This window comes from Shewanella oneidensis MR-1 (genome assembly GCF_000146165.2).
GTDB lineage: Bacteria > Pseudomonadota > Gammaproteobacteria > Enterobacterales > Shewanellaceae > Shewanella > Shewanella oneidensis.
In genome coordinates this window covers 2,306,862-2,537,547 of record NC_004347.2, presented here as the reverse complement: position 1 = coordinate 2,537,547, position 230,686 = coordinate 2,306,862, and the positions used below count along the sequence as shown (strand labels likewise).

General features: G+C 45.2%; 202 protein-coding genes, 6 tRNA genes and 7 pseudogenes (1 of these 215 running past the window's edge). 90 read left to right on the top strand and 125 right to left on the bottom strand.

Features of this window, described 5'->3' with window-relative positions:
- Positions 1-201: 201 nt before the first annotated feature.
- The 5 genes from SO_RS11130 (at position 202) to SO_RS11110 (ending at position 5,557) form a co-directional block, all read left to right on the top strand.
- Entirely contained in the window at positions 202-2,763 is a 2,562-nt protein-coding gene (locus tag SO_RS11130) for a TonB-dependent receptor plug domain-containing protein (protein WP_011072403.1), read from the top strand.
- A 197-nt stretch (positions 2,764-2,960) separates the two neighbouring features.
- On the top strand, positions 2,961-3,644 hold the full coding sequence (locus tag SO_RS11125; RefSeq protein WP_011072402.1) for a response regulator transcription factor: 684 nt from the start codon (positions 2,961-2,963) through the stop codon (positions 3,642-3,644).
- A gap of 181 nt (positions 3,645-3,825) precedes the next feature.
- Positions 3,826-4,953, top strand: coding sequence for a M14 family metallopeptidase (locus SO_RS11120; protein WP_011072401.1), 1,128 nt, complete (start codon positions 3,826-3,828; stop codon positions 4,951-4,953).
- Positions 4,954-4,961: 8 nt separating this feature from the next.
- Positions 4,962-5,279 (top strand): hypothetical protein, encoded by a 318-nt coding sequence (locus SO_RS11115; protein ID WP_011072400.1) that lies wholly within the window; start codon positions 4,962-4,964, stop codon positions 5,277-5,279.
- Complete coding sequence (locus SO_RS11110) at positions 5,276-5,557, top strand: YeaC family protein (RefSeq protein WP_011072399.1); 282 nt, start codon at positions 5,276-5,278, stop codon at positions 5,555-5,557. Before SO_RS11115 ends, SO_RS11110 begins: the two co-directional genes overlap by 4 nt.
- Positions 5,558-5,627: 70 nt before the next feature.
- On the opposite strand, the gene ansA is transcribed toward SO_RS11110, so the two are convergent.
- Positions 5,628-6,641: an asparaginase gene (gene ansA, locus SO_RS11105; RefSeq protein ID WP_011072398.1), complete on the bottom strand. Its 1,014-nt coding sequence runs from the start codon at positions 6,639-6,641 to the stop codon at positions 5,628-5,630.
- A 110-nt stretch (positions 6,642-6,751) separates the two neighbouring features.
- Positions 6,752-8,596 carry a signal peptide peptidase SppA gene (gene sppA, locus SO_RS11100; RefSeq protein ID WP_011072397.1) on the bottom strand — a complete coding sequence of 615 codons (1,845 nt, stop codon included), beginning with the start codon at positions 8,594-8,596 and terminating at the stop codon, positions 6,752-6,754.
- 165 nt (positions 8,597-8,761) lie between these two features.
- Here sppA and SO_RS11095 point away from each other — a divergent pair, with 165 nt between their 5' ends.
- A complete protein-coding gene (locus SO_RS11095; protein ID WP_011072396.1) occupies positions 8,762-10,780 on the top strand; it encodes an oxidoreductase in 2,019 nt (672 codons plus the stop codon).
- A 433-nt stretch (positions 10,781-11,213) separates the two neighbouring features.
- Here the strand turns inward: SO_RS11095 and SO_RS11090 are convergent, their stop codons facing one another.
- From SO_RS11090 to SO_RS11060, 7 genes are all read right to left on the bottom strand, one after another.
- Entirely contained in the window at positions 11,214-12,419 is a 1,206-nt protein-coding gene (locus SO_RS11090; protein ID WP_011072395.1) for an IS256-like element ISSod5 family transposase, read from the bottom strand.
- Positions 12,420-12,735: 316 nt separating this feature from the next.
- The gene (yfaE, locus tag SO_RS11085; RefSeq protein ID WP_011072394.1) at positions 12,736-13,170 is read right to left on the bottom strand and encodes a class I ribonucleotide reductase maintenance protein YfaE; all 435 of its coding nucleotides are present in this window, start codon (positions 13,168-13,170) and stop codon (positions 12,736-12,738) included.
- A 17-nt stretch (positions 13,171-13,187) separates the two neighbouring features.
- Complete coding sequence (gene nrdB / locus SO_RS11080; protein ID WP_011072393.1) at positions 13,188-14,318, bottom strand: class Ia ribonucleoside-diphosphate reductase subunit beta; 1,131 nt, start codon at positions 14,316-14,318, stop codon at positions 13,188-13,190.
- Positions 14,319-14,378: 60 nt separating this feature from the next.
- The gene (nrdA, locus tag SO_RS11075) at positions 14,379-16,667 is read right to left on the bottom strand and encodes a class 1a ribonucleoside-diphosphate reductase subunit alpha (RefSeq protein ID WP_011072392.1); all 2,289 of its coding nucleotides are present in this window, start codon (positions 16,665-16,667) and stop codon (positions 14,379-14,381) included.
- Positions 16,668-17,118: 451 nt separating this feature from the next.
- Complete coding sequence (locus tag SO_RS11070; protein ID WP_011072391.1) at positions 17,119-17,808, bottom strand: HAD family hydrolase; 690 nt, start codon at positions 17,806-17,808, stop codon at positions 17,119-17,121.
- 1 nt (position 17,809) lies between these two features.
- A complete protein-coding gene (gene ubiG, locus SO_RS11065; protein ID WP_011072390.1) occupies positions 17,810-18,520 on the bottom strand; it encodes a bifunctional 2-polyprenyl-6-hydroxyphenol methylase/3-demethylubiquinol 3-O-methyltransferase UbiG in 711 nt (236 codons plus the stop codon).
- A gap of 8 nt (positions 18,521-18,528) precedes the next feature.
- Positions 18,529-18,678, bottom strand: coding sequence for a hypothetical protein (locus SO_RS11060; RefSeq protein WP_164925708.1), 150 nt, complete (start codon positions 18,676-18,678; stop codon positions 18,529-18,531).
- Between the two features lie 227 nt (positions 18,679-18,905).
- On the opposite strand from SO_RS11060, the gene gyrA reads away from it, so the two are divergent.
- The 3 genes from gyrA (at position 18,906) to SO_RS11045 (ending at position 24,062) form a co-directional block, all read left to right on the top strand.
- On the top strand, positions 18,906-21,665 hold the full coding sequence (gene gyrA / locus SO_RS11055) for a DNA gyrase subunit A (RefSeq protein ID WP_011072389.1): 2,760 nt from the start codon (positions 18,906-18,908) through the stop codon (positions 21,663-21,665).
- A gap of 105 nt (positions 21,666-21,770) precedes the next feature.
- Positions 21,771-22,868 (top strand): 3-phosphoserine/phosphohydroxythreonine transaminase, encoded by a 1,098-nt coding sequence (gene serC / locus SO_RS11050; RefSeq protein ID WP_011072388.1) that lies wholly within the window; start codon positions 21,771-21,773, stop codon positions 22,866-22,868.
- Between the two features lie 273 nt (positions 22,869-23,141).
- A complete protein-coding gene (locus SO_RS11045; protein WP_011072387.1) occupies positions 23,142-24,062 on the top strand; it encodes a LysR family transcriptional regulator in 921 nt (306 codons plus the stop codon).
- On the opposite strand, the gene SO_RS11040 is transcribed toward SO_RS11045, so the two are convergent.
- The 3 genes from SO_RS11040 to SO_RS11030 all read right to left on the bottom strand — a co-directional run bounded on the left by SO_RS11040 (position 24,059) and on the right by SO_RS11030 (position 28,093).
- A complete protein-coding gene (locus SO_RS11040; RefSeq protein ID WP_011072386.1) occupies positions 24,059-24,919 on the bottom strand; it encodes a YjjW family glycine radical enzyme activase in 861 nt (286 codons plus the stop codon). The genes SO_RS11045 and SO_RS11040 overlap by 4 nt on opposite strands.
- Before the next feature lie 22 nt (positions 24,920-24,941).
- A complete protein-coding gene (locus tag SO_RS11035) occupies positions 24,942-26,501 on the bottom strand; it encodes a YjjI family glycine radical enzyme (protein ID WP_011072385.1) in 1,560 nt (519 codons plus the stop codon).
- Between the two features lie 401 nt (positions 26,502-26,902).
- Positions 26,903-28,093 carry an amino acid aminotransferase gene (locus SO_RS11030; RefSeq protein ID WP_011072384.1) on the bottom strand — a complete coding sequence of 397 codons (1,191 nt, stop codon included), beginning with the start codon at positions 28,091-28,093 and terminating at the stop codon, positions 26,903-26,905.
- A 434-nt stretch (positions 28,094-28,527) separates the two neighbouring features.
- On the opposite strand from SO_RS11030, the gene aroA reads away from it, so the two are divergent.
- From aroA to SO_RS10980, 10 genes are all read left to right on the top strand, one after another.
- On the top strand, positions 28,528-29,808 hold the full coding sequence (aroA, locus tag SO_RS11025; RefSeq protein WP_011072383.1) for a 3-phosphoshikimate 1-carboxyvinyltransferase: 1,281 nt from the start codon (positions 28,528-28,530) through the stop codon (positions 29,806-29,808).
- A gap of 183 nt (positions 29,809-29,991) precedes the next feature.
- Positions 29,992-30,684: a (d)CMP kinase gene (gene cmk / locus SO_RS11020; RefSeq protein WP_011072382.1), complete on the top strand. Its 693-nt coding sequence runs from the start codon at positions 29,992-29,994 to the stop codon at positions 30,682-30,684.
- Positions 30,685-30,786: 102 nt separating this feature from the next.
- Positions 30,787-32,454 (top strand): 30S ribosomal protein S1, encoded by a 1,668-nt coding sequence (gene rpsA / locus SO_RS11015; RefSeq protein WP_011072381.1) that lies wholly within the window; start codon positions 30,787-30,789, stop codon positions 32,452-32,454.
- Between the two features lie 72 nt (positions 32,455-32,526).
- Complete coding sequence (ihfB, locus tag SO_RS11010; protein WP_011072380.1) at positions 32,527-32,814, top strand: integration host factor subunit beta; 288 nt, start codon at positions 32,527-32,529, stop codon at positions 32,812-32,814.
- Between the two features lie 122 nt (positions 32,815-32,936).
- Positions 32,937-33,212, top strand: coding sequence for a LapA family protein (locus SO_RS11005; protein ID WP_011072379.1), 276 nt, complete (start codon positions 32,937-32,939; stop codon positions 33,210-33,212).
- Position 33,213: 1 nt separating this feature from the next.
- Positions 33,214-34,374: a lipopolysaccharide assembly protein LapB gene (gene lapB / locus SO_RS11000; protein ID WP_011072378.1), complete on the top strand. Its 1,161-nt coding sequence runs from the start codon at positions 33,214-33,216 to the stop codon at positions 34,372-34,374.
- 42 nt (positions 34,375-34,416) lie between these two features.
- Positions 34,417-35,112 (top strand): orotidine-5'-phosphate decarboxylase, encoded by a 696-nt coding sequence (gene pyrF / locus SO_RS10995; RefSeq protein WP_011072377.1) that lies wholly within the window; start codon positions 34,417-34,419, stop codon positions 35,110-35,112.
- A 65-nt stretch (positions 35,113-35,177) separates the two neighbouring features.
- A complete protein-coding gene (locus tag SO_RS10990) occupies positions 35,178-36,005 on the top strand; it encodes an SDR family oxidoreductase (RefSeq protein WP_011072376.1) in 828 nt (275 codons plus the stop codon).
- 45 nt (positions 36,006-36,050) lie between these two features.
- Positions 36,051-36,593, top strand: a complete 543-nt coding sequence (locus SO_RS10985) for a DUF2058 domain-containing protein (protein WP_011072375.1) — start codon at positions 36,051-36,053, stop codon at positions 36,591-36,593.
- Between the two features lie 221 nt (positions 36,594-36,814).
- Entirely contained in the window at positions 36,815-38,572 is a 1,758-nt protein-coding gene (locus SO_RS10980; RefSeq protein ID WP_011072374.1) for an acyl-CoA dehydrogenase family protein, read from the top strand.
- A gap of 60 nt (positions 38,573-38,632) precedes the next feature.
- Here the strand turns inward: SO_RS10980 and dacB are convergent, their stop codons facing one another.
- Positions 38,633-40,156, bottom strand: a complete 1,524-nt coding sequence (gene dacB / locus SO_RS10975; RefSeq protein ID WP_011072373.1) for a D-alanyl-D-alanine carboxypeptidase/D-alanyl-D-alanine endopeptidase — start codon at positions 40,154-40,156, stop codon at positions 38,633-38,635.
- 25 nt (positions 40,157-40,181) lie between these two features.
- Complete coding sequence (locus SO_RS23015; RefSeq protein ID WP_011072372.1) at positions 40,182-40,358, bottom strand: hypothetical protein; 177 nt, start codon at positions 40,356-40,358, stop codon at positions 40,182-40,184.
- Positions 40,359-40,609: 251 nt separating this feature from the next.
- Here SO_RS23015 and SO_RS10970 point away from each other — a divergent pair, with 251 nt between their 5' ends.
- The 3 genes from SO_RS10970 (at position 40,610) to pssA (ending at position 43,673) form a co-directional block, all read left to right on the top strand.
- On the top strand, positions 40,610-41,812 hold the full coding sequence (locus tag SO_RS10970; RefSeq protein WP_005054087.1) for an IS256-like element ISSod4 family transposase: 1,203 nt from the start codon (positions 40,610-40,612) through the stop codon (positions 41,810-41,812).
- Between the two features lie 203 nt (positions 41,813-42,015).
- Positions 42,016-42,348, top strand: a complete 333-nt coding sequence (locus tag SO_RS10965) for a DUF1904 domain-containing protein (RefSeq protein ID WP_011072371.1) — start codon at positions 42,016-42,018, stop codon at positions 42,346-42,348.
- Between the two features lie 11 nt (positions 42,349-42,359).
- Positions 42,360-43,673 carry a CDP-diacylglycerol--serine O-phosphatidyltransferase gene (pssA, locus tag SO_RS10960; RefSeq protein ID WP_011072370.1) on the top strand — a complete coding sequence of 438 codons (1,314 nt, stop codon included), beginning with the start codon at positions 42,360-42,362 and terminating at the stop codon, positions 43,671-43,673.
- A 70-nt stretch (positions 43,674-43,743) separates the two neighbouring features.
- Here the strand turns inward: pssA and emrD are convergent, their stop codons facing one another.
- Complete coding sequence (gene emrD / locus SO_RS10955) at positions 43,744-44,988, bottom strand: multidrug efflux MFS transporter EmrD (RefSeq protein WP_011072369.1); 1,245 nt, start codon at positions 44,986-44,988, stop codon at positions 43,744-43,746.
- A gap of 344 nt (positions 44,989-45,332) precedes the next feature.
- Entirely contained in the window at positions 45,333-46,538 is a 1,206-nt protein-coding gene (gene ampC / locus SO_RS10950) for a class C beta-lactamase (RefSeq protein ID WP_011072368.1), read from the bottom strand.
- A 497-nt stretch (positions 46,539-47,035) separates the two neighbouring features.
- Between ampC and SO_RS10945 the strand changes: the two genes are divergently transcribed.
- The gene (locus SO_RS10945) at positions 47,036-47,791 is read left to right on the top strand and encodes a tRNA-uridine aminocarboxypropyltransferase (RefSeq protein ID WP_011072367.1); all 756 of its coding nucleotides are present in this window, start codon (positions 47,036-47,038) and stop codon (positions 47,789-47,791) included.
- A gap of 344 nt (positions 47,792-48,135) precedes the next feature.
- Here SO_RS10945 and SO_RS10940 read toward each other — a convergent pair whose 3' ends face one another.
- Positions 48,136-50,193: a PhoX family protein gene (locus tag SO_RS10940; protein ID WP_011072366.1), complete on the bottom strand. Its 2,058-nt coding sequence runs from the start codon at positions 50,191-50,193 to the stop codon at positions 48,136-48,138.
- A gap of 183 nt (positions 50,194-50,376) precedes the next feature.
- Positions 50,377-51,486 (bottom strand): tyrosine-type recombinase/integrase, encoded by a 1,110-nt coding sequence (locus tag SO_RS10935; protein WP_011072365.1) that lies wholly within the window; start codon positions 51,484-51,486, stop codon positions 50,377-50,379.
- A 572-nt stretch (positions 51,487-52,058) separates the two neighbouring features.
- On the opposite strand from SO_RS10935, the gene SO_RS10930 reads away from it, so the two are divergent.
- From SO_RS10930 to SO_RS10920, 3 genes are all read left to right on the top strand, one after another.
- Entirely contained in the window at positions 52,059-52,562 is a 504-nt protein-coding gene (locus SO_RS10930; protein ID WP_011072364.1) for a hypothetical protein, read from the top strand.
- Positions 52,563-52,716: 154 nt separating this feature from the next.
- A complete protein-coding gene (locus SO_RS10925) occupies positions 52,717-53,043 on the top strand; it encodes a hypothetical protein (protein WP_011072363.1) in 327 nt (108 codons plus the stop codon).
- Positions 53,044-53,121: 78 nt separating this feature from the next.
- Entirely contained in the window at positions 53,122-55,086 is a 1,965-nt protein-coding gene (locus SO_RS10920) for a RecQ family ATP-dependent DNA helicase (protein ID WP_011072362.1), read from the top strand.
- A 76-nt stretch (positions 55,087-55,162) separates the two neighbouring features.
- Here SO_RS10920 and SO_RS10915 read toward each other — a convergent pair whose 3' ends face one another.
- From SO_RS10915 to punR, 6 genes are all read right to left on the bottom strand, one after another.
- Positions 55,163-55,501 (bottom strand): TusE/DsrC/DsvC family sulfur relay protein, encoded by a 339-nt coding sequence (locus SO_RS10915; RefSeq protein ID WP_011072361.1) that lies wholly within the window; start codon positions 55,499-55,501, stop codon positions 55,163-55,165.
- Positions 55,495-55,776, bottom strand: a complete 282-nt coding sequence (tusB, locus tag SO_RS10910) for a sulfurtransferase complex subunit TusB (protein ID WP_011072360.1) — start codon at positions 55,774-55,776, stop codon at positions 55,495-55,497. Before tusB ends, SO_RS10915 begins: the two co-directional genes overlap by 7 nt.
- On the bottom strand, positions 55,776-56,132 hold the full coding sequence (gene tusC / locus SO_RS10905) for a sulfurtransferase complex subunit TusC (RefSeq protein WP_011072359.1): 357 nt from the start codon (positions 56,130-56,132) through the stop codon (positions 55,776-55,778). The genes tusB and tusC overlap by 1 nt, the downstream gene beginning before the upstream one ends.
- Before the next feature lie 14 nt (positions 56,133-56,146).
- Positions 56,147-56,536 carry a sulfurtransferase complex subunit TusD gene (tusD, locus tag SO_RS10900; protein ID WP_164925875.1) on the bottom strand — a complete coding sequence of 130 codons (390 nt, stop codon included), beginning with the start codon at positions 56,534-56,536 and terminating at the stop codon, positions 56,147-56,149.
- Positions 56,537-56,595: 59 nt separating this feature from the next.
- Positions 56,596-57,255: a Bax inhibitor-1/YccA family protein gene (locus SO_RS10895; RefSeq protein ID WP_011072357.1), complete on the bottom strand. Its 660-nt coding sequence runs from the start codon at positions 57,253-57,255 to the stop codon at positions 56,596-56,598.
- A 258-nt stretch (positions 57,256-57,513) separates the two neighbouring features.
- On the bottom strand, positions 57,514-58,416 hold the full coding sequence (gene punR, locus SO_RS10890) for a DNA-binding transcriptional activator PunR (RefSeq protein ID WP_011072356.1): 903 nt from the start codon (positions 58,414-58,416) through the stop codon (positions 57,514-57,516).
- Positions 58,417-58,531: 115 nt separating this feature from the next.
- Here punR and punC point away from each other — a divergent pair, with 115 nt between their 5' ends.
- A complete protein-coding gene (punC, locus tag SO_RS10885; protein ID WP_011072355.1) occupies positions 58,532-59,803 on the top strand; it encodes a purine nucleoside transporter PunC in 1,272 nt (423 codons plus the stop codon).
- An 80-nt stretch (positions 59,804-59,883) separates the two neighbouring features.
- Positions 59,884-59,974: transfer RNA gene (locus SO_RS10880), tRNA-Ser, on the top strand.
- Between the two features lie 692 nt (positions 59,975-60,666).
- On the opposite strand, the pseudogene SO_RS10875 reads toward SO_RS10880, so the two are convergent.
- From SO_RS10875 to SO_RS23230, 4 genes and pseudogenes are all read right to left on the bottom strand, one after another.
- Positions 60,667-61,539, bottom strand: a pseudogene (locus SO_RS10875) (tyrosine-type recombinase/integrase); the annotation flags it as partial.
- 6 nt (positions 61,540-61,545) lie between these two features.
- Positions 61,546-62,705 (bottom strand): IS3-like element ISSod1 family transposase gene (locus tag SO_RS10870; RefSeq protein WP_141135407.1). Its coding sequence is split into 2 segments (ribosomal slippage): positions 61,546-62,456 and positions 62,456-62,705, totalling 1,161 coding nucleotides; the frame shifts between segments, so codons are not numbered across the junction.
- A 63-nt stretch (positions 62,706-62,768) separates the two neighbouring features.
- A pseudogene (locus SO_RS10865) lies at positions 62,769-63,200 on the bottom strand (site-specific integrase); the annotation flags it as partial.
- 61 nt (positions 63,201-63,261) lie between these two features.
- Complete coding sequence (locus SO_RS23230) at positions 63,262-63,480, bottom strand: hypothetical protein (protein ID WP_165443320.1); 219 nt, start codon at positions 63,478-63,480, stop codon at positions 63,262-63,264.
- 179 nt (positions 63,481-63,659) lie between these two features.
- On the opposite strand from SO_RS23230, the gene SO_RS10860 reads away from it, so the two are divergent.
- Positions 63,660-65,237: a DUF3369 domain-containing protein gene (locus tag SO_RS10860; protein ID WP_011072353.1), complete on the top strand. Its 1,578-nt coding sequence runs from the start codon at positions 63,660-63,662 to the stop codon at positions 65,235-65,237.
- Between the two features lie 99 nt (positions 65,238-65,336).
- Here the strand turns inward: SO_RS10860 and SO_RS10855 are convergent, their stop codons facing one another.
- On the bottom strand, positions 65,337-65,822 hold the full coding sequence (locus SO_RS10855) for a hypothetical protein (protein WP_011072352.1): 486 nt from the start codon (positions 65,820-65,822) through the stop codon (positions 65,337-65,339).
- A 225-nt stretch (positions 65,823-66,047) separates the two neighbouring features.
- Between SO_RS10855 and ccoN the strand changes: the two genes are divergently transcribed.
- The 11 genes from ccoN to ttcA all read left to right on the top strand — a co-directional run bounded on the left by ccoN (position 66,048) and on the right by ttcA (position 76,129).
- Positions 66,048-67,484 carry a cytochrome-c oxidase, cbb3-type subunit I gene (gene ccoN, locus SO_RS10850; RefSeq protein ID WP_011072351.1) on the top strand — a complete coding sequence of 479 codons (1,437 nt, stop codon included), beginning with the start codon at positions 66,048-66,050 and terminating at the stop codon, positions 67,482-67,484.
- A 12-nt stretch (positions 67,485-67,496) separates the two neighbouring features.
- On the top strand, positions 67,497-68,123 hold the full coding sequence (gene ccoO, locus SO_RS10845) for a cytochrome-c oxidase, cbb3-type subunit II (RefSeq protein ID WP_011072350.1): 627 nt from the start codon (positions 67,497-67,499) through the stop codon (positions 68,121-68,123).
- A gap of 11 nt (positions 68,124-68,134) precedes the next feature.
- A complete protein-coding gene (locus SO_RS10840) occupies positions 68,135-68,311 on the top strand; it encodes a CcoQ/FixQ family Cbb3-type cytochrome c oxidase assembly chaperone (RefSeq protein ID WP_011072349.1) in 177 nt (58 codons plus the stop codon).
- Complete coding sequence (gene ccoP, locus SO_RS10835) at positions 68,311-69,279, top strand: cytochrome-c oxidase, cbb3-type subunit III (protein WP_011072348.1); 969 nt, start codon at positions 68,311-68,313, stop codon at positions 69,277-69,279. The genes SO_RS10840 and ccoP overlap by 1 nt, the downstream gene beginning before the upstream one ends.
- Positions 69,280-69,389: 110 nt before the next feature.
- The gene (locus SO_RS10830; RefSeq protein ID WP_011072347.1) at positions 69,390-69,869 is read left to right on the top strand and encodes a FixH family protein; all 480 of its coding nucleotides are present in this window, start codon (positions 69,390-69,392) and stop codon (positions 69,867-69,869) included.
- Between the two features lie 22 nt (positions 69,870-69,891).
- Positions 69,892-72,291: a heavy metal translocating P-type ATPase gene (locus SO_RS10825; RefSeq protein ID WP_011072346.1), complete on the top strand. Its 2,400-nt coding sequence runs from the start codon at positions 69,892-69,894 to the stop codon at positions 72,289-72,291.
- Positions 72,292-72,311: 20 nt separating this feature from the next.
- Positions 72,312-72,515: a cbb3-type cytochrome oxidase assembly protein CcoS gene (gene ccoS, locus SO_RS10820; protein WP_011072345.1), complete on the top strand. Its 204-nt coding sequence runs from the start codon at positions 72,312-72,314 to the stop codon at positions 72,513-72,515.
- On the top strand, positions 72,512-73,216 hold the full coding sequence (locus SO_RS10815) for a sulfite exporter TauE/SafE family protein (RefSeq protein WP_011072344.1): 705 nt from the start codon (positions 72,512-72,514) through the stop codon (positions 73,214-73,216). The genes ccoS and SO_RS10815 overlap by 4 nt, the downstream gene beginning before the upstream one ends.
- A 55-nt stretch (positions 73,217-73,271) precedes the next feature.
- Complete coding sequence (etrA, locus tag SO_RS10810) at positions 73,272-74,024, top strand: electron transport transcriptional regulator EtrA (RefSeq protein WP_011072343.1); 753 nt, start codon at positions 73,272-73,274, stop codon at positions 74,022-74,024.
- Between the two features lie 126 nt (positions 74,025-74,150).
- Positions 74,151-75,083 (top strand): universal stress protein UspE, encoded by a 933-nt coding sequence (gene uspE, locus SO_RS10805; protein ID WP_011072342.1) that lies wholly within the window; start codon positions 74,151-74,153, stop codon positions 75,081-75,083.
- A 77-nt stretch (positions 75,084-75,160) separates the two neighbouring features.
- Positions 75,161-76,129, top strand: coding sequence for a tRNA 2-thiocytidine(32) synthetase TtcA (ttcA, locus tag SO_RS10800; protein WP_164925707.1), 969 nt, complete (start codon positions 75,161-75,163; stop codon positions 76,127-76,129).
- A gap of 57 nt (positions 76,130-76,186) precedes the next feature.
- Here the strand turns inward: ttcA and SO_RS10795 are convergent, their stop codons facing one another.
- Positions 76,187-76,810, bottom strand: coding sequence for a DUF2987 domain-containing protein (locus SO_RS10795; protein WP_011072340.1), 624 nt, complete (start codon positions 76,808-76,810; stop codon positions 76,187-76,189).
- The gene (locus SO_RS10790; RefSeq protein WP_011072339.1) at positions 76,803-77,615 is read right to left on the bottom strand and encodes a glucosaminidase domain-containing protein; all 813 of its coding nucleotides are present in this window, start codon (positions 77,613-77,615) and stop codon (positions 76,803-76,805) included. Before SO_RS10790 ends, SO_RS10795 begins: the two co-directional genes overlap by 8 nt.
- A gap of 289 nt (positions 77,616-77,904) precedes the next feature.
- On the opposite strand from SO_RS10790, the gene SO_RS10785 reads away from it, so the two are divergent.
- Positions 77,905-78,825, top strand: a complete 921-nt coding sequence (locus tag SO_RS10785) for a YvcK family protein (RefSeq protein ID WP_011072338.1) — start codon at positions 77,905-77,907, stop codon at positions 78,823-78,825.
- Between the two features lie 96 nt (positions 78,826-78,921).
- Here SO_RS10785 and SO_RS10780 read toward each other — a convergent pair whose 3' ends face one another.
- The 5 genes from SO_RS10780 to SO_RS10760 all read right to left on the bottom strand — a co-directional run bounded on the left by SO_RS10780 (position 78,922) and on the right by SO_RS10760 (position 82,431).
- Positions 78,922-80,115: an amino acid aminotransferase gene (locus SO_RS10780; protein ID WP_011072337.1), complete on the bottom strand. Its 1,194-nt coding sequence runs from the start codon at positions 80,113-80,115 to the stop codon at positions 78,922-78,924.
- Between the two features lie 280 nt (positions 80,116-80,395).
- Positions 80,396-80,482 (bottom strand) — tRNA-Leu (locus tag SO_RS10775).
- Positions 80,483-80,531: 49 nt separating this feature from the next.
- Positions 80,532-80,605 (bottom strand) — tRNA-Cys (locus SO_RS10770).
- Positions 80,606-80,625: 20 nt separating this feature from the next.
- A tRNA-Gly gene (locus SO_RS10765) sits at positions 80,626-80,701 on the bottom strand.
- Between the two features lie 296 nt (positions 80,702-80,997).
- The gene (locus SO_RS10760) at positions 80,998-82,431 is read right to left on the bottom strand and encodes a glyceraldehyde-3-phosphate dehydrogenase (protein WP_011072336.1); all 1,434 of its coding nucleotides are present in this window, start codon (positions 82,429-82,431) and stop codon (positions 80,998-81,000) included.
- 205 nt (positions 82,432-82,636) lie between these two features.
- Here SO_RS10760 and SO_RS10755 point away from each other — a divergent pair, with 205 nt between their 5' ends.
- Both SO_RS10755 and gap read left to right on the top strand, forming a co-directional pair.
- Positions 82,637-83,515 (top strand): DUF2989 domain-containing protein, encoded by an 879-nt coding sequence (locus tag SO_RS10755; RefSeq protein ID WP_011072335.1) that lies wholly within the window; start codon positions 82,637-82,639, stop codon positions 83,513-83,515.
- Positions 83,516-83,739: 224 nt separating this feature from the next.
- Positions 83,740-84,750: a type I glyceraldehyde-3-phosphate dehydrogenase gene (gene gap, locus SO_RS10750; protein WP_011072334.1), complete on the top strand. Its 1,011-nt coding sequence runs from the start codon at positions 83,740-83,742 to the stop codon at positions 84,748-84,750.
- 85 nt (positions 84,751-84,835) lie between these two features.
- On the opposite strand, the gene SO_RS10745 is transcribed toward gap, so the two are convergent.
- The 6 genes from SO_RS10745 to astE form a co-directional block, all read right to left on the bottom strand.
- A complete protein-coding gene (locus tag SO_RS10745; protein ID WP_005054087.1) occupies positions 84,836-86,038 on the bottom strand; it encodes an IS256-like element ISSod4 family transposase in 1,203 nt (400 codons plus the stop codon).
- A gap of 149 nt (positions 86,039-86,187) precedes the next feature.
- Positions 86,188-87,261 carry a quinolinate synthase NadA gene (gene nadA / locus SO_RS10740; RefSeq protein ID WP_011072333.1) on the bottom strand — a complete coding sequence of 358 codons (1,074 nt, stop codon included), beginning with the start codon at positions 87,259-87,261 and terminating at the stop codon, positions 86,188-86,190.
- Positions 87,262-87,395: 134 nt separating this feature from the next.
- Positions 87,396-89,003, bottom strand: a complete 1,608-nt coding sequence (locus SO_RS10735) for a dihydrolipoyllysine-residue acetyltransferase (protein WP_011072332.1) — start codon at positions 89,001-89,003, stop codon at positions 87,396-87,398.
- Between the two features lie 9 nt (positions 89,004-89,012).
- Positions 89,013-89,990, bottom strand: a complete 978-nt coding sequence (locus tag SO_RS10730) for an alpha-ketoacid dehydrogenase subunit beta (protein ID WP_011072331.1) — start codon at positions 89,988-89,990, stop codon at positions 89,013-89,015.
- Positions 89,991-89,993: 3 nt separating this feature from the next.
- Entirely contained in the window at positions 89,994-91,172 is a 1,179-nt protein-coding gene (locus SO_RS10725) for a thiamine pyrophosphate-dependent dehydrogenase E1 component subunit alpha (protein ID WP_011072330.1), read from the bottom strand.
- A gap of 162 nt (positions 91,173-91,334) precedes the next feature.
- Positions 91,335-92,369 (bottom strand): succinylglutamate desuccinylase, encoded by a 1,035-nt coding sequence (gene astE / locus SO_RS10720; RefSeq protein ID WP_011072329.1) that lies wholly within the window; start codon positions 92,367-92,369, stop codon positions 91,335-91,337.
- A gap of 278 nt (positions 92,370-92,647) precedes the next feature.
- On the opposite strand from astE, the gene msrA reads away from it, so the two are divergent.
- Complete coding sequence (gene msrA / locus SO_RS10715) at positions 92,648-93,127, top strand: peptide-methionine (S)-S-oxide reductase MsrA (RefSeq protein WP_011072328.1); 480 nt, start codon at positions 92,648-92,650, stop codon at positions 93,125-93,127.
- A gap of 110 nt (positions 93,128-93,237) precedes the next feature.
- Here msrA and pgm read toward each other — a convergent pair whose 3' ends face one another.
- Positions 93,238-94,890, bottom strand: a complete 1,653-nt coding sequence (pgm, locus tag SO_RS10710) for a phosphoglucomutase (alpha-D-glucose-1,6-bisphosphate-dependent) (RefSeq protein ID WP_011072327.1) — start codon at positions 94,888-94,890, stop codon at positions 93,238-93,240.
- Between the two features lie 70 nt (positions 94,891-94,960).
- Positions 94,961-95,512, bottom strand: coding sequence for a replication initiation negative regulator SeqA (gene seqA, locus SO_RS10705; protein WP_011072326.1), 552 nt, complete (start codon positions 95,510-95,512; stop codon positions 94,961-94,963).
- A gap of 296 nt (positions 95,513-95,808) precedes the next feature.
- On the opposite strand from seqA, the gene SO_RS10700 reads away from it, so the two are divergent.
- The 6 genes from SO_RS10700 (at position 95,809) to efp (ending at position 99,648) form a co-directional block, all read left to right on the top strand.
- Positions 95,809-96,585, top strand: a complete 777-nt coding sequence (locus SO_RS10700; RefSeq protein WP_011072325.1) for an alpha/beta fold hydrolase — start codon at positions 95,809-95,811, stop codon at positions 96,583-96,585.
- Positions 96,586-96,686: 101 nt separating this feature from the next.
- Complete coding sequence (locus tag SO_RS10695) at positions 96,687-96,908, top strand: DUF2788 domain-containing protein (RefSeq protein WP_011072324.1); 222 nt, start codon at positions 96,687-96,689, stop codon at positions 96,906-96,908.
- A gap of 11 nt (positions 96,909-96,919) precedes the next feature.
- Positions 96,920-97,192, top strand: coding sequence for a LexA regulated protein (ybfE, locus tag SO_RS10690; RefSeq protein ID WP_011072323.1), 273 nt, complete (start codon positions 96,920-96,922; stop codon positions 97,190-97,192).
- A 55-nt stretch (positions 97,193-97,247) separates the two neighbouring features.
- Positions 97,248-97,775 (top strand): flavodoxin FldA, encoded by a 528-nt coding sequence (gene fldA / locus SO_RS10685; RefSeq protein ID WP_011072322.1) that lies wholly within the window; start codon positions 97,248-97,250, stop codon positions 97,773-97,775.
- Between the two features lie 80 nt (positions 97,776-97,855).
- Complete coding sequence (gene earP / locus SO_RS10680; RefSeq protein ID WP_011072321.1) at positions 97,856-99,043, top strand: elongation factor P maturation arginine rhamnosyltransferase EarP; 1,188 nt, start codon at positions 97,856-97,858, stop codon at positions 99,041-99,043.
- 44 nt (positions 99,044-99,087) lie between these two features.
- Positions 99,088-99,648 (top strand): elongation factor P, encoded by a 561-nt coding sequence (gene efp, locus SO_RS10675; RefSeq protein ID WP_011072320.1) that lies wholly within the window; start codon positions 99,088-99,090, stop codon positions 99,646-99,648.
- A gap of 45 nt (positions 99,649-99,693) precedes the next feature.
- On the opposite strand, the gene SO_RS10670 is transcribed toward efp, so the two are convergent.
- The 11 genes from SO_RS10670 to SO_RS23505 all read right to left on the bottom strand — a co-directional run bounded on the left by SO_RS10670 (position 99,694) and on the right by SO_RS23505 (position 110,049).
- Entirely contained in the window at positions 99,694-100,764 is a 1,071-nt protein-coding gene (locus tag SO_RS10670) for a protein-glutamate methylesterase/protein-glutamine glutaminase (RefSeq protein ID WP_011072319.1), read from the bottom strand.
- Between the two features lie 19 nt (positions 100,765-100,783).
- On the bottom strand, positions 100,784-101,383 hold the full coding sequence (locus SO_RS10665) for a chemotaxis protein CheD (RefSeq protein WP_238560594.1): 600 nt from the start codon (positions 101,381-101,383) through the stop codon (positions 100,784-100,786).
- Between the two features lie 10 nt (positions 101,384-101,393).
- Positions 101,394-102,221, bottom strand: a complete 828-nt coding sequence (locus SO_RS10660; protein WP_011072317.1) for a CheR family methyltransferase — start codon at positions 102,219-102,221, stop codon at positions 101,394-101,396.
- The gene (locus SO_RS10655) at positions 102,218-102,799 is read right to left on the bottom strand and encodes a chemotaxis protein CheW (RefSeq protein ID WP_202950651.1); all 582 of its coding nucleotides are present in this window, start codon (positions 102,797-102,799) and stop codon (positions 102,218-102,220) included. Before SO_RS10655 ends, SO_RS10660 begins: the two co-directional genes overlap by 4 nt.
- Positions 102,768-104,708, bottom strand: coding sequence for a methyl-accepting chemotaxis protein (locus tag SO_RS10650; protein ID WP_011072315.1), 1,941 nt, complete (start codon positions 104,706-104,708; stop codon positions 102,768-102,770). The genes SO_RS10655 and SO_RS10650 overlap by 32 nt, the downstream gene beginning before the upstream one ends.
- A 25-nt stretch (positions 104,709-104,733) precedes the next feature.
- Positions 104,734-105,603: a chemotaxis protein CheA gene (locus SO_RS10645; RefSeq protein WP_274544479.1), complete on the bottom strand. Its 870-nt coding sequence runs from the start codon at positions 105,601-105,603 to the stop codon at positions 104,734-104,736.
- A 71-nt stretch (positions 105,604-105,674) separates the two neighbouring features.
- Positions 105,675-106,877 (bottom strand): IS256-like element ISSod4 family transposase, encoded by a 1,203-nt coding sequence (locus SO_RS10640; RefSeq protein ID WP_005054087.1) that lies wholly within the window; start codon positions 106,875-106,877, stop codon positions 105,675-105,677.
- A 24-nt stretch (positions 106,878-106,901) separates the two neighbouring features.
- A complete protein-coding gene (locus tag SO_RS10635; protein ID WP_202950650.1) occupies positions 106,902-108,209 on the bottom strand; it encodes an Hpt domain-containing protein in 1,308 nt (435 codons plus the stop codon).
- Positions 108,206-108,526, bottom strand: coding sequence for an STAS domain-containing protein (locus SO_RS10630; protein ID WP_011072314.1), 321 nt, complete (start codon positions 108,524-108,526; stop codon positions 108,206-108,208). The genes SO_RS10635 and SO_RS10630 overlap by 4 nt, the downstream gene beginning before the upstream one ends.
- Positions 108,527-108,538: 12 nt before the next feature.
- Entirely contained in the window at positions 108,539-108,904 is a 366-nt protein-coding gene (locus SO_RS10625; RefSeq protein ID WP_011072313.1) for a response regulator, read from the bottom strand.
- 32 nt (positions 108,905-108,936) lie between these two features.
- Entirely contained in the window at positions 108,937-110,049 is a 1,113-nt protein-coding gene (locus SO_RS23505) for a methyl-accepting chemotaxis protein (protein ID WP_405130449.1), read from the bottom strand.
- A 95-nt stretch (positions 110,050-110,144) separates the two neighbouring features.
- Between SO_RS23505 and SO_RS10615 the strand changes: the two genes are divergently transcribed.
- Positions 110,145-111,335 (top strand): IS256 family transposase, encoded by a 1,191-nt coding sequence (locus SO_RS10615; protein ID WP_164925705.1) that lies wholly within the window; start codon positions 110,145-110,147, stop codon positions 111,333-111,335.
- Here SO_RS10615 and SO_RS10610 read toward each other — a convergent pair.
- A protein-coding gene (locus SO_RS10610) for an IS3-like element ISSod1 family transposase (RefSeq protein WP_141135407.1) occupies positions 111,271-112,430 on the bottom strand; the annotation gives its coding sequence in 2 pieces (ribosomal slippage) (positions 111,271-112,181 and positions 112,181-112,430; 1,161 coding nt in all). The two genes, SO_RS10615 and SO_RS10610, sit on opposite strands and share 65 nt — an antisense overlap.
- 812 nt (positions 112,431-113,242) lie before the next feature.
- Here SO_RS10610 and eco point away from each other — a divergent pair.
- Positions 113,243-113,794, top strand: coding sequence for a serine protease inhibitor ecotin (gene eco, locus SO_RS10605; RefSeq protein ID WP_011072312.1), 552 nt, complete (start codon positions 113,243-113,245; stop codon positions 113,792-113,794).
- Between the two features lie 78 nt (positions 113,795-113,872).
- On the opposite strand, the gene SO_RS23400 is transcribed toward eco, so the two are convergent.
- From SO_RS23400 to lrp, 7 genes are all read right to left on the bottom strand, one after another.
- Positions 113,873-113,995: a hypothetical protein gene (locus SO_RS23400; RefSeq protein WP_011072311.1), complete on the bottom strand. Its 123-nt coding sequence runs from the start codon at positions 113,993-113,995 to the stop codon at positions 113,873-113,875.
- An 18-nt stretch (positions 113,996-114,013) separates the two neighbouring features.
- Positions 114,014-115,300: a serine--tRNA ligase gene (gene serS, locus SO_RS10600; RefSeq protein WP_011072310.1), complete on the bottom strand. Its 1,287-nt coding sequence runs from the start codon at positions 115,298-115,300 to the stop codon at positions 114,014-114,016.
- Between the two features lie 18 nt (positions 115,301-115,318).
- A complete protein-coding gene (gene crcB / locus SO_RS10595; RefSeq protein ID WP_011072309.1) occupies positions 115,319-115,693 on the bottom strand; it encodes a fluoride efflux transporter CrcB in 375 nt (124 codons plus the stop codon).
- The gene (locus SO_RS10590) at positions 115,686-117,017 is read right to left on the bottom strand and encodes a replication-associated recombination protein A (RefSeq protein ID WP_011072308.1); all 1,332 of its coding nucleotides are present in this window, start codon (positions 117,015-117,017) and stop codon (positions 115,686-115,688) included. Before SO_RS10590 ends, crcB begins: the two co-directional genes overlap by 8 nt.
- A gap of 8 nt (positions 117,018-117,025) precedes the next feature.
- Entirely contained in the window at positions 117,026-117,646 is a 621-nt protein-coding gene (gene lolA, locus SO_RS10585) for an outer membrane lipoprotein periplasmic chaperone LolA (RefSeq protein ID WP_011072307.1), read from the bottom strand.
- A gap of 69 nt (positions 117,647-117,715) precedes the next feature.
- Positions 117,716-120,451, bottom strand: coding sequence for a DNA translocase FtsK (locus tag SO_RS10580; protein WP_011072306.1), 2,736 nt, complete (start codon positions 120,449-120,451; stop codon positions 117,716-117,718).
- Positions 120,452-120,771: 320 nt separating this feature from the next.
- A complete protein-coding gene (lrp, locus tag SO_RS10575) occupies positions 120,772-121,278 on the bottom strand; it encodes a leucine-responsive transcriptional regulator Lrp (RefSeq protein WP_007647640.1) in 507 nt (168 codons plus the stop codon).
- Positions 121,279-121,458: 180 nt separating this feature from the next.
- Here lrp and ald point away from each other — a divergent pair, with 180 nt between their 5' ends.
- Both ald and trxB read left to right on the top strand, forming a co-directional pair.
- Complete coding sequence (gene ald, locus SO_RS10570; protein ID WP_011072305.1) at positions 121,459-122,574, top strand: alanine dehydrogenase; 1,116 nt, start codon at positions 121,459-121,461, stop codon at positions 122,572-122,574.
- Positions 122,575-122,825: 251 nt separating this feature from the next.
- Positions 122,826-123,779, top strand: a complete 954-nt coding sequence (trxB, locus tag SO_RS10565; protein ID WP_011072304.1) for a thioredoxin-disulfide reductase — start codon at positions 122,826-122,828, stop codon at positions 123,777-123,779.
- Positions 123,780-123,960: 181 nt separating this feature from the next.
- Here trxB and rplT read toward each other — a convergent pair whose 3' ends face one another.
- From rplT to thrS, 4 genes are all read right to left on the bottom strand, one after another.
- Positions 123,961-124,317, bottom strand: a complete 357-nt coding sequence (rplT, locus tag SO_RS10560) for a 50S ribosomal protein L20 (protein ID WP_006081652.1) — start codon at positions 124,315-124,317, stop codon at positions 123,961-123,963.
- A 16-nt stretch (positions 124,318-124,333) separates the two neighbouring features.
- Entirely contained in the window at positions 124,334-124,528 is a 195-nt protein-coding gene (rpmI, locus tag SO_RS10555; protein ID WP_011072303.1) for a 50S ribosomal protein L35, read from the bottom strand.
- An 85-nt stretch (positions 124,529-124,613) separates the two neighbouring features.
- Positions 124,614-125,156 carry a translation initiation factor IF-3 gene (gene infC, locus SO_RS10550; protein WP_011072302.1) on the bottom strand — a complete coding sequence of 181 codons (543 nt, stop codon included), beginning with the start codon at positions 125,154-125,156 and terminating at the stop codon, positions 124,614-124,616.
- Positions 125,157-125,159: 3 nt separating this feature from the next.
- Entirely contained in the window at positions 125,160-127,088 is a 1,929-nt protein-coding gene (gene thrS, locus SO_RS10545; RefSeq protein ID WP_011072301.1) for a threonine--tRNA ligase, read from the bottom strand.
- 333 nt (positions 127,089-127,421) lie between these two features.
- Here thrS and SO_RS10540 point away from each other — a divergent pair, with 333 nt between their 5' ends.
- Positions 127,422-127,652, top strand: coding sequence for a hypothetical protein (locus tag SO_RS10540; RefSeq protein WP_011072300.1), 231 nt, complete (start codon positions 127,422-127,424; stop codon positions 127,650-127,652).
- 251 nt (positions 127,653-127,903) lie between these two features.
- The gene (locus SO_RS10535; RefSeq protein ID WP_011072299.1) at positions 127,904-128,104 is read left to right on the top strand and encodes a CPXCG motif-containing cysteine-rich protein; all 201 of its coding nucleotides are present in this window, start codon (positions 127,904-127,906) and stop codon (positions 128,102-128,104) included.
- An 8-nt stretch (positions 128,105-128,112) separates the two neighbouring features.
- On the opposite strand, the gene SO_RS10530 is transcribed toward SO_RS10535, so the two are convergent.
- A complete protein-coding gene (locus SO_RS10530; RefSeq protein WP_011072298.1) occupies positions 128,113-128,733 on the bottom strand; it encodes a riboflavin synthase in 621 nt (206 codons plus the stop codon).
- Between the two features lie 33 nt (positions 128,734-128,766).
- Here SO_RS10530 and SO_RS10525 point away from each other — a divergent pair, with 33 nt between their 5' ends.
- The 3 genes from SO_RS10525 (at position 128,767) to SO_RS10515 (ending at position 130,585) form a co-directional block, all read left to right on the top strand.
- Entirely contained in the window at positions 128,767-130,146 is a 1,380-nt protein-coding gene (locus SO_RS10525) for an MATE family efflux transporter (RefSeq protein WP_011072297.1), read from the top strand.
- 248 nt (positions 130,147-130,394) lie between these two features.
- Positions 130,395-130,471 (top strand) — tRNA-Val (locus tag SO_RS10520).
- Positions 130,472-130,508: 37 nt separating this feature from the next.
- A tRNA-Val gene (locus tag SO_RS10515) sits at positions 130,509-130,585 on the top strand.
- Positions 130,586-131,137: 552 nt separating this feature from the next.
- On the opposite strand, the gene SO_RS10510 is transcribed toward SO_RS10515, so the two are convergent.
- The 3 genes and pseudogenes from SO_RS10510 to trhO all read right to left on the bottom strand — a co-directional run bounded on the left by SO_RS10510 (position 131,138) and on the right by trhO (position 133,948).
- Positions 131,138-132,340 (bottom strand): IS256-like element ISSod4 family transposase, encoded by a 1,203-nt coding sequence (locus SO_RS10510; protein WP_011072296.1) that lies wholly within the window; start codon positions 132,338-132,340, stop codon positions 131,138-131,140.
- A 57-nt stretch (positions 132,341-132,397) separates the two neighbouring features.
- A pseudogene (locus tag SO_RS10505) lies at positions 132,398-132,739 on the bottom strand (hypothetical protein); the annotation flags it as partial.
- Positions 132,740-132,946: 207 nt separating this feature from the next.
- Entirely contained in the window at positions 132,947-133,948 is a 1,002-nt protein-coding gene (gene trhO, locus SO_RS10500; RefSeq protein ID WP_011072295.1) for an oxygen-dependent tRNA uridine(34) hydroxylase TrhO, read from the bottom strand.
- Positions 133,949-134,219: 271 nt separating this feature from the next.
- On the opposite strand from trhO, the pseudogene SO_RS10495 reads away from it, so the two are divergent.
- Positions 134,220-134,883, top strand: a pseudogene (locus tag SO_RS10495) (glutathione S-transferase).
- 450 nt (positions 134,884-135,333) lie between these two features.
- On the opposite strand, the gene SO_RS10490 reads toward SO_RS10495, so the two are convergent.
- Positions 135,334-137,091 (bottom strand): SulP family inorganic anion transporter, encoded by a 1,758-nt coding sequence (locus tag SO_RS10490; RefSeq protein ID WP_011072293.1) that lies wholly within the window; start codon positions 137,089-137,091, stop codon positions 135,334-135,336.
- A 224-nt stretch (positions 137,092-137,315) separates the two neighbouring features.
- Complete coding sequence (locus tag SO_RS10485) at positions 137,316-137,942, bottom strand: LysE family translocator (protein ID WP_164925704.1); 627 nt, start codon at positions 137,940-137,942, stop codon at positions 137,316-137,318.
- A gap of 41 nt (positions 137,943-137,983) precedes the next feature.
- Here SO_RS10485 and SO_RS10480 point away from each other — a divergent pair, with 41 nt between their 5' ends.
- The 3 genes from SO_RS10480 (at position 137,984) to SO_RS10470 (ending at position 141,788) form a co-directional block, all read left to right on the top strand.
- Positions 137,984-138,904 (top strand): IS1595-like element ISSod11 family transposase, encoded by a 921-nt coding sequence (locus tag SO_RS10480; RefSeq protein ID WP_164925703.1) that lies wholly within the window; start codon positions 137,984-137,986, stop codon positions 138,902-138,904.
- A 106-nt stretch (positions 138,905-139,010) separates the two neighbouring features.
- Positions 139,011-140,225: an IS4-like element ISSod3 family transposase gene (locus SO_RS10475; RefSeq protein WP_011070548.1), complete on the top strand. Its 1,215-nt coding sequence runs from the start codon at positions 139,011-139,013 to the stop codon at positions 140,223-140,225.
- Between the two features lie 204 nt (positions 140,226-140,429).
- Positions 140,430-141,788 carry an aminotransferase-like domain-containing protein gene (locus SO_RS10470; RefSeq protein ID WP_011072292.1) on the top strand — a complete coding sequence of 453 codons (1,359 nt, stop codon included), beginning with the start codon at positions 140,430-140,432 and terminating at the stop codon, positions 141,786-141,788.
- A 157-nt stretch (positions 141,789-141,945) separates the two neighbouring features.
- On the opposite strand, the gene SO_RS10465 is transcribed toward SO_RS10470, so the two are convergent.
- Positions 141,946-143,820, bottom strand: coding sequence for a choice-of-anchor I family protein (locus tag SO_RS10465; RefSeq protein ID WP_011072291.1), 1,875 nt, complete (start codon positions 143,818-143,820; stop codon positions 141,946-141,948).
- Positions 143,821-144,293: 473 nt separating this feature from the next.
- On the opposite strand from SO_RS10465, the gene SO_RS10460 reads away from it, so the two are divergent.
- The 3 genes from SO_RS10460 (at position 144,294) to ilvN (ending at position 148,180) form a co-directional block, all read left to right on the top strand.
- Positions 144,294-145,517, top strand: coding sequence for a multidrug effflux MFS transporter (locus SO_RS10460; protein ID WP_011072290.1), 1,224 nt, complete (start codon positions 144,294-144,296; stop codon positions 145,515-145,517).
- Positions 145,518-145,967: 450 nt separating this feature from the next.
- Positions 145,968-147,686 carry an acetolactate synthase 3 large subunit gene (locus tag SO_RS10455; RefSeq protein ID WP_011072289.1) on the top strand — a complete coding sequence of 573 codons (1,719 nt, stop codon included), beginning with the start codon at positions 145,968-145,970 and terminating at the stop codon, positions 147,684-147,686.
- Complete coding sequence (ilvN, locus tag SO_RS10450; protein ID WP_011072288.1) at positions 147,686-148,180, top strand: acetolactate synthase small subunit; 495 nt, start codon at positions 147,686-147,688, stop codon at positions 148,178-148,180. Before SO_RS10455 ends, ilvN begins: the two co-directional genes overlap by 1 nt.
- 107 nt (positions 148,181-148,287) lie before the next feature.
- Here the strand turns inward: ilvN and SO_RS10445 are convergent, their stop codons facing one another.
- The 16 genes from SO_RS10445 to trmJ all read right to left on the bottom strand — a co-directional run bounded on the left by SO_RS10445 (position 148,288) and on the right by trmJ (position 161,080).
- On the bottom strand, positions 148,288-148,731 hold the full coding sequence (locus SO_RS10445) for an Hsp20 family protein (RefSeq protein WP_011072287.1): 444 nt from the start codon (positions 148,729-148,731) through the stop codon (positions 148,288-148,290).
- A 214-nt stretch (positions 148,732-148,945) separates the two neighbouring features.
- A protein-coding gene (locus SO_RS10440; protein ID WP_238560486.1) for an IS630-like element ISSod10 family transposase occupies positions 148,946-149,972 on the bottom strand; the annotation gives its coding sequence in 2 pieces (ribosomal slippage) (positions 148,946-149,522 and positions 149,521-149,972; 1,029 coding nt in all).
- Positions 149,973-150,136: 164 nt separating this feature from the next.
- Positions 150,137-150,568 (bottom strand): nucleoside-diphosphate kinase, encoded by a 432-nt coding sequence (gene ndk, locus SO_RS10435; protein WP_011072285.1) that lies wholly within the window; start codon positions 150,566-150,568, stop codon positions 150,137-150,139.
- Positions 150,569-150,798: 230 nt separating this feature from the next.
- The gene (locus SO_RS23000) at positions 150,799-150,966 is read right to left on the bottom strand and encodes a hypothetical protein (RefSeq protein ID WP_011072284.1); all 168 of its coding nucleotides are present in this window, start codon (positions 150,964-150,966) and stop codon (positions 150,799-150,801) included.
- A gap of 237 nt (positions 150,967-151,203) precedes the next feature.
- Entirely contained in the window at positions 151,204-152,406 is a 1,203-nt protein-coding gene (locus SO_RS10430) for an IS256-like element ISSod4 family transposase (protein WP_005054087.1), read from the bottom strand.
- Positions 152,407-152,482: 76 nt separating this feature from the next.
- On the bottom strand, positions 152,483-152,680 hold the full coding sequence (gene iscX / locus SO_RS10425; protein WP_011072283.1) for a Fe-S cluster assembly protein IscX: 198 nt from the start codon (positions 152,678-152,680) through the stop codon (positions 152,483-152,485).
- Positions 152,681-152,750: 70 nt separating this feature from the next.
- Positions 152,751-153,650, bottom strand: coding sequence for a 30S ribosomal protein S6--L-glutamate ligase (rimK, locus tag SO_RS10420; RefSeq protein ID WP_011072282.1), 900 nt, complete (start codon positions 153,648-153,650; stop codon positions 152,751-152,753).
- 155 nt (positions 153,651-153,805) lie between these two features.
- Positions 153,806-154,141: an ISC system 2Fe-2S type ferredoxin gene (gene fdx / locus SO_RS10415; protein WP_011072281.1), complete on the bottom strand. Its 336-nt coding sequence runs from the start codon at positions 154,139-154,141 to the stop codon at positions 153,806-153,808.
- A gap of 8 nt (positions 154,142-154,149) precedes the next feature.
- Complete coding sequence (gene hscA / locus SO_RS10410) at positions 154,150-156,012, bottom strand: Fe-S protein assembly chaperone HscA (RefSeq protein ID WP_011072280.1); 1,863 nt, start codon at positions 156,010-156,012, stop codon at positions 154,150-154,152.
- A 67-nt stretch (positions 156,013-156,079) separates the two neighbouring features.
- Positions 156,080-156,604 carry a co-chaperone HscB gene (gene hscB / locus SO_RS10405; RefSeq protein WP_011072279.1) on the bottom strand — a complete coding sequence of 175 codons (525 nt, stop codon included), beginning with the start codon at positions 156,602-156,604 and terminating at the stop codon, positions 156,080-156,082.
- A gap of 15 nt (positions 156,605-156,619) precedes the next feature.
- Complete coding sequence (iscA, locus tag SO_RS10400; RefSeq protein WP_011072278.1) at positions 156,620-156,943, bottom strand: iron-sulfur cluster assembly protein IscA; 324 nt, start codon at positions 156,941-156,943, stop codon at positions 156,620-156,622.
- 14 nt (positions 156,944-156,957) lie between these two features.
- Entirely contained in the window at positions 156,958-157,341 is a 384-nt protein-coding gene (iscU, locus tag SO_RS10395; protein WP_011072277.1) for a Fe-S cluster assembly scaffold IscU, read from the bottom strand.
- 37 nt (positions 157,342-157,378) lie between these two features.
- Entirely contained in the window at positions 157,379-158,593 is a 1,215-nt protein-coding gene (locus SO_RS10390) for an IscS subfamily cysteine desulfurase (protein ID WP_011072276.1), read from the bottom strand.
- Between the two features lie 78 nt (positions 158,594-158,671).
- Positions 158,672-159,133, bottom strand: a complete 462-nt coding sequence (gene iscR, locus SO_RS10385) for a Fe-S cluster assembly transcriptional regulator IscR (protein WP_011072275.1) — start codon at positions 159,131-159,133, stop codon at positions 158,672-158,674.
- A 353-nt stretch (positions 159,134-159,486) separates the two neighbouring features.
- Positions 159,487-160,308 (bottom strand): serine O-acetyltransferase, encoded by an 822-nt coding sequence (cysE, locus tag SO_RS10380; RefSeq protein ID WP_011072274.1) that lies wholly within the window; start codon positions 160,306-160,308, stop codon positions 159,487-159,489.
- 46 nt (positions 160,309-160,354) lie between these two features.
- Positions 160,355-161,080 (bottom strand): tRNA (cytosine(32)/uridine(32)-2'-O)-methyltransferase TrmJ, encoded by a 726-nt coding sequence (gene trmJ / locus SO_RS10375; protein ID WP_011072273.1) that lies wholly within the window; start codon positions 161,078-161,080, stop codon positions 160,355-160,357.
- Between the two features lie 154 nt (positions 161,081-161,234).
- On the opposite strand from trmJ, the gene suhB reads away from it, so the two are divergent.
- Positions 161,235-162,038, top strand: coding sequence for an inositol-1-monophosphatase (gene suhB / locus SO_RS10370; protein WP_011072272.1), 804 nt, complete (start codon positions 161,235-161,237; stop codon positions 162,036-162,038).
- Between the two features lie 92 nt (positions 162,039-162,130).
- Here the strand turns inward: suhB and lolE are convergent, their stop codons facing one another.
- The 3 genes from lolE to SO_RS10355 all read right to left on the bottom strand — a co-directional run bounded on the left by lolE (position 162,131) and on the right by SO_RS10355 (position 165,401).
- Positions 162,131-163,381, bottom strand: coding sequence for a lipoprotein-releasing ABC transporter permease subunit LolE (lolE, locus tag SO_RS10365; RefSeq protein ID WP_011072271.1), 1,251 nt, complete (start codon positions 163,379-163,381; stop codon positions 162,131-162,133).
- Positions 163,378-164,070: a lipoprotein-releasing ABC transporter ATP-binding protein LolD gene (gene lolD, locus SO_RS10360; RefSeq protein ID WP_164925702.1), complete on the bottom strand. Its 693-nt coding sequence runs from the start codon at positions 164,068-164,070 to the stop codon at positions 163,378-163,380. Before lolD ends, lolE begins: the two co-directional genes overlap by 4 nt.
- 98 nt (positions 164,071-164,168) lie before the next feature.
- Positions 164,169-165,401: a lipoprotein-releasing ABC transporter permease subunit gene (locus SO_RS10355; protein ID WP_011072269.1), complete on the bottom strand. Its 1,233-nt coding sequence runs from the start codon at positions 165,399-165,401 to the stop codon at positions 164,169-164,171.
- 94 nt (positions 165,402-165,495) lie between these two features.
- Between SO_RS10355 and SO_RS10350 the strand changes: the two genes are divergently transcribed.
- The 3 genes from SO_RS10350 (at position 165,496) to SO_RS10340 (ending at position 170,695) form a co-directional block, all read left to right on the top strand.
- A complete protein-coding gene (locus SO_RS10350) occupies positions 165,496-166,116 on the top strand; it encodes a hypothetical protein (RefSeq protein ID WP_011072268.1) in 621 nt (206 codons plus the stop codon).
- Between the two features lie 86 nt (positions 166,117-166,202).
- Positions 166,203-169,697, top strand: a complete 3,495-nt coding sequence (mfd, locus tag SO_RS10345) for a transcription-repair coupling factor (protein WP_011072267.1) — start codon at positions 166,203-166,205, stop codon at positions 169,695-169,697.
- The gene (locus SO_RS10340; protein ID WP_011072266.1) at positions 169,697-170,695 is read left to right on the top strand and encodes a peptidoglycan binding protein CsiV; all 999 of its coding nucleotides are present in this window, start codon (positions 169,697-169,699) and stop codon (positions 170,693-170,695) included. Before mfd ends, SO_RS10340 begins: the two co-directional genes overlap by 1 nt.
- A gap of 120 nt (positions 170,696-170,815) precedes the next feature.
- Here SO_RS10340 and SO_RS10335 read toward each other — a convergent pair whose 3' ends face one another.
- The 3 genes from SO_RS10335 to nagZ all read right to left on the bottom strand — a co-directional run bounded on the left by SO_RS10335 (position 170,816) and on the right by nagZ (position 173,310).
- Complete coding sequence (locus SO_RS10335) at positions 170,816-171,088, bottom strand: acylphosphatase (protein WP_011072265.1); 273 nt, start codon at positions 171,086-171,088, stop codon at positions 170,816-170,818.
- A gap of 572 nt (positions 171,089-171,660) precedes the next feature.
- Positions 171,661-172,200: an alpha/beta hydrolase YcfP gene (gene ycfP, locus SO_RS10330; RefSeq protein WP_011072264.1), complete on the bottom strand. Its 540-nt coding sequence runs from the start codon at positions 172,198-172,200 to the stop codon at positions 171,661-171,663.
- 81 nt (positions 172,201-172,281) lie between these two features.
- Complete coding sequence (gene nagZ, locus SO_RS10325; RefSeq protein WP_011072263.1) at positions 172,282-173,310, bottom strand: beta-N-acetylhexosaminidase; 1,029 nt, start codon at positions 173,308-173,310, stop codon at positions 172,282-172,284.
- Between the two features lie 41 nt (positions 173,311-173,351).
- On the opposite strand from nagZ, the gene SO_RS10320 reads away from it, so the two are divergent.
- Positions 173,352-173,702, top strand: coding sequence for a hypothetical protein (locus SO_RS10320; RefSeq protein WP_164925701.1), 351 nt, complete (start codon positions 173,352-173,354; stop codon positions 173,700-173,702).
- Positions 173,695-175,071, top strand: a complete 1,377-nt coding sequence (locus SO_RS10315) for an L-serine ammonia-lyase (protein WP_011072262.1) — start codon at positions 173,695-173,697, stop codon at positions 175,069-175,071. The genes SO_RS10320 and SO_RS10315 overlap by 8 nt, the downstream gene beginning before the upstream one ends.
- 101 nt (positions 175,072-175,172) lie before the next feature.
- On the opposite strand, the gene SO_RS10310 is transcribed toward SO_RS10315, so the two are convergent.
- Entirely contained in the window at positions 175,173-175,910 is a 738-nt protein-coding gene (locus SO_RS10310) for a hypothetical protein (RefSeq protein WP_011072261.1), read from the bottom strand.
- Positions 175,911-176,312: 402 nt separating this feature from the next.
- On the opposite strand from SO_RS10310, the gene SO_RS10305 reads away from it, so the two are divergent.
- On the top strand, positions 176,313-176,951 hold the full coding sequence (locus tag SO_RS10305) for a 3'-5' exonuclease (protein ID WP_011072260.1): 639 nt from the start codon (positions 176,313-176,315) through the stop codon (positions 176,949-176,951).
- Between the two features lie 402 nt (positions 176,952-177,353).
- Here the strand turns inward: SO_RS10305 and SO_RS10300 are convergent, their stop codons facing one another.
- Both SO_RS10300 and SO_RS10295 read right to left on the bottom strand, forming a co-directional pair.
- A complete protein-coding gene (locus SO_RS10300; RefSeq protein ID WP_011072259.1) occupies positions 177,354-178,394 on the bottom strand; it encodes a LacI family DNA-binding transcriptional regulator in 1,041 nt (346 codons plus the stop codon).
- 619 nt (positions 178,395-179,013) lie between these two features.
- The gene (locus SO_RS10295) at positions 179,014-179,742 is read right to left on the bottom strand and encodes a DUF3334 family protein (protein WP_011072258.1); all 729 of its coding nucleotides are present in this window, start codon (positions 179,740-179,742) and stop codon (positions 179,014-179,016) included.
- A 345-nt stretch (positions 179,743-180,087) separates the two neighbouring features.
- Here SO_RS10295 and SO_RS10290 point away from each other — a divergent pair, with 345 nt between their 5' ends.
- From SO_RS10290 to crr, 5 genes are all read left to right on the top strand, one after another.
- Complete coding sequence (locus tag SO_RS10290) at positions 180,088-181,725, top strand: methyl-accepting chemotaxis protein (RefSeq protein WP_011072257.1); 1,638 nt, start codon at positions 180,088-180,090, stop codon at positions 181,723-181,725.
- A 164-nt stretch (positions 181,726-181,889) separates the two neighbouring features.
- Positions 181,890-182,276: an ACT domain-containing protein gene (locus SO_RS10285; protein ID WP_011072256.1), complete on the top strand. Its 387-nt coding sequence runs from the start codon at positions 181,890-181,892 to the stop codon at positions 182,274-182,276.
- A gap of 32 nt (positions 182,277-182,308) precedes the next feature.
- A complete protein-coding gene (locus tag SO_RS10280) occupies positions 182,309-182,566 on the top strand; it encodes an HPr family phosphocarrier protein (RefSeq protein WP_011072255.1) in 258 nt (85 codons plus the stop codon).
- Between the two features lie 29 nt (positions 182,567-182,595).
- Positions 182,596-184,299, top strand: a complete 1,704-nt coding sequence (gene ptsP, locus SO_RS10275; protein WP_011072254.1) for a phosphoenolpyruvate--protein phosphotransferase — start codon at positions 182,596-182,598, stop codon at positions 184,297-184,299.
- Positions 184,300-184,370: 71 nt separating this feature from the next.
- The gene (gene crr, locus SO_RS10270; RefSeq protein WP_011072253.1) at positions 184,371-184,880 is read left to right on the top strand and encodes a PTS glucose transporter subunit IIA; all 510 of its coding nucleotides are present in this window, start codon (positions 184,371-184,373) and stop codon (positions 184,878-184,880) included.
- Between the two features lie 145 nt (positions 184,881-185,025).
- On the opposite strand, the gene SO_RS10265 is transcribed toward crr, so the two are convergent.
- The 6 genes and pseudogenes from SO_RS10265 to SO_RS10245 form a co-directional block, all read right to left on the bottom strand.
- Positions 185,026-185,373: a hypothetical protein gene (locus tag SO_RS10265; RefSeq protein ID WP_011072252.1), complete on the bottom strand. Its 348-nt coding sequence runs from the start codon at positions 185,371-185,373 to the stop codon at positions 185,026-185,028.
- A gap of 137 nt (positions 185,374-185,510) precedes the next feature.
- Positions 185,511-185,740 (bottom strand): annotated as a pseudogene (locus tag SO_RS10260) (NapC/NirT family cytochrome c); the annotation flags it as partial.
- A gap of 87 nt (positions 185,741-185,827) precedes the next feature.
- Positions 185,828-186,487 carry an ATP-binding cassette domain-containing protein gene (locus SO_RS23135; protein ID WP_202950649.1) on the bottom strand — a complete coding sequence of 220 codons (660 nt, stop codon included), beginning with the start codon at positions 186,485-186,487 and terminating at the stop codon, positions 185,828-185,830.
- A 25-nt stretch (positions 186,488-186,512) separates the two neighbouring features.
- Complete coding sequence (locus tag SO_RS23130; RefSeq protein WP_202950648.1) at positions 186,513-187,382, bottom strand: ATP-binding cassette domain-containing protein; 870 nt, start codon at positions 187,380-187,382, stop codon at positions 186,513-186,515.
- 633 nt (positions 187,383-188,015) lie between these two features.
- The gene (gene hrpA / locus SO_RS10250) at positions 188,016-191,897 is read right to left on the bottom strand and encodes an ATP-dependent RNA helicase HrpA (RefSeq protein ID WP_011072251.1); all 3,882 of its coding nucleotides are present in this window, start codon (positions 191,895-191,897) and stop codon (positions 188,016-188,018) included.
- A gap of 114 nt (positions 191,898-192,011) precedes the next feature.
- The gene (locus SO_RS10245; protein ID WP_011072250.1) at positions 192,012-192,428 is read right to left on the bottom strand and encodes a CBS domain-containing protein; all 417 of its coding nucleotides are present in this window, start codon (positions 192,426-192,428) and stop codon (positions 192,012-192,014) included.
- Between the two features lie 957 nt (positions 192,429-193,385).
- Between SO_RS10245 and SO_RS10240 the strand changes: the two genes are divergently transcribed.
- Positions 193,386-194,600 carry an IS4-like element ISSod3 family transposase gene (locus SO_RS10240; RefSeq protein ID WP_011070548.1) on the top strand — a complete coding sequence of 405 codons (1,215 nt, stop codon included), beginning with the start codon at positions 193,386-193,388 and terminating at the stop codon, positions 194,598-194,600.
- Between the two features lie 11 nt (positions 194,601-194,611).
- Positions 194,612-194,773 (top strand): annotated as a pseudogene (locus SO_RS10235) (IS630 family transposase); the annotation flags it as partial.
- A 289-nt stretch (positions 194,774-195,062) separates the two neighbouring features.
- On the opposite strand, the gene SO_RS10230 reads toward SO_RS10235, so the two are convergent.
- From SO_RS10230 to SO_RS10215, 4 genes are all read right to left on the bottom strand, one after another.
- Positions 195,063-195,998, bottom strand: coding sequence for a M14 family metallopeptidase (locus SO_RS10230; RefSeq protein ID WP_011072249.1), 936 nt, complete (start codon positions 195,996-195,998; stop codon positions 195,063-195,065).
- A gap of 55 nt (positions 195,999-196,053) precedes the next feature.
- Positions 196,054-196,512 (bottom strand): GNAT family N-acetyltransferase, encoded by a 459-nt coding sequence (locus SO_RS10225; protein WP_011072248.1) that lies wholly within the window; start codon positions 196,510-196,512, stop codon positions 196,054-196,056.
- Between the two features lie 166 nt (positions 196,513-196,678).
- The gene (locus SO_RS10220; RefSeq protein WP_164925700.1) at positions 196,679-198,730 is read right to left on the bottom strand and encodes a dipeptidyl-peptidase 5; all 2,052 of its coding nucleotides are present in this window, start codon (positions 198,728-198,730) and stop codon (positions 196,679-196,681) included.
- A 225-nt stretch (positions 198,731-198,955) separates the two neighbouring features.
- Positions 198,956-200,506 (bottom strand): fumarate hydratase, encoded by a 1,551-nt coding sequence (locus SO_RS10215; protein ID WP_011072246.1) that lies wholly within the window; start codon positions 200,504-200,506, stop codon positions 198,956-198,958.
- 122 nt (positions 200,507-200,628) lie between these two features.
- Here SO_RS10215 and pabB point away from each other — a divergent pair, with 122 nt between their 5' ends.
- The gene (gene pabB / locus SO_RS10210) at positions 200,629-202,032 is read left to right on the top strand and encodes an aminodeoxychorismate synthase component I (protein ID WP_011072245.1); all 1,404 of its coding nucleotides are present in this window, start codon (positions 200,629-200,631) and stop codon (positions 202,030-202,032) included.
- Between the two features lie 27 nt (positions 202,033-202,059).
- A complete protein-coding gene (locus tag SO_RS10205; RefSeq protein ID WP_011072244.1) occupies positions 202,060-202,647 on the top strand; it encodes a CoA pyrophosphatase in 588 nt (195 codons plus the stop codon).
- 17 nt (positions 202,648-202,664) lie between these two features.
- On the opposite strand, the gene SO_RS10200 is transcribed toward SO_RS10205, so the two are convergent.
- On the bottom strand, positions 202,665-203,006 hold the full coding sequence (locus SO_RS10200) for a hypothetical protein (protein ID WP_011072243.1): 342 nt from the start codon (positions 203,004-203,006) through the stop codon (positions 202,665-202,667).
- A gap of 195 nt (positions 203,007-203,201) precedes the next feature.
- Between SO_RS10200 and asnS the strand changes: the two genes are divergently transcribed.
- Entirely contained in the window at positions 203,202-204,602 is a 1,401-nt protein-coding gene (gene asnS, locus SO_RS10195) for an asparagine--tRNA ligase (RefSeq protein ID WP_011072242.1), read from the top strand.
- Positions 204,603-204,846: 244 nt separating this feature from the next.
- Entirely contained in the window at positions 204,847-205,857 is a 1,011-nt protein-coding gene (locus SO_RS10190; RefSeq protein ID WP_011072241.1) for a D-alanine--D-alanine ligase, read from the top strand.
- Between the two features lie 80 nt (positions 205,858-205,937).
- Here SO_RS10190 and SO_RS10185 read toward each other — a convergent pair whose 3' ends face one another.
- From SO_RS10185 to SO_RS10155, 6 genes and pseudogenes are all read right to left on the bottom strand, one after another.
- Complete coding sequence (locus tag SO_RS10185) at positions 205,938-208,196, bottom strand: bifunctional diguanylate cyclase/phosphodiesterase (protein ID WP_011072240.1); 2,259 nt, start codon at positions 208,194-208,196, stop codon at positions 205,938-205,940.
- Positions 208,197-208,358: 162 nt separating this feature from the next.
- On the bottom strand, positions 208,359-209,573 hold the full coding sequence (locus tag SO_RS10180) for an RsmB/NOP family class I SAM-dependent RNA methyltransferase (RefSeq protein ID WP_011072239.1): 1,215 nt from the start codon (positions 209,571-209,573) through the stop codon (positions 208,359-208,361).
- A gap of 152 nt (positions 209,574-209,725) precedes the next feature.
- A pseudogene (locus SO_RS10175) lies at positions 209,726-210,996 on the bottom strand (sugar MFS transporter).
- A 127-nt stretch (positions 210,997-211,123) separates the two neighbouring features.
- A complete protein-coding gene (locus tag SO_RS10170; RefSeq protein WP_011072238.1) occupies positions 211,124-212,746 on the bottom strand; it encodes an alpha-glucosidase in 1,623 nt (540 codons plus the stop codon).
- Between the two features lie 380 nt (positions 212,747-213,126).
- Positions 213,127-214,245 (bottom strand): IS91-like element ISSod25 family transposase, encoded by a 1,119-nt coding sequence (locus tag SO_RS10160; RefSeq protein ID WP_011071694.1) that lies wholly within the window; start codon positions 214,243-214,245, stop codon positions 213,127-213,129.
- Complete coding sequence (locus SO_RS10155) at positions 214,224-215,087, bottom strand: tyrosine-type recombinase/integrase (protein WP_011072208.1); 864 nt, start codon at positions 215,085-215,087, stop codon at positions 214,224-214,226. Before SO_RS10155 ends, SO_RS10160 begins: the two co-directional genes overlap by 22 nt.
- Before the next feature lie 399 nt (positions 215,088-215,486).
- Here SO_RS10155 and SO_RS10150 point away from each other — a divergent pair, with 399 nt between their 5' ends.
- Positions 215,487-216,443: an IS1595-like element ISSod11 family transposase gene (locus tag SO_RS10150; protein WP_011071113.1), complete on the top strand. Its 957-nt coding sequence runs from the start codon at positions 215,487-215,489 to the stop codon at positions 216,441-216,443.
- A 501-nt stretch (positions 216,444-216,944) separates the two neighbouring features.
- Here SO_RS10150 and SO_RS10145 read toward each other — a convergent pair.
- The 4 genes from SO_RS10145 to SO_RS10135 form a co-directional block, all read right to left on the bottom strand.
- A complete protein-coding gene (locus tag SO_RS10145) occupies positions 216,945-217,460 on the bottom strand; it encodes a low molecular weight protein-tyrosine-phosphatase (protein WP_011072237.1) in 516 nt (171 codons plus the stop codon).
- Positions 217,453-217,866: a hypothetical protein gene (locus SO_RS23215; protein ID WP_238560581.1), complete on the bottom strand. Its 414-nt coding sequence runs from the start codon at positions 217,864-217,866 to the stop codon at positions 217,453-217,455. The genes SO_RS10145 and SO_RS23215 overlap by 8 nt, the downstream gene beginning before the upstream one ends.
- Before the next feature lie 110 nt (positions 217,867-217,976).
- A complete protein-coding gene (locus tag SO_RS23210; RefSeq protein WP_238560580.1) occupies positions 217,977-218,192 on the bottom strand; it encodes a hypothetical protein in 216 nt (71 codons plus the stop codon).
- 326 nt (positions 218,193-218,518) lie between these two features.
- Complete coding sequence (locus SO_RS10135) at positions 218,519-219,430, bottom strand: DNA ligase (protein WP_164925699.1); 912 nt, start codon at positions 219,428-219,430, stop codon at positions 218,519-218,521.
- Positions 219,431-219,678: 248 nt separating this feature from the next.
- Between SO_RS10135 and SO_RS10130 the strand changes: the two genes are divergently transcribed.
- Positions 219,679-220,050, top strand: a complete 372-nt coding sequence (locus SO_RS10130; protein ID WP_011072235.1) for a diacylglycerol kinase — start codon at positions 219,679-219,681, stop codon at positions 220,048-220,050.
- Positions 220,051-220,146: 96 nt separating this feature from the next.
- Here the strand turns inward: SO_RS10130 and hdfR are convergent, their stop codons facing one another.
- Positions 220,147-221,007 (bottom strand): HTH-type transcriptional regulator HdfR, encoded by an 861-nt coding sequence (hdfR, locus tag SO_RS10125; protein WP_011072234.1) that lies wholly within the window; start codon positions 221,005-221,007, stop codon positions 220,147-220,149.
- Between the two features lie 108 nt (positions 221,008-221,115).
- On the opposite strand from hdfR, the gene SO_RS10120 reads away from it, so the two are divergent.
- The 3 genes from SO_RS10120 (at position 221,116) to SO_RS10110 (ending at position 223,856) form a co-directional block, all read left to right on the top strand.
- Positions 221,116-221,574 (top strand): MaoP family protein, encoded by a 459-nt coding sequence (locus SO_RS10120; RefSeq protein WP_011072233.1) that lies wholly within the window; start codon positions 221,116-221,118, stop codon positions 221,572-221,574.
- A gap of 20 nt (positions 221,575-221,594) precedes the next feature.
- On the top strand, positions 221,595-222,587 hold the full coding sequence (locus tag SO_RS10115) for an ATP-grasp domain-containing protein (RefSeq protein ID WP_011072232.1): 993 nt from the start codon (positions 221,595-221,597) through the stop codon (positions 222,585-222,587).
- A gap of 432 nt (positions 222,588-223,019) precedes the next feature.
- Positions 223,020-223,856 carry a hypothetical protein gene (locus SO_RS10110; RefSeq protein WP_164925870.1) on the top strand — a complete coding sequence of 279 codons (837 nt, stop codon included), beginning with the start codon at positions 223,020-223,022 and terminating at the stop codon, positions 223,854-223,856.
- 55 nt (positions 223,857-223,911) lie between these two features.
- Here SO_RS10110 and SO_RS10105 read toward each other — a convergent pair whose 3' ends face one another.
- Complete coding sequence (locus SO_RS10105) at positions 223,912-225,537, bottom strand: M28 family metallopeptidase (protein ID WP_164925698.1); 1,626 nt, start codon at positions 225,535-225,537, stop codon at positions 223,912-223,914.
- 161 nt (positions 225,538-225,698) lie between these two features.
- Between SO_RS10105 and SO_RS10100 the strand changes: the two genes are divergently transcribed.
- The gene (locus SO_RS10100) at positions 225,699-226,724 is read left to right on the top strand and encodes a GGDEF domain-containing protein (RefSeq protein WP_011072229.1); all 1,026 of its coding nucleotides are present in this window, start codon (positions 225,699-225,701) and stop codon (positions 226,722-226,724) included.
- A 336-nt stretch (positions 226,725-227,060) separates the two neighbouring features.
- Here the strand turns inward: SO_RS10100 and SO_RS10095 are convergent, their stop codons facing one another.
- The 3 genes in view from SO_RS10095 to pdsO are tightly spaced (at most 48 nt apart) and all read right to left on the bottom strand, a layout consistent with a single transcriptional unit that may run on beyond the window.
- Entirely contained in the window at positions 227,061-227,828 is a 768-nt protein-coding gene (locus SO_RS10095) for a class GN sortase (RefSeq protein WP_164925697.1), read from the bottom strand.
- 20 nt (positions 227,829-227,848) lie between these two features.
- On the bottom strand, positions 227,849-230,131 hold the full coding sequence (locus tag SO_RS10090) for a marine proteobacterial sortase target protein (RefSeq protein WP_011072227.1): 2,283 nt from the start codon (positions 230,129-230,131) through the stop codon (positions 227,849-227,851).
- Positions 230,132-230,179: 48 nt separating this feature from the next.
- Positions 230,180-230,686: the 3' portion of a sortase-associated OmpA-like protein PdsO gene (gene pdsO / locus SO_RS10085; RefSeq protein ID WP_011072226.1), read on the bottom strand. It continues 303 nt past the right edge of the window; the window shows 507 of its 810 coding nt (coding positions 304-810); its start codon lies beyond the right edge, outside the window; the stop codon is at positions 230,180-230,182.

Below are 230,686 nucleotides of genomic sequence, written 5' to 3'. Positions count from 1 at the left end.
GTGTAAGCATTCAATATTTTGCTGTCACAATTAAACAACACTTGATTATAAATAAATAAACATTTTGTAGTTGTAGGTTAAAAAAATGGACGTTGACTGAATGAAAGTGAATCCTCAGTATCAAGCGCAACAGTAGTACAGCAATTAGTTGTACAAGCTGTAAGCATAAAAATAATAGTAAGATCTAGGGAGCATTCATTCATGATCAAAAGAACCAAAGTGGCGTCGGCTATTAATTTAGCAGTCGTTAGCTCAATTGCTGCGGGTGCCTTTGTTGCATCAAGCGCATTTGCGGCTGAAGAGACAGCAAAAGTTGAACGTATTGAAGTGACGGGTTCACGTATTCAACGTCAAGATATGGAAACAGCTTCTCCTGTTACCGTTATTGATGCTGCAGCAATTAAAGCTGAAGGCTTTACCTCTGTAGACCAAATGCTACAAGTTCAAACCTCAATGGCGGGTGCGGCTGTAGGTTCAACCACCAACAATGGTGCAGACGGTGTTGCGCAGGTTGACCTACGTGGTATGGGTTCTCAACGTACTCTCGTACTATTAAATGGTCGTCGTATGGTGAACTCTGGTTCAGGTGCTGACAGCGCTGTGGACTTAAACTCAATCCCAGTCGCGATGATCGCTCGCGTTGAAATCCTGAAAGATGGCGCTTCAGCAGTATACGGTTCTGATGCGATTGCTGGTGTAGTGAACATCATCACTAAGAAGGACTTTGAAGGCTTCCAGTTTGATATGAACGGTAGCGGAACCGATAAAGGCGATGGTCAAAGCGGTGATGTCAGCGCACTGTATGGTTTTAACACCGATGGTGGTAACTACACATTTGGTGCCGCATATTCTGACCGTCGTGGAGTGATCCAAGGCGACCGTGATTGGTATGACCCACTGGATAACACTAGCTCAATTATTCCAACTGGTACATTAAATCAAAAAGTCATTGATGCCAATGGTAATTGGGTTAAGAGAACAGAGACCTATGACTACTCAAATGACGTCTATTTCCAAACACCGAGTGAACGTCGGAGTTTATTTGCAAATATGACGCAGGAGCTAGGCAATGATGTGGTGCTGACTGCCGACGCTATCTATACCAATCGCCGTTCTAACCAACAACTTGCGGCACAACCTGCTCAAATCAAGCTAAACGTGTGTGGTGACCCAAGAGTCCAAGATCCAACAGCAGGTTGTCTTACCCTTGACCAAGGTATGATTGATGCTGGGATTAAAGCAGATGCTCGTGGACAAGTCCAATACAACAGACGTATGAATGATGTAGGTCCTCGTATTTACAATCAAGACACTGATACTTGGCGTCTATCTGCTGGCTTAGCGGGCTCTTTAGACGTTCATACTGGTATGAATTGGAATGTGGATTACACCTTTGGTAAGAACGAAGCCAAAACTGGTGTTGATAACTCAATTAACGCAACATTAATGGCTAATTCAATCTATGCAGATCCATATGCTTGGTTTGAAGGTTCCCCTTTGACTGATGACATGAAGGATGTTTCTTATCAACAGCAATCAACCGGTGGCAACGAACAACAAACGCTGTCAGCAGGCTTAAATGGTGAGCTATTTGACCTAAGCGCTGGTGCTGTAGGTTTCGCGATTGGTGCAGAATACCGCCGTGAGAGTGGTTTTTATAATCCCGATCCAGTTGTCGTTGCTGGTGATAGTACTGCCGCGCAGCAAGATCCAACAAGTGGTAACTATAATGTTATCTCTATTTTCGAAGAAGTGAGTGTACCGTTTACTGAAAAATTAACGGGTGAATTTGCACTGCGTTTAGATGATTACTCAACCTTCGGTAAAGCAACCACGTGGAAAATTGGTTTAACTTATACAGCAACGGATGAGCTAATGGTCCGTACTGTGGCCGCTACTGGTTTCCGAGCGCCAAGCGTTGCTGAACTCTACGGTGGTAACTCAGGATCTTTTGACTATTTAACGAATCCTTGGTTACCGGCTAGTGAACAAACAGGTCAGATTTTAGTTAATCGTACATCAGATCCAGATTTAAAGCCTGAAGAGTCTGAGTCATACACTGCTGGTTTAGTATATTCTCCAAGTTATATTGATGGCATGTCAATTACTCTTGACTACTGGCGTTTCAAAGTAACTGATGCCATTGCTCGTGCAGACGTGCAAGTTGGATTAGATGCTTGTCATGCTGGTGATGCAGAAGCGTGTAGCACATTCAATATTACTGCGGATGGTGACTTATTCAACTTGACAAGTGCGCTGACTAACGTAGGTTCACAAGACACTAGCGGTATCGACTTCAACTTAGCCTATAACTTCGAGTTATTTGGATTAGATTGGAAAGTGAGTAACGATACTACTTACTTGATTAAGTTCGAGCAGGATGGTGAAAACTATACTGGTACAATCGACGGTAATATGGGAGCTTATGCTCGCGTTCGTAACAACTTCAGCATCTCTGCAGGTCAAGATGATTGGAGCGTAATGTACTTCAACCGCTATATCAGATCGATGACAGATGTTTACACTGATTATGATGCAAACGACAATCCATTCGTTGCTGTAAGAGGTGTTGATTCAATTCTGTATCACAACATTTCTGGCACCTATCATGTATCTGATAACACCACTGTTAGTTTAGGTGTGAAGAACTTGACTGATGAGAAGCCTCTATACGTTACTAACGGTAGTGACGCAGGAACAGTTCCACAAGTTTACGACACAGTTGGTCGTACCATTTATGGTGGTGTGACTGTTAAGTTCTAATCTTCAAGATTTAGCTTATCCTCAAAAGCGCCTTAGGGCGCTTTTCTTTTAGGTACAAAAAGTTTCTCATTGTTATCAATACCTGCCAAACAGATCACAATTAAGTGAAAACTGATTTTTAATCATCTTCTAATGCTAGTGACAAATATTTAGTTATGGTAATATAAATGATATTGATTCTCGTTTGGTGCTTAGAAATGAGTAGAATACTGTTAGTCGATGATGATCCTTTATTCCGAGTGTGGTTAACTGATGTGCTCAAAGCACAAGGACATGAGGTTAAATGTGCAGTAAATGGTGTTGAAGGGCTTACATGCATCCGCTCTTTTGCGCCCGATATCGTTATGCTCGATCTGGTAATGCCGCAAATGGATGGTTTTGAGCTATTGCAGGCAAGGGAGTGTATGACGCCGATAATGATGTTATCAGCCCGCGATAATGAAGAAGACAGGATACGAAGCTATGAACTTGGTGCAGATGATTTTTTGACTAAGCCTTTTAGCATTAAGGAGCTATTGGTACGTTTGCAGGCCATAGAGCGACGGTTAGTGCAGCGGCCCAAGCCGCCAATGGCCGTTGAGCAAGTCGCAACAATTCAATCGGTTAGATTTGACGAAACTGCCTACAAGATTACTATCGGCAAACATGCTGTTGAATTAACCCAAACCGAGTTTAGGTTATTTAAGTATCTCTTTGAACGTAAAGGGCAAGTGATCACTAAGCAGGAGCTGCAAAAGTCGGTATTGCAGAAGGATTTAGGTCGATTTGATCGTAATCTAGATATGCATATCAGTAATACTCGGCGAAAACTGGCCAATACCCGCTTACCGCGTACTTTAATCAACACCGTTCGCGGCCAAGGATACAGTTTTAGCGCTTAAGCGCCCTCTGTGAGTCGATTCACCGAGGCACTGATGAATAAAAGCACGACTGATGGCATCTTAGGCAAAATTGGTCGCTTTCATTTTCCCCTGAAACCGATTTGGTTTATTCTAATGGGCATAAAAGTAGATGCATGTTAAGCATCATTACCCTCACGTGAATAACCAAGTAGGAATCATTATGCGGATCAGTGCCAATTTTGATGGCGGAAATATCCAAGTCATCAATCTTGATAATAAAGACGATATTCAACTGGCGATCCGTCCCGATGCGGGCGGTGAGTTTTATCAATGGTTTAACTTCAGATTCGAAGGTGAGGTGGGTAATCATTACACCTTAAATATCATCAATGCTGGTACGGCTTCCTATCCTAAAGGCTGGCAGGATTACTACGCGGTTGCCAGTTATGATCGTCAACATTGGTTCCGTGTACCAACTCAATATATTGATGGCAAGCTAAGTATTCAGCTCGAACTGGATTGTGATGCGATTCAAATCGCCTACTTTGCGCCGTACAGCTATGAGCGCCATTTAGATTTACTCAGCAACGCGCAATTGCATCCCGATGTGAATCTAGAGCATTTAGGCTTAACCTTGGATGGCCGTGATATCACCTTGATGAAAGTCGGTGATGGCAATCCAGACAAGCGCAATATTTGGATCACAGCAAGACAACATCCCGGCGAGACTATGGCGGAATGGTTAGTTGAAGGGTTGGTTAATCGCCTGCTTGATAATGATTGCCCAACAGCTAAGGCATTGCTTGATAAAGCAAACTTTTTCATTGTACCCAATATGAACCCCGATGGTAGCGTTAGAGGTCATCTACGAACTAATGCGATTGGTGTGAACCTTAACCGCGAATGGCAAACGCCGAGTTTAGAAAGAAGCCCAGAGGTGTACCAAGTCGTGCATAAAATGCAGCAAACCGGCGTGGATTTATTCTACGATGTCCACGGTGACGAAGGTCTGCCTTATGTGTTCCTCGCGGGTTGCGAAGGGGTGCCCGGTTACAGTGACAGATTGGGGCAACTGCAAGCCGATTTTAGTCAGGCATTGACCCTTGCGAGCGCCGATTTCCAAACCGAATTTGGTTACGCCAAAGATGAACCTGGTCAAGCCAACCTAACTGTGGCGTCGAATTGGGTAGCGCAAAACTTCGATTGTTTATCCAATACCCTTGAAATGCCATTTAAAGACAACAACAACCTGCAAGATCCTTTTGTGGGTTGGTCTCCTGAGCGCAGCATTTACTTAGGCGAAGCCTCATTAATTGCCATGCTCGCTGTGGTAGATAAGTTAAGATAGGTGCGACTATGGCATTAATTGAATGTCCAGTATGCCGCAAACGGATGTCGAGCAAAGCACCTGCTTGCCCGCATTGTGAGGCTAAAACCAGTGGTGATAATGGCTCGATTACGCGGATAAGCCATATTCAAAAATCCAGCAGCTTGATGAACCAAAGTTTTATGGCCATGACTTTGTTCATTGCCGGAGTGGTCATTTGGTTTTGGGGGGGAGAGCCCGCCGAAGGATTACGCGCCACCATTGGGGGAATCTGTTTTGTATTTGGTTTTGTGGGTTATTTAATTGCCCGCGTCAGAATCGTATTACATAAGCGAAAGAGTGTATGACCGACATAAATCAAGTGATCGACCAAATGCCTGTTGAAGTCTACGACAGACTGCGCAGCGCAGCAGAATTAGGCAAATGGGAAGATGGCACTGTCTTAACGGAAGCACAACGTGAATCGACATTACAAGTGGTGATGCTATACCAAGCACGCCGCTTAGAGCAGACAGATCATTTCACCATTGGGGCTGGCGGCAAATTAAACGAGTTATCCAAGGCTGAGTTGAAGAAACAGTTTCGTGGTGAGTCGATAGCTGAGTTCAAAGCAGACGACCTGTAATTTCAGTTAGCTTAACCCTATTAAAAAGCCCATATTCATGGGCTTTTTTGTGGGTGCAATAAAGTCTTTTTTAGTCCGGGCTGAGTTCACCCACCAAGTTTTGCAGCATAGCGGTTTTAATCTCAATCGGCTTTAAGTTTTTCGAGAGTAGATAATGCAACTTGGCCAATGCAGCTTCTATTGTCATATCCGCGCCGCTAATCACACCCGCTTTGGCGAGGGCATTTCCTGTCGCATAACCACCCATATTCACTTTGCCTTGAAAACACTGGGTCAAATTAACTAGCACAATGCCACGTTCATCAGCTTGCTTTAGGGTCCTGAGTAACGCAACATCCTGCGGCGCATTTCCCACTCCAAAGGTAAGCAATATTAGCGCTTTAACGGGTTGTTGCAGTATGTTCTCAAAAATTTGAGTTGAAATACCGGGATAGAGAGTGACGACGCCCACGGGCTGAGGGCTGATATTGGCCACTTCCAAGGGGTTATTACTCGGCGTGGCTATTTTGCCTGCACGCAAATTAATTTTGATCCCCGCTTCGAGCAGTAATGGAAAGTTAGGCGAGGCAAATGCATCAAAACCATCAGCATGGGCTTTAGTGGAGCGATTACCGCGGAACAGTTTGTTATTAAAGAATAAACAAACCTCAGCCACAGGATAGTTTGCGGCAATATACAGAGAGTTTAACAGGTTGGTTTGACCGTCAGATCGTAGCTGTGCCAAAGGGATTTGTGAGCCAGTGACAATCACAGGTTTTGATAAACCCTGCAGCATAAATGACAGCGCCGATGCGGTATAGGCCATGGTATCTGTGCCGTGGAGAATGACAAAGCCATCGTACTTATCATAATTGGCGTTTATATCGTCGGCGATCATTTGCCAGTCGGTGGGCGCCATGTTCGATGAGTCGATGAGTGGACAATACTCGTGGATCACAAACTCGGGCATTTCGGCATGGTAGAACTCGGGCATGGATTGTACACATTGGGTGAGAAATCCCGCCACTGGCGCGAAGCCATTATCGGTTTTTTGCATGCCTATGGTGCCGCCTGTGTAGGCGACATAAATGGAGCGTTTAGTCATTCTTGTCGTTATCTTAGCTTCACGTAGGCTAATTATACGATTTTACTGACATAAACCCAATAAAAAAGCCCGAGGGTTCGGGCTTTTATCTGAGGTTTGATCCCTAATATTTAGTTAATTACACAGCTATCACAATACACATACACATGATTTGGATCATTAAATGCGGCGATAGTTTTTAAGCTGCCTGTCCATTGATTCAGCATTTGCTCAAGTAGTGTTGAATGACTGAGTGATGCGGGTAAATAAGCGGAAACTGAAGCAAACATTTGCTGCACAAAACGTTGCTCTGGCGTCAATTCTTGCTCAATGAGGCGGGTATCGAACAGGCTCAAATTCGCCAATTGGGCCGCTTTCGTAACGGCTTGGTCGATATCACCGAGCTCGTCCACTAAGCCTAATTCGAGTGCTTTTTTGCCGCTCCACACTCGGCCTTGGGCGATTTTATCTACTTGCTCTAAGCTGATTTTTCGTTCTTTGGCGACCAGCGAAATAAAGTCTAAGTAGCCACGCTCAATATGGCGCTGAATCACTGACTCGATTTGCGGTGATAGGGTACGGGTTACAGACAGACCCGCCCATTCCGAGGTCGATACGCCGTCGGTATGAATGCCTAAGCTTGCAAGGGAGTCTTCAAAGGTAGTGATCATACCGAAGATGCCGATGGAGCCTGTCAGTGTGGTTGGCGTTGCGAAGATATAATCTGCACTAGCCGAAATCCAATAACCGCCTGAGGCCGCAAGACTGCCCATGCTTACGACAACAGGTTTACCGGCAGCTTTAAGGGCGAGCAATTCTTGGCGAATTTGCTCTGAGGCGAATGCGCTACCGCCAGGGCTGTCAACTCGCAATACCAGTGCTTTGATATGCTTATCAAAGCGAGCCTTACGCAGTAGATCTGCCGTGCTATCACCACCAATCTGGCCAGCAGGTTGGCTACCATTCAGAATAGTACCGCTCGCAACGATAATGCCGACACTGTCTTGCTCAATAAAGCTTGGTAGAGGTGTCACTAAGGTTAAATAATCGTAAAAGCTAACCTGTTTGAAGCTGTCGCCATTGTTCTCTTTGCCCACGGCATCGAGCATGATTTTACGAAACTCTTCATCGGTCGCTAGCGTATCGACCCATTTCATATTGAGGGCCATAGTCGCGGAGTCGCCTTCGGCTTTATCTAACTGAGCCAGATAGCTCGGAGAATCTAGCACTAACGCATTGGCATCGATTTGGCGATTTTTTGCAACCGTTTGGGTATAACTTTGCCATATATCAGCGAGTAGGGCACTGCTGGCTTCTCTGGCTGCATCCGACATATCGTCACGCATATAGGGCTCTACAGCGGATTTAAACGTCCCAACGCGGAAGATATGCGCTTTTATCTTGAGTTTCTCGAGTGCGGATTTGAAGTATTGGTTGTACATACTTAATCCATCAAGGGATACGCTGCCTTGAGGATTGAGGTAAATGGTAGTAGCAAAGCTGGCGAGAAAATATTGGTTTTGTTCGTAATAATTGCCAATGGCAACGACTTTTTTGCCGCTTTCTTTAAAGCGATTAAGGGCATCACCGATAGATTGCAATTTACTGATCCCGGCTCGCTTTAACTCAGCTAAGTCCAAAACGATAGTGCTTATCCTATTATCATGTGTAGCATTATCAATCACATAAATAATATCCGCGAGCAAGATTTCACCGTCGCTGCTGCCGTTATTACCTTGCTTGAGCGCGGCTTCAATCGGATCAACTTGTTGTTTTTGATCGACAATTGAACCTGCAAGATTAAGCACAAGTGCAGAGTTATCTTCGACCTTTATGTCTTCACTGCTGCCAATGGCTATCAGAATAAGTGCTAAGAAACCAAAAAAAATCAGGTTGAGTATAAGTTTACGTGTCCCGTTAAGGACGTTCCAAATGAATAAGCATATTCTCTTGAAAAACGATGGGTTAGCGGACATTAGCCACTCCTTTGCATATCGACTATGCCAATGCTAACTGAAAATCCCCTCACTGGCTAAACACAATTGTAAAGGTTTTTAACTTTTAACCTGCTGGCAACTGTTGAGCTTACATTTGACTCAAGGTATGCTCATTTAAATCACTTGTTTAAAAAGGATGTTTGAATGTCGTTTCCCCATTTATTAGAACCCTTAGATCTGGGATTTACCCAGCTCAAAAACCGAGTGTTGATGGGCTCCATGCACACAGGTTTAGAAGAAGAAAAGGGCGGATTTGAGAAACTGGCAGCGTTTTATAAAGAGCGCGCATTGGGCGGCGTGGGGTTAATTGTTACTGGCGGGATATCGCCAAATCTACGTGGCCGATTAACACCCCATGCCTGTCAGCTCAGTTTCCCCTGGCAAGTTGGCAAACACCGTATTGTGACACAAGCGGTACATGAGGCTGGCGGTAAAATCTGTATGCAAATTCTGCATGCGGGTCGCTATGGTTATCATCCATTTTCACAGGCGCCGAGTAAGATTAAATCACCGATTACGCCTTTTACGCCATCAGCAATGTCGAGCCGTCAAGTGCGTGGCACGATTAAAGACTATGCCAGTTCCGCCGCGTTAGCGAAAAGAGCAGGGTATGACGGGGTTGAAGTCATGGGCTCAGAAGGTTACTTAATCAACCAATTTATCAGTTCGCGCACCAATACCCGCACCGATGAATGGGGCGGCAGTTTTGAAAAACGCGCACAATTCCCAATTGAAATTGTGAATGCCATCCGCGCTAAAGTAGGCAAAGATTTTATCATTATCTTCCGCTTATCTATGCTCGATTTGGTTGACAATGGTTCAACTTGGGATGAAGTGGTACAACTGGCAAAGTGGCTTGAACATGCCGGTGTATCGATTATCAACACCGGGATCGGCTGGCATGAAGCCCGTGTACCCACTATTGCGACCAGTGTTCCGCGTGGCGCCTTTGCTTGGGTGACACAAAAGCTTAAACAGTCGGTTGCTGTGCCGTTAATCGCAACAAACCGTATTAATACCCCTGAAATTGGCGAGCAAATCATTGCCTCTGGCCAAGCGGATATGGTGTCAATGGCACGGCCATTCCTTGCCGATCCTGAGTTTGTGAATAAAGCTGCAGCCAATACGCCTGAACTTATCAATACCTGTATTGGTTGCAATCAGGCCTGTTTAGATCATACGTTTTCGCTTAAACGAGCTACCTGTCTAGTCAACCCTCGTGCCTGTTATGAGACTGAAATTAATTTTTTACCCACCAGTAAAAAAAAGCGTATTGCGGTGATGGGTGCAGGCCCCGCGGGGATGGCATTTTCAGTTTATGCGGCGATGCGCGGTCATGAGGTTGTGCTTTTTGAAGCAAAATCCGAGGTAGGCGGTCAGTTTAACTTGGCGCGTAAAATCCCTGGGAAAGAAGAGTTTAACGAGACTATTCGTTATTTCCTCAATCAAATCAAACTGCATAAAATTGATCTGCGCTTAAATACCCGCTTGGATGCTAAGGTACTGGAAACCGAAAAGTTTGATGAAATCGTCATTGCCTCGGGCGTGGTACCGCGTGAGTTAAGCTTGCCTGGATTTGATAGCCCCAAAGTGGTGGATTATCAACAGGTGCTGACGGGCCAAGCGTTAGTTGGTGGCAAAGTGGCCCTGATTGGAGCTGGCGGTATTGGCTTTGATATGGCGCATTACCTTTGTGAATCGGAGTCGAGCACCCTCAATCCTGATAAATGGTTAAAACAGTGGGGTATCGATAAGCAATATCAGCATGCAGGTGGTTTAACGCAGCCTGAAGTTGAGAATACTGACCACAGACAAGTCTATTTGCTGCAACGCAAAACCTCGAAAATGGGTCAAGGCTTAGGTAAAACCACCGGTTGGATCCATCGCTTGGTGTTAAAGCAGCATGATGTGAAGATGAAAATGGGCGTTAGCTATGAAAAGTTTGATGATGCTGGTCTACATATACGTGTTGGCGAACAAGTCGAAGTGTTGGCTGTGGATAATGTGATTCTCTGCGCTGGACAAGAGTCTAACCGTACTTTAGTGGATGAGATGAAAGCCTCGGGTATTCCCGTGCATTTGATTGGTGGTGTTGATGTCGCCGCAGAACTTGATGCCAAACGGGCCATTCGTCAAGGTGCAGAACTTGCCATGCGTCTTTAGTGCTTTAGTTTGAATCCAATAAAGAGCCTGAGTTAAACTCGGGCTTTTTATATTCTTCAGCAGCACAAATGGAAGATTTACAGTTCTATGTGCTTTGGATTGATTTTTCTTGAATATCGCTTGATGTATACGTGAGTAACATGTTGAGAGTCCATTAGCCGAAGGTCGGTTATATGTGCGTTAACAGGCATTTCATAATGTAATGTTGCCGCACTTTCGAAGTGCCCTATAAATAATATTTGAGTCAGCCCCAAGCTGCTTTAGTGTAACATTTTTTGCATTCTTGGTTATTATCCTAACTTCTGGTATTCGTTGAGCATTGTGGAATTCATCAGAGATAACTACATCCTCAAGTCCAGGTATAGGGTGGATTTTGTCGGATGGGTCAGATATTTGAAAACGAGGCTGTTCATAATTCTGTGTCAGGTTAATTTCACAGATCGATATGGTTTTCTAAGCGCCCCTCAAAATGGATTGAGAGCTGTGATAGCGTCAAATTCCAGTTTTGGATAGGATGAGTCCAGCGCTCTGAGGCCTTCAATATACCCGCGTAAAGCAGTTTGAGTAAACTGTTCTCGTTAGCAAAACCACCTTTGGTTTTAGCTAACTTCCTGAATTGCCTATGTACCGCTTCAACGGCATTGGTGGTGTAGATGGCAGTACGGACATAGTCAGGGTATTTGAAATACACCGATAGCAGCGCCCATTTGTTGCGCCATGATTTAATCACCACGGGGTATTTATCGCCCCATTTCGTCTCCAGCTCATCCAGTGCCATCTCGGCCGCATTCAAGGTGGCAGCCTTATAAACGCACTTTAAATCCGCCATAAAGGCCTTTTGATGCTTAGAGGCAACATACTTTATCGAGTTGCGAATTTGGTGGATGACACACAGTTGCACTTCCGTCTGTGGGTAAATGGTTGCAATCGCTTCAGGAAAGCCTTTAAGGCCATCAACGCAGGCGATGAGGATGTCTTTAACGCCACGGTTATACAGGTCGGTTAGCACGCTTAACCAATGGTGAGCGCCTTCATTATCAGACAGATATAAGCCTAATAGCTCTTTTTTACCGTCGACGTTAAGCGCCAAAATGGTGTAAACCGCTTTGCTAATAAAGCGACCGTTCTCTTTGATTTTATAGTGAATCGCATCGAGCCATATGACGGGGTAAAGCGGCTCTAGTTCGCGTTCGCGCCATGCTTGAAGCTCTGGTAGTAACTTGTCAGTAATGGCGTTTACCGTGCCGTTGGACACCGACATGCCGTACATGTCTTCGATATGCGCGCGAATATCTTGATAGCTGGAGCCTAATGAAAATAAGCCAATGATTTTACGCTCCATTTCATCGGTAAGTTGGGTTTGGTGCTTTTTGACTAATTGAGGTTCGAAGGTGCCCGCCCTGTCTCTGGGCGTGTTCAACTCGAAGTTGCCAAGGGGGCTTTTAATCGTTTTAGTGGTTTTACCGTTTTTACGATTGGCGCCTTCAGTGCTCGTCAAGTGGCTATCCAGCTCAGCCGCCAAGGCCGCTTCAGTAAGTTGCTTAATCAAAGGGGTTAAGATGCCATCCTTGCCGGTGAGGTCTTTACCTTCACGCAGTGCTTGAATGGCAGCATTGATATCAAAAGTAGGTGTGGTCATAAATCATCTCTTTTGGGTATAGCTTAAAGAAATGACACAGAAATTTGAACACTACCAACCAACAAAGATGGCATCTTAATTCAACTTAATCTGGCGGCGTTAGCGGCTGTAATGGCCACTTATCTATCCATTTTTATGGGCGCTTAAAAAAGTATAATCTCTCAGTTAAATTAGCCTGACACAACATTATGAACTGCCTCTTTGGTTCCATTTCTGCTGCATTATCGTTCGTTTATCTTGGCTTAGGCTTTCCTCTATAAATGTTAGCCAAATTGCTGTAAAAAACCTGAAACTTCAACACGCACTTGTTTTCAATCTAGTCTTCAATCGTTTCTTTCACTTGCAATGCGACTGCTTTTAGATTGTGCTTGGGGATTGAGGAGCTTGTTTGCGTCAGAGAAGGTGTTTTACAGCGAGGATAGGCGACGACTGCAGCACCTTCAGGCGATAAGTCGAGCTCTAAATCTTCAGAGGGGATACAGCAGCAGGGCAGGCATTCATCAGCTTTAAGCTTGGCCAGCGGCTCAGTTAAATAGGTGACACTGCCACTTAGCACTTTTGTTTTACAGGCACCGCAAAAACCACTGCGACACTCAGAGAAAATCCTGACCTTTTTAGCTTCGAGTGCTTGCAGTAAAGAGTTGTGCTGCTGAGTAAATAGCAGCACAGGTTGCCCTTGCAGGCGCACAATGGGCGCCTTGGCAAAGGGGCTGTTCAATGGATGGCTCTTGAGCGGATTCAACTTAGTCATTTCGCAATCAAAAGCGACTAGAGATCGAAATCAAGGAATTCATCACTGTCGACGGCCGCATCGATTTGGCCGACCAGATAGGATGAAACTTCCACTTCTTGGGGAGCCACTTGTACCGCATCACTCTCTAACCAGTTTTTCATCCAAGGTAATGGGTTAGTCTGTTCGGCGTAAGGCTGTGGCAGGTTAACTGACTTCATCCGTTGGTTAGTAATGTACTCAACATATTGGCAGAGGATCTGCTCGTTTAGACCGATCATAGAGCCGTCTTTGAACAGGTATTTGGCCCATTCTTTTTCTTGCTCGGCGGCTTTAAGGAACAGGTTGTAGGCTTCCTGTTGGCATTCAATTGCAATCTCGCCCATTTCAGGATCGTCTTTGCCACCCTGCATGATGGTTAAGATGTGCTGGGTGCTGTTTAAGTGCAGCGCTTCATCACGGGCAATAAGGCGAATAATTTTCGCGTTACCTTCCATGAGCTTACGTTCAGCGAAGGCAAATGAGCAGGCAAAGCTCACGTAGAAGCGAATAGCTTCGAGCGCGTTAACTGACATCATGCAAAGGTATAGGGCTTTTTTCAAGGTGCGGGTATTCACCTCTACTGGCTCACCATCAATTACATGGGTGCCTTCACCGAGTAGGTGGTATATCTGGGTCAGTTTGATGAGGTGATCGTAGAACTCTGCAATGTCTGTGGCACGGCGCAGGATCTCATGGTTCACCACGATATCGTCAAAAATCACCGAAGGATCGTTGACGATATTACGAATAATGTGAGTGTATGAGCGCGAATGAATGGTCTCGGAGAATGACCAGGTTTCAATCCAAGTCTCTAACTCAGGTAGTGATACCAGTGGCAAAAAAGCCACGTTTGGCGAACGGCCTTGAATTGAATCGAGCAGCGTTTGATATTTCAGGTTAGAAATAAAAATATGCTTTTCATGATCTGGCAGTGAGTTGTAGTCGATTTTATCGCGGCTCACATCGACTTCCTCTGGGCGCCAGAAGAAAGACAGCTGCTTTTCGATTAGTTTTTCAAACACTTCATATTTTTGTTGGTCATAACGTGCGACGTTTACCGATTGTCCGAAAAACATAGGTTCACGGGTGGCATCGTTGGGTGTTTGGCAAAAAGTAGAGTAGGTCATGTACGAGTATTCCAATAAGTCGGGATCCCATTGGGATCCCGTAACCGTTAACATTGAAGATTAGATTTTGCAAGCGCCGCCAGCACAGCCGTCATCTTCTTTCTCTATGTTGGTAATGTCATCGTGTTGATCCGATGCACCATCGCGAGTGTTATGGTAGTACAGCGTTTTTACACCTAACTTATAGGCATTGAGTAAGTCTTTTAGCAGGGTCTGCATCGGGACTTTACGGCCCTCAAAACGCGCTGGATCATAATTTGTGTTAGCCGAAATCGCTTGATCAACGAACTTTTGCATGATACCCACAAGCTGTAAGTAACCTTCGTTGCTTGGCATTTGCCACAACAGTTCATAGTTATTCTTTAAGGTGTCGAAATCAGGTACCACTTGCTTTAACTGGCCATCTTTACTGGCCTTCACACTGATTAAACCCCGTGGCGGTTCGATACCGTTGGTGGCGTTTGAGATCTGTGATGAGGTTTCAGACGGCATCAGTGCCGACAGTGTCGAGTTACGTAATCCGTACTCTTTAATGTCGCTGCGCAGTGCTTCCCAGTCTAAATGCAATGGCTCACTGCAAATCTTATCTAGGTCACGTTTGTAGGTATCGATAGGTAAAATACCTTGGGCGTAAGTGGTCTCATTAAATAATGGACATGCGCCTTTTTCTTTAGCGAGATTCATAGATGCTTTGAGCAGATAAAACTGAATCGCTTCAAAGGTCTTGTGTGTCAGGTTGTTCGCGCTGCCATCGGAGTACTTCATGCCATTCTTCGCTAAGTAGTTAGCAAAGTTGATGACGCCAATCCCTAAGGTACGACGGTTCATCGATGAAATTTGTGCAGCTTTAATTGGATAATCTTGGTAATCCAGCAGGTTATCTAAGGCTCGCACGGCTAAATCAGCTAATGGCTCCAGTTCCGCTAAATCGGTAATTGTCCCCAGATTTAATGCCGAGAGTGTACAAAGGGCGATTTCACCATTTGGATCGTCAATGTTATTCAATGGCTTGGTTGGCAGCGCGATTTCGAGGCAGAGGTTAGACTGTCTGATCGGTGCAACTTTTGAGTCAAATGGACTGTGGGTGTTACAGTGATCCACGTTTTGAATGTAGATACGGCCCGTTGAAGCACGTTCTTGCATCATCAGTGAGAACAGATCCACCGCTTTTAATGTCTTCTTACGAATACTGCTGTCTTGCTCATATTGCAGATACAAACGCTCAAATTCGGCTTGATCTTCAAAGAAGGCATCGTAAAGACCGGGTACGTCAGATGGGCTGAATAGGCTAATGCTTTCGCCTTTGATCAGACGTTGATACATCAGTTTATTCAGTTGCACGCCATAGTCTAAATGACGGATACGGTTATCTTCAACGCCACGGTTGTTTTTCAGTACCAGCAGAGATTCAACTTCTAAATGCCAAATAGGATAGAAGAGGGTGGCTGCACCGCCGCGCACACCGCCTTGCGAGCAAGACTTCACCGCGGTTTGGAAATACTTGTAGAAAGGTAAGCAACCTGTATGGAAGGCTTCGCCGCCACGGATTGGGCTACCTAACGCACGGATACGACCAGCGTTGATACCGATACCAGCGCGTTGGCTCACGTATTTCACGATAGACGATGCGGTCGCATTGATCGAATCCAAGCTATCGCCACATTCAATCAGCACGCATGAGCTGAACTGACGTGTAGGTGTACGAACGCCTGCCATGATGGGGGTCGGCAGTGAAATCTTAAAGGTTGATACCGCGTCGTAAAAATCTTTAACGTACTGCAGGCGCGTTTCCTTTGGATAACGGGCAAACAAACAAGCCGCCACCAGAATATAAAGGAACTGGGCGCTCTCATAAATCTCGTGGGTCACGCGATTTTGAACCAGATACTTGCCTTCGAGCTGTTTAACGGCTGCGTAGGAGAAATTCATATCGCGCCAATGGTCGATATAAGTATCCATGATATCGAGCTCTTCGCGGGTGTAGTCTTGCAGAATGTGCATATCATACTTACCCAGCTCCACCAGCTTAGTCACATGATCATATAACTTGGGCGGCTCGAACTGACCAAAGGCCTTCTTACGTAAATGGAATACGGCTAAGCGCGCAGCCAGAAACTGATAATCGGGTGACTCTGGGGAAATTAAATCCGCTGCCGATTTGATGATCGTTTCGTGGATAGCTTCGGTTGGGATCCCATCGAAAAACTGTAAATGCGTGCGAAGTTCAACTTCAGAAACAGAAACGTTTTTTAATCCCTTGGCTGCCCAAGTAATTACGCGGTGTATTTTGTCGAGATCGATCGTCTCACGGGCACCACAACGTTTTGTAACTGTCATATTGCTATTCATTGAAGAGAGGCCTTGGTTCTGATATCTATTCAGGTGAACTCAGTCACCGTACGTTTCCTTGTAAAACAATCAACCTGAAAACCCTTAATACTGCTGACTATGGTGAAAATAGTCGATTTAGCGGGGAACTTCTAGTGTGCCTGATTGCTACCTATACACAAGATATGGTGTTTTAAATAAGATGAGATACAAGATAGTGAGGTTTGCCGTCATTTGCAAGTCTCAATTTAGGGGGTATCTTGTGGATATCTTGAGGATAAAGAAAAGCGTTAGTAATGACTAACCTTGTAGCTCAAATTGAGAGTAGCGCGCATCTTTTGTGTCGAATTTTTGTCCAAATCTCACTGTGTGATCGATCGCTAAAATAAGCAGCGATCGCGATCACAGGGGTTGACCCACAGTATGAATTCTACTAATCGCTGGCAGTGCGTACCTGTACCGTTATTGTGAGCTAATTTTGTTGACTTATTTTTGCCAAGGCTTGGCTTAACGCCGTATGAAGACATAAAGGTGAAGGGTAGTGGGCGTAGGCTGGCCAAGTGCTGGGAGTATCGGTTGCACTTAAATATCCCCAAAGTGCCACTCCGCCGAGCATGCCTGCTGCTTGGGCGGCCAGTAAATCCCGCTCGGCATCCCCTAAATAGAGGATCTGATGTGGCTTACATTGCAGTTGCTGGGCGCCCAGTAGCATAGGGGCCGTATGGGGCTTAGCGTAACGGGTCGAATCGCCGCTGATCACTACAGACATACGCGCGGTAAGCTTAAGCTTATTCAACAACGGGCGAGTAAAACGTGCCGGTTTATTGGTGATCACCCCAAATGGCACACTGTGTAATTCGAGCCAGTCAAGCAACGGGGCTATACCTGCAAATAATTGGCAATGCTCGCCATTAATCCGTTGATAATGGATAAGGAGTCCCTGTTGCACTTGGGTTCGTAGCGTCTCATCAGCATCTGGAATGGCGGCATCCACTAAGGCAAAACTACCGTGGGAGGCTGCGCTACGCATCGCCGCTAAGGGTTTAGCGGCGATGCCGACATCGCGTAAACTGAGATTAAGGGCTTCAACCAAATCCGGCGCGGTATCGGCGAGGGTGCCGTCAAGATCGAATAACACCCCTTTAATCTCAGATAAGCTCATTTCAATCAACCTTCTGTGTTGCAATCATATAGTTCACATCAACCTTTGAGGTGTATTTAAAGATCCCTGTTAGCGGGTTATAGGTGATCCCAAGGGCGTCTTTGCAGATGAGCTCGGTGTTATCGACTAAATCAATCAATTCAGAAGGTTTAATAAACTTATTATGGTCATGGGTGCCAATGGGCAGCATCTTCAGTAGATATTCAGCGCCGATAATGGTTTCGACAAAGGATCTTACATTGCGATTAATGGTGGAGAAAAACACAAAACCACCGGGTTTTACCATATCGCAGCAGGCTTGGATTACTGATTGCGGATCGGGAACGTGCTCCAGCATTTCCATACACGTCACCACATCATAGTATTCTCGGTGATCTTCCCTATGGGCCTCGGCGGTGTTTTTCACATAATTGATGCTTACCCCAGTTTCCAGCGCATGCAAACGTGCGACTTCTAACGGTTCTTCACCCATATCAAGGCCATCAACGATTGCGCCGATACGAGCCATGCTTTCGGATAAAATGCCACCACCGCAGCCGACGTCGAGCACTTTTTTACCAAAAATCCCGCCAGCGGTTTGATCGATATAGTTCAAGCGTAGGGGATTTAATAAATGCAGCGGTTTAAACTCGCCATTAAGATCCCACCAGGTTTCGGCCATACGTTCAAACTTTGCGATTTCCTGCGGGTCTACGTTGGTATTCTGTTGCATGCGATTACCTAAAGCGGCTGAATAGTGCGGCTATTATAACGACAAAGGTTGATAAACACAGTATGGGCTGGATCTAAGTCTTTGTGGTTGGTTGAAATTTCAGCAATTATCCGCAGTTCTTTGACAGTTTGTGAGGTAGGGCGGTTTTTAATGCTCATGGATTAATCAATTGTTGGGATTGATTGCTAATCCAACAGGGTATTTTTATGAGTTTAAATGCGTAAATTGACAGTGTTTTCATCTATTAAGCCACATCCTTCGCAATTCGCGCAGGATAGGTCTGGCGACATTAAATAACTGTGTTAGAATGCCAAATCACGTTTTTGGGCCGCTCAATGATACGGATTATACGTTGTCGGCTAATTTTCAGGGGAACGAGCAGTTTATGACTGATCTGGCATCATCTATTTCGCCAATTAATATCGAAGACGAACTAAAGAATTCGTACCTTGATTACGCCATGAGCGTCATCGTGGGACGTGCATTACCAGACGTGCGTGATGGCCTTAAGCCTGTGCATCGCCGCGTGCTGTTTGCCATGAGTGAATTGAAGAACGATTGGAACAAGCCGTACAAAAAGTCTGCCCGTGTGGTCGGTGACGTGATCGGTAAATATCACCCCCATGGTGACTCGGCGGTATACGATACTATCGTACGTATGGCTCAGCCTTTCTCACTGCGTTACACCTTAGTCGATGGTCAAGGAAACTTCGGTTCGGTTGACGGTGACTCAGCAGCGGCAATGCGTTACACCGAAATCCGTATGGATAAGTTAGCGCACCAGCTCCTCGCCGATCTTGAAAAAGAAACCGTTGACTATGTGCCAAACTACGACGGCACCGAACAAATTCCTGCGGTATTACCGACACGCGTCCCTAACCTGTTGATTAACGGTTCATCGGGTATTGCAGTTGGTATGGCAACGAACATCCCACCGCACAACTTAACCGAAGTGGTTAAAGGCTGTTTAGCGCTGATCGCTGATCCTGCGTTGTCGATTGAACAGCTGATGGACTATATTCCAGGCCCCGATTTCCCAACTGCAGCGATTATCAATGGCCGTAAGGGCATTATTGATGCCTATAAAACCGGCCGTGGCCGTGCCATCATGCGTGCACTGGCTGAGGTGGAAACGGAAGAGAATGGCCGTGAACGCATTATCGTCACTGAAATCCCGTATCAAGTAAACAAAGCCCGTTTAATTGAGAAGATTGCCGAGCTGGTTAAAGATAAAAAGCTTGAAGGCATTAGCGGTCTGCGCGACGAGTCTGACAAAGACGGTATGCGCATCGTTATTGAAATTAAACGCGGTGAAGTGGGTGAAGTTGTCCTAAACAACCTCTATGCTCAAACGCAAATGCAGTGCTCTTTTGGTATCAACATGGTGGCGTTGACTAATGGTCAGCCGAAGTTGTTCAACTTAAAAGAAATGCTCGAGTGCTTTATTCTGCACCGCCGTGAAGTGGTAACACGCCGCACCGTATTTGAACTGCGTAAAGCGCGCGAGCGCGCCCATATCCTTGAGGCATTAGCGGTCGCACTGGCCAACATCGATCCGATTATTGCGCTGATCAAAGCCTCGCCAACTCCAGCTGACGCTAAAGTTAAATTGGTTGAACAGGGCTGGGCGCTCGGTCATGTGCAAGGCATGCTTGAAAAAGCCGGTGACGATGCAGCACGTCCTGAGTGGTTAGAGCCAGAATATGGTATCCGCGATGGCTTATATTATCTGACTGAGCAACAGGCTCAGGCGATCCTTGAGCTGCGCTTACACCGTTTAACTGGGCTTGAGCACGATAAGATCATCGCTGAATACGAAGAGCTGCTCGAGTTTATCGCAGGTCTGCTGTTTATTTTGCGCAGCCCTGAGCGTTTAATGGAAGTGATCAAAGAAGAGTTGGAAGAAATTCTAGCTGAATACGGCGATGCCCGCCGCACAGTGATTAACGCCAACGAAATTGATATGAGTCTTGAAGACTTAATCAACGAAGAAGACGTGGTAGTAACCTTGTCACACTTAGGTTATGCCAAGTATCAACCACTGAGCGATTATCAAGCTCAGCGCCGTGGTGGTAAAGGCAAAGTTGCAACGAAAGTGAAAGATGAAGATTTCGTTGAAAAACTGCTGGTTGCCAATACCCACGACACCATTTTGTGCTTCTCTGACTTCGGTAAGATGTACTGGCTCAAAGTCTATCAATTACCGCTGGCGAGCCGCACTTCCCGTGGTCGTCCAATTGTTAACCTGCTGCCGCTGGCTGATGGCGAGCGCATTACTGCGATTCTACCGGTACGCGAATACGCCGAAGATAAATACATCATCATGGCAACCTCTAACGGTACCGTGAAGAAAACTGCATTGACGGCCTACAGCAACCCACGTGCAAACGGTATTATCGCTGTTAACCTCAAAGACGGTGACCAACTGATCGGTGTCGATATCACCAATGGTGATGATGAGATCATGCTGTTCTCGAATGAAGGTAAAGTGGTTCGCTTTAAAGAAGGCGAAGAAGTGGCCGTCCTCGATGAAAACGGCAACCCAGTGCTAGATGAAGAAGGCAACCCACAGATTAACTTCAAGGGCGTGCGTCCAATGGGTCGTGGCGCGACGGGTGTTCGTGGTATCAAGCTTGAAGAAGGTCAAAGAGTGGTGTCTCTTATCGTGCCTAAGGACGATGGCGCTATCTTAACTGTGACCGAAAACGGCTATGGTAAACGTACTGAGCTGTCTGAATATCCATCGAAGAGCCGCGCGACGAAAGGTGTGGTATCGATCAAGGTGAGCGAACGTAACGGTGCTGTCGTTGGTGCGGTACAAGTGGGCGGCAATGACGAAATCATGCTGATCAGCGACAAGGGCACTTTAGTGCGTACGCCAGCTAATGGTGTGTCTATCATTGGCCGTAACACACAAGGCGTGACCATTATTCGTACCGCAAGTGACGAGAAAGTGGTTGGTCTGCAACGTATCGATGAGATCCAAGGCGACGAAGATGAAGTCGAGCTGGATGAAAACGGTATGCCAATCGCCCCAGTTATCGCTGAAGGTGACTCTGTTCAAGAAGAGCCTTTAGAGGAAGAGGATGAGCTGGAAGAATTAGACGAAGACGAAGAGCTTGACGACGAGCAAGACGAAGACTAATTCGAGAGTATGAAAACGAGCGTCCAATTGGACGCTCGTTTTTTTCATGGCAACGTTTTATTTTATGAATTCTAATATCATGGTTTGTAAATAAGGAGAGTGGCAGTGAGCGCGATTTATAATTTCTGTGCAGGTCCTGCGATGTTACCCGCAGCGGTGATGAAAAAAGCACAACAGGAATTACTCGATTGGAATGGGCTAGGTGTCTCCGTGATGGAAGTCAGCCACAGAGGTAAGGAATTTATCGCGCTGACCAAGCAAGCTGAGGCGGATTTACGCGAGCTGATGCATATTCCACAAAACTATCATGTGCTCTTTATGCATGGCGGTGGTCGTGGTCAGTTCTCTGCCGTTGTGAATAATTTTTTAGGCAACCAAGGCCGAGCCCTGTATTTAGTCAGTGGTCAATGGTCTTCTGCAGCATTAGCTGAAGCGCAAAAGCTGGCGGGAGACGCGCAAATTGATAGTCTGAATATTGTTGAAAAACATAATTGCCTCAATGCGGTAGTGCTGCCTGATCTGCATAAGATTGATGCCGATTACCGTTATGTGCACTACTGCCCCAATGAGACAGTTGATGGTATCGAAATTTTTGATGAGTTAGACAGTCCATGGCCAATTGTTGCCGATTTATCGTCAACCATTATGTCGCGTGAAATTGATGTTAGTCGTTATGGTTTAATCTATGCCGGCGCACAAAAGAACATAGGTCCATCGGGCTTATCCATCGTGATCGTGCGCGATGACATGTTAACACTGCCGAGTTTACCGCAATCATCCATTATGGATTATCGTTTAGCGGTGGAGCATGATTCGATGTTTAACACGCCGCCGACCTTTGCCTGGTATTTAGCGGCCGAAGTGTTTGCTTGGCTTAAATCGATTGGTGGTGTGGCGAGTATCGCGAAAATCAATCAGCAAAAAGCGCAAATGCTGTATGCCTGTATCGACGCCAATCCTTTCTATAAAAATGGTGTGGTGGCTGCGAACCGCTCACAGATGAATGTGACCTTTCAACTGGCTGATGAATCCCTTGATGGCGCTTTCTTAAAAGAAGCCGAAGCGGTGGGCTTAGTGGCTTTAAAAGGGCACAGAATCGTCGGTGGTATGCGTGCAAGCCTTTACAATGCAATGCCACTGGAAGGCGTTGCCGCGCTGGTAACATTTATGAACGAGTTTGCGGCTAAACATTACAACATTTAGTCCGCGCTCACCCTATAGCACATAAGTTTTAAGCCGTTATACGCAAAAAGCGAATGCATATATGCATTCGCTTTTTTGTTGGCTGGATTTGGTAAGATGCAACCCAGATAAGCTTGCGGCAATGGCGATTGCACAGAGTAAGCCTGTGAGCCGGCACGCATAACAGATCATATACTTAGCAATCTATTGGGTAAGTTTTATCTTATTGTTTATCATAATTAAACGTTTATATTTTTGATTCTATCCCGAAGATAAATCAACAGGAAACCACTGATGGATTTAGCCAAGCTTTCGCGCATTAGTATGAAGCACTTAATCACTTTGCATGTGATGCTCGATACCTTGAGTGTTACCGCCAGCGCCGAACGTTTATGCTTAAGCCCTTCATCTGTTAGCAAAACCTTAAGTCAGCTTCGAGACAGTTTGAATGATGAACTGTTTTACCGTAATGGTAACTCACTGGTTGCAACGCCTTTAGCCAAACGATTAGGCCCAAGCGTGCAACAAATGATCAATGATATGAATCAGATCATGAGTCAAGATGCATTTACCCCAACAAACTATGAGGGGCATTTTTCGCTTGCGATGCGCGAAAGCACCTTTGAGCTGCTGGCCGCTAAACTCAGCGCCCATATTTTGAGTTTGGCGCCCCATATTCATCTTGATATTTACAGCAAAGACAATATCGGTTTTGATGGACTCATTAATGGCTCGTTAGATTTTGTACTGTTACCCCATGATTTGAGTCAGCCTAATCCTTCGCAAGATGATCTGGTGTGGGAAACCTTGTTCAGTGATGAAATGATTTGCTTAATGAATTCATCCCATCCTTTGGCCAAGCAATCGCATATCAGCTTTGATGACTACCTAAGCTACAGCCATATAGGCATCACTGATACGGATCTGAGTACGCCTTATTTTGATATTTTACTCGCTCAGCAATCTAAAAAACGTGCCGTCCCCATTTCGGTGCCAGACTTTGGCAGCGCGGCGTTAATGTGTCACCACAGTGAGCTGCTATTTACCTGCTCGCGCCGCTGGGCATCCATCGCCAGCCAAGCCAAAGGCTTAACCGTCAAATCTTTACCGATAGAATACGGCAAAGTGGCTTACAGCCTTGTGTGGCATAAACAAAGTATGAAGGATCCCGCGCTACGCTGGCTGTACGAGCAGATCCTGCTTTGTAGCCGTTAAAGGTAGATGGACGGTAACACGATATTTGTTAAACCTCGCTGGGCAAGGGAGGCTGCTAACGCTTCAATATCGGTTTGTGTGCAACTTGGCCAAGTTAACGCCTCATCAACCACGCCATGGTGGTGAAAGGCGTTTAATTTCACCCGCGTATCGGCACCGAGTGTCAGTAAATAGCAAGATAGCGCGTCTATCTCCTGTTCAAAATCCGTAATGCCTGGAATATGCAGCAATCTTACTTCATACAGTTTTTGCTGCTGCGCCAAGAGTTCAATCGATTTGAACACCGCATGGTTATCACGACCGGTAATGTACCTATGGGTATCTCGTTGCCATGCTTTAAGATCCACCATAGCGCCGTCTAAAAAGGGCAGTAGTTTATGCCAGCCCGTGAGGCTCAAACTGCCATTGGTATCGAGCATACAGGTTAACTGTGATAACGACGTTGAGGCCTTAATCGCTTTAAATAATTCAATAATAAATGGCAGTTGTAGACTAGCTTCGCCGCCGCTCACCGTAATGCCATTAATAAAGTGACGCTGATGGTGAAGAATCGCCAAGATCTCTTCAACAGTATATCGGGTGACTTTGGGATTGGCTTGTTGTGGACACACAGCAAGACAAGTATCGCACTGGCTACAACGGTCTTTATCCCAATGGGTCTGATGCTTATTGTTAGCGTTTATCAATGTCAGCGCCTTGTCAGGGCAGGTGGCAATGCAATCGCCACAGCCATCGCATAATCCGATGGTATGTGGGTTATGGCAGTTTTTACATTGATAGTTGCAGCCCTGCAGGAATAACACGAGCCTGCTGCCAGGCCCGTCGACACAGGAAAATGGCAATAGCTGACTAACCATTGCCTGTTTCTTTATGGCCGGTTTATTTAACGACACAAGGGGAGTGCTCATGGGCAATAACGCGTGCTTGGCGTTGCAATATTCCGGTATTCTGTGCTGCTTCAGCCCCTAAACCAGTGGTATTAAGGCGCGAGCCGCATTGTTTAAATGCTTCAATATCAGAGCGTTTTACCATATAGCCAGTGACGCGCATTAAATCGTTAGAGGCCACATTGGCGGTAAATTCCCTAAAGCCTAATTCCAGTGCTGCTTTACACAGTTGGAACATGGCTTGAGGATTGGATTTGACAGTTTCATCTATAGTCAAAATATCGCTAATCCCCGCCGTATAATACTGGTGATGCTGCGCGAGGGCTTGAATATGGGCGATGGGATTCGGTTCTGTGCCATAGGGAATGCGAACGCCTGGCGTCACGCCTTTATCGAGGCTAATACCGCCCTGTGAATGCAGCAGCGCTCGTCCATGGTAGCCATAGGTGACGGGCGTGGATTTTACTATGGTATCGAGGGCGGCAGAAATACGGTAGCCAAGTTGGTTTGCATCCATGCTATGACCATAACCTGTGGGTTTGTTTGATTGAGATGATTTGTCTGTTTCACTTGTCATCTGAGCTTGCAGAATATTTACCGCTTCAGCCATACCGTAAATACCAAACATGGGGGCAAAGCGCGATTCATCAATCAATTGTTCTTTAACTAAAAAGCTATCAAAGAAGTGCGACTCTTGATGTAAAAATGCTGAGCGCGCCTCGATAAGTTCGAAGGTGAGTGAGCAGTAATAGGGCAAAACACGCTCAAAAAAGTCATTGATTGACGTGGCCTTTAATGCCACTTCTTTCAGATTGAGTCTAACCAAGGTGTTAGCGCCGCCCGCTAATGGTAAGGCATTGTAGCAACTGACAATACCAAAGCCGCATGCATCAAACGCACTGGCATGCTGTGGGTAATTGGCGATATGCGGCTTACTGCACTGACAAATATTGGTTGTGGCAATTTGCAATAATTCATCCGGCGTGACGGCGGGGTCATACATAAAGGTCAAATTGGGGGCAACTTGTTTGAGCTCGGCATCAATGCGCAGTAGGGTACGGCAAACAATGTTGTCTGTCGGGCCAAGATTGACGTGCATAAAGGCGTCGGGCAGGGTTCTGTCAAGCATGATCCAGAACAGCTTTAGTTTACGATAAAGGGCATCCGCATCCATACCCTCCACGAAAGGCATCAAAATGTCGTCCAACTGACCTAAATACACGGGGATATTGGTCACCGATGGCACATGGTGATACAGAATCGTTAAGGCATTGAGGGCTTCATCTAAATCCTGTGCAGGTGAAAGCTCTAAATATTCTGAGCCTTGCTGAAGATAACGGGCATAATCTGGCAATACATAGCGCGGTTTAAACGGTGTATGGCCTTCAAACATATCGCAGATAACGCCGTCATTCATCGCCGCATTTACCTCAGTCGATATCGGCATATAGGGTAAACTTGCCTCAGCCTCCAACGCTAAATAATTGGATTTTTGCTTAGGTGAAAGCTGCGGGTTAGTGACAATTTGCACTAATTTATCTTGTAATAACATGGCGGTATATCCACAAGTTTTATGGTAGATAATAATCTACTGGGCGGCTCTGGCTTTAAAAAGTGAAAATAGCCGCAGCCCTGATTGATGAAATGGAAATCCGCTGACCGAGATCACAACTTGCGGCTTATTGCGATAGACCGTGGTGTCAGAATCATTCGAATAGGGTTTTACGATTGAAAATAAATGCTTGTACGGTGAGGATGGCGGGCTTATGAGGTTTTGGGGTGTAGACACGAAAAGGAAGACTCGTTAAGCCAAACTAAACAGAACTCGAGTGTAATATTGATAATCGGTAGATCAACTCTGCTGCATCCTAAATCGCGAGAATACAGCAGAGTAAGCTGTGTAGATAAATTAATAAGTACTAAATAAAGTACTTTTGTTTAAAGCACTTGCACTCAAAGCACTTTGGCGATCGATTGGGCGAGATAATCGACGTTATCTTCACTGATCCCCGCGATACTGATCCGGCTTGAACCCACCATGTAGATGCTAAATTCTTTTTGCAGACGCGCCACTTGCTCAGGATTTACACCAAGGAAAGAGAACATGCCTTTTTGGCGAGCAATAAAGCTAAAGTCGCGAGCAACACCATTGGCTTTGAGTTTTTCAACTAAAATCGCGCGGTTACCATTGATACGGTCGCGCATCACTTTGAGCTCATCAAGCCATTCTTGGGTTAATTCTTTTGATCCTAAAATCGTCTCAACAATCGCCGCGCCATGGGCAGGTGGCATAGAGTAGAGGCAGCGAACCACATAAAGCAGTACAGATTGCGCAATGTTTGCCGTGTTCGCATCCTTTGCAACCACAGAGCAGGAACCGATACGCTCACGGTACAGACCGAAGTTCTTCGAGCAAGAGCTACACAGGATCATATTATCGACCGCTGCAGCCATTTTACGCACGCCGTAGGCATCGATATCGACACCGTCACCAAAACCTTGGTAAGCCATGTCGATAAGCGGGGTAAAACCTTGCTCTTTGGTGAGGGTGACGACTTTATCCCATTGATCAGTGGTCAAATCCATCCCACTTGGGTTATGGCAGCAGGCGTGTAATAACACTACGTCATCAGGACTCACTTGCGATAATGCAGCAAGCATCTCGTCAAATTTCAACGATTTACTATCGTAGTCATAATAGGGATAAGTTTTAACTGTGATCCCAGCAGCTTCGAATAAACCTGTATGATTAGCCCATGTGGGATCGCTTACCCACAACACCGCATTAGGATTGCAACGCTTAATAAAGTCACCCGCAACACGCAGAGCGCCCGTACCGCCAGGTGTGGAAACAGTACGAATACGGTTAGCGATAATCGCGCTATGATCACTGCCAAAGGCTAACTCTGTCATCAGGGTATTAAACTGAGGCGAACCAGTTGGACCGATATAGACCTTTGTCGTCTCGGTTTCTAAACGAAATTTCTCGGCTTTTTTTACACAATTGAGAATGGGGGTGTTTCCCGCGGGATCTTTATAAACGCCGACACCTAAGTCTACTTTCTGTGGATGTGTGTCTTCGCGGTACTGGGTCAACAAGCCAAGGATCGGATCCGCAGGCATTGCGATGAGTGAGTTAAACATAGCTCCATCTACCTTTCTAGTTATTAAGCGACAGCATGAATCACATAGGATGTGCGTGATTTATCGATTGAAACCTAGGATAACGTGAATAGATGAAAACTTTAAAGTAAAAATGGTGTTTAGAGACCAATTAATCTGGCAAAAAAGCCTGCCGAAAAACCGTTTAGTTCACAATTTCACCCATTATATTTAGTATTTTTGTTATTTTTAGACTGACTTGAGTAATTTTCCGGTTTAAAAAGCCATTTTTTAGTAAAAAACGGTTGAATCCTGCGTCACTATCGGTAATTTTATAACGACGAAGCACCAACAAGGCTCCCAATCTCCTTTAATTAGTAACGTAAACTTGACGTCATGTAGTGTGAAGTTGCCATTTTGCCAATTCAGTCCGCGTGATCCTATTGATCATGCCCAAAGAGAAAGAAGATTTATTCATGAAGCAATTACGTCTTGAACCTGTTGTGCAAGTCCGTGGTGAGATTAATATTCCCGGCTCGAAAAGTATTTCAAACCGTGCCTTGCTCTTGGCGACCTTAGCCCAAGGCACGACTACGCTCACCAATTTGCTTGACTCAGATGATATTCGCCATATGCTGGCTTCCCTTAAGCAATTAGGGGTTGAGTATCGTTTATCCCATAACAATACCGTGTGCGAACTGGCCGGATTAGGGGGCGTGATGTCATCGAAGCAGGCGCAAACTCTATTTTTAGGCAATGCCGGTACGGCCATGCGCCCGCTATGCGCCGCATTAACCTTAGGCCAAGGTGAGTTTACCTTAACCGGCGAGCCACGCATGGAAGAACGTCCGATAGGCGATCTGGTCGATGCCTTAAGACAATTGGGTGCTAATATTGTTTATCTTAAAAATGATGGTTTCCCGCCATTAACCATTAATGCGACAGGCCTTAATGGTGGTGATGTGGAAATTGTCGGGGATCTCTCAAGCCAATTTTTAACCGCGTTATTGATGGTCGCGCCGCTTGCTAAGGGTAGTGTGAATATCCATGTCAAAGGCGAGTTAGTCTCTAAACCCTATATTGATATCACGTTGGCGTTGATGGCACAGTTTGGGGTTAAGGTCATCAATCATCATTACGCTCGCTTTGAGATCCCTGCTGGTCAGCATTATGTGTCACCGGGTAAAGTACTGGTTGAAGGGGATGCATCCTCTGCATCGTACTTTTTAGCCGCAGGTGCAATCAAAGGCGGTGAGGTGAAAGTCACAGGTGTGGGGCGTTTAAGCATTCAGGGCGATGTGAAATTTGCCGATGTGCTGGAAAAAATGGGCGCCGATATTGAGTGGGGCGATGACTACATTATTGCCCGCGGTGCACCGTTAACTGCGGTTGATTTAGATATGAACCATATTCCCGATGCGGCCATGACCATTGCAACGGCCGCATTATTTGCTAAAGGCACGACAGTTATTCGCAATATCTACAACTGGCGCATCAAAGAGACTGATCGCTTAGCTGCTATGGCAACTGAGTTGCGTAAAGTCGGCGCTGAGGTAGAAGAAGGCAATGACTACATAAAGATCACTCCGCCTGCGGTACTGAATACTGCGCAGATAGATACCTATAACGACCATCGTATGGCCATGTGCTTCTCCATGCTAGCGTTTGCCGACTGTGGTATCACCATCAATGATCCCGATTGCACCTCAAAAACCTTCCCTGACTATTTTGTTCAATTCGCCAGCCTCAAGGTCTAACGTTTTCTGATAACAGATTGACTTATGGCCATATCAAATAAAAGAAGCCGTATTTGAGCGGCTTCTAAACTTCATGAAAAATCCACGGATTTTATTTGGGTATTATTGTATAATGCGGCGCGCTCATTTTCGGGGCTCTACTTATGAACTCACGGATGATGATTATTTTTTGCGGAGGAATGTATGTCTGAACGGGCTCCTGTAGTCACAATCGACGGCCCAAGTGGTGCTGGTAAAGGAACAATTAGCCAATTACTGGCTAAGCATCTAGGATGGCAACTGCTTGATAGTGGTGCAATTTATCGAGTACTTGCACTGGCGGCCATTCATCACGACGTAGAACTGGAAAATGAAGAATCTATCACATTGCTGGCTTCACACCTCGATGTGAAATTTTTAACAGGCAATGAAAAAGATCCAGTTCAAGTGATTCTAGAAGGTGAAGACGTCACCACTGCGATACGTACCCAAGAATGTTCTAATGCAGCCTCTAAAGTGGCTGCGTTTCCGCGAGTCCGGGAAGCCTTATTGCGTCGCCAACGTGCCTTTAGAACCGCTCCCGGATTGATTGCCGATGGTCGCGATATGGGGACGGTTGTTTTCCCAACCGCATCGGCTAAATTATATTTAACCGCATCTGCACAGGAGCGTGCCCAAAGACGCTATAATCAGTTGCAGGACAAGGGCTTCGATGTTAATATCGAGCGCCTTTTAGCTGAAATTATCGAGCGAGACGACCGCGATATGAATCGTCCAGTGGCGCCATTGGTCCCGGCCGAGAATGCGCTCGTTATCGATACGAGCGATAAAGGTATTGATGAAGTACTTGAGCTTGCGCTCAACTACATCAACCAAAAGTTATCCAGCACTAACTAAATTATTGCTCGGGTAGGTATTCGTATTAAGGATGATACGGATAATTTGACTGACTCCACGTCTAGGATTGACTGTGGTTTATTACATTAAAGTAACTTAAACATGACTGAATCTTTTGCTGATCTATTTGAACAATCCCTTCAAACTCTGGAGTTTCGTCCAGGCTCTATCGTTCGTGGTACTGTAGTTGCTATCGAAAACGGTATGGTTTTGGTTGATGCAGGTCTGAAGTCTGAAAGCCCAATCCCAGCTGAACAATTCAAAAACGCTCAAGGCGTTTTAGAAATCGCTGTTGGTGATGAAGTTGACGTAGCTCTTGACTCTGTTGAAGACGGCTTCGGTGAGACTCAACTGTCTCGCGAAAAAGCGAAACGTCACGAAGCTTGGATCGTTCTGGAAAAAGCTTACGAAGATGCTGAAACTGTAATCGGTATCATCAATGGTAAAGTGAAAGGCGGTTTCACTGTTGAATTAAACGGTATCCGTGCCTTCTTACCAGGTTCTCTAGTTGATGTGCGCCCAGTTCGCGACACCGCTCACTTAGAGTACAAAGAATTAGAATTCAAAGTTATCAAACTAGACCAGAAGCGTAACAACGTTGTTGTTTCTCGTCGTGCAGTTATCGAATCAGAAAGCAGCGCTGAGCGTGATGCACTGTTAGAAAACCTGCAAGAAGGTCAAGCAGTTAAAGGTATCGTTAAGAACCTGACTGACTACGGTGCATTCGTAGATTTAGGTGGCGTTGACGGTCTGTTACATATCACTGATATGGCATGGAAACGCGTTAAGCACCCATCTGAAATCGTAAATGTTGGTGACGAAATCAACGTTAAAGTTCTGAAGTACGATCGTGAGCGCACTCGTGTATCTCTAGGTCTGAAACAACTTGGCGAAGATCCATGGTTAGAAATCAGCAAGCGCTACCCAGAAAACACTAAGTTAACTGGTCGCGTAACTAACCTGACTGACTACGGCTGTTTCGTTGAAATCGAAGAAGGCGTTGAAGGTTTAGTTCACGTTTCTGAAATGGATTGGACTAACAAGAACATCCACCCATCTAAAGTGGTTAACTTAGGTGATGAAGTTGAAGTTCTGGTTCTGGACATCGATGAAGAGCGTCGTCGTATTTCTCTAGGTCTGAAGCAATGTAAGACCAACCCATGGGATGACTTCGCAACTCGTTACAACAAAGGCGACAAGGTTTCTGGTAAGATCAAGTCAATCACTGACTTCGGTATCTTCATCGGTCTTGACGGCGGTATCGATGGTTTAGTTCACCTGTCTGACATTTCTTGGAACGGCACTGGCGAAGACGCAGTATCTGAGTACAAGAAAGGCGACGAAATCCACGCAGTGGTTCTGTCTGTTGACCCAGAGCGTGAGCGTATCAGCTTAGGTGTTAAACAAACTGAAGACGACCCATTCAACGCTTACTTAGCTGACAAGAAGAAAGGTACTATCGTACACGGTACTGTTTCTGCTGTTGATGCTAAAGGTGTGACTGTTGAACTGGCTGACACTGTTGAAGGTTACATCCGTGTAGCTGACATCAGCCGTGAGCGCATCGAAGATGCATCTACTGTTTACTCTGTAGGTGACGCTATCGAAGCTAAGTTCATGGGTGTTGACCGTAAGAACCGTTCTATCAGCCTGTCAATCAAAGCGAAAGACGAAGCTGAAGAAAAAGAAGTGATGGCGACCTTGAATAAACAAGAAGACGCTGTTATTAGTAATGCAATGGCTGAAGCGTTTAAAGCAGCTCGCAAATAATCGCCTGTTGTATGGGGAGTTTTCCTCCCCATTAGGTGACTGTGTTTGGCTTGATAATAGGGGATAGCTAGGATGACAAAATCCGAACTGATCGAAAAACTCGCCACCAGGCAGTCGCAGCTGTCGGCGAAAGAGGTAGAAGGCGCAATCAAAGAGATGTTGGAGCAAATGGCAACGACATTAGAAAGCGGTGATCGTATTGAGATCCGTGGCTTTGGTAGTTTCTCGCTTCATTATCGTGCACCGCGTACTGGCCGCAATCCAAAGACTGGTTCATCAGTCGAATTGGAAGGCAAATACGTCCCGCACTTTAAGCCAGGCAAAGAACTGCGCGAACGCGTTGACGCTGTCAATGTTTAATTGACCGCATTGCAAAAAGCCTCCGCAAGGGGGCTTTTTTATACCTAATGGAAGGCAAAGCTGGTCAGCTCAGTAAATTTCTTGGATAATCAGAAAATTGAAAGGCAGTTAGGGAGTCCGACGTGAAATCTTTTGTAGCGACAGTCCTTGTGGCACTGTTATTTATCGTGGCTTTAGTGTTTGGCGCACGTAATGAACAAGTAGTGACAATCAGCTACTTTGTGGCTCAGGGTGAGTACCGTTTACCCGTCGTGTTAGCGGTGGTTTTCTTTACGGGCTTTATGCTCAGTTGGCTCGTGGCGAGCTATTATATTGTCAGACTCAAATTGGCTTTAGCGGCGACGAGAAAGAAATTAACGCTTCAAACCGCTAAAAAACCTCAAGGTGTAGACGCCTAATATGCTTGAGATCCTCTTCCTGTTGCTCCCAATAGCTGCCGGTTACGGTTGGTATATGGGACGGCGGAGTATAAGGCAAAATCAGAGTAATCAGCGTAAACAATTAAGTCGTGATTATTTCACTGGCTTGAATTTCCTGTTGTCTAACGAGTCGGACAAAGCGGTCGACTTGTTTATCAGTATGCTCGATGTGGACGATGAAACCATCGATACCCATCTGTCCCTCGGTTCTTTATTCCGTAAGCGCGGTGAAGTTGACCGCTCGATTCGTATTCACCAAAACTTAATTGCCCGCCCAACATTGACCAATGAACAGCGCGATATCGCCATGATGGAGCTGGGCAAAGACTATCTTGCAGCGGGATTTTATGATCGCGCCGAGGAAATTTTTCTAAATTTAGTCAGTCAAGATGACCATAGCGAAGAGTCAGAGACACAATTAATTGCGATTTACCAAGTGATTAAGGAATGGCAAAAGGCTATCGATATCACCAAACGTTTAAGCCGTAAACGGCAGCAGGTGCTCAAACCGATTACAGCACATTTTTATTGTCAGCTTGCCGATGAAACCAGCGATGATGCAGAGAAGATCAAGTTACTGCAGCAAGCCCTAAAACAAGATCCCAAATGTGGCCGCGCCTTATTGACCCTTGCCAAGAAATTCCTCGATGCGAAGGATTACAGCCAGTGTAAATCCATGCTTATAGCCTTAAAAAAGGCTGATATTGAGCTTTTTGCCGATGCATTACCGACGGCGAAACAAGTGTATCGCGATACCCAAGATAAAGAGGGCTATCAAGAGTTATTGGCAGGCGCTATGGCTGAAGGCGCTGGTGTATCCGTGGTGGTTGCGCTTGCCCAACATATGATAAGCCTTGATGAGATAAAAGCCGCCGAAAACATGGTGCTGGATGCGCTGTATCGCCATCCTACCATGAAGGGCTTTCAGCACTTAATGCAGATGCATTTACGCCAAGCAGAAGAAGGGCAAGCCAAACAAAGTTTGACTATGCTTGAGCAACTTGTTGAACAACAAATTAAATTCCGTCCAAGCTATCGCTGTAAAGAATGTGGTTTTCCATCCCATACGCTGTATTGGCATTGTCCTTCTTGCAAAAAATGGGGCACCATTAAACGGATACGAGGATTGGACGGTGAATAACCTTTTGAAATACCTAGTTAGTGTAACCCTGTTGGAGAGATGATGACGACTAAACCTATCCTCGTAGCGCTTGATTACGATAATAAAAACCATGCTTTACAATTGATAGATCAACTCGATCCCAACATGTGTCGCCTGAAAGTCGGCAAAGAAATGTTTACCCTGTTTGGCCCACAACTGGTGAAAGATATCCACGAACGTGGCTTTGATCTTTTCCTTGACTTAAAGTTTCACGATATTCCCAATACTGTTGCTAAAGCAGTCACTGCTGCAGCGGAACTTGGCGTGTGGATGACAAACGTCCATGCCAGCGGTGGCTTGGCCATGATGGAAGCGGCAAAAAAGGCTTTGCAGCCATACGGTAAAGAGGCGCCAATGCTGATTGCCGTGACGGTATTAACCTCAATGAGCGATGAAGACCTTAAATTGATAGGTATTGATGTGCCTGCATTTGAGCATGTTCAGCGTTTAGCTAAATTGACTAAACAGGCAGAACTTGATGGTGTTGTCTGTTCGGCCCAAGAGGCGAGCATACTTAAGTCACTATTAGGTCAAGACTTTAAATTGATTACCCCAGGCATTCGACCTGTCGGTAGTGATGTTGGTGACCAACACCGCGTGATGACGCCGCCTGAGGCGCTTGCCGCCGGTGCTGATTATTTAGTGATTGGTCGTCCGATCACTAAGGCGACTGATCCTCTGGCTGCGCTGCAGGCCATTCACCAGTCATTGGTTTAGCGAACTGGTTAGCACCATTTTAGCTGTTAAGGATCATCAGACAATACCGTTCACGGAGAACGTCCATGCTCAATACTACGATGTTTAATTATCAGGGTAAGAATGTTGTCGTTGTCGGTGGGACCAGTGGCATTAATCTCGCAATCGCCATTGCATTTGCCCATGCGGGTGCCAATGTGGCGGTGGCGAGTCGAAGCCAAGATAAGGTCGATGCCGCTGTGTTACAGCTTAAACAAGCTCATCCTGAGGGTATTCACCTTGGGGTGAGTTTTGATGTGAGAGACTTAGTCGCTGTCGAGCAAGGTTTTGAGGCGATCGCCTCTGAGTTTGGCTTTATTGATGTGTTAGTTAGTGGCGCGGCTGGAAACTTCCCTGCAACCGCCGCTAAACTCACTGCAAATGGCTTTAAAGCGGTGATGGATATTGATTTGTTGGGTAGTTTTCAAGTACTGAAAACGGCTTATCCTTTACTGCGTCGCCCACAGGGGAATATTATTCAAATTTCTGCGCCGCAGGCATCTATTGCGATGCCAATGCAGGCCCATGTTTGTGCCGCAAAAGCGGGGGTGGACATGCTGACTCGAACGCTCGCAATTGAATGGGGCTGTGAAGGGATTCGAATTAACTCCATTATTCCAGGCCCGATTACAGGCACAGAAGGCTTTAATCGTTTAGCGCCGAGTGTGGTCCTGCAGCAACAAGTGGCACAATCTGTACCGTTAAAACGAAATGGCGAAGGGCAAGATATTGCCAACGCAGCGTTATTTTTAGGCTCTGAGCTGGCATCCTATATCACGGGTGTTGTACTTCCCGTCGATGGTGGTTGGTCACTGGGCGGTGCCAGTATCGCGATGACTGCCTTAGGTGAATTAGCTGCAAAGGGCAGTAACTAAAATAGTTATAACTCATTTATTTAATAGAAAATCGGGTGAAAATCCATGGCTAATGCATTACAAGAGCAGCTACTGAAAGCTGGACTTGCCAGTAAACAAAAAGTGCGTGATGTGAAAACGCAAAAGCGTCGTGATAAAAAAGCGCGGGTTGATGATGGCTCAAGCGCATTAAAACTCGAGATTGCCGAGCAAAAACGCTTACAAGCAGAAAAAGACAAAGCCCTCAATGAGCAACGCTTTGCAGAGGCAACTGCCCGTGGACAAGTGCGTGGATTAGTGAGTGAATTCACGCAATTTGCCATCAAGATCCCAAGTCATGCCGAGATCAAATTCAACTATACGCTCGATAGTAAAATTTACTCCGTCTATATCGATGAGAAAATTCAATCCGAGTTGCTTAAAGGGCAATTAGGGATTGTTCGATACGAAGATAAGAGCTACTTGGTCCCCCACAAGCTTGCCGAACGTGTGAATCTATTGGTGCCACAATGGTGTGGCTATTTATGGCAGCAGGATGCGGGCAAGGCAATAGAAGTCGAAGATGACCCTTATGCTGATTATGCGATCCCTGACGATTTAATGTGGTAATCGATATGTTAATCGTGAGCTAAGCCGACAATCATCAAGTCAATTCTGGCTATACTATAACCCTTAAGGCAACTTAAGGGTTTTTTATTGTCGGTTATTTACGCTGTTGCTGTTTGCGATGAGAACTTTGCACCAAAGTGTATTTGTAATGAGATTGTTTTCTGTATAGAACTGGTATAAATTAAAACAACTGTTTTAATCCTACGTTTAAGAGTCTACCAATGAATCCTTACCAAGCCCCGTTAGCAGATATGCGTTTCTTACTGGAACAGGTTTTCGATGCCCCCAATACTTGGTCACAATTACCTGATATTGCTGAAATGGTTGATATGGATACGGCCAACGCGATTCTTGAAGAAGCGGCAAAAATCAGCGCGCAATTAATCCATCCGTTAAACCGTGCAGGCGATGAGCAGGGCGTTTTACACCAAGATAATTGTGTGATTACCCCCGAGGGGTATAAAGCGGTTTATGATCAATATTCCCAGGGTGGTTGGGTAGGCTTATGCGGTGAGCCGGAGTTTGGTGGCATGGGCATGCCCAAAATGCTCGGTGTATTAGTGGATGAAATGGCTTATAGCGCCTGTAATGCGTTTACGCTTTATGGCTCGTTAACTGCGGGGGCCGCGTTGTGTATCAATGCCCACGGCAGCGAAGTATTAAAACAAGCCTATTTGCCTAAGTTATATTCTGGCGAATGGGCTGGAGCAATGGATATGACAGAGCCACAGGCTGGCTCGGATCTGCGTAATATTCGCACTCGTGCTGTCCCACAGGAAGATGGAAGTTATGCGATCAGTGGCAGCAAAATCTTTATCACTGGCGGTGATCACGATCTGACCGAGAACGTCATTCACTTAGTGCTCGCAAAATTACCTGAAAGCAAAGGTATTTCACTGTTTCTCGTGCCAAAAATCACCGTCAATAAAGATGGCTGCTTAGGTGGGACTAACGGTGTTAGTGTGGGGTCAATTGAGCACAAAATGGGCCTTAAGGGCTCTGCAACCTGCGTGATGAATTTTGATGAAGCAAAGGGCTATCTGATTGGCGAGCCGAATCGTGGCCTTGTCTGCATGTTCACTATGATGAACTACGAACGTTTAGCCATAGGTATTCAAGGGCTCGGTAGCGCGCAAGCTGCATATCAAATGGCCACTGATTATGCTAAAGAACGTAGTCAAGGCGTTGCCGCCGGTGGCTCGCCCACGGGCTCTGATTCTGATCCGATTATTGTCCATGGCGATGTACGCCGTATGTTACTGACAATCCGTGCGATGACTGAAGCAGGACGCGCACTCTCGGTATTTACTGGTAAGCAACTCGATCTAGCAAAATATGCTCAAGATGACGTAAAAGCCAAAGCTGCCCGTTATGTTGGTTTATTAACGCCTGTCGCTAAAGCGTTTTTAACCGACCGTGGTTTAGATGCCACCATTATGGCGCAGCAAGTCTTTGGTGGGCATGGTTATATTCGCGAAACGGGCGTTGAGCAACTGGTGCGTGATACCCGTATCGCGCAAATCTATGAAGGGACAAACGGTATTCAAGCCATTGACTTCCTCGGTAGAAAAGTCACGGGTGACAACTTAGCGACGCTAAAAGAGTTTGTGGCTGAATTAAAAGCACAAATGCGCGAGTTTACGCAGGTCGACGGTGTAAAAATTGCCGCAGTCTGTGCTCGTTTAGATGCTTTAGTCAATGTGGCCGAATCGGTCAATGAGCAAAAACTGACGCAACCGGCGTTAATCAATGCCTGTGCTGTCGACTTTTTAGATGCCTTTGGTTACAGCGTATATGGTTTTTATTGGTTAGCTATGTTGGATAAAGTCCCTAGTGCAGAGGATCAAAACTTTGCCGAGCAGAAAGCTTATCTTGCGAAATTTTATTTTGATAAGCTACTGCCTAAAGCGGACTATCATTTAGCACAAGTGCGTGCGGGTGATGTCAGCACTATGGCGATGCCAGCTGAATTATTCTAAGTTTGAATAGACTGCAGTAAAAGAGAAAAAGCACTGACTTATCAGTGCTTTTTAGTTTAATCAGTTAATTTTTTTAACCGTGTTAAGTTCTTTGACAGATGTTTGGCTAGTGTGTGCTTGCTGTTCAACTGTGGCCATTAGTCGAGTTAAAAAGTCCGCGCTAAACGCAGGTTTGCGTTGTTTTTTCGTTTCAGGGCTTATGCCATTCTCAAGTACCACAAATAAGATATCCCGCTGTTGTGGTATTCGAATAAAACCAGCTAAATTGGCAACCCCTTGCATTGAACCTGTTTTGGCAAAAACACGGTTTTTGAGTGGTGGTTGAGTGTAACCCTGTCGATATTTTAGCGTACCGCTGACTCCTGCCTCGGGCAAACTATCAATCAAGCTGTGAAAGCGAGCATCTTGATACATGAGTGTAAGCACATCAGCTAATTGCTTAGCACTCAACAAGTTATAGCGAGAAAGCCCAGAACCATCGACGATATTGGCATTGGTTAAGTCAATCCCTAACTCAGTCAGAATATGTCGCATGGCCGCCGCGCCATAAGTAAAACTCCCCTGAGTTTTATAATAGTCTTGCCCTACACGTTTAAACAAACTGTCAGCGATCAGGTTGTCCGACTTAAGTAACATCGTCTTTAATAGCTCGGGCAATGGCGCACTGCGATGGCTGGCAATAAGTTTTGCCTTATCAGGGATATCATGGCCAATTTTAACTTTGCCCGAGAGGGAAATTTTTCCTTTTAGCGTGGCCGTTAAGGTGTCGATGGCAAATTTTTGCGGATCGCTAATCGCGATCGCGAGCGGTATGGCTTCACTGCCGGGATAACAGCCCCGCAGATGATATTGATTTTGGCTTAAGCGGACTAAATCAAGTTGGCAAAAATCATGATTCGCTTGAGGGGAAAAAATTGCATCACTGCTGACGTTAACACCATAACTGTTCGCGCTTAATGTTACCCGAGACGTTTGTTTTGCAGAGCTTGGCACAAACTGCCCATATACACAGTTTTGATTGATGATGTAGCTCGACACTGGTGCCGCAAAACAAATGCCGAGATCGTCCCAAACCCAGCCAGGCGCTTGTAATTGTTCTTGTTTATCTCCAACAAGATATAAGTGCCCCTCAATTCGCTTTATGCCCAGTTTTTGTAGCTGAGCGAATAAAGCCTTCAAATCCTCGTGGGTTAATGTGGGATCGCCGCTAAAGCGTAAATATACACTCCCTTCAACATGTCCCTGGCGGATTGGGGCATCACTCCAAAGATCTGTCACATAGCTAAATTCTGGTCCAAGTGCAGCTAAGGCCGTGACAGCGGTAAGCACTTTTTGGGTGCTGGCAGGGATAAACAAGGTATCGGCTTGCTGGCTGTAAAGCTGCTTGTCGTTCGACATATCATGGGCAAGTAACGCAATTTGCGAATGAGACGGCGCTATATCACTCATTTGTTGGTCAAGCGTAGTATGCTTAATATCTGCGGCAGCTGCCCACACATTACTTGGGAATAGGGCAGTTGCAACTACCGTTAGCAGTAAGCCCGTTGAACGAGGTAAGGTGAATAATCGGGAAAACGTTTCCATGTCTGTTGTTTATTAACTCTCTTTGTTAGCGATCATGACTGCCGTCATCTTTTTCCATAAGGCGATACAGCCTTAGGGTGACAAATAAAACTAACCCGATAAACAGTGGTAAAATGAGTAACCCAAGTTGCGCTTTAAAATGAAAAATTCCCCAAGCTAAGGCTAAGGTAAGAGCAAGGGTAAACAGGATTTTTTTATTCATAGGGTTTGTAATGTTGGCTGAAGACGTTTTAGTTTACGCTAAAACACTCAAGACAAGCACGCTTGCATCCGTAAGAACCAATATTTTGTGATTTAACCACCATTTTGTGATTACCTCAGTGATAGACGCTTATGGCATATAGAACAAAGGCTGAAGGACGCTTGCCAGTGCATATGCATTTAGGCAGAATCAGTGGTAGTGTTCATAATTCTGTGTCATTTCAGTAAAATATTCAAAAACAGGAATGACACATGACCCAACCTTTTAACTTCGAACAAGCCCTTAAAGATCTGCAATCAGGTAAAAGCCTCACAGGTAAAGACAGCATTCTTGGCCCACTGATCAAGCAACTCACTGAAGCCGCTCTCCAGGCTGAGCTTGAGCAGCATTTAGCGCATGATCCTCAGCCTAATCGTAAAAATGGCAAAACCCCTAAGACCATTAAGCATCCGTCCGGTAACTTTGAGTTAGACGCGCCTAGAGACCGCAATGGCACCTTTGAGCCTCAGTTGATTAAGAAAAATCAAACGACACTAACCGATGAAATCGAACGTAAAGTGTTATCGATGTTCAGTATAGGTATGAGCTATCGCGATATTAATCAACATGTTGAAGATATGTATGGGCTCAATGTGTCTAACGCAACAGTCAGTGCTATCACTGACAAACTCATCCCCGAACTTAAAGCGTGGCAACAGCGCCCATTAGATAGCCATTATCCTATCGTTTGGCTTGATGCGATACATTATAAAGTCAAAGAGGATGGGCGTTACGTCAGTAAAGCCGTTTACACATTGTTAGCGCTTAATATGAAAGGAAAAAAGGAAATTTTAGGGCTTCACTTATCCGAAAATGAAGGCGCTAATTACTGGCTATCCGTACTGACCGATCTTAATAATCGTGGTGTAAAAGATATTCTTATCGCCTGTGTTGACGGCTTGACCGGTTTCCCTGAGGCCATAGCCAGTATCTTTCCTCATACGGAAACACAGCTATGCGTTATCCACCAGATCCGTAACTCAATGAAGTATGTCGCCTCAAAAAATCAGAAAGCGTTTATGGCTGATTTAAAGCCTGTGTATCGAGCCGTGAGTAAAGAAGCCGCAGAGATGGCATTGGACGAACTGGAGGCCAAATGGGGTGATGCTTATCCGCTGGTAATCAACTCTTGGCGTCGCAAATGGCATAATTTGTCCCATTATTTTAAGTACCCAGAACATATCAGGAAAGTGATTTACACGACCAATGCGGTTGAGGCTGTACATCGCCAATTTAGAAAGCTCACCAAAACCAAAGGTGCATTTCCTAATGAAAATAGCTTGTTGAAGCTACTTTACGCAGGCATATTAAACGCCTCAGATAAATGGACTATGCCAATCCACAATTGGAGCCTTTGTTTATCTCAGTTAGCGATTTATTTTGAAGGACGTTTAGATAGCGTGCTAGAAATTTAAAAATTAGCCTGACACAGAATTTTGAACGCCCTCGAATCAGTCTAATCTTGCACTTATCATTGGCAATCAATCGTTTCCGGTCAAATTACCAGCAAAATAGGTGTTGCACCGCGCTCTTTTCATCGAAAAGTCTTGCCGAGTTGCAGTGAAGTCGGTAATTTCTACCCCTTACGATTTTAGGATCTCAGGTAACCACTAAAACCATGCCTCATATTAGTATGCGCGGCTTACCCCAGGCAGTCGTTGCAGAGCTTAGCCAAACATTACTGCAGTCTTTGGCGGCTATATGTAAAGGTAAAGCTGAGAGTTTTACATTAGATTGGATACCCAGCATCAGTTACCGTAATGGCAGAATTGATCAGCGCTTTGTCCAAATCGAATTGCTTTGGTTTCCGGTAGACCCTGATATTCATCTTAAAGTAGAACAAACAATCAGGTTGGCAGTGACAGAGGCCTACCCAGAATTAACGCAGATAGCTGTGATGTTTTTGTCACTGACCCCAAGCGCTTCCTATCGGGGTGGTCAGCATGTTTAAAGGAGGATGCCTTGCTAGATAAGCTTGGTGGAATAGCCGTTCAACCCGAGGCTTTAACGTGGTTGCTTACGCCATGCCGATTTAAGGCAGAGTTACTCACTCGCATCGAAAATGCCAAGACCAGCATCTATATCGCTGCACTCTATTTAGAAGATGATGAAGCAGGGCGAGAGATTTTACAGGTATTGATGACGGCGAAGGCTAATAATCCTGCGTTGGATATCAAAGTGTTGGTTGATTTTCACCGTGCGAGACGCGGCTTGATCGGCCATAAGGGTGATAGCGGTAATTATTTGATGTACCGCAAAGTCATGGCTGAGGCGAAGCATCCCATAGAGATTATGGGGGTGCCAGTCAAGTCACGTGAATTTATGGGCGTATTGCACCTTAAAGGCTTTGTGATTGATGATGCTGTGATTTACAGCGGCGCAAGTCTTAATAACATCTATCTACAGCAAAACGATAAATACCGTTTTGACCGCTACCATGTGATTGAGTCGGCAGAGCTTGCGCGCAGCATGCGGGCAATGATCCAGCGTTATATCATTGCCGATCCGGCTGTCACATCGCTCACTCAAGATGCGCAGCAGGAAGTGTTACCGCCTAAAACGGATGTACGCAGCTTTAAATTACGCCTGTCTCAGGCGCAGTACGAGTTTAACGAGACTCGCAGTGGCAATCGTGTGACGCCATTACTTGGGCTAGGCCGTAAACATAACCTATTGAATAAAACGGTTATTGCCATGGTTGAGGAGTCAAAAGATAGGCTGTTTATTTGCACGCCTTACTTCAATCCTCCGTATATTTTGGTCCGTGCCTTAGCTAAACATCTGCGCAAAGGCAAACGGATTGATATTGTCGTCGGGGATAAAACGGCGAATGACTTTTATATTCCGCCTGAGCAAGATTTCTCCACCATCGGTGCCTTGCCTTATTTGTATGAACAATCGCTGCGTAAGTTTGCGAAACGTCAGCAGTGGGCGATTGATAATGGTCAGCTCAATATTCACCTGTGGAAGCATGGGATCAACAGTTATCACCTTAAGGGCATCAGTACCGATGGTCGTAAACATTTGATCACAGGCTCGAATCTAAACCCAAGAGCATGGGCATTGGATCTTGAGAATGGCATACTGATCCACGATGAAACGGGTAGCTGGAAGGCGCAATTTGAGGCCGAGCAAGCCCATATCCTTGAGCATACACAGAGGTTATATCACTACAGTCAAGTAGATACCTTGCAAAGTTATCCCGATCCCGTGAAGAAGATTATGAATCGGATTAGAAGGTTAAAAGCAGACTTTTTGCTAAGACGTATCCTGTAATCGATAAGCATAAGATAAAAACCAAAGCCCACCATAAGTGGGCTTTGTCGTTTAAGCATGGCAACATGGATTAAGTTTTTTGCGGCAATAGCGTTTGATGGGTATCGTTTTGATCCCGCGCATAATGCAAGGCCACAATCACTAAAAGCACCATCACAGCGCTCAGTAAACCGATACTTAACTGACCTCCCATAGGCACGAGCGACATGGTTAATGCCGCCAGTCCTGCCCCAAAGTTTTGTAAACCACCCAGCAAAGCCCCCGCAATTCCCGCTTGACGCGGAAAAGGTTCTAACGCAGCTGAGGTTAATGTAGGGAATAGCATGCCCGCACCACTAAAAAACAGAATCGAACCAACCAATAAGCTCCAGCCGACGACCAGTTGAAACAGCCCAGGGATCAACATAAACAGCGCACCAGCGCCGAGCAAAGCTACACCTTGGAATACCGAGCGTTGTGCTTGTTTTTGTCTACCCGCAATCAGTGCGCCGAGTAAATAGCCTGGGATAGGCGCCACAAAATAACAGCTCACCATAAAGGGCGTTAATTGCAGATATTGGCCATAGAGTACGCCCGCAATGGCTTCAAAGGCGGCAATGCCCGCAAAGGTGGCGATTAATGAAAATAGATATGCCCTAAAGCTGCGATGGCGTAACACATGGCGATAGGAGGCTAATACCGGTTGTTGCTCTCGTTTGTCCTTTGGTAAAGATTCTTTAAAGCCAAAACAAAGCAGTAGCCAAACAAAGACACCGAATCCAAATAAAACCCAATAAACGGCTTGCCAACCGAAGTAAGCTGAAGCGAGGCTGCCTAAAAAGGGCGCTACCAAGGGAAGAAATACCACTGCCATGGACACATAACTGTTAAATTTTAATAAGTTATCACCAAAATAATGATCCCTTGGAATGCTGCGGCACAGGGCGCCCGCACTGGCTGTACCGAGGCCTTGGAGCAGACTTGCGCAAATTAACTGATTAAAGCTTGTGGCTTGTGTGGCCAGTAACGCGCCAATTATAAAGATCCCAATACCAATCAGCAGTGGGAGTTTACGGCCATATCGGTCAGATAATGGGCCATAGATAAATTGAAATAAGCCGTAGGCAAGTAGATAACAGGCCATGACTGCTTGTAGCTTGCTTGCATCAACGGCTAAGCCTTGGGCAATCAGCGGGAGCGCTGGCACAAAAATCGTTTGGGCCATCTGTCCGCAGGCAACCATAAAGACCAGCATAAAGAGCAATCGAGTGGCACTTCCTGCTGATGGAGTTGACGCTTTTGCTGAGATTAAAGACGGTTTTTCGCCTGACATCATAATTCCGTAAAAAAGCACAGTTGAACGATGGCGCGCATCTTACGCCCAAAATCGAGCAGTTCAAGTGTTAATCATCTTGATTTATTGGAATATTTTTTAATCCAACGCATAAGTTTTTCTATGCTTTTATGGCTGTAAAATTAAGCTTACATTTGGTTTTCATCTTGTTAATTAGGTTTGTAAATTGATACAGGCCATACTCTTATGCCAACGAAAAGAAGCTGTTTGTTAACATGGATTTTTAATGCTTAAAGAAAAACATTAGCGATAGATGAATGGGACGGAGAGAAAAACCTCTCCATCTCGGCAAGTGATGCATTGAACTGCAATATTAAGACGCGATATCAGTTTGGGAGCTTTTCTAAGCCAGTTAATATCTGGTATCCCACAGTCACCCGTGGCGGCACAGGATAATTTTTATTACTCAATAACACCATTGCCAGCTTTTTAGCTGGAATATAAGCCACATAGGCGGCAAAACCGCCAGTTGAGCCAGTCTTATTTATCCAGACATTTTGCTGTGGCGATTGGGGTGGTGTGATGGCTTTCACTGGCATGCTGCCAAACACAACGTCTTGAGTATGTCCAGCAAGGAGGTTATCAAGGCTAATCGGATAGGGATAGTGCTCCCAAATCATCTCTTGAGTCATCGGGCCTACATCAAAATAGCCCGTATGGGTGGCATCAATGGCACGTTGCAACCTTGCTGGCACCGAATGCTGCTGCATATTGGTTTCAACAAAGCGGAGTAGATCCACTGCCGTCGTTTTTATTCCGTAGGCCTCATCGGCTAACACACCTGGATTGAGGCGTACTGGCTGATCTTGCTTATTGTAGCCTTGGGCATAATCAGCCATTTTATTCGTTGGAACCATAAGATAGCTGTTTGTCATACCAAGTTGTCGAAAGAGAGTTTGCTCTACTGCCTCAGGAAAGCCTTGACCAAGTTGCTTTGCCGCGATCACACCGAGAAGGCCAATGCTGGGATTGGCATAATTTCGATGTGTACCAGCGGGATAGGCGGGTTGCCAGGCTTTAAAATAGCTTATTAATTCAGTGTTATTGGTGACATTATCGGGCACTTGCATAGGCAGATCGCCCGCAGTATGGGTGGCTAAATTAATGAGATTAATCTGGTCAAAATGGCTACCAGCTAATTCGGGCAGATATTGGCTGACCTTATCTGTCAGCGTCAGTTTACCCTCAAATTGAGCGTATGTTGCGAGGGTCGCGGTAAAGGTTTTACTGATAGAACCAATCTCAAATAGGGTATTTTTACTGACTTTTTCAGCTGTATTTTTTGAACTGACGCCATAGGGAAAGAAGTATTGCTGCCCGTTCATACTGATCCCGAGCACAGCCCCTGGGATCCCATATTCGGCCATCAAGGGGTTAACCGCAGAATCGACAATACTTTTTATTGTCTTAGTGTCTTGGGAGGCGGTTAAGGCATTTTGTGGGGTGGCATGCACCATCAATGGTGCTACAAGCAAAATTAACCCAAGGCTGGTTGAGCCTAACGTATGTGAATTTAATGGAGAGATAGTCATACAATTCCTTTCACTTTTATGGTGATAGTTAGAGTGATGTCGCTAGGGCGTGTTGACGTTTCTGCTGCGTTATCGTCCATAACTACACAGCACGGACTTTGCCTTGCATAAACGCCAGTCAAATTTCTGCAAAATATCCCTGAAACGTCAACACGTTCTCATCAGTTGGGTGAGATATAAAAAATTATCACAACTTAAATCAGATTGACCATCAGATTTCGTCTAAGTGGTTTTATCTGAGTCGACAATCTAATAAAGAGTAAATAATATATAAATCATTGTATTTAAATATTATATTTCGAAATTAGTATGTTTATTTATGCAAATGAAGAGGGTTTAGAGATCATTCAACCACACATTTATTTTCGTCAAGAATAATGCTTTTAGATTAGGCTAATTGCACCTTTATCGGCCAAAGGATACACTGCGCCTCCGCGAAATAATGGCATACGCTTTGTACTGCCTTTTAAAACGAGTTTGATTGAGAATTGGTTGCTATGGCTCTTGCCCCACACGCTGTACATCGCTTATATGAATACCGCAAATCCATTTCGACTAAACCTTTTGGCGCTCGTGGTAAAAAACTCATTCGCTGCCCCTTGTGTTTATTAGGCGAGCAATTTTGTACCTGCTCGCTGCGAAAGCAGTTAACCACTCAGGCTAGCTTTCTGCTTATCATGTATAACGATGAGGTCCTTAAGCCAACAAATAGTGGCCGTTTGATTGCAGATCTTATCCCCGATACCCACGCGTTTCTTTGGTCGCGCACCGATCCTGCTCCAGAGTTACTTGCACTTTTAAGCAGCGACCATTATCAGCCGTTTTTAGTGTTTCCGGCACAATATGCGGACCAAGGCCAAACCGTTTTAAGCCAAGTCCCTATGGCCACGCTTGCCAAAGGTAAACGTCCCTTGCTGATTATGCTCGATGGCAGTTGGCGAGAAGCCATTAAGATGTTTCGTAAGAGTCCTTATTTGCAGGGCTTGCCTATCTTGTCTTTTGATCCTGATACTTTAGCCACTTACGCACTACGTAAGGGGAGTCACGATTTTCAACTGGGAACGGCAGAAGTCGCGTCACTTGCATTGGCTGCGATGGGAGAAGAGGCAAATGGTAAAGCATTAACGGCATGGTTCGACCTGTTTGTGGAGTCATCATTACTGGGGCGAAATCGTCGCTGCCGTGAAGATATTCTCCCGATTAGTGATTTTACCAATGCCTTTGAAGTGGCTTATACCGCTGCAACGCCTTAGGGCGTGTTGACGTTTCGAGATTAAATTTTGTTCGTTCTGGCAAGCTCGTGCTCGCGAAACGAGGAATGATGTGTAGTTATTCTACTCAAATGACGAGCAGCTCTTATGACAGAAAGTAAGAACAAGAGCTTGCCAGACGAACCCTTCGGGCAGCATTTGGCTGGCGTTTCTGCTGCGTTATCGTCCGTTTATGTAGAATAACTACACTTTTGCCTTGCATAAACGTCAGCCAAATTGCTGCAAAAATTACCCAGAAACGTCAACACGCCCTAGCGATGTCATGAAAGAAAAATCCCCTCGAGGGAGGGGATTACCAAGCTTAATCAGATGGTTGACCCGATAGATTAAACGGCGACTTCTTTTCCATCGAGTTTACGGATCACCACAGTGGCAGCACGTGGGCGAAGCACAACACCTGTCGGTGTGACTTCTGCGGCATTGTTTGAATAAGGCCAGTTACCTGGATGCTGAATGTTAGCAAATACCGTTTTGTAATCAGGGCTTATAGCAAAACCTGTGACTTCACAATCGTTTGGACCAACGAAAAAGCGTTTTAACTCCATCTGGTTTTTGGCTGTCACACTGGTTTGTTTATTGGCACTATCAAGCAGTGTCGAAGGGACAATCGCCAGCATTTGATCGTTTGTTTCTTCTGCGACTTCTTCAGCGCCATTATCGGTTTGTACCCATAAAATACCACGCTTATCAAAGGCAAGACCATCTGGGCTAGCAAATTGGTTTAGATCCGTTAAGCCAGAGAGGTTTGTTTCTGCATTACCATCACTTGGCGAGCCAAAGACAAAAATATCCCAGGTAAATTCAGTCTCTTTATCAGCTTCATCCCAACGAATAATATGCCCAAAGTTATTTTTCAGTCTTGGGTTTGCAGGGTTGGCTTCGGTACGTTTCGAGTTATTCGTCAGTGTTAAATACACTGAACCGGTGAATGGATCGACCGCGCACCATTCAGGGCGATCCATTGGGGTCGCACCCAGTAAATCTGCAGCACCCGCCGTATTAAGGATAATATCAGCAAGACTTGCAAAGCTATTACCTAAGGTTTTGCCGTCGGTCGTTTGACTATCTAAAGTCAATGGCAACCAAGCGCCAACACCGTTTTCATTAAACTTAGCAGCATATAATGTACCTTCATTCATATACTTATCACCGATTTCGAGGCGATTGCTGCTGTTGGCATCCTGTGGGTTCCAAGGTGCTGCCGACACGAATTTGTAGAGGTACTCAAAACGCGCATCATGGCCAGAGTAAAATACTACGGGTTGACCTTCACTCAACTTACCGAATGTACAGCCTTCGTGGCGGAAACGCCCTAAGGCTGTGCGCTTAATTGCGCGCGATGTGGGATTGTATGGGTCAATTTCCACGATATAGCCATGACCGTTGGCTTCATTGCGATAATCATCCCGAGCGCTAACTCCCTTAGGCGTCACATCAAAGCGGCTAAACTCATCAAGGCGCTCTTCATCTTGACCAGCAAGATCATCCCAACCATAACGGCTTGACGTTTTACTGATCCCGATTCGAATTTGATCGCGGGTGAGGGTGCTACGGTTTACGAAATACTCAGGCCAATTTTCCTCACATGTGAGGTAAGTCCCCCAAGGCGTATAACCATTGCCGCAGTTATTTAAAGTGCCGCGTGCTTGACTGCCATCGGGAGAATAGCGGGTTTCAAGTAATGGAGAATAGGCGAGAGGTCCAGCGATATCCATCACTGTCGCGCCGGTAAAGCGGCGATTATGTTTGTCGTTATACACAACTTCCCATTGATTATTCGTCAGTTTGATTCTGACAACAGACACACCGTGGGCATTAATTTCCTTACGCACTTCATCGACAATGGTGCGTAAACCCGTCGTTGCATCGACCGTTGGACCATTAGGATGTAAGGCTATTTCATCGATATATTCATGGTTAATACACAATAAACCATCATCACCTGCTTGGTTCAGTGGGAAGAAATGCATGCCATCGTGGTGCATACCCACTGAGTTTGCTTGGTCATCTGCAGTATTGCTGCCATCGGCTTTCCATGGTGCAGCTTTAGCATTTAATGGCGTTCCCCATGGCGCAAGTACTTGAGCGCTATAACCTTCAGGAACGACTACAGCATTTAAGCGTGCACCTTTGACTGAGGTAAAGTTAAGCTTAGCGCTACTTTTGGTTGGTGGTAAAGGTGGTACAGGATCTACTGGGATTGGAGAAGAAGAACTGTCAGAACCACATCCAGTCAACCCCATGCCAGCAAAGGCAGTCATAGCCCCAAGACCTAATCCACTTTTGACAAAATTACGACGAGATAAATGTTTATCCAACACTTGATTAAAAGGTTCGTTATTACTTTTATTATAGCGTGTAGGATCAAAGGTGGCCTTGCTCATATTTTACTCCAGCTAGTACGAAGAATGAGATTTCGTGGCTAAGCCTAAAGTATCAATATGACACTAACGCTGATTTTATATGACAGAAATACTGCAATTAACAATTTTAACGCTCATTAAAATGGAACCTAACTTAGAAAATGCCCCTTGAATTACTGTTATTAATTAAGTAAAAAGTGGATATTAATCTTCTTTCGGTTTTAGATAATGGCGTAAGGAGCGCGGATCAGTATGCCCTGTACGAGCCATGATGTACAATATATCTTTATTATTTTCATGTAGTTGTGTAACACACCCACTTCGTAAACTATGGGCGCCATAATATTGCGCGGGTAATCCAGCTTTTAGACAATATTGTTTAATGATCCGATAAATATCATCTCCATTTAAGAAACCACTATTTCGGCTAAATGTAGATTTGGGCTTACTATTATCGTTTACGTGATACGGTCTTAATGTCTTGCCATCACGGGAAATAGATCGAAATAAATGCCCATCAGTGATCTGACTTTCATTTAACCATGATTTTACTGCATGATAAGCCGCAAAAGGTTCAGAATCGGGTAAACTCTTCCACTCTCTTAACCCTTGCTGATTACTTTTAGAAAAGGGCAGACGCACTTTTAATTTATCCCGCATAAAACTTAAATAATGCACCTTCAAATTTGCTAATTCGGAGCGGCGAAATCCCCCCTGTAAACCGAGTTGAATGATGGCCTTGTCTCTTAGACGAAGTAGGGGATGGGGCTGTTGATCTACAGCTTGGATCAATAATTCAACTTCATCGTACATTATGGGTTGCTGATCATAATCTTGAACTAGACGATGATGATTACGACTCAAACCGCGCATGACTCGAATCACCTGCGGGTGCTCAGTAGGTGTCGGAAAACCTGCTTGAATATGGTAGAAACGAATGGCGGCAATCCGCGTAGTTAAAGTTTGTTTGGAAAGCTGCATCCCAGTGCTAGCTTGCAGTAATTCTTTTTGATGACCGATAAATGAAATAATACTGCGCGGATCGGCTGGTAAAGATTGCAGATTATGTTCGAGGCAATACTGTTCAAAAAAACTAAAGCTAATTCGATATACACGGCGAGTATTGTTGGATATTTCATACTCAGTTTCGGAAGCTGCATTATAAAAGTCAGCATGCACGGATTGAGGAAGTGAACTTTCTTCAAAAAATGTCTTATCACCTTGTGTAAATGGCTTTGTTAAATTCGCGCTTATACCCACCGCTTGATGAGAATGACTGTCATCCGCGGTATAAATTTGAATCGATTTTGACATTAATGTTATTTCACTGCCGATAAAACTGGCTAAATTATACGGAAATAGTCGCCATTACTACCAGTGATAAACGTCATTATCACTGGTAGAAGAATTGTTTGAATTTAAAATAATCAAATTGGTTATAAATAAAACAATTAATGAAGTGATAGGTTAAGGAGCGTGAAATCTTTATATTGTCTAAATATAACCATCGGCAACCCTTTAGAATAACTCCGCTTAAATATTAGCCAATCGCACTGGAGCAATCCAAATTTTGCCGATAAAACACTCAACCTGAATTTTTATGTTTACTACAGAGTGTGGCGAAACTAGCCTATTTTTAAACTATGGTTTAACCATTTTATTGGCTAAGGGGAAGAATGTTTGCATATTGTATTGGTTAGAATTTAGCCTCAAAAAACAGGGGATTAGCCATCACTATCGAAGTGAAGCAGATCCTTTTCTCCTCAGATTTACTTCAATGAAAAGCCATTGCAAAAAACACTAGATAAAATGGTGTAACCATTCTTTTGTATTTCAGCATTTATCGTTATCATGTTGCCTACCAAGGGCTATAATTTTCTACATAAATGACGACAACCTATTTTTGGGAATACCACCATGCCGCACCGACCGCTGGGCGCAAATTATTGTTATTAGATAAAGCGGAATTAGTATTCGCCCTACCATTAATTTATCGCATGGTTCATCCAGATGTTGTAGGGGAGAAGGCCGAATGGTTTAACTTAATAGCGCAAACATCTACGAGTTACACTGAATTAATCGCTAACTTAAATGTGCTAGTTCAATTGCGTAAAAAAAATCAAAATGTTGATCTCCAATTGCAACTGATTAATCGAATGCTGAATCAGTATTTTAGTGATTTAGGCTGGCGCACGGTTCGCAAAGAACTTTCACAAATTAAAAAGCGTCAGAAGAAGTCGCATATTGAAGTGAGCAAGGATATTATTTTACGGTTAAAGCGCTATATGGAACTTGAACGTTTAGACAGTTTTGATCAAGCCATCGATACGTTATTATCTGAGCATGCCGCAGCCGTTTTTATCGCGAATGAAGAACAATCTGCCGACTAATATTCATTTGAGTTAACAACTTTAGGTTTTAAATCGTCGTAACGTGACTTCCTGATTATGTAACGTAAACTAAAGAGAACTAAGCGGTAGCCTATGTTGTTTGATGGGTGTTTAATCGCAAAAAATTTACCAATGCTTCTTACAGGGAAAACCTATGTCAATGCCAAAAAAGCTATCAGTACTTTGCCGAGTTGAACCAGGTTGTCTTGGACCAGATGGTCGCGAACATATTGAAGCTTTTTGCAACTTAGCACAGCAAGCAATGAAGCATTTTGCTGTCGACTTAGTGACGTGGACCTTAGTGCCTCGTTACGATAAAACTTTACCTGAAATGGAATATAGTATTGATAACAAATGGTTATCTCGCTCTCAGGTTTCTATATATTTCAATACATTAGGTCAAGACCTCGACACATTTGAAGAAGTCTTTAATGATAAGCTCACCGCATTTATCAATTTATATTTAGCCAGAAAGTCATAGTGACTAGGTTTATAGCACTCACCATTTCCTCAGTCTTAGACCTTTTCTTGTTGAAGTGTAGGGTAAAAGGGTATCTATATGTCTTATTCAGCGTCTCAGCCTGACGAAGGCTCAGCTTTAATCTCACGATTACAGCAACAATTTGGTTTTTCAGAATTTAGACCGGGCCAAGGTGAGGTTATCACTCAGCTATTAGCGGGCCAATCGAGCCTGGCGATATTTCCAACGGGCTCAGGAAAATCACTCTGTTACCAATTTACCGCGCTTCAGCTTCCCCATTTAACCTTAGTGGTTTCACCTTTGTTGGCCTTGATTAAAGATCAATTGAATTTCTTGCAACAGAAGGGCATTAAAGCGGCAAGTATCGACTCAACTTTAACGCCAGAACAGACCCAACAGGTCATGCGAGAGGCGCGTTCAGGCCAGTTAAAATTGTTGATGGTGTCAGTTGAACGCTTCAAAAATGAACGTTTTCGGCAGTTTATTCAATCTATTCCACTATCAATGCTGGTTGTGGATGAAGCCCACTGTATCTCCGAATGGGGGCATAATTTTCGTCCCGATTATTTGAAATTACCCGATTATTGCCGTGAGTTATCGATTCCGTTAGTGCTGTTACTCACCGCTACCGCAACGCGAAAAGTCAAACAGGATATGGCGATTCGTTTCGATATAAAGCCACAACACATTGTGCAAACAGGTTTTTATCGGTCAAATCTTGATTTAACAGTGCTACCTGTTGCCAGTGAAAATAAATTACGAATACTCAAGCAACAACTACAAAGTTTTGATGGTGCGGGGATTGTCTATGTGACGTTGCAGCATACAGCGGAAGAAGTTGCATCACAACTTTGCAGCATGGGCTTTGTTGCTCAGGCTTACCATGCGGGGTTTGATGATGATAAACGTCAGCAAATTCAGCATGATTTTATGCTAGGTCAGACTCAAATCGTCGTTGCAACCATCGCCTTTGGCATGGGGATTGATAAAAGCAATATCCGTTTTGTGATCCACTATGACTTACCTAAATCCATCGAAAACTACTGCCAAGAAATTGGTCGCGCAGGGCGTGATGGGCAACTTTCCCATTGCGTTACCTTAGCTAATTTGGATGGTATCAACACTGTAGAAAACTTTGTGTATGGCGACACACCGGAGCTAGCAAGTATTGCCACCGTGATTGACAGCATTAGCCAAGAAACCCAAGCTAATTATTGGGAAGTGCAACTGAATCAGTTAGCCAATCAGAGTAATATTAGATTGCTGCCACTTAAGACTCTTCTGGTACAGCTTGAACTTCAGGGCGTGATCAAACCGCTTTATGCCTACTACGCTGATGTTCAATATCGATTTCTCCAACCTCAAGCGCACGTATTAAGTCAGTTTTCACCTGAGCGTCAGGCATTTTTAACCCAAATATTTACGCACACCCAAATGAAACGTGTTTGGGGAAGTTTAGATTTTAATGCGCTTTATCAGGCCACGGGAGCTGAACGCAACCGCGTGTTGGCGGCCTTAGAATACCTTGCAAGTCAGCAACTCATTGAATTAGAAACCAAGCAAATTACCGATGTATATCAGGTGGAAACCGTCAAATTGTCTACGCCCACGTTAGCAAAAGATCTCTATCACTATTTTGCCGATAAGGAAGCCAAAGAAGTGGCTAGGATTGCCCAATTAGTGCGATTCTTTGAGCTAACAACTTGCTTAAATTACAATTTAGCGCGCTATTTTGACGATAATGCAGCACCTAAATCCTGCGGTCATTGCAGTGTTTGTCGCGGTCAAGTGGCCAAACTCACGTATTCCAATACGCCAATTTGGCCAGAGGATCAGCGTATTTGTGCCGATCTTAACGAACTTAACCAACTCGTTAGAAGTAAAGGTATGGTGCCACTTTCCCTTGAAACCCAATGCCGCTTTTTAGCGGGAATGAGTCTGCCGATCTTCACCCGTTTACAAGTGCGTAAACTTGCAGGTTTTGGTCGCTGCGAAAATTTAAGGTATGCCGAAATAAAACAAAGATTACAACATTTGATTTAAAACAAGCAGATACTTAAAGGCATATCCTAAGATATGCCTTTAAAAACGTTGAATTTAAAAACTCACATTTAACAACCTAGATACACTTTGCAGGTTTAGGCAATCCCGCAATTTTTGTCGCCTGTTTAGCAGGGCCTACAGGGAACAGTGTGTAGAGGTATTTGGAGTTGCCTTTTTCGGGTCCGAGTGTTTGGCCAATGGCTTTGACTAATACGCGAATCGCTGGGCTGGTTTTATATTCCAGATAAAAATCTCTAACAAAGTTAATGACTTCCCAATGGGCGCTGGTCAGTTCAATATTTTCTTCTTGGGCTAACAGCGGCGCCATATCGGGGTGCCAGTCGGCGATATTTTTTAAATAGCCTTGATGGTCGCGCTCGATGTCGACACCGTTAAACATAAGCGGATTTACCACGTGATCACCTTATCATGCAAGAGAGATTGCGCCACAAACTCGTTGTAATCAATCTGATTAATATTTTTAAGACGCTCGCCTAAGCCACGGGCGACTACATCGTCTTTAAGTACCATCACCTTAAAGGGTGAAAGTGCCATTGCCCATTGACGCAACAATAGGGCATTAACGCCATCGCTAGAGAGTAAAATCGCATCTTCTTTACAGGCATAACGTAGGCAAAGCTTAAGGGCATTGTCTCGGCTGGGCGACGTTTGAATATGATGTAAAATCATTAGAATACTAAGACCTCATCGACCAACTTTAAATGAGCAGAAATCGCTTCATCATTTAAGATTGTCACCGGTATGGATAATAAACCATGGCTTAATCCATAGTCACCTAAGGACTGTTTACAGGCGAAAACCGTTTCAATATCATAGAGGGGTAAGGCTTTCAGTGTCGCAAGATAATCTTTTCCACCAATAAGCTCAGGTTGTTGATCTTTAAGAAGGTGCAATACACCTTCATCAATAAATACGACACTCACTTCTTGTTCAAAACTAGCACTTAGCAAAGCAAGATCTAAGGCTTCACGGCCTTTTGTCGTGCCATGGGGCGCACTTCGAAACAATATACAGATTTTTTTCATAGGATTTCCGAAGCTTAAAAGCAGATCAACCGATCGGCTGATTCAATACCCGTGACCAGTTCACCCAGCCCACCCATAATGAACGAACTTTGCACATTCCAATGGCTTAGACCGTTTTCTAGTGCTTCCTGCTGTGACACTATGCCACGTCTAAGCGCGGCCGATACACAGTTTACCAATGACACTTGGTGCAGCGCTGCCAGTTGTTTCCACCCCATTACGACATCATATTCGTCGGATGCTGGTAAATTAAAGTCAGTAGAGTTATACACGCCATCCTGATAGAAAAAGACACAGACAACGTCATGTCCGCTTCGAAGCGAGGCTTGGGTGAAACGTAGGGCATTCACACTTGCCGACGAACCATAGGCTGGCCCGTTTACTTGGATAATAAATTTGCTCATCATAAAAAAAATGGCCCTATAAGTAGGGCCATTTTAGCGTAAGTTTCCCTAAAAAGGGATCAATCATCGTTACCAATACCAAGCAAATGCAAAATGGCAATGAACAGGTTTAAAAAGTCCAAGTACAAGGAGATAGTTGCACGGATGTAATTAGTCTCACCGCCATTTACGATTCGGCTAGTATCGAACAGAATAAAGCCTGTCATCAACAATGCCAGACCTGCGTTAATCGCCATAAACGCGACGCTGTTACCGACAAAAATATTAATAATAGCGGCAGCAATCACTACTATCAGTCCTGCAAATAAGAAACCACGCATGAAAGAGAAATCCTTCTTGGTGGTGACGGCATAGGCTGACAGAGCAATAAAAATGACCGATGTTAACCCAAAGGCTTGCATGATCAACTCGGAGCCGTTTGTCATTCCTGCGTAATGGTTAAGCATATAGCCTAATGAGGCGCCTTCCATGCCCGTAAAGGCAAACACCCAGAAAATGCCTGCGGCTGAATCGGCTTTCCGAAGCGTGACAAAAAGCAGCACTAAACCACCGATAGATAAACCAAGTGACATCAGCGGGCTGATATTGAGCGCCATCGCTAAACCTGCACATAATGCAGAGAAGGCTAGGGTCATGGCCAATAATAAATAAGTATTTTTAAGAAGTTTGTTCACTTCTAAAGTTGTTGCACTCGTTGAGTACAGGGTTTGCTGAGTCATATCTTGCTCCATTAGCATTTAATCCAAACTGATCATTTTGACTTTTAACGGTGACAAGAGTTCCCGTTAATATCGTAAATCCAGTAAATCTAAGTGAATATTACCTAAAACCGTGGTTGGCTTAAAGGATTCCTACCACAAATAACAAGTTGTAAATCCTTATTTTTTTGTATTCATTGACGACGCAAGCTTATTCCTTTACATCAGTGCAGCACAGTGACTTTAAAACAAGCTTAATCTGACCACAATACACTAATATTAAGCTAGCCATTCGCGGTGCAGTTTATCCGTATCCCCTAAGTAATCGAGCACCCAAGCAAGAGCGGGTGACATTTTGTCAGCATTCCAAGCAAGACAACAGGGACTTGTCAGTTTGGGGTTTTCAAGCTGCTTCTCAACCAGTGCGCCAGCTTTAATAAACACACTGGCCAAATGCACAGGCATATAGCCGATACCAAGTCCTTCTCTAAAACAGTTAATAGCGCGGATCCAATCGGGAACGACTAGCCTACGTTGGTTTTCCAGTAACCAAGTCATACGTTTAGGAATTTCCCTGGAGGTATCCTCCAAACAAATGGAAGGAAATGGGCGCAGCTCTTCGTCGGTTAAGGGTCTATCAATATTCGCTAAGGGATGGTTTTTACTGACTAAAAACGCCCACTCGATATCACCCATATCTTTGTACTGAAACACACCACCAACAGGAATGGCGGTAGTGGCACCAATTGCAACATCACTGTGTCCGGTCGCAAGGGCTTCCCACACACCGTTAAATACTTCGATACGGATAATTAATTCAATATCATGAAAGTGGCGATAAAAGTCAGCAATCAACACGCTAATACGATCGGCGCGCACAATATTATCCAATGCAATTGATAAAGTCGGTTGCCAACCATTTGCAACCCTCTGGGTACCACGTTTCATTTCATCAATTTGTGTCAACAAGTTTCTCGCTTGCTTAACAAAATGCCCACCCGCGGGGGTTAAAGTCACACTTCGATGGTGCCGCTCGAATAACACAACACCAAGCTCCTCTTCGATTTGTTTAACGGCATAACTGACAGCGGAAGGGACCTTGTGCAACCGATTGGCGGCTGCCGTAAAACTCCCCACTCGGGCCACAATATCAATGAGTTCTAACGCTTGTTCCGAGAGCATAGCTGACATCCATTGTGATGAAAATTATTGATAGTATCTGTCAAAAATAAACGTTTCCAATAAAATTAACAAGTATTTAGACTGCACGCCTTTAGTCTTTTGACATGATTATTTTATGAAAACATCTAGTAACATCTTTGTAAATATGAAGTTTTTTATATTTTTACTCTATTTAGCTCTCTTAAGTATGTTGGGCTTTATTGCCACCGACATGTATTTACCTGCTTTCAAAGCAATTGAAAGTTCGTTAAATTCTTCACCCTCGCAAGTGGCGATGTCGTTGACCTGTTTCCTTGCAGGCTTGGCACTTGGGCAACTTATCTATGGGCCTTTAGTCAGCAAACTCGGCAAGCGTTATGCTCTGCTCATTGGGTTGGCAGTTTTTGCTTTATCGAGCGTAGCCATCGCCAATAGTGACTCGGTAATGATGTTGAATATTGCCCGCTTTTTCCAAGCCATTGGCGCCTGCAGTGCTGGCGTAATTTGGCAAGCTATCGTTGTTGAACAATATGATGCAGAAAAAGCACAGGGGATCTTCAGCAATATTATGCCGTTAGTTGCACTGTCACCCGCGTTAGCACCGATCTTAGGCGCTTATATTCTGAACGAATTTGGATGGCGTGCAATATTTATCTCATTGTGTGTGATTGCTTTTTTACTCGTTTTGATGACCTTGTACTTTGTGCCAGGTAAATCAAAACACCAAGATATCAAGCCTAGCGCTGTTTCCTATGGGCAAATTTTGAAAAATACTCGCTATTTAGGCAATGTGGTGATTTTTGGTGCGTGTTCAGGTGCATTTTTTGCCTACCTGACCGTATGGCCGATTGTGATGGAGCAGCATGGTTATCAAGCAACCGAAATTGGCCTTAGCTTTATCCCACAAACCATTATGTTTATTGTCGGTGGTTATGCGAGTAAGTTATTGATAAAACGCATTGGAGCAGATAAAACCCTTAATGTATTGCTGTCTATTTTTGGGATTTGTGTTGTCTCGATCGTGTTATTTACCTTGCTATTTAAAACAATAACCATTTTCCCACTACTTATTTCATTCTCAATCTTAGCGGCGGCGAACGGAGCTATTTATCCGATAGTGGTGAATAGTGCCTTGCAGCAATTTACCCAGCATGCTTCTAAAGCTGCGGGGTTACAAAACTTTTTGCAGATCACCATCGCTTTCGGGGCCTCTAGTTTAGTGGCCATGTGGGCCAATTTTGGTGAAGTAGCCATAGGTTGGGGCATTCTATGCTGTTCACTGCTGGTTATCCTAGGTTATGTACTTAAAACAGAACAGACATGGGGAGATTTTGCTCATCACTTTACTGCACCAGATCCTGCTCGAGTAGGAATCGTTGCAAATGCGAAGCAAAATCAAGCAGATTGAGTGTAATACGAACAGTTAGCGCATAATTATCAGTTAGTGCTTTACAGTCAGTAAACTTACTTATATGATGCGCTTCGTTCGGAGGGGTGGCAGAGTGGTTTAATGCACCGGTCTTGAAAACCGGCGTGGGTTTATAGCCCACCCAGGGTTCAAATCCCTGCTCCTCCGCCATATTTCACGGAAAAGCCATCAACAATGATGGCTTTTTTGTTTATACAATTTAAACTCTGGATTCCTGATTCTAAACGCAGATCCTCAGGCATATTCAGTCAAAAAGGCCACTAAGCAATTAGCGGCCTTTTTGCATTTATGATCTTCTAAACTCAGTCCTAGCTTGCAAACCATGGTTCTATGTACTGATCCACTGCGCTGCTATTTTGTGTAAATGATGCCTAGGAGGTTAGGGCGCTTGGATATAAGTATGGATGTTACAGATGCTTTTAGGCAGTACTGCGCTTGGTGGTCATGTCTTTATCCTTGAGAAAATGTTTATGTTTTTTGTCTATACACCAGACCTTTAGTGGAATTTCTTGCTGTCACTGAGTTTAGAGAAGAAGGTCTCTTGGCTACAACTTGGAAATATCAGACAGATGAAAGTTATCGACATAAGTCATTACTGCAACTTCAACATAAACTTAGGTTGTCGGTATGTGATTAGCCGAATCATTTAGAAAATGAAGAAATCTTGAATACATAAATAACAAACAAAAGCTCTGACGATCCGTAATATGTGGTGCGTTAGTGTGAGCAATCAATGATTTTAAAAAGGACCACACGCTTGAAATGCTCAGACATCTGATTTAACATAATATACATTGTGCGCAGTTTTGTGTGGGAGGGATCTGGTTAGTATCAACACACTGCTAATCAATACCTTGTAAATGATCTAATGGCTTATTATAAGCGCTTTCGTGTCTTTCGATTTGTGTGGTGTGCAAATATTTTGATGTGGTGTCAATACTCTCATGGCCTGCATCGGCTTGGACATGTGACAACGGTCTACGATTGATATTGATGTCATGGGTGATCCCTGTATGCCTAATATTGTGTGCAGTGAGCTTGCGCATTTGTGCTGCATCTTGGATAAATCCATCGGTTTGAGCTTTATCCGCAGCCAAATTAATAATGGCTTGGATTTCTTCTCGTATCTGACGGATCCCAAGGTTGGCATTCACTAAGCCGACATCTCGTCCACGACCAGCGGCTCTGTGCCGAACAAATAAGGGATGAAGTTCTCCCTGGCTTGGATAATCTGGAAGACCTAAAAATTGTCGATATTTTACTAAACCAGCTAGTAACGCTTTTGAAATTGCAACACTACGTTTTTTGCCACCTTTACTGAGTGGAATGTGAAAACTCCAAATGCCTGTCTGCGTATTTTGCCTAAATTGACCCATAACGGGTGAATAACCAACGCGCGCGGAAACATCCGAAATACGTAAATAGCAAGAATAAGTTAATGAAATCAAAAATAAGCTGCGTTGATGTAATTCTGGTAATATTTCAGCAAGTTGAGTAACAGTAGTCATCACATAGGACCACTGTAACTCCGTGAAGGCCAAGCTATTTTCATCTTCATCAGTTTGATTTTGATATTGTTTATTTAGAGCAAAACGACTGTGATTCAACCAAATTTGCGCAGGATTACGTTCGCAAAATTCTTCACTTATTAAGTAAGTATAAAAAGAAGATAAAATAGCGACCTTGGTTTTTAACGCGTTATCACTCAATGTATGTACTGGTCAACCCAAACTGGACACTTTTACTTGAGAATTCTCAAACTCTACAGGTGACAGATCGTTATTAGCAGAATGAAGTCGCTCCAAGTTGTAATATTTGATGTAAGCCGTCACATCTTGCTTCATAAACTCCCTTGTTGGTTGAGCAACTTTAAAAATCCAATCGTGTTTCAAGCTACCAAAGAATCGCTCAACAACGGCATTATCCCAACACGCACCCACATCACCCATGCTGGCTCGGATACCATAGCTCGATAGCAGCCTACCGAATTGTTTACTGGTATATTGCGAGCCTCGGTCACTGTGAAATACCAGCCCTCGCGCTGGTTGTCGCAGGTTGTAGGCTTTTATTAATGCCTTGGATATCAAATCTGTGGTCATGCGTTTGTCTATGCGCCATCCCACAATCCGGCGTGAATATAAATCCATCACCACAGCTAAGTACATCCAGCCTTCACCCGTCTTTAAATAGGTCACGTCACCCGCCCAGACCTGATTAGCCGATACTGGATTAAAGTTCATGTTTAACAGGTTATCAGCCACTGCATCTGAGTGTTTTCGCTGTGTCGTCACCTTGTAAGCACATCGCTGGGTTGCTTTGAGTCGAAGGCGGTGCATAATTTTACGAACGAGATAGCGACCAACCTGGTAGCCTTCCTTGCGCAATTTCTTCACCATTTCACGATTCCCTAAGCTGCCTCGACTTTGCTTAAATAGCTGTCGAACAAGGCGATAAAGCTTCAGTGTTTCAACGCTTATCACGTTTGCAGGGCGTTTATGCCAATCGTAATAGCCTGACTTACTGACACTCATTACTCGACATAACAGTGTTATGGGAAACAGGTGAGATTGCAGTTTGATGAAACGAAATCTTACTTCATTTCTCTCGCAAAGAAGGCGCTTGCCTTTTTTAGAATTTCTTTCTCCATGCGTAATTCTTTGTTTTCTCTACGCAATCGCTTCAACTCATCACGCTCAGACTCTTCTAAGGTGATGCCTTGTTGCAGGGCTTCGTGTTTTTCCTTCCAGTTGTAAAGCAGGCTCGTGCTAACTCCAAGAGACTTTGCCGCATCGGCAACGCTATAACCTTGCTCCAGCACCATCAAGACGGCTTCATCTTTAAATGCCTGCGGATAACTCTTATGTGATTTTTTCAGACTCATATAGACCTCTTAATTTATTGACCATACTGTCTCAAAATTAAGTGTCCGATGGGATTAGACCAGAACAGTATACGGCTGTACTTGCCCCAGTTGTTTTTTGCCCACAAATGGTCGCCATAGACTGTTAGGCACTCGCTCCCCTTGCAGTTTGTCGAACTTAAACTGAGGCACATTAAAGTAAGCGATAAGCATCAAAGGTGGCGCTAAGCAATAATCCGCATAGCGGCTCATATCTTTTCGCATTACTTGTGTGGGTGATATTTTTGCGATATCAAAACACCAGTGTAGGAATGTTGTGAGTTCGCTTCGGTATGTTTTATAGTTGTTTTCACTGTGTTTTTGTTCAAACAACCAATCTGTTGCGTGCTCCATAACTAAACCTGCATCTGGCACATCCGTGAGGCTAACTTGGGTGATATATTGATTCACCACACTGTTTCCATCTTGTATGAATTCAATTGAATCAAATAAGGGTAATACTGGAGGGAACTGCATATTAACTTTTAAATATAATGGTTTGCTGCATGATAATACTTAAATACAAATGCCGATAACGTTATTTATCGGCATTAATGAGTCGTTCAATTTGTGGACAGCTTGTTTGTGTACATTGATGGCAACTTATACGATTTTGACAACATATTAGACAAAGTTGCCAGACTTTTTGCTTCGACTGATGATCTAGACATGAAAAATCTGCGGCACACAGACTTCCCTTTCGAATGAGTTGCGCAAGTTTCTCCTCTGATATCGATAAATTGATCCTTCCTGTCATGTATGCCATATCTATTCCTAGTTCGTTATCTATTTTGATAATACATTAATGATAACGATTATCAATTGCGTTTTTTGTGAAATTGCGACCTACTCCACTTTGATAATAATTTATTACTGATTTGACAAGCTTCAACTACACTCTACTTGTGCGACGTAAATTTACTGATGAGGTCTCAGATGGTGATTGATCTTACAAATAAAAAGCCGCTCTTCTCAGGAAAAAAAACCACTGAAACTTCTGCATCTTTAGCACCATGGAAAATACTTCTTGTCGATGATGAGCCTGATGTCCACACAGTCACTAAACTTGCACTTTCTCGTTTCAAACTCGATGGACGAGCCCTCTCATTCATCAATGCTTACAGTGCTGAGCAGGCAAAAGAATTCCTAATAAATGAACAAGATCTGGCAATAGCCTTTATTGATGTTGTAATGGAAACAGATCACGCAGGATTAGAATTAGTGAAATGGATCCGTGAAGACCACAAAAACAAAACTATTCGTCTAATTTTGCGTACAGGACAACCGGGCCAAGCTCCGGAAGAAGACGTCATTGTCAACTACGATATCAATGATTATAAAGCAAAATCTGAACTCGATTCTCGCAAGTTAATGACAAGTGTCTACTCTGCCCTGCGTTCTTACCGTGATATTATGGAAATTGAGCAGGCAAGACGTGCGCAAGTTAACCATCGAAAAGGATTAGAACGAGTACTCGAAGCTACCTCAGGATTATTTGAACTGAGAACACTTCATAGATTCGCCGATGGTTTACTTACACAAGTTGCAACTCTACTTAATCTCGATTCTGAAACGCTACTGCTAACCTGCAATGCAATGGATGCGATTAGCGGTCATATGGAATCGACAGATATTAAGATTTTAGCGGGAACAGGGCAATTTGCTGAAACCCCGATAAATAAAGCACTACCCTCGCATATCGACAAGTTATTACGCAGTGCGCTTGCCCATAAACGTTGTTTATACGAAGATAATTGCTTTGTTGGCTATTTTCCCACAAAGAGTGGTCTTATCAACCTGCTTTATATGGATGGTATTGATAAAATTGATGATTTAGATAAAAAACTCATTGATATATTTGCTATAAATGTTGGCGTTGCTTTTGAAAACTTACTGCTTAACCAAGAGGTCGAAGATACCCAATCAGAACTTATCCTACGTTTAGGTGATGTTGTAGAAAGTCGCTCGAAAGAGGCGGCGAACCATGTGAAACGCATGGCTGAGTATTGTGCTCAACTTGCGCTTATTGCTGGATTATCTGAAAGCGAAGCAGATCTGCTGCGTCGAGCATCACCGATGCACGATATTGGTAAAATCGCGATCCCTGATGCGGTGCTACTCAAACCAGGCAAGTTAGATGATCAAGAATGGTCGGTTATGCGCCAACATCCGACGATCGGGTATCAAATCCTTGCTAATTCTGAACGACCCATATTGAAAGCAGCAGCGATTATTGCTCTGCAACACCATGAAAAATATGACGGTTCAGGCTATCCTGCAAATTTAAAGCAAGATCAAATTCACATATTTGCTCGTATTGTTGCAATTGCAGATGTGTTCGATGCCCTTTCCCATGCACGATGCTACAAAGCGGCTTGGCCTCTTGAACAGGTTATTGACGAAATGCGTAAAGGTGCAGGTAAGCACTTTGATCCCGATTTACTCGAACTCTTTATCGACAACATCGAGATTTTCGTCAAGGTTAAAGAAAATTGGAAAGATCACGACGAGTAAGACATTAGGCTCGATAATCAGTTGGGAAAATAACAATTCTTGTGATTAAATGATTATAAAGCCTAATTGGGTAAGTGTTTTTTAGCTTAAATCCACCACTCACTGCGGGTTATCGGCTAAAAAGTCAAAAGTCACCACTTGTTCAGAGCCATTTCGGGTAAAACTAATCAATCCCCGCCATACCATATAGCCACTACTGCATGAGCCGTAAATCAGTTGCCCTTCGTAGCTCGTTTTGTCCACTTGGTTAATATTCACAGGGATAACCCCCATAAACATATCTCGACCTTCTAAACGGACCTGCAGATTATCAACTACATCAGAAGATAATAGCTTCAATGTTAATGGTTTTTCACTTGGCGCATTACCCGGTGAGAGGCTAATTCTAAGAGTTACATCACCAGCCACTTTAAGACAATCCCCCTGCGTAAACGCACAAAGACTCGGGTCAGCAGATGGTGTTTTTACCTGTTGCTCTGTTTTTTCATTACAAGCAGTGAGATTCATTGTAACTAGCATGATTAGAAATAAGCCAAAATTACGATTTAGCACAAAAATTAACCTTTTGATGCAAGATGTTAACATTCTAAGGAGCAGATTGATCTAGATCAACTTTCCAACCCCCTTCTTTGGTATCTTTTTTGACATGGCTCAAGTATCATTGCGAAACCTCACGTTTGCGCACAAATGTGAAGGATAACGCATTGACATAGCTCAACAACCCTTATAGGGAGATTTGAGTTTTGTGTCATATATAACAGGTAAAGCTTGTCTTTACTAAAAGTAAAAGTAATAAGCAGTGGAAGCATTATGATGAACCATTCCCAGCCAACAGGCGCTGATTACAATTACACCATTGTCCGCCAATTTGCCCTCACGACAGTGTTGTGGGGTATTGTTGGTATGTCAGTCGGTGTTTTAATTGCGGCTCAGTTAATCTGGCCACATCTGAACTTTGATACTCCTTGGTTTACGTATAGTCGCTTGCGACCATTACATACCAATGCGGTGATTTTCGCGTTCGGAACATCAGCCCTCTTTGCAACATCCTATTATGTCGTACAACGCACCTGTCAAACCCGACTTTTTGCACCTAAATTAGCTGCATTTACGTTTTGGGGATGGCAAGCCATCATTCTGTCAGCAGCCATTACTCTGCCAATGGGTTACACCAGTGGTAAAGAGTATGCTGAATTAGAATGGCCTATCGATATTGCTATCACTATTGTATGGGTATCCTATGCCATAGTGTTCTTCGGCACTATTATCAAACGAACCACCTCGCATATTTATGTCGCGAACTGGTTCTTTGGTGCATTTATCATTACGGTTGCAGTGCTTCACATTGTGAACTCAATGGCCGTTCCTGTTAGCTTGTTCAAGTCATACTCTATGTACAGTGGCGCGGTCGATGCCATGGTGCAATGGTGGTATGGTCACAATGCTGTAGGTTTCCTATTAACCGCAGGCTTCTTAGGTATGATGTACTACTTCGTTCCTAAGCAAGCGGGTCGTCCTGTTTACTCATATCGTTTGTCGATTGTGCACTTCTGGGCACTGATCGCACTGTACATTTGGGCAGGTCCGCACCATCTACACTACACTGCCCTGCCAGACTGGACTCAGTCGTTAGGTATGGTGATGTCACTGATCCTATTCGCACCATCTTGGGGCGGTATGATCAACGGTATCATGACCTTATCTGGCGCATGGCATAAACTGCGTACTGACCCAGTACTACGTTTCTTAGTGGTTTCTCTGTCTTTCTACGGCATGTCGACCTTCGAAGGTCCGATGATGGCTATCAAGACAGTTAACGCCTTATCTCACTACACAGACTGGACTGTCGGTCACGTTCACTCAGGCGCGCTAGGCTGGGTTGCAATGGTGTCTATCGGTTCTCTGTATCACTTGATCCCAGTACTGTTTGGTCATGGCCGTATGTACAGCATCAAGTTAGTTAACGTCCATTTCTGGTTGGCGACAATCGGTACTGTACTTTACATCGTTTCTATGTGGATTTCTGGTGTAATGCAAGGTCTGATGTGGCGTGCTGTTAACGCTGACGGTACGTTGACTTATAGCTTTGTTGAAAGTCTGGAAGCTTCTTATCCTTTCTACTTTGTACGTTTCCTCGGTGGTTGTTTCTTCTTAACCGGTATGCTGATCATGGCATACAACGTGATCCGTACTGTGAAAGCTTCTAAAGATTCATTGCCAGCACTGGCTGAAGCTAAAGCGGCTTAAGGAGCAAACTCGATGAAATTTAATCATGAGATAGTTGAAAAAAACATCGGTTTGTTAGCGATCTTCACGGTTATCGCTATCAGCTTCGGTAGCTTGGTTGAAATCACTCCGCTGATTTTCCAAAAAGATACCACTGAGCCAGTTGAAGGTTTGAAACCTTATACAGCCCTGCAGCTTGAAGGTCGTGATATCTATGTTCGTGAAGGTTGTTACAACTGTCACAGTCAGATGATCCGTCCTCTGCGTGCAGAGACTGAACGTTACGGTCACTATTCCGTTGCTGGAGAATCTGTTTGGGATCACCCATTCCAATGGGGTTCTAAGCGTACAGGTCCTGATTTGGCGCGTGTTGGCGGTCGTTATAGCGATAAATGGCATGAAGTTCACTTAATCGATCCTCGTGCAGTAGTTCCTCAATCGAATATGCCAGCCTTCCCATGGCTTGCCGAAAACAAGTTAGACGGCAAGTTGACCGGCGATAAGATGACTATTCTACGTAACATGCATAAAGGCGGTTACAAGGGTAATGATCTTTACACTGATGAAGAAATCGCAGGCGCTCAAAAAGCCGTTGAAGGTAAAACTGAGATGGAAGCTTTGATCGCGTATCTTCAGTCTTTGGGTCACGCACTCAAATAAGGAGGCAGTATATGGATTACGGTACATTACAAGGTATTTTAACCATTATTGTGATGCTGACCTTCGTCGGTATATTTGCTTGGGCATATAGCTCGCGTCGTCAAAAATCCTTTGATGAAGCAGCGAACCTTGTGTTTTCTGATGAGGAAATCAGCAAGGAATCGAAGGACTCAGGAGAGAATAAGTGATGAGTAGCTTCTGGAGTATTTGGATTAGCGTACTCTCGTTAATTGTGATCGCAGGATGCTTTCTGTTGCTGCGTGTGTGTTCAAAGAACACCACGGATGTCAAAGAAGGCGAATCTATGGGTCACAGTTTCGATGGTATTGAAGAACTCAATAACCCACTGCCAAAGTGGTGGAGTTATATGTTCTATATCACTATCGTGTTTGGCTTAGTTTACTTAGCCTTATTCCCAGGTTTAGGTAACTACAAGGGCCTATTGAACTGGACCAGCTCTAACCAAAGCATTGGTACTGGGCAAGGTATTAAAGCCGATTCTGCTGCTGCGGTTGAACTTGCAGCAAAAGAAGGTCAGTATGTTCAATATGATCAAGAAGTTAAACATGCTAACGAAAAATATGGCCCAATCTTCGCGGCTTACTTGGCGACACCACTCGAAGAGTTAGTGAAAAACCAAGAAGCGTTGAAAGTGGGCGGTCGTTTGTTCCTACAAAACTGCGCACAGTGCCATGGCTCTGACGCACGTGGTAGCAAGGGCTTCCCTAACCTCACCGACAGTGATTGGTTATATGGTGGCGATTTAGCAACCATCAAAACCACTATCATGGGTGGTCGTCATGGCATGATGCCACCAAAAGGTGGTCTGCCAATAGACGATAGCGAAATTGCTGGTTTAGCGGAGTATGTTGTTAAATTGTCTGGCCGTGAACACGATGAAAAACTCGCCGCTCAAGGTCAAGGTTCATTCATGAAAGGTTGTTTTGCATGTCACGGTATGGATGCAAAAGGCAACAAACTCATGGGCGCACCTAATTTAACTGACGATGTTTGGGTATATGGCGGTAGCCGCGGCGTGATCGAAGAAACCATCAAACATGGCCGTACTGGTGTGATGCCAGCATGGAAAGATGTTCTCGGTGAAGAGAAAGTTCACGTGATTGCAGCTTATGTTTATAGCTTGTCAAACAAGTAATTAGTTATGTTTAACGTAAAGGCCTCGATAACCTCGAGGCCTTTTTTTTAAAGTGCTAAAGCCACCTTTTAACGGTAAAATGGCGCAAATTTTTATAATGAGTAATCAACATGAACGAACAACAACCCTGGTATAAGCAGTTTTGGCCTTGGTTTTTAATTATTCTTCCTTTGTGTGCCGTCATCGCAAGTTTTGCTACGCTAAAAATTGCTCTCTCAAATTCTGACTCTCTGGTTGCCGAGGATTATTACAAAGATGGCAAAGCCATTAATATGGACTTGAGCAAAGTGAAATATGCCAAACAGCTTGGCATGCAATGGCAACTCGAGCAGAATCACAATGAACTGCTATTTACTCAGCATGGTGGCCCAACTTATCAAGCCGCATTAAAAGTCGAATTCTATCATCCCACTCTTGCCGAAAAAGACCTTAAAACCACAATCACGGCTGATGCCAACCATGTATATCGCATTACTCTTCCCGATGTATTAACCGGTCCTTGGGAAGTACGCCTTGAAGGTTTTGATGGTAAATGGCGTATTCATCAACGCGTTGAATTAAAAGATAACATCCAATTGTGGTTGAACTGATGGTGGTTGAATAAGTAGCGCTATGACACATCCAAGTTGTTTTCATTGTAATGAGCCTGTGCTCACTGGAACTCAGTTTGTCACACAGATTAATGATCGCGATGAGCTTATGTGTTGCCCAGGTTGCCAAGCGGTATCACAAGCCATTGTAGATGCGGGCCTATTAAGTTATTACAAGTTCCGTACTGAGCCAGGAAATAAACAGACGGCACTCGTACCCGAGGCGTTAAATCAATTTAGCGCCTACGATTTGCCCGAAGTGCAGCAAGATTTTGTTCACTCAGAGGATAATAGCGATTCGGTATCCCTCTCCATCGATGGTATTACCTGTGCGGCCTGTGCTTGGTTAATCGAGCATAAAGTGAAACAACTTAGTGGCGTGCGCCAAGTGATGGTCAACTCCACCACCCAAAGGGCGATGATTAGCTGGGACAAACAGCAAGTCAAACTCAGTGATATTCTTGGGCAAATTAGCCGTATTGGTTATCAAGCTGCGCCCTACCAAGTGGATGAGCAAGAACTGACCACCAAGCAAAATAGCCGCAAGTTTTTATTGCGCCTAGGTTTGGCGGGTTTTGCCACCATGCAAGTCATGATGTTTGCTCTTGCCCTTTATACTGGGTATTTTACTGATTTAGATGTGCAATATCGGGATTACTTCCGCTGGGTTAGCATGATTTTTGCCACGCCAGTGGTACTTTACTCGGCGCAGCCCTTCTATTTTAGCGCCATTCGCACCCTGCTCAGTGGCAAACTGAATATGGATGTTTCCGTCTCCATCGCCATTGGCGGCGCTTTTACTGCGAGCTGTTTTGCCACGGTCAATGGTACTGGCGAAGTGTATTTTGAATCTGTTTCTATGTTCACCTTCTTCCTGCTGCTTGGTCGTTATTTCGAGCAGAAGGCACGACAAAAGGCCTCGGTAAGCTCCAGTAACTTACATAAATTAGTGCCGCTGACAGCACATCTTGTAAACGAGCAAGGGCAAGAAGAAATCCCCGCTAAAAAACTGCGCCTTGGTGACATTATCCTCGTAAAACCCGGCGAAATGGTCGCCGCTGATGGCTGCGTCGTTGAAGGCCATAGTAGTATCAATGAAGCCATGCTCACTGGTGAGCAAATGCCGATTGATAAACCCGTTGATAGCCAAGTATTTGCAGGCACAATCAACCTTGAACAACCCATCAAGGTAAAAGTGACCGCCCTTGGGCAAGATCAGCTCGTTGCCGAGATCATTCGCCTGCAGGAATTAGCATCTAACACTAAACCTGCGGTGGCTATGTTGGCCGACAAATTGTCGCGCTATTTTTCTGGCACCATTCTAACAATCGCAACAATCACCTATTTTGTTTGGCTGCAAATATCCCCCGAAGATGCATTTTGGGTCACCTTATCAGTATTAGTGGCAACCTGCCCCTGTGCCCTTGCGCTGGCAACACCGACAGCTGTGACCTGCGCAACGGCAATTTTTACTCGCCTTGGGATCATTACCCGTAAAGCAGGTGTCTTTGAAAAACTTCCGCAAATCAAACATGTAATATTTGATAAAACGGGTACCCTCACCTGTGGTACCTTATCGGTTTCAGAAGTAAAGTGTCATAGTCACCTTGCAATAGAAGAGGTTTTGGCCATTGCCGCAGCCTTGGAAACGGGCTCTCTCCATCCTATTGCTACTGCGTTTGCTGCCTATTTGACACCAGATGTTGTCGCTAATCAGGTTCACCATGAAGTCGGTTTTGGAGTAAAAGGCCTCATCAATGGCACTGAATACCGAATTGGCAATGCTCAGTTTACTGGCGCGCTAGTCAATCCTGAGTTTATAAATCAACAAATTTGGCTGGCATGGGGTAATGATGACTCGCTTGAGGTTCTTGCCACCATTGAGATCAAAGACAATATTCGTGTTGATAGCAAAGAAACGGTCGGCATCTTAAAACAGCAAGGTTGTCGAGTCAGTATCGCCAGCGGTGATAGCTCAGGGCATGTGCATCAGTTAGCAAAAGCGCTTGGAATTACCGATGTACATAGTGGACTAACGCCTGCGGATAAGCTCGCCCTAGTGAAAAAGTTGCAGCAATCCAATCCGGTGGTGATGTTCGGTGATGGTATAAACGATGCCCCCGTCCTCGCAGGCGCCGATTTATCCGTGGCCATGGGCAGCGGCAGTGCAATAGCCAAGAATAGTGCCGATTTAATTTTGCTGGGCGATCACTTATCCCGCTTCACCCAAGCCGTGAGGGTTGCTAAACTGACCACACAGATTATTCGTCAAAATCTCGCTTGGGCATTAGGGTATAACGCACTCATTTTACCTTTGGCAGTGACAGGTCATGTTGCACCTTATATTGCCGCAATTGGCATGTCGGCAAGCTCACTTATCGTTGTGGGTAACAGCTTGAGATTATTACGAATTAAAATATAACAATAAAATAGGCTTAGCTAATGAGCATCATTTATGTACTTATCCCTATCGCGATGATCTTTGTGTTGATCGCCGTAGCCGTGTTCTTTTGGGCGGTAAAATCGGAGCAATTCGATGATTTAGACCGCCAAAGCGTCTCCATCCTCTTCGATGAAGATTCTGGCAAGCCAAATCCTGCAAACATTAAGCAACAGGAAGCTCAAGACAAAGGCATGCCGCAGTGATTGACACTGTAATTGAATACAATGTAACGGGTGCCTTTCTTGTTGGTTTAATGGGGGCTGCCCACTGCTTTGGCATGTGCGGTGGTCTCGTCGGAGCCTTTTCTTCTCAGCTCCCCAATCCCAAACAGGGAAATCACTTAGCCCATCAACTCACCTATTTATTCAGTTATAACCTTGGCCGTATCTTGAGTTATACCCTCGCTGGCGCTTTAGTCGGCGGCTCTTCTGCGATGCTCGGCCACTTATTTGAACTCGACAGCTATCTGTTAGTCTTGCGGATCTTCGCAGGCATCATGATGATCGCGACAGGTTTATACATTGCTAAAATTTGGGTCGGAATAGTACAAATTGAACGCCTCGGCCAAGTGTTGTGGCGTTATTTAAAACCCATAGCCCAGCGTCTTGTGCCGATCACCACGCCAATGCAAGCCATCACCGCTGGATTGATATGGGGATGGCTGCCCTGTGGACTGGTATATAGCACCTTAACTTGGTCTGTGGCGGCAGGTTCTGCCAGCCAAGGCGCCTTGATTATGCTCGCCTTTGGTTTAGGGACTCTCCCGGCGCTACTTAGTGCTGGCGTGGCAGCAAAGCGTTTAGCCAATTGGGTACAACAAAAAACCGTTAGATTATTGAGTGGCTTACTATTAATCGTCTTTGGTGGCCAAACTTTATATATCGCCCTGTCGCAGCTAAACTAGCCCAAGCGAATGAATTGGTTTAACATGGCTGCAGTGGATTAACTTGAGAACCGACATGACAATAGAGCAGAATAAAAACCGTCGTTCCGCCGCTAGTGGGTGTGCAATTCATTGTCACGATTGCAGTATGGGAACCCTTTGTATCCCGTTCACCCTCAATGCTAATGAACTCGATCAGCTCGACGACATTATTGAGCGTAAGAAGCCCATTCAAAAAGGCGAACAGATTTTTAAATCGGGTGACCCTTTAAAATCACTCTTTGCGATCCGCTCAGGCACCATAAAAAGTTACACCATCACCGAACAAGGTGATGAACAGATCACAGGCTTTCATTTAGCAGGTGATGTTATTGGTTTTGATGGTATTCATGCCCAATCGCATCAAAGTTTTGCACAAGCCTTAGAAACCTCCATGGTATGTGAAATCCCCTTTAACATCCTCGACGAACTTTCAGGCACAATGCCTAAATTACGTCAGCAAATCATGCGCTTAATGAGCAATGAAATCATGAGCGATCAAGAAATGATTTTGCTACTGAGTAAGAAAAACGCAGAAGAACGTCTCGCCGCCTTTATCAGTAACCTTGCTAACCGCTTCGGTAATCGTGGTTTTTCTGCTAAAGAATTTCGCTTAACCATGACACGTGGTGATATTGGTAATTACTTAGGCCTTACCGTTGAAACCATTAGCCGCTTACTCGGTCGCTTTCAAAAGTCGGGATTAATTGAAGTGAAAGGCAAATACATCATCATCGTTGACCATCATGAACTTAATCTCTTGGCGGGTAATGCTAGGATCGCCAGATAAATCACACCTTTTAGCGTTTATGCTTTACGCTAGGCATCGGTTTTGAAAAGAGTTTTGATCTAGAACAATACAGCTAATTGCCAAAGGCTCATGATAAACATGAGCCTACGACTAAAGGAACATGCTATGAAGGATTATCAAAAAATACTGGTAGTTGTCGATCCCACGACAGAAAATCAGGTTGCTCTCGCCCGAGCTGTTACCTTGGCCAGTAAAAGTAACGCCCATGTGACTGTGTTTCTCTCAATATTTGACTTCTCCTATGAAATGACTTCAATTTTATCGAGCCAAGAGCGCGAAGCGATGCGCCAAGGTGTGATTGATCAGCGTGTGGCGTGGATCCAAGATCTACTCGCCCCCTACAATCACCTAGGACTCAACATTGATACTCAAGTCATTTGGCATAATCGTCCGTTTGAAAGCATTATTAACCATGCGATTGCAGGTCAATATGATCTTATCGTTAAAGGTACCCATGCCCACGACAAGTTAAAAGCGGTGATTTTTACGCCAACCGATTGGCATTTAATGCGTAAAGCACCTGTTCCTGTGTTAATGGTCAAAGATCATGATTGGCCTGAAACCGGTAAAATCCTCTGCGCAGTAAACGTGGCGACCGAAGATACCGATCATCAAATGCTTAACGGCAAAATTATTGAGCATGCTAAGGATTTAGCTGGAAAATTTGCTGCCGAAGTGCATTTAGTCAATGGTTTTCCTGGTACGCCAGTGAATCTTGCCATTGAACTACCCGATTTTGATGCACAGACCTATAACGACACCATTCGCTTACAGCATGAACAACGCGTGCAGTATCTGGCTGATGCCTATGGAATTGATAAGCAGAATTGCCATGTCAAAGAAGGATTGCCAGAAGATGTGATCCCCGAGCTTGCCGAGCAGCTCGATGCTGAATTAGTGATTTTAGGCACCGTGGGTCGTACGGGTTTTTCAGCAGCACTCATAGGTAACACTGCAGAGCATGTTATCGATAGCATCAACTGTGATTTATTAGCCATCAAACCCGACGGTTATAAATCACCGCTTGAAGAGGCATAACGCACGCCGCTCTTTACCCCGCCTTCGATAGCTGGAATAATACGCGCCCTGAAACTGAGTTACTGGGCGCTTTTTTTATGTTGCAAGCTATGTCTGAAGTTACGGCGAGTCAAATGCCTGAAGAATTATCAAAAAAACAAACTACCCGTCTGAATAAATTACAAAAGCGTCTACGCCGTGAAGTAGGTAGTGCCATCGCCGACTACAACATGATTGAAGATGGCGATCGTGTTATGTGCTGTTTGAGTGGCGGTAAAGACAGCTATGCCATGCTCGATATTCTGCTTAATCTGCAGCAACGCGCACCTGTGCAGTTCGAAATCATCGCTGTTAACTTAGATCAAAAGCAGCCCGGTTTCCCAGAAGATGTTCTACCAGCCTATTTAGACAGCCTAAATGTTCCCTATCACATCCTCGAGAAAGACACCTACTCGATCGTGAAGGAGAAAATTCCGGAAGGCAAAACCACCTGCTCTCTATGCTCTCGTCTACGCCGCGGCACCCTCTATGGCTTTGCGCAGCGCATTGGCGCGACTAAAATCGCCCTTGGTCATCACAGAGACGATATTATTGAGACGCTTTTTCTTAATATGTTTTTCGGCGGCAAGATGAAAGCCATGCCACCTAAGCTACTCTCTGACGACGGCGCTAACGTGGTGATCCGCCCACTCGCCTACTGCCGCGAAAAAGATTTGGAAGAGTATGCAGAGCTTAAAAAATTCCCCATTATTCCCTGTAACCTCTGTGGCTCTCAGGAAAACCTTAAGCGCCAAGCGGTGAAAGACATGCTCAATCAATGGAACAGACAATTTCCTGGACGTATTGAAACCATCTTCACCGCCATGCAAAACACTGCGCCATCGCAGGGTGTTGACCGTGAGCAGTTTGATTTTGTATCGTTAAAACGCGATCCTGACGCCCCCATGAAAGGCGATGTTGCTGAAGCCAATCTTCCCGCGTTCGATTTTCTCGATATTGCCAACAGCGGTCATATCGATTTAGATGCCGCAAAACGGATTGATATTGTTAACGTTTATGAAGTGTAAGCACTATTAAATGTCAAAAGCCCACTACTGTGGGCTTTTTTATGGGTTCAAAATGCGCTATTTCACCCAAGGACTCAGTACTGTTGGGGCTTGGCTAAATTGCAAAGAGGACAAGGTGTTGAGTTGATCGACGCCAAGCTTAAAGCTGCCATTGACCTGTTGCTCACGACCATCGAGTATCACAGCGATCGTTTGATCTTGGCCAAATTCAAAGTTTAACCCCGCAATAGGCTCCTTAAAATAACGCATAGGAAAGCCCTGCATTACCCCTAATAAGGCATCCATTTCAGTAGCGATTTGCTGTAAACGCTCTTTATCATATTGCGCATGAGTCTGCTTCGCTCGTACTTGCATCGCAATTGCGCAGCCTTCAGCCTTGCCATCAAACTCCAGATTAACTAATGCACGTTGATCTTTTAGGGCGTCGTCAAAGGGAATAAAGAGCCGTTGGGCGGCGGTATAGGTCAATGGCGTTGTATTTAACTCACTTGATATTGTACCGCGTTGAATATGGCAATTAGGCAATATAGGAACGCTAAATGCAATTTCAACTAACTGATAGTTCCCTTTGTTGACCTGCTTTAATCTGTCATAAAACCCTTTATACTCAAGGGAAATTGTTTCAGCCTGCGCACTTGATGCGCACAAGCAAAGTCCCGCTAACAACCATTTTTTAAACATCCGCCTTCACCAAGTATTTTGCATTGTGTCGTAACATATCGAGTAACTCATCGATATAAGCTTCTTGCCTTTCAGAATAATTTACTAACCCATAGATCAATTGGTCGGCATTTAGCTCAGCTTCCTGAGCGCGTAAATCTGCGCGAATTGAGCGAAATAGGTTATACGCGGTATTAGAGTTTAAATTACGCATATAGGAGGATACTGAAGCATCAACCGATGGGAATATTTTCACCTCATGGGTTTTGCCAGAACCTCGAGAGGAAGGCACTATGCCGCAGCCATTGCTAAAACACCATTCACCAAAAAAATTAAATCCTTCACGCGCGAATCGAGAACTTCCCCACCCGGATTCATTGGCAGCCTGGATCAGAACCATCGATTCGGGAATGATATCGACCCGCTTGAGTAAACTGTTGAGGGATTTAGCATCTACGTTACGGGCAGCATATAGATATTTATCAAATATTTGATTGAGTTGCGCTGACTGCGAGTCAGATAATGCATTGCCGTTCTCTACTATCGCCAGCATGTCAGTAATAAACTCTCGCTCGCTAGCAATAATTGCGTTTTGTTGTTGAACGATGGGTCTTAAAAAGTCGAAAAAGGCACGTTTTTTTTCCGCTACATCAGTGATAGCAGAAAAATCGGGAACTTGTGTAACGGGGTCTATGGCGTTTTCCAGTTGGGTTACGATAGATTCTGGCTCATCAATTGTAGGAATGAGCAATAATCTTAGCGAAAAGATCGCCAAGATCACTAGGGCTAACGCGAGTATAAACGAACCAATTCTACCCGTTTTCAATAAGTCACCTTTAATGTTGAGTCACTCGTGGCAAAATAAGCGCAAGATTATATGTCATATCTTGAAATTCACGAAATTTGGATGCAAAAACACCCATTCATTCCAATCATTGTGTTCAACCACAGAAAAAATGCGATCTCGAACTTAAGTATTGACTGTGCGTGTGAATTTTTAGTGCATGCATTTGACCGAGCTTTTATACTAAGGTTCCGCTAGCCTCGGCGACGACAAGCATCAACGCGAGTCAACAACAAGGCAGGATTTTTCGGGTATTCAGGAAGGAACCCTTATGCAGCAGATCTTAAATCAATTCAATCATGTCGTCGCTATTGGTGGTGGTCACGGATTAGGACGTGTACTCTCATCGCTCGATTTTCTGGGCAATCGTCTCACAGGTATTGTTGCTACCACGGATAACGGTGGTTCTACCGGTCGATTAAGAGCTGAGCAAGATTGTATCGCTTGGGGCGATTTACGCAATTGTTTGTCCCAACTAGCCCATCGCCCATCCGTCGGCTCACAGTTATTTGAGTATCGTTTTCAAGGTGAAACTGAACTGAGTGGCCATAATCTTGGCAATCTTATGCTGCTTGCCCTCGATAAACTCTGTGTCAGGCCCCTCGAAGCTGTCAATCTTATTCGGCATATGCTTAAGATTGAAACCAATATCATTCCAATGTCGGAACAACCAACACATTTAGTTGCCTTGCAAGCGTCAGGTTCGAAAGTATTTGGAGAGGTTAACGTCGACAAAATGAATGAGGCACCTATTGCCCTGTGTCTAGAACCGCAAGTCAATGCTACAACAGAAGCCTGTGAAGCCATTCGTCGCGCCGATCTGATTATCTTGGGACCAGGGAGTTTCCTGACCAGTATTATGCCACCACTGTTACTTCCCTGCTTTGCTAAAGCGTTAGCAATGACAACTGCCCCTGTGGTTTTTATCGATAATCTGAATGAAGAAGCATCCCCCGCAGGCCAATTCAGCATTGAGCAACGCATTTCGTGGTGTCATCAAGTGATAGGTAAGCCGGTGATCACTAAGGTGCTGCGCCATTCAGAGCAATTACGACTAGGCACCTTAGTTAATTATTTCCCCTTAAGAAATCGCCACAACCCGCAATTGCATGATCAGGCAAGCCTTCGTGATGCATTATGCGCCGTACTGCGTATAAAGTCAGGGTTACCATTAGAAACGTTGGTTTCATAATCACTTTTTTAACTTCGCACAAAAATGCTCAAGTTCGAAGCAACGTAATAATCAAAAGGACAGCCTAGGCTGTCCTTTTTGTAGTCATCAATCAGATTATACGACCTGAGCAATCGCTTTACAGATCGCAGGCATATTGGCTTTCGTCATACCCGCCACACTAATACGACCAGAACCGACAATATAAACTCCAAATTCGTCTTTTAAACGGGCCACTTGCGACTTATTCAAGCCAGAGAAGCTAAACATACCATTTTGGCGCGAAATAAAGCTAAAATCTTGAGTCACACCCTCATCTTTTAAGCTCTGCACAAATAGAGTACGCATAAGGGCTATACGCTCACGCATTTCGGTCAGCTCTTGTACCCAAAGGGCTTTCAAAGCTGCATCACTTAAAATGGTGCTAACAATTAACGCACCATGGGCTGGGGGATTTGAATAGTTTGCCCGAATTGTACGTTTCACTTGGCTAAAAGCGCGAACAGCTTCATCTGCATTGTGAGCAACCACAGTCACAGCACCGATACGTTCATTATAAAGCCCAAAGTTTTTAGAGAAAGAATTTGCGACTAACAGCTCAGGAACTTTTGAAGCGACTAAACGCAGGCCTGCAGCATCTTCTTCAATACCTGTTCCAAAACCTTGGTAAGCAAAGTCAAACAAAGGCACTAATTGTTTGTCAGCACAGAGGTTAGCCACTAAATCCCATTGCGCTAAAGTCAAGTCAATACCCGTTGGGTTATGACAGCAGCCGTGCAGTAGAATAATGTCACCCGCCTGTGCATTGGCGAGATCGGTCATCATGCCATCGAAATCGATATCGTGAGCACTGGCGTTGTAATATCCAAACTCTTTAACCGTTAACCCTGCAGTTTCAAAAATATTTTGATGGTTAGCCCAAGTGGGATTACTTACCCAAATAGTGCGAGATGGCGTGTTTCTCAATAAAAACTCGGCGGCTATACGCAATGCCCCTGTACCACCAGGCGCTTGGGCGGTTGCGGCACGGCCAGAAGCCACTAGCTCACTACCTTCACCAAATAACAACTCTTGTACAACGCGGTTGTAGGTTTGGACCCCTTCTATGCCTAAATAGTTTTTAGTCTTCTCTTGTTCTAGCAGTATGGCTTCTGCTTTCTTAACCGATTGCAATACCGGAGTCTGCCCTGCTTCATCCTTATAAATGCCGACACCAAGGTTGACTTTATCTTGACGTGGATCAGCTTTAAAAGTATCGGTTAAACCAAGGATGGGATCTGCTGGAGCGAGCACTACCTGAGAGAAAATCATGACTACTTATCCTAAATGTTCACGTGTAGGGGAAAATTCGGCTTATTTATACCACTGTCTTAAGAGGGGGAATAGCGCCTATTACCACATCTTAAGGAAATAGTTTGGCTATTATGGATTGATTAAAATAAATAACAACTAAATGAGAGATCATTTATGTGAAAGCAGAATTTTTAGATAAATATGATTTTTTAGAGGCAGATCACTATGACATCATAGATAAATTTGTAGGCATTTTGGCAATAAAAAAGGCCTAACAGTGTTAGGCCTTTTTTATGTTTGGTACCCGAGGCCAGACTTGAACTGGCACGCTGTTACCAGCGAGGGATTTTAAATCCCTTGTGTCTACCGATTCCACCACTCGGGCAAACTCTTCATATTAATAACAGAAATTGTGTCATTAATACATTAATCTATGGAGGCGCGACCCGGAGTCGAACCGAGATCGACGGATTTGCAATCCGCAGCATAGCCATTCTGCCATCGCGCCACTTCCCAACCACGATAGATTGGAGCGACATATCGGGTTCGAACCGATGACCTATACCTTGGCAAGGTATCGCTCTACCAACTGAGCTAATGTCGCATCGATGTCACAACTTAACGTAATTTGATTAAGTTTGGGAATTACTTAACAACGCTTTCCCCTGACTGCGGATTGGCATTCTACCGATTTAACCTTCAGAGTCAATCAACAAATTTGAAATATTGCGCTTAAGCCAACTGTTTGCCCAATATTCAGCCATCGCGAGATAAGCTTGCCGATAGAATAAACAACTCTCGGAGTTGCTCAATACAAATGTTGAGATAGATTGTGATTTAACATCATTAAAGTATAAAAAAGCGCCCTATCAGGCGCTTTCTGTTATCGGCCAATCACGATTAAGCGGGCAGCGACAATGTCGTTAATCCTAACATCGTTTGCATGACACCGACCACTTGGCAGCTGTAACCAAATTCGTTGTCATACCATACGTATAGAATGGCGCGTTTACCTTCAGCGATTGTCGCTTGAGAGTCAACAACACCCGCATAGCGAGAACCCACTAAATCGCTCGATACGATTTCAGTCGAGTCCGTATAGTCGATTTGGTTTTGCAAGGGTGATTGCAGCGCCGTATCTTTCAGGTATTCGTTTAATTCGTCTTTGTTGGTTTCAGCATTTAAGTTCATGCTGATGATTGCCATAGACACGTTTGGTGTTGGCACGCGAATCGCGTTACCTGTTAACTTTCCGGCTAATACAGGCAGCGCCTTAGCAACCGCTTTGGCTGCGCCAGTTTCTGTGATCACCATGTTTAATGGTGCACTGCGTCCACGACGGTCAGCACTATGGTAGTTGTCGATCAGGTTTTGATCGTTAGTGTATGAGTGGATAGTCTCAACATGACCATTCTCGATACCGTACTTATCGTTTACCGCTTTCAACACTGGCGTAATCGCGTTAGTGGTACAGCTTGCTGCTGACACGATGATGTCTTCTGGCGTAATGTCGCCTTCGTTCACACCGTAAACGATGTTCTTGATGGCGCCTTTAGCAGGCGCGGTCAGTAACACTTTGCTTGCACCGGGGCTCTTTAAGTGTAAGCCTAAGCCTGCTTCATCTTTCCAAATACCTGTGTTATCAACAACAAGTGCATCGTTAATGCCGTATTTGGTGTAATCCACTTCATCTGGCGAGTTTGCGTAAATGACTTGGATATAAGTACCGTTAGCGATGATGGCATTATTCTCTTCATCTACTTCAACAGAGCCGTTGAATGGACCGTGTACTGAATCACGGCGAAGTAGACTGGCACGTTTTTCTAAATCGCCCTTCTTACCGCCACGCAATACGATGGCACGTAATCTTAACTTGTTGCTGCGACCAGTACGCTCAATAAGTAAGCGCGCTAATAGACGGCCAATACGACCAAAACCATACAACACCACATCACGCGGAGCGATATCATCGGCATGATCAATCGCAGCGGCTAATTCACGTGCCATATAGCTTTCAATTTCATTGGTATCGGTATGTTCAGCCCAGTATTTAACGGCAAGCTTACCAATATCCACTTTACATTGTTTAACAGCGAGTCTGCTTAAGGCTTGAACAAACGGGAAACTCTCGCGTAAACGTAATTTCTCGCCAACATGACGACGAACTAAACGGTGCGCTTTAATAATCTCAATAGTAGAAGCATTGAGTAACGGCTTACCATAAACCACAACTTCGACGCCTTGGTTACGGTATAACTTGCCCAGCAAAGGTTGCATTGCCTCTGCCATTTCAAAACGTTCTTGCCAACTTTGTAGGTGTTTATCAGCGCTCATTTACAGATCCTTTATCTCACTTTTCAATAAAATGTATTGAAAGGTTTGAGTAACATGACGAAAAGACCAATAATCTTATGTAGGTTTTAGGGAAAACCCTGTTTTTGGTCGGCGCCATTGTAATGAAATCTGTGCCTGCTTACCAGTAAGATATTTTCTGTAAATCTGTAATTTTATTAGAGAAAATTGCATTTTGGAGCGTGTTTTGAGACGAAATCTAGTAATAATTACATCATTTGCCCTCGTGATGAGTCTTTTCGGTTGTGATAATGGCCGAAATATCCAAACGATTTGTAAAAATAATCCTGAAATTTGTGCCGATTTGCATAAGGATGGTTGGTGTTTAGCTGAGAAAACAAAACTTATTCAGAGCAGATTCGATCTCATTGGTCACAATAACCCTACTGGTAAACAACTTTACCAACAGTTAACTTACCTTGAAGACTACAGCCGTTGCATTGAACTGGCCTCAGGTGTCCAGCATATCATCCACACCAACCGTACAGCAGATAGAGCCAGAGCCTTTCGCCTAAGCACGCAAAACCTTAGTCAGCTACAGGATGACACTCGTGAGCGCCAAGATCCCTTTATGTCTTATTACCAGTGGACGCGTTTTGGCGATACACAGGCCTTAAACCGTTTACTGGCACAAGAAAGTGCTGGCGAAGTCACAGAGCCATTTCTTTTGGCGCAAATAGCCACCTATTATAGCAGCCGTAACGCCATAAAAGCGCAACAACTCTACCTTAAGGTGTTTGCAAGTATTCAATTTGATGATTTTGATCCTAGCTGGCTACTTGGACTAGCCTCAACTTATCGCCAAACCCAACAGCTTGATAAAACCTATATGCTGACAAAAGCAAATTTACTACTTACGCAGCAGAAGTATTCTGAAGATAAGATGCTAGCCTTAATCGGTGGCAACAAAACATTGGCTGTGACATTAGATCAATACGCCCAAAACTTAATCGATGCGTTAAAAGACGGCCATTACTCGTCCAGTCCAGTCGCGCAATGGCTTACACCACAACGTATTGAAGTGCATGCCCCCGTGGCAACTGAAGTCGTCATTGAGAAGCCATAGTGTTACGTTCAATTATAACGAGATAAAAATGGTGGCAAAATGTTTGCCATTTTGTAATTTTTTACCCAAATACATCGGTAATAATAGTATTTTCGCGAGCGATTTAAAAAAACACCTATTTTGTTAACCGAATTCTGGCAAAACAGTCGAATTAACTTGACTATAGCTGTCAGTTTGGTAATTTTACTACCAGTTGAATTTTATAATCACCAGAGGGATATGAGATGACTATCCGTGTTGCAATAAATGGTTACGGCCGTATCGGTAGAAACGTATTACGCGCCCTGTACGAAAGCGAAAAAGCATACCCAATCAAAATTGTGGCCATCAACGATTTAGGCGATGCATCAATCAACGCTCACCTGACCAAATACGATTCTGTACATGGTCGTTTCAATGCGAAAGTTGAGCATGATGCCGAAGCAATTTATGTTAACGGTGACAAGATCCTTACCTTTCAAGAACGCGATCCAGGCAAATTACCTTGGAACGACTTACAAGTTGACGTAGTTTTCGAATGTACCGGTATCTTCACGTCCAAGGAATCAGTGCAGCCACATTTAGCGGCGGGCGCAAAGAAAGTTATTATCTCAGCTCCTGGTAAAAATGTTGATGCAACCGTAGTTTACGGCGTGAACAACAATGTACTGACCTCAGATATGACTGTGATTTCAAATGCGTCATGTACCACCAACTGTTTAGCGCCTTTTGCTAAGCCGTTAAATGACGAAATTGGTATTGAATCTGGTTTAATGACCACCATTCATGCCTATACTAACGATCAACGTTTATCAGATGTCTACCACACTGATTTACGCCGTGCCCGCGCTGCGGCACTGTCGATGATCCCAACCAAGACGGGTGCAGCTGCAGCAGTTGGTTTAGTCGTGCCGGAATTACAAGGCAAATTCGACGGTTTAGCAGTACGTGTACCCACTGTAAACGTGTCTTTAGTAGATTTGTCTTTCATTGCATCACGTGACACTACCGTTGAAGAAGTTAACGCGATTATCGAACGTGCAGCAAGCGTTGCGCCACTGAGCGAAGTGTTAGCGGTAAATAAAGAACCATTGGTGTCTATCGACTTTAACCACAATGCGTTTTCATCTAATTTCGATGCGACCCAAACCCGCGTTAATGGCCGTTTAGTCAAAGTAATGGCTTGGTACGATAACGAATGGGGTTTCAGTAACCGTATGTTAGACAACGCGGTTGCGTTAATGAACGCCAAATAATCTTTGATTATCACGCGTAATCAAGGCCCTGCAAATGCAGGGCTTTTTGTTAGAGGGCGTTCAAAATTCTGTGTCAGGCTAATTTTTAAATTTCCAGCACGCTATCTAAACGTCCTTCAAAATAAATCGCTAACTGTGATAAACAAAGGCTCCAATTGTGGATTGGCATGGTCCATTTATCTGAGGCGTTTAATATGCCTGCGTAAAGTAGCTTCAACAAGCTATTTTCGTTAGGAAATGCACCTTTGGTTTTGGTGAGCTTTCTAAATTGGCGATGCACAGCCTCAACTGCATTGGTGGTGTAAATCACTTTCCTGATATGTTCTGGGTACTTAAAATAATGGGACAAATTATGCCATTTGCGACGCCAAGAGTTGATTACCAACGGATAAGCATCACCCCATTTGGCCTCCAGTTCGTCCAATGCCATCTCTGCGGCTTCTTTACTCACGGCTCGATACACAGGCTTTAAATCAGCCATAAACGCTTTCTGATTTTTTGAGGCGACATACTTCATTGAGTTGCGGATCTGATGGATAACGCATAGCTGTGTTTCCGTATGAGGGAAGATACTGGCTATGGCCTCTGGGAAACCGGTCAAGCCGTCAACACAGGCGATAAGAATATCTTTTACACCACGATTATTAAGATCGGTCAGTACGGATAGCCAGTAATTAGCGCCTTCATTTTCGGATAAGTGAAGCCCTAAAATTTCCTTTTTTCCTTTCATATTAAGCGCTAACAATGTGTAAACGGCTTTACTGACGTAACGCCCATCCTCTTTGACTTTATAATGTATCGCATCAAGCCAAACGATAGGATAATGGCTATCTAATGGGCGCTGTTGCCACGCTTTAAGTTCGGGGATGAGTTTGTCAGTGATAGCACTGACTGTTGCGTTAGACACATTGAGCCCATACATATCTTCAACATGTTGATTAATATCGCGATAGCTCATACCTATACTGAACATCGACAACACTTTACGTTCGATTTCATCGGTTAGTGTAGTTTGATTTTTCTTAATCAACTGAGGCTCAAAGGTGCCATTGCGGTCTCTAGGAGCGTCTAACTCAAAGTTACCGGACGGATGCTTAATGGTCTTAGGGGTTTTGCCATTTTTACGATTAGGCTGAGGATCATGCGCTAAATGCTGCTCAAGCTCAGCCTGGAGAGCCGCTTCAGTGAGTTGCTTGATCAGTGGGCCAAGAATGCTGTCTTTACCTGTGAGGCTTTTACCTGATTGCAGATCTTTAAGGGCTTGTTCGAAGTTAAAAGGTTGGGTCATGTGTCATTCCTGTTTTTGAATATTTTACTGAAATGACACAGAATTATGAACACTACCTTTTGTTATTTGCAACATGAAAACTGTGATTAAAAAATATCCCCGTATTGCGGGGATATTGATGTAAACTCTCAGTGTAGAGCTCAAAGCGCTTAGGCATTGCCCTTCACTTTCATATTGAGCGTCTTCGCAAAATCGAGCATACGCGTCAGCGGAATTAAGGCTTTCACTCGCAAATCTTCATCGACAAAGATCTCGTGAGTCGTTTTGTCGCTATTACTTAATGACGCTTCAATAGCCTTTAAGCCGTTCATCGCCATCCAAGGACAGTGAGCGCAGCTCTTACAGGTAGCACCATTACCGCCGGTCGGCGCTTCGATTAAGGTTTTGCCCGGTGCTGCTTGCTGCATTTTGTAGAAAATACCGCGATCGGTCGCCACAATAAAACGCTCATTGGGCATGGTTTGCGCAGCTTTAATTAACTGACTGGTTGAACCAACGGCATCAGCCATAGCAACTACGCTGGCTGGTGATTCTGGATGAACAAGAATAGCCGCATCTGGGTAGACGCTTTTCAGATCACGCAGGGCGTTCGCTTTAAACTCATCATGTACAATACAGTCGCCCTGCCACATTAGCATTTCGGCGCCCGTTTGTTTGGCAATATAACTGCCTAAGTGGCGGTCTGGACCCCAAATGATTTTTTTGCCTTCACTGTCTAAGTGTTCAACGATTTCAAGGGCAATGCTCGATGTCACTACCCAATCGGCACGGGCTTTTACGGCTGCAGAAGTATTGGCATAAACCACCACGGTATGATCTGGATGGGCGTCACAGAAGGCGCTGAATTTATCGATGGGGCAACCTAAATCCAATGAACAAGTTGCTTCAAGGGTCGGCATTAGGATGGTTTTTTCAGGGCTTAAAATTTTAGCTGTTTCCCCCATAAACTTCACCCCAGCTACGATTAAGGTTTTTGCTGGGTGATCGCGGCCAAAGCGCGCCATTTCGAGGGAATCAGAAACACAGCCACCGGTTTCTTCAGCAAGTGCTTGAATTTCAGGGTCGGTATAATAATGGGCAACTAATACCGCATCTTTTTCAATCAGCAGTTGCTTGATACGTGCCTTATAATCAGCCTTTTGTGCATCAGATAGCGGCACAGGTTTTGGCGGAAATGGATAATCTATGGTTTCGATTGTTGGGGCAAATAAGCTGGAGCTCATAACAAATCCATCAGGATAACAACGTCCGGGAATTATACGTAATTGAGCTCAAAAGATTAACCCATTTGTGAAACTCTGATAAAAAAGGACGCAAAATTGCGTCCTTGTCGTTTATGAATAGACTGTAAATGGGTTTAGCGCATGGCTAACAGCATATCCTGTGGTTGTTCAAGGTATTGTTTCCAAAGATTACAGAAACGGGCAATCGTGCCACCATCAATGACGCGATGATCCCCTGACCAACTCACTTGCATAATCTGACGCGCTTCCACCTCACCTTTGGCATTAAAGCGCGGCAAGGTTTGCAACTTACCAAGCGCAACAATCGCTACCTCTGGCTTATTGATAATTGGCGTCGCAACAGTTCCGCCTAAAGCACCAATGTTTGAAATCGAGATGGTGCCTTCTTTAAGATCCGCTGGCGCCACACGACCACTCCGCGCGGCATTGGTTAAGCGTGTGATCTCAGCAGCCACCTCAAGAATGCTTTTGTCTTGTACATCCTTCACATTTGGCACTAACAATCCCACTTTAGAATCAACTGCCATACCAATGTTATGGCGTGCCTTGTAGGTGATTTCAGTGCAATCGGCATTCACTTGGCTATTGAGCACAGGGAACTGTGTTAAGGCTAACGACATGGCCTTCATAAAGAATGGCATCATGGTCAACTTGACTTCATCGGAGGAATATTTAGCCTTCATGCTTTCACGCAAGGCGACTAAATCAGTTAAATCAAACTCCTCACAATAAGTAAAGTGAGGAATGGTTGACACCGATTCCACCATCAACTTAGCCATCACCGCTTTTACACCACGGATTGGCTCAACGATATCGGCACGGGCTGCACTCGCCACTGTGATAGGCACGGCTGATTGAGTCACACTTGATTGTTGAGTCGACGCAGTGGCCACAGGCGCAACCACAGGCGTCGCGCTGCCCTGCGCTTGGAAGCGAGAAATATCTTCTTTATACACACGCCCATGTTTACCACTACCAGGGACACGACTAAGATCGATATCTAAAGCTCGAGCCATACGGCGCACCGCGGGACTGGCGAGGGCTTTACCTTGGCGAGCGGGTTCTTGTGATACGCTTGCTGTTGCACAAGCCGCTGACGTTGCGGTATTAGCTACAGCGACATTCGTCGTCTCATGAGCAGAAACAGCGGGAATTACACCACCTTCGACTTCAATCGCGTATAAAGGCGCATGAACTTTGGCAAGCTGTCCCTTGCGATAATGTAATTTGACAATTTTACCCGCTTTAATCGCAGGGATTTGCACTAAGGCTTTATCTGTCATCACATCGGCGATAGGTTGATCTTCAACCACAATATCGCCCTCTTGCACTAGCCACTCGACCAGCTCGCACTCAACAATACCTTCGCCAATATCGGGCAGCAGAAACTGTTCAATACTGCTGCTAGCAGCACTGATTGCAGCTTGGTTTGGTGCCGAGTGTTCGACGGTTTGAGGTGCGACTTGACTCGACGGTTCTTCCGCCTCAATTTGAACGGCATAAAGCGGCGCATGCACCTTAGCAATATCACCTTTAGCGTAATATAGCTTAGTGACTACACCAGCAAATGGCGCAGGAATTTGCACTAAGGCTTTGTCAGTCATCACATCGGCGATGGGTTGATCTTCAACAATCGTATCGCCCTCTTTCACCAACCATTCGACTAATTCGCACTCGACAACGCCTTCACCAATGTCCGGCAAAATAAAATCTTTAATCATACCGGACTCCTAGAAGTTCACTGATGCTTTGATGGCTTCAAATGTTTTGAGCGCATCGGGCATATATTCTTTTTCGTGAACCAGTGGATATGGCGTATCTAAACCACATACACGGCTGATGGGTGATTCTAAATACAAGAAGCACTCCTGTTGGATCGTCGCCGCAATTTCACCAGCAAATCCACCGGTTAATGGCGCTTCGTGGTTAACGAGCAGTCGCCCCGTTTTCTTCACTGAATCCGCAACTGTATTCACATCCCATGGTGCGAGTGTACGTAGGTCAATAATTTCGCAGGAAATGCCCTCTTTAGCCGCCATATCGGCCGCTTTCTCGATGATTTCCATCTGCGCGCCCCACGCCACTAACGTGATGTCCTTACCTTCGCGTAACACCTCGGCTTTACCTAGCTCAATTTCATAATCGCCAGCGGGCACGTCACCCACAGAGGCGCGGTATAAACGCTTAGGCTCGAAGAACACCACTGGGTTTTTATCACGAATCGAAGCAAGCAATAACCCTTTGGCCTGCGCAGGATTACGCGGCACAACCACTTTTAAGCCAGGGGTTTGGGTAAAGTAGGCTTCTGGCGATTGTGAGTGATAGTGACCACCTGCAATACCGCCACCATAGGGCGTGCGGAACACAAGGCTTCCCACATTAAACTCATTACCGCTGCGGTAACGGAATTTAGCCGACTCGTTTACAATCTGATCAAACGCTGGGAAGATGTAATCAGCAAACTGGATTTCCGCCACGGCGGTCATACCATTGGAGGCTAACCCGTTGGCAAAACCCGCAATACCTTGCTCAGTCAATGGCGTGTTAAAGCAGCGAGCGCGACCGAATTTTTCTTGAAGACCAGAGGTGGCGCGAAACACGCCGCCAAAATGGCCGACGTCTTCACCAAACACCACCATGCGTTCATCGGCTTGCATTGCAATCGACAAGGCCTCATTGACGGCCTGTAACATATTCATTTCTGCCACGGCTTATAGCCTCCCTGCACTTTTGGGATAGGATTGCGGATATTTCTTGATGTGTTCTTTGAGCTCGCTCAGTTGCTTTTTAAGCGCCGGCGTTGGTTTGTCATACACATCTTCAATAATCTCATCCAACATGGGGATAGGCAGCTTCTCGGCGACTTTAACGGCGGCGAGCACTTCTTCACGGTACTTTTCGTAACGCTGGGCATCATCGGCTTCGGCCAACCAGCCTTTGTTAATCAGCCACAACTTGAAGCGTTTTACCGGATCGTGTTGTTGCCATTTAGCCTCTTCTTCTTTTGAACGATAGCCAGATGGGTCGTCTGAAGAGGAGTGAGCGCCAAGGCGGTAAGTCATGGCCTCAATCAATACTGGCGCGTTGTGCTCAATCGCATAGGCACGAGCTTGTTGAGTTGCAGCCAAAACTGCCAGCATATCATTGCCGTCGACGCGAATGGTGTGCATGCCGTAACCCACGCCACGACTGGCGATGCCGTTACCGGCAAATTGCTCTTCCGTTGGGGTAGAAATGGCATAACCATTGTTACGGCAGAAGAATATCACTGGGCATTTTAATACCGCCGCCATATTCAAACCGGCGTGAAAATCGCCTTCCGACGCAGCACCTTCACCAAAATAGCAAACAGCGACATTGCGCTTGCCTTGCATTTTTAAGCTATAGCCGACACCTGTAGCCTGCGGAATTTGAGTGGCGAGTGGCGATGAAATGGTTTGATAGTTCAGCGCCGCGCAGCCGTAGTGAATAGGCATTTGGCGACCTTTACCTAAGTCCTTTTCGTTACTGAACATTTGGTTCATAAACTGCTCAGTGGTAAAGCCACGGTAACGCAGCGCCGCATGTTCACGATATTGCGCGAGGATCACATCCTCAGGGTCGAGTGCCGCGACACTGCCGACGATCGCTGCTTCTTCACCCGTACAGGTCATATAGAAGCTGATCCGTCCCTGACGCTGGGCGCCTAACATACGTTCGTCGAGTACCCGCGTAAACACGCAAGTATCGTAAATTTTGATGGCTAAGGCTTCATCTATTACAGGCAAAACCGCGGTTTCATAGGTAGTGCCGTCTGCTTGTAGAATTCGAAGGATAGGAATGTGAAGCGATGCCTTATCCAAGAAGCCGACACGGTGCACTGTATCAGTGTTGAGTGTTGCTTTGCTCATATTGTGCTCTTGTTATCTCGTTACGCTGCAGAAGGTCCGCAGTGCCTAATTTATACGAATATGCCGGATGAACATTACGTTAACGTAAACTACCTATCAACCGTTGGCACAGTTCAAATGACAACTAATCCCCAATTTGCATGTATATATTGCTTTACAAACTTAACGAACATCCGGCGCAACTGAGGGGATCAGACAAATCACGGTTCGATTGCCAATGGGCACCTTGGCATTAGGGAATACAATAGATTCAACCTCTTGTTCTACTTTAATTTCTTGCCCCCCCTCACGGGCTAAGACAAAACCTTTAGGAAAAGCTCTGAAGTTTTCGACATCGGTTGCGAAGGTAAATTCAAAATCATCGAAATGTTTGTTAATCACCCGGCACACTTGATACAGATTCACTTTATCCGTGGAGAATGACTCAAGCTGCAAGGGTTTGTCGGTGATAAGGCGAGTAAACATTTCTTGGGCAGCAATAAAACGTGTCATATCGTTTTGTCCCATGGGATACACCTTACCTAACTCAATGGTAAAAGCGTCTGCGCCATACTGCTCGGAAGAAAAATAACTAAAAGTAGTTGTCGGCTCATGGTGAAACAACACGGTATCCACGCCGCTGGCCGCTAAAAACATGATCTGTTCTGCGCTATAAGCGCGACCGGGACGATAGGGATAAATCGCAAACTTTTCATGCTTTGACGCCCGCATTGCAGTATGTAAATCATAGTGAATACGCTGGCGCCCAGCGGCTGCGGCTTTAAAAAAACGGTCTACATAGGTTTCCAGTTTTTTCGCCCGCAGCCGCTCAGGATTAACTAACCCAGGGGGATTAGAGTGCTCACCACTAAACAGACGATTCATATTTTCATCGATAATACGGGTGCCATTATTAATGGCTAGAGGATTGCCGATCAGGAAGAGTGTGCGTTGTTTGGCGATGATTTTTTGTTGGAGAAGCTGTTTGATTAAGGTGTTGCAGAGTTCAATGGGGGCGGTTTCATTACCGTGGACACCGCAGGAGAGAATAACATCCTTACCTTGGGGTTGTGCTGGTTCAAAAACAATTACGCCCGTATCCCACACATTAACCCGAGTATGTTCCCCTAAGGTGAAACTAAACTCATCGCCGAGGGTTTGTGGATTGGCGAGGGTCAGCGCGAGAAAATCCTTCGAATCTAACAGAGCTTGTAACACAGAATTCTCCTTATAATGGCGTGTTAAAGGCAAGTTATGTTGGCAATAACTGAATGTTTCATTGCACTTATCACTACCCACCTTAAAAAGCGCATCAATACTAACACAAGTTTTTAGGCCTTATCTCGGACATTCTGGTCAAACAAGCGCATTTGTCGGTAAAACCTTAGCATCTATCGTGTCTTACCTAACAGCAGATTAATTTAATCAGTACACTTGCTTTTCTAAATGAGTTTCATCACAATCCTTAGCCATCTAGACTTCTATTTGGATTTATCATGGCGTTAGCAACTTTCGGTGCCGGCTGTTTTTGGGGCGTTGAGTATTTCTTTAGACAAGTCAACGGTGTGACCAACGCGACCTGCGGCTACATGGGCGGTAATAATGAAGTAACCACCTATGAAGAAGTCAAAAAAGGCAAGACAGGCCATGCCGAAGTCGTGCAAGTAGAATTTGATCCAACCATCGTCAGCTACGATGAATTACTCGAGGTGTTTTGGAAAAACCACAATCCCACAACCCTCAATATGCAGGGCGGCGATATCGGCACTCAGTATCGCAGTACGATTTTCTTCCATGATCGCGAACAAAAAGCCGCGGCAGAAGCCTCAAAATTGGCCTTTGCCCGCTCGGGACGTTGGGGCTTGCGTCATATCGTCACTGAGATTGTGCCGTTACAGCAATTCCATGTGGCTGAGGAATATCATCAAAACTACATCGATAAGAACAACTTACCAAGTTGTCATCTCGAGTACTAAGCTTAGGAATTCAGTTTAAGTGACACCGACTTCCCCTTAAAACGACATCAAAATAAAAAACGCACTCACGATATAACATGAGTACGTTTTTTTATCGTTCAAACGCTAAATTAAGCGCTAAGTGCTTTATCGATCAACGCTTGTGCGTCTTTAATAATCTCAGCTAAATGCTGCTCGCTGATAAAGCTCTCACCGTAAATCTTAAATAACGCCTCAGTGCCCGATGGTCGCGCTGCGAACCAACCATTTGTCGTCGTCACTTTAATGCCACCAATTGAAGCATTGTTGCCCGGTGCGTGGGTCAATACGGCCTCAATTTTCTCACCTGCAAGCATAGTTGCGTTTAAGGTATCCGCATTGAGTTTTGCAAACTTAGCTTTGTTTTCAAGGCTAATTGGGCTGTCGATACGCTTATAAAAGCTTTGGCCGAACTGCGCGACTAACTCTTGATGACGTTGTCCTGGCGTTTTGCCCGTGACCGCAAGCATTTCGGCAGCGAGCAGTACTAAAATAAAACCGTCTTTGTCGGTACACCAAGTCGTGCCGTCGCGACGCAGGAAGGCGGCGCCCGCACTCTCCTCACCACCAAAGGCAATGGTCGCCTCGGCTAAGCCATCGACAAACCACTTAAAGCCAACGGGCACTTCGAGCAATTTTTTACCGTGAAAGACACAAATCTTGTCGATAAGTGCGCTTGATACCAATGTCTTACCAATGGCTAAGCTATCGCTCCACTCTGGTCGATGGGTTAGCAGATAATCAATCGCCACCGCTAAATAGTGGTTGGGGTCCATAAGCCCAGTGCCCGGACACACAATACCATGTCTGTCGTAGTCAGGGTCATTACCCACGCATAAATCGAAGGACTCTTTATGGGCCAGTAACCCCGCCATTGCATAGGGCGATGAGCAATCCATGCGGATCTTGCCGTCCTTATCCAGTGACATAAAGCTAAAACTTGGGTCGACTTTATCATTTACTAAGGTGATATCGATGCCATAGTGCTTGGCAATCGGCGCCCAATAATGGATACCCGAACCGCCTAGTGGATCAACACCTAGCTTGAGGTTAGCCTTAGCAATGGCGTGCATGTCGACGACATTTTCTAAATCCGCCACATAGGGCGTGATTAAATCAATAGCATGCACATAACCCGAAGCCAATGCATCTGCATAAGCGAGCTTATTGACGCCCTTGAGCGCAGCGCGCAGGTAATCATTGGCACGGGATTCAATCCACGCGGTGATATTGCCTTCTGCAGGACCACCGTGGGGTGGATTGTATTTAATCCCACCATCCTGCGGCGGATTATGGGACGGCGTTATAATGAGGCCATCACTTAAGAGTGCACCATTTTGTGCCGCGGCGTGGTTAGCGCAAATAATGGCGTGGGACACCACAGGTGTTGGCGTAAAACCATCATTTTGCTGGATATACACCGTCACCTTGTTGGCTGCCAACACTTCAATTGCCGATACATAGGCGGCATAAGATAAGGCGTGGGTATCAATACCTAAAAAGAGTGGCCCTTCGATATTCACCGATTGCCGATAATCAACCACGGCTTGAGTAATCGCCCAAATATGATCTTGGTTAAAACTGCCTTGAAACGCCGTTCCACGGTGCCCAGAAGTGCCAAATGTGACACGCTGCTCCGCAGCATCCATATTGGGTTTAATGCTGTAATAATGGCTCATCAGCTTTGGAATATTCACCAGATCCATCTGACTCGCGATTTGCCCTGCCCGTTGATGTATTGCCACCTGATCCTCTCCTACTGGAAAATCGGTTAATAAAATGGAAACGCCGCATCATTGCGGCGTCGATAAGTCGTTATACGCGTTCGGCAATGCCGTTGGCGATTTCAGCATCGCAGCCAAATTGCACCAAAGCCTCGGCTAAAATGGCCCGCTTTTTCGCAGTATTGTTGTTGGTCGTTACCCAAAAACCCGTTTGGCCAATTTCCTTCGGATTTGCAGTGGCGCTGGCCTTGAGTAACTCCTCACGGGAGCGCGCAAAGTAAAGACGATCGCGCCCTTGGATCTGTAAGATTTGTGCAAACTGCGTTTTGTTCAGTTGATACAAGCTCTCGAGCAAAAATAAGAATCGCCCCACCGCACCTTTTTGCTGTTCCAACTTATGTTCATCCACCAATTGATGAAAATCAGCTGCAGCGACAAAAGTTTCGACTTGTGGCACAAATTGTGGTTCAGGCGTTGCAGCCTCTAAGCTCGGTTGGCTGATAGCCTGTGGCTGTGCCTGTTCAACCGTATCGACGGACAGGCCGAGTAATCGACGGAGAATGTCAGAGGCGCTCTCACCAATACGTTCCGTTTTGCTGGCAATATGACGATAGAGCTCTTCATCCACTTCGATGTATTTCATAACCTTATTATCCTTTGTTATTCGATAGGCATAACCGAAAAAATGCACCACAAACGATCCTCGCAAAGGATCTGTTCGATCGTTACCCCAGTGTATCTATCTCTATCAATCTGATAAAGCATCATTAATCTAAAAATGAGTGAAATCGCACATCAAATTAGCACAAGTATGTTAATCGCTGAAAAAGCCAGCAAGTTCGGCACAAATATCATCCGAAACCGCCGCAAGACTTGTCAAACTTAAAGCATACAAGGCACAATTCGCACAACGTTAGGCACCACAGCACAGGCAATTCCATGAATTATGTATCCACAGGTCAGGGAGAAGCAATCCTCCTTATCCATGGACTTTTTGGCAATTTAGATAATCTTAAAGGATTAGGCCAAGCGCTCGAAGCCCATCATCAAGTCATCCGTGTTGATGTGCCTAATCACGGCTTAAGTGAACATAGGCAACAAATGGATTACCCTAGCTTAGCCAAGGCCATGGTGGATTTACTCGATGAGCTCGAGCTTGAGCGTGTCCATATCGTAGGCCATTCCATGGGCGGAAAAATTGCCATGGCTACCGCACTAGCTTACCCAAATCGAATCATCAGCTTAGTTGCGGCCGATATTGCGCCCGTCGCCTATCAACCTCGGCATAATGCAGTTTTTGCAGCGCTTGAAAGTTTACCGCTAGAAGGACACACAGACCGCCGCTTCGCCCTTGCTCACTTATTAGCCGCTGGCATTGATGATGCGACAGCACAATTTTTACTCAAAAACCTCCAGCGCAGCGGCACTGGCTTTCGTTGGAAAATGAATCTCACAGGCTTAAAAAGCGGCTATCCCAATATCATCGGTTGGCACAATCTTCCCAATGAACCACAATTAGTGTTTGCTGGTCCGAGCCTTTTTATCCGTGGCGGCGATTCAAACTATGTCGCAGCAGCGCACCGTGATGAGATTTTGCGGCAATTCCCGCAGGCACAAGCAAAAACATTAGAAGGTTGTGGCCATTGGCTACATGCGCAAAAGCCTACAATCTTCAATCGCATTGTGTCTGAATTTATTGACAAACACACGGTGTAAATGACAATGATTCTCGACCTAAATCATATAGCCGACACCTTGTTGATGTGATATATTCGCGCCTCTTTTAGCCTTAGAGCACTCTAGAGGACTAAGAAAGTATGTTATCTCAGTATATGGAACAAATTGAGACCCTCGGCTTGAACCTGTTTTTTGCCGCGATTTTTTTCTTTATCGGCATGGCCATCCACGATGTGCTAAAACAAGGTAATGTACCGAAATTCGGTCGATTTATTGTTTGGTTAGTATTATTTCTCGGCTGCGCCGGGTTTATTGCAAAAGGTATTATCCAGATGTCCTGGGAAGGTTCGGGCATCGGTTAAACAATAAGAACATGGCAAAAGAAGCAACAGATAGAACCACCATTGACCTTTTTGCCAATGAAAAGCGCCGGGGCCGCCCACGTAGCAATCCTTTGTCCCGTAGCCAGCAACTTAAGGTCAATAAACGCAACCAGATCCAGCGGGATAAAGCCAAAGGATTAAAGCGAATAGAGTTAAAGGTGTCACAAGATTTATATGACGCCTTGAATGAGCGGGCGTTGGCCAGTAACATCAGCCGAAGCCAGTTAATCGAATTAATTCTTCAGCAAAAAATAGAATGCTGAGCAATCAATAGCAGCAAGATTAACGTATAAGTGAACTAGACATAAAGGATAGACAATGGCAACTGTAGGTCTTTTTTTCGGTAGCGACACAGGCAACACCGAAGCTGTCGCCAAGATGATCCAGAAAAAACTGGGTAAGAAAATGGTTGAGGTGAAAGATATCGCCAAAAGCACCAAAGAACAGATCGCAGAATATGACCTGCTGCTGTTCGGGATCCCAACCTGGTATTACGGTGAAGCACAGTGCGACTGGGATGACTTTTTCCCTGAGTTAGAACAGATTGATTTTACAGACAAACTGGTTGCTATCTTTGGTTGTGGAGACCAAGAAGACTACGCAGAATATTTCCTTGATGCCATGGGCATGATTGGCGATATCGTACAAGCTCGTGGTGGTATTATCATTGGACATTGGCCAACTGCGAGTTACAACTTCGAAGCGTCTAAAGGTTTAGTGGATGATGACCACTTTATCGGTTTAGGGATTGACGAAGACCGTCAACCTGAATTGACCGAAGAACGTGTTGATGCATGGGTTAAGCAAATCTACGAAGAAATGTGTTTAGCAGAACTCGAAGACTAAGCTAGCTCCTGTAGAAAAAGCGGCTTAAACGCCGCTTTTTTTATGTTTGCTCTCCTCGTTACCACCAAAGTGATAATCTCATGTCAACATCCTCCAACGCGTCCCACTGGGACATCTTTTGTACAGTGGTCGACAACTACGGCGACATCGGTGTCACTTGGCGCTTGGCAAAGCAGCTCGTGAATGAATATCACATCCCCATCATCCTTTGGGTCGATGACTTAAACAGTTTTTCGCATATTCTACCGACGCTAAATCCAAAACTCGTCAGCCAATGTTTTAACGGCGTCATTATCAATCATTGGACAACGCCGCTGGCCGTTCCATATCTTCCCGGTAAGGTATTGATTGAAGCCTTTGCCTGTGAGTTACCCGACGAGGTGAAGCTGCAACTGGCTACGCTCCATAAAACCGCCCCGCAAGCGGTTCCTTTATGGCTAAATTTGGAATATTTAAGTGCCGAGGATTGGGTTGATGGTTGCCACGGTTTACCGTCGATGCAAGTAAGCGGCATCAAAAAGTATTTCTACTTTCCTGGGTTTACCCCAAAGACTGGTGGACTTATCTGTGAGCGCGAGCTATTTGCCGAGCGCGATGCATGGCAACAGGACCCTGCGAATAAACTGCAACTCTTTGAGAGTCTTGGTTTAAAAGACATTCAAGCACAAGACAGCGTCTTTAGCATATTTAGCTATGAAACCGATTCATTGCCCGCGCTATGTGAACTCTGGCAAGCAAGAGCAAAGAACGACGCTAAGATCCATGCGCTGCTCCCCAAAGGTCGTAGCTTAAACAGTTTGCAGCATCTATTGCCCTGCCCAGTAGACGCGTTAATGCCTGGACAGCAAATTAAGCTTGGGGATTTGACCCTGCATATTTTGCCGATGACAGACCAACAAGGGTTTGATCGCTTACTATGGAGCTGTGACGTTAACATTGTCCGCGGTGAAGACAGCTTTCTAAGGGCGCAATGGGCTGCAAAACCGTTTATTTGGCATATTTATCCGCAAGAAGATGATTACCATCTCATAAAATTAGAAGCTTTTATCCGACTTTACTGCGATAATCTTGCCCCTGATATTGCCGACACTTGGTCTAAATTGAATTTCGCATTTAGCCAAGGTCAGCAATCCGCCGTGAAAACTCACTGGCAAAACCTAAATCCTGTCAGTTTGCCACTCTTGCAACATGCTAAAGAATGGCCAATTGACGCAATAAATGCTGCAGATCTTGCAACTCGGCTAGTTCAATTCGTGAAAAAAAGCTAAGATGCTGCGCTGAAATAGAAAATCGACATATAGGAAATTGTGTAATGAAAACTGCTCATGAAGTCCGTCCAGGTAACGTGATCATGTTTGAAGGCAGCCCATGGGTTGTACAGAAAACAGAAACAACTCGTTCTGGCCGTAACGCTGCTATCGTTAAGTTAAAGTTGAAAAACTTGCTGCTTAACTCTGGCACCGAAACCACTTTCAAAGGTGAAGATAAGATTGACGATATTATCCTAGATCGTCTGGATTGTACTTATTCTTACTTTGCTGATCCTATGTACGTGTTCATGGATGCAGAATACAACCAATACGACGTAGAAGCTGAAAACTTAGGTGATGCAGCGGCTTACATCGTTGACGGTATGGAAGAAACTTGCCAAGTAACTTTCTACGATGGCAAAGCAATTTCTGTTGAAATGCCAACGACTATTGTACGTGAAGTGATCTACACTGAGCCGTCTGCTCGTGGCGATACTTCAGGTAAAGTGATGAAGCCTGCAACTATCACCGGCGGCGGCACCATCAGCGTGGCTGACTTTGTTAAAGTTGGCGACAAGATCGAAATCGATACTCGTACTGGCGAATTCAAAAAGCGCGTTTAACCGCCCTTTTTACGTCAAAGAAAGCCAGTGTCCGCACTGGCTTTTTTATTGCTTGGTAAAAGCGATAATTTCCTCAGCAATATTGTCCAGAGCAACCTGCCGACTCACTGCGCCGAGTTTGACCGCTTCTTTTGGCATACCATAAACCACGCAACTGGCTTCATCCTGCGCCAATGTTATGGCTCCGCACTGATGCATTTCCAGCAACCCCCGAGCGCCATCGTCACCCATGCCAGTCATAATAACCCCTAAGGCATTTTTACCTGCAGCATTAGCAACAGAACGAAACAATACATCAACCGAGGGGCGATGCCGACTGACCAGCGGCCCATCCTTCAGTTGAACACGATATTGAGCCCCGCTACGTTGTAACAGCATATGTTTACCACCATTGGCAATAAGCACGAGCCCCGGCATCACCCTATCGTTATCCTCGGCTTCTTTTACTTCCATTTCACATACCCCATTTAACCGGCTGGCGAAAGCGGCCGTAAAATGTTCTGGCATATGTTGGACAACTACTATACCCGCACTTGTGCGGGGCAACGCCGTTAGCACATATTCAAGTGCATGGGTTCCGCCCGTAGAGGTTCCGAGGGCAACAACACGATCTGTGGTTTGGTTTAACGCATGGTTTGTTGATGCTAGCACTACATCGGCGTTGTGTTTTGCGATAACAGGCATTGGTTTTGCTAAGCCATTAACACGCAATTTAGCTACCGAGGCTTTGGCGGCGGCACGAATGGCCTGCAGTAAACGAGCTTGTGATTCCTCCAAAAATCCCTTCAAACCTAATTTAGGTTTAGTAATGATATCCACCGCCCCAGCGGCAAGTGCCGCAATGGTTACTGAAGCCCCTTGCTCAGTTAATGTTGAGCAAATCACCACTGGTGTTGGTTTTTCGGCCATGACTTTTTTTAAAAACGTAATGCCGTCCATTCTTGGCATTTCAATATCGAGAATAATGACATCAGGCCATTGCTGTTCGAATAACTTGAGAGCAAAAAGAGGATCCCGAGCGCAGCCTAATAGCGTAATATCCGGTTGATTTTCCAACATGCTGCTAAGCACTTGCCTGACAACCGCCGAATCATCCACTATGGCAACCTTAATCACACTCACTCCTTAATGACTGCTAATCTGACCAAATCACTACTGGGACTCCCGAAGAATGGATATCTTCACTCGCTTGATTAAAATATCGATATTCTTCATCCTGAAGCGAAGCTATTTCTTCATATTTGTGCTCGATTAAACTGCGATAAACAGAATAATCCGTGGGATCAAAATAAATAACTCGACCACAATGGCCACCTATATCTTCACTGATTATGGGGATACGTTCGCGTTGTAAAAAGTGTCTGACAAAATCTATATTCATCCCGCCAATATCATAGTGATTAAGAATATTGTCTGCACATAAGGACAACACATTCGCGCCTCCAAATATTTTACTCTGCAAATATTTCCGCTGTGCTCCACGCTTTAACATGGCATTGATTAAGATCTCCATGGCATGTACACCATAGTAACCTGCGCGTGAATCCAAAAAATGCGTAAATTTGCGACGATCGGCAGCTAATAAAAAGTGATTCATCCCAATCACTTGAGCCTTAGGATCATATAAACAAACGGCGACACATGAGCCCAATAGCGTTTTGATGACTTCATTTTTTGCGGTCACATAGTGCTCACCAGGGCCAATCATGACAACCGTTCTTTGGTTAAAGGCCATGTTTTCCACATCAAATCCTTTGATAAATTGAAGGTTTAATCTGTTTTAATCCATGTTTTACGTGCATCAAGGATTCGGTATGTGAAATAAACAGATAACCGCCGACTTTCAACTGCTTAAGCACATGGTTTATGACTCGTTGTTTTGACACAGTGTCGAAATAAATCATCACATTACGAATAAAGATTAAGTCACACATACCAACACTTTCACAGGATTGAGTCAGATTCATCGCAAAAAACGTCACTTTAGCTTTTAATGTTTCATCAATTAAAAACGTGCCACTTTGTTTGCCAATTCCCTTTAGGCAATATTTTTGTAATCTCTCAAAGCCAATGCCGTCATTACGTTCAAGGGGATAATGCGCCATTTCAGCCTTAGCTAGCACCCGCTGACTGATATCTGAACCTTGCACCTGCCACTGGCCATCGATACCTAAATGATCCGCCAATAACATGGCCAAACTGTAAGCTTCTTCTCCCGATGAGCAAGCTGCCGACCATGCCTGCCAGCTTTTTTTTTGCGGATGTGTTTTTATCAGATTTTTTACAAATTCAAAATGCTCTATTTCACGAAAAAAAAAGGTTTCATTGGTCGTCAAGGCATCAATAAAATGATGATACTCACTATGCTCGGAGTGATTTTTGACAAACTCAAAATAATCTCCGTAATTTTCATACCCAGTTTCTTTTAGCCGTCGACATAATCGACTGGCCACCAATGACTTTTTAATGTCGCTCAAGAATATGCCGGCTTCCTCATATAAAAATTGTCTAATGAGCTCAAAATCTCTTTGCGTTAAAGCTGCATGTTCAAGCGGCAACAAAGATGACTTCATAGGGCTTCATCAATATCTTCGGCCGAACGAAAATTGAGCTGACTAATTGCACTGATGTCAGCCACCGACAGCACATAATTAATATCAAGCAATATCATAAAATGTTCACCTACACGCCCCATCGCGCGAATAAAATCAACTCGGAGATCGGCGCCAAAATCCGGTGGAGGCTGAGTATGTTCATCATCAATTTCAAGAATTTCATTCACCTCATCGACTAACATACCTATGGTTTGCCGCTCATCCTCGTGACTGACTTCAACCAAGACAATGCAACTTTTTTTTGAAATAACCGTTGTCAGGCGCCCTAGCCTTTTTGACAAATCAATCACCGGAACCACCTTGCCCCGTAAATTAATGATACCGCACAAAAATTCAGGCATCATAGGCACCCGTGTAATGCCCTCAATTTCAATAATCTCTTTTACATCTAAAATGCCTATTGCAAAGGTGTCGTTTGCTGATTGAAAGGTGAGATATTGGGTAATATCTCCCACGGAATTAGTCATCCCCACATTTACTAATTGATTCATGATATGTCCTCTATCAGAATCGTTCGAAATCGGCACGTTCAACATGCTGTTTGGCCTTAGCCGTTTTACGTACAGAAGCTGTCATGTGTGTTGATTTGCCTTGATGAGGTCTTTCACTACTGATGGCAAGCTTAAAAAACTCCACAGCATCAAGCAGTTGATTAGCTTGACCATTAAGTTCTTCTGATGTTGCCGCAAGCTCCTCCGATGCAGATGCATTCTGCTGCGTAGCTTTATCCAGTTGCAGCATGGAGTCATTAATCTGACTGATCCCTATCGCCTGCTCCTCAGAGGAAGAACTTATTTCCTGAACTAAATCAGATGTTTTTTGGATATTTGGTACAATATTCGCAATCAGGCGGCCAGCATTTTCAGCTATTCCTACACTATCACTAGCAAGTTTATTAATTTCTTGAGCAGTTAAACTACTGTTTTCAGCAAGTTTTCTGACTTCAGAGGCGACAACTGTAAAGCCTTTACCATGTTCTCCAGCACGGGCAGCCTCAATGGCCGCATTGAGACTTAACAGATTGGTTTTATAAGCAATATCCTCAATTAAGCTAATTTTAGCGGCGATTTGCTTCATTGCCGCCACGGTTTGCTCTACCGCAATTCCACCTTGTCTTGCTTCTTCTGCTGCAACCGTCGCCATATTGTTGGTTACTCTCGCATTTTCAGAATTCTGCTGTACTGACGCATTTAATTCCTCTACAGCACTGGTTGTCTCTTCTACACTGGCGGCCTGCTCAGTTGCGCCTTGACTTAGACTTTGGGCAGTACTACTAACCTGTGACGAAGCACTAGACAAATTATCAGCACCACTTCGAACTTGAGCGATCACAGAGGTAAGGCTATCTATCATATCTATCATTGCCTTATAAACACCGGTTGCTTGTTCACGTTGTTTTAACTCTATCGTTAAATCTCCGTTAGCAATTGCACGAGCGATTGTTTCCATATCACGTGGCTCACCTCCTAATGGCTTTTTAATTAACTTCACTAAAAACCACGCTAAGAAAATACCGATAAAAATAGCAGCGATTGAGACACTAATGACGGTGGTGAGGGTCTGTTCATTTTGAACTTTAACTAAAGGACCAAGGGCGTCTTGTCTTTTTTGGATAGTTAATTTGATATCTTCTGTTTGGCGAGACACGTCAAGACCGATGCGGTCGAGTTGATTTTTGACAATGTCGTTTCGTTCGTTAATCGTGTTATAAACCGACTTTAACGAGGACGCATAATTGTCAATGCTGCTTGTAAATTGGACTAATTTTGATTGTGTATCGAGATCTGTTGCCGCAGCTTTTAATGCAGAAAGCCGCTCACCCTTCGCTAAATCAATCGCCATCAACGCTTGCTGTAAATCCGCATCTAAATTTGTCTCAAGGAATTTTGATGCCGCTAACCGAGCGCTCAGCACTGATTCGAGTACTGAACCCGCTCGGTAAGCCACCTCAATTTGCCCTTTATTAAAGGATTGATGCATGGCGTCAGAAATCAGTTTTACAACTTCAGAGCCATTAGGCACTAGCACGTTAGTGACTTCATCATTTCGAGATTTAATCAATTTCACTACCGACTCAAAATAACTGTTGTAATCGACAATATCTTTACGAATATCAGAAATTTGCTGACTTAATTCAGGATCATTAATATCTGTCATTGCCTTTTGAATAATGTCATTAACGATAACGTTACGCTCATTAAATACTTTGTAGGCTGATTCTTTCTTTTGAAAAATATAATCATATGCTTGGATTTGAATCGTTAGCATATTTGCTTGGACCCTACCGGCCATATTAGAGTCGCGAGCCAGAGCACGATAATCACTAAAGCCGTTAATGGCTTTCGTCAGCCCGAAATAGGCGGCCAATGAAATTACGACCAAGAGTAATAATACCAATGCATAACCGCCAGAAATCTGCATGCTGAGCGTCAGTTTTTTAAACATAGTCAATATTCCTTTTCAACATAAGCTATTCATCAATCAGTGCCACATGATGATATTTTTTGGCGCTAATACTTACTTCTGTAATTAACCCCTGTACATCAAGGATTAAGGCAATATCACCAGTACCTAAAATGGTGGCACCGCTTAAGCCCTTAAGATGCTGAAACATTTTCCCTAGGGGTTTGATCACGGTTTGCTGCTCACCAAATAATTTGTCTACGACAATCCCAGCTTTGGTTCGGCCAAAACGAACTACCACAAGGCTTTCCCTCTGGTTGTATTGGTTTGCATTAGGGATATTAAAAAAACTTTTAAGACGTATAAAAGGCATCAGTTCTCCGCGCAGACTAATGTAATTCTTCTGTTGCTCATGCCATTCACCCTGATTGAGCTCGACACACTCTTCAACCATATTCAGCGGGATCACATAGTTTTCGTTCGCAGCCCCAACCATAAAGCCATCGATGATCGCGAGAGTTAATGGCAATGTGATTGTGATTTTTGTACCTTTACCCAGCTCGCTATCCAGTTCCACTGAACCGCGTAGCGCTTCAATATTACGTTTAACGACATCCATGCCTACACCGCGACCCGACAGATTGCTCGCTTTTTCTTTCGTGCTAAGGCCTGGTTCAAAAGCAAGCCTTAAAATCTCAGCATGACTAAGCACTTGGTTTACATCGACTAACCCTAATGCCTCCGCTTTTTTGCGGATCCGTTCAGGGTTAAGCCCCGCTCCATCGTCAGTAACTTCAATGACAATATGCCCTGAATCATGGAACGCATTTAACATCAAATGGCCAACGGCGGATTTACCAGCGTTGATACGCTCTTGGGGCTGTTCAATACCGTGATCGAGGGCATTGCGAACGAGGTGGGTTAAGGGATCATTAATCTTTTCAACAACAATTTTATCGAGTTCAGACTCTCCACGAGGGCGTTCAAAATTCTGTGTCAGGCTAATTTTTAAATTTCTAGCACGCTATCTAAACGCCCTTCAAAATAAATCGCTAACTGTGATAAACAAAGGCTCCAATTGTGGATTGGCATGGTCCATTTATCTGAGGCGTTTAATATGCCTGCGTAAAGTAGCTTCAACAAGCTATTTTCATTAGGAAATGCACCTTTGGTTTTGGTGAGCTTTCTAAATTGGCGATGCACAGCCTCAACTGCATTGGTCGTGTAAATCACTTTCCTGATATGTTCTGGGTACTTAAAATAATGGGACAAATTATGCCATTTGCGACGCCAAGAGTTGATTACCAGCGGATAAGCATCACCCCATTTGGCCTCCAGTTCGTCCAATGCCATCTCTGCGGCTTCTTTACTCACGGCTCGATACACAGGCTTTAAATCAGCCATAAACGCTTTCTGATTTTTTGAGGCGACATACTTCATTGAGTTGCGGATCTGGTGGATAACGCATAGCTGTGTTTCCGTATGAGGGAAGATACTGGCTATGGCCTCAGGGAAACCGGTCAAGCCGTCAACACAGGCGATAAGAATATCTTTTACACCACGATTATTAAGATCGGTCAGTACGGATAGCCAGTAATTAGCGCCTTCATTTTCGGATAAGTGAAGCCCTAAAATTTCCTTTTTTCCTTTCATATTAAGCGCTAACAATGTGTAAACGGCTTTACTGACGTAACGCCCATCCTCTTTGACTTTATAATGTATCGCATCAAGCCACACGATAGGATAATGGCTATCTAATGGGCGCTGTTGCCACGCTTTAAGTTCGGGGATGAGTTTGTCAGTGATAGCACTGACTGTTGCGTTAGACACATTGAGTCCATACATATCTTCAACATGTTGATTAATATCGCGATAGCTCATACCTATACTGAACATCGATAACACTTTACGTTCGATTTCATCGGTTAGCGTAGTTTGATTTTTCTTAATCAACTGAGGCTCAAAGGTGCCATTGCGGTCTCTAGGCGCGTCTAACTCAAAGTTACCGGACGGATGCTTAATGGTCTTAGGGGTTTTGCCATTTTTACGATTAGGCTGAGGATCATGCGCTAAATGCTGCTCAAGCTCAGCCTGGAGAGCCGCTTCAGTGAGTTGCTTGATCAGTGGGCCAAGAATGCTGTCTTTACCTGTGAGGCTTTTACCTGATTGCAGATCTTTAAGGGCTTGTTCGAAGTTAAAAGGTTGGGTCATGTGTCATTCCTGTTTTTGAATATTTTACTGAAATGACACAGAATTATGAACACTACCCTCTCCACCCTGAATGGTTAATTCAATTTGTTTACCCAGTTCATTACTGACATCCCGCACCACTCGCCGAAAACGTGAGAACGTTTCTCCAATCTGTACCATGCGTAATTGCAGAGCGTTTTCTCTAATTTCTTGAACAAGATGTTCAACGCAACCCACTAGATCATTAGCATCGAGGAAGTGATACCGATCAACCATGACCTTCATTGCAGCACTCGCTGTCACTAACTCCCCAACCAAATTAATCAGCTGACCGAGACGATTAGAATCAACTCGGATAGTTTGTGCCTGCTCTCTGGCTTGAGTCTGTTTTTTAAGGGCTTGTTCGACCACAGGTTTATCGACTAGTTGGTTGGCAATTAATACTTCACCCAGTTTTTTAGTCGAACTGTCATCCGCATTGTCAGACTGTAAATTGAGCGACTTTACTAATTCTTTTTCCGTGATGGCCCCAATGGCTAAGAGGATTTCACCTAGTCGTTGATTTTCTGAGGGATTGAGCTGTTCTATCAAGGCTTGAAATGACTCAGAGACTTTCTGAGAGGGCAAAATCTGAATATCGCAATCATCTTGGGCAAATTCAAACACGGACTCGATTTGTTCTTTTGTGCAATTTCCGGCAAATATAATCCGATAGCGTAAAAAACAGCTCTCAAAATCACACGCTTCAAATGATGGTAACTTGTGGCTTAAACAAATGACCTCAAGCACCAGGCCTAATTGATGTAAATAGCGAATAAAACTTAATGGATCTAATCCATTACGTAGTGTGTCGGCTTTAAAATCCAGTGAAATTAACCAATGCCCAGTATCGAGATAATGCCCTTCAATGCGTTCAGGGGTAATCGGCTCTGCTGCGATGGTCTGGGGGAAACAAGATTCTATGTTTTCATGTCGACCTAATTCGGCCAAAATTAACTGACTTTGAATGCTCAAGGCATTTAGGGCTGCCTCATCATCTTCCACTGCCGCATTCACTAATGCCCATGTGTGATCCTTGCACTTAAGCAACAGTGCAATAAGTGCACAATCAATCTTCAACTCATTTTTACGCACCTTATCAATTGACGTTTCGATAGGGTGAGTAAAATCAACGATGGCGCTGTAATTAAAAATACCCGCGGCACCTTTAATCGTATGCATAGCTCTAAAAAGTTGATTTATTAGCTTTATATTTTCTGAATCGGCCTCTAATGACAGCAATGCGTCTTCCATTTCTGTCAGCAATTCTTCCGCTTCAGTCATAAACAGTTTTTGTACATCACTGGCTGTCATAAGCGGACCTCCGAGGATATCACTATGGTATCGTCAAATGTGCCAGACAAACCTGAGAGCTCAAGGGCGTCTATAACAGCTTTGCTGTGGTGACAAAACTCGACCCGCTGTACTACATTCAATCCTTTAAGCGCGAGTAACCACTGAAGTCCGGCGGTATCTACTTCTGTCACTTGGGAAAGATCAACACTAATATCTACACCTGGTTGCAGATGACCGACTAATGCATCACGAAATTCCATAACACTGTAGATAGTTAACTCTTCGGTTAAGTTAACCTTAATAGATTGATCTTTGAGCACAATATTGATTGGCATACACAAATCCCTTTACGGTAAACAGAGTTTAGCCACCGCATCAAGCATTTGGGGGGGCTGAAAGGGTTTAACTACCCACGCCTTAGCACCCGCCATTCGCCCTTCTTCCATTTTGTCCCGCCCAGCCTCGGTAGTGAGCATAATGACTGGAGTAAATTTATAACGAGGATGTTTTTTCACTTCCTTTAGAAAACTAATACCATCCATATTTGGCATGTTCACGTCACTGATAATGAGATTAATTTTATCGCCATTAAGTTTGCTGAGCGCATCTTTACCATCGCAGGCATCAATAACCTCATAGCCAGCTCCTCGAAGTGCAATACTCACGACATGTCTGATCGAGGCGGAATCATCAACTACCAGTATTTTTTTCATCTCAGCGGCCATCCTTGTCATACAAACGTGAACTAAAAGAAGTTAATTGAGCTTTTCTCAGCATGTTGATAATGGCTATTATTTTTAGCCCCATGGTGAACATGCTGCTCAGTCGCGACATACCTTTGCTTCATCATAGCGAGCAAGGAATCCACATCACCTTCAGGGATCGGTAAACCAGCTTCCCTTGCCTGCTGTTGAACTCGGATCAATTCAGTCAGTTCATCAATACTGGCAACAAGCTGTCTTAACATTTGGTCACATCGATCTTGAAATTGAAAATCCACCAATATTTGCTCAATTTCCTTTTTTACTTGTCTACCAAGCTCAAGCGCCTGAACACCTTCATCTTTTATTTGCATAGTACGATTTTCTAGGTGTTCAATGACTCGGATCAGAATAGCTTCTCCGCCTTCAAGAGCCTGACTTTCCTGCAACGTTGCAGCATCGGTTAGCTGATAGAGCTCTGTCATACGTTGGTTTAATGCTGTAATTTGCTGAGTGATCCTCTCGCCAGTCTGCCCAGATTGGGCTGACAATGTTCTAACTTCGTCAGCCACTACGGCAAATCCTCGACCCGATTCTCCCGCTCTTGCCGCTTCAATTGCTGCATTTAAGGCTAATAAATTGGTTTGCTGGGCGATCTTTCTCACTTCTGCAGCAAGGCCATCGAGCGCTTTAGTATCATTAACCAACGCAGTTAACTGCTCTAAGTGGTGCAGCTTGGCGCTATTCATCTGATTAAGGTCATTAAATAATGCTGAAAGTAATGCCTTATCATCTTCTATCCCGGGAGAGTGGAGTTGGTCTGAGATCCCGCTTGAATTGCTAGTAACTTTTTCTATTTCACTGATAATCGAACCAAATCGCTCAGTCATGTTAGCTATACTTTGATTCATTTGTTGGTCAACCGATACGATATGTCCCTGCCAAACTGGCACTAAGCGCGAAATAATGGCTTCAAGTTTGGCGACTTGTTGATCAACATGGCGGCGCTTTTCATTTTCGTAGGCGAGTTGGCGAGATTGATAAAGGTGAGTAGATTTGTTAATTTGCGCCCGAAGTACCCAAGCAAAACCTAATGATGAGAGTAATGATAAGCCTGCCAGCCACCAGAGTGAGAGCCAAATTAACCAGCAGAACACTGCGGCTCCAACTACAAAAGTCAAAGTAGTGCTCGAAAGGTAGTGTTCATAATTCTGTGTCATTTCAGTAAAATATTCAAAAACAGGAATGACACATGACCCAACCTTTTAACTTCGAACAAGCCCTTAAAGATCTGCAGTCAGGTAAAAGCCTCACAGGTAAAGACAGCATTCTTGGCCCACTGATCAAGCAACTCACTGAAGCCGCTCTCCAGGCTGAGCTTGAGCAGCATTTAGCGCATGATCCTCAGCCTAATCGTAAAAATGGCAAAACCCCTAAGACCATTAAGCATCCGTCCGGTAACTTTGAGTTAGACGCGCCTAGAGACCGCAATGGCACCTTTGAGCCTCAGTTGATTAAGAAAAATCAAACTACACTAACCGATGAAATCGAACGTAAAGTGTTGTCGATGTTCAGTATAGGTATGAGCTATCGCGATATTAATCAACATGTTGAAGATATGTATGGGCTCAATGTGTCTAACGCAACAGTAAGCGCCATCACCGACAAACTCATCCCCGAACTTAAAGCGTGGCAACAGCGCCCATTAGATAGCCATTATCCTATCGTTTGGCTTGATGCGATACATTATAAAGTCAAAGAGGATGGGCGTTACGTCAGTAAAGCCGTTTACACATTGTTAGCGCTTAATATGAAAGGAAAAAAGGAAATTTTAGGGCTTCACTTATCCGAAAATGAAGGCGCTAATTACTGGCTATCCGTACTGGCCGATCTTAATAATCGTGGTGTAAAAGATATTCTTATCGCCTGTGTTGACGGCTTGACCGGTTTCCCTGAGGCCATAGCCAGTATCTTCCCTCATACGGAAACACAGCTATGCGTTATCCACCAGATCCGCAACTCAATGAAGTATGTCGCCTCAAAAAATCAGAAAGCGTTTATGGCTGATTTAAAGCCTGTGTATCGAGCCGTGAGTAAAGAAGCCGCAGAGATGGCCTTGGACGAACTGGAGGCCAAATGGGGTGATGCTTATCCGTTGGTAATCAACTCTTGGCGTCGCAAATGGCATAATTTGTCCCATTATTTTAAGTACCCAGAACATATCAGGAAAGTGATTTACACGACCAATGCGGTTGAGGCTGTGCATCGCCAATTTAGAAAGCTCACCAAAACCAAAGGTGCATTTCCTAATGAAAATAGCTTGTTGAAGCTACTTTACGCAGGCATATTAAACGCCTCAGATAAATGGACTGTACTGGTCAACCCAAACTGGACACTTTTACTTGAGAATTCTCAAACTCTACAGGTGACAGATCGTTATTAGCAGAATGAAGTCGCTCCAAGTTGTAATATTTGATGTAAGCCGTCACATCTTGCTTCATAAACTCCCTTGTTGGTTGAGCAACTTTAAAAATCCAATCGTGTTTCAAGCTACCAAAGAATCGCTCAACAACGGCATTATCCCAACACGCACCCACATCACCCATGCTGGCTCGGATACCATAGCTCGATAGCAGCCTACCGAATTGTTTACTGGTATATTGCGAGCCTCGGTCACTGTGAAATACCAGCCCTCGCGCTGGTTGTCGCAGGTTGTAGGCTTTTATTAATGCCTTGGATATCAAATCTGTGGTCATGCGTTTGTCTATGCGCCATCCCACAATCCGGCGTGAATATAAATCCATCACCACAGCTAAGTACATCCAGCCTTCACCCGTCTTTAAATAGGTCACGTCACCCGCCCAGACCTGATTAGCCGATACTGGATTAAAGTTCATGTTTAACAGGTTATCAGCCACTGCATCTGAGTGTTTTCGCTGTGTCGTCACCTTGTAAGCACATCGCTGGGTTGCTTTGAGTCGAAGGCGGTGCATAATTTTACGAACGAGATAGCGACCAACCTGGTAGCCTTCCTTGCGCAATTTCTTCACCATTTCACGATTCCCTAAGCTGCCTCGACTTTGCTTAAATAGCTGTCGAACAAGGCGATAAAGCTTCAGTGTTTCAACGCTTATCACGTTTGCAGGGCGTTTATGCCAATCGTAATAGCCTGACTTACTGACACTCATTACTCGACATAACAGTGTTATGGGAAACAGGTGAGATTGCAGTTTGATGAAACGAAATCTTACTTCATTTCTCTCGCAAAGAAGGCGCTTGCCTTTTTTAGAATTTCTTTTTCCATGCGTAATTCTTTGTTTTCTCTACGCAATCGCTTCAACTCATCACGCTCAGACTCTTCTAAGGTGATGCCTTGTTGCAGGGCTTCGTGTTTTTCCTTCCAGTTGTAAAGCAGGCTCGTGCTAACTCCAAGAGACTTTGCCGCATCGGCAACGCTATAACCTTGCTCCAGCACCATCAAGACGGCTTCATCTTTAAATGCCTGCGGATAACTCTTATGTGATTTTTTCAGACTCATATAGACCTCTTAATTTATTGACCATACTGTCTCAAAATTAAGTGTCCGATGGGATTAGACCAGAACAGACTATGCCAATCCACAATTGGAGCCTTTGTTTATCTCAGTTAGCGATTTATTTTGAAGGACGTTTAGATAGCGTGCTAGAAATTTAAAAATTAGCCTGACACAGAATTTTGAACGCCCTCGCTCGAAAAGATATTGCGCTCCATGCTTGTCATTTTAACTGTCTCTTTTATTTATATTTCTATTACTCTGTTACGGTAGAAACTTTTCCCTGCAACTAAACGTAGTACCTTTTTCCGTATTACGCCAAAACTCTGAATACTTCTTGAACAAGATCACACAATGCTAATCTGATACTATCCAATAAGCCTCTGATGTTATGTATACATTGAAGGTTATAGAGCATTTACTGATATAACTAAAATAGGTAGTTGAATACTAAACATTTGCCCAAGTCGTTTTGTTATGTGCTCCTATTTAAAAGACAGAGAAGTAGCATCCATAGGTTACCTAGCTTGGACTTATGGATTAAATTTCCTATGTTGCTGCCAAAGAATGTAGGGTTAAATTTGCCACTGATATGGTTACATTTTGACGAGACAACTTAAGTTAAAATCGCTAACCATAGCGTTAAGTGTAAGTATTTTTTCTATTAAATCAGGCATTAACGACAATTAATCGTGTTCTAAAATATTTTAAAAAACAAATAACCCTTTCTATCCTACGGGTCGTTTATAGGAACAGGAATGCAAAGAATGGTTGTTCCATATCCAAGCAGCCCCTTTTTAAGTCTTTAGGAGAAATGAATGAAATTACCTCAACTGTGTCATCTAGCGGCAGTACCTCTTGCCTTCACTCTGCTGTCTTTTAATGCCAGCGCAGTCAGCCCGCCTCACCCTACAGGACTTGATGCCCCGATGATTAGTGTCTCTAGCATGAACGCCAATAATTATGCCCCTGTGGAAACAGTTAAAATGTTTCCTGCCCCTAAAAAAGGTATGGTTCAGCACATTTTGACATTACCTAAACTTGAGAATGAAACCGACTACATGGTCGAGATCCAAATAGGTCAAACCCAGCTCGTCGATTGCAATAAGCATGGGCTGAATGGCCAACTTAAAGAGCTAACTGTTGAGGGCTGGGGTTATAACTACTATCAAGTAGATGAAATATCTGAGGGGCCAAGCACTATGATGGCCTGTTTTGAATTAGCCAAAAAGGAAGCATTTGTGCAAATTCCTGATGAATTAACACTGCGTTATGACAGCCGATTACCAAAAGTATTCTACTTACCCGAGGGCGCAGAGCTCCGCTTTAGGACATGGAAGGCAGATTCAACGTATCAGTATTCAAAATAATCACGTATTAAACGATAAAAAGAAGGGATATCTAGTACAAATATCCCTTCTCATATAAGTCTTATAATTTGAGTCGTGCTAATTCACATTTTCTAACACAACCCAGACGGCTTTACCTAGGGTCGCCAACATCACCGCGCAAAATACGGCAATAATTGCAGTGTAGGAAAGCCAACGAAGATAACGTTGACCTTTATCCATAGTGTTGTGTTATACCAATTAACCGATCTGAGTTAATCCGCCCATATAAGGACGTAGCGCCTCAGGAACAGTCACGCTACCATCGGCATTTTGATAGTTTTCTAAAATTGCCACTAAAGTACGTCCCACCGCGAGGCCTGAGCCATTTAAGGTGTGAAGCAACACAGGCTTGTTATCGGCCTTCACTCGGTAGCGCGCTTGCATACGACGCGCTTGGAAATCCTTCATATTTGAGCATGAAGAGATCTCACGGTAAGTGTTTTGACCAGGTAACCACACTTCAATATCGTAGGTCTTGCTTGAGCCAAAGCCCATGTCACCAGTGCAAAGCACGACGGTGCGATAAGGTAAACCTAAGCGTTGCAGTACTGTTTCAGCATGACCCGTCAACACTTCGAGTGCAGCCATTGAATCTTCTGGCTTAACCAACTGTACTAATTCCACTTTATCAAATTGGTGCTGACGGATAAGACCACGGGTATCTTTACCATATGAGCCCGCTTCGCTGCGGAAACACGCCGTATGCGCAGTTAACTTAATCGGTAACTCATCTTCATCAACGATGCTATCACGTACTAAGTTAGTTAATGGCACTTCTGCGGTTGGAATAAGGCTTAAGCCTTGGCCTTCTTCGGTCGCAGGTTTGGTGTGGAACAAATCTTCACCAAACTTGGGTAATTGACCTGTGCCCAATAAGCTAGCCTCATTAACGAGTAATGGCACATAGGCTTCAGTATAACCATGTTCGGTGGTGTGCAGATCTAACATGAACTGACCTAATGCGCGGTTTAAACGAGCAATTTGGCCTTTCATTACGATAAAACGAGATCCCGTGATTTTAACCGCGCTTTTAAAATCTAAGCCGTTTAGGCCTTCGCCTAAATCGATATGATCTTTAATTGGAAAATCAAAACTGCGTGGCGAACCCCAACGGCGGACTTCAACGTTTTCAGTTTCATCGGCCCCGATTGGCGCAGACTCATCCGGCAGGTTTGGCATCGACATGGCAATCGCGTTAACTTCTTCAAGTACTGCGGCAAGCTCGACTTTTTTCGCATCGAGTTGCGCCCCTAAATCACCGACCTGCGCCATTATGGCATCAACATCTTCACCACGTGCTTTAGCTTGTCCAATGGACTTGGAAATAGCATTACGCGAAGCTTGCAGCTCTTCTGTCGCCACTTGCAGTGACTTACGTTTTTCTTCTAATTGAGTGAGATGAGCGACATCTAAAATAAAACCACGGGTAGCTAATCGCTCAGCGGTCACGGCTAATTCGTTGCGCAAAAATTTAGGATCTAACATGTGATATATTCTTAATAGTTAAATGCGAGAAAAAACCAGTTGTTGGCCTAAGTAAACCATAAACAAACATAGACTTAGGTTCAACACCACATTCAAAGCCGCCTTCAACCAATCTCCTTCTTGCATCAGCAATAAAGTTTCGTTTGAGAAGGTTGAAAACGTTGTCAAAGCACCTAACAGGCCAACGCCAATCAATGCTTTGAATTCTGGGCTGATATGACTCATTTGTCCCAGTGCGTAAATGACGCCCATTAAAAATGAACCGAGGACATTAACCAACAGTGTACCAAAAGGAAAACTGCTGCCAAATACTTGGATCATGAATATTGAAATAAGATAGCGAAAAACCGCACCAATGGAACCACCCAAGGCCACAAGTAAGAGATTATTCATATCTTTTTCTCCCACTGGCTTGATCTAACTGCGCTAATTGCACCAATTTATCCTTTATCCGTTTTTCAAATCCCCGTTCAGTTGGGAAATAAAATTGCGACTCTTTTAAGGATTCGGGGAAATAATTCTCGCCGCTGGCGTAGGCATTAGGCTCATCATGGGCATAGCGATACTCGGCGCCAAAGCCCATTTCGGCCATGAGTTTTGTTGGTGCGTTGCGTAAATGATAAGGCACAGCCTCCTGGCCCGTTTCGCGTGCTAGCGCCCTCGCCGCTTTAAAAGCGGTATACACAGCATTACTCTTGGGCGCACTGGCTAAATACACAATCGCTTGCGCAATCGCTCGCTCGCCTTCGGCAGGTCCGACGCGGTGGAAACACTCCCAAGCGTTGAGCGCAATGGTCATGGCAGCAGGATCGGCATTGCCCACATCTTCCGAGGCGATGGCTAATAATCGTCTGGCGACATACAAAGGATCGCCGCCACCTTCTAAAATGCGGCAGAACCAGTAAAGCGCAGCATCGGGCGCCGAGCCGCGGATGGATTTATGTACCGCTGAAATTAAATCGTAAAACTGATCGCCATTTTTATCGAACCCCGCCACTTGATGGCCAGCCACTTGTACCAGCATCTCAGTGGTAAAAGTGCCACCATCGGCCACCATATCACTCATTAACTCAAGTAAATTGAGCGCCTTGCGCGCATCGCCGTCACATAACTGCGCCAGCTTATTAAGCACATCAGTTGGCATATTCAGCGCGCGCTGCCCGAGCCCTCGCTCAGTATCCGCTAACGCTTGGGTAATGATATGAACAATCTCATCTTGGCTTAAGCGCTTGATAAGATAGACTCGCGCCCGTGAGAGCAAAGCATTATTGATTTCAAATGAGGGATTTTCAGTTGTCGCCCCAATAAAAATCACTGTGCCGTCTTCAATAAACGGCAAAAAAGCATCTTGCTGACTCTTATTAAAGCGATGTACTTCATCGACAAATAACAAAGTACGTTGGCCACGGGATTGGGCAATGGCTTGCGCCTGCTCAATGGCACCACGGATATCTTTAACACCCGAGGTTACCGCCGAAATGCGTTCGACATGGGCATTGGAATAATGGGCGATAAGCTCAGCTAGCGTGGTTTTGCCTGTGCCAGGTGGCCCCCATAACATCATCGAATGGGCACGGCCCGCTTCTAATGCTTGGCGTAGTGGTTGGCCTTCTCCCAACAAATGAGCTTGACCTATATATTCAGCGATCGTTCTTGGCCGCATACGCGCAGCCAAGGGACGAAAGTCAGGCGCAAAATTAAACGATAAACTGCTCACGCTCAAACCTATTGGGTTTTAATACGTTGATCATCAACATCAACGTTATCCGGTAGCACAAATTTGAAGAGCGCTTTATCCCCAGTGCTAATGCTGTGTTGGTTGCTTAAGTCAAACTGGCTAAGATTTCCTTTATCGTCAAGCACATTAAATTTATTCAGCGTGCCTTTGTTAAAACATACATTGACCGCAGAAATACCGGCGTCAGTCGCCTTAGGTTTGATCTCATAACAATCTTGTTTTTTCGTCACCGCGTACTGTGACCAAGTAGCATCATCACGGTGAACTAATAAGGCGATGGGCGATGCAGTAATGGCCTGGGTAAAATCCATGATCACCACTTCTTCGGCAAAGGGGTTGTAGATCCATAAATCTTTACCGTCGGCGACAATTTTTGACTCATCTGGCGCGGTTAAATGCCAATAAAACTGATTAGGGTGAGCCAGTGCAAATACGCCCGCACCGCTTTGAATGACCTTTTTATTCACATCGGTAACGGTTTGCTTAAAATCCGCCTTGAGAGATTCTGTACCCGTTAAGGTCTCTCGTAATTGCTTGGCATCATCAGCCAACACTGCATTGCTGTATAACAAGGGCGATAACAGCACAGCACATAACAGTTTTTTCATATTTATCCTTTAGACTAAAAGCTGAACTCGCCGCTTTATGGCGAGTTCAAACTGATATTTAGCTTAACATTAATAGTGTTTTGGCGCCGGAGGTGCTAACACTTCGCGATTGCCGTTATGGCCCTGAGCCGAAACCACGCCCTGCATTTCCATCTGCTCGATGATACGCGCGGCTCGGTTATAACCAATCTTAAACTTACGTTGCACACTGGAGATGGAGCCGCGGCGAGTTTCAGTGACAAATGCGACTGCCTCATCATAAAGCGGATCATACTCTTCATCGGATTCTGCAGTTTCACCCGGTAACAGCACTTGTTCTCCCTCACTGACGCCATTAAGGATCTCATCAATGTATTGCGGCTTGCCACGGGCACACCAATCGGCGACAACACGGTGAACTTCATGGTCATCAATAAAAGCACCATGGACACGGTTTGGCACCGCTGTTCCGGGGGGTAAATACAACATATCCCCCATACCGAGTAAGGTTTCAGCACCTTGCTGATCCAAAATAGTACGAGAGTCGATACGTGAAGACACTTGGAATGCCATCCGCGTTGGAATGTTGGCTTTGATTAAACCTGTGATCACATCCACCGATGGACGCTGGGTCGCAAGGATCAAGTGAATACCAGCCGCACGGGCTTTTTGTGCAATACGCGCGATCAGTTCTTCCACTTTCTTACCAACAATCATCATCATGTCGGCAAATTCGTCAACGACAACAACGATAGAAGGCAACTTGTCTAAAGCTGGCGCCTCAGGTTCCATGCTGTCTGACGACTTCCACATAGGATCATAAATCACTTCGCCATTCACTTTCGCTTCTGCAATTTTTGCGTTATAGCCCTTGATGTTACGCACGCCCATCATAGACATTAATTTATAACGGCGCTCCATTTCACCCACACACCAGCGCAGCGCATTGGCCGCTTCCTTCATATCAGTGACAACTTCACAGAGTAAATGTGGGATGCCCTCATACACAGAAAGCTCAAGCATTTTCGGGTCGATCATAATGAAGCGAACATCTTCAGGGCCAGACTTATACAGCAAGCTGGTGATCATCACGTTAACGCCAACGGATTTGCCTGAGCCCGTAGTACCGGCAACCAATAGATGTGGCATTTTGCCTAAATCAACCACCACAGGTTCACCGGAGATATCTTGGCCAAGCACCATGGTTAGATTCGATTTGCTCTGACTAAAAGCTTCACAGTCGAGCACATCACGCATATACACGGTTTCGCGGAACTTATTGGGCAGTTCAAGACCAACATAGGATTTTCCAGGGATCACCTCAACCACCCGCACTCGCTCAGCGAGAAGGGAACGTGCTAGGTCATTCGCCAGATTAGAGATCTTAGAGGCTTTAATACCTGGTGCCAGTTCGAGTTCAAAACGGGTGATCACTGGGCCTGGATAAACACCTACCACAGTGGCCACGATATTAAAGTCGGCAAGTTTAGCTTCAACCAAACGCGCAACCTGTTCTAATTCTTCAGGACTAATCGGGTTCTTTTTGCGATCAGGCACATCGAGCAAACTAACGCTTGGCAAAGGATCCATAGGCTTAGTCGGCACAGGTTTATCTTCTTGGCCGGGCAATACCACAATGCCATCGACTATCTTAGCCTTAGGTGTCTGCTTTTGACGCTGCGCTTGAGTCACTGCGCCAGCTGACACTTTAGTATCAAAATCAATAACATCGTCATCATTGAAACTTAAGGTATCATCGTCTTCATCAATCATGGTTTCGCGATGAAATACGGGTTCATCCCCATCATCATCTTCGAAAAATTCGGCATTCAAACCAGTATCAACGTCGTCCAATTCAGCATCGTGAGACTTAGCCACCCAAGGCGGAGCTTCAAAATGACCATATTCAGCAACGGCACTGGCTTGATCCAGTTGTGGCTCAACACGTTGTTGGCTTTTGGGTTCATCCTTTGCTTTATTGCTATTAAAGCTCAGAATTTTAACCAGGGAAGATAACTTACCCTTGCCACTGCTGGCTTCTGTAATGAACTCTTCGTGGCTCTCTTCTGGTATGGCGCGAGTATGCAACACACGGCTTGGTGTCTCAGCAGGCTGACGTGCTTTAGCTTTATCAAGCACATGCTGTGAATCACGACGTTCCTTAAATTTATCGACTACTGACATAAAGCCGCGAGTATCTTCAGTTTCATGTTCACGTTTTAATGCCTGTGGCAGTCGCTTCAATTGTTTAAAACTCCAAATCGATACAAAACCGATTTTTTCGACAACCGTCAACCAACTGATCCCCGTCAATAGCGTGAATCCCGAACCTAAAAAGCACAATAGTAATAAGGTGGTACCCAGCTTATTAAAATACGGCAGCATTGCTTGGCCAATGACATCCCCTGCTACCCCGCCTGCGGAAAACTCATAAATATTATTGGCATTCATACTCGCTAAAGCCGAAAAACCAAGGATTAACAGTAAGAAGCCAATAATGCGTAATGCTACTGAAAAGTAGTCAATTTCCAATAGATCATGGGCGCGTTTAAAGAGCAACCAACCAGTTGAAGCGACAATGATCGGCATGATGTAAGCCGTCACGCCAAAAAAGTACAGTAGAATATCGGCTATCCAAGCACCAACTGCCCCTGTCCAGTTCTTGATATCGCCTTGAAAATGAGACTGACTCCACCCCGGATCTGAAGGGCTGAAACTGGTTAAGGCGAGCAAAATATAAGCGGCTAGAACACAGCAAATGATGAGTCCACCTTCGAGCAGACGCTGCAGGCCTGAGAGCGTGCGTACACTATTTCCTTGAGACAAACGACTTAATCCATAAAAATGAAAACAGGTGGGCTAACGATACCAGAATCCCACTAAATGTGGAGCATCTTAGGTGGTTTTTCTCCTAAGATTTACTGGCATAAGACAAAAAAGCATTCTCAGATCATCAAACTTAAACTTTTAGATTGTAACTGGTTATTGCGCAACCAATTATTCTCGTTATTGAAGATAAATTCTCGATAAAAATATGCCCCTAAGCGGGAAACCTAAGGGCTAAGCAAGATTAGTGATATTGTTTGAAAGGGCTGACACTGGAATAAATAAGGGGCCTAGGCCCCTTATTACAAACGTTCAGGGTATTAAATATCAGATAACAGGTGGTTTATCGCAACACGACTCGTATGTTTAACTTCTTCCATCACCACGTATGTACGGGTATCAGAAACGGAAGGTAATTTCAGTAGCGTTTCGCCCAATAAGCGGCGATAAGCCGACATATCAGAAACACGTGTTTTCAATAAGTAGTCAAAGTCACCAGAAACCAGATGACATTCTTGAATATCATCCAACAGTTGCACAGCGCGATTAAACTTATCAAATACTTCGGGGGTATCACGGCTCAGAGTGATTTCCACGAATACCAGTAGGGATGCACCCAAGAAATGAGGATTCACCAAAGCCGTATAGCCATTGATATATCCTTGCTTTTCGAGTCGTTTCACTCTTTCTAAACACGGAGTTGGACTTAATCCAACTCTTTTAGACAGTTCCACATTTGAAATGCGTCCATCAATTTGTAATTCATTAAGAATGTTGCGATCGATGCGATCCAAGTCTTTTACAGGACTCTTTTTATTATATGCCATTTATTTAACCTTGCTTTATCACTAAAACAACATTTTATTCTACGTATGTCAAAAGTTCAGCAGCATAAACTGCGTCGCCGATACTATACTAGATATCCCTGAATTAATCACGTTCAGGTCACGATAAAATAACAATTATGCCCATTAAAAGTGGGTTTTTCAGGTAATTGAGGCTCAAAAATGATTATTGGTGTACCAAAGGAAATTAAAAACCACGAATATCGTGTCGGTATGGTTCCTTCAAGCGTTCGCGAATTGACAATCAAGGGTCATGAAGTGTTTGTTGAAACGAATGCCGGCACGGGAATTGGTTTTACTGATCAGGATTATGTTGATGCTGGCGCTAAAATATTAGCAACTGCTGCTGAAGTTTTCACTAAAGCAGAGATGATTGTGAAGGTAAAAGAGCCTCAGGCAGTGGAACGCGCTTTACTGCGTCATGACCAGATTTTATTCACTTATCTGCATTTAGCGCCAGATTTACCACAAACAGAAGATTTAATTAAAAGTGGTGCAGTGTGCATCGCTTACGAAACAGTGACAGATGACCGCGGTGGACTGCCTCTACTTGCCCCGATGTCAGAAGTGGCTGGCCGTATGTCAATCCAAGCGGGTGCGATGGCGCTGGAAAAATCTTCCGGTGGTCGTGGAATGTTATTAGGTGGTGTACCCGGTGTAGAACCTGCTAAAGTTGTCATCATTGGTGGCGGTATGGTCGGCACTAACGCCGCACAAGTGGCAGTGGGTATGGGCGCTGATGTGGTTGTGCTTGATCGCAGCATTGATGCACTGCGTCGCTTAAACATGCAATTTGGTTCAGCAGTGAAAGCCGTATACTCAACTGCCGATGCGATTGAACGCCATGTATTAGAAGCCGATTTGGTCATCGGAGGTGTGTTAATTCCTGGCGCTGCGGCACCAAAACTAGTCACGCGTAGCATGATTTCACGCATGAAGCCAGGTAGTGCTATTGTTGACGTCGCCATCGACCAAGGCGGCTGCGTAGAAACATCCCATGCAACAACTCACCAAGACCCAACTTATATTGTGGATGACGTCGTACATTACTGTGTGGCGAACATGCCCGGAGCCGTCGCTCGTACTTCAACGTTTGCACTCAATAACGCCACCCTACCTTATATCCTTAAGTTAGCTAACTTAGGTTATAAAGAAGCTTTATTACAAGATAAGCACTTACTGCACGGTTTGAATGTAATGCACGGCAAACTGGTTTGTAAAGAAGTGGCTCAAGCATTAAATCTTGAGTACACCGCACCAACTGGCCTATTAGCCTAATCATATTGAGCCTAGTCATTCCCGAATGATCTACTCTGTTTTATTCGGCCTCACTTTGTGAGGCCGATTTTTATCAAGATCACACATTCCTTTAAGCATGCGGGTTTTAGCCCTTCGCATGAGCAAACCCAAACTAACAATTTGCCTTAGGATTCGATTAGCACAATCTAAAAGAATACCCAAACAGTGCTTTACCCCTTCCGGTAAATTCCCTACAATCCATGCAATTTGCTAAAAGCACGGAGAGAAAAATGAGCCAAGTCAGACATAGTAACCTATTGATTTTAGGTTCAGGTCCCGCAGGATACACGGCCGCAGTTTATGCTGCGCGCGCAAACTTAAAGCCTGTAATGATCACAGGTATGCAGCAAGGCGGTCAGCTAACAACTACGACTGAAGTTGAAAACTGGCCAGGAGATGCAGAAGATCTAACGGGTCCAGCCCTAATGGAACGTATGCAAAAGCACGCAGAAAAGTTTGATACTGAAATCCTTTTCGACCATATCAATGAAGTGACGCTGACTGAGCGCCCTTTTCGCTTAAAAGGCGATAACGGTGAGTACACCTGTGATGCACTGATCATTGCCACTGGCGCCTCTGCCCGTTATCTAGGGCTTGAGTCTGAAGAAGCATTCAAAGGACGCGGCGTATCGGCCTGTGCGACCTGTGATGGTTTCTTCTATCGCAATCAAAAAGTGGCAGTGATTGGTGGCGGTAACACAGCCGTTGAAGAAGCGCTTTATTTGAGTAACATCGCCGCCGAAGTGCACTTAATTCACCGCCGAGATACGTTCCGTTCAGAAAAAATCCTAATTGATCGCTTAATGGATAAAGTCGCTAATGGCAACATTATCCTGCATCTCAATCAGACTATGGATGAAGTGGTTGGAGATGCTATGGGTGTAACAGGCCTGAAAATGAAGAGCACCAAAGATGGTGCAATTACTGATCTAGCCGTTGCCGGTGTGTTCGTCGCCATTGGTCACAGCCCAAATACTGGGATTTTCGAAGGCCAATTAGAGATGAATAACGGCTATTTGAAGGTACAAAGCGGCCTTCAAGGTAACGCCACTCAAACCAGCATCGAAGGTGTGTTTGCCGCTGGTGACGTGATGGACCAACATTACCGTCAAGCGATTACCTCTGCGGGTACTGGTTGTATGGCTGCATTAGATGCCGAGCGTTACCTAGACGCAAAGAAATAATCTGAGCTAAGTCTTATCTAGATCATGAGTTGACTCAAATAAAAAGAGCAGGCACGGGTTAACCACCTAAGCCTGCTATTTTTTATCTGCATTTTGTGGCTTCAGCTGAAATAAATTCCTAACAATCAGCTACAAAAAAAGGGACCAAATGGTCCCTTCTTAAGTGCGACAAACTAATTTCTTAGTTTAACGCTTCTTTTGCTTTTTCAACTAAAGTTGCGAATACAACTTTGTCAAATACAGCGATGTCAGCCAAAATCTTACGATCGATTTCGATAGACGCCTTTTTCAGACCGTTGATGAAACGGCTATAAGACAGACCATTTTGACGAGCTGCAGCATTAATACGTGCAATCCACAGTTGGCGGAATTGACGTTTTTTCTGACGACGGTCACGGTAAGCATATTGACCAGCTTTAGTTACTGCTTGAACAGCAACACGGTAAGTACGGCTACGAGCGCCATAATAACCTTTAGCTAATTTTAAAACTTTCTTGTGACGAGCACGAGCGGTTACACCACGCTTAACTCTTGGCATTTTCTAATCTCCTAAATTAAGCGTATGGTAATTGACGCGCGATTGCTGGAACGTCAACTTTGGCAACTAAACACTTGTTACGTAAGTGACGCTTACGCTTAGTGCTCTTTTTGGTCAGAATGTGACGTAAATGGGCTTGCTTGCGCTTGAAACCATTAGCGGTTTTCTTAAAACGCTTCGCTACACCTCTGTCGGTTTTCATTTTAGGCATTACTAAAACTCCGCATTGGGATGTTAAATAAAAAGCAAGGCGAGCGAAGGCATATAGCCTTCGCTACTTTTATAGGTTGCCCTACTTATTTCTTTTTAGGCGCTAGCACCATGATGGCTTGTCGACCTTCCATTTTCGGGAAAGATTCAACAACCGCATACTCATCCAAATCAGTCTTGATACGGTTCAACAGATCCATACCAAGATTTTGGTGGGCCATTTCGCGACCTCGGAAACGCAGCGTAATTTTCGCTTTGTCCCCGTCTTCCAGAAAACGTATCAGGTTGCGTAGTTTTACCTGATAGTCGTTTTCGTCAGTTCCAGGACGGAATTTAATTTCCTTAACCTGAACCTGCTTTTGCTTCTTCTTTTGTTCCTTGGCTGACTTAGCCTTATCAAACAGGAACTTACCGTAGTCCATAATGCGACATACTGGAGGTTCAGCATTTGGACTAATTTCAACTAGGTCTACACCCGCTTCATCTGCCAAATTCTGAGCATCTCTGATGCTCACCACACCAATAGCTTCACCATCAATGCCAGTTAAGCGTACTTCAGGTACACCTGTGATTTCTTCATTGATTCTATTAGGGGCCAGCTGACGCCCTGCTGTCTTCTTGATCTTTATGACCTATTCCTCCAACAATTTGAGACTACGGAGCGAAATCTGTTGATGGATTTTAGCGGCGAAATCTTCTATTCGCATCTTACCTAAATCTACTCCATCACGAGTACGCACCGCGACTTCCTTATTTTCCATCTCTTGGTCACCAACGACCAATAAATAAGGAACACGCCTTAAGGTGTGTTCGCGTATTTTAAAGCCTATTTTCTCATTCCTCAAGTCAAATGAGGCACGAATACCTTGTTCTTTGAAGAATTTGACCACTTCTTCAACATAATCAGCCTGTTTGTCGGTGATATTCATCACGACAACTTGCATTGGCGCTAACCATGTTGGGAACCGACCAGCATATTCTTCAATTAGAATACCTAAGAAACGCTCCAACGAACCTAAAATTGCACGATGGATCATCACAGGTGTTTGACGGCTGTTATCTTCCGCCACATAAGTTGCACCTAAACGGCTTGGTAAGGCGTAATCAAGCTGTACAGTTCCGCACTGCCATGCACGGTCTAAGCAATCATGGAGTGTAAACTCAATCTTAGGACCGTAGAAGGCGCCTTCACCCGGTAAAATGGTGAATTCGATATTGTTCGCACGTAAAGCTTGCTTGAGTGCTTCTTCGGCTCTGTCCCACATTGCATCGTCACCGATACGTTTTTCCGGACGAGTCGACAGTTTTACCACAATGTTTTCAAAGCCAAAGGTGGAGTAAGTGTCGTATACCATTTGGATACAAGAGCTGACTTCGGCTTGAACTTGATCTTCAGTACAGAAAATATGGGCGTCGTCTTGCGTAAAACCACGTACGCGCATTAAACCGTGTAGTGAACCTGAAGGTTCATTACGGTGACAGCAACCAAACTCAGCCATACGCAATGGCAGATCACGGTAAGATTTCAACCCTTGGTTGAAGATCTGCACATGGCCTGGACAGTTCATTGGTTTAATTGCATATTCGCGGTTTTCACTGCTGGTGGTGAACATGGCTTCTGAGTATTTATCCCAGTGACCTGAACGTTCCCACAGTACACGGTCCATCATTAACGGACCTTTTACTTCTTGGTAAGTGTATTGATTGAGTTTGCGGCGGATAAATCTTTCTAATTCAAGGAAGATACTCCAGCCATCATTATGCCAGAACACCATGCCCGGTGCTTCTTCTTGCATATGGTAAAGATCAAGCTGTTTACCAATCTTACGGTGGTCACGTTTAGCGGCTTCTTCGAGGCGAGCTAAATAGGTGCTCAGGGCTTTTTTATCCGCCCAAGCTGTACCGTAGATGCGTTGTAGCATTTTGTTTTCGGAGTTACCGCGCCAATAGGCACCAGCAATACTCATCAGCTTAAAATGCTGGCAGAAACGCATGTTAGGCACGTGCGGACCACGACACATGTCAGTGTATTCTTCGTGGTGATACAGCGCAGGGGTCGCATCTTTGCTGATGTTTTCATCCAGAATCGCAATTTTATACTCTTCACCACGTGCGGCGAAGGTATCACGGGCTTCTTGCCAGCTCACAACGCGTTTAACAACGTCATAATTGGTTTTTGCCAGTTCAAGCATGCGTTTTTCAAGGGCTTCGATATCATCTTGAGTCAGTTTGTGCTCAAGATCGATATCGTAATAGAAGCCGTTATCGATCACAGGACCGATCGCCATCTTGGTTTGTGGCCATAATTGCTTGATTGCATGGCCTAATAAATGCGCGCAAGAATGGCGAAGGATTTCAATACCTTCTTCGTCTTTAGCGGTAATAATAGAAAGTTCGGCATCGGTTTCGATAAGATCGCAAGCGTCTTTTAATTCGCCATTCACGCGACCCGCAATACAAGCTTTGGCAAGACCTGGGCCAATATCAGCGGCAACATCGAGAGTCGATACGGGATGTGCAAACTCGCGTTTGCTACCATCAGGAAGAGTAATTACAGGCATGAAATATCCTTGTCCAGTGGTGACCCACACGTAGGGCCACATGGTGATTAAGTAAAAAGAGTAATGCTCGCGAGGTTAAGACAGTACAGGAGTCTTAGCCGCCTTGCGTAGCAGGACAGCCATTCTACGGGATAGCCTTAAAGGCACGCAAGCTAAAAGGGTTAATTGCGCGATATCCTTCCCAATTCAATTCATCAGATTGCAGTCAATATGTCATGTGGAAGTCATCTAACACCCCTAGTCTAGCCGAGTTGATTAAGGCGGTATTGAGATGAGACTGAATAGATATCGCTCGGACAAATTGTGGCACTTAACTCATCAAAAGGAGTTGGTATGTTTACAAGCATCCTATTAGCAGTGACGATTAACCAAATGACCATGATCCCGCCCAAGTCATATCTTGATGACTCTGTAGAAATCCAATTTGATTCAAAGGGATTGCAGGCGGATCTCCATGCAGAACTGGAGCAGCAAATGAAGCAGTTATCCCTGGCAATTACACAAAATATCGAGGACGGTATATTACCAGCAGGGCCAGCGGTTACTGTCACCGTAAAGGATTAAGCTGACTCGCTTGATTACAACTTCACTCAGGGCAACGCTCTGACGCATCCAAAGTGCTTATAACAATGATGTTAAAAAGTGCAGGACTAATCGTATCTAGAAAATCTAGCCAATTCAGTTTTGATACCGACTTTATCTAAGTTAGCTCAATATAAGCTTGTATACTGAGGTTGATTATGTGGTGAATCTTGAGCTCTGCTAGCTAAGTAATGAGAGTCATCCCAAGTATTGGATTAGTGAGGAGTTGTGCCATGAGGATCATGAATAAAGTGATTGCTTGTCCCCACTGCGGGCACCATCAACATATTAGTATTGATGCCAGTAGTGGCGACCAAGAATATTATGATGATTGCCGGATTTGCTGTAATCCTATTCACTTACGTTTACATGTAGATGATGCCCGTCGAACCATTGAGATCTATATTGACTCGGACGACGAGCAAATTTACTAGGCTTTTTATTAAGATAGTCCGTTAAAACGTTTAGCCAATACACGCTCGACAGTGTCGACAATCGCTTGGGTTTGGCTGTCAATTTCGATGTTGAACTCATCTCCGACCTGACATTGGCCTAAATTGGTCAACTTAAGGGTTTCAGGAATTAAGTGCAGCATAAAGCTGCAATCTGTTACCTCACCAACCGTTAGACTACAGCCATTTACCCCGACAAAGCCTTTATAAAGGATATAGTTCATCCACTTAGGTTCGACGCTCAAGGTTAGATCGTAATGCTGTGCGGTATGACTAATATGGGATACTTTTGCCTTAGTATGGATATGACCTGATAAGATATGACCACCAATCTCACTGCCAAAAGTGAGCGAGCGTTCAATGTTAACATGCTGCCCCACGGATAAACCCGCCAGATTAGTCAATCTTAAGGTCTCTTCCACTACGTCGAAAAATACCCTATCATCGACAACCTGAGTCACAGTAAGACATACCCCGTTATTTGCCACACTTGCTCCAATCGCAAGTCCCTCATGCAAATCAGGTTTAAACGCTACCTCAAGGGTATTTAGGCCATCTTTCTTATGTATTGCAACCACCTCGCAGGTGGCTTGAACTATACCAGTAAACATTTTTTGCTCGCTTATTCGTTAAAGGCTGTATTTATGAAACATTCAGGCTTTCAAGCCAAACGCTTAATTCAACTCGCACTCCCTGTGTTGATTGCCCAAGTGACCCAAACCATGATGGGGTTTATTGATACTGTCATGGCGGGTCGAGTCAGTGCTGTCGATATGGCTGCCGTGGCAGTGGGAACCAGTCTTTGGTTACCGGCTATTTTGTTTGTACAAGGCCTGCTTATGGCCTTCACCCCTTTATTTGCTCACCACAATGGGGCTAATAATCAAAAAGCCATTCAACCATTAGCATTTCAAGGGGCCTATCTGGCTTTAATCGGTGGCCTTGGCGTGATGGTGTTTCTCGCATCCGCGCCACTCGTACTTAGCCATATGAATTTAGAACCGCAATTGTACAACTTAACCATAGGGTATATCGACGGTATTTTATGGGGCGCACCCGCATTTGTGCTTTACCAAGTACTCCGTGGTTGCAGTGAAGGGATTTCTTATACCTTGCCTACCATGGTCATCGGTTTTGTGGGTCTAGCGGTGAATATTCCTGCAAACTATATCTTTATTTATGGCCACTTCGGGATACCCGCTATGGGAGGCGCGGGTTGCGGTATCGCGACGGCATTGGTGTTTTGGGCCATGTTAATTGCCATGGCGATTTATATGCAATTTCATAAGAAATTTGCCGCATTAGCGCCCTTTAGCCAATTCCATCGTCCCGATTTTGCCACCATGAAAAAAATGACCAAGCTCGGCCTACCGATTGCAATGGCACTCTTTTTTGAGGTAAGCCTGTTTGCGATCATTGCCCTCTTATTGGCGCCCTTAGGTGCCACAGTGGTAGCAAGCCATCAAATAGCCTTAAACTTCTCTGCTATCGTGTTTATGTTGCCACTCTCCATTGGTATCGCAGTTTCGATTAGGATTGGTTATTACCTCGGCCGCGATCGTGCTGATATTTCTGCAGTGGTCGCCAAAGTCGGCTTATTGTTAGCCCTGTCATTAGCACTATCGACAGCGATATTAACAGTGTTATTCCGCTTCCAAATCGCCGAGCTTTATAACAGTGATCCCGAAGTGGTTGTCCTTGCGGGCAGTTTGATGCTGATGGCGGCGCTGTATCAATTATCTGACTCAGTACAAGTGGTCGCCGCGGGCGCGCTGCGTGGCTACAAAGATACCCGCAGTGCGTTTTATATCACGCTATTTTCCTACTGGGGAATCGGCATGAGTTTAGGTTATACCTTGGCCTATACAGACTTTATTGTACCGGCAATGGGCGCCCATGGTTTTTGGACAGGATTGATTGCAGGCCTCACCTCCGCGGCGCTGCTATTTTTTATCCGCCTACGTTATATCCAAAAACATCGCGTACATTTAAGTCTGATTGAAGGCGACAGCGTGCACCATTAACGCAGGCAGTTATGACTTAAACCAACGGCGAGCATTAAGCTCGCCGTTTTGTTTTACCTCTTCCCATTTTGCACTCATTGAAACCTAACTTGCCGTTTTATCAGTAACTTTGCTGAAACACTGGGCAAGTTGCACATCAATTCACCATTTGGCAATAAATTTCGTTTTTTTGCTTGCCAGCCTTTCGCTATCCCCCTAATATAAGCGCTCGTTCCGAAGCGCAATGCTTTAGATACCGTAAATACAATGCACCCGTAGCTCAGTTGGTTAGAGCACTACCTTGACATGGTAGGGGTCGGTGGTTCGAGTCCACTCGGGTGTACCACTCTCTTCAAAGAGTCTAAATTTGAAATTCAAACAGTGCACCCGTAGCTCAGTTGGTTAGAGCACTACCTTGACATGGTAGGGGTCGGTGGTTCGAGTCCACTCGGGTGTACCATTTCTTACTTTAACTCCCTATAAAATAACAGTTTAATATAACTTCCTCTTAAGACTCTAAATTTACATTTGTGCCTAAGATAAAATTTTCGAGCCTAAACTAGGCATTCAAACCTGCCCCCCTCTACTCTGCCTCATTACGCCTCGATTGCTTAACCCACATTTACCGCTGCTCCCCCAAAATTCGCCGTTTTTCCAAATTTGTACCCATTTCGTGCCAGACCTGTTGGTACAAGATGCTTTTGACGATTTTTACGCTGACGACTAGCTGGATTGGCACATTTAGTTGATGGTGAGTCAAAGCAGGCTTGGAAGTTATATTATTGAGCGGACAGTCATTGGAATAACCCAAACAATCAACCAAGTGGTTAAGATAATGGTTACTTCTGCATTTTACGCGCAGAATGTTGATTTAACGGACGACTTTCAAGATGGGCAACGAGAAACACCAGAAATCGGAAGAGAGACTTAATCTTTAGATCATAATTCTTGTCGGGTTGGGCCAAAGCCAGCTTTTGTAGAGGGCGTTCAAAATTCTGTGTCAGGCTAATTTTTAAATTTCTAGCACGCTATCTAAACGTCCTTCAAAATAAATCGCTAACTGAGATAAACAAAGGCTCCAATTGTGGATTGGCATGGTCCATTTATCTGAGGCGTTTAATATGCCTGCGTAAAGTAGCTTCAACAAGCTATTTTCATTAGGAAATGCACCTTTGGTTTTGGTGAGCTTTCTAAATTGGCGATGTACAGCCTCAACCGCATTGGTCGTGTAAATCACTTTCCTGATATGTTCTGGGTACTTAAAATAATGGGACAAATTATGCCATTTGCGACGCCAAGAGTTGATTACCAACGGATAAGCATCACCCCATTTGGCCTCCAGTTCGTCCAATGCCATCTCTGCGGCTTCTTTACTCACGGCTCGATACACAGGCTTTAAATCAGCCATAAACGCTTTCTGATTTTTTGAGGCGACATACTTCATTGAGTTGCGGATCTGGTGGATAACGCATAGCTGTGTTTCCGTATGAGGGAAGATACTGGCTATGGCCTCAGGGAAACCGGTCAAGCCGTCAACACAGGCGATAAGAATATCTTTTACACCACGATTATTAAGATCGGTCAGTACGGATAGCCAGTAATTAGCGCCTTCATTTTCGGACAAGTGAAGCCCCAAAATTTCCTTTTTTCCTTTCATATTAAGCGCTAACAATGTGTAAACGGCTTTACTGACGTAACGCCCATCCTCTTTGACTTTATAATGTATCGCATCAAGCCAAACGATAGGATAATGGCTATCTAATGGGCGCTGTTGCCACGCTTTAAGTTCGGGGATGAGTTTGTCAGTGATAGCACTGACTGTTGCGTTAGACACATTGAGCCCATACATATCTTCAACATGTTGATTAATATCGCGATAGCTCATACCTATACTGAACATCGATAACACTTTACGTTCGATTTCATCGGTTAGTGTAGTTTGATTTTTCTTAATCAACTGAGGCTCAAAGGTGCCATTGCGGTCTCTAGGCGCGTCTAACTCAAAGTTACCGGACGGATGCTTAATTGTCTTAGGGGTTTTGCCATTTTTACGATTAGCCTGAGGATCATGCGCTAAATGCTGCTCAAGCTCAGCCTGGAGAGCCGCTTCAGTGAGTTGCTTGATCAGTGGGCCAAGAATGCTGTCTTTACCTGTGAGGCTTTTACCTGACTGCAGATCTTTAAGGGCTTGTTCGAAGTTAAAAGGTTGGGTCATGTGTCATTCCTGTTTTTGAATATTTTACTGAAATGACACAGAATTATGAACACTACCCTTTTGTAGGGATTTAATTTTTGAGTAGGCATTTTCGATAAGTTCCGCATTATCTTTGCCAACATACTTAGTAAACTCCGTAAATTCCCCAATAAATGTCAACGTCACCTTGCTTCGATTAAGGCTTGTGAGCGTTAGCCCTTCTTTTATTTTGGCCTCAAACAAAGATGACTCAAGCCCTTGAATGATGGCTAGAGGCGGTAAATCACTGCTTAATGCATCGGCAAGAAAGCCTAAATTTGCTTTTAATTCAAAGGCGATGGCTTGCTTGTTTGCTGTGGACTGTTGCCAGCGACTGCGTTCTTTATCGAAAATATCGTATAGCTCTTTCCAAATACTCATTCCCTTGTTCACCTTTTATGTGATGCGTAAAACCAATGCCGCTTTATGTACCAATTAGACGTGATTTCAACAATTTACCATAGGGTTAGAACGGCATAAATATATCATCTGCAAATGGATAAAAAATGGCCCGAATAAATCGGGCCATCGATAACATTAGGCAGTAAAGTCTATCCCATATTACGCCAGCGCCGAGCTATTCACGATTTAAGCGTTAGCCTGTTTCGCTTTATTTTTCTCTGCAGATTGTTTGCGCAGCGCTTCTTTCTTTTGACGACGGGCCTCAATCACATGATTAACATCGCTACCAATATGAGCTTCATTGCGAGATTTGGCTAAATTCACTTGGCGCTCACGTTCAACAAAACGTTTCCGCTGCTCCTCAGAAATCTTATCGATACAATGTGGGCAACTCACCCCTTGCACATAATCTGGGGTTAATTTTTCAGCTTCAGTGATTGGCATACGACAAGCATTACACTGATCGTATTGACCTTTCTTTAAATCATGATCAACTGCCACACGATTGTCGAAGACAAAGCATTCGCCTTCCCACAGGCTTTCTGCTTTATTAACTTCTTCGAGGTATTTAAGGATACCACCTTCGAGATGATAAACTTCTTCAAAACCTTGTTCTTTTAAATAAGCTGTTGATTTTTCACAGCGGATCCCACCGGTACAGAACATAGCGACTTTTTTATGCTTTGCGGGGTCTAAATTCTGCTTAACATACTCGGGAAACTCTCTGAAGGTTTCTGTCACTGGATTGATGGCATTTTTAAAGGTGCCAATTTGCACTTCGTAATCGTTACGCGTGTCGACCAACACCACTTCGGGATCGCTAATCAGCGCGTTCCAATCCTTAGGTTTGACATAGGTGCCAACCACTTTAAGTGGATCAATACCTTCAACCCCCATGGTCACGATTTCTTTTTTAAGCTTTACCTTAGTGCGGTAGAAAGGCATTTCATCATCAAAAGATAACTTGTAAGTAATATTCTCTAGACCATTTTGCTGATTAAGCCATATGAGCAATGCATCAATTGCGGCTTGATTTCCCGCCACAGTGCCATTAATCCCTTCACTTGCCAGCAACAATGTACCTTTAATTTCAGCCTGTTCCATCATGGATAGAAGTGGCTCACGCAGCGACTCAAAATGCGGTAATGAAACAAACTTATATAAAGCACATACAACGACGTTAGACATAGCACCCTCAACTGCTGGCTGGAACTTAATTTCCAGTGCATAAACCTAGTGATAACCCAAGCCAAGGCTGGGTCGCAAAAACGGCCGAAATTCTACCTGAGTCACACTCGAATAAACACAGACAAAAACCAAGGTCATTGCTTATTTACAAGGCAACCAGAAGATAAACCTTAAGGAAGGCGGTATTTCTGTCTTAAAAATCACTATTATTGCTCATTTATACTGGTCGCGTTAATGGCAATCCTGCTGTTAACGCCAAGGAACAGACAACATGCCCTTACCCATACTCTACAGTTTTCGCCGTTGCCCCTATGCCATACGGGCGAGACTCGGCTTAATACTTGGACAATGCGATGTGGAAATACGGGAAATTACCTTGAAGGCAAAACCTGCAGAGATGCTAGCCATTTCAGCCAAAGGAACTGTGCCTGTATTGCAACTCCCCAACGGCCAAGTGATTTCTGAAAGCATAGAGATTATGAGCTGGGCGATTTCTCTTGGAAATTCAACCTCAGCGACTATGCTGCTTGGGCAGACATCAGCAGAGCAAAGACTCATCAGCGAACTGATTATACAAAATGATACTGAGTTCAAACCTTGGCTAGATAAGTATAAATATGCCGATCGCTACCCTGAGCACTCTCAAGCAGACTATTTTGCTAACGCCAGTCTATTCTTAGCACGGCTCGAAACCTGTCTACGCCTTCATCCCTATCTCATTAGTCATCAACTCACTATCGCGGACTATGCCATTCATCCGCCAATTTCATGCGGTAGACGCCAAACGTGATTTGAACACTGACTATCCAAGGCTCTCGGCTTGGTTAACTGAGCTAACAAGCAGTGAAGTATTTCAACACGCTATGGAAAAATATGTGATCTGGAATGCTGGAAATTGTCTAATTAGCTTGTTAGGGACGTCTATAAGTAAATAAGAATTAACGTTTATTTTTCATATACCCAATAGCAATCGGTAAAATGTTCACGTAAAGTAGATGCCACTTCGGTAAAGTAACTTAATTGTTTTTAACATTTAATGTTAAGTCTTCACGATGAATAACAGGGATAATGTACTTGGATAATACGGATATTATAATCATTGCGATGCTAATTGGTTTAATCCTGCTGCATTGCTTATTCGCGGCTAGGGTAATTAAGAGTCAAGTTAGCCTCAGCACCAACCAAAAATGCCTTTGGTGCCTTCTCAGTTTACTTTTAGGGCCCATTGGCTATTACGCCTACCATGGGTTGATCCCCTTAGATAAACTTCAAAATGACTGATTTATAAAGATTTAGAGGCATATAGCCTCGAGCTTAAATGCACTATTTTTGAGCGGTAAAGCAAAAAGCGCGTACTTTGCCGCGCTTGTTGCTGAAATGATATCCTATAAATGGCTATATAATAACACATCATCCTCAGGCGCTTTTTTGATCACGGGCGCCTGTCCTTCTGCCAGTGCTTGTTTGTAGCTTTGGTTCATTTTCAGTGCAAGATATAAATCGGGTCGAATTAAGATACCGCCCTCGCCTGACTGCATCCCCGCCTGTTCAAACCAGCCGAGCATCTGCCTTTTCCGGCCCGCTAACACTAAACGTATTCCACGCTTTTTTAATAATTGATGCAGATCAGCAAGCATCGCCATCACACTTAAATCCAAGTGGGTAAAGCAAGGTACTGCATCGATAATGATACAGTCCACAGGATCTGGCTCACGGATAAACTTCTCCAATAACCGCCGTTTAAAGTAAGTGGCATTGAAGTAGGTTAAGGGCGAATTAAAACGATAGATAAATACCCCAGGCACAGATTTAGCCTTACCAGAATCATCCACACTACGAATAACACCTTTGTGATCGAGCCCTAACACTTGATCCGTTGGACGCATCACGGTCGCTAAAAACTGGAATAACCCGAGCAATACTGCCAAGGTGATCCCGGGGATAACACCAATAAACAATACTGAGAACAATGTTGTACAAGCAAGTAAGAAGGCCGAACGGTCCCTAACTCGCAAATTCCATAGCGCCTTTAAATCAATCAGCGAAATAGAGGCAATAACTAACACTACGCCGAGGGCTGAGCTGGGAATATATTTCAGCGGCGCAGTAAAAAACAGCGCAACAAGCGCAATTAAAACTGCAGCAATAATCGATACAAGCTGACTTTTACCGCCGTTAGCATCGTTAACCGCTGTGCGTGAGTCAGCACCGCTAACCGCAAAACCTTGAGATAAAGCAGAAGCGATATTTGCAATACCTAATGCTCTAAATTCTTTATCTGCATCAATATCATAGCCATTCTTAGCTGCAAAGCTTCGTGCGGTGAGCATCATACTCACAAAGCTCACCATCGCAAGGTTAAGTGCGGGTACCACTAATTCACGGGCAATCCCTATATCGAAAACTGGCGCTTGAAACGAAGGTAACCCAGCACTCACCTCACCCACCACATTGATGTTAAAGCTGGTTAAGTTAAAGGCCCACACTAAAAATGCTGCCACCGCCATGGCGCACATTGATGCAGGCCACTGCGGGCGATAACGTTTTACCAAAGCATAGGTCAGCAAAGTCACTAACCCCATCAGTAAAGTCGGCCAATGGGTTTTGGTTAAATATGAAGGTGCGCCGGAAAGTCGCTCGATTAAATAGCGCTCATCGAAAGTGAAACCGAAAATTTTCGAAAATTGACCAACAATAATGGTAATGGCCACACCATTGAGTAACCCCATCAAAATCGGTTTAGAGAGAAAGTCCGCCAAGACACCAAGACGGAAACGACTGGCGATCAAACACCAAAAGCCCGTCATCGCTGTCATGGTCATCACCAGTTGCCAGTGTTTCATACTGTCGCCAGCGGCAAGTGGAGTTACCACGGCCGCGATAACAGCACAGGTGGCAGCATCTGGCCCAACGATTAATTGTCTTGAGGTGCCAAACAATGCATACACTAACATGGGTAACACACAAGAATATAAGCCTACGGCGGCATTCACCCCAGTAAGTTGGGCATAGGCAATAGCCACAGGCAAGGCAACCGCTGCAACGGATAACCCCGCCCGCACATCATCCCTAAGCCATTGCTTCTCATATTGCAGCATCAGCGCTAAGCCGGGCATAAACGATACTAAACTGGGAAACTTCACGCGGTAACCTCCATATACTCCCAAGTTAATTAATAACTTGTTATGGTTAAATAACTCACCTTATCCAAATGTTATACCCACAAAATCCAGCATCTACGGGTTGTTTGGCTATTAAGGCTGTTATCTAAAAAAGCCATCAATATTATGTTGGTTATGGCATAAAGCCAATCATTAAGCGAGCCAGTATCCCAGAATATTTAAGGTTTTAGTGCAATTAGCGTTGTTTACCGCAGGATCATTGGCAGTGAGACCAACAGTAAACTGCCCATAAACCAGTTAAAGTGGCGGCGACGTTTATCGGTATTCAACGTTTTGCTGATTGCAGCGCCAACAAACACCCAAGTAAATGAGGCGGGAAAGCCCACCAAATTAAACACTAGCACACCCAATAAAGCACTTAGCCAAAACCCTTCGCCACCCAAAGTAAAAGCGCTACAAAGGGTAATCGTCGACATCCATGACTTTGGATTAATCCACTGGAACAATGCTGCCTCCATTAAGCTCATCGGCTTACGCCCCTCATCTAAATGAGCCGCGTTCACCGGAGACGTGACCAAACGATAGGCAAGATGTAGCAAATACAACAATGCGGCATATTTAAGAATATGATGCAAATAAGGAAATACCTCGAATAAAGCGCCAAGGCCAAGTAAGACAGAAAGATGCAGTGAAGTTGAGCCCAAACGGATGCCCGCGATATGAGGAAGAGTTCGCATTACGCCAAAATGGGCGCCGGAACTGGCAAGTAAAATATTATTTGGACCGGGTGTCATGGTCATCGTTGCACAAAAGAATGCAGCAGAGACCATTAACGTCCATAGCTTCGGATCATTGATAAGTTGGATATCCATAAGGGCTATCCATTTAGCGCCACCAGTGTCAATATGTAGTAATGAAAACTTCATCGTATTTATTAAAAGCTGGCGTCGATTACCCTACAAATTGGGACGAATTTGTTGATTGGTTTCATGATGAACAATCTTGCACTAGCTACCTTTACGCACTTCGTTGGCCAAACGGATTCATTTGCCCAAGCTGTTCGAGCCATCAATCACCTTATCAGTTAAGTAATGGCAAGTTAAAATGTCATGCTTGCCGTTTTCAGTGTTCAGTAACATCAAGTACACTTTTTGACAAAACAAGAACCCCCATGAAAAGTTGGTTTGCAGCTGTCTGGTTTATTACAAATCAAAAGAATGGGGTCAGCGCTCTTGGAGTCCAAAGGCTATTAGGTCTTGGGAGTTATCAAACTGCTTGGTCTTTAATGCACAAGTTAAGATATGCCATGGTTGACCCTGAAAGAGATAAACTGTCCGGCATCGTAGAGGTTGACGAAACATTAATAGGTGGGGTCATTCCAAAATCATCTATTAAAAATCAACAGGGTAAGCGTAAAGCTATAGTTTTGGTGGCTGTTGAGCTGCTATCACCCTCTGGATTTGGGCGGATACGTTTAAGGCAAGTAGAAAGTGCAACTAAAGAACATATCCATCAATTCATTCAAGATGTAATAGAGCCTGGTAGCACAATTTGTAGTGATGGTTCTCAAGCATACAAGCAAATAGACAAAAAAGGATATAAGCATAATCGGATGGTGCATTTAGGTTCATCTGTACCTGCACATGAAACAATGGCTGGGGTGCATCGAGTCTCATCATTATGTAAAAGATGGCTTTTAGGTACGTATCAAGGTGCGGTAAAGGCTAAGCAACTTGATTATTATTTAGATGAATTTACATTTCGCTTCAACAGAAGAAAGTCAGATTCTCGGGGATTATTATTCTACAGGTTGCTTGAGCAAGCAGTGCGCTGAAGAATCCCCTGATGATTTTCAGATAAATCATTAAATTAGAGTGAACTTGCACCTTGAAGTGTGATCAGATGGAAGTGCGAACAAACATCAATCACAGGGCATCAAGGTGCAAGTGTTAACTATCTTACATCAATCTCTCTATCAACATTGTCCAGAAATCCATCAAAAGCGACTGAATACACTCATGGTCGCCTGCAAAGCCCTCATCAACGCGGATTGTCTCACCCTCACGCATTTAGGGCGGCACATTGATGGCACCAGCACTCATACTAAACACTCAATAAAACGCATGGATAGATTATTGGGCAACCCGCACCTTCACCATGAAAGACTGGCTGTTTATCAGTGGCATGCAAAGTGGCTGCTAACAGCACATACGATGCCGACCATACTGGTGGATTGGTCTGATATGCGTGAAGGTCGTGAACTGATTGCACTACGCGCCTCTATTGCGATTAAGGGCCGCTCTATCACGCTCTACGAGCGAACATTTCCGTTAGTACTACAAGGCACACAAACTGCCCATAATCAGTTTCTGAATGAACTCCATAAAGTGTTACCTGACAATATTACCCCGCTGATAGTCACTGACGCGGGCTTCCGTAATCCATGGTTTCGAAAAGTCGAGCAGCTCGGTTGGTATTGGCTGGGTCGTGTCAGAGGATTAAGTGTCTATCGGCTGCACCCCTTCGGTCGCCAATTTTCGCTAAAAGCGCTTTATCCCAAAGCCAGTCGTCGCGCAAAACATGTTGGGCGAGTGGCGTTATCGGTAAAGAAACCCTTGTTATGCGAGATGGTATTGTTCAGGGCTCCAAGTAAAGGCAGAAAAGGTCAGCGAAGTACGACAACAGACTGTCACCATACGGCGCAATGGACGTATGAACTAACCGCCAAAGAGCCTTGGGCACTGGTGACCAACTTGACCATAGAAGCCATGTCGCCTCAAAAACTGGTTAATATTTACCAAAAACGGATGCAAATAGAAGAAACCTTTAGAGATTTAAAAAGCCCCGCTTATGGCTTTGGTTTACGTCATAGCAGAACACGTTATGCGGCGAGGATGGACATACTGCTATTGATAGCATTATTGGTACAACTGGCATTTTGGTGGGTAGGATTATACGGAGAAACACAGCAATTACAGCGGCACTTCCAAGCCAACACGGTAAAGAAAAGGAATGTGCTATCAACAATCAGGATGGGCAAAGAACTGCTGCGGCGACGGCATGACTACCCCATATCAGCAGATGATTTGCTTTGTGCTGCGAAGAAACTAGCCCAACTCTCATTAACTCATGGTTGTTGGGGCTATGAATTATGAGGGGATCCTACAGAGCAGTGCGTTCTAAGCCGATAACGTACCAATCAATTAAAAATCGATAACCACAATATATAGTGGTTGGTCGTGCTAAGTGGATAGCCCTTATATCCATACACACCTTATATTGTACGCATACAATTATTGACAATTTTTAATGCGATAAATAATATAGATTGAATATTAGAGATCAATGGATTTATTGTCATGGGTACAATTTGGATACCTGATCTAGACGTTTTTGTGGGCCCCAAATATCAACGTCTTGTCAGTGCAATCGAACAGGGTATTTTGCAAAAAGAGCTTCCCCATGGCACTAAACTCCCGCCGCAGCGCCGGTTAGCTGATGCCCTTGGGGTGACGATTGGCACTGTCACACGAGCCTATGCACTAGCAGAGCAACGCGGCTATGTTGAAGCGCGAATTGGCGATGGAACATACGTTAATGCCTCACCGGTGCCAGAAATGGCTAATCTGCAACTCAATATGGCAACTTGCCAACAACCCTTGACGGATCAAATCAGCACCCTTAGTGATTGTTTAAGTCTTCTGGCGAAGGATCCCACCAAGCTCAGCCAACTCCTTGGCTACCGTGCGAATCCCTTAGATCAGCATCAACAAACATTTCACCATTGGCTTAAGCAACGTGGCATTGAGCAGCAATCAGAGCAACTAATCTTTACCCATGGCGGTCAACAGGCTATTTTTGCCTGCCTTAATGCCTTTCTGACCAAAGGAGATGTGCTACTGCACGAACAATACTGTTATCCAGGGATTCGTATTTGTGCCAAACAGTTAGGGATCAATAGCATTGGCGTACCACTGACATCAGAAGGAGTCGATTTAGTCAGATTTGAAGCCTTAGTGCAGATCCATCGACCTAAGCTGATATACCTCACCCTAAATAATCAAAATCCGACTTGTATTCAATACAGTGAGCAGCAAAGACAACAACTGCTAGAACTCGCACAGCAGTATCAATTTTATATTATCGAGGATGATGTCAACTACTGTCTCCCAGAGGAATGGCACTCTCCCCTTTGGCAATTAGCGCAGGTGCTTAATATCCAAAGGGTGATTTATATTTCGAGCCTGTCTAAGCTATTTTCCGGAGGGCTAAGACAAGGTTTTATCTTAGTACCAGAGCCACTTATCGCTGCGCTACGACTTGCAATTCATAGTCAATGCTGGATGGTATCGCCACTCAATGTGGAACTGGCCTGTCAGTTAATTAAGCGTGGGCACATTACCGCTAATCGCGATGCGATTATTCGCGAGCGTCAGCAGCAATGCATTGCCCTTGGGCAACGACTCGGATTAACACAACGCTGGCGAGGCTTAAATGGCTGGATACAGTTACCAGAAGACATTAAAGCGCACCATTTGGTAACCGCATTAGCCGCTAAAGGCGTGTTGATCCGCCATGGTGATGACTTTAACTGCCATGATAACTTTATCCGTTTAAGTTTAGGCGGCGCCGAAAACGATACCCAATTTCGACTGGCGATTGAATGCATTGAATCAACCTTTAATGCCTTAAAGCAAAATGCCTATTCCGTCGTTTAATGGCTAAAGATTGGTCCAGTGTCCAAATGTGATCAATATAAACGCCAGCGCAATGCGCTGGCGTTTATGTCAACATGATGAGTTAAGATAAAACAGCGAAAACAAGATATCGATTTAAAATGGTTTAGCGGTTTCTTGTCGTATGACTTCGCTACAATTACTGCACTTTAATCTGATAGACGCTCGTCGTGCCGCTGACTTCATTACCAATAATCAGCAAGGGCTGGCGATTAGGACTCTTGTCGGCACTCACAAATTTCATGCCTTCAGGACCTAAATCCCCCGCCAAACTAGCATCCCCTTTCACTTTACCTGTTGAAGTATCAATCACAAAGTCAGCGTCAAAATCACGATTCACAACATAATCCACAAAATGCACATCAAAAGGGTTAGTCACGTCATAGATCATAAAACCAGAGGTGCGCTCGAGCCCGATAAAGGCATAGCGTTTTTGGCCTATCTTACCGAGCGTCAACGCTTCAGGTTCTGGCCCCTTATCGTCACTGCGGCTATCGCCTTTGTTTTCTTCATTGTTATTATTGAAGTTATTACCCAACAACGCGGCAGTGATCCGCTCAAAATCGCTGCCACTATCAAATACCAGTTGACCTCCAGTCGTCCAGATTGAGAAGGAACGAGCCCCAAAGCTGACGATTTTGTCATGATCTGCATCATTGTCATCATTACCCATGCTCTTAGTCACTTTAAGGCGGGCTAATTGGGTTTTATCTTTAGCGGCGGCAAATTGTGGATGATTTGGATCTAAGGTTAAATCAGCTGCACGGGCTTCCTCAGAAAAACCAGCATAATCACGGGAATCGCCTTCGTTTGCGGTGACAATAAAGTCAGTATTATTCCAACGGTAACTCGCGACGGTATCCGGTTGATACATACCATACACGCCCGCATAGGCTTGCAGGTTAACCAAATCATCCTTATCACTGGCATCAATTATATTCACACCAAGGCCATAATCTTTAAGGCCTAATGGTAGAATTTTATCTACTTTGGCTTTAGTGATATCAATCACCGCAATCGCATTGTTCTCTTGCAGACTCACAAATGCATGGCTGTTATCTGGACTGATACTAATATATTCAGGCTCTAAGTCCTGGGCCACACTGGCTATAGGACCATTAATTTTAATGTCGTGAGTGATTTCTTTATTGCGAGCATTACCTTGATTAAATTCAGTAAACTGCACTAGAGTCGCAGTGACCGAAGGTTTACTATCCACAATAGCGATAATGGCCACACTGCCCTCAGGATCGATGCTATAGTCTTGATTAGGTTCACCTTCATTGGCAACTAATACGGTTTTTCCATCATGACTAAAAACGACGTTATCCGGCAATGCCCCCACTTCAACCGCACTGATAAACAATGGTGCTTCTATGCCATTGAGCTGATAAAATGCTACAAAACCATTGGATTGCGTTTTATTACCTGCGGCATCACCGCGCTCAATCGCCGCCGCTAACAAGTTGCCAGAAATACTGACACTGTTGACGCTCCCCATAAAGCTAAGGCCCACATCTTTAGCGACATCTAGCTCACCTAACTTATCAAGATTATTCAAGGCTAATGGTTCTGAGGCTTTCGTCGCGTTAGCAAGTAAACTGGCATCGAGCATATCGACTTTACCACTAATCGCATTAACCACAAAAATACGCTTAGAGTCACTGTGGTATTCCACAATTTCTGCCGCACTAAGGCCGTAAATCCCAGTTTGATGACGACCAATAAGCTCAGCTTTTACACCTGCAGACTGGGGCTGGCAGATAAATTGTGTTTGCGCGGTAATGATTTCTGCATCTTCCAATTGACCATTGCGATTTGCATCAAGCCCAGTATCGATACGTTGACCTCCAGCAGGACAGTTGGTATCACCGATGGCTAAGGCCGTGACTTTCACTAAGGAATTTAAGCCGTTATCTCCTTGCTCACCATTAACACCATCATCACCATTGCAGGCACCGAGGAGTAAACTTGCCAGTATCGCACCAGCCAGTGGCAGTCGTTTTGTGTTCATTACATCATTCCTGAATGTGTTGTTATTGGTCGTAGGGTTTTGCTAAAGCCAACTAAACTAATGCCCATTCAAGACAGTTATATGACTTACAGATGACACAGGAATGACAGTCCCAGTCGAATACATGACGCTCAAGCATGCATTCAATGTAATACAAAGACATAAAATTCATTTTGGTTACAATTTAAGTGTAAAGATATCGTCACCAAGATTGGCTTATTTGCCTGAGCGTTTTACTATGTCATGGCTTAATATCCTTATACTCGATACAAAGCCTATGACTGAGTTCAAATGCTGACGTAGTCTTCACAGGTCACTCATTTCTTCCCTATACTCCTCTAATACTCATGGCGAGGTGCGCTATGTCGATTGAGGCGAAATGAGTCGCCAATATGCAAAATTGTTACCCTACAATTTTGATTTTCGAGTGACATAACACTTAATATCGACTTCTTTCGCCACCCGAGGTAACAGTGGACCCACAACCGTCAAGCTATTCAAGCAAACAAAGTAATATTCCCCATTTGGCACTGCTTATCCCAATGCTCGCAGCCATTGTGGCGATCACGCCGCTCGCCATCGACATGTATCTGCCAGCTATGGCGACACTTGCCCATAGCTTTAATACCGATATCATCCTAGTACAGCAATCCTTAAGTGTTTACTTAGGTGGTTATGCACTTGGCATGCTGTGTTTTGGGCCGCTAGCCGATCGCCTTGGCCGTCGACCTATGGTGATAATGGGCCTCACTGGCTTCATGCTTATCAGTTTTCTATTAGGACTAGCCGAGCAGATTAATGTGTTTTTAGGCTTACGCTTTTTACAAGCCTTTATCGGCGCGGCTGCCACCGTAGTCGTGCCTGGGTATATTAAAGAGGTTTATGGGGAAAATACGGCTAAGGGCATGTCTTATGTAAGCCTTATTATGATGTTAGCTCCATTGTTAGCCCCAACTATTGGCAGCCTTATCCTCGAACTCGGTGACTGGCATTTAATTTTCTTTATTCAGTCGGCCTATACGCTGTTATTGCTGTTATTAGTGATCATTCTGCTAAGAATGCCCAGTGATAAAGATAAGAGTTCCCGTAGCCAAAAATCCTTTTTAGGCGCCTATGCCACGGTGTTTTCACGTCCCGGCGTCAAAATGAATATTGCCAGTGGCGTACTCACTTCCTTTGCCTTTTTTTGTTATTTAACTGCGTCCCCCTTTGTCTATATGGAAGTCTTTTCATTAGATAAGTCCTTATTTGCCCTACTCTTTAGTACCAATGTGGGCGCGCTGATGCTGGCAAATATCATCAATACGCGAATTGTAGGCCGTTATGGTTCGTTGAGAATGCTGCACGTGTCGACTTTCTTAGGGGCGCTCGCTGCAGCAGGTTTACTGGGAGTGAATTTATTGGGGCTAAGTTATCACTTTACTGTATTAATGCTTATTCCACTGATGGGTTCACTTGGCATTATGTCAGTTAACGCAGATGCCATTGTATTAATGAAATTTAAGCAGGAAACGGGCACTGCAACCGCCGTGATTGGCACCTTAAGGTTCGGCTTTGGCGCCCTTGCAGGGCCATTACTCGCGCTGTTTTACAATGGCACCGCTGTGCCCTTCTCGGCATTAATGCTGACAGCGGTATTATTGGTGGGATTCTGTCAATTTAACCGACCGACTCATCAAGCCAAACCGAAGCAATAATCTGCGCCCTTATGCGCGTAAGCGAAGCAAACAGGGTTTTCATCGCTTTAGTAGTTGATTTGTAAAAAAAATTATGCACTTTCTAAATAAACGGCACTGAGGTGCCGTTTTTCATTGTAACTCACCTAACTCATTCTAATTAAAGTAATTACATTTAAGCTGCACGCATAATTAATCCTGTTTAATGGTCGTTTATCGCACCTAAACATGAAATTGTCTCAAGTTGGTTATTTTTTACATAAAAGTCTTGAAATGTGTTCTTTTTTGAATATGATGAAATTCTGTTCATTGCAACAGCAGCTGCATCCCAAAGGATGAGTGCTTGAAATCGCCGATTTTAAGCAAAGCAATCGGAGTCTGAATTACCCTTCAGGCTTATTTTTAGAGCGATTACCGTCGCTGTAACAAGATACTGTTTACCGTAACGGTACTATGCAATAGGAGTTTCACATGGAGAAGTTATCCGGCGCCAGCATGATTGTGCGTTCCCTTATTGATGAAGGTGTAAAGCACATTTTTGGTTATCCTGGCGGCTCAGTGTTAGATATCTACGACGCCCTGCACCTTATCCCCGGTATTGAACATATCCTCGTTCGCCACGAACAAGCCGCAGTGCATATGGCCGATGGTTATGCCCGCGCCACGGGAAAAGTGGGTGTGGTATTAGTGACCTCAGGTCCAGGCGCCACCAATGCGATTACCGGTATCGCTACCGCTTATATGGATTCAATTCCATTAGTAGTACTATCGGGCCAAGTACCTAGCAATCTTATCGGTAATGATGCCTTCCAAGAATGCGACATGATTGGGATTTCACGCCCCGTCGTCAAACACAGCTTTTTAGTACAAGATCCCACTCAAATTCCTGAGATCATTAAAAAAGCCTTTTATATTGCCTCCACGGGTCGTCCCGGCCCCGTCGTGGTAGACTTGCCCAAGGATTGCCTCAATCCAGCATTACTGCACGACTATATTTACCCCGAGAGCATAAAAATGCGCTCCTATAATCCAACGACATCGGGCCATAAAGGTCAAATTCGTCGAGGATTACAGGCATTATTAGCAGCGAAAAAACCCGTGCTGTATGTGGGCGGCGGCGCGATTATCTCAGGATCTGAAAAACAAATCTTAACGCTGGCAGAAAAATTAAATATTCCCGTTATCAGCACCTTAATGGGTCTTGGCGCCTTCCCTGGCACCCACAAAAACAGCTTAGGTATGCTGGGGATGCACGGTCGTTACGAAGCTAACATGGCGATGCATAACTGCGATCTTATCTTTGGTATTGGCGTTCGTTTCGATGATAGAACCACCAATAACATTGAAAAATACTGCCCCAATGCCACGATTTTGCATATTGATATCGACCCATCATCCATTTCAAAAACCGTAAGAGTAGATATCCCTATTGTAGGTTCGGCCGATATCGTATTGGATAGCATATTGGCGCTGCTTGATGAAGCCAGTGAGACCAATGATTTCGTTGCAATCAATCAATGGTGGCAAGAGATCACTACGTGGCGCAATCGTCAGTGCCTGGCATACGATAAAGAAAGTAACCGGATCAAACCACAACAAGTCATTGAAACCTTATATAAACTCACCAATGGTGAGGCCTATGTTGCTTCCGATGTTGGTCAACACCAGATGTTTGCCGCACTATATTATCCCTTTGATAAACCACGTCGTTGGATAAACTCCGGTGGCCTTGGCACCATGGGCTTTGGGTTACCCGCTGCCATGGGGGTCAAAATGGCGATGCCAGACGAAACCGTGGTCTGCGTAACCGGTGATGGTTCAATTCAAATGAACATTCAAGAACTATCAACCGCTCTGCAATACGATACGCCAGTTAAAATTATCAACTTAAACAACCGTTTCCTTGGCATGGTGAAACAGTGGCAAGATATGATCTACTCTGGTCGCCATTCCCATTCCTATATGGATTCGGTACCTAATTTTGCAAAAATTGCCGAAGCCTATGGCCATGTTGGCATGACCATTAGCGATCCCGCTGAGCTTGAATCTAAGATGGCCGAAGCCCTCGCCATGAAAGACAGACTGGTATTTATCGATATTATGGTGGATGAGACTGAGCACGTTTACCCGATGCTTATCCGCGGTGGAGCGATGAACGAAATGTGGTTAAGCAAAACGGAGAAGTGCTAATGCGTCGAATTATATCTGTATTACTCGAAAACCAATCCGGCGCCCTATCCCGAGTTGTCGGCCTATTTTCCCAGCGCGGTTATAACATTGAAAGTTTAACCGTGGCGCCGACCGATGATAATACCTTGTCGCGCCTTAATATTTCACTGGTTGCCGATGAAAAGGTCCTCGAACAAATCGAAAAACAACTGCATAAGTTGGTCGATGTTCTCAAGGTCTCGAATGTGACCGAGTCAGCCTATATTGAACGCGAACTCGCGCTGGTCAAAGTCCGTGCCCAAGGGGAGCTTAGGGAAGAAATTAAGCGCACCGCCGATATCTTCCGTGGTCAGATTGTCGATGTCACCGCTAATCTCTACACCATTCAATTGGTTGGCACCACAGAAAAGCTTGATGCCTTTATTCATTCGATGGGTGAAGTGACCAAAGTGGTTGAAGTATCACGCTCTGGTGTAGTAGGTCTGGCCCGCGGTGAAAAAGCGATGAAAGCCTAAAGAGCTTATATAAAGATAACGCTTAGAAAACATCTCAAATTCGAGCGGGACAGAGATAACAATAAGGGGAGCATTAAGCTCCCCTTCTTTATCCGCGCGATTCTGGATTAGGATTGACTATCTAATAAGCGTGATGTGGTGATTTCAATCTTGCGTGGTTTTAATGCTTCAGGAATTTCACGCACTAAATCAATATTTAATAAACCATTCTCTAAACTTGCACCCAATACTGTCACATAATCGGCAAGCTGGAAGGTGCGTTCAAAACCGCGCTCAGCAATACCTTGGTATAGGTATTTACGCTCAGTTTGGCTTTCTGCTTTATTACCTTTAACCAGTAATTTCTCACCTTCGCTACTGATCTCAAGCTCTTCCATTGAGAATCCGGCCACGGCCATCGTGATGCGATAACGATTTTCGCCAAGGAGTTCAATGTTGTATGGAGGATAACCTGAGTTGCCATTATTTGCAGCGGCATGTTCTGCCAACTGTGCTAAACGGTCAAAACCAATGGCACTACGGTAAAGAGGAGTTAAATCATAAGTACGCATATTCATATCCTTGTCTTAAGCAATATGGGAAATTAGCGGACAACCGTCACAAACATACGTGATATGTCTCGCCGAACTTAACTTCTGTCCTTGCGGCACAGAATTAATCACGGATCCTCATCGAGCGATCCTGTAGTAGATATAAGGATAGGAAAACGGATTTCAAGGGAAAAAATGAAAAATTTTAAAAATGAAATAATACCAATTACATTAATTAACTGTTCATCTTTGCCCACTGCCTAGAGCATAATTGCATTACCCTCAGCGGTTCTTTTATAAATGTATTCCATGCGATGGAGCATTGCTCGACAATATCGTCGTAGCCCTTAAAGCTGCGATTTGCCAGCACATGTTGACGCAGCCATTGCCAGACCTGCTCCATCGGATTCAACTCCGGTGAATATGGGGGGAGTTTGACGATACTTAGGTTATCAAAGTCATCGGCTAAATCTCGTTGATGCCAGCCCGCACCGTCCATGATGACCAGTGCATGTCGTCCAAATTCTGTTGCGGCCGAGATCAATTTTAAGTGTTCATGCATATAATCGCTGTTGGCAAACGGGGCGAGAATGGCTTCCGTGGCGCCTGTTGCCGGACACAGAGCCCCAAATAAATACGCTGATTCAAACTGTTGCTGTTTTACTGCTCGTGGCCGAGTCCCTTTCTCAGCCCAGATACGAGTGGTGGTGTTTTGTTGACCAAATCTGGCTTCATCTTGAAACCAAACATCAATGCGATCGAGTGCAACGTGTCCTGGGGTGTTAAGGATCATTGCCATTGGGAAGTTTTTTAAAAGACTCTTGCACAGCTTCAGATTGCTTCGGATGACGTGCTCTCGTAGTGATCCACGAAAAGCCTAATTGATGTAGTAAACGGTAGAGATTAGTTTGCTTGAAAGTCACGCCAAATTCAGACTGGATAAAGTCGCCGACATCCTTGGCCATTAGTCTGCCACCTTGCTCAGATAGACTTTTGAGCTGGACGAATTCTGCTAGGGTTGCTAGTTGCGAGGAGGACAATTTAGCGGGACGTCCCGGATTTGGCTTGTCATTTAGGCCGGACAGTCCCAAGGAAAGATAAGTGGAGACCCACTTATTCACACTGGTTCTGCTGACCTTCAACATACTGGCGATAGCAGTACGGGAATGACCTTCTGTGAAGTGAAGCAGAGCGAGATAGCGGATCCGTTTACGTGCGCTTTTCTCGGATTTAACTAATGCAGCAATGTCTGGATGGCTCATGAGCTGGAAGCTGAGAACGTGTTGGCTAATTAGATCACATAATTAAGGAGATTGGTATAAAAATAGTGCCTTATCAAAAAATTGCCACATTAATGACACACTGCATAAATCTTAGTCAATAAAAAAGGAGCCATAAGGCTCCCTTCTTCGGTCTCGCACTCAGATTAGCGAGTACGTGGACACAGTTCTTCAGCACTGAAGAAGTAAGCAATTTCACGTTCTGCAGATGCTAAAGAGTCAGAACCGTGAGCAGCGTTTTCGTCGATGCTTTGAGCGAAATCGGCACGGATAGTACCAGGCGCTGCTTGAGCTGGGTTAGTCGCACCTAAAATTTCACGGTGAGCTAAAACAGCGTTTTCGCCTTCTAATACTTGAACCATGATTGGACCAGAAGTCATGAAAGCAACCAGAGCGCCGAAGAAGCCACGCTCGCTATGCTCAGCATAGAAACCTTCAGCTTGTTCTTTAGTCAGGTGTAACATTTTAGCTGCAACGATCTTCAGACCAGCAGTTTCAAAACGGTTGTAGATTGCACCGATGTGGTTTTTAGCAACAGCATCAGGCTTAATGATAGAAAATGTGCGTTCGATCGCCATAACAAGCTTCCTTTGTCAGCAAGTTTGAAAAAATTCGCGCGGATTATACGAAATTTAAAAGGTAAATCCTATCTTTAAAGCACATAAGCCTGAGATATTGCGCACGTTGGCTGGATTTGTAACCAGATTGATCACAAAAAAAACGCCAGTCGCATTTTATGGCGACTGGCGATTGTTAACAACGATATATCTCAAGGGCTTAGTGTACCGATACACGTAGTCAAATTAACTTACTTTCTATTTTTTACCCAAATTCCTGCCCATGCTATTAAAGCAACCAAAATAATCGCAGGCGCTAAATCGAGCAAATGATGGAATAAACCGACACCGCCATGACCAGGATGAGCCCATGCCAACGCGGGTAACAGTGTGAATAACATAGCAAACAAAAGTTTCATGTGAACATCCTTGCGTTGCGAAATAACATTAAGCGGTTAATAACTTAACCGATAAATAACAAGGTACGTTATTCAATAATAATGAATTTGATACTGATCAAACTCCAACAACAATCTCAAATTAAAGCTAAGCAAACGTGAGCAAAATCACTCTTTATAGTATTTCCGTGGACAAGTTGACACAACCGCAGGGCTCGTAACGCGGAGGGCGTTCAAAATTCTGTGTCAGGCTAATTTTTAAATTTCTAGCACGCTATCTAAACGTCCTTCAAAATAAATCGCTAACTGAGATAAACAAAGGCTCCAATTGTGGATTGGCATGGTCCATTTATCTGAGGCGTTTAATATGCCTGCGTAAAGTAGCTTCAACAAGCTATTTTCATTAGGAAAAGCACCTTTGGTTTTGGTGAGCTTTCTAAATTGGCGATGTACAGCCTCAACTGCATTGGTCGTGTAAATCACTTTCCTGATATGTTCTGGGTACTTAAAATAATGAGACAAATTATGCCATTTGCGACGCCAAGAGTTGATTACCAACGGATAAGCATCACCCCATTTGGCCTCCAGTTCGTCCAATGCCATCTCTGCGGCTTCTTTACTCACGGCTCGATACACAGGCTTTAAATCAGCCATAAACGCTTTCTGATTTTTTGAGGCGACATACTTCATTGAGTTACGGATCTGGTGGATAACGCATAGCTGTGTTTCCGTATGAGGAAAGATACTGGCTATGGCCTCAGGGAAACCGGTCAAGCCGTCAACACAGGCGATAAGAATATCTTTTACACCACGATTATTAAGATCGGTCAGTACGGATAGCCAGTAATTAGCGCCTTCATTTTCGGATAAGTGAAGCCCTAAAATTTCCTTTTTTCCTTTCATATTAAGCGCTAACAATGTGTAAACGGCTTTACTGACGTAACGCCCATCCTCTTTGACTTTATAATGTATCGCATCAAGCCAAACGATAGGATAATGGCTATCTAATGGGCGCTGCTGCCACGCTTTAAGTTCGGGGATGAGTTTGTCAGTGATAGCACTGACTGTTGCGTTAGACACATTGAGCCCATACATATCTTCAACATGTTGATTAATATCGCGATAGCTCATACCTATACTGAACATCGATAACACTTTACGTTCGATTTCATCGGTTAGTGTAGTTTGATTTTTCTTAATCAACTGAGGCTCAAAGGTGCCATTGCGGTCTCTAGGCGCGTCTAACTCAAAGTTACCGGACGGATGCTTAATGGTCTTAGGGGTTTTGCCATTTTTACGATTAGGCTGAGGATCATGCGCTAAATGCTGCTCAAGCTCAGCCTGGAGAGCCGCTTCAGTGAGTTGCTTGATCAGTGGGCCAAGAATGCTGTCTTTACCTGTGAGGCTTTTACCTGATTGCAGATCTTTAAGGGCTTGTTCGAAGTTAAAAGGTTGGGTCATGTGTCATTCCTGTTTTTGAATATTTTACTGAAATGACACAGAATTATGAACACTACCGTAACGCGATTGACCTAAGCTACTTTTCTTCAATCCAGCATTGCTGAATGGCTTCTAATACCTTTTCATTGCAATGTTTAGGATCATCACCAAAATCCTCTAGCGCCAATACCCACTGATACAATTCGGTAAAATGCAGCTTACGGGGATCAACCTCTGAATGCTTCTCGAGTAATTCTAAGGCGATATCTAATGAATCAATCCACTTTAATGACATCTTTTTCCCCATGATGCAAACTGCAGCTTACGTACATTTACACTGAGTTTAGCTTAATAACCGCGCAACTTTAGGCTTGAGTTGGCTTTTTTGTTTTGAGGGCATTTTTTTCAACAAATTCGATAATGGCCCCAGCGACATCCTTAGCGGTCGCGCCTTCAATACCTTCAAGGCCTGGCGAGGAGTTCACTTCCATCACTAAAGGGCCATGGTTTGAGCGCAGTAAATCCACACCTGCAACATTTAAGCCCATGGTTTTGGCGGCGCGAATAGCAACTGAGCGTTCTTCTGGCGTGAGTTTGACTAAACTTGCCGTACCACCACGATGAAGGTTTGAGCGAAACTCCCCTGGCATGGCTTGACGCTTCATCGCAGCGACCACTTTATCCCCAAGGACAAAACAGCGAATATCGGCACCATTGGCTTCTTTGATATATTCTTGCACCATGATGTTGGCTTTTAATCCCATAAAAGCTTCAATCACACTCTCGGCCGCTTTACGAGTTTCAGCCAACACCACACCAATACCTTGAGTGCCCTCTAGCAATTTAATCACTAAAGGTGCGCCGCCGACCATATCAATTAAATCAGGAATATCACTTGGTTTGTTCGCAAAGCCCGTGATAGGTAAGCCAATGCCGCGGCGCGACATTAATTGCATTGAGCGCAGCTTATCGCGGGAGCGCGAAATGCCTACTGAATCATTGAGCGCATAGACGCCCATCATCTCAAACTGGCGCAGCACCGCAGAGCCATAAAAGGTAATTGATGCGCCGATACGTGGGATCACCGCATCAAAAGGCGGTAATTCTTCACCACCTATATGAATGCTCGATTGGCGCATATTGATGTTCATGTAACATTCAAGCGGGTTGATCACTTTAACTTCGTGACCACGTAATGTCGCAGCCTCAACGAGTCGCTTTGTGGAATATAGCTCAGGCCCTTGCGATAAGATCGCGATTCTCATTCTGGTCTCCGACAACCATTACATTTTGAGCGCATAATACGCTTGCTTAGGGATAAATCAATCATGGCTATTATCGCTTGCGCAAATGCTGGGCGCTAGAAGCCAAAAACCAGTCACAAAGACTGGTTTTTGGCGATATAGCTAGCTTGAGTTGATTAACCCTCGCTCACCATATTGACTGTATACTTAGGAATTTCAATCACCAGATCGCTATCGACGACTTTGGCCTGACAGGATAAGCGGCTCTCAGGCTCAAGTCCCCAAGCTTTATCAAGCATATCGTCTTCAAGTTCATCACTTGGCTCTAGTTCATCAAATCCTTCACGCACAATACAATGGCATGTAGTGCAAGCACAGGATTTTTCACAAGCATGCTCGATATTGATGCCATTGCGCAGCGCCACATCGAGAATCATTTCACCTACTTTGGCTTCCAACACTGCGCCATCGGGACACAACTCAGCATGGGGAAGAAACACTAACTGGGGCATCACATCACCTATATCTTGTCAATTGACTGACCTTTAAAGGCCACTCGAATAGAATTATCCATACGTTTTGCAGCAAAATCTTGAGTATGTTCATCAAGTATTTCGATCGCTTTTTTAATTGTATCTGCATCATCACTACCGGCGACTTGAACCAGCTCTGCCATCACAGTATCTATTTGCTGACGCTCATCACTTGTTAGTAAGTCACCATCTTTTGAGAGCGCCGCATTCAAGGACTCAAGCACCCTCGCCGCTTCAACTTGCTGCTCAGCCAGCATACGCCGGCCGATATCTTCCTTAGCATGCTTCATCGAATCTTTAAGCATGGTCGCAATCTCACTATCTGATAAGCCAAAGGATGGTTTAACTTGAATACTGGATTGAACACCCGTGGATTTCTCCATGGCAGTGACGCTTAATAATCCATCGGCATCCACTTGGAAGGTCACCCGAATATGGGCGGCACCTGCCGCTAACGGTGGAATACCCTTTAAGGTGAAGCGTGCTAAAGAGCGACAATCATCGACTAGCTCGCGCTCGCCCTGCACCACATGGAACGCCATAGCCGTTTGCCCATCCTTAAAGGTGGTAAACTCTTGAGCACGGGCCACGGGGATAGTCGTGTTACGAGAGACGACTTTTTCCACTAAACCGCCCATGGTTTCAATCCCTAATGATAGTGGGATCACATCCAGCAGTAATAGCTCAGACTCAGGTTTATTACCTACCAAAATATCGGCCTGGATCGCCGCGCCAATGGCGACAACACGGTCAGGATCGATTGAGGTTAATGGCGCTTTACCAAAAAAGGCTTCAACTTGTTCACGCACTAATGGCACGCGGGTGGAACCACCAACCATGACGGTTTCAAGCACTTCATCAGCGGTCACTCCCGCATCACGTAATGTGCGGCGACAACTTGCGATGGTTTTCTTCACAAGCGCAGCGATGAGGCCCTCAAATTGCGCCTTAGTAACCACTTGCTTGAGCACCGAACCATCGGCAAGGGTAAGACTCGCCTCAGTGTCACTGGCATAGGTTAAAGCTTCTTTTACCCGGCGAGCCTCTATCAATAGCTGGCGGCTTAACTGAGAGTCGATATCCGTCAGTTGCCATACTTGCAGCATATGTGCTTGTAAAAGATGGTCAAAATCATCACCACCGAGCGCAGAATCGCCCCCGGTAGCGAGCACTTCGAATACGCCGCGATTTAAACGCAAAATAGAAATATCAAAGGTTCCGCCACCGAGATCGTAAATAGCGATCACGCCTTCTTGCTTAGAGTCTAAGCCATAGGCAATCGCTGCTGCGGTTGGTTCATTTAATAAGCGTAAAACCTTTACACCCAATAAAGACGCCGCATCCTTAGTGCCCTGACGCTGGGCATCATCGAAATAAGCTGGCACAGTTATCACCGCGCCTTGTAGCTCGCCACCCAGAGTTTTCTCGGCGCGCTCAATCAAGGGACGTAAAATTTCAGCAGAAACTTGCACCGGATTCACTAAACCTTGCGGCGTGACAAACAGCGGTAAACCATTTTCACTGGCTTCAAATTGATATGGGAAAGATTGCTCGCCAGATTGGATATCCGTAAGACTACGTCCCATAAAACGTTTGACCGAAACGATAGTATTTTTAGGATCCTGTGCTGAACTCATGGCCGCAACATAACCTACTTCAATGCCCTCTTGAGTGTAACGGACTATCGAAGGTAAAGAATGCTGGCCGTTTTCATCGGGCAAGGTCGCCGTTACGCCACTGCGTACAGCGGCCACAAGAGAATTAGTTGTACCTAAATCGATGCCAACGGCAAGTCTATGTTGGTGCGGCGCGGCGCTTTGTCCGGGCTCAGCAATCTGCAAAAGGGCCATATGTATCCAACTTAGTAACGCCGACTCAAATCAATCGGAATCGGCAAAATAACTGCAATAGGGAAAATTAATCTAGCAAAGCGTCTTCGATACGCGTCAGCTCATCCTGTAATTTTGCCATAAATTTAAGTTTGCGTACTTGATCTGCCGCTAACAAGGCATCTTCGTCGCTGCCACTGCTGAGTTGTGCGGCCAATAATTTAGTCAATTTTAGACGGTAAGCCGCAAAAGAATCGTACAGTTCATTAATAATGGCTTGATGATCGATGCTCTCACGGATATCTTCTAATGCTTCACGCCATTCCATCTGCTGCATTAAAAATGCAGTATCTTTCACCGTCGTGGTTTCATGGCTTAAATCAATACCACGCAGTGAGAGCATATGCTCAGCACGGCGGATGGGATCTTTGAGAGTTTGATAACCATCATTGACTTGCGCAGTACGTTGCACCGATAGCAACCGTTGTTGCTCGGTATCATTGGCAAACTTATCGGGATGCACCGCCCGTTGCAGCTCGCGGTAGCGATCTGCAAGCACTGCGGTGTCAATATCGAAGGTAGGGGGAAATTTAAACAGCTCGAAATAATTCATGCGTCAATTCGGCAATTAAACAGTGAAACTCTCACCGCAACCGCACTCACCTTTTGCGTTAGGATTGTTAAATTGGAAACCTTCGTTCAGGCCTTCTTTAACAAAATCCAACTCAATGCCCTGAAGATAGATAAAGCTTTTGGCATCAATAATGATTTTTACACCATCAATATCATAAACTTCATCGTCATCGTTCAGCGCATCAACAAACTCAAGCACATAAGCCATACCTGAACAGCCTGACGTCTTTAAGCCGAGACGCAGACCAATGCCCTTGCCTCGATTTGCTAAGAAAGACCTGACGCGTTCAGTTGCCGCTGGGGTCATTGTAATTGCCATCTTAACTCCAGATGTTACTTAGCTTGTTTAGATTTGTACTCGTCAATCGCCGCTTTAATGGCATCTTCAGCCAAAATAGAACAATGGATTTTTACGGGTGGCAGAGCTAATTCTTCAGCAATATCAGTGTTTTTGATCGCTGCAGCTTGCTCAATCGTCTTGCCTTTAACCCATTCAGTCACCAGTGAGCTAGATGCAATCGCACTACCACAACCATAGGTTTTGAACTTAGCATCTTCGATAATGCCGTCAGCGCCGATTTTAAGCTGTAACTTCATCACGTCACCGCAAGCTGGTGCTCCCACCATACCGGTTACGACTGAAGGATCGTTTTTATCAAAAGAACCAACGTTACGTGGGTTCTCGTAATGATCTATCACTTTTTCACTGTAAGCCATGATACTGCTCCAAAATTATCTATTGTAATTGGTCGAATTAATGATGAGCCCACTGCACCTGATTCAGGTCAATGCCATCTTTGAACATCTCCCACAATGGGGACATTTCTCTTAATTTATCAATAGATTGAGTAATAACTTCGATAGCGTGGTCGATTTCTTCTTCGGTCGTAAAACGGCCGATAGAGAAACGAATTGAGCTATGGGCCATTTCATCATTTAGGCCAAGTGCACGTAACACATAGCTAGGCTCTAAACTGGCTGATGTACAAGCCGAACCCGATGAAACGGCTAAATCTTTTAATGCCATCATCAGCGACTCACCTTCAACATAGTTGAAGCTGACGTTAAGACTACCGCTCGTGCGCTGATTCATATCACCGTTCACATAGGTTTCTTCAATGTGCTTGATGCCATTCCATAACTTGTCACGCAGTTTTGCAATACGTACGTTATCTGTTGCCATTTCAGCTTTAGCAATCGCAGATGCCTCACCTAAACCGACGATTTGGTGAGTTGGCAGAGTACCGCTACGCATACCGCGTTCATGCCCACCGCCATGCATTTGCGCTTCTAAACGAATGCGAGGTTTACGGCGAACATACAGTGCACCAATCCCTTTGGGGCCATACATTTTGTGGCCAGAAATGGAGATCAGATCAACCTTAGTGGCTTGAACATCAATCGGTAATTTACCAGCGCTTTGCGCCGCATCCATATGAAAAATAATGCCTTTAGAGCGGCATAATTCACCAATGGCATCGATATCGTGGATCACACCAATTTCGTTATTCACATGCATGATACTGACGAGAATAGTATCGTCACGCATCGCCGCTTCTAAACGCGCCATCGGGATAATGCCGTTAGATTCTGGTTCTAAATAGGTGACTTCAAAACCTTCACGTTCAAGCTGACGACAAGTATCGAGCACAGCTTTATGTTCAGTCTTGCTGGTGATTATGTGCTTGCCTTTCTTTTTATAGAAATGTGCTACGCCTTTGATAGCGAGGTTGTTCGACTCAGTTGCACCTGAGGTAAACACGATTTCACGGTGATCAGCATTGATAAGATCTGCCACTTGATTGCGAGCAACATCTACCGCTTCTTCAGCTTGCCAGCCATAACGGTGAGAACGTGATGCTGGGTTACCAAAGATGCCATCCATCGTCATGTATTGGAACATTTTTTCCGCGACTCGCGGATCGACTGGCGTGGTGGCGGCATAATCTAAATAGATAGGAAGCTTCATAACACACTCCGTACTTAGCAGTCTCTGCCGAGGCTACATACAACGTACAAAAATAGTTTTTATCGTATAACAAAAAGCCTACAAGATGACTCTTTGTTCCTTTTGCATAGTGTCTTGCTTAAGTGAGATAAACTGCACATCTCGTTTCTGCATTAATCCAGCAAGACTGATACCATCTAAAAAATCTGAAATTTGTTTGCTTAAATCGCCCCAAAGCGAGTGCGTTAAGCAGCGAGTTCCACTCTGACAATTGCCTAATCCTTGACAACGAGTCGCATCGACAGACTCGTCAACTGCATGAACAACCATGCCAACAGAAATATCATTTGCTTCTAAGCCTAAGCGGTAACCACCACCAGGGCCTCTGACACTGGCCACGAGGCCATGTTTGCGTAACTTTGCGAAGAGTTGTTCCAGATAGGAAAGCGAAATCCCTTGTCTTTCAGAGATATCCGCTAAGGGAACCGGTCCCGAAGCCGAGTGGATAGCCACATCGAGCATTGCGGTTACTGCATAACGACCTTTAGATGTAAGTTTCATAACTACCATAGCTCCCGTACAGGTATGGAGCTATTTCAACATACCCGAGTAAATCAGTCAAGTATAAAACCTAGTAAATCACTCAAGTATTTACGTGTGCAGTCGACCAATACCCTTTAATCTTGGTGGGGTATTTAACCTTTTTCTGTCCAAAGATTCAATGCCAGAAGGGCAATTAATCAGCCAAATCGGCCAGATATCGGGATCTAACGCACTATCTTGAAATGAAAGCAGAGAACACATGTCCGAAGTGTTCAAAAGCTGTGCAACTGGAGATGTGTATCTAGATAAAAACGGGGTTGCAGAGTGGCTACGCTCTAGAATCAATCGCATCCACTCTGCTCTTTTCAGGACTAAATACTTGGGTCAAACTCGTCTAGCGCACTTTGGCGCTTATCAGCAGCCGCCTTTTCAACATCGTTAAAATCGCCGACATTCAGCTCAGGCAATCTTTCGGTGCATACATCGCCGCCTAAACGCTGGATGGCTTGACACAACTCCTGCACCTTTGAATCCATTAGATGCATATGATCCAGCATTTGACCGATCGCGTTCGCAACCGGATCTGGATTATCAGGTGATACTGCGTAAGCATCGAAACCATATTTTTTGGCCATGGCACTTCGACGCTCGGATTTTTCTTTCGATTGTGGTGATGGTGTGGCCACCACACGCCCAGGAATACCGACCACAGTCGTATCCTTAGGCACATCTTTTACTACAACAGAATTTGAACCTACACGAGCCCCATCATGCATGGTGATAGGGCCTAAGATTTTAGCGCCTGCACCAACAACGACGTTATTACCCAGTGTAGGATGTCGCTTACCAGCTTGCCATGTGGTTCCACCGAGTGTCACACCGTGATACAAAGTACAATCATCGCCAATCTCAGCCGTTTCACCGATTACCACGCCCATACCATGGTCAATAAAAAAACGATTACCGATGGTGGCACCAGGATGGATCTCAACGCCCGTCAGCCAGCGCGAAAACGTGGATAAACAGCGAGCCATTAAACGCCAATCACGCTTCCATAATTTATGGCTTATCCGATGCAACCAAATGGCATGCATTCCGGGATAGTTGACCAAGATCTCAAAGGCGCTGCGCGCCGCGGGATCACGGTGATATATAGATTCAATGTCTTCTTTTAGCCTAGCTATCACACCCATTACTCAATCCTTCGCGATTAACGTTATATGCCAAGTTATGCTTTGTCTATTTTTGTTTATTACCCACCACTTTATCAATCGAGGTCAAAATTCCCCGAAGAATATTCATCTCTTGGCTTTCGATACGTGCACGGCTAAACATTCGGCGAAGCTTCGTCATCACTTGACCTGGATGGTTTTTAATAATAAAGCCAGTCGATGATAAGGTGCTTTCCAGATGAACGAAGAAACGCTCGAGATCGGCAGATAGGGGATATTCTTCAACCGCTTGCGGTGCTTCCATTTGAGCCAAATGCGCTACCCGCGTCTCGTAACAAATGATTTGCACAGCCTGCGCCAAGTTTAATGAGCTGTATTCTGGGTTGGCAGGGATCGCAACATGATAAGTACACTGCTGCAATTCTTCATTGGTTAACCCATGATTTTCACGGCCAAACACAATAGCAACTGGCCCAGTTATCCCTTCTGTAACCAACTTTTGTCCCGCCTCGCGAGGTTCGAGCATGGGCCAGTCTAAAGTACGGCTACGAGCACTGGTCGCAATCACCAAGCTACAATCGGCAATCGCCTCTTGTAAGGAGTCCACTTTCACCAGATGCTTTAAAATGTCCGAAGCACCTGCTGCTAAGGCGATAGATTGGCCATCAACTTCACATCTTGGCTCCGCAAGATACAGGGTAGATAACCCCATCGTTTTCATCGCTCTGGCGGTTGAGCCAATATTGCCGGGGTGCGATGTCCCCACTAAAATCACCCGAATATTACTTAGCATGAAACGACTTAATTTAATTCATAAAACACAGGGAGCGAATACTATCACAGGCGTACGCGAATGCTTATATGAAAATCGGTATTTGATATAACATTCAAATCGAGTATAATGCCGCCCGCTATTTTTAACGTTCTTTAACATCCAGGGGATTGCAATGCATCCGATGCTGACGATTGCTGTTCGCGCTGCCCGCGCGGCCGGCCAAACTATTATGCGTGCCTACACTGAACTTGACCGAGTTGAAGTCAGTGCTAAAGGTATCAACGATTTTGTTACCAGTGTAGACAAGGAAGCAGAAGCCGCTATTACCTATCAAATTCGTAAATCTTACCCTGATCACACTATCGTGGGTGAAGAGAAAGGCGAAAACCGCGGTGAAAACAAAGACTATATTTGGATAGTCGATCCTCTGGATGGCACTAACAACTTTGTTAGAGGCATTCCCCACTTCGCGGTTTCTATCGCGCTCCAATACAAAGGCAAAACTGAAGTTGCCGTTGTATATGATCCAGTTCGTGAAGAATTATTTACCGCTATCCGTGGTAAAGGCGCCAAATTAAACGATTTCCGCATTCGCGTGACCAATGTAAATGAACTAGCACCAACCATTATCGGGACAGGTTTTCCATTTAAAGCCCGTCAACATACCGAAACCTATATGGCCATTTTCGGCGAAGTGTTTGGTCATTGTTCAGACTTACGTCGCACGGGTTCTGCAGCATTAGATTTAGCCTATGTGGCCGCAGGCCGTTTAGACGGTTTCTTTGAAATTGGCTTAAAGCCATGGGATATCGCTGCTGGCGATCTGTTATGTCGTGAAGCGGGTGGCACAGTCACTGACTTTACTGGCGGTCATAACTACTTGATCTCTGGCAATATCGTTGCGGGTTCTCCGAAAGTGACTACCGAATTAGTAAAAACCATGCGTCCTTTACTAAACGAAGGCTTAAAGCGTTAATCACCTTTAGCGCAAAACAAGACCAAAAAGGCCAGTGATATTATCACTGGCCTTTTGTTTTTGAGCTTTTAAGTGCAGAACGGTAGCGCCAGTTATCTGCCCGCCAATGCCTGCGCAGGGCCAATTCGGCTCGCCTTCCATGCGGGATAAAGCGTTGCAATCAGGCTCATCACAAACGCCGTGGCAATGACTAAACTGACATCCGCCATATGCAGTTCCGAGGGAAGAAAATCCACAAAATACACATCCGCAGATAACAATTGGATCCCAAGTAATTGCTCGATGTCACGAGCAATAGCACTGAGATTAATGGCTGTCGCAATACCAATCACCCCACCGAGCGCACACCCCACTAAACCGTTTAATGCCCCCTGCACCATAAAAATGCCCATTACCGATAAACGGCTCAGTCCCATGGTCATCAGGATCGCAATTTCACTGGCCTTATCGCGCACCGCCATCACGAGCGTTGAGACAATATTAAAACACGCCACACCGATCACCAGTACTAATACGAGGTACATTATAGTGCGAACTAATTGAATATCCTGATATAAGTGCCCTTGTGTACGGGTCCAATCGCTAATATACACCGACTGGTTCAACGCATAGCCTAACTCGCGAATTTTCGCTGGCGCCTCAAACACCTGCGTCACACTGATGCGAACGCCCGTCACGCCTTGGTGTAAATTCAGGATATTTGCCGCATAACGCATTGGAATATACGCGGTGGTTAATTCAAGCTCACCACCTAAGCGATAAACACCTGACACCACAAAGCGATGGCTTTTTGCCGCACGTAAACTTCCCGCATGTTCAGGGTCAAGATCTTGTACATACAGTGCCAACGTATCGCCAACCTCGAGGCCGAGTTTTTTCAGCAAACTCTCACCCAGGACGATGTGATTATCATCTTCACTCAAGCTTTGCCACGTCTCTGGACTCATAAATTGCGATAATGTCGAGACTTTTGCCTCTTGCTCAGGATCAATGCCAACGACAGCAAGCCCCTGAAAACCACCGGGCTTTTGCACTAAACCCTGCATACGAATAAAAGGCGCCGCAGCAGTAATGCCTTCAATCTGCAGCGCGGTTTGCTCAACAGCGCGCCAGTCAGCAATCGGCTCATTCACGCCCACCACATCCGCTTGGGAGATCACCCCGAGTAAACGTTGCTCTAGCTCGCGCTCAAAACCATTCATCGCCGAGAGCACGATAATTAATACGGCTACGCCTAGGGCGATACCCGCTGTCGATGCAAAGGAAATAAAGCTAATAAAACTATTGGATTGGCGCGCACGGTAAAAACGCCAACCAATAGAGAGGGCTAATGGTCCTTTCATTGGGCGCTTTCCGGTACTTGCAGATAACCATTTTTCATGGTGAGTTGTCTGTCCATCCGCGCGGCTAATTTAGGATCGTGGGTGACCACCACAAACGCCGTACCAAGTTGATTGGCCAATTCGCGAATGAGTTCATACACAGCCTCGCCGCTCTTAGCATCAAGGTTTCCCGTTGGCTCATCGGCCAGCACTAACTTGGGTTTGTTGATCAGCGCACGAGCGATTGCCACCCGTTGCCGTTCACCACCTGAAAGCTCAGCAGGAATATGGCTCATTCTGTGCCCAAGCCCTACTCTCTCGAGCAAAACCTTGGCATCGGCCTGCGCCAATGTGCGATCACGACCTTGGATAAATGCCGGCATAGCCACGTTTTCAAGGGCGGTGAACTCGGGCAATAAATGATGAAATTGATAAATAAAGCCTAAATCCTGATTACGGATCTGCGCCTGACGCGCACTGCTCACCTGATATAAATCCTCACCAGCCAACAACACTTTGCCCGATGAAGGTTTATCAAGCGTCCCCATAATGTGCAGTAACGTACTTTTACCGGAGCCTGAAGTGCCCACAATCGCCAGCTGCTCACCCTTAAATACCTGTAAATCGACGTCGGATAACACTTGCGTGGTTACATCGCCATCGTGATAACTCTTACTCACCGCCTGCACTTGCAGTAACACATCTTGCATTGAGATTCTCGCTATTGATTCTATATGACATGGGCAAAGTGCCACGCCTAAACTCCACTTTTACGGTGGAGTAATTATTTTAATCATTGAAAACACAGTTATTCATAACGCAGCGCAGTCGCTGGCTGCACCCTTGCCGCCCGTAGCGCAGGATAAAGGGTCGCCACTAAGGTCACAACTAAGGTGCCGACAATAATCAGCGACAATTGCCCAAGCGCCAGTTTTACCGGCAACATTTGCCCTGCCCCTAAAATCGAGATGCCAAGAGTTGCCATAAGGCCATTCAAATTAAGGGTGATAAGAATGCCCACCACTAAGCCCAGCGCTAAACCTAACACTGCATTGAGTAAACCTTGCACTACAAAAATGCCCATGACTGCGGAGGTTCTTAAACCTTGGGTTTTAAGCACTGCTACATCCGTGGTTTTATCGACAACCATCATCACCAGTGCCGATACAATATTGAATGCCGCTACCGCCACAATCAGGCTGAGCATCAGCGACATCATGTTTTTTTCCATCTTCACTGCGCTAAACAGATGACCATAAGTGTCACGCCAATCACTCGTGGTCGCCTCGATGCCCTGCGCGGTCAAGATTTGTTGCACATCCTTGGCAAGCGCTGGCGCTGTAAAAGGATCGTTTAAATAAAGCCTTAGCTGGTTGATTTCATCACTAGGCTGGCGCATCAACCGCTTTGCATCTTGATAGTGAACATAAGCGACACCCGCATCCACCTGTGAGCCCATTTCAAACACGGCAGACACTAAAAATTTACGTTGGCTGGGTACAGGGCCAAGCGGCGAGTACACCACGCCATCGCCACTTAATAAGCGTACCGTATCCCCAGGGCTGACCTTTAATTGACGCGCCAGTTCGCTGCCTAGGATGACCTGATACTGGCCACTGGTTAACTCGCTAAACGCGCCGGAATAGGTATGTTGCGCCACAGCAGAAAGTTTTTCTGCAAGCTCAGGAAACACGCCAAATACTTGTACCGCACGGATATTGGCCGCTGACTGCACCATGGCTTGCGTGGACACACTAGGTGTCACCCCTTGCACGCCGGGCAGCATGGTTAGCTTTTCTGCCGCAATTGTCCAATCGCTTAAGGGAGCTTTAGTGTAAACAGTCAATTGCGGCACAGCGCCAAGAATGCGCTGCTTTAACTGCCCTTCAAGGCCATTCATCACCGAACTGACCACGATTAACGCGGCAACCCCTAAAAAAATGCCCGAAACGGCAAATAAGGTAATAAAAGAAGCAAATGCGTTTGCTTTTCTGGCCCGCCAATAACGGTAACCAACGTAGAGAGGAAATCGAAGATCCATTGAAAGAGGGCTGCGTCCTGTGTGCTGAACTTGCTAAATCATAAAGATGGGCACGATAATAGGGGTTTAGGTCCTATAAATAAAGAGGCAAGCCTTGTTCCCTGACACCAATCCGTATTTTAGTGTGCCTCATCCCTTTACCGCTTACTTAAGCCTCTGGGACGAAAATCAACCTTTACCCAGTGAAATGGCTTTAAGATCAATGCAATCCTTAGGGATCCAGCTATTAAGCGAAGTAAAAGCCCTCGAAGCGAGCTGTTTATTACAACTGCGGCATTTAGATAACGAAGCTAAGGTCGTGGTGGACTTTCTCAAGCTGCAATCGCGCAAGGTGGATTTAGTCCTGCAGCATGTGCTCGAAAAAGAAGTCCAAGAAGGCGATAAATATCAGGGGTGTCAATTTGGTGGCAGCGGTATTCGCTTGCTAAGCACCGCAGCGTTACCTTTAGGACGCCATGTTAAAGTCACCTTATTTATTCATGACGAACTGGTCGCCATTTTATGTTTTGCCAAGGTCACCGCTTGTATGCTTTCACAGGAAGTCCAATCCGATGCGCAGCAAGTTCGGCTAGACAATGCTTCTTTGCAATATTTAGTCGACCTCGAATTTAGCCAAATTCTGGATGCGGATGTGGAGCAACTCGTCAAAGCGAGCCTCAACGTACAACAAAAACAACTTAAACAGCGTAAACTTGCCAGGGACGAGCGCCAATAAAGGCGAGAGTTTTCACTGGCACCCTTGCGCCCAAGTCACTACAATAAACGCAACTTATTGTGAATGAATCAGTTTATCCCACGCCAATGACACATATTTCAGCCCTAACACCGCCCGTTGTAAAAAATGGCACTCAAATGCAAACTCTGTCATGTATCGCCGGAGTGGGTCAAGCTGTCACCCTTGCCAGTCTTATTCGTCAACACCAAGGCACCACGCTGATTGTCACCAGTGACACGCCAACGGCATTGAGTCTCGAGTTAGAGCTCAATTATTTATTGGCAAAAACCGCCATTAAGGTGCGGCTGTTCCCTGATCGTGAAACCCTGCCCTACGACAGTTTTTCACCCCATCAGGATTTGATTTCCCAGCGTTTGGAAACTCTGTCACAAATCACCCATGCCGAGCACAGCGTGGTTATCGTGCCAGTGACAACGCTGATGATGCGCTTGCCGCCTAAATCCTATTTAAGTTCCAATGTATTTGTGCTTAAAAAGGGCGATAAATATCAACTCCATGATGTGCGCCAGCAATTAACCGACACGGGTTATCACTTAGTTGAGCAGGTTTACGAGCACGGTGAGTTTGCCATTAGGGGCTCGATCCTCGATATCTTCCCCACTGGCGTGAATATGCCGCTGCGTATCGAGCTTTTCGATGATGAAGTCGAAACCATTCGCCATTTCGACCCAGAGACCCAGCGATCCTCTACACCCGTCAATGCTGTGCGGTTATTACCGGCGAAGGAATTCCCAACCGATAGCAGTGCCATCGAAGGCTTTAGACAACGCTATCGCCGCCGTTTTGAGGTGATCGTTAAAGAACCAGAATCGGTTTATCAATTGGTGAGCCGCAATCTCATGCCCGCGGGCATTGAAAACTATCTGCCACTGTTTTTTGATGAGGTTTCGACACTGTTCGATTACCTGCCCAAAAACACTCAGTTAGTCACCTTGGGCGATATCGAAAAATCTGCTCGCGCCCATTTACAAGAAGTGGAAATACGCTACGAAGACAGACGGGTCGATCCGCTAAGGCCACTGCTTGCGCCAAAAGAGCTGTATTTACTGATAGAAGAATTATTTGCCGCTTTTAAACCGCTGCCTCGCTATCAATTTGTGGCCCCAAATCCTGACACCAATGGTGTAGCGGCGCAAATTGATGCCAGAGCCTTGCCCGAGGTAAGCGCCAATCACAAATTAAAGCAGCCGTTAATCGCACTGCAGGATTATGCTGAGCAGGCGCCAAGGATGCTGTTTAGCGCAGAATCTGAAGGCCGCCGTGAAGCGCTGCTCGAACTTCTTGGTAAAATCCAGTTAAAGCCTAGCGTATTTAGTCATTTTGACGAATTTATTCAAAGTGATGCCAGACTTGGCTTAATCGTTTCGCCCCTCTCCCGAGGATGTTTGCTAGGGCTAGGGGCGCAAACCGCCGTGAGCATCATCTGCGAAACCGAACTCTTTGGTCAGCGGATTTCACAGCAGCGCCGCCGTGAAAAACAGCGCCAGATCAGTAACGATACCCTGATTAAAAACTTAGCCGAGCTGAAAGTCGGCCAGCCCATCGTCCACTTAGAGCACGGTGTTGCCCTTTACCAAGGTTTAGTCACCTTAGATACTGGCGGCATTGTCGCTGAATATTTGCAACTTGAGTACTCGGGGGGCGATAAGCTCTATGTCCCAGTTTCCAATTTACATTTGATCAGTCGCTATAGTGTTGGCGCAGATGGGGAGACGCATCTTAATAAACTGGGTAACGACACTTGGGCCAAGGCAAAAAATAAAGCTATTGAAAAAATCCGCGATGTGGCCGCAGAGCTTCTCGATGTCTATGCTCGTCGCCAAGCACGTCCGGGTGAGAGCTGCGAAATCAATGACGAAGAATACGCCCAATTCGCTCAAGGTTTCCCCTTTGAAGAAACCGTCGATCAAGAAAGTGCGATTCATGCGGTGTTAGCGGACATGCAATCGCCAACCGCAATGGACAGATTAGTTTGCGGTGATGTGGGCTTTGGTAAAACCGAGGTCGCAATGCGCGCCGCCTTTGTGGCCGTGAATGACGGTAAACAAGTGGTTGTGCTTGTACCCACAACACTCCTTGCCCAGCAACACTACGAAAACTTTAAGGACAGATTTGCCGACTGGCCTGTCGTGATTGAAGTGATGTCACGTTTTAGAACCGCGAAGGAGCAAACCCAAGTACTCAAACAGCTCGAAGAAGGCAAAGTCGATATCGTGATTGGCACCCATAAATTACTACAATCTGAGGCAAAATTCGAGAATTTAGGCCTACTTATCATCGATGAAGAACACCGATTCGGCGTCAGACAAAAAGAGAAAATCAAGGCGCTGCGGGCCAATGTGGATATTTTAACCCTCACAGCTACCCCTATCCCCCGTACCCTCAACATGGCGATGTCAGGGATGCGCGACTTATCAATTATTGCCACGCCCCCCGCTAAGCGTTTGGCGGTGAAGACCTTTGTGCGCGAATCCGATCCCGCAACAGTACGTGAGGCCATTCTGCGTGAGATCCTCCGTGGCGGCCAGGTCTATTACCTGCACAATAATGTCGAAACCATTGAAAAATGTGCCCAAGACATCAGCACACTGCTACCTGAAGCGCGAGTCGTGGTGGCCCATGGCCAAATGCGTGAGCGGGATCTTGAGCGAGTCATGTCGGATTTTTATCATCAAAGATTCAACGTGTTAGTCTGTACCACTATTATTGAAACCGGTATCGACGTCCCGAGTGCCAACACCATTATTATCGAACGCGCCGACACCTTTGGCTTAGCCCAATTACATCAATTGCGTGGCCGCGTGGGACGTTCGCACCATCAAGCATACGCGTACTTAATGACGCCACATCCTAAGCGCATGACTACCGATGCTCGTAAGCGTCTAGAAGCCATTGATGCTCTTGAAGATTTAGGTGCAGGCTTTATGCTTGCCACCCAAGATTTAGAGATCCGCGGTGCGGGCGAACTCTTAGGCGATGAGCAAAGCGGCCATATCTCTAAAATTGGCTTTAGCCTCTATATGGAAATGCTGGAATCGGCGGTCAAAGCGCTTAAGCAAGGTAAAGAGCCTTCGCTGGCACAAATGCTCAATCAACAATGTGAGATGGAACTCAGAATTCCGGCGCTGTTGCCGGAAGACTATGTCGGTGATGTGAATATTCGCCTGTCACTCTACAAACGTATCGCCAGTTGTGACAGCGAGGAAGCCTTAGATGAACTAAAAGTTGAGCTTATCGACCGCTTTGGTTTACTGCCCGATGCTACTAAAAACTTGATGGAAATGACCCTGTATAAACATCAGGCAACTCGGCTGGGGGCGACTAAAATTGAGGTACACGCTAAGGGCGGCAGCATCGAATTTAGTCAAGATCATAGTATCGACCCTGGCTTTATCATCGGATTACTACAAAGTCAGCCACAAATCTATCGAATGGACGGGCCGAATAAGTTAAAGTTCATTCTCAGCGCCGAAACGGCAAAAGATAGGCTCGCTTTAGTCAAACTCTTGCTCGAACAACTATCTCAACATCAATCGCAACATCGTCTTGGAGATAAATAGTGTTACGTCAACTCGCGGTCTCTATCGCTACACTTATTGCACTTTCACACAGTTCACTTGCCCGTGCTGAGGCGTGGTTCGAAGTTGAAGTTTACATTTTCGAACGCCAAAGCCAGTCGACTGAGCAATGGCCAATGGCCCCTATCGAGACGAAAACCAATAGTGCAATCGACCTCATCTCACCGGTTGTGGGTCAGGCAGTGGTATCCATGAGTAATGAGTCTACACCTTGCACGCTTGTTTATGATGCCGATGCCAATAGCCATTGTGCAGAAAGCACGAATACCGATGCTAATACTAGTAATAGTGGCACCTTAACGATCTCAGGCCCGAGTACAAATACCCTCACCCAGTACCGTTACCCAAGCATGATCCCATCGGAAATCGGCAGTAGCAGCCAAACCTACGCCAAACTTGGCAGTGGCCCTGTGTTACTGGCAAGCAGTCAAGGCCAGTTTGCCAACATCGTTAATAGTTTATCGAGAGAGCGTGGTAATCGCAGTCTGCTGCATATGACATGGCAACAACCTATGCAGGGTAAGAGTGGCTCAATGCCTATCCGTCTGTTTGCGGGTAAGGATTTCTCAGCCAATTATCACTTTGATGGTCGCCAAATTGTCCAACAAGCGTTAAACACTTCGATGCAAAATACTCAAGGCTCCCAAGGTACGAGCTTAGAAAATTCGGCACCATTACTGCCCTCACCCGTTTGGCAACTCGACGGCACGCTAAATATTTATCTAAGCCACTATTTGTATATCGAAACGGCCTTAAATTTACGTAAAGAAGGTCGTAAGTTGATGCCAGTGCCAACCGATGACAGCAACATAAATACCAATGCCGCAGTGACCACACCGGTCAAAGTGATGACGCCTTACCTGATGTCGATTCCGCTGGAGCAAAATCGTCGGGTGAAAAGTGATGAGATTCATTATCTCGATCACCCCGAAATGGGCATGGTGATCCAGATCCGTAAGATGGCGCAGCCTAATGCCTAAATAGGCAAATCCGATTAAGTTCCATATAAAAAGCGGTAATGTCAGTGCATTACCGCTTTTTTGTCCCTTCAACCGCCACACGAGTATTGACACTCATCACAATTGAGTCTAAACAGCAAATCAGCGCACTATTGAAAAATCCAGATAAATATCATCACCTTGGTATTCTTCCACGTCCACCCTAAGTCCAACGGTGCACGGCACGCCCGCCTGGCACCACGCGATAAGATTATCCACTGCGACATGACTGCCTTGAGCAAGCACCTCGACGCTACCATCAACACAGTTGGTCACATAACCTGTCACGCCCAAGACTCTAGCCTTTGCTAAGGTCGTCCGCCGACAGCCCACACCCTGCACTTTCCCAGTCAATTTAATTAATACCCGTTTCATCTAAGACTCCTGAGCAAGGTTAGTTGGGCAAGAGCATGCAAAACTAAGCATAGCTGAGATCTCAGCTCAGATAAGTTTGATCATGAGTTAAGTGATGGATTTACAGAGTGAAATTTAAGAAAAACACACATAAAAAAACAGCTAACGAGACCGCTGTTAGCTGTGTCGGGCGACATACGCAAAAGGTTGTCCATAATTGGACGAATTGGCATAAAAGTTTGTAGCATTTTGTAACAAACCATTAAGATGGGCTACTTTACACAATTAATTATTAATTTCAACAAAATGATAGATAAATCCACTCTTATAGTATTTATTTAATGCTTTTTGCTGAAATAACCAACTAAACCAATGATATATACCGTCAACCATTCCAAATAAAGAATATCGATATAAACTATTACATCAAGTTTATAGTAGAAAAAACCAGCTCATACAAATAACAGAGTGAAATACACATATAAGTAGATATAGAACGCAGAGAATGGCAAAGGAGTGAAAGCCTATCGCCCTAGTAACAAAAAGCGATAAGCATCATGATGACAAGTCTAAACAGATGAGGATTGGCCGCGTTAGCCCAGCTTAAAGGCTTTAATTTTGGGCAAGTGAGCTGCCAACTGGGGGAATTTATGGGGCTGAGTCTCATCCCATTCGATTGCGTAATAACGGCTGAGTTCATCAGCACTTAGCTGACTTTCAAGCACTTCGTCAAAACGAGACAGAATACACATGGCTTTATGGGTATTCTTCATCCTAAACTCAGAGACGCACTTATTGGCAATATCAGCATATTCTTCAGGTCGATCAATTTTCCCCTGCATGGTGTTCTCAGGATGTAAATTGGGATTGATCAACACTGACTTAAGTCCATTCAAAAAGCCAATTCGCTCGGCCCAATAAGCGCCTAAACCCACGCCAACCATCAATGGTGCAGGATCGTCGCTATGCTGCATTTGCTTAGCAACTTCCTTCAACAAGTACTGCATATCGTGCTTAGGATGCAAGGTACTGTAACTAATCAGACGAACGTCTGGGTCAATAAACTGCAACTGACGCATTTTTTCGTGATTACCAGGGCTAGTAGCATCGAATCCATGAAGATAAAAAATCATATTGAGACCTTTAAGCAAGCGGCCAAACACGGCGCGTTAGACTAACCCTAGCAAAAATAGATGTAAGAACCTTGCGCTACATCAAACTTTTGCCTGTTGTGCGAGCTGTATTTGCTCCGCTAGCTGCTTAGCATTTTCCCAACGGGCACTATTTTCTAACGCTAAAGCGGTTTGCGCCATATTCGGTTTAAGCAAGCTCGCCGGATGTTGTGGGGCAGCCTCAGGCCAAACAAAACCATTTAGCAACGTCATCACGCCAGGATTATCATTACAAACCAATATCATATCGCACCCTGCATCCAATGCTGCTTTGGCACGTCCCACATAATCACCCGCAAAGGAGGCGCCCTTCATACCGAGATCATCGGAGAAGATTACCCCGTTAAAACCAAGCTCTTTGCGTAAAATCTGCTTTAACCAGTAAGACGAAAAGCCAGCAGGATTCGGGTCAACTTTGGGGTAAATCACATGTGCTGGCATAATGCCAGACAATTTTCCATTAAAAATCAACTCTTTAAATGGCAAAATATCCTGATTAAAAATCACCTCACCCTCACGCTCATCAATAGGTTGAGCAATATGCGAGTCCGCGGCCACACTGCCATGACCGGGGAAATGTTTGCCCACGGCGCCCATTCCGGCCTGTGCCATACCTTCAATAAAACTCCGTGCTAAGGCGATGACTTCATCTGGGTTTGCGCTAAAACTACGTTTACCAATCACTTGGCTAATACCGTTAAGGTCGAGCACAGGCGCAAAACTTAAATCGATATCGCAGGCGAGTAGCTCGATAGCCATTAAAAAGCCCAACTCACAGGCCCATCGCTTCGCGAGAGCCATATCCCCCTTCGCCGCAGGCAGAATATCTCCCATGGCAGGAATTAAAGTAAATCCTTCACGGAAGCGCTGCACCCGCCCGCCCTCGTGGTCAACCGCGATTAATATCTCGGGGCGAATTTGGCGGATCTGCTGCACCAAGGCAATTAATTGTTCACGACTGGTAAAGTTGCGGGAAAACAGGATCAAACCGCCCACCTGAGGATGGCGCAACATTTCAGCTTCAGCCTCACTGACATCTAATGACAGCAGATCCAACATTAAATAACTCATAATTCTCCCTAAGAATTCTTATTCATACTCAAATATTAATCATGACGAAACTGACTACGGAGTTCACAAAAATCCCCAAAAAGCGAGCCATTCGCCATCAAACTTTGCCTAAAACCAATTATATTGCCGATAAAATCGACATTAATGATAAGCTAATTAAGCTGAGCTTATCCGAAGTCTTTTTAATCAAAAAAACTAATGTGAATCTTGATACTAATCTGTGGGATACTGGTCTTAAGCGTATCACACAAGCACATTTTACGTGGATAATGCCTGCAGTTTGCCAGAGTTTACGCCATAAAAACCAGCGTATTGACGCTGTAACTGCAAAGTTCATCCGCACAGATACTAAAATAAAAATCGAGACACAACAGGACTTCAATCATGATTAGCGTATTCGATATGTTCAAAATCGGTATTGGCCCTTCGAGTTCACATACTGTTGGCCCCATGAAAGCGGGCAAAATTTTTATGCAACACCTTGCTGATTCAGGGCAGATTGGCCAAATTGATGAATTAAGGGCAGAACTGTTTGGTTCACTGGGCCAAACGGGTAAAGGCCACGGCACGGGTAAAGCAGTTATTTTAGGATTAATGGGTGAAGATCCTGAAACCGTCGATACAGATAGCATCGATGGCATTCTGGAACACGTCTCAAAATCGGAGACCCTGACGATAAGCTGCGGCAAAGTCGTTAAGTTTACCCGTGAAGACGGCATCACCTACCACAGACGTAAAAGTCTCCCTGCCCATGCCAATGCCATGACGCTGTATGCCTATAGCAAGGGCGAATGTATTTTTGAGCGCACCTACTACTCCGTTGGTGGTGGCTTTATCTTAGATGAAGATGAAATCAATCAGCGCAATGCCTCGCCTGCATCGCAAATAGAATCGGCGCCCTACGATTTTAATAGCAGCGCGCAGTTACTCGAACTCTGTACTGAACATGGTCTGAGTATTTCTTCCTTAATGATGGCGAACGAATTAAGCCTTGCCAGTGAAGAAGAAGTCAAAGCCAAGCTGTGGAATATTTGGCAAACCATGAAGACCTGTATCGAACGTGGTTACCAAAAAGAAGGCATTTTGCCAGGCGGCCTAAAACTGCGTCGCCGAGCTCCGGCCCTGTATCGTCGTCTTAAAGCGGAAGGTCGCAACAATGTTGATCCATTAACCGCAATGGATTGGGTCGACTTATTCGCCTTATCGGTTAATGAGCAAAATGCGGCCGGCGATCGCGTCGTCACCGCCCCGACTAACGGTGCGGCGGGCATTATTCCTGCGGTGCTTTGTTACTACGATACCTTCGTACAAGAAGTCGATATCGATGTATGCGCCCGTTACCTATTAACCGCCGCAGCGATTGGTATTCTGTACAAGAAAAATGCCTCGATCTCCGGTGCAGAAGTGGGCTGTCAAGGTGAAGTCGGCGTTGCCTGCTCTATGGCAGCAGGTGCCTTAACCGAGATTATGGGCGGCACAGTTGAGCATGTTGAAAACGCGGCCGAAATCGGGATGGAGCACAACCTAGGTTTAACCTGCGATCCCGTTGGCGGCTTGGTACAAGTCCCTTGTATTGAACGTAATGCCATGGGCGCCATCAAGGCGATTAACGCATCACGTATGGCGCTACGCGGCGACGGTAACCACAAGGTGTCACTGGATAAAGTGATCAAAACCATGATGGACACCGGTAAAGATATGCGTAGTAAATACAAAGAAACCGCTAAGGGTGGCCTCGCGGTAAATATTGTAGAGTGTTAACCCGCTAAAGCCGTTAATTCTAAAAAAATGCCGCGCTTAATCCATGATTATGCGCGGCATTTTTTTATTTTATTGATTTATAAGGTCATACAATTATCAACTTAGTTCGTCACATTCGCTGGCGTTTTACTATATTGGGTAATCACTCCAGCCCAGGTCTTTTCAATTTCTGGGATCAACTGTGAAAACGCTTGCTTTTCAGTGAGTCGACGTAAATCATCTACTGCATCAGAGGTGCTCCACACGCTGGCATTACGACTTTCCTTTGCCGTCGACTCCGCTAAACCATACAAATATTCCGTGCGGACATCAAACATGGCCGCAGAAACCGTTGTGGTCACGCTGACTTCTTTATTCTTTAGTAGCCCAAGGGAAATCACATTCAAGGGTGCAAATTGCTGCTCCCCCGCATGGAAGGATGTATCAAAAGTATAGATAAGCAACATATCGGCTTTAAGTCTTGCAGCGGCTTCGCGCAGGGATTTGATTGAATCTAAAGTCTCAGGCAGCAAAATACGATTTAACGGTGCAATCCCCGCCACCTGCGGCATTTTAGCTAATTGGGCAAAATCAGCTTCCGTCTCAACCTCACGGGTAGTTACCACGCTATACCGCCCTGTGCCAAAACTGCTTAAACGGTAGGATACATAACCCGGCGCCTGAATACGTGCAACAGCAATGTGAGCAGGAAAGATGGCCGCAGGTTGCGTTGACATTAACGCACTAATATCTGACTCCGCTAAGCTACCGATTGCCACACTGCCTCCCGGCGTAGTGTACGAAGCACAGCCACCCAATAGCATGAGACTCAATAATGTCGCCATTCTTATCTTATTCATCACAACTCCTTTTATGTGCACAATCTATTCACTAGCCACAACCGTTCTAAAGTATCACTAACTTACTGTTGATAAATAATTTTTACAATCTCACATTGCAAATAATCGCTATCATCGACCACAGATAAAGGCAGGTTTTAAATATTTTTGCACTGTTAAGGACGGTTTAAATGCAGCCAAGTCGCACAAAAAAGAATAAGTTTGGCACTTGATAAATGCCTACACGGCCTAGTAAACGGATGCGCGCTATTGGGTTAAGTCTCACGATTACCCCAGCCTAAGATGCGCCAGTGCCGAGATTGTTTTACAATCGGTTGGCATTTCTATCGTTAGCAAGCGATGTCATGACAATGTAATGAACTCATACAACACACTTTGCCATCCCAATAAGTAGTTAATTTTATGCCCAAAACACCCGTCTACACACCCGCCAATACCCTTGTGGTGCTCGATTTTGAAACCTCGGGACTCTCACCAAACCAGGGTGCCCGTGCCATTGAGATTGGCGCGGTATTAATTGAGCAAGGCCAGATTACTACGCGTTTTTCAGAATTAATGAATCCCGGTTTTCGGATAAACGCCTTTATTGAAGATTACACCGGGATCAGCAATCAAATGCTCGCCCACGCGGCGCCCTGTGCGGAGGTAATGGCACGCTTTGCAGAATTTATCGGCAAGCATCATCTGGTTGCCCATAACGCCGCCTTCGATCAGCGGTTTCTTGATGCCGAATTTGCTCATATCGGTCACCAATATTCAGGTCAATTTGGTTGTTCATTACTGCTGGCAAGACGTTTATACCCTGAAGCCATCAATCATCAGTTGGCAACATTAGTACGCCATAAGCAGCTACCGAACAATGGCACTTTCCACCGTGCGCTTGCGGACGCGGAAATGACGGGACATTTATGGCTACGAATGCTGGCGGATCTGAAACAGGATTTTGCGATTGTAGAACCGCCCTTTAGCCTAATGCAAAAAGTGATGAGCAAGAGTAAAGCCGAAGTACCTAAGTTTCTCCGTCAGTACGCAAGGGCTTAATACGGCACATTTTTAAGTAGCTGATGCGTCAAAAACAATTGAGCTAATAAATCGCTTGAATGTTCGCTCAAAAAAATGCCGAGTGTCTAGGGTGTGTTGATGTTTCGAGATTAAATTTTGTTCGCTCTGGCAAGCTCGTGCTCGCGAAACGAGGAACGACGTGTCGTTATTCGACTCAAATGACGAGCGGCTCTGATGACAGAAAGTAAGAACAAGGGCTTGCCAGACGACCCCTGCGGGCAGCGTTTGGCTCACCGTTTCTACCGCGTTATAGCCCGTTTATCTAGAATAACTACACCGCACGGACTTTGCCTTGCATAAACGTCAGCCAAATCGCTGCAAAAATAACCCTGAAACGTCAACACGCTCAAGGGATGTTCGCCTGATTCACTTAGGAGAGATTTAATCAAGGGGCGTATGGTCAATGCCGCAGGAACTGCGAACCACTAAGGTGGTGGGGATCAATTGTGGACCCACTGCCTGACCGCGAATAAGCTTAAGCAAACTCTCGACTAAAATCTCGCCCGCTAACTGGGTGTTTTGTTTGATGGTCGTCAGTGGTGGATTGGCAAAACTTGCCACCGGTATATCATCGTATCCCACAACAGCGACTTGCTCAGGCACTAATATCCCCTTCTCTTTTAAGGCTCGAATAGCACCAATCGCAATCAAATCGCTGGCGGCAAAAATCGCATCGAACATAAGCCCTTTTTCCATTAATGCCATCGCCGCATCATATCCTGCACTTTCTGTACTAATGGCCGAAATTTGCCGCTCGGCCACGACTGATAATCCAGCCGTTTGCAAGGCTTTTAAATGGCCTAAATATCTGTCTCGAAATTCAGGGCTATGACTGGAAGCATCACCTAAGAAGGCAAAAGCCTTACGTCCAAGGGAAATCAAATGTTCTGTTGCAATCAAGCCACCTTGGTGATTATCGCAACCGATGGACAGCACGGATTTATTATTATGCTCGGCCCCCCAAATTACAAAATGCGTATGCTGCGCGAGTAACTTTTCGAGCTTCTGCTCGTAATCCATGTAGTCGCCATAACCCAGCAAAATAATGCCATCGGCTTTATTGCTGTCCTCATAATCGGCATGCCAATCACTCGAAAGCTGCTGAAATGAAACGAGTAAATCATAACCTTGCTGTGCAGTTGCCCGGGTAATAGACCCTAACATTGACAGGAAAAATGGGTTGATCAGAGAATCATCATTAGTGGGGTCTTCACACAACAACAGCGCTAAAGTATGGCTATTTTGGGTACGCAAATTACTGGCGTTTTTATCCACCTTGTAGTTGAGTTCTTTGGCAATTGCTTGGATCCGCTGACGGGTCTCTAAATTGACCAGCGGGCTGTTTCTGAGGGCACGGGAAACCGTTGACTGGGATACACCAGCACGATAAGCAATATCAATTGAGGTCGCTTTCGATGCCATAGCGAAGGTCACCATAATAATTATCTTGGGGGATACTAAAACAGTTCTAATAACTTGTATAGGCGAAGGATTTACAACAACCTAACATGTTAACAGCAGTCATTACTCTTAAGCTATTGAAAGGTTAAGTAACATTAAGAACTGCGCACCTTGAAACCAGTGGTTAGCAGCAATTTGGATGGCGTTTATGCACGGTAAAGTTCGTGCAGTCTAGGGCGTGTTGACGTTTCGAGATTAAATTTTGTTCGTTCTGGCAAGTTCGTGCTCGCGAAACGAGGAATGATGTGTAGTTATTCTACTCAAATGACGAGCTGCTCTTATGACAGAAAGTAAGAGCAAGGGCTTGCCAGACGAACCCTTCGGGCAGCATTTGGCTGGCTTTTCTGCCGCGTTATCGTCCGTTTATGTAGAATAACGACACTGCACGGACTTTGCCTTACATAAAAGCCAGCCAAATTGCTGCAAAAATAACCCTGAAACGTCAACACACCCTAGCTAGTCAATATAAACTAACGATAACCTAACATACACAGACCATAACGTAGCAGAAACGCCAACCAAACGCGGCTAGGAAGATTCATCCGACAAAATATAATCTCGAAACGTCAACGCGCCCTAGCTAAATACCTAATTCATCGAGTAAATCATCGGCATCCATGTTGGTATACTGTTGACTAATAGCAGGTTTATCCGCGATTCTACTCCAAGGAGTGATACTATCCGCATTTGAAGCTTGTGCCCCACTCATTCCGTGCTGCTCGAGTAAACTATCAGGATCAAATTCCTCATCATATTCAAACTCATCTAGCTTGATAAATTCGGTTTTATCCATGGCAAATTCGAGGTAGAAAATATGGTTATTTTCGGTTTTAAAGGATACTCGCCTTGCCACAGCCTCATCTAAGTTTGCATCGATAGAGATAGTTAACTCTTTGTTTATAGTTAACATTTTTGGTTGACTTTGGCTGATAGACGTTTGCAATTCCTTAGAAATTTTATTGATGAAGTCACCCAAGATTTGGTTCATCAATTCGCCCATCACATTACCGACCTCATCGGAAGTATGGGAAAAGGCTAATTCCTCTTCAGGCATGCCCATATTGAGCATATAGCGACGATAGATTTCGATAGCCGCAGGCGCCGAAAAGTTAATGACAACAAGCCCTGAAAATCCACCGTCAAAAATCGAAAAACACCCTAGATCAGGTTTCAAGCGAGTACGCGCAATGCTTTGTACCATACCGGCATGACTCACATGACTCGCACTTGTGCTGGATAGCACGTGGGCAACGGAGTGGCATAACTTCAGCAAAATATCGTCAGAATTCACAATCGTATTTGTAGTCATAATCGATTCTCAAACATAACAGTTGATTAATCTTGCGCGTAAAAGAGTAAAAAATCAAAATTAAAACAACTAATTAGACATTACCATCAATGTTAAAGTTGTTAACAAATGGTAAGTTATTGAATTTAATAAATACTTCATTGAACGCCAATAGACTAAATGTGATGCAGCCAAAATGAGCCATAAATTGATCATTCAGATGAGGCTCAAGCTAAGATCCTGCTTAAGATCAAAGAAACCCCATATTGTTTACGACTTTAGATAAAATTTAACCCGCTAATATTCTATTAAAAAACATTCGCGGGTATATTGATGCCCATTATTTTTTGCGCCTGAGGACTCCAGATGATCACTTTTTTGCGCCAGTTCACCATTTTAAAACGTCTGATGATGATGTTAGTGATGGCGGCCATTGGTACTGTCTGTTTTGCAAGTTTTTCGATTAAAGAACAATACAGTAATTTGATCGAACAAAAGTGGTTACAAATTGATGGTCAGCTTGGCAGTATTCTGAGTGTGATTGACGTTTATCGCCAAGATGCCGCTAGCGGTAAAATGCGTGAACAAGAGGCCCAAAAAGCCGCGGCGAGCCTCATCAATCAAACCCGCTATGCTGGTGTGGGTTACTTTATTCTCATTGATGATAACAACCAAATCCTAGCCCATGGTGAAAGTGCCAGTATGATCGGAACATCCGCTCAGAATTTCACGCTTCCCAATGGTACTAACCCACTGACAACGCTATTGTCTCAAGCTCGACAAAATGGCAAATCCACGCTGGAATATCCCATCGCTAACCCTGTATCCAAAATCGTCGAAGATAAATTAGCCGAAGCACGCTACTACCCACAATGGGGCTGGACACTGATCACTGGGGCGTATTTGAGTGATGTAAAAGAGAGTCTTTACGAAGTGATGGTCGATTATCTGATTATCATGTTTCTCATTTCAGTGCCTATTTTTGCATTTTTCCTGGTATTAAATCATTCGATCACATCTCCACTGAATGATGCCATTGAAGCCCTTGAAGATATCGCCCAAGGCGAAGGCGACTTAAGCCAGCGTTTAAGTACGCAAGGTAAAGATGAAGTGGCTCACCTAGCCCATGCTTTTAACCTTTTCGCCCAAAAGATTGGCGATATGGTCGGACATCTACAACCCTTAGGCCAGTCCCTCGACAACGATGCTAAGTTATTAATGCTTGCTGTAGAAGAGTCCAACCAAAGCGCCGAACATATTCATCGCGAAACTGGCAGCGTAGCGACTGCGGTGAATCAAATGCTATCAACCACCCATGAAATGGCGAGTAATACGCAGCAAGCTGCCGATGCTGCCACCAGTGTAAAAAGTCAGGCTCAGCAAAGTAAAGGTGTGATTGACAATACGGTGCGCGATACCGAGAAGTTAGTCCAAGAGCTTAAAGCATCAGAAGCAATCACTCAAAAATTGGGGCAAGCCTCAGGTCAAATTGGCAGTATTTTGGATGTGATCCGCGCCATTGCAGAACAAACTAATCTACTGGCACTAAACGCAGCCATTGAAGCTGCGCGCGCTGGGAGTCATGGCCGTGGATTTGCCGTGGTCGCCGATGAAGTCAGAGCCCTAGCCAATCGCACCCAAGATTCCACCAATGAGATCCAAAAAATCATCTCTGAAATTCAGACTGGTGTCGGTTCGGTAATGCAAAGCAACAGCCAAACGCAACGTCAATCAGAAGAATTGCAAGCTAAAGCACAAGAGGCAGGACAAGCAATGGCGGCAATTCTAGAGCTGATAGCCCATATCAGCGATATGAACACCCAATTGGCAAGTGCGACAGAGGAGCAATCCCTTGTGACTGAAGAAATTAATCGTAATATCTGTAATATTTCAGAGTTGACCGAAGTCTCAGTCAAAGCCAATGAAAGTAACAGCCGCGCGGCCCAATCGTTACAGGATATTAGCCAAGATATGTCCCATACCTTAGGCCAATTTAAAATATAACCTAATGAATGCTTTCAATGGTAACCAAAGAGGACGTGTTAAAACGTCCTCTTTTCGTTTAAAATTCGCTAATGTATTCGGCTAGATAGATGCCCTTTAAGCAGGGTTTCATGTTATAAGTTAGGAACAAGGCTTGTATTCGCTTCGCCAATTGAGGATCGTCCATGCGTATGACGTTGGCCGTACATACACGGCAGTACAGCATTCATAGCTTTAACCCAAGTGCACCCATTCCGAGCAAAGTTTTTGCCGAAGAAGTGTATTTTATCTGCAAAACAGAAGAGGGTTTGACACTGGTAGTGTCTAGTGAACTTGCACTGGACAGTTTAGAACAAGAAACCAATTGGAGTTGTTTAGAAGTATTAGGTCCACTCGGATTTTCATTGACGGGGATTTTGTCGAAAATCGCCAGCACCTTAGCCGATGTGCAGATCAGTATTTTCGCCCTTTCCAGCTTCGATACCGACTATATTCTCGTGAAGAAAGATTGTCTTCAAAACGCAATGACTGCCTTAAAAAAGGCGGGTTACAAGATTATTGAATCAAAATAAGCACCGTAACCTTGATTAAGAGTTAACCCACTATGTACGAAAAATCTGTCACTATCACTGCAAAACATGGTATTCATACTCGCCCAGCCGCACTGTTGGTGAAAGAAGCGAAGACCTTCGATTGTGACGTTTTGGTTGAATGTAATGGCAAACAAGCAAGCGCCAAAAGCTTGTTTAAGCTACAAACTTTAGGTTTGTACCATGGTGTCACCGTGAGAGTTTTCGCCGAGGGAGAGCAGGCGCAGGAAGCCGTCGAAAAAGTCTCGACTTTGTTAATCACCTTAAGTTAGCGAACCGCCCAACATCATTAGGAATGACTATGTCGATAACGGGGATTATTGTGTCATCGGGTATCGCCTTCGGTAAGGCTTTACACCTTAACCATTGCGAAAACCACCTCGACTATCGCCCTATTCCGCTCTCTAGGATCCCACTGCAGCAAAGTAAGTTTCTTAAGGCGTTACAAGCATTAAAGCAGCAGCTCAGTCTGAGTCAAGCTAAACTCGATCCCGAAAGTGAAAACTACCAACTGATTGAAGCCGATTTATTGCTCCTCGACGATGATGAGCTCATTGAACAAGTTAAAGAAGCCATTCGCACCTTACAGCTTTCTGCCAGTGTTGCCGTTGAGCGGATATTTGCCCATCAAGCCAATGAGCTAGAGTCCTTAGACGATCCCTATTTAGCCAATCGCGCCCAAGATGTTCGATGCCTTGGTCAACGCATAGTTACCGCAATTAACGGCCGTTTAGAACAAGGCTTAGCAGATCTGAGTGAAGCAACAATACTGCTCGCACAGGATCTGACCCCCGCTGAATTTGCCTTGCTCCCCAAAGAACATATCAGCGGTATTGTGCTTAAAACCGGTGGACTCACCAGTCATACTGCGATTTTAGCCCGCGCGGCTGGGATCCCGGCCATGTTAAGTTGCCAGTTTGATGCCGAATTCATTCCTAATAACACGCCATTAGTGCTTGATGCTTTAAGCGGCGTACTTTATGTCAATCCTGAGCCTGAGCAACAAGCCCGTTTAACCGTCACCCTGCACCATGAGCAGGCAAGACGTCAGGCGCTTCAAACATACCGTGATGTGCCCGCTCAAACACAGGACGGCCATCACGTTGGTCTGCTGGCAAACGTCGGTAATTTAAATGAGATCACCCACGTTAAAGATGAAGGTGCTGATGGTATAGGCTTGTTTCGCACTGAATTTATGTTAATGAATACCAGCACCCTTCCGGATGAAAAAGCCCAGTACAACCTTTACTGCGAGGCCCTACATGCTTTAGATGGAAAAACTTTTACAATTAGAACCTTAGATATTGGTGCCGATAAAGAGCTGCCCTGCTTATGCCAAAATATTGAAGATAATCCAGCCTTGGGCCAACGTGGAGTGAGATACACCCTAGCGCACCCAGAGTTGTTTAAAACCCAACTTCGCGCCATTTTACGGGCTGCTAATCACGGTCCAATTCGCTTGATGTTTCCCATGGTCAATCAAGTCGAAGAGTTGGATGAGATATTTAAGCTTATCGCCGAATGCCAAGATGCCCTAGAAGAGGAAGAAAAAGGTTATGGCGAACTGAGTTACGGGATAGTCGTTGAAACACCCGCAGCGGTGTTGAATTTAGCGTCGATGTTGCCAAGGCTTGATTTTGTCAGTATTGGCACCAATGATTTAACGCAATATGCGATGGCTGCCGATCGCACTAATCCACAACTGACAAAGGATTATCCTTCGCTTTCGCCCGCGATTTTACACCTGATAAACATGACGATAACGCAGGCAAAAGCCACTGGGGTTACAGTCTCGCTCTGTGGTGAGTTAGCCAGTTCGCCGCAAATGGCTCCGCTACTTGTTGGCATGGGGCTGGATGAGCTCAGCGTTAACTTAAGCTCATTGCTCGAAGTGAAGGCGGCAATTTGCCAAGGTGAATTGGCAAAATTTTCCGAGTTAGCGCACACAGCAATGCAGCAAAATAGAATTTCAGATCTGCAACAGTGTATAACAAACTATAAATAATACATGTAATTGGTTATGCTGCTTCACAGACCAAAAGAGAACAACAAAAACAAGCAAAGGGGCACAACATAATGGGATTTTTAAGCCGTATAAGGCGATTAGTATCGGGACAGCCACAACTTGCTGGTGGCATCATGGTCTATGCCCCGGTAAATGGGGAAATAGTGGCCATTGAAAAAGTCCCCGATGTCGTTTTTGCAGAAAAAATTGTGGGTGATGGAATCGCTATCGCACCAACGGGCAGTACTATTGTTGCTCCTATTGATGGTACCATTGGAAAGATTTTTGAAACAAATCATGCATTTAGCATTGAATCACCTCAAGGGTTAGAGCTTTTCGTTCACTTTGGTGTAGGCACTGTAGAGCTTAGAGGACGTGGTTTTAGTCGTTTGGCTGAAGAAGGTCAAGAAGTGAAGGTAGGCGATCCGATTTTGTCATTTGATCTTGAGTATCTTAAAGATCAAGTGGATAGCTTACTCACACCCGTTGTGCTCGCCAATATGGAAGATGTGAAGTATCTAGACAAAGCTCAGGGTAGCGTCACCGCAGGTAAAGACCCTATTTTTACGGTACAACTTTAGTCATCAGTTCCTTGTACACAATGAGTACCGTTTTAAGCACCAAACGTGAAGGATCCCCTTTTCTTGCTAAGTGTTACCGCTGGCAGTTTACTGATACTGCCAGCGGTAACAGTACTGACCAAAGCAAAGCAGCTCCCTTAAACCTCTAGTTGCTCTCCGAGTAATATCCATTAATGGTGATAAATTCAGAATCTTCCGTAAGCGGTAATTGGCCTAACTGTGACAATGCTTGTTTGAGTTTGGTCATAAGATCCACCTGAAGAGCGTTAGCAGAAGGCGGTAAATCAGTCTTAATAATGCGTAGGGCTGCGATGGACTTATAGGCAATCACACGTTTTACAAATACACAGTCTGTAGTTTGAATTTGAGCGATCACCTCATTTGATACTTCACAATCTAATGGAAAATCAGCCTCATCTAGCAACCGTAATTGCAGGTAAACGCAGTGTGAGGCTAAGATGCTCAGGCATTCACGCCATTTTGTATTGTTCATAACGGGTTCGCTATACTTATCCAAATTTTTAATAGTATATATTTTTCAAATAGATAAATCATAGATGACAATTTTAATTTAAACGGCCAAGCGTGGAAAGCCTTACCCTTTAGCGATAGAACAAATGTTACACGTGATTAGAAGTCTTTAACACCCGCCATGTTAGGGAGATGATGGGAAATGCCCTTGTGGCAATAGATACAGATCTTATCGCCACAGGCCAGTGATGTGATGTGGAGTGCATCAGCGTGGCACGTGGTGGCTGCCTAGTAAAGTCCATGTAGGTAAAGTTATGGCAATTTCGACACTCGAGCGAGTCATTTGCCTTTAAGCTTGCCTATTCATGTTCAGCCAGCTCGCGACGTTTTTAGGGGCTGTAAGCCGGAACCGCCGAAATTTCCGTCAACTCCTCTAAACCCCTGCCACAAGGGCATCTAGGTCAATCACCTTGCGATCACTCTGAAAGATTTAATTCTTTACCAATCCCAACCCCTGCAACGAAGTCGGGATCGTGAGATACCAGTAGCAGAGTGCCTGGATAGTCAGCCAGTACCTGAGTGAGCAACTGACGCGAGGGGTGATCCAGATGGCTGTCCGGTTCATCGAGCAGCAGCAGGTCGGGCAGTTGCGCCAGTACCATCAGCAGACCCAGTTTTAACCTCTCACCCCCACTCAGACCATGACAAGGCGTCAGGGCGCGATCGCCGCGCAGGGCGATGCCCGCCAGCCGTGTTCTCGCATCACTCTCGGCCAGTGTCGGAGCCACTGTCAGCAGGTTGGCAAGCGGACTGAGATCCCGCGCAATCAGACTGAGTCCCTGATCGAGACAAGCCATCTGACCATTGATGCGAAAGCTGCCCGTCTCGGGCTCCAGCTCCCCGCGCAACATCTGCAGCAAACTCGATTTGCCACTGCAGTTGCGACCGCCGAGCAAACAGCGCTCACCCCGTTGCAGTACCAGATCCACCTGCTGGCCATGCCAGCGCATGTGGCGCGCCGCCGTGATCACCAGCGGCTGGGCCGCCCCCTTGCATTTACTTCCCGCCGGCCACTGCATGATAAGCGGCTGCACCGCCGCCAGCGCACTGTGGCCACGCTCGTGGCGATCCAGCACCTTACCAAGGGATTTGCCTGCCTGTTCAGCTTTGAAATCGAGCAGGATCTTGGCCTGGGAGCCGCGCTCGCGCCGCCCCTGACTGGCCCGCCTGGCCGCCTGGCCGCCTGGCCGCCTGTTCGCGCACCTTTTGCAGGCTGCGCGCTGCCGCCTTTTCACTGCGCACCGCCTGCGCCAGCCGGGTGCTACGGGCAGCCTGCAACTCAGTCTGCTGCGCCAAAAATGTGTCAAACGACAGGTGGGCGCTCTGTAGCCCCAGCTCGCTCAGCTCCAGAATCTGAGTGGTTTGATTGAGCAGGCGCCGGTCGTGGCTTACCAGAAGATAGCCACCACTATGGCTTGCCAATCGTTGGCTCAGCCACTCGATGCCACTGGCATCCAAGTGGTTGTCCGGCTCATCGAGCAGCAGAAAGTGATCTGGCCTCGCAAACAGCGCCAGCAGGTGCAAACGGGTGAGCTGACCGCCGCTCAGGGTGCTGACTAGGGCATGGGCATCAAGCCTAAGACCAGCCCCAGCCAGCAGGTGGGCAAGATCGCTGCGCAGGTTCCAGCGATCACTCAGCAACTCGAAATCGTCTAGGGCACAACTCCCCCGCTCGATGCGCTCAAGGGCCCGCAGCGGCTCGCCCAAGCCGATAACGTCGGCCACGCTGGCTCCGCCGCCATGGACATGAGCGGGTGCAAACTGGGACAACCAGCTGATGGGGGTCAACCACTCGATTTTGCCAGACGCGGGGCGGCGCTGGCCCGCCAGCAGCTCGAGTAGCAGGCTCTTGCCGATGCCGTTGTGGCCGATCAGGGTGCAGCTCGTAGCGGGCAAAATGAAGGTAAGAGGCGTAGTGCAGGCGCCGAATGGCAGCTGCAAGGCGTTGATATTACATGCGATGTGGGTCATCTGAACTCCTGTGGGCCAGTGCGGGAGCCGCAGGCCAAGAGCCAAGCCAAATGACAGGGACGCGTGTCCACGAATGGGAAAACAAGCGAGGAATAAGCATCAACCTGTCACGGTAAGACGCACCCGATCTCCCTGGCGGGAGAGGAATCAAAAAGTGGGGTGCGGACAGGTTAAATGCGCATCGGCGAAATACTCTTTACTGATGAAAGTAAAATCATACTTCAGATAGTAAAAAATGCCAAATGTTCCGGTATCACTCACTGCATGTTGCATCAATAAGTCAAGTGTCAGTCTGGGCTATACCTTATCTCGACGTCAGGCAGAGCTATGAAAATGCGCCAAATTAGGGCCTGTTTCTGCATTTTCTGACATATCCAGCATGATCTCTATAAAATCAAGCTGATACCTCCCCTCGGCCATCAGCGCTATCAGTGAGGTTTGAATAGGGGGGCGGAAATTTCGGCGGTTCCGGCTTAGACCTCCTTTTATCAAACTTTTTAGGTTGGTTTTAGCCGCTAAAGCACATGCAATACCATGAATTACCAATAATTAAACTTAAGTAAAAAAGCCGAACCTAAATGGTTCGGCTTTAGTGAGGGATTATCGGCGATGTTAACCGCTGAACCGAGTAAATCAGCTCAGCAGGATATGATTTAAAATGCGTTTTTCTGAGATGGGATACGCTGTGCCAAGCGCCTGGGCAAAGCAAGATACTCGGTATTCTTCAATCATCCACCGCGCTTCTATCAGTGCCGCTGGTGTAGGCTGCGAGCGTGGCACCTTAGCAAGTTGAGCCGCTAAGGCGTCCTGCACCTTAGTGATACTCTGCATATGCAAGCGGTCACGGGTCGGATCTACAGGTAATTTATCAATGCGGGTTTCAATCGCCTTTAAGTAACGCGCCACATCGGCCAAACGCTTCCAACCGCAAGCTTCAACAAACCCCTTAAAGACTAATTGGTCCAATTGGCTTTGAATATCACTCATCGCAAAAGCAATATCCAAACTGATTTTGCCCTTAGTACGCTTTTTAATGCCTTGGTAAAGCGTCAAAATCTGCTCCACTTTTAGGGCGATTTGCTCGGCTGTTGGATTCAACTCTTGGCGCACCCAATCCTTTGCCGCATCAAACTGCGCTGCATCGCGTACATCTAACGCCTTTTCATCAAGCAACTGCTGCACCGCCGCGGCGATGATGTCATCAATCAGAATTTGCACTTGACCAAAGGGATTGAAATACATCGCCAGTTTGGCCTTGTTGGGCAGAGCCTGTTGCAGGTGTTTTACTGGTGAAGGAATGTTGAGTAACAACAAGCGTCTAAGCCCTTGACGGTGCGCCGCCTCAGCCTCAAATTCATCATCAAATAATTTGATGGCAACTGAGTCTTTGTTGTCAATCAATGCGGGGAATGCCCGCACTTGATAGTTACCTTTACGCTGCTCAAATTGCTTAGGTAAGTCGCCAAAGGACCATTCGGTGAGCGCTTCTTTCTCGATGCCCTTATTCGCCACCTGACGAATCGCCTTCGCGACCACGCCCTGCAATTCCGCTTTGAGGCTATCAAGCACCCGCCCCTGTGCGACTAACTTGCCCTTATCGTCCTCAATCTTAAAATTCATCTGCAAATGCACTGGCATCTGCGAAACATCAAAATCTTCGGGATTGACGCGCGTGCCACTCATACGCAGCAGCTGTTTGCACATGGCGTCGAGTAAACTGGCGCTAAAGGGCTGCATCGCCTGCACGCAGGCACGGGCATAATCGGGCGCAGGCACAAAGTTACGTCTCAGCCCCTTAGGCAACGACTTAATCAGGGCAACGCATTTCTCCTCACGCATCCCCGCCACTAGCCAATCGAAATCGGTATCATCGATTTGATTAAGTAGTGCCACAGGAATATGCACAGAGACGCCATCATCACTCGCAGCTGGGTCAAAGTGATAACTCAGTTGCAGGCGAATATTGCCCTTATGCCAAGTGTCGGGGAAATCGAGCGCAGAGATATGATCGGCGCTGCGCTGCATCAACAGAGATTTGTTAAAATCGAGCAGATCTGGCTGAGTACAGCGCGCTTCCTTCCACCAGCTAAAGAACTTAGGCGCGTTGTAGATGCCTTCGGGAATACGCGGCTCGTAAAAGTCCATCAGCACTTGCTCATCCACCAAAATATCGCGGCGACGGGACTTATGCTCGAGCGCTTCGACATCTTCCAATAACTTTTGGTTAGCGATAAAAAAGGCTTCTTTGGTCTGTAACTGCCCTTCGGCAAGCGCGCTACGGATAAAGATTTCCCGTGCTTCTACGGGATTAATTGGCCCATATTGCACACGGCGGCGATGCACCACGGTCAAGCCATAGAGCACTTGATTCTCAAAGGCGATCACACTGCCCTGTTTCGCCTCAAAATGAGGCTCTAGGTGATTCTTTTTAATCAGATGTGCCGCTAAAGGTTCAAGCCATTCCGGCTCAATTTTGGCGCAGCAGCGGGCAAACAGCTTAGAGGTTTCCATCAGCTCCGCCGCCATAATCCACTTAGGGCCTTTTTTCGCCAGTGGCGAACCTGGGAACACAAAAAACTTACGATTACGCGCGCCTAAGTATTCGTTGTTATTGTCCTTAAAGCCAATATGGCTGAGCAGACCTGATAACAGCGCTCGGTGCAGCGCATCGTAGTTCGCAGGCGTGTCGTTTAAGCGCCACTTTAAGTCGTGCACAGCTTGCTTCAGCTGGGTGTATAAATCCTGCCATTCGCGCACACGCAGGTAGGCTAAATATTCATCACGACACTTTTTACGGAACTGACTGGCGGATAATTCCTTTTGTTGCTCTTTTAAGTGCTGCCATAGGTTTACCCAACTGACAAAATCAGACTGGGGATCGGCAAAGCGGCGATGGGCTTCATCGGACGCCTGCTTTTTATCCATGGGCCGCTCACGGGGATCTTGAATCGACAGCCCTGAGGCGATCACTAACACCTCATTTAAGCAACCAAGTTGGTGGCTCTCGATCACCATACGCGCTAAACGTGGATCGACGGGGATTTGCGATAACTGCCGCCCAAGCGGCGTTAACACAATATTGCCCTTCTGCTGCTTAACCGCCTGTAATTCCTCAAGCAGTAAGAAGCCATCGCGAATATGGCGCGGATCGGGCGGCTCAATAAACGGGAAAGCAGCGATATCACCAAGGCCGATGGCGAGCATTTGCAAAATCACCGACGCCAAATTGGTTCGTAAGATTTCGGGATCGGTAAAGGCTGGGCGGTTATTAAAATCAGCCTCATCGTATAAACGGATACAAATCCCTGGGCCAACACGGCCGCAGCGGCCTTGACGCTGATTGGCACTGGCCTGTGAAATCGGCTCAATCGGCAAACGCTGCACCTTAGTGCGATAGCTATAACGGCTGATCCGCGCTGTCCCTGGGTCAATCACATAACGAATACCAGGCACTGTCAGCGAGGTTTCCGCTACGTTAGTGGCAAGCACGATACGACGTCCTGTATGGCTGCTAAAGACCTTTGACTGCTCACCATAAGAGAGGCGCGCATAGAGCGGCAAAATCTCAGTATCGCGGTAATTACGCCGATTAAGCTGCTCTGCGGTATCGCGAATTTCACGCTCACCGTTCATAAAGATCAAAATATCGCCCAGACCTTCGGCCACCAGCTCATCAACGGCGGCAAAAATGCCTTCAATTTGGTCGAGATCGGCTTCAGTATCTTGCACCAATGGGCGATAGCGGGTTTCGACCGGATAAGTCCGGCCTGAGACTTCAATAATCGGCGCATTATTGAAATGCTTAGAGAAACGCTCAACATCGATAGTCGCCGAGGTGATAATGATTTTAAGATCGGGACGCTTTTTGAGAATTTGCTTAAGGTAACCAAGGATAAAATCGATGTTAAGGCTACGCTCGTGGGCCTCATCGATAATGATAGTATCGTATTGATCTAAATAACGATCTGAAGTCAGCTCCGCCAGTAAAATCCCGTCGGTCATCAGCTTGATATAGGATTCACTCTTAAGCGCATCGGCAAAACGCACCTTAAAACCTACCACTTCGCCAAGCGGGCTTTGTAATTCTTCAGCCACTCTTGATGCAACACTGCGCGCTGCCAGCCGCCGCGGCTGGGTATGACCAATAAAACCACGGCTGCCTAAGCCCAGTTCTAAACAGATTTTAGGCAGCTGCGTGGTTTTACCCGAACCAGTTTCACCAGCAATGATCACCACTTGGTTTGCACTGATGGCTTTGGCGATGTCTTCACGCATGCCACTGACGGGCAGATTGTCAGGATAATTGATCCTAGGGCGAGCCTTCAGGCGCTGCTCTACTTTCTCGAACGCTGCTTGCGCCTGCTCAGCAAGTTTGGCTAATTCTTGTGTTTTTTTGTCAGAATCGGCTTCTTTATGGAGCTTAAATAAACGGCGGCGGATCCGCGAGGCATCACTTTGAAAGCACTGCTGGAGAAAGGCGCTCGATAGCGGATGTTTGTCAGAGTTCAAAACCAAATTCCATTGCTAGCATCGAAAAAGGCGATCCTAGCAAGGAACCTGGTTTATTGGTATGGCTAATTGTTCAAAACACACCGTAAACCGCGGGAAATTAGCCTCTCAAATAACGGCTTAAGCGGGCGCAAGATAACATTGCTGCATGTACACATTCATTGCTCTTAACACATTGGTACGATTGATTGTGCCGATGACTTTGCCATTATCCACCACAGGATAGATCTTTGGCTTAGCGCCCAGCATCTGCTCCGCGAGTTGTAAAATACTCTCATCAGGACCGACATACAGCACTTCAGTACGCATACAATCCTTCACCACTGAGGTCAAGTCACAGTGATAGCTGCTCTTTAACATGACAGCTAAGCAGTCTTGCTGGGATAAAAATCCCACCAAATTGCCACTATCATCCACCACCGCAGCCCCCATCTTGTTATTGTCTAACAGTTTTTCAACTGCCGTCGCCAGTGACATATTGGCGCGCAGCAGCACGGGCTGACGGTCCATATGGTCGCGAATTTTAATTGAATCCATAGCAATCTCCCCAAACTTACCTGTAACAAACTCACTTACCTGAGCTTTGAGTCTAGTCAAAATCTTGCGAGAGTTAAGCAATTAAAATCGATTGAGGTTATCTGATTGCTAATTAGAACGTTGAAGATGCTTAATTGGCAGGAGTTGACTCGGTAAATTAATCTACATGAATAATGCTAAAAAATTTTAAACATGCAGAAATCTAATAGGCATACAAGTGCACAGTAAAACGCAGGTTTTGCCCCAAAACGCCCCAAAGCAGCGGGGAAAGGGAGTCAGCTTAGAGATGTAACACATTGAACATAACACCAATACAAGCACCAAACAGGGCTACATGACTTTTTGCATTACTTCCGGTTTTTGATAAATTCCTCAATTAGACCAATGAGCTCTCTGGGAAGTCTGCGCCTCAATTTCAGGTCAAAATAATAAAATAACCAATTGTATTTAATGGTTTTTATTGCTTTACCAAAAAGTTAATACCAATTTTACCATAACTAACGCTGAGTCCTCATATTTGACAGCTGTTCACATATTCGTCACTTATTTTGATGGCTTCAATGCTTAGATCAGACATTGTTTGGTAACGGCTTTATCACTAACATACAAGCGTCAGATACCACTTGCATGGTGTTTAAGTGGAGCACGATGCGTATACTCTGCCGCAAGTTACATATCAGCCAGTTTTGGGAAAGTTTTAGGATGGGTTCTTAAGACTAATTGAGATTCTATAGTTGTGGCCAAATTTAGTTAACCACTACAATTTGGCCGATGACTTTGATAATCTCGCGCTTCTCAAATAGCCCCCATATTCACCGGAGTTGAATCCGATGTAGCAGGTCTGGCACTGAAGAATCCCCTGATGATTTTCAGATAAATCATTAAATTAGAGTGAACTTGCACCTTGAAGTGTGATCAGATGGAAGTGCGAACAAACATCAATCACAGGGCATCAAGGTGCAAGTGTTAACTATCTTACATCAATCTCTCTATCAACATTGTCCAGAAATCCATCAAAAGCGACTGAATACACTCATGGTCGCCTGCAAAGCCCTCATCAACGCGGATTGTCTCACCCTCACGCATTTAGGGCGGCACATTGATGGCACCAGCACTCATACTAAACACTCAATAAAACGCATGGATAGATTATTGGGCAACCCGCACCTTCACCATGAAAGACTGGCTGTTTATCAGTGGCATGCAAAGTGGCTGCTAACAGCACATACGATGCCGACCATACTGGTGGATTGGTCTGATATGCGTGAAGGTCGTGAACTGATTGCACTACGCGCCTCTATTGCGATTAAGGGCCGCTCTATCACGCTCTACGAGCGAACATTTCCGTTAGTACTACAAGGCACACAAACTGCCCATAATCAGTTTCTGAATGAACTCCATAAAGTGTTACCTGACAATATTACCCCGCTGATAGTCACTGACGCGGGCTTCCGTAATCCATGGTTTCGAAAAGTCGAGCAGCTCGGTTGGTATTGGCTGGGTCGTGTCAGAGGATTAAGTGTCTATCGGCTGCACCCCTTCGGTCGCCAATTTTCGCTAAAAGCGCTTTATCCCAAAGCCAGTCGTCGCGCAAAACATGTTGGGCGAGTGGCGTTATCGGTAAAGAAACCCTTGTTATGCGAGATGGTATTGTTCAGGGCTCCAAGTAAAGGCAGAAAAGGTCAGCGAAGTACGACAACAGACTGTCACCATACGGCGCAATGGACGTATGAACTAACCGCCAAAGAGCCTTGGGCACTGGTGACCAACTTGACCATAGAAGCCATGTCGCCTCAAAAACTGGTTAATATTTACCAAAAACGGATGCAAATAGAAGAAACCTTTAGAGATTTAAAAAGCCCCGCTTATGGCTTTGGTTTACGTCATAGCAGAACACGTTATGCGGCGAGGATGGACATACTGCTATTGATAGCATTATTGGTACAACTGGCATTTTGGTGGGTAGGATTATACGGAGAAACACAGCAATTACAGCGGCACTTCCAAGCCAACACGGTAAAGAAAAGGAATGTGCTATCAACAATCAGGATGGGCAAAGAACTGCTGCGGCGACGGCATGACTACCCCATATCAGCAGATGATTTGCTTTGTGCTGCGAAGAAACTAGCCCAACTCTCATTAACTCATGGTTGTTGGGGCTATGAATTATGAGGGGATCCTACAGGGTCTGGCAATGGCTGCGTCAAAATGTGTTGGCCAATCGTTGTTTTAGTGGTTATGGCGACATTGTCGAGCAGTGTTCCATCGCATGGAATACCTTCATTGAGAAGAAAGTAAGAGTGATAGAGTTGTGTACTAGACAATGGGCTATTATGACCAGTTAATTAATATAATTGGTATAACAAGGTTTTGTCCAAAAACGAGTTGACCTGAGTATGATGCTTTATTACTTGAATTTCACACTATCCAGATGCGATAACCAGCATCACAGTATGAATCTATATTCAGGTTAGCGTCTAATTTGATACTGCGGGATAAGGCTCAACGTCTCGTTTAGTATGAGACTTTATTACCCTCCCACAGCTTTTATCGTCTAAACTCAAGTAAAATCAAGCGATAATACCATTCAAAGAGATTACGGCTGTTCACTTGCTTGGTATCAAAAACAATTCATTAGTTCAGCGCAAGCACATAGTCGATGGCACTGGTGATCGCCGCAACTTGAGCTAGATTGCACTCTGCTGGCGTAGCCGATGGGCTGTCGGGGTACACTTCCGTGGTCGTGTTATAAATACAGCCCGTCACACTGCTGCATAAACCTAGCGCTTTCAATAGGTAATTGATCACCCCGTGTTGCACTACCGTTGAGCCGATAATCTCGCCCTTGTCATCGGCAGGCGCGATGTGAGTCACTTTGCTCACGCCATCGATAATCGCCTTTTGGAAAGCATCCTGCGGATTTTCAGTATCGCCTACAGCATAAAAACCATCTGGGATGGTGCCGGGGATAAATGCTTTACCATCGCGCGCAGCTAAAGCTGGGCGAAATTCCTCCTCATCCGAGTCAGTGGTTTCATGTAAATCCACATGCACATCAAAACCTTGTGGGACGCTTGCCACCAGTGCCATCAGTGCTGCCGACTCTTCTGCAGGACTCTTAGTGTAAAACGAGCGGTTTGGATCGATAGCTTTCGGGTTCCAGCGATTGATGGTCTCGTAACCCCAAGGGCTCACGCATACTGCCACCACTAAGTTTACCCGCTCAACATAGTGAGCCGCGTTGTTGGCCAAAAAGGCCAAGGCACCATGTACGCCACTGGTTTCGTAGCCGTGTACACCGCCTGTGACTAACACCGTTATCTTGTTTGGATCGAATGTTGCTGACTTGACCGCAAATAAAGGGTAACGAGCAGGATCTATCGATAAAGCGCCATATTGCACAACACTCAGCCCTAATACGCCCAGTTGTGATCCCATCGCTTTTAGTGGCGTGACAACATTGTCTTGGTATGAACGCTTAATTTGCGTGCTAGCAAACCATGCTGCCTTTTCGGCATCGCCCCATTTTTCACCGACTGTCCCAATTGGGTAAAAACTCACATTCGTCATATGTTCTCTTCTTCTGATTTTGTGTTCTGGTTTTATGATTAAAAATTGATATAAATTAAAGTACGAGCTGCATCGGAATATCGCGGATCCCACCGCGCTCGCGAATATCCCCTAAGGCGATAAAGCCAAAGCGCTGATAGACAGGCAACGCATTCACCGCCGAGTTGACGGTAAACGTGCCGGGATTCCCCTTAGCGAGACACTCAGCTTTAGCAAACTCCCACAGCTGGCGCGACAGGCCTTGCCCCTTGGCAATATCCGCCACAAATAGATGATAAAGATGACTGTTATCCTTAACGCCCACCACGCCGACGAATTCGCCAGCCTCATTCATTGCAACATGATATTGATAACCTAAGGCAAAATAATGAGCCATCGACTCAACCGACATGGCTTTGACTAAGGTTTCAGCGCCAACATCTGTGCACGTGGGAGCAATATAAACTTGTGTAAGGTGTGAGATTAATGCGCTTATTGCCTCAATATCTGTTGTACTCGCCGCTCTGATCAGCATCTTCATTCCTTGATCTGTAACCGTAGCCAATATTTAACCCCGTTCGTTTACTGGTGTGTTTAGCTGAATACAAACAATTCTATTATTAAAAAGCCAGAACAGGGTTCTGGCTTTGGCAACAAGATAAAAGGACTCAATACAGCGTATTTAAATCCATCATCCTCGATTACTTTTTCGTCCAGCTGTCCATCCAACGGAACACGTTCGCATACCATTGTTCTAGGTTTTCTGGCTTTAAGATCCAGTGGTTTTCATCAGGGTAAATCAGCAGCTCAGATGGAATACCTTTACGCTGCATAAAGCTAAATGCAGCTAAACCTTGACCATAAGGCACACGGAAATCCTTCTCGCCATGGATAACCAACATCGGGGTTTTCCAGTTTTCCACATAGTTAACTGGGTTAAACTTCTCATATAACGCTTTGTTATCCTGATAAGTACCACCAAATTCATGTTCTGGAAACCAGACTTCTTCGGTCACGTAGTACATGGAGCGCATATCGAACAGACCCGCGTGGTTAACTAGGCACTTAAAGCCATCGTTCCAGTTACCTTGGATCCAGTTCATCATGTAGCCGCCGTAAGAGCCACCTAAGGCACAGGCATTTTGTGGATCGAGCCATTTTTGTTGTTGGCTCACCGCTGCCAGACCTTTTTGTAAGTCTTCTAATGGCTTACCGCCCCAATCTTGACTAATAGAATCGGTAAAGGCTTGGCCGTAACCGGTTGAACCGTGGAAATCCACCATCACAACGCCATAACCCGCACCGGCCCATAACTGGGCATTCCAACGACCACTGAAACCGTTACCAAATGAACCTTGCGGACCACCGTGGACTAGGTAAGCAATCGGATACTTTTTGCCTTCTTGGTAGTTGGCAGGTTTGATCCAGTAGCCGTAAACATCTTCGTTATTCCAACCCTTAAAGCTAAATTGTTGGAATTCACCGAATTTAATTTCGGCCAGTTTGTCTTTGTTGACTTCGGTTAGACGTTTCAGGCCTTGGCCGTCGGTGTTGATGCGGTACAGATCGCCCGGCTCAACTAAGGTTTTGCTGTCGAAAATCAGTTGATCGTCGGCGATCGCAATCAGGCTATTACTGCCGTCGCTATAGACAGACTGCACATCACCAAATTGAGTATTCACTTTAAAAATAGACACTTGGCCGATATCCTGCGCCGTCACATACAGAGTACGGTTGTCCGGTGCAAACATCAGCGAGCTTGGACTTCTGTCCCACAGCGGCGCCACTTCCTTCGACTGTCCCGTACTGGTATCACGCAGCATAATGCGATAACGGTCGGCTTCAAAACCGGGCTTGGTCATGGCGAGATAGGCCATATAACGGCCATCGCTAGAGAAAGTCGGCTGCGCGTCCCAAGCAATGTTATCGGCGGTTAAGTTAGTGGCTTTGCCACCATTCACACTCACCTGCCACAGATCGTAATTGGTGGTCCAAGCTTGATCTTTGCTGGGCGCTTTAGCGCTGTAAACCACATATTGGCCATCAGGGGTGAAAGTCACTTCTTCCATGCCTGAGAATGGCTTAGGTGGGGTTTCTGTGTCTAAACCTTGGGTGATATCGACAACTTTTGTCAGCTTCTCACCGTTGAGAGTGCCGACAAATAAGTGATTACGGGCGTGATCTTCCCAGGTATCCCAGTGGCGCACCATCAACTGCTTGTATTCACGGCCCGTCGATTTACGCTCTTCTTCAGCCTTAAATTTGTCTTTTGAGCACGCTAAGTCTTTACACTCTGGGAAGACCCGCATGCTGAGCACGATTTGCTTGCCATCATTTGAGAGTTTGTACCCATCGATATCAAGTGGTAAATCAGAAACTTGCTGCGCTTCACCGCCGGTTAATGGCAGTTGGAACAGTTGGCTTGAACCGCTGCGGCTGGCGAGGAAATAAATCGATTTGTCATCGTTTGCAAAGCTGATATCGTGCTCTGTACCCGCTGCTGATGTCAGCTGCAGCGGTTTCGCGTCTGCTTGCGTCAGATCGAGAAGATATAAATCCGAGCTTGCCTCTCCCTTGTCATTAACGGTTTTCAGGCCGTAAACCAATTTTGTACCGTCATGGGATACCACGGCTGAATGCAATTTATTGAGTTTAACCAGCTGTTGCACAGTAAAAGGCTTAGGATCGGCTGCGTGGGCGCAGCAGGCCAAACCTGCGGCGCCAAGCGCCAATAGGAGAGGAGCTATTTTCATTGTTATGTCCATCTTTTGTTAAACACATTCGGTAGTTGTCACCGAATGAACGGTAAATACGATCTGCAATCGTCTTTAGGAAGATAAGTTTGCCACACTAACGAAACAAAAACGCTCAAGCAAGCCAAAAGGCATACTTGAGCGTATTTTTTTGTGACAAATTGTCAGTCACTATATGCGATCACTGAGCGTCACCCATGACCGCTAAAAAGCAAATAGCTGTCTTTAGGCTTTTGCATTCGCGTTAGCGATATTCACTTTCCAAATCGCAGGACCCGTTTCATGGGCATTCACGCCGTTTGAGTCAACCGCTACAGTGACTGGCATATCCTGCACATCAAACTCGTAAATCGCTTCCATACCTAAATCGGCAAAAGCTACCACACGGGATTTTTTAATGGCTTTTGACACTAAGTAAGCCGCGCCGCCAACAGCCATCAAGTACACCGCTTTGTGCTTCTTGATAGATTCAACGGTTGCAGGACCACGCTCAGCCTTACCGATCATGCCCATCAGGCCAGTCTTATCCAGCATCAGGTCAGTAAACTTGTCCATACGGGTCGCGGTTGTAGGTCCTGCAGGCCCCACCACTTCATTACCCACGGGGTCAACTGGGCCAACGTAATAAATAAACTTACCAGTAAAGTCGACGCCTTCTGGTAAACCTTCGCCGCTTTCAATCAGGCTTTGGATACGTTTATGGGCAGCGTCACGGCCGGTGAGCATTTTACCGCTCAGCAGCAGGGTTTCACCGCTCTGCCACTGTTCGATATCGGCTTGTGTGACTGTGTCTAAGTTAACACGGCGCACATCGCTGCCCACTTCGCGGGTGATTTCTGGCCAGTCGCTGAGTGATGGCGGCGCAAGATCAGCAGGACCCGTGCCGTCTAAGTGGAAATGCACGTGACGAGTTGCGGCGCAGTTGGGGATCATCACCACAGGTTTTGATGCCGCGTGGGTCGGTGCAGACTTGATTTTCACGTCTAAAACCGTGGTTAACCCGCCAAGCCCCTGCGCACCAATACCTAAGTTGTTGGCACGTTCAAAGATATCTAAACGCAGTTTTTCTTCTGTAGTTTGTGCACCGCGCGCCATTAACTCATGGATATCCACGCTTTCCATCAGGGCTTCTTTGGCCAATACGGCCGCTTTTTCAGCGGTGCCGCCAATACCGATACCGAGCATACCAGGAGGACACCAGCCCGCGCCCATGGTGGGCAGCGTTTTTTCAACCCAAGCGGCGATATCGTCCGATGGGTTTAACATCACCATCTTAGCTTTGTTTTCACTGCCGCCGCCTTTTGCTGCGATAGCAACTTCAACATGATTACCTGGCACCATATCGATATGCACAACTGATGGGGTGTTGTCTTTGGTGTTTTTACGGCTACCTGCAGGATCCGCCACAATTGATGCACGCAGTGGATTATCTGGGTTGGTGTAAGCACGACGCACACCTTCATCGACCATTTGTTGAATGGTCATATCAGTTTTATCCCACTTAACCCCCATACCCACTTTAACAAACGTGGTCACGATACCCGTGTCTTGGCACAGTGGACGTTTGCCTTCGGCAGACATGCGCGAGTTAATCAAAATTTGTGCAATTGCATCCTTCGCCGCAGCACTTTGTTCACGCTCATAAGCTTCGCTCATGGCATCGACAAAATCTTTGGGGTGGTAGTAGGAGATGTATTGCAGGGCATCCGCCACACTTTCAATGAAGTCGGCTTGTTTAATCACTACATTTTCAGACGTTTCATGGTGAGATGACATAGTAGGAGCGCTCCAGCAGCCTTTAGGGCCTTACTTGTTTTTTTGTGTAATTCTTTCTGGGCCAATATGATACTCTTTCCCATCTTTTTGGGCTACATCACATTTTTAGATAGGGTTAATAGATGGTAAATAGGGCGTCAAAACAGCTTGCATCACGCCAACTTGACTGGACATTAAGCACGGCAGACCTCTTTGAACACTTTGCGGCAGAACCTTGGGCAATACTGCTCGACTCGGCCAATGCCCCCCATCTGGATGCTAAGTTCGATATCATTTGCGTAAATCCCATTGCCACCCTTATCACCCATGGTGAACTGACCGAAATTAAGGTTCAGTTGCCCGAATTAACCATTCCCACCCAAATGAGTGCAACCGATGATCCCTTTACGCTGGTCAACCAGTTATTGCGCCACTGGTATCCGCAATCCTTTGCTTGTGAACTCCCCTTTAGTGGCGGCGCCATGGGCAGCTTTAGCTACGATTTAGGCCGTCGTGTTGAAGCTATCCCCAATATTGCGGCGCAAGATATTCAACTTGGGGAGATGAATATTGGTTTTTACGACTGGGCCCTAATTTTTGACTATCAGCAACAATGCTGGCATTTAGTGCATTATTTGGGTGAAACCGCGCTAGAAACTCAATTGAAAATAATTGAAGCAAAAATGGCTAAAACTGTAAAAATAGCCGAATTCACCCTCGTTACCCCTTGGGCTGCACAACTCAAAAAGGCTGATTACGTTAAAAAATTCAATCAAGTTCAAGCCTACCTGCATAGCGGCGATTGCTATCAAATTAATTTAACGCAACGATTTGAAGCACAATATCAAGGCGATGAATGGAGCGCCTATTGCAAACTGCGCAGTGCCAATCAGGCGCCCTTCTCTGCCTTTATGCGGCTTAATGACAATACGATTTTATCGATTTCGCCTGAGCGTTTTATTCAGCTGCGCGGGGATGATATTCAAACCAAACCGATTAAAGGCACTCTGCCGCGCCATAACGACCCTGCGCTAGATAAGCAAGCGGCGCAAATACTCGCCAACTCCCCAAAGGATCGCGCCGAAAACGTGATGATTGTGGATTTGCTACGTAATGATATCGGCAAAGTCGCGGCGCCCGGCTCAGTGCAAGTGCCGCATCTATTTGCCGTCGAAAGCTTTCCGGCTGTGCATCATTTAGTGAGTACCGTCACCGCTAAACTCGATCCACAATACCAAGCCTGTGATTTGCTGCGGGCAGCCTTTCCCGGTGGTTCAATTACCGGCGCCCCCAAAATTCGCGCTATGGAAATTATTGAAGAATTGGAACCCTCACGCCGCAGCCTGTATTGTGGTTCAATAGGCTATATCAGCCAAGATGGGCAAATGGATACTAGCATTACCATCCGCACCATTGTTGCCGAGCGCGGCAAGCTCTATTGTTGGGCAGGCGGGGGCATCGTCGCCGACTCCGATGTCGATGCGGAATATCAAGAAAGCTTCGACAAGGTGAGCCGAATTTTACCCCTGTTAGAAAATCAGCGATAAACCCAAGCAAACACGAGTAACAAGCCAATGGATCAAACCGAATTTAGACTTAGATTCACTCTGCACCCTTTAGCTAAGCAAGATCCGGCGGCGCTCCCTCACCAAGGACTGCGAAAAGCGGCGGTGTTAATCCCTTTACAAGAAATCGACGGTGAGTTGAATCTGATTTTAACCCAAAGACCGATGCACCTTAGGGCGCATCCTGGGCAAATCAGTTTCCCCGGTGGCAAAATTGAAGCCAGTGATCCAAGTGCGATTATGGCGGCCCTGAGGGAAGCGGAGGAAGAAATCGGTCTTTGCCGTGAAAATGTAGATGTGATAGGCACTTTTCCTGCCCACAATACCTTTACCGGATTTGAAATTACCCCTGTGGTCGGGATTATTAAGCAAGATTTTACCTTAAGACTCGATCCAGGCGAGGTTGCTGATTGTTTTACCGTGCCTTTAAGCTTTTTTATCGAACCTCGCCATCGCCACCGTAAGGAATTCTTACGCAAAGGCCGGTACTACAGCGTGCATTTTATCCCCTATCAACAGCGCTTTATTTGGGGTGCGACAGCGGCGATTATTGATCATCTCTGTAGGCATGTGAGTTTACCCGAGGAGATTCGGTAAGTCGCACTCACACCGTTTTATGCTAAAATCACAAAGTGAACGTATAACCCCGCTGCTAGGGAGGTTAAAAACAACAAGGGGATATTAAACCAGTAACCCAGTTTGCTGTGGTGAGCAACATAATAATTAACTGCAAGACTCACCAAACTAATCCCGCAGCAAACCCAAATAAGATACTGCAACATTTCTGTTTCATGCGGCTCCCAGCTCATTCTTACCGTGGCACCTCGGTTAAAAAAGGCACCGATTACACGCTCTGGCCTTGCTTCCTCCAAGACTAGTAGCGCATAAACCGCCACTGCCCAACCTAGGATGGATAATGTCGCGAGGATGAGCTGGAATATTTTGACTTTTCTCATATCGCCTCCACACGTTTAACGCACGATAACCAAACAACCTGAAGATGTCGGATTCTGATTGATTGGGTATATATTGCTTAATAGCAGTAATATTCACCTCAGGATACCTTTTTCAGCTTGAGAAAAGCCACCAGCAAGGTAATATAAACCTCCAAAATTTTCATATAAAACGTTTCGTTGGAGAACTAAGCAACAATGAGTATTGCATCAGTCGCTTCTGTATTTAAAGGTGAGCACGCAGTTGGTTCTACAGTCACAGTGCGTGGTTGGGTAAGAACCCGTCGTGACTCTAAAGCTGGCATCTCTTTTTTGGCAGTCTATGACGGCTCCTGTTTCAATCCTATCCAAGGTGTCGTGCCAAATAGCTTAGAAAATTACGACAACGAAGTGTTAAAGCTCACCGCTGGCTGCTCGGTGATCGTAACCGGTGACATTGTCGAATCACCTGGCGCAGGCCAAGCCTATGAGCTACAAGTCACTGCCGTTGAGGTCACGGGTTGGGTTGAAGATCCAGACACTTACCCAATGGCGGCTAAACGCCACTCAATTGAACATTTACGCGAGCTTGCTCACTTACGCCCACGTACCAACATCATTGGTGCCGTTGCTCGCGTACGTAACTGTTTATCTCAAGCCATTCACCGTTTCTACCACGAAAATGGTTTTGTGTGGGTGTCTACACCGCTGATCACCGCATCTGACTGTGAAGGCGCGGGTGAAATGTTCCGTGTATCGACACTGGATATGGAAAACCTGCCACGCACTAGCGACGGTAAAGTGGACTACGACAAAGATTTCTTCGGTAAAGAAGCTTTCTTAACCGTATCAGGCCAATTAAACGGTGAAACCTACGCCTGTGCGCTGTCAAAAATCTATACCTTCGGCCCAACGTTCCGCGCTGAGAATTCAAACACCAGCCGCCACTTAGCGGAATTCTGGATGGTTGAGCCAGAAGTGGCTTTCGCCACCTTAAACGATATCGCAGGCCTTGCCGAAGGTATGTTGAAGTACGCCTTTAATGCGGTATTAACTGAGCGTATGGACGATCTGCAATTCTTCGCCCAGCACGTGGATAAAACTGTGATTGAGCGTCTGCAATCCTTCGTCTCAAGCGATTTTGCCCAAGTGGATTACACCGATGCCGTTGAGATCCTGCAAAAAAGCGGTCGTGAGTTTGAGTTCCCAGTCTCTTGGGGTATCGACTTATCCTCTGAGCATGAACGTTACCTTGCTGAAGAGCACTTTAAAGCCCCTGTGGTTGTGAAAAACTATCCAAAAGATATCAAAGCCTTCTACATGCGCCTTAACGAAGATGGTAAGACCGTTGCCGCGATGGACGTATTGGCCCCAGGCATTGGTGAAATCATCGGAGGTTCGCAACGTGAAGAGCGTTTAGATGTGCTGGATATGCGTTTGGAAGAAATGGATCTGAACAAAGAAGATTACTGGTGGTATCGCGATCTTCGTCGTTATGGCACAGTGCCACACGCAGGTTTCGGTCTAGGCTTTGAGCGTTTAGTGTCTTACGTCACTGGCGTATCCAACATCCGTGACGTGATCCCCTTCCCACGTGCGCCACGCACCGCAAACTTTTAATCTCGTTCCCGAGATAGATTTGACCTTAAAACGCGCTATTAGCGCGTTTTTTATTAGCCTTATAAACTGCGTTAAAATGCATCACTCAATCAAACTCCTTCGCCTGAGTCCTTGCGCTTTAGGGGGGAAGAAATCTAAGATGGCAGCGGCTAATACGGTGTCGTTATTTTTTAGCCCAGTTGCATGTTAGTGGCGTAGTTGCACGAAGCAACTCAACAGCATTTTGCTCAATCGAGGAATCATAATGTCAAAAATCAATTTACTTTTGCTGTGCGGCGGTGGAAGTGCGGAACACGATATTTCCCTACTGTCGGCTAATTATTTTGAAACCTCATTAGCAAAATCAGAACAGTTCAATGTACTACGTGTGGTACTGGATAAATTTGGCCAATACCAAACCGCCGCAGGGGATGACTGCGAGCTGACCAATAACCGTGAGATCCGCTTTCGTGACGAGAGTAAAGCCCCTTGGCCTGTGGATTATGTCATCCCTTGTATTCACGGTTATCCGGGCGAAACTGGTGATATTCAATCTTACTTTAATCTTATCCAACTGCCCTACTTTGGCTGTGAGTCCGAAGCCAGCAGCAACTGCTTTAACAAAATCACTGCTAAGATGTGGTTCAGCGCCTTAGGCATTCCCAACACGCCTTATATCTTTTTAAATCAATACGATGATGAAGCCATTGCCCAAACCCAAGCGGCACTTGAAAAGTGGGGATCGATTTTCGTCAAAGCGGCCTCTCAAGGCTCCTCTGTCGGTTGCTATAAGGTGGATGAGGCCAGCAAAGTGCTAGGCGTGCTTAAAGACGCATTTGGTTATGCGCCCTACGTAATTGTCGAAAAAACCATTAAAGCCCGTGAACTTGAAGTCGCGGTTTACGAATATCAAGGTGAAGTGATTGCCACTCTACCCGGCGAAATTATCTGTGATAGCAATACCTTCTACACCTTCGATGAGAAATACGCGAAAAGCAGCAAGGCACGCACCGATGTGGTTGCGCAAAATGTGCCGACTGACATTAGCGATCAGATCCGCGCCTATGCGATTAAAGCCTTTAAGGGAATGAAATTACGCCATCTGTCCCGTATTGATTTTTTCTTAACGGCGGATAATGAAATCCTGTTAAACGAAATCAATACCTTCCCAGGTTCAACACCGATTTCCATGTTCCCAAAGATGCTACAAAATCATGGACATGACTTCACCCAATACTTAAGTTTGGTGATTAACAGCCAGTTAGCGGCAAAGTAATCTCTTCACTCGCGTTGAGGGGACAAACACTAAGTGCGCCAATGGCGCGCTTAGTGTTATAAATGAGATGGTTGAATCGATTATGAATGTGGCGAAATTACCGCTTGTTTAGCCAGTAATTCAAAAAACACCGCCTTGGGTATGGGTTTATAAAATAGATAGCCTTGAATTTCTTGAATATGGTTATCCATCATCACCTGAAGTTGCTCTTGAGTTTCAACGCCTTCCGCCGTCACGCGTAAGTTAAGTGCATGACTTAAGCGCACTATCGCTTCAATCAAGGCAAGATGCCGCTCACCTTCCGCGAGCCTATCGATAAAACTCTTGTCGATCTTAATTTGATCGATGGGAAAATTCGCTAAGTAAGACAGCGAAGAATAACCTGTACCAAAATCATCAAGGGAGATTTTAATACCTCTGGCACGTAACTCATTAAGCACTTGAATTAAATGAGCATGTTTTTTCATTAACAGGGATTCAGTGATCTCCAAGGTGATCAATTCATAGGGAAAATCCTCTACCCCTAAGCCTTCAATAATATCGGTAAAGGAGTCACAAAACTCATCCTGCAACTCATGGGACCAAAATTCAAAGGTCGACACGTTAATTGCTAAACTCATCGGCCAACCCAGCGCTTGCATTTCAACAATGGTTTGCATTACGGCTTGTCGTACACAGCGACCAATGCTAACGATTAAGCCACTGTTTTCGGCAATGGGGATAAATTCATCGGGGGAAATAAACTGCCCTTCATGCTGCCAGCGTAATAGCACTTCGGCGCGGACAATAAGCCCCGTTGTGGCATCGACTATCGGTTGAAAATACAGTTCGAAGGCGTTTTGTTCTAAGGCTTGCTTAAGTAGCGTGTGAAGATTGGCAATACGTTCGGCATTTTGTTGCATTTGCTCGGTAAAAAAATGATACCGATTACGACCATTGGCCTTAGAGATATACATCGCTTGGTCGGCGCAGTTTAACAGTTGCTCTAAATCGAGGGCATCTTCAGGGAAACGTGCAATACCAATACTCACTGAACTATAAACGCCTTTATCGTGGGATAATTCGTAACGTCGATAAACCTGTTTATTGATCTTATCCGCCAGCTGCGACAGTTCTCTTTGAGTCACAACCCCTGGCAATAAGATGGCAAACTCATCACCACCTAAGCGCGCAAACACCGCCTGCGGGTCCAAACAAATTTTAACCTGTTCCACCATCTGCACTAAGAGGACATCGCCTTTATCGTGGCCGTAGGTATCGTTAACCTGTTTAAAGTTATCCAAGTCCATCAACATAAAGCTAAAACCCGGCGTTAAGCTATCGGCATTTATAAGCTCTTGGATTTGCCTAAACAGGGCGTTGCGGTTAGCAAGCCCCGTTAAGGAATCATTATTCGCTTGATATTTGATTAACTGCGCCGCTTTTTTACGCTCACTGACATCGGAAAATAACCAAGCAAAACCGAGATCTGCGCTGTGGGATTCACGGAAAACCGTTACGGTTAAATCAAGATAAAAAGTCTCGCCATTATTACGCAGGCCAACCAATTCACCTTGCCACATTTTCCCCTCTGAGAGGTGATTAAATAAGGAGGCAATTTCATGTGGCTCTGAGGGCGAAAAAAACTGCTCAGGATTAAATGCCAAAATATCATCAGGTTGTAGGCAAACCATCAGCTTAAACGCATCATTGGCATAGAGTACAGAATGGCTGGCATTGGTAATCACCAGCGCAAGCGGTAAGCGATCAAATATTTTCACCGCAAGACGCTGAAACTCCAATGAACGGCTACGTTCTATGGCTAAACTCGCCAGTCTTGCCGCCTCAGCAATTAAGGTTAAATCCGCAACTGTTGGGGATTTAATCTCTTTGTAATACATAGCAAAGGTGCCAAGTACCTTGCCTTGAGTATCTTTGATAGGTTCAGACCAACATGCCCTCAATCCGTGGACAAGCGCAAAAGATTTATACAAGGCCCAATAAGGATGATGTTCAATATCCTCAACAATCACCCGCTGTCCCGTATAGGCCGCGGTACCACAAGAACCGACCTCAGGACCAATTTCGACCCCATGGATAACTTGATTGTAACTATCGGGTAAATGGGGAGCGGCTCCCGTTAGCACTCTTTTACCATCCTCACTGAGCAGCAAGACAGAAGCATGGGTGCCAAGGCGTTGATCTTCAATTTTTAACACTAAAGCATGGAGAATATCTGCTAACGGAGCGCCATTTAGCAGCATCGAAAGAATACCGTTATAGCATTCGAGGCTAACGTTTTGATTAAACGGAGTGCTTAAACCACTAACAGCACCCACAATCTGCATTCCTTCGTCCATAGAACCCTTAGTCAGTTAGCGTTTAGGTTAACGACATTACTAAGGTGATTAACCTTTGTAAATCAAAGGTGAATTTTAGGGACTTAGAGACGTTAAAGCAACCTTTTGATATGTAACCAAAGGTTGCTTTAAATATCAGAAATGGATCGAGTCGTATTCGAATTATTCTTGAATACGTTCAAGCTTTGCGAGATAAAAACCATCAAAACCAGTATCAGCGGGGCTGATCGTTTCATCCTCCAGTAAGCGGAAATTTGGGTTTTCTGCTAAGAAGGCATCCACTTGACCACGGTTTTCACAGGGAAAAATGGAGCAAGTGGCATAGACCACGATACCGCCAACCTTCACCATCCGGCTGTAACTACTGAGAATATGCTTTTGCAGTTCCATTAACACAGGTAAACGATCCGCGGTATCACGCCATTTAGCATCGGGATTACGCTTTAACACTCCAAGACCCGAACAAGGCACATCCAATAACACACGATCAGCTGTGAGTTTTAAACGTTTAATGGTTTTTGAACCCACAATTAAACGCGTTTCGATATTATGGGCACCATTACGGCGGGCGCGCTCTTTCAGATTGTCGAGTTTCCATTGCTCAACATCCATCGCCAGCAAACGTCCTTTGCCTTGCATTTGGGCGGCAATATGCAAGGTTTTACCGCCAGCACCAGCGCAGGCATCGATCACTCGCATGCCAGGTTTAGCATCCAGCGCAGCCGCTACCCGTTGTGAGCCCGCATCTTGCTGCTCAAATAAACCCTCTTTAAAGCTGTTAGTGCGAAACAATGCCGAATCTGAGGTGACTTCAAGGGCGGAATCTACGCTATCTACCACTTGAGTCGACACAAATTCAGTCGCTAATTTTTGTACTAATTCATCACGACTGACTTTTAGGCCATTAACCCGCAGAAAACGTTTAGGCGGCCGATTTAAGGCGGCACGCTCTTTTTCCCACGAGGCTCCTAACTGTTCACGCCCCATGGTATCTAACCATTCGGGACAACCATCCCAAAGTACGGGGTTAGTTTTAGCCTGTTCGATACGTGCGACTAAATCATCGGGATCCACCGGCAGCGAATACTGCATTTTGGGCAATTCAAGCTCGTGAAACAAATGCCACACATTAAGTAACTTTGAGCCTAAACGCTCCATTTCTTCCGGCTTGATGTCGGCTAAGAAACAGTAAAGATTTAAGCGGCGAAGAATATCACCGGTAACAGTCGTGATCCGCGCCTGCTCGGCAGGGACCAATTTTAATCCTGAAAAATGCTGAGAATAAGCCCTGTCTAAGGGTTTTCCTTCGCTTAGCACCATAGCTAAGATATTGATCACTAATTCATTCGAGCTGGCAGAAAGCGGAGAATTCAACATTTACAGGTCACCGAGAGTAATAAAACCGAGGGATCATAGGAGGTCATGCCCGAATACGCAAGCAAACAGATGCTCAGTTGCCATTAAGAGCACCAAAAACCCAATAAAAAAGCGATCACCAAGGATCGCTTTGATGAAGCAGGCAAGTTCGCTTACATTTTAGAGCCTTTAGCACCATAGAACAGGATAAAACCGTAACAAACCACAGGCAAAATAAAGGCAAGTTGAATGCCTAAGTTATCCGCCAACACACCTTGCAGTAATGGCACAATCGCCCCACCCACAATGGCTAAACAAAGAATGCCGCTGCCTTGCGATGTATGTGGACCTAAGTCTCGCAGTGCTAAGCTGAAAATAGTCGGGAACATAATGGAGTTGAATAAACCCACGCCCAAAATCGCCCACATGGCAACACTACCACTGGTCGTCATGGCCACCAGCACGAGCAGAGCCGCCATAAAGGCATTGAATGCGAGCACAGTGCCTGCGGGGATTTTTTGCATCACCGCAGAGCCAATAAAGCGCCCAACCATGGCCCCGCCCCAGTAATAGGCAATGTAATGGGCCGCTTGCTCTTCCGGCATACCCACTATGTGTGCTTCACCTAAAAAGTTCACTAAAAAGCTGCCAATTGACACCTCAGCGCCGACATACACAAAAATCCCTACCGCCCCCAACACTAAATGGGTACTTTGCAGAGCGCTGGTTTTGCCTAAATGGGTCTGCACTTCACCTGATGCGCCTTCGGTATGCTCGCGGATCACTGGCAAATCTAACTTAGCAAAAATGATGGCGAGTACCGCTAGGGCTGCGGCTAATAACAAGTAAGGCAGTTTTACCACTTCCGCCTCGGCATTGGCTTGCGCTAATTCAGAGGAGACCGAAGCGGCCACCGATAAAATCAACATAGATCCAAAAAACGGCGCCACCGTGGTACCGAGTGAGTTAAAGGCTTGCGTCAGGTTTAAACGGCTTGATGCGGTTTCAACACTGCCAAGGGCGTTGACATAGGGGTTGGCCGCGACTTGCAAAATGGTGATCCCTGAGGCGAGCACAAAAAGTGCGCCGAGAAACAACCCATAGGTCGCAAACGATGCCGCGGGATAAAACAGCACGCAACCGATACTGGCTATCACTAAGCCGGTCACAATCCCTTTTTGATAGCCAAGTCGTTTAACGAGTTGACCCGCGGGAATCGACACCAAAAAATACGCCCAAAGAAACAAAACTGGATCAGCATAGCTTGGGTGTAGTTGAGTGAAAACACCGCCTTAAGATGGGGGATCAGGATATCGTTCAAACAGGTGATAAATCCCCACATAAAAAACAGTGAGGTCAGTGACACTAGCGCAAAACGGTAGTTGCCATTATCCGCTCCGCTGACGCTGGTCGTGTGGCTGCTGGTGTTAATAGATGACGCCATAGTTGTGTTCTCTAATCATGTTTTTATTATCTAAAGGTAAGTTCCCTTAGGCGTTTGCGTAAAACAACGAGCAGTCACAACCGCATTGTCACTGCTTGTTTGGGTAGTCAATTGACTGTACAACCAATTAGGCCAATAGCGCATAGAAGCTGGCATAGGCTGAAAATATCAAGCTATCACCTTGTCTATGTGCGGTTTTCAAACCATGTCCAGCTAATTCTTGCTGTAACTTGAGCCCTGTTAGCGACAACTGAGTTTCAGCGTCTAACAGGTTAAAGCAAACCAATAGCTTCTGTTCCCCAAGTTTACGCACAAACACCAATAGGGGCTCAGGCGCATCGAGAAACTCAATCTCACTAGTAATCAACGCAGGATAACACTTACGCCAAGCAAGGAATTGACGATAGCCATGCAACACAGAATGGCAATCCGCTTCTTGCAGATCTACCGCCAGTGCTCGATGTGCAGCTGCAATAGGCAACCAAGGCGATACTTGGCTAAAACCACTAAAATCAGCATATTGTTCCCATGGCATTGGGGTGCGGCAACCATCTCGCCCCTTAAACATCGGCCAGAAAGTTTTACCAAAAGGGTCCTGCAATTCATGGAATTCAATCGGCACTTCGGTTAAACCAAGCTCTTCCCCTTGATAACTACAGACACTGCCACGCAGCGAACAAAGCATCGCATTAAGCATTTTGGCCATATCGCTGGTTTGCTTACCGCGCCCCCAACGGCTGGCTACCCGCTGCACATCATGATTTCCGATCGCCCAGCAGGGCCAACCGTCGCCAATGCTATTTTCCAACGCCTCTACCGTTTGGCGAATGTAGGCGGCACTATAATCATCGGTCAGCAGCTCAAAGCTGTAAGCCATATGTAAGCGATCATCACCCTTAGTGTAAGCGGCCATCACCGCGAGAGAATCTTCTGCAGAGACTTCCCCTAAGGTCACAGTACCGGGATAACGATTGATAAGCTGGCGTAATGCTTCAATAAACTGAATCGTTTGCGGACGGTCGTTATTGTAATAATGGTACTGATAGGCATAAGGATTATCTTCACTAAATCCCCGCCCCTGACGTTTTTCTTTAGGTTTGGCGGGATTATCCCGAAGCAATTCATCGTGGAAACAGAAGGTAATTGCATCTAAGCGGAAACCATCGACGCCCTTCTTGAGCCAAAACTCGACATTATCCAATACCGCTTGGCGCACATCAGGATTATGGAAGTTGATATCGGGCTGGCTACGTAAAAAATTGTGCAAATAATATTGTTGTCTGCGCGGCTCCCACTCCCACGCACAGCCGCCAAAAATCGCTAACCAGTTATTTGGTGGGGTGCCATCTTCTCTAGGATCGGCCCAGACATACCAATCGGCCTTAGGATTGGTGCGACTCTCTCGGCTTTCGATAAACCAGGCATGTTGATCGGATGTATGACTTAACACTTGGTCGATAATGACTTTAATGCCGCGTTGATGCGCCTTTTCAATCAACTCATCAAAATCTTGCATCGAGCCGAATAAGGGATCGATCTCGCGATAGTCACTAATGTCGTAACCAAAATCCGCCATTGGGGATTTAAAGAAAGGCGAAATCCAAATCGCATCTACATTTAGGCTGGCAATATAATCCAACTTAGTGATGATCCCGCGTAAATCACCCACGCCATCACCATTGGTATCTAAAAGGCTGCGCGGATAGATTTGATAAATTACGGCGCCACGCCACCAAGTTAACTCACTCATAATGCCCCTTTATCCTTATTCTTCAGCAAGCTAACCCAAAAACCCTCTAACGTCTTAGTATTTATGCGCTGCGCTGTTTGCAGGGCATAAATCGCTTGTTGGACTTGGCCGCTGCCACATCCATGTCAATTGGTATAAATGATGCTATAGGAATTTGTTTTTTTGCGGTAGCGGTTTTTTATACAGTTTGGAGGGTAATCACTTGATATCGTTTTTGCTTTCTCATTCTTTTACACTCACTTCTGACTGATTGTTGACCTTGGTTGACAGCATTTTGGCCCCAGATTCAGGCTGACACTCATACCCTATCCCCTCATCGGCTTAACCCCATAAGGCTGGCTGCTTTTCGCTGTCGGTTACGCTACGTCTTGAGGGCGTGGTTATCCTGACATACGTACTGGCTGACCTTGGCTGTTTATCATCACTACCGACTGCGGTCTTATCAACCCAATAAACTGCAAATGACCTAACTGGCATTGCGGACATGACCACAAACAGTCCTTCTTAACCAAAGGACTCGCCAATACCACCTGCGGCTTACGTAGTTGCCGCAGGATGAGCGCCAGCTTTTTGCGGCGGCAAGCATTGGCAAGAAAACCAAAATGTCTCACTCGCATCAGCCCTTTGGGCAACACATGCAGTAAATAACGGCGGATAAACTCATCACAGCTTAGCCACATTTGCTTATGCTGCTGACCGTCACGATAGTCTTTGTAGTTAAAACGGACATGGTCTGCGGTCACTTCTGCAATTCTTGATTCATGCAACATGCCTTTACGGGTATAACGCCCAAGGTATTCCACCACGGTTTCGGCGCGGCTTAGACACGCTTTGCTGTAAACACACCACGGCTTTGCCATTAAGGTTTCAGCCGCTGGAATAGCCAGCTCATGTTGTCGCAGTGCCCGTAATAGCTTAGCCCGATACACGGTGGACAAGGCTTTAACCGGAAACAGATAATCCGTTTTCACGCCATGCCAATCTCCCGCTGACGTCACCACCCCACCAGGGATTAAGCAATGCAAGTGGATATGTTGACTCAAGGTCTGCCCCCACGTGTGCAGCACCATAGTGCAACCCAATTGACCCTGAAGGTGTTTCCGTTTCATGCCAAACTGCGCCAGCGTCTGCCACACCGATTCAAACAACGCGCTATAGAGCGGCTTGGCAGCATAGTGCGCCAAGATGTTCAACTCGTGGGGTAAGGTAAAAACCAAATGGAAATAGCGGCAAGGCAAGACTTGCGCCTGCTGCGTAGCAATCCACGCTTGCGTCTGCCTTCCCTGACAACGAGGGCAATGCCGGTCACCACAGGAGCAACACACCTGCTGCTCATACTGGCAAGTATCACAACGCCAGTGCTGCATCCCTAAGGTTTGCGTGCGACACTGTTGAATATGCTGGCAGACCAAAGCTTGCTGCTCGGTCAGTTTATGCTGCTGTTGATAGTGGGCTAAGTGCTGCTGAAGGATATCGCTTAAATGGTAGGAGGTTGCCATGGCATTCCCCCAAGACTTGCTAGCAAGTCACAGCCTTGATGACCTAATTCCGGCGACCAATGCAAGTAGCGTTCAGTAGACTTGATACTGTGATGCCCAAGCTGAGCCTGTAATTGATGAAGTGGCATACCCGCTTGTAATTGATGGGTTGCATAAGCATGCCTTAGGCTGTGTGGACTGCATGGCTTAGTGATACTCGCTAAGCGGGCCGCCTTCGCTAACGCTTTACGAAAGGTCGACTCATGCAGCGGATAAACCACATCATGATAGGTCGAGGCAAACAACCATTCGACGGGATGATACGCTTGCCAATACTGACGCAACAGGATGAGTAAAGTCGGTGAGAGTATCACCCAGCGGTCGCAGGCACCCTTGCCTTGACACACTTTGAGTAACTGCCGCTGCCCATCGATATCAGCAACCTTAATATGGGTTAACTCACTGACACGCAAACCACAACCATAACACAGCGCCAACATAGCGCGTTGTTTCAGGTTTTGACAGTGGTACAGCAGTGCCGCGATATCTTGGCAACTAAGCAATTGCGGCAGTTTGTGCGGACGTTTCGGTAAACTTAGCTGAATCGTAAAGTCACGTTTTAGGACATGTTCATAGAAAAAATGAATGCCATTAAGCTGTAACTTTAAAGTAGCTCTGGAATGATGCCACTCAAGATTTAAGTAACGGAAATAAGCCGTAAGCTGCTCATCCGTAATGTTATCGAGCGGTTGGTTTGCATAGTGCTGAAGTTGGGTGATGGCATACAAATAAGCGTTACGCGTTCGGGCCGAGTAACCACGTAAACTAATCTCATCATGGAATTGTTGCAGAAGTGATGACATGGTAGACCTCCTAGGTAAGGGATTATCCCTAGGAGTAAGTGTGGAGCAGCGGTTCGCTTTAGGCTCCGCGCAGCGGCTTAGTTCAACATTTTATTCGTGCGCATGCGCGTTTACCTCATTAGACCAGTGAAAACGCGCACAGTTAACTATCTGTATGCAAAGAACTTATCAGCTTTTTATCAAATACACCATCCCGGAAAACGCGCATGCGCGTTTTTCAAACCTATTATCTAATCCATGAGATTTATAACTATATGATTTTAATATTTTTTATGGCTGAGTAAATGTAAAAACGCGCACGAAGGTAGGATAAAATTTTTCCCAAATCCTCATAATTTGAATATGACTGTATGCCTGTAAGGGCTATCCATTTAGCGCCACCAGTGTCAATATGTAGTAATGAAAACTTCATCGTATTTATTAAAAGCTGGCGTCGATTACCCTACAAATTGGGACGAATTTGTTGATTGGTTTCATGATGAACAATCTTGCACTAGCTACCTTTACGCACTTCGTTGGCCAAACGGATTCATTTGCCCAAGCTGTTCGAGCCATCAATCACCTTATCAGTTAAGTAATGGCAAGTTAAAATGTCATGCTTGCCGTTTTCAGTGTTCAGTAACATCAAGTACACTTTTTGACAAAACAAGAACCCCCATGAAAAGTTGGTTTGCAGCTGTCTGGTTTATTACAAATCAAAAGAATGGGGTCAGCGCTCTTGGAGTCCAAAGGCTATTAGGTCTTGGGAGTTATCAAACTGCTTGGTCTTTAATGCACAAGTTAAGATATGCCATGGTTGATCCTGAAAGAGATAAACTGTCCGGCATCGTAGAGGTTGACGAAACATTAATAGGTGGGGTCATTCCAAAATCATCTATTAAAAATCAACAGGGTAAGCGTAAAGCTATAGTTTTGGTGGCTGTTGAGCTGCTATCACCCTCTGGATTTGGGCGGATACGTTTAAGGCAAGTAGAAAGTGCAACTAAAGAACATATCCATCAATTCATTCAAGATGTAATAGAGCCTGGTAGTACAATTTGTAGTGATGGTTCTCAAGCATACAAGCAAATAGACAAAAAAGGATATAAGCATAATCGGATGGTGCATTTAGGTTCATCTGTACCTGCACATGAAACAATGGCTGGGGTGCATCGAGTCTCATCATTATGTAAAAGATGGCTTTTAGGTACGTATCAAGGTGCGGTAAAGGCTAAGCAACTTGATTATTATTTAGATGAGTTTACATTTCGCTTCAACAGAAGAAAGTCAGATTCTCGGGGATTATTATTCTACAGGTTGCTTGAGCAAGCAGTGCGTTCTAAGCCGATAACGTACCAATCAATTAAAAATCGATAACCACAATATATAGTGGTTGGTCGTGCTAAGTGGATAGCCCTTATGCCTGTCCAGTTTTTAGGCATCGCAAGGAATTGCAACATTTGAGTTATATGCATGAAAATTTCTAGGCCAGAGAGTCTGCTTTAGATTGAGCCACAGACAACTCGTTAACTTGCCTTGGTCAATAGCTTTTTGGCCAGATGAACCGTTCAATGGTCGTTAAGATTGGCATTGTTGCGACTGTGACTGTTGGCAACATGGATGCTCATTCACATCTGACCCATAGGGATATGGGAAATGCCACTATGATGTTGGGAACATCATTGGCCATGTGATCGCAACATTCGGATATCCATATACAGCAGATGCCGCCGACGAACCTATAGGGATACCTCTTGTTAAATAAATAGGCGGCGTGTCACAGGGAAAACAATGACGATTCATCCAGCACTTCGGACTACAAAGTCATCTCGCTTTGGGGCATTATCACTTTAATCAATTCGTTAATCTCTTGCCTTGCTAATACGTTTTTCCCGCTAATAGGTCTAATAACGCGTCCATACTCTGCTCAAGCAAATCGAGGACTAATTCAAATCCTTGGCTATCGCCGTAATAGGGATCGGGGACTTCATCAATCTCACTATTTCCGAAGGATAACATTAGCCTTAATTTGTACCGATATTCGGGTGGGCAACGGCGTTGTAAATCGACTAAATTGCTTTTATCGGCCGCTAAAATCAGATCAAAATGCTCAAAATCGGCATCAACAACTTGCCTTGCACGTATTGCTTCGAAACTCAATCCCCGTTTTTTGCCTGCGGCCATGGCGCGACTGTCGGGGTTATCTCCTTGGTGATAACCAATGGTGCCCGCTGAATCGACTTCAATATCAAGACGACGTTGGCGAATTTTGGCGCGACAAACCGCCTCGGCGGTGGGTGAACGGCAAATATTGCCCATACACACCATTAAGATACGTCGTATATTTTGTGTTTTTAACGCTTTATCTTCTAACAACTTAGCATCCTCACGCATGGCTATTTAGGGGTCGATGCCATTTGCCCAAAGGCGGGAGAAATACATTTTTTACTTCAAAATGATAACCGTATTTCTCATGGTCGGACTCAGTGATTTCCAGTATTTCATAATCATTAAGTTCAACCACCACGGAATTGGCCGATTTTTGACAACGGCTTCGGCCATTGGCTTCAAACTTGTAAGTAAATAAAGCGATTAACTCTCTGATCCCGTTGCAATATCTATGACCAAAGGCTGTTAATGATTCAGTAGAATCTCTTTGCTTAGGTTTAATCATTAAACCGTTACCAACGCTTTCGACGTTATCTTCAGCTTTAAGTTGTGTTTCAGCTTCAGGTACGACTTGGATATCGAACTGATTGCCGTTTATTTCTTGAGTTTTTTGGCTAAATCCTCTATCCAATTTTCGCCATCGGTAATTGCAATTAAGTTCAATAACAGCACGATAGAAGGAGCATCCGTACTAATGCGGTCGCCACTACAAAGCGCTTCTTATTACCTTGTTCACTTTGCTCAAGCCAATAACAGCAGACCAATATGGAAAAGTAAATAACAAGGGATCACCAATTGCAGCAAGAGTAAGGCGATGATTGAGTTACATATAAACAAAATAGGCATGTACAGCAAAATCGCAAAGTTATGGGTGTAGGATAAATGCGAGGCCAAGACGCCTGTGGTTTCATTCACGACACTGCCAGTGGATGCCAAGCTGTGGCGAATTTTGGCCAAAATTCAATAATTAAGGCGACAGCAGTAATAATGGCGGCAAGTCCAATTTCGGGTAGAAATACGATTAAAGCCAGTAACGCTAATAAGTAGCAACGCTGTGCCAAACTTAAACGCTGCCAAAAGTGCTGTGTCGCAACGATGGGATACTTAACCCATTTAGGGACAACAAAGTCACGCGTAATACGCTGTACCCAAAGCGTTAATCAATGCAGACTCTCGATCAAAATTTACTCCTTGCTAAAATTTCAATTTAATAATCAATACGATAAATGGATACACTTGTACTGAGGAGCTCGACTTTTATCAAAGTTAAACATTTTCGCAACTTATTCTTTATTCTTTGGGTCAATATCGGTTCTGATCCGTAAGTAACTGGCAAAACGCGGTAAACCATTCACCGTTAAGCCAAGATACTTGTAGGTGATAAGCGTACCAATGGCTGGGGGATGCTGGCGCTCAGCGAGGTTAAAGCCTGTGCCAATATTAAAGATACGACCATCTGGCGTTTGTACCCTTAAGGCCCCCATCTTTCCACTAAATTGCCCTTTGCCTGCAATGTAACCAATCACTGTGGCTTCTGCATCTAAATAGGGCTTTAATTTCATCACATTAGGGTTACGCCCCGGCGTATAGATTGCCGTACGACGATGTAAGATTAGCCCTTCAGCGCCAAGGGCAACTAAGGTATCTAAGGTTTGATACAGGGCTTCAACACTGGCGACACTAAACTGCTCAATCACTTGCAGATAAACCGATTTCCCTGCGATAAGTGCTTGCATCTTATGGTAACGCTCTTCAAAGCTGCCTTTGGTTGTTGGTAAATCAAATACCATAAACCGAACGTTTTGCCAGTCGGCATCCTTTGGCGATGCTTGACGTATTAAGCCTGATATCGCCTCAAACTGCCCTCTTCCAAGCCATAACTCACCATCCATTGCGATGGCAGGAAACTCGGCGGTAAACCAACTCGGGGCCAAAATGGGATTGCCCTGACGGGTGAATAAGCGTTGCCCATCCCAATAACCTCGTACACCATCGAGTTTTTCGCTGACAAAAAATGTGCTGATTTGAGCATCATTATTGGAGTGATTATCGAGCGAATATTCCGTTGCTAATTGAATATTCGGTGCCGGACTCGCAAAGCTTGCGGTAATCAATACGCAGCAGAGTCCAATAATCAATCCCAAGCACTTAAGCGCTGTAAATCTTACAAAAGGTAAGCGAGTTGTAAGAGCCATTCCTTTGCCTCTCAATAAAGTCATCACACTCCAAGCTTAGTCTTTCGCTTTTAATGCTGCTAATCCGTTCGCGATATGGTCACACCCGAACTGAGCTAGCAATTTGTACAGTTAACTATTTATGCACATAAATTATCGGGCTATACTTCGGCCTCTTTTTTAAGCTCGTTCAAAGGCTAACACTCAAGACGTATTCTTTTTTGAACGGCAAAGCCATGCGAACAATCGCCCAAGTCGATGGAATAATTATGAAACCAGCAAATAACCACGGTATTAAACGCATCTTTAGAGCGACAGGATTTTCAATGAAGGGCTTAAAGGCCGCGTGGATCCACGAAGCCGCGTTTAGACAGGAATTGATGCTGGCTGTGGTCATGCTGCCAGTCGCCTTCTTAGTTGATATCAGCACCATGGAGCGCTTAATGCTGATCTTAACCTTGTTTATCGTGTTGATTGTTGAACTATTAAACTCCGCCATTGAAGCTGTGGTTGACCGCGTTGGCAGTGAGATCCATCACCTGAGTGGTCAAGCAAAGGATATCGCCTCTGCCGCAGTATTTATGAGTTTAGCGCTCTGCGGGATCACTTGGCTTGTGGTGTTATTACCACTCTTGGTTTAATTGCTTATCAGCATAATAACCGTTTATTTAAGCCCGATTATCATATAAAAACGCCTTGAGGTTCGTCCCTAAAGGCGTTTTTGCTACTTGATAGGGTTAATCGACTTCAGTTAACGGCTTATCGGCTAAGAATCCGATCGCCTGTTTAATGTGTTCCAATCTATCGTTTTCAGCCCAATAGGCTACATATACGCTGCGTGAAATCGCATTCGCCCCTGCGACTAAATGCAGCTCACCCTTGCTTAGCAATGGCTGCACCAAATGCTCGGGTAAAAAGGCGCAGCCGCCGTTGTTTAAAATAAAATCCAAAGCGATACGTGCCGAACTGGTATGCAATGTCGGCACCGGTAGCGCCGCATAATCCTGCGCATGAATAATGTTAAAGGCAGTGCCCCAATCGACTTTGACGTATTGCCCCGCTTGCACCGCATTCACCGCCATATCCATCGATTTAGACACCAACAGCAAATTGATTTGACCTAATTGTATTAATTCAAATTGATCAAGTTTGGGTGGATCAAAGGATATGGCCAAATCGAGAGTTCGATCCATCAATTGCCGCGTCATCACAGTGAGGGGCAATACCTCAGTGCGCAGTGCAATCCCAGGAAGCCCAACATGCAGATGTTGTAAATACCCCTGTAAATAGGCATCCCAAATATTGGGACCCGCACCAATGGCTAATTGAGTCGATTGTAACTGACTAAGAGATACATCCTGTTTAGCACGCTCCCATGCCGTTAATACCGCCTCCGCATGGCCTAACATTCGCTCTCCCGCTGGAGTCGGCTGAATATTGTTTCGTTGGCGCTCAAACAGGGCAACACCAAGAATACTTTCGAGTTGTTTCACTCTAAAACTGACCGCACTACGGGTAAGGTAGAGATTTTCTGCCGCCTGACCAAAATGGCGGGTACGAGAGACTTCGAGAAAAGTCTTTAGTAAATCGGTATCCATAAAAATTCTTGACCAAAATAGACAAATTTTTTTGATTTATAAATCAATAATACTAGCCAATACTCCAGTTGCAAATCTTTGTATATCAAAAACTAGAAGGTAACAGCCATGTCTGAACAGTCTTTTTCAAACGCTAACAAGGGTTCTGAGACGCTGAACGGCTCAGCTGCCAGTTTCGTATCTCACAAACGCTTTTATGACGATACTAATTTTCCCAAAGGTTTTAAGCGTAGTGGCGACTTCACCAGTAAAGAAGCCGAACTGCTTGAATTACATGGTCATGCCATGAAAAACCTTGCCGAAGGTAAGACGCTTCCGGTGACCGCTGATGAAGCACAATTTGTCGAAGTCATCAAAGGAAACATCGCTCCCAGTAGCTTGTTAGAGCATATCTGGTTAAAGTACCGCAAACTGGCTCGAGGTAAACCCTTTTATGCGGTGGTTGGCACAGTTCACTTACCAGCCACTAAACCTGAGGTTGAAGTTGAGCCAGAAGCGGCATTCGATGTGGATGTCGAAATTGAAGATGATGTTCAGGATGAAGCTGAACCCGAGGATAAAGCATGAAAATGAAGGTTTGCGATTAAATGCGTGGGTGGATTTTATATAAAGAAACCGCGACTCAGCTAAAACCTGAATGGTATGAAATTGAACGTCTATTGGCGGCTGCCAAAGCCGACAATATTGAATTAGAAGTTTATGCTCCGGATGAGTTTGATCTCACCGTGACGAGAGAAGACAACAAAAGTATTTTGTTAAACGGGCAACCCGTTGAATTACCAGATTTTATCATTCCAAGAATGGGTTCTGGTACCACCTATTTTGCGTTGGCGATCATTCGCCATTTAGAACGTTTAGGGGTGTACTGCCTGAATCCTTCTAAAGCCATTGAGATTGTTAAAGATAAACTCTTTTCCCAGCAATTGCTGGCCGAGAAGAATTTACCCACCCCTAAAACCATGTTGGTCAAATTCCCAGTTGATATTGACTTGGTTGAGCGCCATTTGGGGTTTCCCGTGGTGATTAAAACACTCTCAGGCTCTCAGGGTAGCGGCGTGTTTTTATCTCATAAGGCCCGTGAATTTGATGACTTAATGCAACTAATTGAAGCGACAAATAAAAACGCCAACATTATTTTGCAAGAGTTTATCGCCAATAGTCATGGCCGCGACTTGCGCGTTTTTACCATTGGCGGGCGTGTTGCAGGTTGCTACGAGCGACGTGGACAAGAAGACAGCTTTAAAGCCAATGTGAGCGCAGGTGGTTCGGCAAGACCATTTGATATCACCCCTGAAATCGAATGGCTAGCCACACAAACCGCCAATATTCTGGATTTAGATGTGGCGGGTATCGATTTATTATTTGATAACGGCCATTACAAGATCTGTGAAGCTAACTCTTCCCCAGGTTTTGAAGGCTTAGAATCTTGCTTAAATGTGGATATTGCCGCACAAATTTTGCATTTTATTCGCATTCGTTTGGGGATGTTTAACAAGGATGAAAAAAACAGCGATCCACAACTCACTCACGCTGGGCCGGCTTTAGCCAACAATGTAACAAGCTCAAAGGCGGCGGAATAAAGCCAAAACTGAAGCACTAAATCTGAGTCGACTTAACCATAAGTCACTTAGATAGTGAGCTTAAATGCGTTACATCTTATCTCTGCGGCTCAGCATTAACTGAGCCGCAATTTTATAATTGAACACCAATGAATGAGCAAACCATATTAGGGTGAGCTATCGCGTAACTCAACACAACCAAGGTTATCAAATCACCAAAGCACAATTACCGTGATCCGTTCCGCACGCTCATCATCCACCATCGAATAGTCATACAACTTTTGTTGTAAATCACAAAACCCTGCATTTTTAAAAACATTTTATTCACATTCAAAGTTTAACTGTTAAACTCCCAAGCATTCTTTACGGTACTCAAGTCTGATGTTAACGCCAAAATAATAATAAAATGTCGGAGTGATACTTTTGAACTCGTTTAGCCCTTTACCCCTTCTGATGGTTTCATTGCTCGGCGCGCCTGCATTGGCAGGTGACTTTACCATTGAACTAGGCGGATTTTATTCACAATCTGATACCAATATGGAAGTCACTGACCCAACGTCTGGGTTGGGATTTACCCTCGATTATGAATCCGATCTGCAACTGGCTGAAAACGAATTTCTTCCCTTTGTTGAGTTAAATTACCACTTTAACGACCGCCATAACTTCTACTTGGATTGGAAACAACTTCACCGCAACGCCGAAACCCAAGCATTGACCAATCCCTTCCAAATTGAAATTAATGACACCATTTACGATATAAGAGCGGGTGGAAAGCTCAATTCAACTCTTAATATTGATATTTTACGTTTGGGTTATGGCTACGACGTCATTCAAGGTAGCCATTACGATATCGGTTTATCTCTTGGCCTGCACACCATGTTTATCAATACTGGATTTGAAGGCGTTATTGGGGTTTGTGCCACTTCAGAGGCTCTCATCAATGTGTGTGGAAGCCAAGCGATACCAAGAATTGTCGATGAGCATGTGACCGCCCCTCTGCCCGACTTTGGTGTGTATGCCAACTATGAGTTTATTCAGGGTTGGACACTCGTCAGTCGAGCGCAATACTTTTTCATTAAACTGAATGATGTTGAAGGTGAATTAATCGATGTTAAATTGGGTTTGGATGCCCAATTTACCTCAGGCTGGCGTTTGAGTGTGGCTTACAATTACTACAAGGTCGATGTGGATATTGACCAAAAATCAGCCGATAAAGATGCAAAAGTTGCCGATTACAATATTTACTACAGTTTTATCGGCCCGATGCTTTCTGTTAGCTACACGTTCTAATTGATTGAACAAGCATAAAAAGGACGCTGCTGCGTCCTTTTTACGCTAATTGGGATTACTTTTTACGACCATCCTGTTCACGCTTAGCCTTAAAATCCGATGCTTCTAACCAATGCGGCCAATCTTTACTATTGGCTAAGGTTGTTAGCATACTCGCCATAAGATCTAAATCTTGCTTCACGCCTTCAAGCGACCAGTTTGGGTCATAATCATCAGCCCCTTTGTGGTATTTATGGGCAATATAGTCGGGGTCAGTATCACCAAGGCTCATAAATAACAACCCTGGCACACCTTGCTGAGCTAACGCAAAATGATCCGATCTAAACATCAAACCATTTTGAGGTCTTGGATCGGCTTTAACCACACGCCCCTGTGCTTTGGCAGCGTTATCTAAATAGCCTTCTAATTCAGACACTCCTTCACCATAACGCAGAATATAATCCACACCTTGGTTCATATTCATACCGTCGATATTTAAAAAGGCGACGATATTTTTAGTTGGAACGCTCGGGTGCTGGGCAAAGTGTTGCGCCCCAATGAGCCCGGTTTCTTCTGCAGTAAAGGCACTAAACAGGATAGAACGCTCAAGCGGCGCCGTTTGTGCTTGTTTCGTAAAGTAACGCGCAAGGGCTAACACGCCAGCTACACCACTGGCGTTATCGACTGCGCCATTGATGATTTCCGGCTTGCCATCTTCAATCACTGTACCCAAATGGTCCCAATGGGCGTGCATCATCACCACTTCATCGGGGCGACTTTTTCCGGGTAATAGTGCCGCCACATTGTGGGATTCCGCGCGTTCAATATGATTGTTTAAACTGACAGTGGCCTTAAGCTTTAATGGAATCGCCTTAAAGTGTGGCTTAGCCGCTTGTTGTTTTAAGGTATCAAAGTCCATGCCTGCCTTAGCAAAAATCTTTTGGGCGACATTATGTTGCACCCACCCCATCACCCCAACCTGCCCTTGGTTATTATTGGCATCGATAAGGGTAAACTTGGTACCTGTGTTGGAGTTTTGCACCACCCCCCAACCGTAGGCCGCGGGTTCGGTTTCATGGACGATAAATACCGCTTCTGCACCTTGGCGAGCGGCTTCTTCGTATTTGTAAGTCCAACGACCATAATAGGTCATCGCATTACCTTTAAAAACCTTGGGATCTTGAGTGGCAAAGCCCGGGTCATTCACCAGCACTATGACGGTTTTGCCTTTTACATTCAGCCCTTGATAGTCATTCCAGCCATATTCAGGCGCATTGATACCGTAACCAACAAACACTACATCGCTGTTATTAAGGTTAACTTTATCGGTAATTCTCTGAGTTCTGGCGGTAAACTCACTGCCATTGGCAAATTTTAGCCCGCCAATGTCGAGCTGCATATTTTGATCGGCGGTGATTTTGGCCAGAGGCACAGCTTGCAAATAACTGTCGCCAAAGCCGGGCTTGAGTCCCATCTCCTTAAATGCTTTTTCAAGATACTCGATAGTGAGTTGCTCTCCTTCGGATAACGGCGCGCGGCCACCGAAGGCATCACTGGCTAAGGTTTTGACATCAGTGCGATATTGGTTCAAATCCATGCTGTCACTCAAAGACGGTGCAGCAATAGCAGGCAGGGACAGTAAGGAACCTAAGGCACTGGCAAGGATGAAATTTTTCAAGACTTTCTCCCAAGTTATTATCATTATTTAATTTTGGCGATAAACTCTACCATATACCTTTAGGCATTTGGCAGGTTTATTCCTCACGCTTATTGGTTATAGTGGTAATGGGTTTTAACGAGCAAAACAGTTTACTCCTATGGGGTACTCATAGTTTATTGATTAATAATTATTGGGATTTATCCATGTCACGAGATTTATTACAAACCGCTGCCTTGAATCTTAAAAAAGCGGTTCCCTTAATGCTCAAACATCAGATCCCCACGACTCCCATTAATTATGCCCTTTGGTATACCTATGTGGGTGAACAAAATCTGGCATTAAATGCACAGCTCGATACCGTTATCGCACATTACAATACTTGCCCACCCGTGAGCAGTGAGCTGTTGTATCGCCAATATGTGGCCGATCCCGTTGAACTTAATGTGCGCGATATGCGCCTCAATCTCGAGGCGATGGCCACAGAGTTATCGCAATCGATTAAGGACACTAGCCTTGATACAACCGAGTTTCAAACCTGTATCAATAGCAATTTTTCCAAACTTAATGGCATAGAAGAAGGTGCTCTCAGTGTCGAGCAAGTGCTAGATTTAGTTCGCAATTTAGTGAAGGAGTCTGACAATATTCGTTCGAGCACTGAGTTTTTGACCACACAGTTGCAAAAAGCCCAGACAGAGATCGATGCGCTAAAACAAAAGCTCGAAAAAACAGAAAAAGATGTGCTTTATGATGCCCTTACAGGCTGTTTAAACCGCCGCGCCTTTGATGCAGATATCGCTGGCATGATAGCGCAGGCTCCGGAAGGGACCTGCCTAATCTTAGTCGATATCGATCATTTTAAAGCCTTTAATGATAACTATGGCCACCAACTGGGCGATCAAGTCCTAAAGGCTGTGGCCAAACGCCTACAGGAAGCATGCCGAGATGGCAGCAAACTATATCGTTTTGGCGGTGAAGAATTTGCGATTATCGTGCCCAAGAGCCAACTGCGGATCACAAGGCAATTGGCTGAGGCTATGCGCCGCGGGCTTGAAAAACTGTGCCTAAAAGACCGACGTAAAGACCAACTTGTTGATAATATTACCGCTTCTTTTGGTGTTGCCCAATGGCAAGAAAGGCAATCTGTTGTGCAGCTGATAGAGAAAACAGATAAGCTGCTTTACGAAGCTAAACGCCTAGGCCGTAATCGGGTTATGCCGATAAACAACTAATGCCACTCTCATCAGCCGCCCCTATCACTCATCAAACGCTAACGCAGGCCGAGTGACCATTCTCAGCCAGCGTTGCACAGATATCCTCGGTCTCCTAATGTTAAGCAACCTTTTGTGATATTGAGATAATATTCAGTGCGTTATCTAGGGCGTGTTGACGTTTCGAGATTAAATTTTGTTCGTTCTGGCAACCTCGTGCTCGCGAAACGAGGAATGATGTGTAGTTATTCTACTCAAATGACGAGCGGCTCTTATGACAGAAAGTAAGAGCAAGGGCTTGCCAGACGACCCCTTCGGGCAGCATTTGGCTGGCTTTTCTGCCGCGTTATCGTCCGTTTATGTAGAATAACTACACAGCACGGACTTTGCCTTGCATAAAAGCCAGCCAAACTGCTGCAAAAATAACCCTGAAACGTCAACACGCCCTAGCTGCTGAGCCATATCAGCCGATTCTAATACTAAGGTTTCCTCTGACACTTGAATCACATCCTCCCCTTGAATAATGGGCACAGCCTGCACCACGAAACGCAGTTCAGCGACACCTTGCAACGCATCGAAGGGATAACAAGTGATGAGCGTTAAACGATTATCGTCACTCGGTGCCATCAACTCAGTTTGCGATTCATGCACCACCTTAGTCGCCACCACTTGGTAAACAATCTCTTTACCCGCAGCGGTTTGCAGTGCGAGTCGTCTACCGACCGTCATCCCCTTTAATATCGCAAAATGCGTATCCCTATGCCCTGCTATCACTGTGTTACCGCGCTCACCAGCTGACGCACTCGACAACACAAGCCCGGGTCCAAAGGCCAGATTTCTGCCTGAGGCTCCCGCTAACACATATAAACTATCATTCGATGCTGGGCCATCGAAGTGAGTCGGCATATTGGCTTGATCAATAGAGAGTTTAGCAACGGGATAGGTATCAGCCCATGACCAAGGTTTATGTGACTGCCCATCAATTAAGGTTTTAGCCCATGCCTGTTCAATCAAATATTGGGCAAAGTGTGCTTTCGCTTGCATATAGAATCCTTTTCCAAACAAGGTGGTGCCAAGTAATAACAATTCCACGAGCACCAAAATCTGTATCTGCTTTGTTGTCATATGCTGAGTCATCGAGCTCATCAATGGCTAAGGGCCTGCATCATCAAGTGCTGTTGACGCTGCTGGCGACGAATAAAGAGGGCCAACATCAAGGCAATCATTAACACGACACCCCCTAAGAGCATGTCAAAACGACTCGAGGTGGATGTTTGTGGTAGGACACCAAAGGGTTGCCAACCTAAAGGTAAATGTTGGCGAACCACAGCATCACGACTCATGGCATTGGTCGTTATCGGCGTTAAATTTACGGCGACAAGGCTGGTATAAGGGCTGACTAAGTGATAATTCATCGATAACGCCGTCACTTGCTGCTTCACTTTGTCATCGTTAGCGCCGTTTTTACTTAATTCCAAAGCTGCAATCTGCTTTCTAGCCCACAGTAAATCTAATCCTGCCACTTGCTGCTCCACCGCTGCTGCGGCGTTATTCAGCTCAGTCGATTCCAAAGATACAAATTGTTGCCAGTTCTTATGACCTTGGCGCCCTGAAATCACTAACTCCTTAGGCTCGCGGGGCTGATGTTTTATGCTAATCAATACGGGCTCGCCGCGGTAAAGGTCAGGAATGGGCGATGGCCAATAGTCAGGCACGGTGCCATCGTCAAACCGCACTTGCAGATCGGTCAGCACCGGATATTGGATTTTAGTGAGTAGTTGATTAATTTTTTGCTCCACTTCATCCACATCACCAATATAAGTAAAGGTGCCGCGCCCAAGCTCAGCCGCGCGTTGCATAAAATGTGAGTTTGGCGCCGAGCCGATGCCTACGGTAAAGAGTCGGTTGTCACCGATTTGATGGCGGATCAACTCAAACAGTGCCTCCTCGTTTCCGACTGAGCCGTCGGTCATAAAAATCACTTGTTGCAACACATTATTCTCGCTCGCGGCCCTGCTGGGTCTTTGCTTTGGTAATGCAGCCTCTAAGGCCAGCGACATTTCGGTTCCGCCATCGGCCTGTAAACGATTCACAAACTGGCGAGCGATAGCTAAATTTTCCGCCGTTGCGGGCAGCGGCACTGGGGACAATAAAGACACGTCTGAATTAAATTCGATAATGTTAAAACTATCCTGCGCTTTGAGTCCTCGCAGCGCATAACGCAGGGCATTTTTCGCCTGTATTATCGAGTCTCCCGCCATGGAGCCTGAGGTATCTATCACCAAAATCAGTTCACGGGGTAAATTCAGTTGCCCGCTCGCCTCCACTTTAGGCGGTAACACCATGACTAAACTGTAATTATCTATATTGCTCGCACTGGTACTCGCAGCGGTATTCACCATGCTGCCATCATCACTTGCTGCCTGCGTTTGATGGGTTTTGCCGTTTTGGTTAAATACCCAAGCCACAGGACTCACGCCCTGCTCAAGACGCCATTGCAATACAAAATCGCGCTCAGCACGCACTCGGTTAGCCAAGGATGCGGTCAATCCGCCCTGCTGCTCATCCAGAGTAATGGCATGATAGGGACTCAGTATGGCGGCCTTATCTACTCCCAAGCCTAAATTCACCTTGATATCGGCCTTAAGCACAGGGTCCTCTTCACCTGGTGCCCCACGAATGGGCGCAATAATGCGATCAGCATCAAATACTTGGCTGCTGGTGACTCGCCCAGTTTGGCCGCTTTCCCCTCCCAGCGTTAATCCTGGGATATACCGCGGTGCCACAACCAGTGGAAAACGCAGGCTAAACACGCCATCGTCATACTTGATGGTTTCTTGATAACTGATCTCGACCACCAGCTTTTCATTCGGCGCAAGGTTGGCTACCTCGGTGGTGAACATATTTGGCCGTTCTTGGCTCACCAAGCTCGCACGCTTCCCCTCCGCTTTCGCCTGCTCAAAAATCTGTTGTGCTGCTTGTTTAGGATGAATTTGCCCTTCGATAACTCGCTCCCCAATATGTAAGCGCAACGAGTCCACCGCCGCCTCATTGGGCAAAGGGAACAAATAACGGCCATTTAAGACAAAGCCCGTGTGATTACTAAAAACCTGCTTCACACTCACCCGGTTAGTTAAGCCTGATACCCGCATCGAGACTTGGGTGTCCACGGGCAGGGACGGCATTAAGTTACCATTGGCGGTTTGATACACCAGCATGCCTTGAGTAACATCGTCGTAACTAAATGTAGGCAAACGACTCGCCGTATGTTCATCAAATACGGCGGTGATATTCTGCGGCTCCGATAAGGCGCCCACACTGTTGGGTGATGCTAAGACTGCAAAGGGTATAAACCAACAAATTGAGGCACTGATTATTAACATTGCCAGTGCTTCACACACTTCTTTAACCCTGTTCTTTGTGATCATCACAAAGGCTCCCTGATACTGATTTAATACTATTGATATTGATGAAAATTATTCTGTTACGCGGCTCGCCATAAGCCCTTGGGTAGGCGGTATGGTCAACGTAACGCGGCGATCGGAAACGTCAGATTCGCTATCTAGCTGCTCATTGAGTGACATTGCGGCCCCCAAGGCTTGAGTGGTCATCCGCGCCGGTGCAACGCCCTGTTGAATTAAATAATCCCGCACTTCTAATAAACGGTGCTCCGAGAGAGATTGGTTATCACGCCAATCACCGCGGCGTTCGGCATAGCCTTTCAGCTCGAGATTGGACTCGCTCGAGCGCTTCATCACCGTGGCGACATTGTCTAATTGGGGCAAAAAATCGGCTTCAAGCTCTGATGAACCAGTACGAAATTGCACATTCATCCCAAGCGCTAATTCACTTAAGAGTTGCTGTTGCTCTGCGAGCAGTGCATCGAGGTGTTTTTGAGTGGAGGCATATTCTGCCGCACGTTGCTCGCTAGCCAGTTGCTTCACCGTTAAGCTCGTCACTTGCTGGCGCTGCACGGCAATATG

What these genes read in the sequence shown, in the direction of transcription:
- rimK (WP_011072282.1), bottom strand. Translation starts at nt 153,650, where the DNA reads ATGAGAATCGCGATCTTATCGCAAGGGCCTGAGCTATATTCCACAAAG.
- efp (WP_011072320.1), top strand. Translation starts at nt 99,088, where the DNA reads ATGAAAACTGCTCATGAAGTCCGTCCAGGTAACGTGATCATGTTTGAA.
- SO_RS10215 (WP_011072246.1), bottom strand. Translation starts at nt 200,506, where the DNA reads ATGTCATCTCACCATGAAACGTCTGAAAATGTAGTGATTAAACAAGCC.
- SO_RS10510 (WP_011072296.1), bottom strand. Translation starts at nt 132,340, where the DNA reads ATGACCCAACCTTTTAACTTCGAACAAGCCCTTAAAGATCTGCAGTCA.
- SO_RS10745 (WP_005054087.1), bottom strand. Translation starts at nt 86,038, where the DNA reads ATGACCCAACCTTTTAACTTCGAACAAGCCCTTAAAGATCTGCAATCA.
- SO_RS11095 (WP_011072396.1), top strand. Translation starts at nt 8,762, where the DNA reads ATGTCGTTTCCCCATTTATTAGAACCCTTAGATCTGGGATTTACCCAG.
- punR (WP_011072356.1), bottom strand. Translation starts at nt 58,416, where the DNA reads ATGCTCTCGGAACAAGCGTTAGAACTCATTGATATTGTGGCCCGAGTG.
- SO_RS11035 (WP_011072385.1), bottom strand. Translation starts at nt 26,501, where the DNA reads ATGTTATTACAAGATAAATTAGTGCAAATTGTCACTAACCCGCAGCTT.
- SO_RS10940 (WP_011072366.1), bottom strand. Translation starts at nt 50,193, where the DNA reads ATGAGCAAGGCCACCTTTGATCCTACACGCTATAATAAAAGTAATAAC.
- SO_RS10245 (WP_011072250.1), bottom strand. Translation starts at nt 192,428, where the DNA reads ATGGATTCAATTAAAATTCGCGACCATATGGACCGTCAGCCCGTGCTG.
- SO_RS10465 (WP_011072291.1), bottom strand. Translation starts at nt 143,820, where the DNA reads ATGAACACAAAACGACTGCCACTGGCTGGTGCGATACTGGCAAGTTTA.
- SO_RS10295 (WP_011072258.1), bottom strand. Translation starts at nt 179,742, where the DNA reads ATGACTACAAATACGATTGTGAATTCTGACGATATTTTGCTGAAGTTA.
- lolE (WP_011072271.1), bottom strand. Translation starts at nt 163,381, where the DNA reads ATGAAAGGACCATTAGCCCTCTCTATTGGTTGGCGTTTTTACCGTGCG.
- SO_RS10760 (WP_011072336.1), bottom strand. Translation starts at nt 82,431, where the DNA reads ATGAGCGCTGATAAACACCTACAAAGTTGGCAAGAACGTTTTGAAATG.
- ybfE (WP_011072323.1), top strand. Translation starts at nt 96,920, where the DNA reads ATGGCAAAAGAAGCAACAGATAGAACCACCATTGACCTTTTTGCCAAT.
- lapB (WP_011072378.1), top strand. Translation starts at nt 33,214, where the DNA reads ATGCTTGAGATCCTCTTCCTGTTGCTCCCAATAGCTGCCGGTTACGGT.
- SO_RS10925 (WP_011072363.1), top strand. Translation starts at nt 52,717, where the DNA reads ATGTCAATGCCAAAAAAGCTATCAGTACTTTGCCGAGTTGAACCAGGT.
- ptsP (WP_011072254.1), top strand. Translation starts at nt 182,596, where the DNA reads ATGTCGATAACGGGGATTATTGTGTCATCGGGTATCGCCTTCGGTAAG.
- SO_RS10535 (WP_011072299.1), top strand. Translation starts at nt 127,904, where the DNA reads ATGAGGATCATGAATAAAGTGATTGCTTGTCCCCACTGCGGGCACCAT.
- SO_RS10525 (WP_011072297.1), top strand. Translation starts at nt 128,767, where the DNA reads ATGAAACATTCAGGCTTTCAAGCCAAACGCTTAATTCAACTCGCACTC.
- SO_RS10115 (WP_011072232.1), top strand. Translation starts at nt 221,595, where the DNA reads ATGCGTGGGTGGATTTTATATAAAGAAACCGCGACTCAGCTAAAACCT.
- SO_RS10320 (WP_164925701.1), top strand. Translation starts at nt 173,352, where the DNA reads ATGACGAAACTGACTACGGAGTTCACAAAAATCCCCAAAAAGCGAGCC.
- SO_RS10980 (WP_011072374.1), top strand. Translation starts at nt 36,815, where the DNA reads ATGAATCCTTACCAAGCCCCGTTAGCAGATATGCGTTTCTTACTGGAA.
- crcB (WP_011072309.1), bottom strand. Translation starts at nt 115,693, where the DNA reads ATGAATAATCTCTTACTTGTGGCCTTGGGTGGTTCCATTGGTGCGGTT.
- SO_RS11125 (WP_011072402.1), top strand. Translation starts at nt 2,961, where the DNA reads ATGAGTAGAATACTGTTAGTCGATGATGATCCTTTATTCCGAGTGTGG.
- SO_RS10660 (WP_011072317.1), bottom strand. Translation starts at nt 102,221, where the DNA reads ATGAAGTCATCTTTGTTGCCGCTTGAACATGCAGCTTTAACGCAAAGA.
- SO_RS10830 (WP_011072347.1), top strand. Translation starts at nt 69,390, where the DNA reads ATGAACGAACAACAACCCTGGTATAAGCAGTTTTGGCCTTGGTTTTTA.
- SO_RS10160 (WP_011071694.1), bottom strand. Translation starts at nt 214,245, where the DNA reads ATGGCAACCTCCTACCATTTAAGCGATATCCTTCAGCAGCACTTAGCC.
- SO_RS10150 (WP_011071113.1), top strand. Translation starts at nt 215,487, where the DNA reads ATGAAAACTTCATCGTATTTATTAAAAGCTGGCGTCGATTACCCTACA.
- SO_RS10120 (WP_011072233.1), top strand. Translation starts at nt 221,116, where the DNA reads ATGTCTGAACAGTCTTTTTCAAACGCTAACAAGGGTTCTGAGACGCTG.
- ilvN (WP_011072288.1), top strand. Translation starts at nt 147,686, where the DNA reads ATGCGTCGAATTATATCTGTATTACTCGAAAACCAATCCGGCGCCCTA.
- gap (WP_011072334.1), top strand. Translation starts at nt 83,740, where the DNA reads ATGACTATCCGTGTTGCAATAAATGGTTACGGCCGTATCGGTAGAAAC.
- nadA (WP_011072333.1), bottom strand. Translation starts at nt 87,261, where the DNA reads ATGAGCTCCAGCTTATTTGCCCCAACAATCGAAACCATAGATTATCCA.
- mfd (WP_011072267.1), top strand. Translation starts at nt 166,203, where the DNA reads ATGACACATATTTCAGCCCTAACACCGCCCGTTGTAAAAAATGGCACT.
- SO_RS11045 (WP_011072387.1), top strand. Translation starts at nt 23,142, where the DNA reads ATGGATTTAGCCAAGCTTTCGCGCATTAGTATGAAGCACTTAATCACT.
- SO_RS11090 (WP_011072395.1), bottom strand. Translation starts at nt 12,419, where the DNA reads ATGACCACACCTACTTTTGATATCAATGCTGCCATTCAAGCACTGCGT.
- cysE (WP_011072274.1), bottom strand. Translation starts at nt 160,308, where the DNA reads ATGGGTGTGATAGCTAGGCTAAAAGAAGACATTGAATCTATATATCAC.
- rplT (WP_006081652.1), bottom strand. Translation starts at nt 124,317, where the DNA reads ATGCCAAGAGTTAAGCGTGGTGTAACCGCTCGTGCTCGTCACAAGAAA.
- SO_RS10695 (WP_011072324.1), top strand. Translation starts at nt 96,687, where the DNA reads ATGTTATCTCAGTATATGGAACAAATTGAGACCCTCGGCTTGAACCTG.
- SO_RS10930 (WP_011072364.1), top strand. Translation starts at nt 52,059, where the DNA reads ATGACGACAACCTATTTTTGGGAATACCACCATGCCGCACCGACCGCT.
- SO_RS10180 (WP_011072239.1), bottom strand. Translation starts at nt 209,573, where the DNA reads ATGTTGAATTCTCCGCTTTCTGCCAGCTCGAATGAATTAGTGATCAAT.
- SO_RS10280 (WP_011072255.1), top strand. Translation starts at nt 182,309, where the DNA reads ATGTACGAAAAATCTGTCACTATCACTGCAAAACATGGTATTCATACT.
- SO_RS10785 (WP_011072338.1), top strand. Translation starts at nt 77,905, where the DNA reads ATGCAGCAGATCTTAAATCAATTCAATCATGTCGTCGCTATTGGTGGT.
- SO_RS11120 (WP_011072401.1), top strand. Translation starts at nt 3,826, where the DNA reads ATGCGGATCAGTGCCAATTTTGATGGCGGAAATATCCAAGTCATCAAT.
- SO_RS10090 (WP_011072227.1), bottom strand. Translation starts at nt 230,131, where the DNA reads ATGATCACAAAGAACAGGGTTAAAGAAGTGTGTGAAGCACTGGCAATG.
- ampC (WP_011072368.1), bottom strand. Translation starts at nt 46,538, where the DNA reads ATGACTATCTCTCCATTAAATTCACATACGTTAGGCTCAACCAGCCTT.
- SO_RS10735 (WP_011072332.1), bottom strand. Translation starts at nt 89,003, where the DNA reads ATGATTAAAGATTTTATTTTGCCGGACATTGGTGAAGGCGTTGTCGAG.
- SO_RS10655 (WP_202950651.1), bottom strand. Translation starts at nt 102,799, where the DNA reads ATGTTGAACGTGCCGATTTCGAACGATTCTGATAGAGGACATATCATG.
- hscA (WP_011072280.1), bottom strand. Translation starts at nt 156,012, where the DNA reads ATGGCCCTTTTGCAGATTGCTGAGCCCGGACAAAGCGCCGCGCCGCAC.
- SO_RS11040 (WP_011072386.1), bottom strand. Translation starts at nt 24,919, where the DNA reads ATGGTTAGTCAGCTATTGCCATTTTCCTGTGTCGACGGGCCTGGCAGC.
- ccoS (WP_011072345.1), top strand. Translation starts at nt 72,312, where the DNA reads ATGAGCATCATTTATGTACTTATCCCTATCGCGATGATCTTTGTGTTG.
- SO_RS10130 (WP_011072235.1), top strand. Translation starts at nt 219,679, where the DNA reads ATGAAACCAGCAAATAACCACGGTATTAAACGCATCTTTAGAGCGACA.
- SO_RS10190 (WP_011072241.1), top strand. Translation starts at nt 204,847, where the DNA reads ATGTCAAAAATCAATTTACTTTTGCTGTGCGGCGGTGGAAGTGCGGAA.
- crr (WP_011072253.1), top strand. Translation starts at nt 184,371, where the DNA reads ATGGGATTTTTAAGCCGTATAAGGCGATTAGTATCGGGACAGCCACAA.
- SO_RS10200 (WP_011072243.1), bottom strand. Translation starts at nt 203,006, where the DNA reads ATGAGAAAAGTCAAAATATTCCAGCTCATCCTCGCGACATTATCCATC.
- fldA (WP_011072322.1), top strand. Translation starts at nt 97,248, where the DNA reads ATGGCAACTGTAGGTCTTTTTTTCGGTAGCGACACAGGCAACACCGAA.
- SO_RS10430 (WP_005054087.1), bottom strand. Translation starts at nt 152,406, where the DNA reads ATGACCCAACCTTTTAACTTCGAACAAGCCCTTAAAGATCTGCAATCA.
- SO_RS10205 (WP_011072244.1), top strand. Translation starts at nt 202,060, where the DNA reads ATGGATCAAACCGAATTTAGACTTAGATTCACTCTGCACCCTTTAGCT.
- emrD (WP_011072369.1), bottom strand. Translation starts at nt 44,988, where the DNA reads ATGATGTCAGGCGAAAAACCGTCTTTAATCTCAGCAAAAGCGTCAACT.
- aroA (WP_011072383.1), top strand. Translation starts at nt 28,528, where the DNA reads ATGAAGCAATTACGTCTTGAACCTGTTGTGCAAGTCCGTGGTGAGATT.
- SO_RS10665 (WP_238560594.1), bottom strand. Translation starts at nt 101,383, where the DNA reads ATGGCCTTTAACCAAAGAACGGTTGTCATGATTGGCCCTGGTGAGCAC.
- ansA (WP_011072398.1), bottom strand. Translation starts at nt 6,641, where the DNA reads ATGACTAAACGCTCCATTTATGTCGCCTACACAGGCGGCACCATAGGC.
- SO_RS10985 (WP_011072375.1), top strand. Translation starts at nt 36,051, where the DNA reads ATGGCTAATGCATTACAAGAGCAGCTACTGAAAGCTGGACTTGCCAGT.
- SO_RS10630 (WP_011072314.1), bottom strand. Translation starts at nt 108,526, where the DNA reads ATGCCAATCAATATTGTGCTCAAAGATCAATCTATTAAGGTTAACTTA.
- tusC (WP_011072359.1), bottom strand. Translation starts at nt 56,132, where the DNA reads ATGAAAAAAATCTGTATATTGTTTCGAAGTGCGCCCCATGGCACGACA.
- fdx (WP_011072281.1), bottom strand. Translation starts at nt 154,141, where the DNA reads ATGCCCCAGTTAGTGTTTCTTCCCCATGCTGAGTTGTGTCCCGATGGC.
- rpsA (WP_011072381.1), top strand. Translation starts at nt 30,787, where the DNA reads ATGACTGAATCTTTTGCTGATCTATTTGAACAATCCCTTCAAACTCTG.
- iscR (WP_011072275.1), bottom strand. Translation starts at nt 159,133, where the DNA reads ATGAAACTTACATCTAAAGGTCGTTATGCAGTAACCGCAATGCTCGAT.
- msrA (WP_011072328.1), top strand. Translation starts at nt 92,648, where the DNA reads ATGGCGTTAGCAACTTTCGGTGCCGGCTGTTTTTGGGGCGTTGAGTAT.
- ndk (WP_011072285.1), bottom strand. Translation starts at nt 150,568, where the DNA reads ATGGCGATCGAACGCACATTTTCTATCATTAAGCCTGATGCTGTTGCT.
- ccoO (WP_011072350.1), top strand. Translation starts at nt 67,497, where the DNA reads ATGAAATTTAATCATGAGATAGTTGAAAAAAACATCGGTTTGTTAGCG.
- SO_RS10155 (WP_011072208.1), bottom strand. Translation starts at nt 215,087, where the DNA reads ATGTCATCACTTCTGCAACAATTCCATGATGAGATTAGTTTACGTGGT.
- SO_RS10315 (WP_011072262.1), top strand. Translation starts at nt 173,695, where the DNA reads ATGATTAGCGTATTCGATATGTTCAAAATCGGTATTGGCCCTTCGAGT.
- SO_RS10170 (WP_011072238.1), bottom strand. Translation starts at nt 212,746, where the DNA reads ATGAGTGAGTTAACTTGGTGGCGTGGCGCCGTAATTTATCAAATCTAT.
- suhB (WP_011072272.1), top strand. Translation starts at nt 161,235, where the DNA reads ATGCATCCGATGCTGACGATTGCTGTTCGCGCTGCCCGCGCGGCCGGC.
- SO_RS10625 (WP_011072313.1), bottom strand. Translation starts at nt 108,904, where the DNA reads ATGAAAAAAATACTGGTAGTTGATGATTCCGCCTCGATCAGACATGTC.
- punC (WP_011072355.1), top strand. Translation starts at nt 58,532, where the DNA reads ATGAAAACATCTAGTAACATCTTTGTAAATATGAAGTTTTTTATATTT.
- ald (WP_011072305.1), top strand. Translation starts at nt 121,459, where the DNA reads ATGATTATTGGTGTACCAAAGGAAATTAAAAACCACGAATATCGTGTC.
- SO_RS10920 (WP_011072362.1), top strand. Translation starts at nt 53,122, where the DNA reads ATGTCTTATTCAGCGTCTCAGCCTGACGAAGGCTCAGCTTTAATCTCA.
- SO_RS10650 (WP_011072315.1), bottom strand. Translation starts at nt 104,708, where the DNA reads ATGTTTAAAAAACTGACGCTCAGCATGCAGATTTCTGGCGGTTATGCA.
- SO_RS10145 (WP_011072237.1), bottom strand. Translation starts at nt 217,460, where the DNA reads ATGCGTGAGGATGCTAAGTTGTTAGAAGATAAAGCGTTAAAAACACAA.
- SO_RS10825 (WP_011072346.1), top strand. Translation starts at nt 69,892, where the DNA reads ATGACACATCCAAGTTGTTTTCATTGTAATGAGCCTGTGCTCACTGGA.
- lolD (WP_164925702.1), bottom strand. Translation starts at nt 164,070, where the DNA reads ATGCAAGATGTGTTACTGCAAGTGCAGGCGGTGAGTAAGAGTTATCAC.
- SO_RS10935 (WP_011072365.1), bottom strand. Translation starts at nt 51,486, where the DNA reads ATGTCAAAATCGATTCAAATTTATACCGCGGATGACAGTCATTCTCAT.
- pyrF (WP_011072377.1), top strand. Translation starts at nt 34,417, where the DNA reads ATGACGACTAAACCTATCCTCGTAGCGCTTGATTACGATAATAAAAAC.
- SO_RS10225 (WP_011072248.1), bottom strand. Translation starts at nt 196,512, where the DNA reads ATGCTGATCAGAGCGGCGAGTACAACAGATATTGAGGCAATAAGCGCA.
- SO_RS10095 (WP_164925697.1), bottom strand. Translation starts at nt 227,828, where the DNA reads ATGACAACAAAGCAGATACAGATTTTGGTGCTCGTGGAATTGTTATTA.
- SO_RS10185 (WP_011072240.1), bottom strand. Translation starts at nt 208,196, where the DNA reads ATGGACGAAGGAATGCAGATTGTGGGTGCTGTTAGTGGTTTAAGCACT.
- ycfP (WP_011072264.1), bottom strand. Translation starts at nt 172,200, where the DNA reads ATGATTTTTTATCTTCATGGATTCGATGCTACTAGCCCTGGTAATCAC.
- thrS (WP_011072301.1), bottom strand. Translation starts at nt 127,088, where the DNA reads ATGCCTGTAATTACTCTTCCTGATGGTAGCAAACGCGAGTTTGCACAT.
- SO_RS23400 (WP_011072311.1), bottom strand. Translation starts at nt 113,995, where the DNA reads ATGGATAAAGGTCAACGTTATCTTCGTTGGCTTTCCTACACTGCAATT.
- SO_RS10135 (WP_164925699.1), bottom strand. Translation starts at nt 219,430, where the DNA reads ATGGCTCTTACAACTCGCTTACCTTTTGTAAGATTTACAGCGCTTAAG.
- SO_RS23130 (WP_202950648.1), bottom strand. Translation starts at nt 187,382, where the DNA reads ATGACCCACATCGCATGTAATATCAACGCCTTGCAGCTGCCATTCGGC.
- SO_RS10290 (WP_011072257.1), top strand. Translation starts at nt 180,088, where the DNA reads ATGATCACTTTTTTGCGCCAGTTCACCATTTTAAAACGTCTGATGATG.
- trmJ (WP_011072273.1), bottom strand. Translation starts at nt 161,080, where the DNA reads ATGCTAAGTAATATTCGGGTGATTTTAGTGGGGACATCGCACCCCGGC.
- earP (WP_011072321.1), top strand. Translation starts at nt 97,856, where the DNA reads ATGTCAACATCCTCCAACGCGTCCCACTGGGACATCTTTTGTACAGTG.
- SO_RS10335 (WP_011072265.1), bottom strand. Translation starts at nt 171,088, where the DNA reads ATGAAACGGGTATTAATTAAATTGACTGGGAAAGTGCAGGGTGTGGGC.
- SO_RS10485 (WP_164925704.1), bottom strand. Translation starts at nt 137,942, where the DNA reads ATGGATATCCAACTTATCAATGATCCGAAGCTATGGACGTTAATGGTC.
- SO_RS11110 (WP_011072399.1), top strand. Translation starts at nt 5,276, where the DNA reads ATGACCGACATAAATCAAGTGATCGACCAAATGCCTGTTGAAGTCTAC.
- dacB (WP_011072373.1), bottom strand. Translation starts at nt 40,156, where the DNA reads ATGGAAACGTTTTCCCGATTATTCACCTTACCTCGTTCAACGGGCTTA.
- SO_RS11060 (WP_164925708.1), bottom strand. Translation starts at nt 18,678, where the DNA reads ATGAGCATTAAAAACCGCCCTACCTCACAAACTGTCAAAGAACTGCGG.
- ccoP (WP_011072348.1), top strand. Translation starts at nt 68,311, where the DNA reads ATGAGTAGCTTCTGGAGTATTTGGATTAGCGTACTCTCGTTAATTGTG.
- SO_RS10795 (WP_011072340.1), bottom strand. Translation starts at nt 76,810, where the DNA reads ATGTTTAAAAAATGGTTGTTAGCGGGACTTTGCTTGTGCGCATCAAGT.
- trxB (WP_011072304.1), top strand. Translation starts at nt 122,826, where the DNA reads ATGAGCCAAGTCAGACATAGTAACCTATTGATTTTAGGTTCAGGTCCC.
- ubiG (WP_011072390.1), bottom strand. Translation starts at nt 18,520, where the DNA reads ATGCAACAGAATACCAACGTAGACCCGCAGGAAATCGCAAAGTTTGAA.
- SO_RS10615 (WP_164925705.1), top strand. Translation starts at nt 110,145, where the DNA reads ATGACCCAACCTTTTAACTTCGAACAAGCCCTTAAAGATCTGCAGTCA.
- SO_RS10305 (WP_011072260.1), top strand. Translation starts at nt 176,313, where the DNA reads ATGCCCAAAACACCCGTCTACACACCCGCCAATACCCTTGTGGTGCTC.
- SO_RS10635 (WP_202950650.1), bottom strand. Translation starts at nt 108,209, where the DNA reads ATGACAGCCAGTGATGTACAAAAACTGTTTATGACTGAAGCGGAAGAA.
- SO_RS23000 (WP_011072284.1), bottom strand. Translation starts at nt 150,966, where the DNA reads ATGAAACTTTTGTTTGCTATGTTATTCACACTGTTACCCGCGTTGGCA.
- SO_RS10100 (WP_011072229.1), top strand. Translation starts at nt 225,699, where the DNA reads ATGTCACGAGATTTATTACAAACCGCTGCCTTGAATCTTAAAAAAGCG.
- SO_RS10990 (WP_011072376.1), top strand. Translation starts at nt 35,178, where the DNA reads ATGCTCAATACTACGATGTTTAATTATCAGGGTAAGAATGTTGTCGTT.
- cmk (WP_011072382.1), top strand. Translation starts at nt 29,992, where the DNA reads ATGTCTGAACGGGCTCCTGTAGTCACAATCGACGGCCCAAGTGGTGCT.
- lrp (WP_007647640.1), bottom strand. Translation starts at nt 121,278, where the DNA reads ATGGCATATAATAAAAAGAGTCCTGTAAAAGACTTGGATCGCATCGAT.
- pabB (WP_011072245.1), top strand. Translation starts at nt 200,629, where the DNA reads ATGGTAAATAGGGCGTCAAAACAGCTTGCATCACGCCAACTTGACTGG.
- SO_RS23230 (WP_165443320.1), bottom strand. Translation starts at nt 63,480, where the DNA reads ATGACAGGAAGGATCAATTTATCGATATCAGAGGAGAAACTTGCGCAA.
- SO_RS10970 (WP_005054087.1), top strand. Translation starts at nt 40,610, where the DNA reads ATGACCCAACCTTTTAACTTCGAACAAGCCCTTAAAGATCTGCAATCA.
- SO_RS10530 (WP_011072298.1), bottom strand. Translation starts at nt 128,733, where the DNA reads ATGTTTACTGGTATAGTTCAAGCCACCTGCGAGGTGGTTGCAATACAT.
- SO_RS23015 (WP_011072372.1), bottom strand. Translation starts at nt 40,358, where the DNA reads ATGAATAAAAAAATCCTGTTTACCCTTGCTCTTACCTTAGCCTTAGCT.
- SO_RS10390 (WP_011072276.1), bottom strand. Translation starts at nt 158,593, where the DNA reads ATGAAGCTTCCTATCTATTTAGATTATGCCGCCACCACGCCAGTCGAT.
- nrdA (WP_011072392.1), bottom strand. Translation starts at nt 16,667, where the DNA reads ATGAATAGCAATATGACAGTTACAAAACGTTGTGGTGCCCGTGAGACG.
- SO_RS11030 (WP_011072384.1), bottom strand. Translation starts at nt 28,093, where the DNA reads ATGTTTAACTCACTCATCGCAATGCCTGCGGATCCGATCCTTGGCTTG.
- hscB (WP_011072279.1), bottom strand. Translation starts at nt 156,604, where the DNA reads ATGAATTATTTCGAGCTGTTTAAATTTCCCCCTACCTTCGATATTGAC.
- SO_RS10285 (WP_011072256.1), top strand. Translation starts at nt 181,890, where the DNA reads ATGCGTATGACGTTGGCCGTACATACACGGCAGTACAGCATTCATAGC.
- SO_RS10470 (WP_011072292.1), top strand. Translation starts at nt 140,430, where the DNA reads ATGGGTACAATTTGGATACCTGATCTAGACGTTTTTGTGGGCCCCAAA.
- SO_RS10860 (WP_011072353.1), top strand. Translation starts at nt 63,660, where the DNA reads ATGGTGATTGATCTTACAAATAAAAAGCCGCTCTTCTCAGGAAAAAAA.
- lolA (WP_011072307.1), bottom strand. Translation starts at nt 117,646, where the DNA reads ATGAAAAAACTGTTATGTGCTGTGCTGTTATCGCCCTTGTTATACAGC.
- SO_RS10965 (WP_011072371.1), top strand. Translation starts at nt 42,016, where the DNA reads ATGCCTCATATTAGTATGCGCGGCTTACCCCAGGCAGTCGTTGCAGAG.
- SO_RS10640 (WP_005054087.1), bottom strand. Translation starts at nt 106,877, where the DNA reads ATGACCCAACCTTTTAACTTCGAACAAGCCCTTAAAGATCTGCAATCA.
- SO_RS10945 (WP_011072367.1), top strand. Translation starts at nt 47,036, where the DNA reads ATGGCTCTTGCCCCACACGCTGTACATCGCTTATATGAATACCGCAAA.
- etrA (WP_011072343.1), top strand. Translation starts at nt 73,272, where the DNA reads ATGACAATAGAGCAGAATAAAAACCGTCGTTCCGCCGCTAGTGGGTGT.
- trhO (WP_011072295.1), bottom strand. Translation starts at nt 133,948, where the DNA reads ATGTCTAACGTCGTTGTATGTGCTTTATATAAGTTTGTTTCATTACCG.
- serS (WP_011072310.1), bottom strand. Translation starts at nt 115,300, where the DNA reads ATGTTAGATCCTAAATTTTTGCGCAACGAATTAGCCGTGACCGCTGAG.
- ccoN (WP_011072351.1), top strand. Translation starts at nt 66,048, where the DNA reads ATGATGAACCATTCCCAGCCAACAGGCGCTGATTACAATTACACCATT.
- asnS (WP_011072242.1), top strand. Translation starts at nt 203,202, where the DNA reads ATGAGTATTGCATCAGTCGCTTCTGTATTTAAAGGTGAGCACGCAGTT.
- tusB (WP_011072360.1), bottom strand. Translation starts at nt 55,776, where the DNA reads ATGATTTTACATCATATTCAAACGTCGCCCAGCCGAGACAATGCCCTT.
- ttcA (WP_164925707.1), top strand. Translation starts at nt 75,161, where the DNA reads ATGTTGCAAGCTATGTCTGAAGTTACGGCGAGTCAAATGCCTGAAGAA.
- iscA (WP_011072278.1), bottom strand. Translation starts at nt 156,943, where the DNA reads ATGGCAATTACAATGACCCCAGCGGCAACTGAACGCGTCAGGTCTTTC.
- SO_RS10840 (WP_011072349.1), top strand. Translation starts at nt 68,135, where the DNA reads ATGGATTACGGTACATTACAAGGTATTTTAACCATTATTGTGATGCTG.
- SO_RS10725 (WP_011072330.1), bottom strand. Translation starts at nt 91,172, where the DNA reads ATGAGCAAAGCAACACTCAACACTGATACAGTGCACCGTGTCGGCTTC.
- SO_RS11130 (WP_011072403.1), top strand. Translation starts at nt 202, where the DNA reads ATGATCAAAAGAACCAAAGTGGCGTCGGCTATTAATTTAGCAGTCGTT.
- iscU (WP_011072277.1), bottom strand. Translation starts at nt 157,341, where the DNA reads ATGGCTTACAGTGAAAAAGTGATAGATCATTACGAGAACCCACGTAAC.
- tusD (WP_164925875.1), bottom strand. Translation starts at nt 56,536, where the DNA reads ATGAGCAAATTTATTATCCAAGTAAACGGGCCAGCCTATGGTTCGTCG.
- SO_RS10300 (WP_011072259.1), bottom strand. Translation starts at nt 178,394, where the DNA reads ATGGCATCGAAAGCGACCTCAATTGATATTGCTTATCGTGCTGGTGTA.
- SO_RS10480 (WP_164925703.1), top strand. Translation starts at nt 137,984, where the DNA reads ATGAAAACTTCATCGTATTTATTAAAAGCTGGCGTCGATTACCCTACA.
- nagZ (WP_011072263.1), bottom strand. Translation starts at nt 173,310, where the DNA reads ATGAGTTATTTAATGTTGGATCTGCTGTCATTAGATGTCAGTGAGGCT.
- SO_RS10355 (WP_011072269.1), bottom strand. Translation starts at nt 165,401, where the DNA reads ATGGATCTTCGATTTCCTCTCTACGTTGGTTACCGTTATTGGCGGGCC.
- eco (WP_011072312.1), top strand. Translation starts at nt 113,243, where the DNA reads ATGAAATTACCTCAACTGTGTCATCTAGCGGCAGTACCTCTTGCCTTC.
- SO_RS11115 (WP_011072400.1), top strand. Translation starts at nt 4,962, where the DNA reads ATGGCATTAATTGAATGTCCAGTATGCCGCAAACGGATGTCGAGCAAA.
- SO_RS10855 (WP_011072352.1), bottom strand. Translation starts at nt 65,822, where the DNA reads ATGTTAACATCTTGCATCAAAAGGTTAATTTTTGTGCTAAATCGTAAT.
- SO_RS10230 (WP_011072249.1), bottom strand. Translation starts at nt 195,998, where the DNA reads ATGACGAATGTGAGTTTTTACCCAATTGGGACAGTCGGTGAAAAATGG.
- seqA (WP_011072326.1), bottom strand. Translation starts at nt 95,512, where the DNA reads ATGAAATACATCGAAGTGGATGAAGAGCTCTATCGTCATATTGCCAGC.
- sppA (WP_011072397.1), bottom strand. Translation starts at nt 8,596, where the DNA reads ATGTCCGCTAACCCATCGTTTTTCAAGAGAATATGCTTATTCATTTGG.
- SO_RS11070 (WP_011072391.1), bottom strand. Translation starts at nt 17,808, where the DNA reads ATGAGCTTATCTGAGATTAAAGGGGTGTTATTCGATCTTGACGGCACC.
- rpmI (WP_011072303.1), bottom strand. Translation starts at nt 124,528, where the DNA reads ATGCCTAAAATGAAAACCGACAGAGGTGTAGCGAAGCGTTTTAAGAAA.
- SO_RS10110 (WP_164925870.1), top strand. Translation starts at nt 223,020, where the DNA reads ATGGTTTCATTGCTCGGCGCGCCTGCATTGGCAGGTGACTTTACCATT.
- hdfR (WP_011072234.1), bottom strand. Translation starts at nt 221,007, where the DNA reads ATGGATACCGATTTACTAAAGACTTTTCTCGAAGTCTCTCGTACCCGC.
- gyrA (WP_011072389.1), top strand. Translation starts at nt 18,906, where the DNA reads ATGACTGATCTGGCATCATCTATTTCGCCAATTAATATCGAAGACGAA.
- nrdB (WP_011072393.1), bottom strand. Translation starts at nt 14,318, where the DNA reads ATGACCTACTCTACTTTTTGCCAAACACCCAACGATGCCACCCGTGAA.
- SO_RS10265 (WP_011072252.1), bottom strand. Translation starts at nt 185,373, where the DNA reads ATGAACAATACAAAATGGCGTGAATGCCTGAGCATCTTAGCCTCACAC.
- yfaE (WP_011072394.1), bottom strand. Translation starts at nt 13,170, where the DNA reads ATGACTAAGTTGAATCCGCTCAAGAGCCATCCATTGAACAGCCCCTTT.
- SO_RS10220 (WP_164925700.1), bottom strand. Translation starts at nt 198,730, where the DNA reads ATGAAAATAGCTCCTCTCCTATTGGCGCTTGGCGCCGCAGGTTTGGCC.
- SO_RS10540 (WP_011072300.1), top strand. Translation starts at nt 127,422, where the DNA reads ATGTTTACAAGCATCCTATTAGCAGTGACGATTAACCAAATGACCATG.
- SO_RS10895 (WP_011072357.1), bottom strand. Translation starts at nt 57,255, where the DNA reads ATGACTCAGCAAACCCTGTACTCAACGAGTGCAACAACTTTAGAAGTG.
- SO_RS10780 (WP_011072337.1), bottom strand. Translation starts at nt 80,115, where the DNA reads ATGATTTTCTCTCAGGTAGTGCTCGCTCCAGCAGATCCCATCCTTGGT.
- ihfB (WP_011072380.1), top strand. Translation starts at nt 32,527, where the DNA reads ATGACAAAATCCGAACTGATCGAAAAACTCGCCACCAGGCAGTCGCAG.
- iscX (WP_011072283.1), bottom strand. Translation starts at nt 152,680, where the DNA reads ATGTCATTAAAGTGGATTGATTCATTAGATATCGCCTTAGAATTACTC.
- SO_RS10445 (WP_011072287.1), bottom strand. Translation starts at nt 148,731, where the DNA reads ATGCGTACTTATGATTTAACTCCTCTTTACCGTAGTGCCATTGGTTTT.
- uspE (WP_011072342.1), top strand. Translation starts at nt 74,151, where the DNA reads ATGAAGGATTATCAAAAAATACTGGTAGTTGTCGATCCCACGACAGAA.
- SO_RS10455 (WP_011072289.1), top strand. Translation starts at nt 145,968, where the DNA reads ATGGAGAAGTTATCCGGCGCCAGCATGATTGTGCGTTCCCTTATTGAT.
- SO_RS10700 (WP_011072325.1), top strand. Translation starts at nt 95,809, where the DNA reads ATGAATTATGTATCCACAGGTCAGGGAGAAGCAATCCTCCTTATCCAT.
- SO_RS10105 (WP_164925698.1), bottom strand. Translation starts at nt 225,537, where the DNA reads ATGATAATAACTTGGGAGAAAGTCTTGAAAAATTTCATCCTTGCCAGT.
- SO_RS10310 (WP_011072261.1), bottom strand. Translation starts at nt 175,910, where the DNA reads ATGAATAAGATAAGAATGGCGACATTATTGAGTCTCATGCTATTGGGT.